This is a genomic window from Sorangium sp. So ce145 (genome assembly GCF_051525985.1).
Classification (GTDB): Bacteria; Myxococcota_A; Polyangia; order Polyangiales; family Polyangiaceae; genus Sorangium; species Sorangium cellulosum_B.
Genome location: NZ_CP150315.1, coordinates 12,413,847 through 12,644,532 on the forward strand (window position 1 = coordinate 12,413,847; position 230,686 = coordinate 12,644,532).

General features: G+C 70.5%; 168 protein-coding genes and 5 pseudogenes (1 of these 173 running past the window's edge). 83 read left to right on the forward strand and 90 right to left on the reverse strand.

Annotated elements, in window-relative coordinates; translation table 11 throughout:
* The 3 genes from miaA to WMF34_RS46240 all read right to left on the reverse strand — a co-directional run.
* Positions 1-133: the 5' end (the start) of a tRNA (adenosine(37)-N6)-dimethylallyltransferase MiaA gene (gene miaA, locus WMF34_RS46230; RefSeq protein WP_437994713.1), read on the reverse strand. It extends 746 nt beyond the left edge of the window; only the first 133 of its 879 coding nucleotides appear in the window; the start codon lies at positions 131-133; the stop codon falls past the left edge of the window.
* A 62-nt stretch (positions 134-195) separates the two neighbouring features.
* Positions 196-2,259: a DNA mismatch repair endonuclease MutL gene (mutL, locus tag WMF34_RS46235; RefSeq protein ID WP_012241663.1), complete on the reverse strand. Its 2,064-nt coding sequence runs from the start codon at positions 2,257-2,259 to the stop codon at positions 196-198.
* The gene (locus tag WMF34_RS46240) at positions 2,256-2,927 is read right to left on the reverse strand and encodes a hypothetical protein (protein ID WP_012241664.1); all 672 of its coding nucleotides are present in this window, start codon (positions 2,925-2,927) and stop codon (positions 2,256-2,258) included. The genes mutL and WMF34_RS46240 overlap by 4 nt, the downstream gene beginning before the upstream one ends.
* Before the next feature lie 145 nt (positions 2,928-3,072).
* Here WMF34_RS46240 and WMF34_RS46245 point away from each other — a divergent pair, with 145 nt between their 5' ends.
* On the forward strand, positions 3,073-4,404 hold the full coding sequence (locus WMF34_RS46245) for an RNA polymerase factor sigma-32 (RefSeq protein ID WP_437991813.1): 1,332 nt from the start codon (positions 3,073-3,075) through the stop codon (positions 4,402-4,404).
* A gap of 3 nt (positions 4,405-4,407) precedes the next feature.
* Entirely contained in the window at positions 4,408-5,286 is an 879-nt protein-coding gene (gene rsmI / locus WMF34_RS46250) for a 16S rRNA (cytidine(1402)-2'-O)-methyltransferase (RefSeq protein ID WP_012241666.1), read from the forward strand.
* A gap of 5 nt (positions 5,287-5,291) precedes the next feature.
* On the opposite strand, the gene WMF34_RS46255 is transcribed toward rsmI, so the two are convergent.
* Together WMF34_RS46255 and WMF34_RS46260 are read right to left on the reverse strand one after the other, a co-directional pair.
* Positions 5,292-6,434, reverse strand: coding sequence for a mannose-1-phosphate guanylyltransferase (locus WMF34_RS46255; protein WP_437991814.1), 1,143 nt, complete (start codon positions 6,432-6,434; stop codon positions 5,292-5,294).
* A 92-nt stretch (positions 6,435-6,526) separates the two neighbouring features.
* Positions 6,527-7,351 (reverse strand): undecaprenyl-diphosphate phosphatase, encoded by an 825-nt coding sequence (locus WMF34_RS46260; protein WP_437991815.1) that lies wholly within the window; start codon positions 7,349-7,351, stop codon positions 6,527-6,529.
* A gap of 169 nt (positions 7,352-7,520) precedes the next feature.
* On the opposite strand from WMF34_RS46260, the gene WMF34_RS46265 reads away from it, so the two are divergent.
* Genes WMF34_RS46265 through WMF34_RS46280 form a run of 4 tightly spaced genes read left to right on the forward strand, consistent with a single transcriptional unit; the run spans position 7,521 to position 10,322 of the window.
* Complete coding sequence (locus WMF34_RS46265) at positions 7,521-8,033, forward strand: NADH-quinone oxidoreductase subunit A (protein WP_437991816.1); 513 nt, start codon at positions 7,521-7,523, stop codon at positions 8,031-8,033.
* Entirely contained in the window at positions 8,030-8,578 is a 549-nt protein-coding gene (nuoB, locus tag WMF34_RS46270; RefSeq protein ID WP_012241670.1) for an NADH-quinone oxidoreductase subunit NuoB, read from the forward strand. The genes WMF34_RS46265 and nuoB overlap by 4 nt, the downstream gene beginning before the upstream one ends.
* A 32-nt stretch (positions 8,579-8,610) precedes the next feature.
* On the forward strand, positions 8,611-9,159 hold the full coding sequence (locus WMF34_RS46275; RefSeq protein WP_012241671.1) for an NADH-quinone oxidoreductase subunit C: 549 nt from the start codon (positions 8,611-8,613) through the stop codon (positions 9,157-9,159).
* The gene (locus WMF34_RS46280) at positions 9,156-10,322 is read left to right on the forward strand and encodes an NADH-quinone oxidoreductase subunit D (RefSeq protein ID WP_437991817.1); all 1,167 of its coding nucleotides are present in this window, start codon (positions 9,156-9,158) and stop codon (positions 10,320-10,322) included. Before WMF34_RS46275 ends, WMF34_RS46280 begins: the two co-directional genes overlap by 4 nt.
* A gap of 18 nt (positions 10,323-10,340) precedes the next feature.
* On the opposite strand, the gene WMF34_RS46285 is transcribed toward WMF34_RS46280, so the two are convergent.
* From WMF34_RS46285 to WMF34_RS46295, 3 genes are all read right to left on the reverse strand, one after another.
* Positions 10,341-10,943 (reverse strand): hypothetical protein, encoded by a 603-nt coding sequence (locus WMF34_RS46285; protein ID WP_437991818.1) that lies wholly within the window; start codon positions 10,941-10,943, stop codon positions 10,341-10,343.
* A 312-nt stretch (positions 10,944-11,255) separates the two neighbouring features.
* Positions 11,256-12,674, reverse strand: coding sequence for a fibronectin type III domain-containing protein (locus WMF34_RS46290; RefSeq protein WP_437991819.1), 1,419 nt, complete (start codon positions 12,672-12,674; stop codon positions 11,256-11,258).
* A 202-nt stretch (positions 12,675-12,876) separates the two neighbouring features.
* Complete coding sequence (locus WMF34_RS46295; protein ID WP_437991820.1) at positions 12,877-14,937, reverse strand: hypothetical protein; 2,061 nt, start codon at positions 14,935-14,937, stop codon at positions 12,877-12,879.
* Between the two features lie 422 nt (positions 14,938-15,359).
* Between WMF34_RS46295 and WMF34_RS46300 the strand changes: the two genes are divergently transcribed.
* The 11 genes from WMF34_RS46300 to WMF34_RS46350 all read left to right on the forward strand — a co-directional run bounded on the left by WMF34_RS46300 (position 15,360) and on the right by WMF34_RS46350 (position 30,622).
* On the forward strand, positions 15,360-15,716 hold the full coding sequence (locus WMF34_RS46300; RefSeq protein WP_437991821.1) for a hypothetical protein: 357 nt from the start codon (positions 15,360-15,362) through the stop codon (positions 15,714-15,716).
* 88 nt (positions 15,717-15,804) lie between these two features.
* Entirely contained in the window at positions 15,805-17,121 is a 1,317-nt protein-coding gene (locus tag WMF34_RS46305) for a YcaO-like family protein (RefSeq protein ID WP_437991822.1), read from the forward strand.
* Entirely contained in the window at positions 17,099-17,839 is a 741-nt protein-coding gene (locus WMF34_RS46310; protein ID WP_437991823.1) for a hypothetical protein, read from the forward strand. The genes WMF34_RS46305 and WMF34_RS46310 overlap by 23 nt, the downstream gene beginning before the upstream one ends.
* Positions 17,836-19,641: a SagB family peptide dehydrogenase gene (locus tag WMF34_RS46315; protein WP_437991824.1), complete on the forward strand. Its 1,806-nt coding sequence runs from the start codon at positions 17,836-17,838 to the stop codon at positions 19,639-19,641. The genes WMF34_RS46310 and WMF34_RS46315 overlap by 4 nt, the downstream gene beginning before the upstream one ends.
* On the forward strand, positions 19,628-20,407 hold the full coding sequence (locus WMF34_RS46320; protein WP_437991825.1) for a nitroreductase family protein: 780 nt from the start codon (positions 19,628-19,630) through the stop codon (positions 20,405-20,407). Before WMF34_RS46315 ends, WMF34_RS46320 begins: the two co-directional genes overlap by 14 nt.
* Positions 20,404-22,962 (forward strand): lantibiotic dehydratase, encoded by a 2,559-nt coding sequence (locus tag WMF34_RS46325; RefSeq protein WP_437991826.1) that lies wholly within the window; start codon positions 20,404-20,406, stop codon positions 22,960-22,962. The genes WMF34_RS46320 and WMF34_RS46325 overlap by 4 nt, the downstream gene beginning before the upstream one ends.
* Positions 22,959-25,574 carry a thiopeptide-type bacteriocin biosynthesis protein gene (locus tag WMF34_RS46330; RefSeq protein WP_437991827.1) on the forward strand — a complete coding sequence of 872 codons (2,616 nt, stop codon included), beginning with the start codon at positions 22,959-22,961 and terminating at the stop codon, positions 25,572-25,574. The genes WMF34_RS46325 and WMF34_RS46330 overlap by 4 nt, the downstream gene beginning before the upstream one ends.
* A gap of 56 nt (positions 25,575-25,630) precedes the next feature.
* On the forward strand, positions 25,631-26,914 hold the full coding sequence (locus tag WMF34_RS46335; protein ID WP_437991828.1) for a YcaO-like family protein: 1,284 nt from the start codon (positions 25,631-25,633) through the stop codon (positions 26,912-26,914).
* A complete protein-coding gene (locus WMF34_RS46340; RefSeq protein WP_437991829.1) occupies positions 26,911-28,317 on the forward strand; it encodes a TfuA-like protein in 1,407 nt (468 codons plus the stop codon). Before WMF34_RS46335 ends, WMF34_RS46340 begins: the two co-directional genes overlap by 4 nt.
* Positions 28,314-29,276: an ABC transporter ATP-binding protein gene (locus tag WMF34_RS46345; RefSeq protein WP_437991830.1), complete on the forward strand. Its 963-nt coding sequence runs from the start codon at positions 28,314-28,316 to the stop codon at positions 29,274-29,276. Before WMF34_RS46340 ends, WMF34_RS46345 begins: the two co-directional genes overlap by 4 nt.
* A complete protein-coding gene (locus tag WMF34_RS46350) occupies positions 29,273-30,622 on the forward strand; it encodes an ABC transporter permease (protein WP_437991831.1) in 1,350 nt (449 codons plus the stop codon). The genes WMF34_RS46345 and WMF34_RS46350 overlap by 4 nt, the downstream gene beginning before the upstream one ends.
* A 48-nt stretch (positions 30,623-30,670) precedes the next feature.
* On the opposite strand, the gene WMF34_RS46355 is transcribed toward WMF34_RS46350, so the two are convergent.
* The 3 genes from WMF34_RS46355 to WMF34_RS46365 all read right to left on the reverse strand — a co-directional run bounded on the left by WMF34_RS46355 (position 30,671) and on the right by WMF34_RS46365 (position 32,152).
* Entirely contained in the window at positions 30,671-31,165 is a 495-nt protein-coding gene (locus WMF34_RS46355) for an SRPBCC family protein (protein ID WP_437991832.1), read from the reverse strand.
* Positions 31,149-31,481, reverse strand: coding sequence for an ArsR/SmtB family transcription factor (locus tag WMF34_RS46360; protein ID WP_437296829.1), 333 nt, complete (start codon positions 31,479-31,481; stop codon positions 31,149-31,151). The genes WMF34_RS46355 and WMF34_RS46360 overlap by 17 nt, the downstream gene beginning before the upstream one ends.
* A 203-nt stretch (positions 31,482-31,684) precedes the next feature.
* Positions 31,685-32,152 (reverse strand): hypothetical protein, encoded by a 468-nt coding sequence (locus WMF34_RS46365; RefSeq protein WP_437991833.1) that lies wholly within the window; start codon positions 32,150-32,152, stop codon positions 31,685-31,687.
* 278 nt (positions 32,153-32,430) lie between these two features.
* On the opposite strand from WMF34_RS46365, the gene WMF34_RS46370 reads away from it, so the two are divergent.
* Complete coding sequence (locus tag WMF34_RS46370) at positions 32,431-32,562, forward strand: hypothetical protein (RefSeq protein ID WP_437991834.1); 132 nt, start codon at positions 32,431-32,433, stop codon at positions 32,560-32,562.
* 18 nt (positions 32,563-32,580) lie between these two features.
* Here the strand turns inward: WMF34_RS46370 and WMF34_RS46375 are convergent, their stop codons facing one another.
* Positions 32,581-33,096, reverse strand: coding sequence for a hypothetical protein (locus tag WMF34_RS46375; protein WP_012241691.1), 516 nt, complete (start codon positions 33,094-33,096; stop codon positions 32,581-32,583).
* A 415-nt stretch (positions 33,097-33,511) separates the two neighbouring features.
* Positions 33,512-34,048: a hypothetical protein gene (locus tag WMF34_RS46380; RefSeq protein ID WP_437991835.1), complete on the reverse strand. Its 537-nt coding sequence runs from the start codon at positions 34,046-34,048 to the stop codon at positions 33,512-33,514.
* Positions 34,049-34,729: 681 nt separating this feature from the next.
* Between WMF34_RS46380 and WMF34_RS46385 the strand changes: the two genes are divergently transcribed.
* A complete protein-coding gene (locus WMF34_RS46385) occupies positions 34,730-36,397 on the forward strand; it encodes a hypothetical protein (RefSeq protein WP_437991836.1) in 1,668 nt (555 codons plus the stop codon).
* A gap of 145 nt (positions 36,398-36,542) precedes the next feature.
* Entirely contained in the window at positions 36,543-37,010 is a 468-nt protein-coding gene (locus tag WMF34_RS46390) for a hypothetical protein (RefSeq protein WP_437991837.1), read from the forward strand.
* 208 nt (positions 37,011-37,218) lie between these two features.
* On the opposite strand, the gene WMF34_RS46395 is transcribed toward WMF34_RS46390, so the two are convergent.
* The 3 genes from WMF34_RS46395 to WMF34_RS46405 all read right to left on the reverse strand — a co-directional run bounded on the left by WMF34_RS46395 (position 37,219) and on the right by WMF34_RS46405 (position 39,916).
* The gene (locus WMF34_RS46395; RefSeq protein ID WP_437991838.1) at positions 37,219-38,091 is read right to left on the reverse strand and encodes a helix-turn-helix domain-containing protein; all 873 of its coding nucleotides are present in this window, start codon (positions 38,089-38,091) and stop codon (positions 37,219-37,221) included.
* A 62-nt stretch (positions 38,092-38,153) separates the two neighbouring features.
* Positions 38,154-39,323 carry an SUMF1/EgtB/PvdO family nonheme iron enzyme gene (locus WMF34_RS46400; protein WP_437991839.1) on the reverse strand — a complete coding sequence of 390 codons (1,170 nt, stop codon included), beginning with the start codon at positions 39,321-39,323 and terminating at the stop codon, positions 38,154-38,156.
* A 47-nt stretch (positions 39,324-39,370) separates the two neighbouring features.
* Positions 39,371-39,916, reverse strand: a complete 546-nt coding sequence (locus WMF34_RS46405; protein ID WP_012241697.1) for a TlpA family protein disulfide reductase — start codon at positions 39,914-39,916, stop codon at positions 39,371-39,373.
* Between the two features lie 228 nt (positions 39,917-40,144).
* Here WMF34_RS46405 and WMF34_RS46410 point away from each other — a divergent pair, with 228 nt between their 5' ends.
* The 5 genes from WMF34_RS46410 (at position 40,145) to WMF34_RS46430 (ending at position 47,670) form a co-directional block, all read left to right on the forward strand.
* Entirely contained in the window at positions 40,145-42,835 is a 2,691-nt protein-coding gene (locus WMF34_RS46410; RefSeq protein ID WP_437991840.1) for a HEAT repeat domain-containing protein, read from the forward strand.
* A 281-nt stretch (positions 42,836-43,116) separates the two neighbouring features.
* Entirely contained in the window at positions 43,117-43,497 is a 381-nt protein-coding gene (locus tag WMF34_RS46415) for a hypothetical protein (protein ID WP_157907389.1), read from the forward strand.
* Positions 43,491-45,728 (forward strand): M20/M25/M40 family metallo-hydrolase, encoded by a 2,238-nt coding sequence (locus WMF34_RS46420; protein ID WP_044967441.1) that lies wholly within the window; start codon positions 43,491-43,493, stop codon positions 45,726-45,728. The genes WMF34_RS46415 and WMF34_RS46420 overlap by 7 nt, the downstream gene beginning before the upstream one ends.
* Positions 45,725-46,978 (forward strand): formylglycine-generating enzyme family protein, encoded by a 1,254-nt coding sequence (locus WMF34_RS46425; protein WP_437991841.1) that lies wholly within the window; start codon positions 45,725-45,727, stop codon positions 46,976-46,978. The genes WMF34_RS46420 and WMF34_RS46425 overlap by 4 nt, the downstream gene beginning before the upstream one ends.
* A gap of 200 nt (positions 46,979-47,178) precedes the next feature.
* The gene (locus WMF34_RS46430; protein ID WP_012241702.1) at positions 47,179-47,670 is read left to right on the forward strand and encodes a hypothetical protein; all 492 of its coding nucleotides are present in this window, start codon (positions 47,179-47,181) and stop codon (positions 47,668-47,670) included.
* A gap of 631 nt (positions 47,671-48,301) precedes the next feature.
* Here the strand turns inward: WMF34_RS46430 and WMF34_RS46435 are convergent.
* Positions 48,302-48,733, reverse strand: a complete 432-nt coding sequence (locus WMF34_RS46435; protein ID WP_012241703.1) for a nuclear transport factor 2 family protein — start codon at positions 48,731-48,733, stop codon at positions 48,302-48,304.
* 1,556 nt (positions 48,734-50,289) lie between these two features.
* The gene (locus WMF34_RS46440) at positions 50,290-50,847 is read right to left on the reverse strand and encodes a dihydrofolate reductase family protein (RefSeq protein ID WP_437991842.1); all 558 of its coding nucleotides are present in this window, start codon (positions 50,845-50,847) and stop codon (positions 50,290-50,292) included.
* Between the two features lie 455 nt (positions 50,848-51,302).
* Here WMF34_RS46440 and WMF34_RS46445 point away from each other — a divergent pair, with 455 nt between their 5' ends.
* The 3 genes from WMF34_RS46445 (at position 51,303) to WMF34_RS46455 (ending at position 52,958) form a co-directional block, all read left to right on the forward strand.
* Positions 51,303-51,758, forward strand: a complete 456-nt coding sequence (locus WMF34_RS46445; protein WP_012241706.1) for a transposase — start codon at positions 51,303-51,305, stop codon at positions 51,756-51,758.
* On the forward strand, positions 51,758-51,892 hold the full coding sequence (locus WMF34_RS46450; RefSeq protein ID WP_437991843.1) for a hypothetical protein: 135 nt from the start codon (positions 51,758-51,760) through the stop codon (positions 51,890-51,892). Before WMF34_RS46445 ends, WMF34_RS46450 begins: the two co-directional genes overlap by 1 nt.
* Before the next feature lie 145 nt (positions 51,893-52,037).
* Positions 52,038-52,958: a hypothetical protein gene (locus WMF34_RS46455; protein WP_437991844.1), complete on the forward strand. Its 921-nt coding sequence runs from the start codon at positions 52,038-52,040 to the stop codon at positions 52,956-52,958.
* 85 nt (positions 52,959-53,043) lie between these two features.
* On the opposite strand, the gene WMF34_RS46460 is transcribed toward WMF34_RS46455, so the two are convergent.
* Entirely contained in the window at positions 53,044-53,205 is a 162-nt protein-coding gene (locus WMF34_RS46460; protein ID WP_157907390.1) for a hypothetical protein, read from the reverse strand.
* A 68-nt stretch (positions 53,206-53,273) separates the two neighbouring features.
* Here WMF34_RS46460 and WMF34_RS46465 point away from each other — a divergent pair.
* From WMF34_RS46465 to WMF34_RS46475, 3 genes and pseudogenes are all read left to right on the forward strand, one after another.
* Positions 53,274-53,378: pseudogene (locus WMF34_RS46465) on the forward strand (helix-turn-helix domain-containing protein); the annotation flags it as partial.
* A gap of 95 nt (positions 53,379-53,473) precedes the next feature.
* Entirely contained in the window at positions 53,474-54,604 is a 1,131-nt protein-coding gene (locus WMF34_RS46470) for a tectonin domain-containing protein (protein ID WP_012241709.1), read from the forward strand.
* 423 nt (positions 54,605-55,027) lie between these two features.
* Complete coding sequence (locus WMF34_RS46475; RefSeq protein WP_437991845.1) at positions 55,028-56,368, forward strand: hypothetical protein; 1,341 nt, start codon at positions 55,028-55,030, stop codon at positions 56,366-56,368.
* Positions 56,369-56,472: 104 nt separating this feature from the next.
* Here WMF34_RS46475 and WMF34_RS46480 read toward each other — a convergent pair whose 3' ends face one another.
* Together WMF34_RS46480 and WMF34_RS46485 are read right to left on the reverse strand one after the other, a co-directional pair.
* A complete protein-coding gene (locus tag WMF34_RS46480; RefSeq protein WP_437991846.1) occupies positions 56,473-60,708 on the reverse strand; it encodes a hypothetical protein in 4,236 nt (1,411 codons plus the stop codon).
* A 968-nt stretch (positions 60,709-61,676) separates the two neighbouring features.
* The gene (locus tag WMF34_RS46485) at positions 61,677-62,426 is read right to left on the reverse strand and encodes a glutathione S-transferase (protein ID WP_437991847.1); all 750 of its coding nucleotides are present in this window, start codon (positions 62,424-62,426) and stop codon (positions 61,677-61,679) included.
* A gap of 543 nt (positions 62,427-62,969) precedes the next feature.
* Between WMF34_RS46485 and WMF34_RS46490 the strand changes: the two genes are divergently transcribed.
* A complete protein-coding gene (locus WMF34_RS46490) occupies positions 62,970-63,842 on the forward strand; it encodes a fibro-slime domain-containing protein (protein WP_012241714.1) in 873 nt (290 codons plus the stop codon).
* A gap of 538 nt (positions 63,843-64,380) precedes the next feature.
* Here WMF34_RS46490 and WMF34_RS46495 read toward each other — a convergent pair.
* The 3 genes from WMF34_RS46495 to WMF34_RS46505 all read right to left on the reverse strand — a co-directional run bounded on the left by WMF34_RS46495 (position 64,381) and on the right by WMF34_RS46505 (position 70,190).
* Positions 64,381-65,583 (reverse strand): C39 family peptidase, encoded by a 1,203-nt coding sequence (locus tag WMF34_RS46495; RefSeq protein WP_437991848.1) that lies wholly within the window; start codon positions 65,581-65,583, stop codon positions 64,381-64,383.
* A gap of 829 nt (positions 65,584-66,412) precedes the next feature.
* Positions 66,413-67,762, reverse strand: coding sequence for an NADP-specific glutamate dehydrogenase (gdhA, locus tag WMF34_RS46500; RefSeq protein ID WP_012241717.1), 1,350 nt, complete (start codon positions 67,760-67,762; stop codon positions 66,413-66,415).
* A gap of 1,477 nt (positions 67,763-69,239) precedes the next feature.
* Entirely contained in the window at positions 69,240-70,190 is a 951-nt protein-coding gene (locus WMF34_RS46505) for a hypothetical protein (RefSeq protein ID WP_012241720.1), read from the reverse strand.
* A gap of 434 nt (positions 70,191-70,624) precedes the next feature.
* On the opposite strand from WMF34_RS46505, the gene WMF34_RS46510 reads away from it, so the two are divergent.
* Entirely contained in the window at positions 70,625-71,989 is a 1,365-nt protein-coding gene (locus WMF34_RS46510) for a hypothetical protein (RefSeq protein WP_437991849.1), read from the forward strand.
* Between the two features lie 17 nt (positions 71,990-72,006).
* Here WMF34_RS46510 and WMF34_RS46515 read toward each other — a convergent pair.
* Positions 72,007-72,249: pseudogene (locus WMF34_RS46515) on the reverse strand (PP2C family protein-serine/threonine phosphatase); the annotation flags it as partial.
* Between the two features lie 142 nt (positions 72,250-72,391).
* On the opposite strand from WMF34_RS46515, the gene WMF34_RS46520 reads away from it, so the two are divergent.
* Positions 72,392-72,535 carry a cupin-like domain-containing protein gene (locus WMF34_RS46520; protein ID WP_437991850.1) on the forward strand — a complete coding sequence of 48 codons (144 nt, stop codon included), beginning with the start codon at positions 72,392-72,394 and terminating at the stop codon, positions 72,533-72,535.
* Here the strand turns inward: WMF34_RS46520 and WMF34_RS46525 are convergent.
* Positions 72,477-73,505: a LysR family transcriptional regulator gene (locus tag WMF34_RS46525; RefSeq protein ID WP_437991851.1), complete on the reverse strand. Its 1,029-nt coding sequence runs from the start codon at positions 73,503-73,505 to the stop codon at positions 72,477-72,479. The two genes, WMF34_RS46520 and WMF34_RS46525, sit on opposite strands and share 59 nt — an antisense overlap.
* A gap of 62 nt (positions 73,506-73,567) precedes the next feature.
* On the opposite strand from WMF34_RS46525, the gene WMF34_RS46530 reads away from it, so the two are divergent.
* From WMF34_RS46530 to WMF34_RS46545, 4 genes are read left to right on the forward strand one after another with little or no spacing between them, the layout of a single operon-like run.
* Positions 73,568-74,272, forward strand: a complete 705-nt coding sequence (locus tag WMF34_RS46530) for a (2Fe-2S)-binding protein (protein ID WP_437991852.1) — start codon at positions 73,568-73,570, stop codon at positions 74,270-74,272.
* A 3-nt stretch (positions 74,273-74,275) separates the two neighbouring features.
* Positions 74,276-75,280: an FAD binding domain-containing protein gene (locus WMF34_RS46535; RefSeq protein ID WP_437991853.1), complete on the forward strand. Its 1,005-nt coding sequence runs from the start codon at positions 74,276-74,278 to the stop codon at positions 75,278-75,280.
* Positions 75,277-77,469: a xanthine dehydrogenase family protein molybdopterin-binding subunit gene (locus WMF34_RS46540; protein ID WP_437991854.1), complete on the forward strand. Its 2,193-nt coding sequence runs from the start codon at positions 75,277-75,279 to the stop codon at positions 77,467-77,469. Before WMF34_RS46535 ends, WMF34_RS46540 begins: the two co-directional genes overlap by 4 nt.
* A gap of 16 nt (positions 77,470-77,485) precedes the next feature.
* Positions 77,486-78,646: an XdhC family protein gene (locus WMF34_RS46545; protein ID WP_437991855.1), complete on the forward strand. Its 1,161-nt coding sequence runs from the start codon at positions 77,486-77,488 to the stop codon at positions 78,644-78,646.
* A gap of 67 nt (positions 78,647-78,713) precedes the next feature.
* Here the strand turns inward: WMF34_RS46545 and WMF34_RS46550 are convergent, their stop codons facing one another.
* The 4 genes from WMF34_RS46550 to WMF34_RS46565 form a co-directional block, all read right to left on the reverse strand.
* Entirely contained in the window at positions 78,714-79,361 is a 648-nt protein-coding gene (locus WMF34_RS46550; protein WP_437991856.1) for a hypothetical protein, read from the reverse strand.
* Positions 79,362-81,010: 1,649 nt separating this feature from the next.
* A complete protein-coding gene (locus WMF34_RS46555) occupies positions 81,011-81,826 on the reverse strand; it encodes an ExeA family protein (RefSeq protein WP_437606345.1) in 816 nt (271 codons plus the stop codon).
* Positions 81,823-83,178, reverse strand: coding sequence for a DDE-type integrase/transposase/recombinase (locus WMF34_RS46560; RefSeq protein WP_437991857.1), 1,356 nt, complete (start codon positions 83,176-83,178; stop codon positions 81,823-81,825). Before WMF34_RS46560 ends, WMF34_RS46555 begins: the two co-directional genes overlap by 4 nt.
* Positions 83,179-83,297: 119 nt before the next feature.
* Positions 83,298-83,921 carry a hypothetical protein gene (locus WMF34_RS46565; protein WP_437991858.1) on the reverse strand — a complete coding sequence of 208 codons (624 nt, stop codon included), beginning with the start codon at positions 83,919-83,921 and terminating at the stop codon, positions 83,298-83,300.
* 633 nt (positions 83,922-84,554) lie between these two features.
* Here WMF34_RS46565 and WMF34_RS46570 point away from each other — a divergent pair.
* Together WMF34_RS46570 and WMF34_RS46575 are read left to right on the forward strand one after the other, a co-directional pair.
* Complete coding sequence (locus WMF34_RS46570; RefSeq protein ID WP_437991859.1) at positions 84,555-85,502, forward strand: hypothetical protein; 948 nt, start codon at positions 84,555-84,557, stop codon at positions 85,500-85,502.
* 2 nt (positions 85,503-85,504) lie between these two features.
* Positions 85,505-86,533 carry a reverse transcriptase domain-containing protein gene (locus tag WMF34_RS46575; protein ID WP_437994714.1) on the forward strand — a complete coding sequence of 343 codons (1,029 nt, stop codon included), beginning with the start codon at positions 85,505-85,507 and terminating at the stop codon, positions 86,531-86,533.
* Between the two features lie 140 nt (positions 86,534-86,673).
* On the opposite strand, the gene WMF34_RS46580 is transcribed toward WMF34_RS46575, so the two are convergent.
* The 3 genes from WMF34_RS46580 to WMF34_RS46590 form a co-directional block, all read right to left on the reverse strand.
* Complete coding sequence (locus tag WMF34_RS46580; RefSeq protein ID WP_437991860.1) at positions 86,674-87,339, reverse strand: hypothetical protein; 666 nt, start codon at positions 87,337-87,339, stop codon at positions 86,674-86,676.
* A 319-nt stretch (positions 87,340-87,658) separates the two neighbouring features.
* The gene (locus WMF34_RS46585; RefSeq protein WP_437991861.1) at positions 87,659-87,850 is read right to left on the reverse strand and encodes a helix-turn-helix domain-containing protein; all 192 of its coding nucleotides are present in this window, start codon (positions 87,848-87,850) and stop codon (positions 87,659-87,661) included.
* Positions 87,851-87,865: 15 nt separating this feature from the next.
* Positions 87,866-88,564 (reverse strand): hypothetical protein, encoded by a 699-nt coding sequence (locus tag WMF34_RS46590; protein ID WP_437991862.1) that lies wholly within the window; start codon positions 88,562-88,564, stop codon positions 87,866-87,868.
* A 523-nt stretch (positions 88,565-89,087) separates the two neighbouring features.
* Here WMF34_RS46590 and WMF34_RS46595 point away from each other — a divergent pair.
* The 4 genes and pseudogenes from WMF34_RS46595 to WMF34_RS46610 all read left to right on the forward strand — a co-directional run.
* Positions 89,088-89,312: pseudogene (locus tag WMF34_RS46595) on the forward strand (IS66 family transposase); the annotation flags it as partial.
* Between the two features lie 9 nt (positions 89,313-89,321).
* Positions 89,322-89,663 (forward strand): metalloregulator ArsR/SmtB family transcription factor, encoded by a 342-nt coding sequence (locus WMF34_RS46600; RefSeq protein ID WP_437994715.1) that lies wholly within the window; start codon positions 89,322-89,324, stop codon positions 89,661-89,663.
* A complete protein-coding gene (locus WMF34_RS46605) occupies positions 89,660-90,163 on the forward strand; it encodes an SRPBCC family protein (protein ID WP_437991863.1) in 504 nt (167 codons plus the stop codon). Before WMF34_RS46600 ends, WMF34_RS46605 begins: the two co-directional genes overlap by 4 nt.
* 132 nt (positions 90,164-90,295) lie before the next feature.
* A complete protein-coding gene (locus tag WMF34_RS46610; RefSeq protein WP_437991864.1) occupies positions 90,296-91,978 on the forward strand; it encodes an RCC1 domain-containing protein in 1,683 nt (560 codons plus the stop codon).
* Between the two features lie 790 nt (positions 91,979-92,768).
* Here the strand turns inward: WMF34_RS46610 and fumC (WMF34_RS46615) are convergent.
* The 3 genes and pseudogenes from fumC (WMF34_RS46615) to WMF34_RS46625 form a co-directional block, all read right to left on the reverse strand.
* Positions 92,769-93,062 (reverse strand): annotated as a pseudogene (gene fumC / locus WMF34_RS46615) (class II fumarate hydratase); the annotation flags it as partial.
* A gap of 21 nt (positions 93,063-93,083) precedes the next feature.
* A complete protein-coding gene (locus tag WMF34_RS46620; RefSeq protein WP_437991865.1) occupies positions 93,084-94,724 on the reverse strand; it encodes an NAD-dependent malic enzyme in 1,641 nt (546 codons plus the stop codon).
* 340 nt (positions 94,725-95,064) lie between these two features.
* Positions 95,065-95,163 (reverse strand): annotated as a pseudogene (locus WMF34_RS46625) (short-chain dehydrogenase); the annotation flags it as partial.
* Between the two features lie 266 nt (positions 95,164-95,429).
* Between WMF34_RS46625 and WMF34_RS46630 the strand changes: the two are divergent.
* From WMF34_RS46630 to WMF34_RS46645, 4 genes are all read left to right on the forward strand, one after another.
* Positions 95,430-95,612 (forward strand): glycosyltransferase, encoded by a 183-nt coding sequence (locus WMF34_RS46630; protein ID WP_012241725.1) that lies wholly within the window; start codon positions 95,430-95,432, stop codon positions 95,610-95,612.
* 594 nt (positions 95,613-96,206) lie between these two features.
* A complete protein-coding gene (locus WMF34_RS46635) occupies positions 96,207-96,341 on the forward strand; it encodes a hypothetical protein (protein ID WP_012241726.1) in 135 nt (44 codons plus the stop codon).
* 489 nt (positions 96,342-96,830) lie between these two features.
* Positions 96,831-99,761 (forward strand): molybdopterin oxidoreductase family protein, encoded by a 2,931-nt coding sequence (locus WMF34_RS46640; RefSeq protein ID WP_437991866.1) that lies wholly within the window; start codon positions 96,831-96,833, stop codon positions 99,759-99,761.
* An 11-nt stretch (positions 99,762-99,772) separates the two neighbouring features.
* Positions 99,773-100,366 (forward strand): HPP family protein, encoded by a 594-nt coding sequence (locus tag WMF34_RS46645; protein WP_012241728.1) that lies wholly within the window; start codon positions 99,773-99,775, stop codon positions 100,364-100,366.
* A gap of 180 nt (positions 100,367-100,546) precedes the next feature.
* Here WMF34_RS46645 and WMF34_RS46650 read toward each other — a convergent pair whose 3' ends face one another.
* Both WMF34_RS46650 and WMF34_RS46655 read right to left on the reverse strand, forming a co-directional pair.
* Positions 100,547-100,960, reverse strand: coding sequence for a hypothetical protein (locus WMF34_RS46650; protein ID WP_012241729.1), 414 nt, complete (start codon positions 100,958-100,960; stop codon positions 100,547-100,549).
* 424 nt (positions 100,961-101,384) lie between these two features.
* Positions 101,385-101,957, reverse strand: coding sequence for a hypothetical protein (locus tag WMF34_RS46655; protein ID WP_437991867.1), 573 nt, complete (start codon positions 101,955-101,957; stop codon positions 101,385-101,387).
* A gap of 170 nt (positions 101,958-102,127) precedes the next feature.
* Between WMF34_RS46655 and WMF34_RS46660 the strand changes: the two genes are divergently transcribed.
* Complete coding sequence (locus tag WMF34_RS46660) at positions 102,128-103,240, forward strand: ABC transporter substrate-binding protein (RefSeq protein ID WP_012241731.1); 1,113 nt, start codon at positions 102,128-102,130, stop codon at positions 103,238-103,240.
* Positions 103,241-103,358: 118 nt separating this feature from the next.
* Here the strand turns inward: WMF34_RS46660 and WMF34_RS46665 are convergent, their stop codons facing one another.
* Positions 103,359-104,210 (reverse strand): ketopantoate reductase family protein, encoded by an 852-nt coding sequence (locus WMF34_RS46665; protein WP_437991868.1) that lies wholly within the window; start codon positions 104,208-104,210, stop codon positions 103,359-103,361.
* Positions 104,211-104,488: 278 nt separating this feature from the next.
* Here WMF34_RS46665 and WMF34_RS46670 point away from each other — a divergent pair, with 278 nt between their 5' ends.
* Complete coding sequence (locus tag WMF34_RS46670) at positions 104,489-105,064, forward strand: TetR/AcrR family transcriptional regulator (protein WP_437991869.1); 576 nt, start codon at positions 104,489-104,491, stop codon at positions 105,062-105,064.
* Positions 105,065-106,167: 1,103 nt separating this feature from the next.
* On the opposite strand, the gene WMF34_RS46675 is transcribed toward WMF34_RS46670, so the two are convergent.
* The 3 genes from WMF34_RS46675 to WMF34_RS46685 all read right to left on the reverse strand — a co-directional run bounded on the left by WMF34_RS46675 (position 106,168) and on the right by WMF34_RS46685 (position 115,170).
* Positions 106,168-108,507 (reverse strand): hypothetical protein, encoded by a 2,340-nt coding sequence (locus tag WMF34_RS46675; RefSeq protein WP_437991870.1) that lies wholly within the window; start codon positions 108,505-108,507, stop codon positions 106,168-106,170.
* A gap of 163 nt (positions 108,508-108,670) precedes the next feature.
* Positions 108,671-111,106, reverse strand: a complete 2,436-nt coding sequence (locus tag WMF34_RS46680; RefSeq protein ID WP_437991871.1) for a hypothetical protein — start codon at positions 111,104-111,106, stop codon at positions 108,671-108,673.
* A gap of 8 nt (positions 111,107-111,114) precedes the next feature.
* Positions 111,115-115,170, reverse strand: coding sequence for an RHS repeat-associated core domain-containing protein (locus tag WMF34_RS46685; protein ID WP_437991872.1), 4,056 nt, complete (start codon positions 115,168-115,170; stop codon positions 111,115-111,117).
* 592 nt (positions 115,171-115,762) lie between these two features.
* Between WMF34_RS46685 and WMF34_RS46690 the strand changes: the two genes are divergently transcribed.
* Positions 115,763-116,308 carry a hypothetical protein gene (locus WMF34_RS46690; RefSeq protein WP_437991873.1) on the forward strand — a complete coding sequence of 182 codons (546 nt, stop codon included), beginning with the start codon at positions 115,763-115,765 and terminating at the stop codon, positions 116,306-116,308.
* A gap of 13 nt (positions 116,309-116,321) precedes the next feature.
* Here the strand turns inward: WMF34_RS46690 and WMF34_RS46695 are convergent, their stop codons facing one another.
* The gene (locus WMF34_RS46695; RefSeq protein ID WP_231864611.1) at positions 116,322-117,314 is read right to left on the reverse strand and encodes a fatty acid desaturase family protein; all 993 of its coding nucleotides are present in this window, start codon (positions 117,312-117,314) and stop codon (positions 116,322-116,324) included.
* 189 nt (positions 117,315-117,503) lie between these two features.
* Between WMF34_RS46695 and fumC (WMF34_RS46700) the strand changes: the two genes are divergently transcribed.
* Positions 117,504-118,928, forward strand: coding sequence for a class II fumarate hydratase (gene fumC / locus WMF34_RS46700; protein WP_437991874.1), 1,425 nt, complete (start codon positions 117,504-117,506; stop codon positions 118,926-118,928).
* Between the two features lie 140 nt (positions 118,929-119,068).
* Positions 119,069-119,653 carry a hypothetical protein gene (locus WMF34_RS46705; RefSeq protein WP_437991875.1) on the forward strand — a complete coding sequence of 195 codons (585 nt, stop codon included), beginning with the start codon at positions 119,069-119,071 and terminating at the stop codon, positions 119,651-119,653.
* A gap of 216 nt (positions 119,654-119,869) precedes the next feature.
* Here WMF34_RS46705 and WMF34_RS46710 read toward each other — a convergent pair whose 3' ends face one another.
* Both WMF34_RS46710 and WMF34_RS46715 read right to left on the reverse strand, forming a co-directional pair.
* Positions 119,870-120,592 carry a hypothetical protein gene (locus WMF34_RS46710; RefSeq protein WP_012241740.1) on the reverse strand — a complete coding sequence of 241 codons (723 nt, stop codon included), beginning with the start codon at positions 120,590-120,592 and terminating at the stop codon, positions 119,870-119,872.
* Positions 120,593-120,757: 165 nt separating this feature from the next.
* A complete protein-coding gene (locus WMF34_RS46715) occupies positions 120,758-121,213 on the reverse strand; it encodes a hypothetical protein (RefSeq protein ID WP_437991876.1) in 456 nt (151 codons plus the stop codon).
* A gap of 456 nt (positions 121,214-121,669) precedes the next feature.
* Here WMF34_RS46715 and WMF34_RS46720 point away from each other — a divergent pair, with 456 nt between their 5' ends.
* Positions 121,670-123,151, forward strand: coding sequence for a porin (locus WMF34_RS46720; RefSeq protein ID WP_437991877.1), 1,482 nt, complete (start codon positions 121,670-121,672; stop codon positions 123,149-123,151).
* Positions 123,152-123,307: 156 nt separating this feature from the next.
* Positions 123,308-126,835, forward strand: coding sequence for a PHP domain-containing protein (locus WMF34_RS46725; RefSeq protein ID WP_437991878.1), 3,528 nt, complete (start codon positions 123,308-123,310; stop codon positions 126,833-126,835).
* Positions 126,836-126,917: 82 nt separating this feature from the next.
* On the opposite strand, the gene WMF34_RS46730 is transcribed toward WMF34_RS46725, so the two are convergent.
* From WMF34_RS46730 to WMF34_RS46740, 3 genes are all read right to left on the reverse strand, one after another.
* Positions 126,918-132,044: an AAA family ATPase gene (locus WMF34_RS46730; RefSeq protein WP_437991879.1), complete on the reverse strand. Its 5,127-nt coding sequence runs from the start codon at positions 132,042-132,044 to the stop codon at positions 126,918-126,920.
* A 283-nt stretch (positions 132,045-132,327) separates the two neighbouring features.
* Positions 132,328-133,797 carry an HTTM domain-containing protein gene (locus tag WMF34_RS46735; RefSeq protein ID WP_437991880.1) on the reverse strand — a complete coding sequence of 490 codons (1,470 nt, stop codon included), beginning with the start codon at positions 133,795-133,797 and terminating at the stop codon, positions 132,328-132,330.
* On the reverse strand, positions 133,691-134,707 hold the full coding sequence (locus tag WMF34_RS46740; RefSeq protein WP_437991881.1) for a hypothetical protein: 1,017 nt from the start codon (positions 134,705-134,707) through the stop codon (positions 133,691-133,693). The genes WMF34_RS46735 and WMF34_RS46740 overlap by 107 nt, the downstream gene beginning before the upstream one ends.
* Positions 134,708-135,266: 559 nt before the next feature.
* Here WMF34_RS46740 and WMF34_RS46745 point away from each other — a divergent pair.
* From WMF34_RS46745 to WMF34_RS46755, 3 genes are all read left to right on the forward strand, one after another.
* On the forward strand, positions 135,267-136,562 hold the full coding sequence (locus WMF34_RS46745; RefSeq protein WP_012241747.1) for an AAA family ATPase: 1,296 nt from the start codon (positions 135,267-135,269) through the stop codon (positions 136,560-136,562).
* On the forward strand, positions 136,559-137,290 hold the full coding sequence (locus WMF34_RS46750) for a hypothetical protein (RefSeq protein WP_012241748.1): 732 nt from the start codon (positions 136,559-136,561) through the stop codon (positions 137,288-137,290). The genes WMF34_RS46745 and WMF34_RS46750 overlap by 4 nt, the downstream gene beginning before the upstream one ends.
* A 61-nt stretch (positions 137,291-137,351) precedes the next feature.
* Complete coding sequence (locus tag WMF34_RS46755; RefSeq protein WP_437991882.1) at positions 137,352-138,389, forward strand: oxidoreductase; 1,038 nt, start codon at positions 137,352-137,354, stop codon at positions 138,387-138,389.
* A 47-nt stretch (positions 138,390-138,436) separates the two neighbouring features.
* Here the strand turns inward: WMF34_RS46755 and WMF34_RS46760 are convergent, their stop codons facing one another.
* The 6 genes from WMF34_RS46760 to murA all read right to left on the reverse strand — a co-directional run bounded on the left by WMF34_RS46760 (position 138,437) and on the right by murA (position 145,755).
* Entirely contained in the window at positions 138,437-140,128 is a 1,692-nt protein-coding gene (locus WMF34_RS46760) for a serine/threonine-protein kinase (RefSeq protein WP_437991883.1), read from the reverse strand.
* Between the two features lie 246 nt (positions 140,129-140,374).
* Complete coding sequence (gene sucD, locus WMF34_RS46765) at positions 140,375-141,256, reverse strand: succinate--CoA ligase subunit alpha (protein ID WP_012241750.1); 882 nt, start codon at positions 141,254-141,256, stop codon at positions 140,375-140,377.
* A 95-nt stretch (positions 141,257-141,351) separates the two neighbouring features.
* Entirely contained in the window at positions 141,352-142,548 is a 1,197-nt protein-coding gene (sucC, locus tag WMF34_RS46770) for an ADP-forming succinate--CoA ligase subunit beta (RefSeq protein ID WP_012241751.1), read from the reverse strand.
* A 232-nt stretch (positions 142,549-142,780) separates the two neighbouring features.
* Positions 142,781-143,776: a hypothetical protein gene (locus WMF34_RS46775; protein ID WP_437991884.1), complete on the reverse strand. Its 996-nt coding sequence runs from the start codon at positions 143,774-143,776 to the stop codon at positions 142,781-142,783.
* 78 nt (positions 143,777-143,854) lie between these two features.
* A complete protein-coding gene (hisG, locus tag WMF34_RS46780) occupies positions 143,855-144,490 on the reverse strand; it encodes an ATP phosphoribosyltransferase (protein ID WP_012241753.1) in 636 nt (211 codons plus the stop codon).
* On the reverse strand, positions 144,487-145,755 hold the full coding sequence (gene murA, locus WMF34_RS46785; RefSeq protein ID WP_012241754.1) for a UDP-N-acetylglucosamine 1-carboxyvinyltransferase: 1,269 nt from the start codon (positions 145,753-145,755) through the stop codon (positions 144,487-144,489). The genes hisG and murA overlap by 4 nt, the downstream gene beginning before the upstream one ends.
* A gap of 187 nt (positions 145,756-145,942) precedes the next feature.
* On the opposite strand from murA, the gene WMF34_RS46790 reads away from it, so the two are divergent.
* Complete coding sequence (locus WMF34_RS46790) at positions 145,943-147,127, forward strand: hypothetical protein (RefSeq protein WP_437991885.1); 1,185 nt, start codon at positions 145,943-145,945, stop codon at positions 147,125-147,127.
* Positions 147,102-147,653, forward strand: coding sequence for a DUF2452 domain-containing protein (locus WMF34_RS46795; protein WP_012241756.1), 552 nt, complete (start codon positions 147,102-147,104; stop codon positions 147,651-147,653). Before WMF34_RS46790 ends, WMF34_RS46795 begins: the two co-directional genes overlap by 26 nt.
* A 13-nt stretch (positions 147,654-147,666) precedes the next feature.
* On the opposite strand, the gene WMF34_RS46800 is transcribed toward WMF34_RS46795, so the two are convergent.
* Both WMF34_RS46800 and WMF34_RS46805 read right to left on the reverse strand, forming a co-directional pair.
* Positions 147,667-148,653 (reverse strand): NAD(P)H-quinone oxidoreductase, encoded by a 987-nt coding sequence (locus WMF34_RS46800; RefSeq protein ID WP_012241757.1) that lies wholly within the window; start codon positions 148,651-148,653, stop codon positions 147,667-147,669.
* 23 nt (positions 148,654-148,676) lie between these two features.
* Positions 148,677-149,837, reverse strand: a complete 1,161-nt coding sequence (locus tag WMF34_RS46805) for a serine/threonine-protein kinase (protein WP_437991886.1) — start codon at positions 149,835-149,837, stop codon at positions 148,677-148,679.
* 522 nt (positions 149,838-150,359) lie between these two features.
* On the opposite strand from WMF34_RS46805, the gene WMF34_RS46810 reads away from it, so the two are divergent.
* From WMF34_RS46810 to WMF34_RS46825, 4 genes are all read left to right on the forward strand, one after another.
* Entirely contained in the window at positions 150,360-152,036 is a 1,677-nt protein-coding gene (locus WMF34_RS46810) for a protein kinase domain-containing protein (RefSeq protein ID WP_437991887.1), read from the forward strand.
* A 442-nt stretch (positions 152,037-152,478) separates the two neighbouring features.
* The gene (locus tag WMF34_RS46815; RefSeq protein ID WP_012241760.1) at positions 152,479-155,565 is read left to right on the forward strand and encodes an AAA family ATPase; all 3,087 of its coding nucleotides are present in this window, start codon (positions 152,479-152,481) and stop codon (positions 155,563-155,565) included.
* Positions 155,566-155,781: 216 nt separating this feature from the next.
* On the forward strand, positions 155,782-157,995 hold the full coding sequence (locus tag WMF34_RS46820) for a SulP family inorganic anion transporter (protein ID WP_231864613.1): 2,214 nt from the start codon (positions 155,782-155,784) through the stop codon (positions 157,993-157,995).
* A gap of 713 nt (positions 157,996-158,708) precedes the next feature.
* On the forward strand, positions 158,709-159,782 hold the full coding sequence (locus tag WMF34_RS46825) for a polyamine ABC transporter substrate-binding protein (protein ID WP_231864614.1): 1,074 nt from the start codon (positions 158,709-158,711) through the stop codon (positions 159,780-159,782).
* Positions 159,783-159,936: 154 nt separating this feature from the next.
* On the opposite strand, the gene WMF34_RS46830 is transcribed toward WMF34_RS46825, so the two are convergent.
* A complete protein-coding gene (locus WMF34_RS46830; RefSeq protein ID WP_157907395.1) occupies positions 159,937-160,107 on the reverse strand; it encodes a hypothetical protein in 171 nt (56 codons plus the stop codon).
* A 30-nt stretch (positions 160,108-160,137) separates the two neighbouring features.
* Between WMF34_RS46830 and speB the strand changes: the two genes are divergently transcribed.
* The gene (gene speB / locus WMF34_RS46835; RefSeq protein WP_012241763.1) at positions 160,138-161,106 is read left to right on the forward strand and encodes an agmatinase; all 969 of its coding nucleotides are present in this window, start codon (positions 160,138-160,140) and stop codon (positions 161,104-161,106) included.
* A gap of 19 nt (positions 161,107-161,125) precedes the next feature.
* On the opposite strand, the gene WMF34_RS46840 is transcribed toward speB, so the two are convergent.
* Positions 161,126-161,986: a carbon-nitrogen hydrolase family protein gene (locus WMF34_RS46840; protein ID WP_437991888.1), complete on the reverse strand. Its 861-nt coding sequence runs from the start codon at positions 161,984-161,986 to the stop codon at positions 161,126-161,128.
* Between the two features lie 84 nt (positions 161,987-162,070).
* Positions 162,071-163,582, reverse strand: a complete 1,512-nt coding sequence (locus tag WMF34_RS46845; RefSeq protein WP_437991889.1) for a flavin monoamine oxidase family protein — start codon at positions 163,580-163,582, stop codon at positions 162,071-162,073.
* 262 nt (positions 163,583-163,844) lie between these two features.
* Here WMF34_RS46845 and WMF34_RS46850 point away from each other — a divergent pair, with 262 nt between their 5' ends.
* On the forward strand, positions 163,845-164,120 hold the full coding sequence (locus tag WMF34_RS46850; RefSeq protein ID WP_157907396.1) for a hypothetical protein: 276 nt from the start codon (positions 163,845-163,847) through the stop codon (positions 164,118-164,120).
* 296 nt (positions 164,121-164,416) lie between these two features.
* Here WMF34_RS46850 and WMF34_RS46855 read toward each other — a convergent pair whose 3' ends face one another.
* The 4 genes from WMF34_RS46855 to WMF34_RS46870 all read right to left on the reverse strand — a co-directional run bounded on the left by WMF34_RS46855 (position 164,417) and on the right by WMF34_RS46870 (position 170,876).
* Positions 164,417-167,377, reverse strand: a complete 2,961-nt coding sequence (locus WMF34_RS46855; RefSeq protein WP_437991890.1) for a TonB-dependent receptor domain-containing protein — start codon at positions 167,375-167,377, stop codon at positions 164,417-164,419.
* Between the two features lie 670 nt (positions 167,378-168,047).
* Entirely contained in the window at positions 168,048-168,878 is an 831-nt protein-coding gene (locus WMF34_RS46860; protein ID WP_437991891.1) for an ABC transporter permease, read from the reverse strand.
* Positions 168,875-169,768, reverse strand: coding sequence for an ABC transporter permease (locus WMF34_RS46865; RefSeq protein ID WP_437991892.1), 894 nt, complete (start codon positions 169,766-169,768; stop codon positions 168,875-168,877). The genes WMF34_RS46860 and WMF34_RS46865 overlap by 4 nt, the downstream gene beginning before the upstream one ends.
* Entirely contained in the window at positions 169,761-170,876 is a 1,116-nt protein-coding gene (locus WMF34_RS46870; RefSeq protein ID WP_012241769.1) for an ABC transporter ATP-binding protein, read from the reverse strand. Before WMF34_RS46870 ends, WMF34_RS46865 begins: the two co-directional genes overlap by 8 nt.
* Before the next feature lie 436 nt (positions 170,877-171,312).
* Here WMF34_RS46870 and WMF34_RS46875 point away from each other — a divergent pair, with 436 nt between their 5' ends.
* Positions 171,313-175,149, forward strand: coding sequence for a serine/threonine-protein kinase (locus WMF34_RS46875; RefSeq protein WP_437991893.1), 3,837 nt, complete (start codon positions 171,313-171,315; stop codon positions 175,147-175,149).
* Between the two features lie 169 nt (positions 175,150-175,318).
* Here WMF34_RS46875 and WMF34_RS46880 read toward each other — a convergent pair whose 3' ends face one another.
* From WMF34_RS46880 to WMF34_RS46890, 3 genes are all read right to left on the reverse strand, one after another.
* Positions 175,319-175,627: a hypothetical protein gene (locus WMF34_RS46880; RefSeq protein WP_012241771.1), complete on the reverse strand. Its 309-nt coding sequence runs from the start codon at positions 175,625-175,627 to the stop codon at positions 175,319-175,321.
* A gap of 147 nt (positions 175,628-175,774) precedes the next feature.
* The gene (gene gcvPB, locus WMF34_RS46885) at positions 175,775-177,268 is read right to left on the reverse strand and encodes an aminomethyl-transferring glycine dehydrogenase subunit GcvPB (RefSeq protein WP_012241772.1); all 1,494 of its coding nucleotides are present in this window, start codon (positions 177,266-177,268) and stop codon (positions 175,775-175,777) included.
* 14 nt (positions 177,269-177,282) lie between these two features.
* Positions 177,283-177,885 carry a hypothetical protein gene (locus tag WMF34_RS46890; protein ID WP_157907397.1) on the reverse strand — a complete coding sequence of 201 codons (603 nt, stop codon included), beginning with the start codon at positions 177,883-177,885 and terminating at the stop codon, positions 177,283-177,285.
* 276 nt (positions 177,886-178,161) lie between these two features.
* Between WMF34_RS46890 and WMF34_RS46895 the strand changes: the two genes are divergently transcribed.
* Positions 178,162-179,901 carry an FG-GAP repeat domain-containing protein gene (locus WMF34_RS46895; RefSeq protein ID WP_437991894.1) on the forward strand — a complete coding sequence of 580 codons (1,740 nt, stop codon included), beginning with the start codon at positions 178,162-178,164 and terminating at the stop codon, positions 179,899-179,901.
* Positions 179,902-180,043: 142 nt separating this feature from the next.
* Here the strand turns inward: WMF34_RS46895 and hemL are convergent, their stop codons facing one another.
* Positions 180,044-181,357, reverse strand: a complete 1,314-nt coding sequence (hemL, locus tag WMF34_RS46900) for a glutamate-1-semialdehyde 2,1-aminomutase (protein ID WP_437991895.1) — start codon at positions 181,355-181,357, stop codon at positions 180,044-180,046.
* Between the two features lie 311 nt (positions 181,358-181,668).
* On the opposite strand from hemL, the gene WMF34_RS46905 reads away from it, so the two are divergent.
* The 4 genes from WMF34_RS46905 to WMF34_RS46920 all read left to right on the forward strand — a co-directional run bounded on the left by WMF34_RS46905 (position 181,669) and on the right by WMF34_RS46920 (position 186,641).
* Positions 181,669-183,153 (forward strand): serine/threonine-protein kinase, encoded by a 1,485-nt coding sequence (locus WMF34_RS46905; RefSeq protein WP_437991896.1) that lies wholly within the window; start codon positions 181,669-181,671, stop codon positions 183,151-183,153.
* Between the two features lie 60 nt (positions 183,154-183,213).
* The gene (locus WMF34_RS46910) at positions 183,214-183,783 is read left to right on the forward strand and encodes a hypothetical protein (RefSeq protein ID WP_437991897.1); all 570 of its coding nucleotides are present in this window, start codon (positions 183,214-183,216) and stop codon (positions 183,781-183,783) included.
* Positions 183,784-184,192: 409 nt separating this feature from the next.
* Positions 184,193-185,686, forward strand: coding sequence for a ferritin-like domain-containing protein (locus WMF34_RS46915; RefSeq protein WP_437991898.1), 1,494 nt, complete (start codon positions 184,193-184,195; stop codon positions 185,684-185,686).
* Between the two features lie 157 nt (positions 185,687-185,843).
* The gene (locus tag WMF34_RS46920) at positions 185,844-186,641 is read left to right on the forward strand and encodes a DUF4142 domain-containing protein (protein WP_437991899.1); all 798 of its coding nucleotides are present in this window, start codon (positions 185,844-185,846) and stop codon (positions 186,639-186,641) included.
* A 68-nt stretch (positions 186,642-186,709) separates the two neighbouring features.
* On the opposite strand, the gene WMF34_RS46925 is transcribed toward WMF34_RS46920, so the two are convergent.
* Positions 186,710-188,152: an aldehyde dehydrogenase family protein gene (locus WMF34_RS46925; protein ID WP_437991900.1), complete on the reverse strand. Its 1,443-nt coding sequence runs from the start codon at positions 188,150-188,152 to the stop codon at positions 186,710-186,712.
* Between the two features lie 81 nt (positions 188,153-188,233).
* Between WMF34_RS46925 and WMF34_RS46930 the strand changes: the two genes are divergently transcribed.
* The 6 genes from WMF34_RS46930 to WMF34_RS46955 all read left to right on the forward strand — a co-directional run bounded on the left by WMF34_RS46930 (position 188,234) and on the right by WMF34_RS46955 (position 196,439).
* The gene (locus tag WMF34_RS46930) at positions 188,234-189,655 is read left to right on the forward strand and encodes an aminotransferase class III-fold pyridoxal phosphate-dependent enzyme (RefSeq protein ID WP_437991901.1); all 1,422 of its coding nucleotides are present in this window, start codon (positions 188,234-188,236) and stop codon (positions 189,653-189,655) included.
* Positions 189,652-190,644, forward strand: a complete 993-nt coding sequence (locus tag WMF34_RS46935; RefSeq protein WP_437991902.1) for a hypothetical protein — start codon at positions 189,652-189,654, stop codon at positions 190,642-190,644. Before WMF34_RS46930 ends, WMF34_RS46935 begins: the two co-directional genes overlap by 4 nt.
* A 183-nt stretch (positions 190,645-190,827) precedes the next feature.
* On the forward strand, positions 190,828-191,697 hold the full coding sequence (locus WMF34_RS46940; protein ID WP_437991903.1) for a formate dehydrogenase accessory sulfurtransferase FdhD: 870 nt from the start codon (positions 190,828-190,830) through the stop codon (positions 191,695-191,697).
* Complete coding sequence (locus WMF34_RS46945; RefSeq protein ID WP_437991904.1) at positions 191,694-194,018, forward strand: FdhF/YdeP family oxidoreductase; 2,325 nt, start codon at positions 191,694-191,696, stop codon at positions 194,016-194,018. Before WMF34_RS46940 ends, WMF34_RS46945 begins: the two co-directional genes overlap by 4 nt.
* A 34-nt stretch (positions 194,019-194,052) precedes the next feature.
* Positions 194,053-195,459: an aminotransferase class III-fold pyridoxal phosphate-dependent enzyme gene (locus WMF34_RS46950; protein WP_437991905.1), complete on the forward strand. Its 1,407-nt coding sequence runs from the start codon at positions 194,053-194,055 to the stop codon at positions 195,457-195,459.
* Positions 195,456-196,439 (forward strand): histone deacetylase family protein, encoded by a 984-nt coding sequence (locus tag WMF34_RS46955; RefSeq protein ID WP_012241803.1) that lies wholly within the window; start codon positions 195,456-195,458, stop codon positions 196,437-196,439. Before WMF34_RS46950 ends, WMF34_RS46955 begins: the two co-directional genes overlap by 4 nt.
* Positions 196,440-196,537: 98 nt before the next feature.
* On the opposite strand, the gene WMF34_RS46960 is transcribed toward WMF34_RS46955, so the two are convergent.
* The 3 genes from WMF34_RS46960 to WMF34_RS46970 form a co-directional block, all read right to left on the reverse strand.
* Positions 196,538-198,019 carry an ADYC domain-containing protein gene (locus WMF34_RS46960; RefSeq protein WP_437991906.1) on the reverse strand — a complete coding sequence of 494 codons (1,482 nt, stop codon included), beginning with the start codon at positions 198,017-198,019 and terminating at the stop codon, positions 196,538-196,540.
* 168 nt (positions 198,020-198,187) lie between these two features.
* Positions 198,188-202,063, reverse strand: coding sequence for an nSTAND1 domain-containing NTPase (locus WMF34_RS46965; protein ID WP_437991907.1), 3,876 nt, complete (start codon positions 202,061-202,063; stop codon positions 198,188-198,190).
* Entirely contained in the window at positions 202,063-203,895 is a 1,833-nt protein-coding gene (locus WMF34_RS46970; protein WP_437991908.1) for a sigma 54-interacting transcriptional regulator, read from the reverse strand. Before WMF34_RS46970 ends, WMF34_RS46965 begins: the two co-directional genes overlap by 1 nt.
* A 1,251-nt stretch (positions 203,896-205,146) precedes the next feature.
* On the opposite strand from WMF34_RS46970, the gene WMF34_RS46975 reads away from it, so the two are divergent.
* On the forward strand, positions 205,147-206,298 hold the full coding sequence (locus tag WMF34_RS46975; protein ID WP_437991909.1) for a hypothetical protein: 1,152 nt from the start codon (positions 205,147-205,149) through the stop codon (positions 206,296-206,298).
* On the opposite strand, the gene WMF34_RS46980 is transcribed toward WMF34_RS46975, so the two are convergent.
* The gene (locus tag WMF34_RS46980; RefSeq protein ID WP_437991910.1) at positions 206,295-206,663 is read right to left on the reverse strand and encodes a hypothetical protein; all 369 of its coding nucleotides are present in this window, start codon (positions 206,661-206,663) and stop codon (positions 206,295-206,297) included. The two genes, WMF34_RS46975 and WMF34_RS46980, sit on opposite strands and share 4 nt — an antisense overlap.
* Here WMF34_RS46980 and WMF34_RS46985 point away from each other — a divergent pair.
* Positions 206,662-207,711, forward strand: coding sequence for a GAF domain-containing protein (locus tag WMF34_RS46985; RefSeq protein WP_437991911.1), 1,050 nt, complete (start codon positions 206,662-206,664; stop codon positions 207,709-207,711). The genes WMF34_RS46980 and WMF34_RS46985 overlap by 2 nt on opposite strands.
* Positions 207,712-207,732: 21 nt before the next feature.
* Here WMF34_RS46985 and WMF34_RS46990 read toward each other — a convergent pair whose 3' ends face one another.
* Positions 207,733-208,965, reverse strand: a complete 1,233-nt coding sequence (locus tag WMF34_RS46990; RefSeq protein WP_012241809.1) for a hypothetical protein — start codon at positions 208,963-208,965, stop codon at positions 207,733-207,735.
* A gap of 56 nt (positions 208,966-209,021) precedes the next feature.
* Between WMF34_RS46990 and WMF34_RS46995 the strand changes: the two genes are divergently transcribed.
* Positions 209,022-210,392, forward strand: a complete 1,371-nt coding sequence (locus WMF34_RS46995; RefSeq protein WP_437991912.1) for an NAD(P)/FAD-dependent oxidoreductase — start codon at positions 209,022-209,024, stop codon at positions 210,390-210,392.
* 80 nt (positions 210,393-210,472) lie between these two features.
* Here WMF34_RS46995 and WMF34_RS47000 read toward each other — a convergent pair whose 3' ends face one another.
* A complete protein-coding gene (locus WMF34_RS47000; protein ID WP_437991913.1) occupies positions 210,473-210,901 on the reverse strand; it encodes a hypothetical protein in 429 nt (142 codons plus the stop codon).
* Positions 210,902-210,914: 13 nt separating this feature from the next.
* Positions 210,915-211,238, reverse strand: coding sequence for a hypothetical protein (locus WMF34_RS47005; RefSeq protein ID WP_044967492.1), 324 nt, complete (start codon positions 211,236-211,238; stop codon positions 210,915-210,917).
* A 125-nt stretch (positions 211,239-211,363) separates the two neighbouring features.
* Between WMF34_RS47005 and WMF34_RS47010 the strand changes: the two genes are divergently transcribed.
* Both WMF34_RS47010 and thrC read left to right on the forward strand, forming a co-directional pair.
* Positions 211,364-212,449 (forward strand): serine/threonine-protein kinase, encoded by a 1,086-nt coding sequence (locus WMF34_RS47010; protein ID WP_012241813.1) that lies wholly within the window; start codon positions 211,364-211,366, stop codon positions 212,447-212,449.
* A gap of 52 nt (positions 212,450-212,501) precedes the next feature.
* Positions 212,502-213,842 carry a threonine synthase gene (thrC, locus tag WMF34_RS47015; RefSeq protein ID WP_012241814.1) on the forward strand — a complete coding sequence of 447 codons (1,341 nt, stop codon included), beginning with the start codon at positions 212,502-212,504 and terminating at the stop codon, positions 213,840-213,842.
* Between the two features lie 28 nt (positions 213,843-213,870).
* On the opposite strand, the gene WMF34_RS47020 is transcribed toward thrC, so the two are convergent.
* The 15 genes from WMF34_RS47020 to gspC form a co-directional block, all read right to left on the reverse strand.
* Complete coding sequence (locus WMF34_RS47020) at positions 213,871-215,712, reverse strand: STAS domain-containing protein (RefSeq protein WP_437991914.1); 1,842 nt, start codon at positions 215,710-215,712, stop codon at positions 213,871-213,873.
* 73 nt (positions 215,713-215,785) lie between these two features.
* Complete coding sequence (gene gspN / locus WMF34_RS47025; protein ID WP_437991915.1) at positions 215,786-217,066, reverse strand: type II secretion system protein GspN; 1,281 nt, start codon at positions 217,064-217,066, stop codon at positions 215,786-215,788.
* Positions 217,063-217,659: a hypothetical protein gene (locus WMF34_RS47030; protein WP_012241817.1), complete on the reverse strand. Its 597-nt coding sequence runs from the start codon at positions 217,657-217,659 to the stop codon at positions 217,063-217,065. Before WMF34_RS47030 ends, gspN begins: the two co-directional genes overlap by 4 nt.
* Entirely contained in the window at positions 217,656-219,170 is a 1,515-nt protein-coding gene (gene pilM / locus WMF34_RS47035) for a type IV pilus biogenesis protein PilM (RefSeq protein WP_012241818.1), read from the reverse strand. Before pilM ends, WMF34_RS47030 begins: the two co-directional genes overlap by 4 nt.
* A gap of 27 nt (positions 219,171-219,197) precedes the next feature.
* Positions 219,198-220,607, reverse strand: coding sequence for a general secretion pathway protein GspK (locus tag WMF34_RS47040; protein WP_437991916.1), 1,410 nt, complete (start codon positions 220,605-220,607; stop codon positions 219,198-219,200).
* Between the two features lie 98 nt (positions 220,608-220,705).
* Positions 220,706-221,371, reverse strand: coding sequence for a type II secretion system protein GspJ (locus tag WMF34_RS47045; protein WP_012241820.1), 666 nt, complete (start codon positions 221,369-221,371; stop codon positions 220,706-220,708).
* A 56-nt stretch (positions 221,372-221,427) separates the two neighbouring features.
* Complete coding sequence (locus WMF34_RS47050) at positions 221,428-222,087, reverse strand: type IV pilus modification PilV family protein (protein ID WP_012241821.1); 660 nt, start codon at positions 222,085-222,087, stop codon at positions 221,428-221,430.
* On the reverse strand, positions 222,087-222,785 hold the full coding sequence (locus tag WMF34_RS47055; protein ID WP_012241822.1) for a pilus assembly FimT family protein: 699 nt from the start codon (positions 222,783-222,785) through the stop codon (positions 222,087-222,089). Before WMF34_RS47055 ends, WMF34_RS47050 begins: the two co-directional genes overlap by 1 nt.
* A 24-nt stretch (positions 222,786-222,809) precedes the next feature.
* Entirely contained in the window at positions 222,810-223,259 is a 450-nt protein-coding gene (locus WMF34_RS47060) for a type II secretion system protein (protein WP_269454225.1), read from the reverse strand.
* Between the two features lie 3 nt (positions 223,260-223,262).
* On the reverse strand, positions 223,263-223,676 hold the full coding sequence (locus tag WMF34_RS47065; RefSeq protein WP_012241824.1) for a type II secretion system protein GspG: 414 nt from the start codon (positions 223,674-223,676) through the stop codon (positions 223,263-223,265).
* A gap of 6 nt (positions 223,677-223,682) precedes the next feature.
* Positions 223,683-224,909, reverse strand: coding sequence for a type II secretion system inner membrane protein GspF (gene gspF / locus WMF34_RS47070; protein ID WP_012241825.1), 1,227 nt, complete (start codon positions 224,907-224,909; stop codon positions 223,683-223,685).
* An 8-nt stretch (positions 224,910-224,917) separates the two neighbouring features.
* Positions 224,918-226,696, reverse strand: a complete 1,779-nt coding sequence (gene gspE, locus WMF34_RS47075; RefSeq protein WP_437991917.1) for a type II secretion system ATPase GspE — start codon at positions 226,694-226,696, stop codon at positions 224,918-224,920.
* Positions 226,693-229,287, reverse strand: a complete 2,595-nt coding sequence (gspD, locus tag WMF34_RS47080) for a type II secretion system secretin GspD (protein WP_012241827.1) — start codon at positions 229,285-229,287, stop codon at positions 226,693-226,695. Before gspD ends, gspE begins: the two co-directional genes overlap by 4 nt.
* 51 nt (positions 229,288-229,338) lie before the next feature.
* Positions 229,339-229,638, reverse strand: a complete 300-nt coding sequence (locus WMF34_RS47085) for a hypothetical protein (RefSeq protein ID WP_437991918.1) — start codon at positions 229,636-229,638, stop codon at positions 229,339-229,341.
* Between the two features lie 41 nt (positions 229,639-229,679).
* Positions 229,680-230,663, reverse strand: coding sequence for a type II secretion system protein GspC (gene gspC, locus WMF34_RS47090; protein ID WP_437991919.1), 984 nt, complete (start codon positions 230,661-230,663; stop codon positions 229,680-229,682).
* Positions 230,664-230,686 lie beyond the last annotated feature (23 nt).

A 230,686-nucleotide genomic window follows, 5' to 3' on the forward strand; every position in this document is an offset into this window, starting at 1 on the left:
GGTAGATCTGCACGCTGTCGGCGCTCACCACCTCGCCGCCGAACCGCTCCGCGAGCCGGATGGCGAGCTCGGTCTTGCCGCTCGCCGTCGGGCCGACCACGACGAGCAGCTCACCCGGCGCCGGCGGCGCGATCGTCTCCCACGACGGCGGCGTGGCCGCGCCTGCGTCCGGGGCGAGCTCGATCGCCGCCTCGCTCACCGCCTCCCCACGCGGTGCTCCAGCTCCGGCCAGCCGACGCGCATCACGATGGGCCGGCCGTGCGGGCAGTGGCCGGCGAAGTCGACCTCGTCGAGCGCCGTGAGCAGCGCCCGCGCCTCCTCCGGCGCCACCGGGTCGCCCGCGCGCAGCGAGCCGTGGCAGGCCATCGTCGCGAGCGCGAGGTCGACCGCGCCCGAGAAGGCGCGCTCGCCCGAGTGGCTGAGCTCGTCCACGAGGTCGCGCACGAGGCGCTCGGGCGCCGCGCGGCGGAGCAGCGTCGGCACCGCGTGCACCGCGAGCTGCGCCGCGCCCGCCGGGCGCACGTCGAGCCCGAGCCGGGTGATCGCCTCCTGCGCCTCCTCGACGAGCGACACCTCCGCGGGGGCGGCCTGGACGATCACCGGGAAGAGCAGCTTCTGCGTGGCGACGTCGCGCCCGTCGAACGACGCGCGCAGGCGGTGGAACGTCACGCGCTCCGCCGCCGCGTGCTGATCGAGGAAGTAGATGCCGTCCGGCCCCTCGCACACGAAGAAGGTGTTGCGCACCTGGGCGAGGAAGCGCAGCGACCGCCAGGCGACCACGCGCTCGGCCGCGGCGAGCACCGGCCCGCTGGCAGTCGGGTAGGGGACGGGCGGCGACCCCGGCGCGGGCGCCGGCGGCTCGCCCGGCCCGCCGCGCGCCGGCAGCCCGCCGCGCGCCGATAGATCGAGCGCCGCGATGTCGGCCCACGCCCCGAGCTGCGCCTGCGCTTCCGGCCCGGCCGGCGCGGCCTGTGCGGCGTTCGCGCGCGCCGGCGGGACGCCGCCGAGGTCGCCGCCGAGGCCCCACGGATCGGCCGGCGGCCCCTGCCGCTCGCCCGATGCGCCCGCGGCGGGCGCCGATGGACCTGCCGCGGGCGCCTCCGCCGCGGGGCCGCTCGACCAGACCCACGCGTCTCCGGGCGGGGACGCCGCGTCCTCGAAGAGCTTGCCCTTGCGGCCCTGGAAGCCGCCGGGGGCCGGCGCGGGCAGGCCGAACGCCGCGGCCACCTGCGCGGCGACGATCTTGTAAAGCGCGTCGGCGACGGCGCGGCCGTCGGCGAAGCGGACCTCGGCCTTCTGGGGGTGGACGTTCACGTCCACGAGCTCGGCAGGCAGATCGATGAACACCGCGCCGATCGGGTACCGGCCCGGCTCGAGGACGCTGCCGTAGGCGAGCGCGATCGAGCGCGCCAGCGAGCGGTCGCGCACGTGCCGGCCGTTCACGAACATCCACAGCCAGCTGGCGCCCGAGCGGGCGCGCTCGGGCCGCGACACGAACGCCTCGACCGTGAGCGGCCCCCGCTGGCCCGCGCACGTCGCGAGCTCCTCGCCCGCGAGCATCGCGCGCGCCCGCTCCGCGCGGCTCGAAGTGCGCAGCCACTCCCGCGCCACGCGCCCGTCGCGCGAGAGGACGAGCGTCACGCCCGGCTCGCCGAGCGCGACCGCCTGCGCGATCTCGGACACGTGCGCCGACTCCGTGCCGACGGCGCGCAGGAACTTGCGCCGCGCGGGGACGTTGAAGAAGAGATCGCGCACCTCGACCACGGTGCCGGCGGCGCACCCGCAGGGGATGACCTGCGCCGCGCCGCCGCCCTCGATCCGGATCTCCGTCCCCTCGGACTCGCCGTCGCGCCGCGTCCGCAGCGAGAAGCGGCTCACCGAGGCGATGCTCGGGAGCGCCTCGCCGCGGAAGCCGAAGCTCTGGATGCTGCGGAGGTCGTCGAGCCGGGCGATCTTGCTCGTGGCGTGGCGGAGCACCGCGAGCGAGGCGTCCTCGCGGCTCATCCCGCGCCCGTCGTCCGCGACGCGCACCAGGCCGACGCCGCCCCCCTCGATGTCGATGCGGATGCGGCGCGCGCCCGCGTCGAGCGCGTTCTCGACGAGCTCCTTCACGACGCTCGCCGGCCGCTCGACCACCTCGCCCGCCGCGATCTGGTTGGCGAGGTCGTCCGGGAGGATGGCGACCCGCCGCTCTTCGACCTGCGCCTGCGTGAGCGTCGATCGAGGATCCGCGCCGGCGATCCTCTCCGCGGTGCTCATGGCTCGTCGCCGGGGTCGACCGCCCGGGCGACGGCCTGGAAGTACATCTTGGTGCGCTCCCGCGTCAGCGCCACGGCGGCGGAGCCGAGGATGGCCAGCTCGAAGATCACGAAGCGCACCCGCTCGGCGGTCCACCAGAGCCCGGTGTTCGTGAGGCCCGCGCGCTCGGGGATGTCCGGCGGGAGGAGCGCCCCCGCCTGCGCCACCATGTCGATCCAGGCGCCGCGGACGCCCCGCGTGAGCGCGTACTCGACCGCGGCGAAGGCCAGGTTGGCGACGAGGACCTGGAGGACGAAGCCGCGCGTGCCGGGCCGCCCGCCGAGCGCCAGCCCGCTCGCGACGACGAGCAGCCCGCCGAGGAGCAGCTTCCCGATGCTGAGGGGGAAGGAGACGTCCTGGTACAGGCTCAGCGCGCGCGCCTGCGCGGCCTCGAGCACGAGGAACGTGAACTGGAACGGATCCCCCTGGTCGCGCGCTTGCTCGGCCACGGCCATGACGTCGGGGGCCATGCCGGCGCGCAGGTACATGGCCGTCCCGCACCCGGCCATGAAGCCGCGCACGCCGATGAGCCAGGTGAGCAGCATGGTGGCCACCAGGTACCAGGGGCGCAGCGAGCGCGGGCGCGGAGGGCGGTGCGAGTCCACGTGGAGGAGGCTGGCGTGTAGCACGTTCTCCGATCTCGCGCGCTCTCTTCCTTACCCGCGGATCGCGGAGCGGGTAGCCTCCGGATCGCGAAGCGCCCGCGCGCCTGCGCGCCGGCACAGGTGGCGCGGTGCGGCGGGGCTGTACTAGAACTTCGAGGACGAGGTCCGGGTGGCGAAGAGCAAGAGCGAGCCGCGAGCGAAGCGAACGAAGGGGACCGGAGCGCCCCAGCCCGACGGGGTGGCGAAGGCGGGGCCCCAGGCCGGAGCGGAGGGTGAAGGCGCGGACCTCCGGCCCGACTCGGACGCGGCCCCCCGGCCCGCCGCGAAGCGCCGCGCGCGCTCCACCGCGAAGGAAGGCGGGCGCGCGCGCGGCGGCGAAGCGCAGCCCGCGGCGAGCAAGGACGGCGGGCGCGCGCGCGGCGGCGAAGCGCAGCCCGCGGAGAGCGACGACGAGGGCCCGCGCGAGGACGACGAGGCGGACGGCGCGCCCGAGAGCGGCGCCGCGAGGACGGGCGACGTCGACGAGGGGGACGTCGTGGAGGTCGTCGGCGAGGTGATCGACGACGCGGGCGTCGATCTGAACGACATCGAGCTCCCGCGGTCCGCGCGGGCCAGCGGCGGCGAGGGCCGCGGCAGCGGCGACGTCGCGCTGTCGCGCACGGACCCGCTGCAGGCTTACCTGCGCGAGGTGCAGCGCCACGCGCTGCTCACGCCGGACGAGGAGAAGGAGCTGACGATCAAGTACACGAAGACGCAGGACGTCGCGACCGCCGCGCGGCTCGTGACGGCGAACCTGCGGCTCGTGGTCAAGCTCGCGTACGAGTACCGGCGCGCCTACAAGAACATCATGGACCTCATCCAGGAGGGGAACATCGGCCTGATGCAGGCCGTGAAGCGCTACGACCCGTACCGCGGCGTGAAGCTCTCCTCCTACGCGGCCTGGTGGATCCGCGCGTACATCCTCCGCTTCATCCTCAACAACTGGCGCCTCGTGAAGCTCGGCACGACGCAGGCGCAGCGGAAGCTCTTCTTCAACCTCAACAAGGAGAAGGCGAAGCTCTCGGCGATGGGCATCGAGCCCACGGCGGCGGAGATCGCGAAGCGCCTGTCGGTCGAGGAGAAGGAGGTCGTCGACATGGACCGCCGCCTCGCGAGCGGCGAGGCCTCGCTCGACGCCCCGGTCGGCGATCTCGAGGGCCGGACGATCCCGCGCGTCGAGCTGCTCGTGTCGTCGGGGGCCAGCCCGGACACCGCGTTCGAGGCGAGCGAGATGGGCATGCTCGTCCACGATCGGCTCTCGAAGTTCCGCGAGACGCTGAAGGGCAAGGACGTGATCATCTTCGACAAGCGCATGGCCGCGGAGGACCCGCTCACGCTCCAGGAGCTCGGCAACGAGTTCGGCATCTCGCGCGAGCGCGTGCGCCAGCTCGAGGCGCGGCTCCAGTCCAAGCTGCGGACGTACCTCCAGGAGGAGCTCGGCGACGCCGTCGAGATGGACTAGGCCGTGTCGAGCGGCGGCGAGCAGGGCGGGTCGAGCGACCGCGGGTGCCTCTACGTGGTGGCGACGCCGATCGGCAACCTCGGCGACATCACGCTGCGCGCGGTCGAGACGCTGCGCGGGGCGGACCGGATCCTCGCGGAGGACACGCGGCGGGCCCGGGCGCTCCTCGGCCACCTCGGCGTCTCGGGCAAGCCGGTCGACCGGTTCGACGCGCACGCCTCGGAGGCGGACGCGGCGCGCGCGGCCGCGCGGCTCGCGGCGGGCGAGTCGATCGCCTTCATGACCGACGCCGGCACGCCGGTCGTGAGCGATCCGGGGACGGCGCTCGTGCGCGCGGCCACGGAGGCGGGGGCGCGCGTCGTGGCGATCCCCGGGCCGAGCGCGGTCATGGTGGCGGTGAGCGCGTCGGGGCTCGTGACGGGGGGCTTCCGCTTCGTCGGGTTCCTGCCCCGCGGCGGGCGCGAGCGGCGCGAGGCGCTGGCCCTCGTCACGTCGACGCCGGAGGCGGTGGTGCTGTTCGAGTCGCCGAGGCGCTTCCGCGAGACGCTCGCCGAGCTCGCCGAGCGGATGCCCGGGCGGCGCGCCGTCGTTGCGCGCGAGCTGACGAAGGTGCACGAGGAGATCCTGAGCGGCAGCGTGGAGGAGCTCGCGGCGATCGAGCGGGAGTGGCTCGGGGAGATCACGCTCGTGCTCGCGCCCGCGGCGCCGGCGGCGGAGGGCGCGCGCCCGAGCGACGAGGAGCTCGACGCGCGCATCGATCGGGAGCTCGCCCAGGGGAGGCGGGCCAAGCACATCGCCGAGGAGCTGTCGGTGGAGCTCGGGCTACCGCGGCGCGAGATCTACGCGCGGGCGGTGGCGCGGCGGGGAGAGCCGAACCGGTAGAGCGCTCACGTGTGCCGGCCCTGCCCTCGCGCCTTCAGGGCGTCGACCGCGTGCTTGACCTCCTGGGCGCGATCGCGCGGCACGATGAGCAGCGCGTCGTCGGTCTCGACCACCACGAGGCCCTCCACGCCGACGAGCGCGATCACCCGGCGATCGTCGGGCGCGGCGCGCGCGCGCAGATCGACCACGTGGTTGCCGTGCGCGTCGATCAGCACCGACCCCGCGGGCGCGCTGTTGCCTCGCTCGTCCTTGTCGGCGAGCTCCCAGGCGCTCTGCCAGCTGCCCACGTCGCTCCAGCCGAAGTCGCCGGGCACCACGGCGAGCCCGGCGACGTGCTCCATCACGCCGTGGTCGATGCTGACGGCCGGGAGGCCCGGGAACACCCGCAGGACGGTCTCCGCCTCGGCGCCCGGGCCGAGCGCGGCGGCGCGGTCGATCTCGTCGAGCCCCGCGGCGAGCGCCGGCAGGTGGGCGCGGATCGCGGCCAGCATGTCGCCCGCGCGGAAGATGAACATCCCCGCGTTCCAGAGGAAGCGGCCGCTCGCCACGAACTCCGCGGCGCGCTCGTGGCTCGGCTTCTCGACGAAGCGCCGCACGCGGCGGGGCTGCGCGGGCGCCGCGCCCTCCGCCCCGGCGGCCTCCTCCACCTCGATGTAGCCGAAGCCCGTCTCCGGGTGCGTCGGGCGGACGCCGATCGTCGTGATCGCGCCGCCCTGGGCCGAGGCGACGGCGGCCCCCAGCGCCTCGACGAAGCGCGGCACGTCGGCGATGTGGTGGTCGCTCGGGAGCACGACGACGACCGCCTCGGGGTCGTCGCGCGCGATGGTGGCGGCCGCCCAGCCGATGCACGGCGCCGTGTTGCGCGGCGCCGGCTCGACCAGCAGGCGCCGCTCGGACACCTCGGGCAGCGCCGCGCGGGTGGGCGCGACCAGGTGCTGGCCGGTCGCGATCCAGACGCGCTCCCAGCCCGCGCGCCCGCCGCGGGCGCACAGCGGGAGCGCGCGGCGCGCCGTCGCGGCGAGGAGCGGCTCGCCGCCGAGCAGCGGCAGGAGCTGCTTCGGGCGCGCGGCGCGCGACGCCGGCCAGAAGCGGGTGCCCGCGCCGCCGGCGAGGATCAGGACATGGATGGAGGGGTCGGTCGGGGTCATCGGCGCTTCTCCGCGGTTGGGCGTGCGGTCTGGACGTGCGATCGGGACGTTGAAGAGGGTCGCACGGTTGCGGTGCGGCCGCCGAGGGGCGCTCAGGCGAGGCCGGGCAGCGCGCGCGCGTAGGCCACCATCGCGAGGCCGAGGGGGACGACCCACAGCGAGAGCGCGCCGACGCGCCGCCGCTCGGCGAGGGCGCGGAGCGCGGAGGCCGCCGCGGCGGCGCTCACGAAGGCGGCGAGGAGGCCGAGCGCCACGGCGCCCGCACCTGGCGCCGGGCCGTGGAAAGCGCGCGCCTCGGCGAGCCCCGAGACGAGCAGCGCGGGGAGGCTCAGCGCGAGCGCGAGCTCGACGGCGCGCGCGGGCCGGACGCCGAGCCAGAGCAGCACGACGAGCGCCGCCCCGACCCGCGACGCGCCAGGCAGCGCCGCGACCCCGTGCGCCGCGCCGGCCGCGAGCGCCCCGGCGATCGACGGCGCGTCGGTCTCGTCGCGGCCGTCCCGCCGCGGCGCGAGCGCAGTGCTCGCGAGCGCCGCGCCGGTGGCGAGCAGGCCGAGCCCCACCGCGAGCGGCGCGTCCCGCCACGGCGCGACGTACGGACGGAGCGCCGCCGCGACGATCAGGCTCACGGCGGCGCCCAGCGCGAGCCCCGCCGCGTCGCGCGCCGGCGGCGACGAACTGAAGAGCGACGGCCTCGCGAGCGCCCGGGCGCCCTCGCCGAGCGCGCGGAGGAGCCGCTGCCGCACGGCGAGCGCGAGCGCCGCCGCCGCCGCGAGCGCCTGCGCGGCGAGGACCCAGGCGTCGCCGTCGGCCGCCCGGAGCCAGAGCCGGGCCGCCGCGTCATGCCCGGTCGCCGAGATGGGCAGCGCCTGCGCCGCCCCCTGCACGGCCGCGAGCACCGTCACGTCAACGAGACCCACGCTCGAGCGATATCCCAGCCCCGCGCGTCCTGTCGATCCCGAGCAGCAGCCCCGGCGAGGCCAGGGTCTGCTGGCTTGCCGCGGTTCAGCTTTTCACCTACATAACCACCCCTGGATCCGACCCCTCTCGCCTGAAACGAGGGGGGCGAGCCGAGCGAGGTTCCGCCCGATGTTGATGGCCTACGCCAGCGTTGCCGCGTTCTTTCTGGTGGCGATCGGCTTCATGCTCGGCTCTCTGCTGTTCGGGAGGCTGCTGCGCCCCAACAACATGTACGCCGAGAAGGTCGAGACGTACGAGTGCGGCGAAGCGCCTGTCGGGCCCGCGTGGTTCAACTTCAACCCGCGTTTTTACATCATCGCGCTCGTCTACATCATCTTCGACGTCGAGATAGCGTTCATCTACCCGGTCGCGGCGGTGTTCAAGCGCTGGGTGGACCAGGGCAGCGGGCTCTTCGCGCTGATCGAGATCTTCCTCTTCGTGGCCATCCTGATGCTCGGCTTCGCCTATGTCTGGGTGAAGGGCGATTTCAACTGGATCCGCTCCATCAAGGGGGATCCGCGCGGGGCTCAGAACGTGAGCAGCCGGGCTCGACCGCGCGCGCGGCTCGCGGGCGCGGGCGAAGGCGCGCCGGCGGGCCTCCCGGGTCAGGCGGCGGCCGCCGAGGGAGGTGCGGAGTCATGACATCGAACCTGAACCTGATGGCCCCGCCCCGCGGGTGGGAAGCGAAGTACGAGAGCGACGGCGGCGGCGTCATCACGACGAGCGTCGATCAGACCGTCAACTGGCTGCTCAACTGGGGCCGCTCGAACAGCGTCTGGTACATGCTCTTCGGCCTGGCCTGCTGCGCCATCGAGCTCATGCAGACCGGCGGCCCCCGCGGCGATCTCGAGCGCTTCGGGGCCGCGCCGCGGCCGAGCCCCCGGTCGAGCGATCTGTTCATCATCGCGGGGACGCTGACCTACAAGATGGCGACCCGCGTGAAGCGCCTCTATGACCAGATGTCGGAGCCGCGCTTCGTCATCTCGATGGGCAGCTGCTCGAACTGCGGGGGCCTCTTCCAGTACGCCTACTCGGTCTGCAAGGGCGTGGATCAGATCATCCCGGTCGACGTCTACGTGCCCGGCTGCCCCCCGCGCCCCGAGGCGCTGCTCGAAGGGCTCCTCAAGATCCAGGAGAAGATCAAGAGCGAGCGGGCCCTTGGCCGCCGCGGCGCGACGGGCGGCTGAGCTCTCTCCCCTCGACACCTCCCGGATCTCCCATGTCACCCGAAGCTATCTTCCAGGCGCTCCAGGCGAAGCTCGGCGAAGACGCGGTCTTCGACTTCCACCCCGTGTCCGCGAAAGATCGCGACGCCTGGCTCCAGGTGGCGCCCGCGAAGATCGAGCCCGTGTGCCGGCTCCTGCGCGAGGCGCCGGAGCTCGATTTCGATTACCTGGAGTGCATCACCGGGGTCGACTATCCCGATCTCAAGAAGATCGTCGTCGTCTATCACATCTACTCGTACGCGAAGAAGCACCGGGTCGTCCTGAAGGTGTTCCTCGACCGGGAGAGCCCGGCGGTGTCGACGCTCGTCGACGTCTGGTCGGCGGCGAACTGGCAGGAGCGGGAGTGCTTCGACCTGCTCGGCGTGCGCTTCGAGGGGCACCCCGACCTCCGCCGCCTGCTCCTGCCCGACGACTGGGAGGGGCACCCCCTGCGCAAGGACTGGCAGGAAAAGGCCGAGTACCGCGGCATCCCGACGCAGCGGCCGAACCCCGTCGAGCTCTTCAAGATCAAGCTCCCGAAGAAGGACGCGGAGGCGTCATGAGCCAGGTCATCTTCAGCGTCGACCGCGGGGGCGCGGAGCCGGGCGCCGAGATGGACGACGAGATGACCCTCAACATGGGGCCTCATCACCCGTCGACCCACGGCGTGCTCCGCTTCGTCATCTCGACGGACGGCGAGATCATCCGGAAGGCGGTGCCGGACGTCGGCTACCTGCACCGGAGCATCGAGAAGATCGGCGAGCGCTGCACGTACAGCGGCTTCATGCCGTACACGGATCGCGTCGACTACATCGCCGCGATGTTCGCCAACGAGGCCTGGGCGAGCGCCTGCGAGAAGCTGATGGGCATCGAGGTGCCGAAGCGGGCGCAGTACCTCCGCGTCATCTCCTGCGAGCTCAACCGGATCGGGAGCCACATGATCGCGCTCGGCGCGATGGCGATGGACGTCGGCGCGGTCACGCCCTTCCCGTGGGCGCTGCGAGAGCGGGAGTACATCAACGACTTCATCGAGGAGCTGTGCGGCGCGCGGCTCACCTTCAATTACCACCGCATCGGCGGCGTGTCGTTCGACATGCCGAAGGGGTGGGCCGACAAGGTGAAGCATTGGCTCGACCGCTTCGAGCCGATCATGGTCGAGTTCGACCGGCTCATCAGCCTGAACGACATCTTCATCAAGCGCCTCGCCAACGTCGCCGTGGTCACGGCCGAGGAGGCGAAGGACTGGGGGCTCGTCGGCCCCAACCTGCGCGGGTCCGGGGTGAAATGGGATCTCCGCAAGGAGGACGCCTATTCGGTCTACCCCGAGCTCGAGTTCGACGTGCCCGTGGGCCGAGGGCGCTACGGGACGGTGGGAGACTGCTGGGACCGGTTCTACATCCGTGTCGAGGAGTGCCGCGAGTCGGCGAAGATCCTCCGCCAGGCGCTCGACAAGATCGACGAGCACCCGGAGGACGACATCCTGGGCAAGCTTCCGAAGAAGATGCGGCCCGACGGGGAGGCGTACGCTCGCATCGAGAGCGCCCGCGGCGACATGGGCTGTTACGTCATCGGGCGTGGCGCGGAGGAGGCGTACCGGGCGCGCTTCCGGACAGGGAGCTTCACCGCGATGGCGATGATCGAGGCCAAGAGCCCCGGGCTGTTCCTGGCCGACCTCGTGGCGCTCATCGCGAGCTTCGACGTCGTGGCGCCCGAGATCGACAGGTGAGCGGGCGGCGGGGGAGCGTCAGGGCTCCTCGCCGCCGAGCTCCGGGCACTTCTCGCTGAGGGCCTGGCACTCCGGAGGCGGCTCCGCGGAGGGGTCGAGGGTCGATTCACACGTGAGCGACGTGATGAACTCGATCTGAGCGCCCGTGCACGCCTTGTACTCGGCGACCGTGGCGGTACACCCCGCGAACTGGTCCGTGGGGCACATCCCCTCTTCCGAAGGCTCCTCGGGGTCGTTCATGCACTCTTCCTTGGCGGTAGCGCAGTCGGCGCCGCCGAGCGCGGCTGCGACCAAGCCCGCGAACTCGCACGCGTCCTCCTTCGAGATGTCGCTGGCCGACGCGGCGATCTCGTCGCACACCGCCTGCGATTCCTCGTCCGTCAGGTCGCCGAGCTGCTTGTCATCGAGGTCGCCCCCGAGATCGCCGCCGGTGCCGTCCGTGCCCCCGTCGCCGCCGTTGCCGCCGGTGCCGTCCGTGCCGCCGTTGCCGCCGGTGCCGCCGGTGCCGTCCGTGCCGCCGGTGCCGCTGGTGCTGCTGGTGCCGGAAGGATTGCTCCCCTCGCCATCATCGCCGCACGCAACGAGCGCGAGCCCGACCATCAGCATTCCAAGAAGCTTCATCCGTGTCATTGAGCGCTCCATCATCGAGAATGTTCACCTGAGAGTCCGCGCGGCGCTCGATGACGGCTCCGTAGAAGGAAGCGAGCGGGCTGAATCGTCGACCGGGCAGGCGCGCGGCGCGTGAACATACTACATCCACGATCGATTTTTCCTTCCTCGTCAGAAAAAAAAGACAGCGCCATCCGGCGTGACGATCGCCGCGCGCCGCCGAGGCGCTCTCCCGGCAGCGCGTCTCGGCGTCCGTCATCCCGCGCGCCCGAGGTGATGAAGTAGGCCAGCTCTCTTCGGGCGTGGCATTCCGCGCGAGCTTGATCAGGGGCGCGCGACCGGTGAATCGACGGCGCCCTTGAAGACCCCGAGCCCCGGTCGCACGCGGGGCCCGCTCGACTTCGGCACGGCCTCGATCGAGAGGCCGCCCTCGGGTGTCACGTTGACGCGGCACTCCGCGCCGACGTCGAGCGTCTGCGAGATCTCCTCCCAGGCTGCCTCCACGCCGCGCCGAACCTTGTAGTCCAATATCTCGAGCAGACCGAGACCCAGGACCTCATAGTACCAATCGGAGTCCGCATCGACCTCGAGGTTGCTCGTGACGATGCTGAGCGCGCCGTCAGCGCACACGAAATCCAGATCGAAATCGACGTCCACCTCGGGGTCGGGCAGCCATGTGCTGTAGGCCAGATCGAGGTCGACGTGGGCCGTCGTGCACTCGGCTTCGCTCGCCGGGCAGCCGCGGGTGATCTCCACCGCAGGGCCGTACAGGTTGCCCCAGTACAGGTCCTCCCCGTGCAGCGAGTCACCGACCAGCGCCTCGACCCGGCTCACCAGCTCCTCGTTGGGGATGCCGAACGCCAGCAGAAACTGGGCGGCGGTGTGATTGTAGCCCGCCCAGGCCGGGTGGGCGCGCAGCTCCGCATGGCTGACGGTGAGCGTCGGGGAATGGCCGCCGTCGGTGTCGAGCCAGTGGCAGCTGGAGGCAGACCCGAAGTCGCGATCGAAGACCTCCATGCCGTTCACCAGGAGCGAGAAGCCCTGCACGCAGAGAGCGTCATCGCCCTCCTTGGACAGGGTGATCTGCGTGATGTCCCCGATGTCGTCGATGGAGTCGAGGTTCAGGTCGTACGTGAACGTGCTGCCGCGCTCGAAGTCGTCACGCCCGTAGTCCATGTACGTGATGTTGCCGGACGGCACGGCGCCACCGTTCAGGCGCGCGAACACCGCGTCATCCGTGTTGGCGTCGCTGCGATCGGCCACGCGCACCTCGAGCTGCGCGCGCCAGACTCGAAACCCCCGGCTGTCGCGCGAGAACACGCAGCGCTCCGGCGAGAAGCGCTGGCCGTACTGGTTGTACGCGCGCACACGATAGCAATAGGACGTATCCGGGGTGAGGCCCGAATCGGTGAAGCTGGCTGTCGCGCCCGAGCTCAAGGCGCCAAAGCTGCGCCGCGTTACCCAGCTGGTCGAGCCCCCGCCGCGCCGCTGGAGTTGATAGCCCGTTTCGTAGGGCGAAGAATCGCGGAAGGACAGCGCCACCGTCGTCGCTGTGCGTGTGCCGACGCTGACGCCGGAAGGTGCCGCGGGCGGTTGTGTCGAGGGATCGACTGGGTCGAGCACCGGCCCGCCCTCGCCGGGCGGCGGCAAGGGGGGCAGGGCAAACGCGGTGCCCGTGAGGCTCAGCGCCGCGAGCATCCATCCCAGCGTGGGCGCACCACGCCGTCCCTTCCCTGCTGACATGATGGAAACCGATCGGCTGAAGTGCTGGTTCGAGAACATGGCACAGTCCCCTTCTTTCGAGGATCGCCTCGTGCGACGCGAGCAGACCGTCCCGCTCCCCGCCGGCAACCTGGGCGATGCGATGGTCGCTGCTCATGCAAGCTCGAGACCAGCGAGCGTTGCGGCGCCGACGCGCCACGCCTGAACGCGCTTTTGCGGAGCCTCAATCCTCGCTTGCGGGCAGAGGCGGAGGCGGCGGCAGCGCGCGGGGGGGCTCGAGGCGCGTCGGCTCCGCCTTGCAGTCGATGGTGCGGCCATCGCAGCCACAGACGTTCCCGCCCAGATCCTCGTAGACCGCCGGGGAGCGCTCATCGACGTACCTCACGAGGTCGAGCGGCTCGCACGTGAAGGTCGTCGACGCGAGCCGCACCGTCGCGCCGACGTTGTAGATGCCGGCCGCGGTGCTCCGCTCGATCACGCTGTTCCGGACGAGGGCGTCCGCCTGACCCGTCTCGTTGTTGTAGGCGATGATGCCGTAGCCGTAGCCGTTCCCGCCGTCGAGCGTGCGCCCCAGGGTGTCCGTGATCGTCGTCGAGTCGACGGTCGCGTCCGAGTCGCTGAGGAAGAGGCCGCCGTCCCTGCTCGACTCGATAAGGACGTTGCGCAGGTGCGCGCTCGCGCGCTCGCCGAGGTCGGGCAGCGACTGGACATTGACGCCCCGGCCGACTTCCTCGTTCGACGGCAGCGGCCTCGTGTCGCGCACCACGGTCGAGTCCAGGGTCGCGTCGGCCCCGAAGACGGCGATCCCCATCCCGTAACTGCCTTCCACCGCGCTGCCGCGCACCTGGGCGCTCGAGCGCCGCTGATCGTGCGCGATCTCGAGCCCCGCGCCGTAGTCCGGCGCGCCGGGGAGGATCTCCCGCACGAGGAGGCCGTCGATCTCGACGTCGGAGCCGTTGACGACGACCCCCCTCTCGCGGCTCCGCTCGACGAGGACGTGCCGCAGCGCCACGCGGGCGGGGCGGTCGTCGACGCGGCTCGGCTCGGTGTAGAGGCCCATGCCGTGGCCCGGATCGCCCTCCGTCAGCGCCAGACCCGTGTCGCGCACGACCGTCGCCTCGATGGTCGCCTCCGCGCCGATCATCGCGATGGCGGCGGTGTGGTTCCGCTCCAGGACGCTGCCCCGGACCGTGAGGGTCCCCGGATCGAAGCTCGGGATATGGGTCGCCGCGAGCCCGGTGCCCGGGAGGTCCTCCGCGAGCCAGGCGACGTCGCGGACGACGCTGTCCTCGACGACGCCGTCCGCTCCGGAGAACCGGACCCCGAGCCCCCCGACGCGCTCGATGACGACGGATCGCGCCGTCACGCTCGCGCGGCGCTCGAACGACTCGACCTGCATCGCCATCGCATGGCCGTAGAACGGGTGCCCCCGGTCCCCGGTGGCGAGATCGATATCGCGCAGGACCGTGCCCTCCAGCCTCACGGCGGCGTCCGCCACGACCATGCCAGCGCCCGTTGTGTGCTCCACGAGCGCCCCGCGCACGGTCAGGCTCGTTTCGGACTCCAGGCCCGCGGCGAGGAGGCCGATGTCGCCGGTGTCGTGGATCCAGACCCGCTCGACCAGGACATCGCGCGCGTTCGCCACGCCGAGACCCATGCCCTGCCCGCGGACAGCGAGGTCGTGGATCTCCGTGGCGCTCGCGCCCCTGTCGACCTGGACGGCGATCGCCGCGGGCGGCCCGACGATCTCGACGCGCGCGGGGCACCGGCCCCAGAGGCGCACGGGCTGCCCTGAGATCAGCAGCTCTTCGACATAGCTGCCCTCCGCGATCGCGATCACGGCGCCCTCGGCCGCGCGGTCGATCGCGTCCTGGATCGTCGTCCACGGTCTGGCCTCCGTGCCGTCGCTGTCCGCCCCCGCGTAGGCCGCGTCGACGAACTCGGTCGTCTCGTCGATCGGCGCGCCGCCCCACGGGCCCGTTCCGCACGGAGCGACCTCCCGCCACGCCGCCTCGCCGGGGACGGCCATCTGACCTGGCGGGCCCGCCTCCGCCGGCAGGACGGGCACGCAGCCCTGCGCACCGTCGGGCGTGAAGCCGCTCCCGCACCGCCCGGGCGGGACGCCCGCCGGCTCGCAGCCCTCGCCGGTCTCCACCGCGCCCGGCGGGCACGGGAACGTGGGCCCGGCGTCCGTCCCCGCGCCGTCGTCCGGGTCAAGGCGCTGCACGCACGCCGCGAGCAGGGCGATCTGCAGGAGAGGGAGGGTGATCCGGTGTCGACGCATGGTGCTTCGGTGCCTCGCGGGAACGATACGCCCTCCTCGTCCCCGAGGCGCCTCGGAGATCTGCGTGCGCATGTTGAGCGAAACCTCGCTCAATTGCGCGCGTAGTTGCGCATCGAGGGCCGCATCCTGGGGATGCCGCCCGCGCCCTGGCCGGCGCTCCGCCGGTCCCGGGCTGCGGTCGTGAGCTCGGGCCCCGCGGCATGCGCGTTGCTTGACGGTTGAAGGAACGCGAGCTTCGGGGCTGGAGCGGCGCCGGAAGGCACGCTCGCTGTCCGACGCTCACGGGGTGTCACAGGCGGCATGCCGCCTTGGACCTCAAGGACTCTTCGGAGCGCATCCGAGAGGGCGCGCGCGGTCGTTCGCGAATCATCGCGAGCGACCGCGCGCGTCGATACGTAGTCAACGTCTGTAAGGAGATTGCCATGCTCACCATCCAGAATACCGAGTCGATGATCGAGACGCAGACGACCGCCGGCGCGACCGACGTCGTCGACACGAAGGCCGGCGTGCAGCGTCTCGAGCTCACCCTCAAGAAGATCAGCGAGAAGAGCAACGAGACGCTTCAGGCCATCCCGCTGAGCTCCGCGTGTTGCAGCGGGTGCTTCTCCTCGGTCAGCTCGATCAGCGTCTCGTCGAACTCGTCGCTCGACGGCCTCGACGAGGGGCAGCTCGAGAGCGTCATCCGCATGCACGACAAGGCGCTCGACGTCATGGGCCAGGACGCCCTCGTCTCGGCCGCGATCGCCAAGGGCGTCGAGCTCGGCGCCGACACGAAGTGAACCCGTAGGCGCACCCTGGGCGGCCCGGACGCGCGCCGCGCGTCCGGGCGCCCGGGGCGCCGCCCGCCCCGCTCTAGGAGCCGCCGCCATGTCGGAGATCTCGCTCATCGATCGCCTCGCGCCGCTCATCGACGAGCGCTGCGGGATCATCCGCCGTGTCCGGCGGTTCATTTTTCCCCCCGGCTTCGAGGGGCAGATGCACGGCTTCACCGCGTTCCTCGGCAGGCCCGCGGCGCTCCACCCGGGCCCGTCGAGCGTGGGCTCGAAGCTCGGGTCGCTCACCGGCTCCGGCACGGCCGTCGACGAGACCACGGCCCAGATCCGGGCCGTCTGCGAGGCCCTCGAGCGCTACTGCGGCGTCATGTACCCGACCGAGGGGGTGCTGCGCGCGACGCCGCGCTCGCTCGGCGATCGCGCGCTCGACCCCGCGCGGCTGCCGCGCTGCTCTGCGCGCGAGCGGGCCCGCGCGCCGTCGGCCTTCCGCCTGCGCGAGCCCGATCCGGATCGCGACGAGCTCTGGGTGCGCGGCTTCTCGCTCACCCACGAGCGCCCGATCTGGGTGCCGCTCACGGCGACGTACATGGGGTTGCCGCTGCCGATCCGCGAGCACGCGCTCTTCCCGCTCTCGACGGGGTTCGCGGCGGGCGCGAGCTTCCGGCAGGCGATCCTCTCCGGCCTGTGCGAGGTGATCGAGCGCGACAGCCTCGCGCTGTTCTGGCTGCACCAGCTCCGGATGCCGCGCATCGCGCCCGGGAGCGCGCGGAGCCCGCTCGTCGCGGCGCTCCTCCGCGGCGCCGAGGCCGCGGGCACGGAGACGGCGCTGCTCGATCTCACGACCGACGTCGGCGTCCCCGTGATCGGCGCCGTGCAGACGTGCGCGCACGGCGCGCCGCATGCGATCGCGATGGCGGCCTGCCGCCCCGACGGCGAGGCCGCGGCGGCGCGCGTCCTCGAAGAGGTGGGGAGCCTGCGGGTGGCGCTGAGCGAGCCCGCTCCGCCGGTCACCCGGGCGTCGTTCTTCACCGACGCCGATCAGACGCCCGAGTCGTTCGGGCGCCTCTACGCGGGGCCCGACGGCCCGGCGCGGTTCGCGTTCGCCACGCGCGAGGCGCCGGTCGCGACCGCCTTCCCCCGCCCGATCGAGGGCGACGACCCGCTCGCGGCGATCGTCGCGCGGCTCGCCGCGCTCGGCATGGAGGTGGTCGCCGTCGACGTGACGATGCCCGAGGTCCGCGACTTCGGGATCGTCGTCGTGAAGGTGATCGTGCCCGAGCTCCTGCCCATCAGCTTCACCCACCACGCGCGCTACCTCGCGCACCCCCGCCTGTACGACGCGCCGGAGAGGCTCGGGTACGGCGCTCGCACAGAGGAGTCGATCACCGATGATCCGATCCCGTTCGCCTGAGGAGAGCCCGGCCTCGGAGCGCGCCGCCGGCGCGCCCGCGGTGCACGTCTTCCGTGACGGAAAGCTCGGCGCCCGATGCGCGGAGCTCCTGACCGGCGCGGGGGCGCGGGTCACGACGTCGGCGCTGGACGCGGGCGCGCCGGGGGCGCTGCCCGACGCGGTGATCGTCCTCGCGACCGATCGCCCCCGGCCCGCGGCGGCGCACGCGCTCGACGCGGCGGCGTTCGCGGCGCGCGTCGCCTGGACGTCGGGCACGCTGCTCGCGCACGAGCTCCGCATCGGGCCGTCGATCGTCCCCGGCCGCACGCCGTGCTTCGCCTGCTTCTCGCGGCGCGTGCGCTCGGTCGCGCTGGACCTCGAGGCGCACGACGCCCTCGAGGCGCTCGGGGCCTCGGGCGACCTTCGCCCCTGGTTCCAGGGCGAGCTCGCGGCCGTCACCGAGCAGGCCGCGGCGCTGCTCGCCGCGCAGGCGCTCGCGCTCTCCAAGGAGCGCGGCGCGCCCGAGCCGCCCCGCGCCGGAGCCGCGCGCATGGGGCGCTTCTGGGAGTGCGACGTCACGTCGGGCGCGCTCCGCGCGCGGCGCTTCGCCCGGGTCGGGCTGTGCGGGCGGTGCGCCGCCGGCGAGCACGCGGCGGGGCGCGGGGCGTCGCTCGCGGGGTACTTCGCCGAGCACCCGCTCGCGATCGCCGGATCGTCCGGCCTGGGAGGTGACCGATGAGCCCGTCCGATGATGCCTACGAGGCCCGCGATCTCAGCCGCTTCGCCGAGCTTTACTGGGAGCTCCGCTGCCCGGAGCGCCCGCGCTTCGTCGAGGATCTCCTCCGCGTGACGCTCCCGGGCGGAGCGCTCCACGTCCTCGGCGGTGAGGCGCAGATCATCCAGGGAGCGTCGCTCCCGTGGGTGATGGAGAACCTCGTGCCGCTGCTCGACGGGACGCGCACCGTCGGCGACGTCGAGGCCGCGTTTCCGGGCGTCGTCGCCTCCGACCTGCGGGACGCGATCCACCTGATGCACATGCACGGCATGCTCGAGGAGGGCGAGGGCGCCGCGGCCGACGAGGCCGAGGAGCCGCGCCGGGCGCAGCGCGCGTTCTTCAGCAGGTACCTCCGCCGGACCGGGCGCAACCGCAGCCGAGGGGAAGCGCAGCGGGCGCTCGAAGGCGCGCGCGTGCGCGCGCTGGGGGACGGCGACGCGAAGCTCGCGGGGATGCTCGTGACGATGCTCCGCGAGGCGGGCGTCGCCGACGTCCGCCTCGCCGCGAGCGCCGGGGAGCTCGCCGAGGGCGAGGTCGATCTGGCCGTGGTGATCGGCGACCAGGAGGCGCTCGAGGCGGCGGCGCGCGCGTGCATCGCGGCGCGCGTCCCGATGCTCGCGGCGAACCCCGGCACGTGGACGATCGGGCCGCTCACGATCCCCGGGGCGTCCGCGTGCCCGGCGTGCGTCCGGCTCCAGATCGGCGCCTCCGCGGCGGATCCCGCGCTCGACGACGGCGCTCTTCGCGCGCTCTGGGGGCGCGCGCTCGTGAGCCGGGTCGCGCAGCACGTGATCTTCCACGCGAGCGGGCTGCTCGCGGTGGCCCCGCTGGAGCACGTCGAGGTGTGGCGGCCCGGCGCCGGCGAGACGGCGCTCCACCCCTTCATGACCAGGCTGCCCAGCTGCCCGCTCTGCGGCGGCGACGCGCCGCCGCGGACGGCGACGCTCCCGTCCGGGCACGCGGAGAGCCTCGCGCGGATGTTCCACAACACGACGGTCGTCCAGCCGTGGCACATCGGACAGCACGCGGGGATGCAGGCGCACATCAGCCCGGAGGTGCGGAAGCTGCAGAGCACGCCGGCCGCGCCGTCGCCGCGGCGGTCTCCGGAGGGCGCCGGTGCGACGAACGCCACGCCGCTCGCCGCAGCGTTCGGCGCGCCGGTGGGGGCCGCGCTGTCGCGCCGGCGCGACGCGACGGGGACGCTCGACGCGGGCGCGCTCGGCGCGCTGCTCGAGCTGAGCTTCGGCGGGCGCGTCGAGCGCCGCGCCGAGGGCGAGGCGCACGTGCGTCGCACCACCGCGTCGGCCGGGAACCTCGGCTCGGCGGAGGCGTACGTCGCCGCGGCGCGGGTCCCCGGGCTCGCGGCGGGCGTCCACCGGTTCGAGCTCGCCGCGCGAGCGCTCACGCCGCTCCGCGCCGGCGTGGCCGCGGGCGCCCTCGCGCGCGCCGTGCTCGCGGGCGGGAGCGCCGAGCACGCCGCGGCCGTGGAGCGCGCGGGCGCCGTGATCGTCGTCGTCGGCTCGGTCGCGCGGGCGTGCTCCAAGTACTACGCGCGCGGGTACACCTACGCGCTGCTCGACGCCGGGTTGATGGCCCACCGCGTGGAGCTCCTCGCCCAGGAGCTCGGCCTCGAGGCGACGACGATCTGGACGTTCGACGACGAGGTCGTCGCGCGCGTCGTCGGCGTCGATGGCATCGATCTCGCACCGCATCTCCTCATCGCGCTCAGGGGCGCAGCCACGGAGGCCCGCGATGTCTCTCGCTGATCACAGGATCTCGTCCACGCTCGCCGCGGCGACCCAGCCCCTGCGGGGGGTTGCCGAGCTCGTCGTCGCGAGCCGCTACCCCGAGACGCGGCCGTCGCCGGAGCCCGCGCTCCCCGCGCCGTCGCCGCTGCCCGGGGACGCGGAGCGCGCCCTCTCGCTGCCCGCGCCGCGCGCGCTCGAGCCGGTCCAGCGCTCGCTCGCGTCGGTCATCGCCGCGCGGCGGAGCGGAAGGCTCTCGGCGGGGGCCCTCGACGCGGCGACGCTCGGGACGCTGCTCGCGGCCGCCGCGGCGCGGCCGGCAGGGCTCGCGGACGCGACGCTCGATCCGCTGCTGTTTCCGGTCGTCTTCGACGTCGACGGTGTCCCGCCCGGCGCGCACCGGTACGACCGCGGCGAGCACCGCCTAGCGCCGATCGGCCCGGCGTCGCGCGCGCGGATGGCCGAGACCGCGATCCTTCAGCGGGAGCACGCCATGGGCGCGGCGGTGCTCTTCCTGGTGGTCCCGATCGGGCGGTGGCTCGTGGCGTTCGGCGATCGCGGCTACCGGGGCGCGGCGTTCGCGGCGGGGTGGCTCACCGACCGCCTTTACCTCGTCGCGGAGACGCTCGGGCTCACCTACACGGCGACCGGCGGCTTCGCCCCCGCGGTCGTCGACGAGGTCCTCGGGCTCGACGGCCGCGATCACACGGCGTTCTTCGCGTTCGCCGTCGGAGGGCACCGCCAGCCGACGCCCCGAGAGGCGCCTCGCGGAGGGCAGCCGCGATGAGCCGCGGGCTCCAGATCGCGCCGTGGGGCGCGCTGCGCGTCGCGGGGATGCCGGCCGACGCGCTCGCCGGGCTCCGCCTCCGCGAGAGCCCCGCGGTCGAGCGCGAGCTCGCCGTGGCCGAGCTCGAGCTCGCGGCCGCGCGGGAGGACGCGGCGGCGCGCATGTTCGACGTCGTGCGCGGGTGCGAGGACGAGGCGCTGCGCCGCGCGGCGCTCGAGGTGAAGCGGCGGCTGTTCAACGGAAAGGCCGTGGCGGCCGGCGCGCTCGAGGGCGCGAGGACCGCGCCGCCGGAGGGGGCGCGGGCCGCGCTCGCGCTCGTCGACGCGCGCGCGGCCCGGTGCGCCGCGCTGGAGGAGCGCTACGAGGCGACGTTCGCCGCGGAGTGGATCGCCGCGTCGGAACGCTTCCGGCAGACGCTCGGGAGCTCGCGCCTGCTCGGGGGGATCCTGCTCTCGAGCGCCGACCATTATACCACGGCGCAGAAGCTCGCGGAGATCCCGAGCGGCGCGCCGCTCACCTCGGCGCAGCAGATCCGCGAGGCAACGATCGCGCGTTACGTCTTCCGCGCGACGGCGCGGACGACGCCGTTCGCGGGGTTCGCGGGCGTCGCGCTGCTCGATCTCTCCGCGTCGCCCCCGGACGTCGGTGACGCGCCGCGCGCGCCGCGCACGCCGCGCACGTCCGACGAGGCGCGGTGGCGCAGCCTCCCGCAGCTCGCGCTCGCGCACGCCGGGGAGCTCGTCGCGCGCGCGATGTCTTCTCAGCCGGCGGCTCACGCCCACGCACGCGCGCGCCTGCCGCTCCGGATGAACCCGCTCCGGCGCTTCGCGGCGGGCGCCGCGCCGTCGGTCGTGTTCTCGCGCGCCCGGTCGGGCGAGGTGATGTCGCTCGGGTGGACCCCCGCCGTCGCCCGCCTCGTCGAGGGCGCCGAGGGGCGCACGCTCGAGGACGCCGCCCGGGCGCTCGCGTCGGACGACGCCGACGAGCGAGCGTGCCGCCACGTCCTCGAGCAGCTCGTCGAGGCGGGCATGCTCGAGCCGGCGAGCGTCCCAGTGGGGCCGACCCCTGCGGCGCTGCGCGCCGCGGCGGACGCCCTGGGCGAGATCGGGTGCGCGGGCGCGCCGGACGAGCTCCGCTCGGTCGCGCGGCGCCTCGAGGACTACGCGACCGCCGGCGTCGAGACCCGCGCGCGCCTCGCCGCCGAGCTCGGCCGCGGCCCTGGGCGCTCGTCCTTGCTCGAGGATGTCATGGTGGACGGCGCCTTCGGCGCGGAGCTCCCTGTCCCACGCGGGGCGCTCGCCGAGGCGCTCGAGCCGGTCGTGCGCTTCGTGCGCGCGAGCGCCTGCGGGGCCGCGCACCGCCGGCTCTGCGCGGCGTTCATCGAGCGGTTCGGTCGTGACGGCGTGTGCGACGACGTCGGCGGGTTCGTGACCGAGATCCTCGAGGACCCGCGGCGCGTCGCGCTCATCCGCGGCGCATCCGAGCCGATCCGCTGGATCGACGCGGAGCTCGGCCGCGTCGCCGCCGCGGCGACGGGCGACGTCGTGTGCCTCGATCCAGGCCTCTTCGAGGGGCTCGCCGCCCCGGACGCGCCGTCGTCGATGGCGCTCTTCCTCCAGATCGCGCCTCCCTGCCCGCGCGACGGCGGAGCGCCGCGCGTCGTGCTCAACGGCGCGCAGGCCGGGCGCGCGAAGTACCTGTCGCGCTACCTCGCGGACGTCGAGGGGCGCGCCCCCGAGGCCCTCGAGGCGATCCGCCGCCGCCTGGCGCAGGAGGACGGTCCGCTGCCCGTCGAGCTTTCGCCCACGCTCGGCCTCAACTTCCAGGTGCACCCGCGCCTCACGGCGTGGGCGCTCGAGCTCCCGTGGGAGCCGAGCGCGCCCGGCGACAAGGTCCTGCCGCTCCGCGATCTCTCCCTCCGCTTCGACGCGGCGGCGGTCGAGCTCCGGCTGCGATCGCGGCGCCTCGGCCGAGAGATCGAGCCGATCCACCTCGGCTTCCTGCGGGACGCCGCGCTCCCCGATCCGCACTTCCTGCTCCGCGCGCTCTCGCCGCGGCTCCGCGACGACACGGTCGCGGAGCGGGCGGACCTCTACAACGTGCTCGATCGCCTCGATCTGGCCCGGGGCGTCGCGCTGGCCCCGCGGCGCCCGCGCCTCACGGTCGGTCGCGTCGTGGTGGAGCGCGCGCGGTGGGCGATCCCGGTGAGCGCGATCCCGCGCAAGGAGCCGAAGCAGCCGTACGCGTCGTACTTCCGCGCGATCGCGCGCCTGCGGGGCGAGCTCGAGCTCCCGAGCCGGGGGTTCGCCCGGTACGTCGGGCGGGAGGTGGCCGGCTACGGCTTCACCGAGACGAACATGTACGTCGACTGGGAGAGCCCGTTCACGCTGATCGGGCTGGCTCGCCTGCTCGGCGGTCCCGGCGGCGGGACGAGCGGGTACCTCGTCTTCACCGAGCTCCTGCCGGAGCCCGAGGCGTCGTGGCTGCGCCTCGAAGGGAGGCCGCACGCGGCGGAGCTGCTCGTCGAGATCGACGGCGAGAGGAGCGCGCGATGAGCTGGATCTACCGGAAGCTGTTCCACGATCGGGGCCTCGAGGGGGAGGGGACGGACGCGCTCCTCCTCGGGCTCGTCGAGCCGCTCGTGTCCGAGCTCGAGCAGCGCGGCGCGATCGATCGCTTCTTCTTCCTCCGGTACGCCGAGGGAGGCGACCACCTGCGGCTGCGCGTGCGCGCGGCGCCCGGGCGCGACCCCGTCGACGTGGCGGCGCGCGTGGACGCGGCGGCGGCGTGCTGCGCCGCCGTGTCGCGCGCGGAGGCCGCCGTTTACGAGCCGGAGCTCGAGAAGCACGGAGGACCCGCGGGGATGGAGATCGCGGAGCGGCAGTTCTTCGCGTCGAGCAGGTTCGCGCTCGGCTGCATCCGGAAGACGGCGGGGCGACCGCGGGCGCGCGCCCTCGTCGCGGCGTGCGCGCTCGACGCGCTGCTCGCGCGCGCGGGCGTCACGGGCGACGCGCGGCGGTCGTTCCTCGCGGGGTACGCGCGGCACTGGCGCACGTTCGCCCGCGCGATCTCGGGCGTGGAGCTCGTCTATGAAGCGCCGGATGCCGAGTCGGTCGCGCTGGTGCGCGCGCTCGTGCGGGGGGAGGGGCTCGCCGCGCTCGGCGATCTCGTCGACGGCGAGCGCGCGCTCCTCACCGCGTTCGACGCGGATCTGCCCGAGCTCGCCGAGGCGTCGCGGCGCGGAGCGCTCGGCGTGCCGCTGGCGACGGTCCTGACCAACCTCGCCCACACGTTCCATAACCGCCTCGGGCTCACGCTCGCCTTCGAGGTGTGGGTGGCCGACGCGCTCGCCGAGGCAGGCGCCCCGCACGAGCCGCCGCGGGCTCGCCCGCCGGGCGTCTCGCCGGGCGAGGCGTGGCAGCGCCTCGCCCGCGCGGCCGAGCAGCGCCGGCCCGTCACCGCGCTCCTCGACCCCTGCGATGGCGCCGCGCTCGACGCGCTCCGCGACGCAGCCCGCCGCGACGGCCTCTGGTTCATCGCGCCCGCCGCGCCCGCCGGCGGGATGTCCGCGCCCTTCGCGCTGCTGCGCGCCCTCGCGGACGCCCACCCGGCGGGCGGCGCGCTCCTCGCTGCCCTCGGCCGCATCGAGGCCGCGCACGACGCGCCGGAGTGCCCGCTGCCGCCCGACCCGGCTTCCGTGGCCGAGGCGCTCCGCGCCTTCCTCGCGGAGCACACGCTCGAGCCCACGGTGCTCGTCCTCCGCGACGTCGACGGCGCCGACGCCGACACGCAGCACGCCGTCGCGTTCCTCGCGCGCGCCCTGGAGACGGAGCCGCTCGCCCTCGTCGTCACCGCGAGCGGGCGCCCGACCCCCGGGTGGGCCGCGATCGTGGCCGAGATCGAGGAGGGGCCGGGGCTCCTCCGCGTCGCGCCCGCGCCCGCGCCCGCGCTCGAAGGCGAAGCGGCCGCCCCCGCCGTGACGCCGGGGCCCGCGACGGTCGCGCGGGGCGAAGCGTTCTGCCGCGCCGGCGCGCTGCACGAGGCCGCCGCGATCCTCGGCGACGCCCTGGCGTCGCCCGGCCTCTCTCCCGAGGCGCGGGCCGACGCGCTCGTGGCGCTCGCGAGGACGATGCTCCGCATGTCGCGCCCCGCCCTCGCGCGGCAGGCGGCGGAGGCGGCGCTCCGCCTCGGCCTCCCGGAGCGCCGCCGCGCGCTCGCGCGGCGCGTCCTCCTCGCCGCGCTCCACAACCTGGGCGAGACCGCCGCGCTCGACGCGCTCCGGGACGAGGTCGATCAGCGGCGCTCGGCGCCCGGCGCGTCCGCCGCGGAGCGCTGCTGGGCGGAGCTCGACGCCGCGCTCGTGTGCGCGACCGGCGAGCGCCGCGCCGAGCACGAGGCGCGGCTCGACGCCCTGCTCGCCGCGCCGCGCGGCGACGCGCCGACGCAGTGCCTCGCCGCCGCGCACGCGTGGCGCGGCGCCGCGCACGCGGCCAGCGGCGAGCACGAGCGCGGCCTCGCGCACCAGCGCCGGGCGCTCGCCTTCGCCGAGGAGCTCGCCGATTTCCGCCGCGCCCTCATGGTGCGCGTGCGCCTCGCGAGCAGCGTCGCGGCCGCGGGCGAGCTCGCCGAGGCGGCGGCGCTCTTCGAGCTCGCGGCCTGTCACGCCGCGTGGATCGGCCTCTTCGACCTCGCGTCGCTCGCCGCGCAGAACGCGATCTCGCTCGGCCTCGCGCGCCGCGACGCGGCCCCGGTCCGCGCGTGGCTCGACGGCGCCCGGCCCGCGCGCGCCCGCGTGTGGCGCTCGCCCTACGGCGAGCTCGCCGTGCTCTACGCGCGCGCCGAGTCGGCCCTCGCGCGGGGGGAGGCCGGGGCGGCGGGGGCGCACCTCGATCGGCTGCGCGCGCGCCTCGCCGCGCTCGGGGGGGCCGCCCCGCGGAGCGCGCCCCTGCTCGCGCTCGCCGCGGCGCACCTCGAGGCCGACGTCGCCGCCGCCGCGGGGGACGACGCCGGCAGGGCGGCCGCGCTCGCACGCGCCGCGGAGCTCACCCCGGGCGTGCCGCCGGAGGAGCGGCGGCTCGTCGTGGCCATCGCCCGCGCGCGGCGCGACGCCTCCCGCGGCGACGGCCGCCGCGACAGGCCGGTGGTCCTCGGTTTGCAGAGCACTTGAACGGAGAACGAACTCGAGCCGCGCCCGCCACGGGCGCAGAGCGAAGGAGAAGCATCGTGGAGACTCAGACCAAGCTTCCGCCCATGCCGGGGCTCTCGGGCCCCGAGAAGAAGCGCTTCATGAACGGCACCCACCGCACGGCCTCGCCCGAGGAGACCTTGGATCGCATCAAGGGCTTCATGCCGGCGATGGGGATCACGCGGATCGCCAACGTCACGGGGCTCGACGCGATCGGGATACCGGTCGTCGTCGTCTGCCGCCCCAACTCGCGCTCTCTCTCGGTCAGCCAGGGAAAGGGGCTGACGCTCGCGGCGGCGAAGGTCTCGGGGCTGATGGAGTCGATCGAGGCCTATCACGGCGAGAACATCGTCCGGCCGCTGCTCCTCGGCTCCTCTCGCGAGCTCCGGCGCTCCCACGCGATAGCCGACGTCTCCGCGCTGCCGCGGACCTCGAGCGTGCCGTTCGACGAGGACACCCCGCTCCTGTGGGCCGAGGGCTACGACCTCATGCGCGGCGCTCCCGTGTGGGTCCCCTACGAGCTCGTGCACGTCAACGCCACCGCGACGGGCCGCGTCAACCCGGGTATCTTCTGCTGCTCGACCAACGGGCTCTCGTCGGGGAACGGGCTCCTCGAGGCGGTGAGCTACGGTATCTGCGAGGTGGTCGAGCGCGACGCCACGGCCGTGTGGGGCGCCCTCACCGACGAGGAGCGGGACGCGAGGCGGCTCGATCTCGACAGCATCGACGATCCCGGCTGCCGCGAGGTGCTCGCGAAATTCGCGGCCGCCGGGGTCGCCGTCGGCGCGTGGGAGACCACCTCCGACGTCGGTATCCCCTCGTACGAGTGCCTGATCGCCGAGCGGACGGAGGACGCCGTCCGGGCGCTCCACGGCTCCGGCGGGCAAGGCTGCCATCCGTCGCGCGCCGTCGCGCTGCTGCGCGCCCTCACCGAGGCCGCGCAGACCCGGCTCACGGTCATCTCGGGCGCGCGCGACGACCTCCTCCGGGCCGAGTACGACCGCCACCGGAGCCCGGATCAGGTCCGGCACGTCCGCCGGCTGCTGACGGCGCGCGGAGAGCGCCCGTTCTCCGCGGGCCCGACGTTCGCGGGCGACACGTTCGAGGACGACGTCGCCTGGCAGCTCGAGCGGCTGCGCGCGGTCGGGATCGACAGCGTCGTCGCCTTCGATCTCACGAAGCCGGAGTTCGGCATCCCCGTCGTCAAGATAGTTATCCCCGGGCTCGAAGGGATCCACTCGTTCCCCAACTACATCCCTGGCCGCCGGTTCCGCCGCGCGCTCGAGCGCCGGAGCGCGGCGAGCCTGAAGGAGATCGCATGAGCCTCATCGTCTTTGTCGGTCCGACCCTCTCGCTCGAGGCCGCGCGGGCGGAGCTCGACGCCCTCTATCTGCCGCCGGTCTCGCAGGGCGACGTCTACCGGGCATGCGCGAAGCGCCCGAGCGCCATCGCGATCATCGACGGCTACTTCGAGCGGGTCCCGGCGGTCTGGCACAAGGAGATCCTCTTCGCGATGGCGCAGGGCATCCACGTCTTCGGGAGCTCCAGCATGGGGGCGCTGCGCGCCGCCGAGCTCTCCGCCTTCGGCATGGAAGGCGTGGGCGCCATCTTCGAGGCGTACCGCGACGGCCTCATCGAGGATGACGACGAGGTGGCCGTCGTCCACGGCCCCGCGGACAGCGGCTTTCGCGCCGGCTCCGAGGCGATGGTCAACATCCGCAGGACGTTCGACGCCGCGGCGGCCGCGGGCGTGATCACCGCCGCCACGCGCGACGCGCTCACGGCGGTCGCAAAGTCTCTTTACTATCCCGACCGCGTCTATCCCGTGATCCTCGACGCCGCGTCCCGCCACGGCGTCCCGCAGAGCGAGCTCGCGTCGCTGCGCGACTTCCTCCCGAAGGGGCGCGTCAACCAGAAGCGCGACGACGCGATCGCGCTGCTCCGGCACCTCCGCGCGCGCGCCGAGGCGGGCTTCTCGCTGAAGACCGTCACGTACAGGTTCGAGGTCACCGAGTTCTGGTGCCGCGCCGAGCAGGCCGCTGGCGAGATGGTCGCCGCGGAGCGCCCGAGCGCCGGCGACCCGTCGCCGTACGAGACGGTCGCCCTCGACGGCATCCTGGACGAGCTCCGGCTCGACGCGGCGGCCTACGGCCGGGCGAAGCGCGGGGCCATGCTCCGGTACCTCGCGCTGCAGGAGGCGGAGCGGCGCGGCCTCACCGTGGACAACGCCGCGCTGGAGCGGACGTCCGACGCCTTCCGCCGCGAGCGGCGGCTCTATGAGCCGGACGACGTGAAGGCGTGGATGGGTCGGTTCAGCGTCGGCTGGGGCGAGCTGACGCGGCTGCTCCGCGACGAGGCGCTCATCGGCTGGGTCGAGAAGGCGGTCGACGAGGTGGCGCAAGGCCACGTCCGCGACCACCTCTCGGTCTCCGGCGAGTACGCGGAGCTGCTCTCCCGGGCCCGCGACAAGCAGCGGCGCCTCGCCGAGCTCGGCCTGTCGAACCCCGCCTTCTCCGACGCCGGGATGGCCGAAGGCGACCTGATCCGGTGGTATTTCGAGCGATGCCTGGGCGCGCCCGTGCCGCCCGATCCGGCGGGCGCGCTGCGCTCCGCCGGCTTCGCCGACGCGGACGAGTTCAAGCGCGTGGCGCTGCGCGAGGTGTGTTATCGCCGCGCCGCGCACGGCGACCGGGCCGCGAGCGCCTCGGCCCCGGAGCGCCGGTGACGCCCGCGATCTCGCTCCGCGGGGCGACGAAGGTCTTCGCGTCGCGCCGGGCCGTCGACGCCGTGTCGTTCGAGGTGCGGCGCGGCGGCGCCACCGCGCTCCTCGGCCGGAACGGCGCCGGGAAGACGACGACGATGCGCCTCGTGACAGGCATCCTCCGCCCCGACGAGGGCGCGGTCGAGGTGCTCGGGGGCAGGAGCGACAGCGTCGCGATCCGCGATCGCGTCGGGTACCTCCCGGAGGAGCGAGGCCTGTACAAGCAGATGGAGGTCGCCGAGCACCTGGCCTTCCTCGGCGAGCTCAAGGGCGTCCGCCCGCGCCGTGCGCGCGAGCGCGCCGCGCGGCTCCTCCGGTCGCTCGAGCTCGAGCACGTCGCGCGCGCGCGGATCGAGACGCTGTCGAAGGGCAACCAGCAGAAGGTGCAGCTCTGCGGCGCGCTCGTCCACGACCCGGAGATCCTCGTCCTCGACGAGCCGATGTCGGGCCTCGATCCCGTCAACGCCGTGCTCGTGAAGCGGCTCTTCGGGGAGCTCCGCGCCGCCGGAAAGACCCTCTTGCTCTCGACCCACGTCATGCCGCTCGCCGAGAGCCTGGCCGACCACGTGGTCGTCGTCGATCGGGGGCGCGTCGTCCTTTCGGGGCCCGTCGGCGAGGTGAAGGCGTCCTTCGCCGGCAACACAGCGCGGATCGAGTTCGACGGCGACGGGACCTTCCTCCTCGGCGTCGACGGCGTGGTGAGCGCGCGGATCGAGCCGGGCGTGGCGGAGCTCGTGCTGCGCGACGCCGGCGACGCGCAGCGGGCGCTCTCGGCGGCGCTCTCGCGCCTCCGGGTGCGGCGGTTCGAGGTCTCGTCGCCGTCGCTCGGCGAGATCTTCTCTCGCGTCGTCGGCGAGGGCGCCCCGCCGCCGCTCGCCCACAGGGCGCGCGCGGGTCGGGGCGCGGAGCTGGAGGCATCGTGAGCCGCGTCCTCGTCGTGCTGAAGCGTGAGTACGTCGCCTCGGTGAAGACAGCGTCCTTCGCCCTCACGACGCTCCTCCTGCCGGTCCTCTTCGCGGCGGTGGGCCTGCTCCCCGCGCTCCTCGTCGCCGTCGGCGCCGGCGATCGCTCCGTCGTCGTGGTCGACGGGACAGGCAGGCTCCGCGGGGTCGTGGAGGCCGCCTCCGCGAGCCTGGCCGAGGAGGCGTCGGCGCGGTCCTCCGCGAGGTCGCTCGGCGCCGCGATGGGCAGCGCTGTGCTCCCGAGGGCCGCCCGGCTGCGGCTCACCTACGTGGCCCCCGGGGACGCCGCCGCCACGAGCGCGGCCGTCGCGGCGCTGCTCGACGGCGCGAGGGCGAGCGTCGAGGCGGGAGGGCACGGCGTGGACGGCGTGGTGGTGCTCCCGCCCGCGATGCTCGAGGACCCCGGCGCGCGGGGCGCGCTGTACGCGAACGGGGCTGACCTCGATGCCGTCGAGCGCGCCGCGGCGGTGGTGGCGCGCGGCGTCGCCGTGGCGCGGTGGACGGCGCGCGGCCGCGACGCCGCCGAGATCGAGGGCCTCCTGTCGCCCCCTGCGTTCGATCCGGCGCCCCTCTCCTCGAGCGGCCCCGGGGGCCCCGGCGGCGACCTCGACCTGCTCGTCGCCTTCGGCTTCGGCGGCCTGCTCTTCGTCGCGATCCTCTTGAATGGTCGCGAGATCTTGCGCCGCATCGTGCAGGAGAAGTCGGACCGGATCATGGAGATCCTCCTCTCCTCGGTGACCCCGTTCGAGCTCCTGTCCGGGAGGATCCTCGGCCTCGCCGCCGCCGGCCTCACGCAGATCCTCGTCTGGCTCGGGATGGCGGCCGTCGCGGGCGTCGCGACAGGCGCGCTGGGAGGGCCGCGCCTCATCGACGCCGAGACCCTGCTTCGCCCCATGGTCGCCGTGTACTTCGTCGTGTTCTTCCTCCTGGGATACCTCGTGAACGTGGCTGTCTATGCCGTCGGCGGCGCGGCCGCGAGCTCCGAAAAGGCCGCGCAGCAGCTGATGAGCCCGATCTCGATGGCGCTCTCCGCGCCGCCGTTCTTCCTCGTCGTCATCGCCGGTCACCCCGGCTCGACGCTCGCCGTCGTGCTCTCGATGATCCCGATCTACGCCCCGATGGTGATGTTCGTCCGGGTCCTCGTCTCCGAGCCGCCGCTCTGGCAGATCCTCGTCGCCATCGGCGGCACCGGCGCGACCGTGCTGCTCTTCGTCTGGGTCGCTGCCAAGATCTTCCGGACAGGCGTCCTCTCCCAGGGAGCGACGCCGACCCTCCGCGAGCTCTGCCGCTGGGCCCGCGCCAGGTGACGCGGGCGGGCGGCGCGATCGGCTGTCCGGACGCGCGGCGCAGCGCTTTCAAGCCGCCGACAGCGTCTTGCCTGTCTCGAGCAGCGTCTTCAGATCGCTCAGGATATAGCTCCAGCCACCGCCGGCTTCCTTGATCGCGCCCGAGGTGATGGCGGCTGTCTTGGGCGCGTCGCCGACCTCGTGGGTCACGGTCAGCGACGTGATGCCGTAGGGGCTCACCTCGATCTCCCAGGTAAGTCGCCTGAAGCCTTCCTCCTTCATCTCGGGATCCCAGAGGATGCGCCACGTCTGAACGAGCTTTCTCGGGGGATCGGCCTCGATGACCTCTCCATCGATGATCACGTTGGGGCCGCCGTGCTGGGCCATCTCCGCGTTCGCGAACGCCTGGTATTTGCCGCCGGGGCGCAGATCATACTCCGCGCGGGCGCAGTAACCGTATTTCTCGATCCACTCGGGCTTCGTGATCGCATCCCAGACGGCCTCGGGCGTCGCCTTGATGTGGACTCGGTAGACGTGGACCGGCTTCTCACTCTTCGTCGTCATTGTTCTTCTCCAGGTGTTTCTTCAGATCAACGAGCGCCGAAATGCGCCCCTCGGTGTACTTGTCGATCCAACGATCGTGGATCTGGCGAATGGGGACCGGGTTCAGGTAGTGGAGCTTCTTCCGGCCCGATCGAACCGTGACGACGAGCCCCGCGGCTTCGAGCACCCGGAGGTGCTTCATCACGCCGAACCTCGACATCTCGAGCTCGGACTCGAGCTCCGTGAGCGTGAGGCCGTCACGCGCGAAGAGCCGGTCGAGCAGGGAGCGCCGTGTGGGATCGGCCAGCGCCTTGAAGACGCGATCGTCGTCCGTCACCTCCTTGATATGTTACCAAATGGTCACCTGTCAAGGTCCGGGATGCTCGGCCGTCGCGGGTCCGGGCGCGGGCCGCGTCAGGTGCTCCGATGTAGGATGCGAGGGGCCGCGACAGCTTGACGCTCGCGCTCGGCGACCGGAGGCATGGGCTCGAGGGGATGCGGTGACGCGGCGGACGCCGGATGTGCAGCCGAGGGGCGACCTCAGAAGCCTTCGCCGTTTTCGAGGATCGACGGGCAGAACGCGCGGACGCCCACGCACTCCGCAGGAGGCTGCAAGAGGTCGAGGCTGGACCCGCACGAGAGCGCCTTGAGGGTGCCGGCCATGGCGATCAGGCAGGTCTTGGCCTCCGCGACCGTGACGGTGCACCCCTCGAAGTCGTACGTGAAGCACCTGGTCGACGTCAGAGGTTCATTTGCAGAGAGGAGGCACGCCCGCCAGATGGCCACGCAGTCCTCTATCCCAGAGGCGTTGAGCAGTCCGATGAGATCGCACTGGTCTACTTTCGCGAGCTTCATCGGCTCTTTGAGGTCGTCGCACACCTGGTTGGCCTCTTCGGCCGTCAGCTCGCCGAGCTGCCGGCTCTCGTCGAGGGCGATCGCGGTCTCGCCCCCATCGTCACCGCACGCCGCGAGCGCGAGCCCAGCCGCCAGGACCTCGAGAAGCGTCATCCGTCTCATTCGAGCTCTCCTTGACAAGGAAGGTGCGTTCCTGGCCGTTCAGGACCCGCAGGCGCCCCCGTCGCCCCGACGATACCCGCGCTCCGCGCTCTCGGGCAGCGTCCCAGCCGGATCGCCACGTCGGCCTTGCGTGCCACGTGGTCGACGGTCTCGTCGGTGAAGCTCAGATCGGCGGACAGCGCGGGATGGCGCTCGAGGCGTGCACGGTCGCGCGCAGCTCGCGGAGGTGCTCGGCGCACCGCATGTCATGGCCTGGTCGGAGAGGGGGCGTGACGGGCGCGGTTCCGGACAGGGAGCTTCACCGCGATGGCGACGAGGCCAAGCTCCCCGGGCTGTTCCTGGCCGACCTCGTGGCGCTCATCGCGCGCTTCGCCGTCGTGACGCCCGAGATCGAGCGGTGAGCGGGGCGCTGGGCGACCTCAGGAGCCCTCGCCCTCGGGCCCCCCGGTGCTGAGGACCTCCGGGCACTTCTCGTTGAGGGCGGCGCAACCTGCCGGGGGCTCTCCGGAGGTGTCGGGCGGCGTTGCGCACGTGATCGCCTTGAGGGCGTCGGTCTGGGCCTTCACGCAGGCCTTGTACTCCGCCACCGTCGCGGTACAGCCCGCGAAGCCCTCGGTGGAGCACTCGCCGCCGCCCTGCGGGGGCTGCTCCGGTCCGCTCATGCACTCGGCCTTGGTGGCCTCGCAGTCACCGCCGAACGCGCCGGCGAACGCGCCGGCGACCTCGCACAGGTCTTCCTTCGTGACGGTGACCGACGTGGCGAGATCCTGGCACAGCGCCTGGGAGTCCGCGGCCGTCAGCTGGCCGAGCTGCTTGCCGTCGAGGTCACCTCCGCTCTGGCCCCCGGTGTCCCCGCTGCCCCCGTCGTCGTCGCCGCCGCATGCCGCGAGCGCGAGGCCAGCCATCAGCAATCCAAGAAGCTTCATCCGTGTCATCGAGCGCTCCCTCATCGAGAATGTTCACCTGAGTGTCCGCGCGGCGCTCGAGGACGGCTCCGCCGAAGGAAGCGAGCGGGCTGCATCGTCGACCGGGCAGGCGCGCGGGCCGAGCCTATTACGACCGCGGTTCCGTCTTTCTTCCTGCTGGAGAGAAAATAGAAAGTGGCCTCGGCGCGAGCCTTGCCGCGCGCGGTCGAGGCGCTCTCCGGCCGGGTGTCTCGGCGCCCGTCAGGTGCCCGCCGGCGTTTCCGCGGGCGTGGGGCCACGAGCAGCTCTTCCAGGAGCGTCCGATCGACGCGGCGGCGCTCCACCCGGGTCCAGCCCTGGTGTCCCCACGGCGTCACGGAGACGCTTACCCCGCCGCGGGCTCGTGCCAGCGAGACCGAGCCGCGCGGCGGGGCGGGCGAGGCGCTCAGGGCTGTTCGCCCTCGCTCTCGTCTTCCTCTTCCTCTTCCTCTTCCCCTCCGCCCAAGGCCCCCGGGCACTTCTCCTCGATCGCGGCGCACGCCGCCGGCTTCTGCGCGAGGTCGGTGAGCGTCGATTCGCACGTGAGCGCCTTGATGGTGCCGACCATGGCGTCCACGCAGGCCCTGACCTCCGCGACCGTGGCGGTGCAGCCGGTGAACTGGGACGCTCCGCACTCGTCGAGGTCGTCCGTCTCCTCGGGCTCCTCCGGAGCGCTGATGCATTCCTGCCTGGTGGTCTCGCACTCCATTCCGAACAAAGAGGCAAGCACCCCCTCGGCCTCGCACGCGTCCTCCTTCGAGATCGTCTTGGCCTGCCCGCGGAGATCGTCGCACAGGCCGTCGGCCTCCACGGCCGTCAGCGAGCCGACCTGTTTGCCTTCGATGTCGCTCCCGCTACCTCCATCACCAGCACCCTCATCATCGCCGCAAGCCACGAGCGCGAGACCAGCCATCAGAAACCCGAGAAGCTTCATCCGTGTCATGTCGAGATCTCCTTGAACGAACGAGAACGTTCACCTCGAGCGTGCCTGCGTGGCCCTCCGGGCGACGCGCACAGCGCCTGGAAGCGCTGGGCGCGGGCGCCTTCCGGGCGACTGCGCTGCTCAGACCGGTCTACGTTCGATGAGAAGATTCCTTTCCTCCGCGAACGGCGCGCGCAGCTTTCCCACGCGAGCGCCGCCCGCCTACCCGCCAGCGAACTCGCACAGGTCTTCCTCGCCGTGCCTGCGAGGCCATTGGCGCGCGCTCGCCCGGGATACTGGGCATGATGCGCGGTTCACCCGTGGCTCATGTCACGCTGCGACCGTGACATGTCACGCTGCGACCGTGACATGTCACGGTGCAACCCCGTGACATGTCACGGTCGCGGCCCGTGACACGTCACGAAGGAATGGGCCGCATTTCACGGCGAATGGATCCTTGCCCGGCGCGTGGAACGCGACGGAATCGAGACATCGAGCAACCTCTGCGCCTGGCACAAGGCGTGCATTGGCCGCTCCGAGCGGGCCCAGCGGCATCGAGCTTCCGGACCGGCGATGGCGTGAGCCGGCGCGCCCGCCTCTCCTCATCTTCCTCATGAATAGCGCGCCGGAACCCCCTGCCGTCTGCGCCTGGAACCCAGGCCGAAAAGCAAACGTGTGCACGAGCCAGAGCAAGAGGTGTCCATGAAGCCGATATGCAGATCTGCCTTCCTCACGCGTTCCGTTCTCCTGGCGGCGCTTTGCACCGCATCCGTGGCGTGCGTGGACGGTCCCGAGAATGGTGATGTCTTCCTTGGTGTACCCGCCGGCACGACCATCAACTTCGCAGGCAAGTTCAATGCTGGCAGCGAAACGATCCGTGTCCAGGTGCTGGCCGATCCTGACGATGAGAACGATCCTGACTACGAGAACTGGGTGACGCTCGAAACCACCACCAGCGCTTCGACCCCCACGGATCAGGGTTTCGGTGAGTGGTACGAGTGGTCAGTCAACGCGACCCCCGTGCCGAGCTCGCCGACCTCTACGGAGAGCGCCCGCTGGCCCGAAGGCGGCCTCCTGCGCTTCCGCGTCGTCGACGATATAGGCAGCGCCTTTGCGACCTTCGATCAGGACCGGCTGGATTGCTATCAGACGGTAGGTATGCGCCAGCTGACCACCGAGGAGGACGAGAACTGGATTGCCCTAGGGGAAGAGTGCAAGAGCAATTGGATACAGGCCGTGCTGGTCAACGCTTCGAAGACGCCGACCGACCTCGAGGACACGCCGGCGTACCTCTCGCACATCGAAGAGAACGGGGTCGGCTCCCCGGAAGACACGGCGGAATACTACGACGAGATAGACGCGCCGGCCTCCCTCACCGCCTTCAAGACCCGGTTCGGGTTCGGAGCCGCGGGCTCGGATGAGGTGTCGGCCGTCTACTACAACGCGGGCGATCTCGGCATCGGCCGGGAGATGAACTGCAAATCGTATAATCCATACCCGACAAACCCGACACATCCGAATACCGGCGTAGCCTGCTTCGTGAGCAACTACGACGACGATGTGAACGACAACGCGAACGTCTTCGGAGCAGACCCGATCGACAGCCTCGCCAACACGGTGAGCGGGTTATATTCGGGCGTCCACAGCGGCGCGTTTGCCACGGTCGCCATGTGGTACATCCCGCCGATTACGGCGGATGACAGCGTGCGGTTCGCCGTTTATGGCCCGGGCCCGAATTACCTGCTCCAGCCTGATGCGCAGCTCGACTCCAAGGGCTACAACAAGGGTATCCCCCAGAACTGCATCGTTTGCCACGGCGGCGCCAGATACAATACGCTGAACGACAGCGTGGACGGGGGGGGCGCGCGGTTCTTGCCGTTCGACCTCTCCGCCTTCGAGTTCTCGACCGCGTCGGGCTTCACGCGCGCCGCTCAGGAGGAGAAGTTCCGCAAGCTGAACAAGCTCGTCCTCCAGGCCGGGCCCACCGCGGCGACCCAGGAGCTCATCGAGGGCTGGTACGCCGCCGGCAGCGTGAGCACGGTGGGCACGGTCCAGAACAACGCCTTCATCCCGCCCGGTTGGACAGGGAACAAGGCGGACGAGAAGATCTACTCGGAGGTCATCGCGCCGTACTGCCGTGGTTGCCACGCCGCCCAGAGCAACTCCTTCTACAACTTCGCCGATAAAGATGATTTTCAGACGTGGGGAAACATCGGGTACATCGAGGCAGACGTCTGCACGGTGGGCCTCGATCCGGCGAAAAACCATGTGATGCCCAACGCCGAGGTCACGCTGGATCGGTTCTGGAAGAGCCCCGCGCGGGCCTACCTCGCCGGGTACTTCGATATCAAGAGCAGCTGCAAGCCCTAGGACACCGATCACGTTGATCGAGCGAGAAATGAACCGCCAAGACACCAAGATATTTCTCCGTTCTTGGCGTCCTTGGCGACTTGGCGGTTCGAAATTCTGCGCTCTTCAGGCAGTTTCAACCCGTTTGTCGCTCCAGGAGACGATCATGACGCGAAGGTGGATGATCACGGGCGTGGGCGTGGGCGCTGCAGTGGCCTTGATCCTGGCCCTCGCCGGGCGGGGTGGTGATTTTCGGCCGCCGAAGACGGTAACTGTGTCTTTCGGTCCACCGGCGGCGGCGCCCCGGCCTCGCCCGGCCGGCGAGGCCGAAGCGACGGAGCTCGCGGCGACGTCCTCCGCGCCATCCACGGAGCCCGTGGTGGAGCGGGGCGTCGCCCTGGCGCTGCGCATCCGTGACGACATCTGCCGGTGCGAGACCCGGGAGTGCTGGCGCCGCACCGGCGCGACCTTCAGGGGCACCGGCGGCCGCGCCGTCTCGAAGATCCCGGAGGAGAGCAAGGTCATCGAAGCGGCCAGGCGCGAGACCAACGCCTGCATCAAGCGCATCAGCATGGCGGAGGACCGGGCCGCCGCCGCGCTCGAAGCTACACACGACGCTCCGGAAGGCGGGTAGAGCGCCTCCGCCGAGGCGGACGGGCGGCGTCGCCGTGCGCTCCCGGCCGCTCAGGCGAGCCCTCCACGCCGGCGCACGATCCCGCGCGCCGGCTGGGCCCGGGTTGGATCCATGCCTTCCGAGGGGCTGCGATCCGTCGTCACGCTCCACCGAAATCCCGACGAACGCGACGGTTCGCCACCGCAAATTCACCCGCCGCGACGAGGGCTCAGGGGCTCATGCCGGCGACGTCGATCAGCGCCGCGCGCGTCCGGGTCGGGGTCGTCCCGCTGAACTGCTTCACGTCCCGCGCGAGGTGGGCCTGGTCGTAGTAGCCGAACCGCTGGGCGAGCTCCGCCCAGGTCCCCGTTGCGCCCGTCTTGAGGTGCCGCACCAGCCGGTCGAAGCGCACGAGCCGCGCGAGGAGCTTGGGCGGGACGCCCACGTGCTCGCGGAACAGGCCGATCACGTGCTTCTGGCTGTAGCCGAGCTCGCGCGCGAGGGCGCGCATGTCGACGGCGCCCCCGCGCTCCTCGATCCGGCGGAACGCCCACGAGACCACGCCGACCTCGAGCCGCGCCTCGTCCACGCGCTCGCCGAGCGCCCGCTCGATCAGGTCGAAGCGCGCGTCCCAGGTCGGGAGCTCCTCGAGGCGCTCCGCCAGCCGGGCGTGCTTCCTGGGCAGCAGATCGCGCGCCGAGATCACGCGCCCGGTCAGCTCCTCCATGGGCACGCCGAAGAAGAGCCGCGCCCCGATGGGGGTGAGGTTCACCTGGAGCCCGCGCTGGAACCCGTCGTGCTCGGTGATCGTGAAGGTGGCGTCGAGGCCCGCGACGAAGCCGCCGGGGTGCGAGGAATGACGGCGATCGCTCCCCGCGTCGAACACGCGCAGCGGCGGTCCGAACTCGATGATCACGACGATCTGCGGCGCCGGGAGCTCGCGCCGCCGCAGCGGCCCGGGCGTCTCCTCGGTGTAGCCGCTGTAGTCGCGGATGTACGGGCGGAGGCGCGGCGCCGGGGGCCGCGTCGCGATCTCCCAGCGGCCCTCACCGGAGTTGCCGCGGGTGATCCGAGCGCGAGGCGCCAGTGCTTGCATCGCCATCGCGGGGGAAGGGTACCTGCCGACGCGGGCGCGAGCCAGCCGCGCGCGCAGGGCGCGCCGTGTCAGCGGATCGTCTTACAGCACCGCAGCCCGAGGTGGTAGTTCGCGTGCCACGCGTCCTCCATCGGCTCGACGTGCCAGCGCGGGCTGTAAGCGCAGTGATCGGGGTAGGTCTCGCGCCCCTTCGGCCTCGGGGCGTCGTGCTCGCGGGCGACCTCGACGTAGAACCAGGCGCTCCCCTTGAGCTGGCTGTACAGCTTGCCGTCGTCGCGGTCGCGGCGGGTCATGATCTCGGCCACGTTGCCGTGCTGATCGAACACCCCGAACCGCGAGCGGCACGCGGGGAAGGACCCCGCGGGCTCGGTGTCGGTCGCGCAGGTCTGGTAGGCGGAGCGCGCGGTGTCGCCGTCGCACGGCTTGCCGTCGATGTCGCGGTGCGGCGTCTGCGTGTGGCAGACGGCGAGATCGAGCTTGTCGCCGTAGGCGTACGTCCTCGGCTTGCCGCCCTCGGGATCGCCGCGGCACGCGAGGCTCCACTCGTCCTCGGTGCAGAGGCGCTTGCCCTGCAGGCTGCACACGGCCGCCGCCTGCGTCGGGCTCGCCCAGACCATCGGCAGCTCGCACGGCTTGTTGGGGAACTCGAAGATGTCGATGCAGAACGCGGCCGACGCCGGCTTCCCGCGCGCGTGCTTGAAGACGGGCACCATGTTCTCCTGGCCGCCGCAGCGGGCGCGCTGCTCCTCCGTCTGGAGGACGACGCCCCGGAGGCCCTCCAGGCACTGCTCCTTCGAGCGCGTGTGCCGCGCGAGCTCCTTGTTGCCCTGGTTGAGCCGGGCAGGGGAGCCGCCGCCGAAGTTCTTCTCCAGGAAGAGCTCGGGGTTCTTGAGCTTCCGCTCTCGCTCCGAGAACTCCTTCAGCGAGAAGAGCCGCACCAGATCCTCGCGCGCCTCGTAGTGGGTCGCCATCGGATCCCCGACCGCCCCGGGCGCGCCGGCGTCGCCGCCGGCCGCATCGGGCGCGCCCGGCTCGCCGGAGGCCCGAGGGGCAGGCGCCTCCGGGGCGGAGGCCGCCGGGCCCGAAGGCGGCGCGGAGGCGCTGGCCGGAGGCGGCGCGCCGGCGTCGCGGCCGCGATCGGCGTCGCCGCGGGAGCATGCGGGCGCGGCGGCGGCGAGCGCCGCCAGCACGAGGTGCAAGGGACGGGAGGGAGGAGGCACGTGGAGCGAGCGGGGCACGTCGAGCTAGAGAGGCACGTGGAGCGAGCGGGGCACGTCGAGCGAGATCAGAGGGCCGCCTCGACGATCTCGGAGAGGCTCGCCTCGTCGACGACGCCCGTCAGGTAGGCCGCGACCTTCCCCTGCCGGTCGATCACCACGAGGCTCGGCAGCTTGTCCACCCCGTAGTGGGCCGAGGCCTCCTTCGCGTCGTCGATGAGGATGGGATACGAGAGGCCCTTCTTGAGCGCGTACTGGCTGGCCACCTGGGGCGGGTCGTCCACGTTGACGCCGAGCACCACGAGCCCCTTCTTCTCGTAGCGGCGCGCGATCCGGTCGAGGATCGGCGCCTGGACCGCGCAGGGACCGCACCACGTCGCCCAGAAATCCAGGATCACCGGCTGGCCCTTCAGCTCGGCGAGCTGCATGCGCGCGCCGGGCTCGCCGTTGGCCGCGACCGGCAGCGTCACGTCGGGGGCCTCCGCGCCGACCATGCCCGAGGCCCCCGGCGCAAGGCGCGGCAGGATCACAAGACCAAACAGCGCGCTCAGGGCGATGAGCAACGCGACTGCAGGATAGAGAATCTTGCCGGAATTGGGCTGGGGTTCGGCCATACGGGCCCTGGGCTTCATAGCAAATCTTTGGGCCTACGTCCGAGCGGCTCTGGTACGGTCCGGCGCCTCGACCGGCCGGGCGCTTCGCCGCCTGGCCCGGGGTCGGGGGCCCAGCGCGGCTCGCCGCGCGACGCCGCCGCCGCCGGGAGGGGTCGGGGGCGCAGCGCGGCACGCCGCGCGATGCCACCGCCGTTCGGGTCACGTCGTCGCCCGCGCGCTGGAGGAACCATGCTCGATCGTCCGAATCTTTCACGAGAGAATCCCGCGGGGCCGCGCGGACGGCGCCCGCCGCCGGGGCCCCTTCCGGCCAAGCAGGCGGCCAAGTGGCCCCCCGATGACAACGATCTACCCGGCGCCCCGCCCGCGCCCGCGGGCGGCGGCTTCGCGGACGACGGCAACTTCAAGCGCGGGCGCTTCAGCCCCGTGTCGATCGTGGTCGGCCTCCTCGTCGCGCTCGGCGCCGCGGGCGCCATCTGGTTCGGCGTCAAGCAGGACAGCCAGAAGATGACGGTCGACGCCGTCTCCAAGGAGAAGAAGAACATCTTCGTCCTGCCCAAGAAGGACCAGCTGCCCCTGTGGCGCAAGTGGGCCGCCGCGAGCGCCGAGCTGTCGCTCCAGCAGGAGGCCCTCATGCAGCTCGCGTGGGCCGACGATCCCGAGGGCGTCACCCACGCGCAGAACGCGCTCGCGCTCCCGGACCACCGCGTGAAGGGCGTCGCCGCGCAGGTGCTCGCGTACTACGGCTCGCCCAAGGCCGACGGCGCCAAGCACGCGCTGCTCGAGGCGCTCAAGGTCGCGGACGAGAGCGACCGGCCCCAGCTCGTCTGGGCCCTCGTCGAGCTCAAGGAGCCGGCCGCGTTCAAGGACGCGATGGACCAGTACAGGAAGGGGTTCCTCTCGAAGGTCGAGCGGCTCGGCGGCGGCATCGCCTTCGACCCCGAGAAGCTCGCCGGCCTCGTGTCGCTCGAGGAGCTCTCGAAGCTCGCGACCGACGAGAGCTCGTCGGTGCGGCAGCTGGTCGCGACGGTCCTGTCGCGCAACGCCGAGCCCAAGTGGACGAGCGCGCTCATCACGCTCGTGAAGGACAAGGACGTCGAGGTCGCGCGCGAGGCCGCGAACGGCCTCGGGAGGATCGGCGACGAGACGGCGCGCGCCCCGCTCCTCGAGGCCCTCGCGAACGCCGACAAGGCCAGCCGCCAGCGCTTCCTCGAGGCGCTGCGCGACGGCATCGGCGGCGAGGGGCTCGTCCTCGCCCTCGACAGCGTGAAGCCGGACCCCGAGGAGACGACCTGGTTCCAGACGAAGCAGATCATGGAGATGCTGCGCGAGCTCGCCGACCCGCGGTCGGCCGACCCGCTCGTGAAGTGGATCGAGGCCAAGAAGCCGCCGCTGCACTGGCAGGGCGAGGCGGGGACGCGGCTCGCCGAGGTCGGCGACATCCGCGCCGCCAAGTACCTCGGCGAGCGGATGCTGGCCGACCCGCTCAAGCTCTACAAGCTCGAGAAGTTCTGGGAGGCGGACGAGGGCGGGCACCTGTCGCGCACCGATCTGCCGCGCGTCGTCGGCGCCCGCATGCTCGCCGATCTCGCCGCGATCCACGCGGACAAGGCCGCCGAGCTCAAGGCCGCGGCCGAGGCCCCGGTCATCCTGTGGCTCAAGGATCGCCCGCAGCCGCACGCGAACGGCCTGCGCTTCCTCGCCACGGTCCGCTCCGAGAAGATCCTGAAGGACATGCGCGACTGGGCCTTCCCGACGGATCCGCTCCCCAAGGAGGGGCAGCTGCCGCCGTTCCCCGCGGCCTTCGAGACCGCGCAGAGCGCGCTCCGGTACATCGGGCGCATGAAGGACGAGCCCTCGTACCCGAAGCTCCTCGATCAGTTCAGCCGGAAGAAGGACCCGAAGATGGACATCACCCAGGACGGGCTCCAGGGCGCTGGGCTCTCGATGCTGGGGATGGCGCTCCGCGCGGTCGCCTACGGCGCGTCGCAGGGGCTCGCCGAGTGGGGCGATCCGCGCGCGGTGGAGAAGCTGACGAAGCTCATCGAGGACGAGCTGTGGCACGAGGAGGCCCGCCAGGCCGCCTGCGAGTCGATCGCCTGGTGCGCCGACGACAAGGCGATGATCGAGGTGGCGAAGAAGGCGAAGGAGTTCGCGAGCAAGAAGGAGCCGCGCAAGCAGCTCATCGGCGCCTGCTACGCGTCGTCGCTCGCGCTCCGGCCGGTGCCCGGCGCGGCCTCCGAGCTCGTCACGCTCCTCACGGCCGACGTCGACCCCGGGGTGCGCATGGCCATCGCGCGCGCCATCGGCATCGGCGGCTTCGACGAGGCGGTGCAGGGGCAGCTGTTCGAGAAGCTCAAGGACGTCGAGGTCCGGAACGCCGCGGCGCTCGCGCTCATCCTCGGTGGCACGAGCGACACCGCCGCGCGGACGGTCGCGATGTACGCCGACTTCGACAAGTCCGCGCTCGACGACCTCAAGGACCACTACTACCGCGCCTTCGGCTACTGGTCGGACGAGGACTTCAAGCGCGGCAACCTCTACCGGTACGTCGCGAATGCCGAGGCGATCACGCGGGTGAAGGTCGCCGACGCGCCGCAGGAGTGGGCGCGGCAGCGGCTCCAGGCCCAGTTCGACAACCTGAAGTACGACAACGGCCCGCACTCGGAGACCCGCGTCGTGCTGCGCTACCGGCTCTTCCAGGAGGCCAAGAGCGGCGACGGCGCGAAGAAGAAGGGCGCGATCGAGACGCTCAAGTTCATGAAGGAGAAGGGCGTGCTCATGGCCCTGCGGCACGAGCAGGGTGAGACGGGCGCGCTCGCGAAGCGCGCGTTCCACGAGCTCATGAACCCGAAGGCCACCGTGGCCGAGGACCTGAGCAAGTTCGCCCCGGCGAAGGCCGGGGGCGCCGACACGCCGTAGCGGCGCGCGGTCCGGCGCGTTCGGTCCGCGCGCGAAGGCGCGGCGCACGATCCAGGGGCAGGCAGCCCGGGAGCGCTCGAGGAGGAGGTCGTCCTCTCCGGAGCTCCCGGGCTTCCTGTTTTTGTGCTGGCAGCGCGGCCATTTCCGTCTCCGGCGCGCCTCGGGCTTGCCGGGGTGGTCGGGTGACCGGCGCGTGTCGGGCTGGACAAAACGCACGTTTCGGAAGAGTGTTCGCGCCGAGGTGCACTGTGGCGACCTGGCGTGATGAGCTCATCGAAGCCGTGAAATCGAAGGCGGAGCGCGAGGCAGAGGAGCTCGCGCGGCACAAGAAGCGGGTCGCCGAGGCGCTCGCGGCCGCGGAGTCGGCCGTGTCGCTGGGGGCCGAGTCGCTGAAGTTCGCGCACGAGAGGCTGCGGGAGAAGGGGCAGCCCATCGTGCTCACGCAGGAGCAGGACAAGCACCGGCTCGCGCTCGGCGATTTCAGCCTCTCCCTCGAGCTCCTGCGGGAGTCCGCGATCGTCCGGGTGACGTTCGGCGACGGCAAGCCGCGCGAGTTCGATTTCGCGAAGGACCGCCACATCGCGCCCGCCGACGTGGAGGAGTACATCGGCCGTCGCGCGCTCGAGCTGGTCCGCGCGGCGCAGAAGGCCTCGCCGTGGTGAGCGCCGGGCGCGCCGCGGCCCCGCTGTCGCCCCGCGCATGGGGTCTTCGCCGCGGCCTCGCTGCCGGCCTGCTCGCCGCGGTCGCGGCGTGCGCTCCGCCGGCCGCGCCGCCCCGCCAGCCTGACGCGCCGCCGGCCTCGAAGCCTGCCGCGCCGGCGCCCGCCGCGCCGGCCTCGATGGAGGTCGATCCCGCCGCGGAGGCGCGGATCGCGGCGGACGTCGCGTACCTCGCGTCGCCCGAGCTCGCGGGGCGCGGGACCGGCGAGCCCGGCGCCGATCTCGCGGCCGAGTTCATCGCGCGCCGGTTCGCGGAGCTCAAGCTCTCGCCGCTGGGCGGGCCGGGGAGCGACGCGAAGGCGTACCGGCAGGTGTTCGACGCGCGGGTCGGCGCCGACGTGGCGCCCGCGGCGCTCGCGGTGCAGCGCGCGGGCCGGAAGCAGAGCGTCGAGGCCGGCAAGCTGGTCACGGCCGACGGGAGCGCGAGCGGCACGGTGTCAGGGGCCGCGGTGCTCGTCGGCCATGGAGTGACCGCGCCGGCGCTCTCCTGGGACGACTACGCGGGCCGGGATATCGAGGGGAAGATCGCGATCGTGCTCGACGGCGTGCCCACGCTGGACGGCGGCCCGGGTGGAGCGGCGCAGGCCGGCGCGCACGGCGGTGCTGCGCCTGCGGGGCCGCACGGCGGCGCTGCGCCTGCGGGGCCCCACGGCGGCGCTGCGCCCGCGAATCCGCACGGCGGCGCCGCGACCGCGAATCCGCACGGCGGCGCCGCGACCGCGAGTCCGCACGGCGGCGCTGCGCCTGCCAATCCGCATGGCGGCGCTGCGCCCGCGAATCCGCACGGCGGCGCCGCGACCGCCGCTCCTCATCATCATGCGCCGTCTCCGCGGCCGGCGGACGCGCTCCGCGACTTCGGAAGCGTCCGTTACAAACTCCGCACCGCCCGCGAGCACAAGGCCGCCGGGGTGATCCTGGTCGCGGCCGGCGACGAGCTCCCGCGGGTGTCGGACGACGCGGCGAGCATGGGCATCCCGGCCGTCGTGATCACGCGCTCCGCGGCCCGCGCGCTCTTCCCCGCGGCCGGGCTCGCGCCGCCCGCGAAGCCGGCCGCGGCGAAGCCGGCAGACGCGAAGCCGGCCGCGCCGAAGCCTGCGGCCGTGAAGCCGGCCGCGACCAAGGCCGCCGCGCCGAAGCCGCTCGACGGCACCACCGTCGAGATCACGACCAAGGTCACCGCGCGGATGGCGCCGGCGTCGAACGTGATCGGCCTGCTCCCGGCGCGGGACGGCTCGCCGCACGCCGGTGAGTACGTCGTCGTCGGCGCGCACTACGATCACCTCGGCTACGGGGGCACGTCGTTCTCGCGCGCGCCCGGCGTGCACGCGGTCCACCCGGGCGCCGACGACAACGCCTCGGGGACGGCGATGCTCCTGGAGGTGGCGCGGCGGTTCGCCTCGCTCCCCGAGCGGCCGGCGCGGAACCTCCTGTTCATCGCGTTCGGCGCCGAGGAGCTCGGCACCATCGGCTCGCGCCACTTCGTCGATAACCCGCCGGCGCCGCTCGCGGGGATGAAGCCGGTCGTGGCCATGATCAACGCCGACATGGTCGGCCGGATGCGCGACGACAAGCTCCTCGTCGACGGCCTGGGGACCTCGCCCGACTGGAGGTCGATCGTGGACGACGCCGCCCGCGGGCTCGGCCTGACGCTCCAGTTCGGCGTCGAGGGCTTCGGCGCGAGCGATCACGCGTCGTTCACGGCGTCGCGCGTCCCGATCGCCTTCCTGTTCACGGGCGTCCACGAGGACTACCACCGGCCGAGCGACACGGCGGACAAGATCAACGCCGCGGGCGTCTCGCGGTGCTCCGTGCTCGCGGCGCGGATGGCGCTCGCCCTGTCGCGGCGCGACGCGCGGCTCGCCTTCACCGACGCGCCCGCCGACCCGCACCGCAGCATGCGCGGCGGCTTCCGCGCGTCGCTCGGCACGATGCCGGACTACGCGTACCAGGGACCCGGCGTGAAGCTCACGGGCGTGCGGCCCGACGCGCCGGCCTCACGCGCTGGCATGCAGGGGGGGGACGTGATCGTGCGCATCGGCGCCCACGCCGTCACCAACATCCACGACTTCATGTTCGCGCTCGGCGATCTCGAGCCGGGCCGCGAGGTCGAGATCGAGGTGGATCGCGGCGGGACCCGGGTGCCGCTCAAGGTCATCCCCGCCCCCGGCCGATGAGCCGGCGCTCTCGCCGCGCCGCGCCGCCGGTCGCGCCACCTCGACGGCGCAGGGCTCAACGCGGGCCCTGCGCGGTCAGCCTCGCCTTCCTGTGCGGCCTCACGGCCGCGATCCTCGCCTGCGACAGCCCGCCGCCCGCGCCGCCCGCGGGGATCGACGCCGTGGCCTCCGGAGGGCCCGAGCGCGCCGGCGCAGCTGCGGATGCCGAGACCGCGCCGCCCGACGCCGCTGTGGCAGACCCGCCGGGCGCCGCGGCGGAGCTGTCGTACACCCCGGCGGAGCCGCCGGACGCCGCGGCGGAGCTGTCGTACACCCCGGCGGAGCCGCCGGACGCCGGGGCAGCGATGTCGTACGCCGCGGCGGCGGCCCTCGACGGCGGCTCGTTGGACGCCGCGGCAGCGCCGGACGCCGCGGCGGCGGCCCTCGACGGCGGCTCGCCGGACGCCGTGGCGGAGGCCCTCGACGGCGGCGCTCCGGACGCGGGGCTGCCCGGCAGCTCCGAGGGGTGCCCGGACGACATGGTCCTCGTCGAGGGCGACTACTGCCCCGTGGTCGATCAGATCTGCCTGAAGCACCACAAGGAGTACGAGAAGGACCAGGAGCGACGGGCGACGCCCTACAAGGAGGCCGAGGGCCCGACCAGCGTCAGCGAGCGGTGCCTCGAGTACAGGCGGCCGAGCGAGTGCCTCTCGAAGAAGCGCGCGCCGATGCGGTTCTGCGTCGACCGCTACGAGTGGCCCAACAGGAAGGGCGAGCTCCCGGCGCTGCTCGTCTCGTGGCGCCAGGCCGTCAAGGCGTGCGAGGGCGTCGGCAAGCGCCTCTGCACGGAGGACGAGTTCAACTTCGCCTGCGAGGGCGAGGAGATGCTCCCGTACACGTACGGCTTCGTCCGCGACGCGACCAAGTGCAACATCGACCGGCCCTTTCGCCAGCGCGAGGTGACGCTCTACCACTACGAGCGGTGCATGCGGCACCCCAAGTGCAAGGCGGAGCTCGAGCGGCTCGATCAGCGCGTGCCTGCGGGCTCGATGCCGGCGTGTGTGTCGCCGTTCGGCGCCTACGATCTCAACGGCAACATCAACGAGTGGGTCGTGCGGCCGGGCCGCAAGTCGCCGGAGCGGAGCGGGCTGAAGGGCGGCTGGTGGGGCCCCATGCGCGGCCGCTGCCGTCCCACGGTGGGGTTCCACAAGGAAGAGGACTACGGCTACGAGCAAGGGTTTCGTTGCTGCAAGGATGCTGCGGCGCGGTGAGCGCGCGGTGGCGCGTCCTTTTTGAGGGGCGCGCGGCCGCCGACCGGGGGTACGCTCCTGTCCAGCGGGCCCGCGGCGCGGCGCTCGCCGGCGAAGGGCCTGCGGCTCCTCCTCCGGGGGCCGGGGCTCAGATCTCAGCGGCGGGCCGGCACCGGCCCGTCGCTCACGCGGGGAGAGCCCCGCACCTCGAGGAGACCTTGATGAAGCGATCCATGTGGTTCACCAGCGCGCGCTCGGCCGCCTCGGTCGTCCTTGCCCTCGGAGGCCTCGGGCTCCTGACCTCCGCGTGCAGCCGGGGCCGAGACGCCGAGGATCCGTCGGACCAGCAGTACAACGCCTACAACCAGCAGCCCGGGTACCAGCAGCCTGGGCAGTACCAGCAGCCGGGGTATCAACAGCCTGGGCAATACCAGCAGCCTGGGCAATACCAGCAGCCTGGGCAGTACCAGCAGCCGGGGTATCAGCAGCCCGGGCAGTACCAGCAGCCGGGTACGACCGCTCCGGCGACGACGGGGCAGCCGGGCCCGCTCGCTCTCCCGTGTACGAACGACATGGTCTGCGGCACGCACAAGTGCAACACGGCCGTGGGCAAGTGCGCCTTCCCCTGCGCGGCGAACACCGACTGCGCGGCGGGCTTCTCGTGCATGGGCGCGGGCTCGGCGACGGCGATCTGCGTGCCCGGCGGGCAGTAGGGAGCGCCGGGGTCCGGCGGCACGGGCCGCACGGGTGCGGTGACGTTCGGAGAGCCTGACGGGAGCGCCATCTCTCGCGCCGCTGGCAGGGCTCGGCTCTCGCCATGGCAGCGGCCAAGGCGGCTGGCAGCCTCCTGGCGACTGGATCCGGTCCTTCCAAGGCAGCTGGCAGCCTCCCGGTAACCAGATCCGGTTGTGCGGGGGTGAACGACCGGGAGCCCTGGTAACACTTTAGACCGGGAACCTAGAGCGACAAACGGCTTGAAACCCCGGACAAGAGCGGGAATTTGAACCGCCAAGGACGCCAAGGACAAAACACAATCTTGGCGAGCTTGGCGGTTCATTTCTCGCTCGATCAACGTGACCGGTGCCCAAGTCGAGGCTGGTACCGCGGCTCAGAAATCCCGCCAAAACGACCGGTCGCTCACGGCGGTCGTGGATCGGGTGCGCGAGCGCGCGGGCGACCACGTTGTCGACCAGGGCTCTCGGCGCCTGCACGATGCGCCAGCTGAGCCGGAGGACGCCGCGGGAGTGTCGCCGAGAACGCCTCGTCATCCCCCTGGTTGACGAGGGCCGCAGCTCGCGCGGCGCTCGGACCACCTGCTCCCAGGCGGCTCTTGAATGATTGCCTCTACTTCTTGACCGTTGAATGTATAAAGTCCAGCTTCCACTCGTTTCCGACCTTTTTGAAGGTCGCGCTCTCCAGCCAGTCGCGCGTAGCAAGGCTCCTGTCGTCCTTCACGAATTCGCCGTGATTGAAATATCTCATGCTTCCAGAAGCGTTATCGACGTTGATCGTGAAGCTGTCGAACGAGTAAGTGGCTTTGACTATTGGAGATGTGTTGATGATATCGATCAGGCCGTCGTTGTTGATCACCTTTCCGTTCTCGTAGATGACAAAATCAGGGGTTATTAGGGATCTCATCCCTGTGAAGTCCTTCTTGCTGATGCAGTCGAAGTACGCTATCAGCACTGCCTTCAAATCTTCGGGGTTGTCGAGCTTGCTGGGCTGGCAAGCAGATGATAATGCGATGAGTATCAGGGGAATTGATGTGGGTTTCATGGCGAGTGTCAGCCTCTGCTATTGCTGATGCCGCTTCCAATCATCCTTCGTTGGCAACCGTTCACGACCAGGATCAACGGTCGGTCACCCCTCGCCTCTGCGACGTAGACGTTGCGCCCGCCGAAACGCCGAAGGCCCGAGGGCTGCCGCCGGCGGGCCTTCTGGATCTCCGCCTTGTCGGAGGTCCCCAGTTTATATCACAAGCCGGGCTCCAGGTCCAGAGAGCGGCTATTGCCTTCGTCCGTCTACCGCCTCGTTCTCTGCACCTGGCGCCGCGTCCAGCTTCGCCTCTGCCGTCGCTGCGATCGCGGCCTGCGCCTCACGCCCGCCGAGCTCCTCCAGCACGCGCCTGCAGCCGCAATGCCCCGCGAGCTCGACGTGTCGGAGGCACTGGCGATGGCGCGCCGTCGGCGAGGGATCACCCGCCGACGCGCGAGGAGGCGGAGGCGATCCTCGATCGCGTGGTCGCGCTCGACCAGGACCACGCCGCGGCCGCGAATTTGGCGCTATGCTCCCGATGTCGATCCGGATGAGAGATCCCCCTGAGCGCGATCAACCGATCTCGATGCGTCGCGCGCGGCGCCTCCCGCTGGCGCGGCAGGCCGCTGTTGTCGTCGCGTTCGGCGGATGCGGGGGCGCGCTCGCGTCTTTGTATCCGCTTTCGCGAGGGCGACCGTGTCAAACGCCGAGCGATTTTGTTACGCCGGGCTCGTCCGTGATCGTTGGGTGGCCGCGCACAGCAAGAAAACGACTTGGTTTGGTCGACGGATGACCGAGGCTGCGGGCACTCATGGGAAAGACAGCGCAGTATCCAGCCGGGCTTCGAGCGTCGATGCTGCCGGAGCTGCGCTTTCGTTCTGCCGCGGGCAGCGGCCTGGACATCGTCGAGGAGACCATTGCATGTACTGGAAATTTCTGGCTAAGATCGCCATCTTCGCGCTTCTTCTTGGTGCCTGTGGAGATGGCGGAGGCGGCTCCTCGCCCGGAGCGGGCGGCGGACCCGCCTCGAGCTCGAGCGCCAGCGCGGGGGACGTCGTCAGCAGTTCGGTCACCAGCACGACGGAATATTGCTATGACCGTCCCAACGTGTCCGCCGCTTGCGCGGTCGATCACCCAACGCATCCGGAAGGTTGGTTCTGCGCGCCGAATGCGAGTGGGTTTTTGGGTCCAGATTGCATCGAGGGTCGGAATCTAGGCGAGTTCTGCTGCAACCCCGATGGAACCGGCGGCTCTGGGGGCGGAGGAGGGAGCGGCGGAGGAGAAAGCGGCGGGGGAGGGAGCGGCGGTGGAGAAAGCGGCGGAGGAGGGAGCGGCGGTGGAGAAAGCGGCGGAGGAGGGAGCGGCGGGGGAGGGGGTGCCTGAGCGAGGCGCTCTCGCCGGTGGTGCTGACTGACGAGGTGATCCCCGATTGGCTCGGGAGCTGACCCAGAGCGTCTACTCTATGCACGCTCGCGTGCGCCAGAGCTGAACCCCGAACATCGCCGCGGTGCTGCGCGGCGAGAAGGCTCCCGACGACGCGCTGGCCCGCGAGCTGGGCGCGATGGGGCCCCTCTGCGTCAGCGCGCGCGCCGGTAGTGCATCGCCACCGCGCCGCAGCGGAGCGGCTTGGCCGAGACCAGCTCGAGCCGCCGCGCGGCGGGCAGCCCGCTCTGGTACAGGGTCGGGCCGTGGCCGGCGAGCTTGGGGTGGACGAGGAACTCATACTCGTCGATGAGATCCAGCCGATCCAGCTCGGTCGCGAGCTTGCCGCTGCCGAGGAGCACGCCGGCCGGCGTCGCGTCCTTGAGCTTCTGCACGCCCATGCGCAGATCGCCGGCGATGTGGTGGCTGTTGGTCCACGGGAAGTCCTTGCGCGTGGACGACACCACGTACTTCGGCTTGGCCTCCAGCTTGACCGCCCACTCGCGCATCGCCGGAGGCGCCTCCTCGTCGCCGCGGGCGACCGCCGGCCAGTAGCTCTCCATCATCTCGTAGGTGACGCGGCCCCACAGCATCGCGCCGCTCTCGTCCATGAGGCGGGTGAAGAAGGCGCGCGTCTCGTCGTCGACGATCCCCTCCTGGTGGTCGACGCAGCCGTCCAGGGTGACGTTGATGCTGAAGGTCAGCAGTCCCATGCGGCGAGTCTCCCTCGGAACGAGGCATCGGTCAATGTTCCGGTATTGCAATGCGCACCGCGAGGCGCTCGGCTTTGTCATCCCGCAAGACGCTCGAGTCCGTGTCGTCGCAAAGCACAGGCCCAATGGTGGGACCGCGAGCGTCGTGATGGCTCGATCCTGGGTCGAAAGAGCGTGGTCCGGGCGGCGCCGTGCGCTAAGGGGCGCATCGGCGTGCCGTGGGCATACGTGTCCGTCCGGGCGTTGGCCTGGCCCGGGAGGCGCGTCGCGAGACGCTATGCGGCGTCACCGGGCGCCTTGCGGCGCACAACGGTGCTCTTCCAGTACGGCGGCCCTCGGTTGGGAGAGCGTGGCTTGCGCGCCTCCGGACGACGCGCAGCCCTCTGAGCCAACGTCGGGTGAGACAAGCTACCCCTGGAAATCTGTGATGAGAGGGCGGAGAATGGACCTGACCCGTGCCGAAGCCTTCCCATCTCCGAGCGGTCGATCCTACCCCCGCCCCAGCGGCGCAGGGCGCTGCTGCTCGCCCGAGTGGCGCCGCCGTCGAGAGCGTGCCGAAGCCGGGCAAGAGGCGGAAGTTCTCGGCGGCGGAGAAGCTGCGCATCGTTCGCGAGGCGGCCGCGTGCACCCTGCGCCGGCACATCGAGGCGTTGCTGCGCCGCGAGGGCATCTACAGCTCCCTCCTGGCGGCGTGGCGCAAGCAGCTCGCCCTCCACGGCAGCGAGGCTCTCGCGGAGCGTAAGCCCGGCCGCAAGCCGAAGCAGGACGCGAAGGACCGGCGCATCGCCGAGCTCGAGGAGCGCTCGGCGCGGCTCGAGGAGAAGCTCGCGTTCGCCGAGAAGCTCATCGACCTCCAAAAGAAAGTCTCTGCCATTCTGGGCGTCAATCTCACGACCGGCGGAGAGCGCTGATGGACGTCATCGAGGAGCTCGATGACCCGCACATCCCCATCGCGCAGGCGTGTGCAGCGCTCGGCGTCAGCCGCGCCACGCTCTACCGGCAGACCCGGCCCGCGTCGCCTCCCGCGCCGCCCCGGCCCGCTTGATGTCGGTGGGATAGAATTGATGGCGTTCTGGACATGTGCAAATTGATCGGTGCGCAGCGAGCTTTGCACATGGAGAGTTTGTCATATCGATTGGTGGGTCACTTTTAGGGCACTGTGCAAGCAAATAGAAACAATACGATCAGCCATGGAAGAAAAAAGTTTCTGGCAACGCAATCAATCCGACAAGGCACAGAATCAGATAGCGCGCGAAGCGAAGAAGTTTGGCCTTGATAAAAAGGCGCTGAATATCGCATACAACGCGTGTAAAGATCTGGATGCTTTTGATCCGGCGCTGACGGATTATCTGGAGCCGCCCGAAGAAGATCTTGCTTATGCTATAGAGAAAAAAGTACTGTTGCGTTTGCCGCTCAATGAACACGATCAAACGATTTCCATGTTGCGCGACAAGGTTAGGCAGGTGGATCGTGTCAACGTTGTTAATTCATTTGTCGCCAGTTTGAGTGCCGGCAGACCCGATTGGCGCTCGCCGCTTTCTTCTTATGCCTATCATTTGCATCACCCTGCGCATGATGCGCAAGAGAAGTCATTGGGCCACACAGGGAATTACGAATGCCAAATTTGCGGCTTTCTGCGAAATCCAAACAATGGACACGCAGGGGTCATCGAATATATAATAATTCGCTTTCGCGGCGGCGGCATTCACCATCCCTCGCCAGGCTATGCGCTGGCAGATTTGATCTGGTCTCAGGAAGGCGAGAAAGTCAAACCAAGCGAAGCGGATTGGAAAATTTTATCGAAGATCTTCTCGGTCATCAGGGCATTGCCTGAGACGGCTCAATTGAAAGAATTGAATGAGAGCCTGTCGGGCCTTGTTAAAGGAAATAAGTCTGATCGCCAGGGCATACTTGAAACGCTGGGTTATTGCGGCATTCTAACCGCGCGCAGCAGGCCGACTGTTTGCAACACCTGGTTTCGTCCACACGAAGATCTTCCTTCACATCTTTATAAGAAAGAATGGCGTTACCCGACTTGCTGGTGGACAGGTGAAGAAGGGTTGGGCGAGGAAGCAATTGCGTTCTGGTTTCCGGAATTGAGTCTAATGTGACAATGCACATTCCGTCGGCACCATGCGCATACACGAAGCGGGCGTCGATGTACCCGTCGGCCTCACGGTCGAGTTGGATCTCGCGTCACCGGCCCTGCGGATCGTGGTCGATCAACCGCCGGTCGCGCCGCACGCCCGCGTGGTTGACCTCGATGAAGGTGATCCGCCCGGCGTCATCGCAGCCGCAGGTGTGATCCGTCGGGCAGACACCGGCGGGGCACGGGCCGCCGCGGAAGCCCGATGCCATGCTCGCGCTGTTCGAGGCCGTCAGGGATCGAACCGGGGTCGAACCCCGTTCCTTCGAGCGGGGCAGCCGTCGCGGCGGAGGCGGCGATGAGCGTCCGTTCGTTGAACAGGCGCTTCAAGGCAAAGACGGGGACAACACCGCTGCAATGGCTGCTGCGGGCTCGACACCGCGCACCAGGGCAATATGCCGTTCGTGCGGCGCTATGAATGTGCTCCTATGAGCCATCACGGCCCGCCGCGGGAGCGCGGGCTCGATCAAGGAGACGTCCATGAACGCGAAATCATTCGTCCGTAGTGCGCTCGCCGGTGCGTGTCTCATGTCCAGCGCCGTCGCGACGGCGCAGGACCTCCAGTTCTTCGGCACCGGCGGCACCGGGCTCGACATCGGCCACGGCGGCGGCAAGGTCTGGGCGGTCGGCGTCACCGGCAAGGTCTACCGTTTCGACACCCCGCCCGGCGCGTGGACCGAGATCGGCGGCATCACCACCGGAATGCGCATCGACGTCGATAGCGGCGGCAACCCGTGGGTCGTGACGAGGGACCAGAAGCTCTTCACCTGGAACGGCGGCTGGTATCAGGTGTACGGCGACATCCGCGATGTCGGGCGCAGCGCCGTCGGCGACCACATGTGGGCGATCGGCGGCGGCGGCGACGGCCGCGGCAACTTCAACATCTACCGGTGGGAAGGGCAGGCGGGCTGGGTGCAGAAGCCCGGCGTGGCCGCGCGCATCGACGTCGATCCCGATGGCGTGCCGTGGGTCGTGAACGCGTACAACGCGATCTACCGCTGGAACGGGGCCGACTGGAACCAGATCCCGGGCGGCGCGACGGACATCGGCATCGGCGCGGAGCGCTCCGTCTGGGTCGTGGGCAACGACGGCACGCTCTTCTGGTGGAACAGCCGGGACTGGGATCGGCGAGGCGGCCGGCTCGCGCAGGTGAGCGTCGACGAGGGCGGCAATCCGTGGGGCGTCGATCCGGCGGGCAGCCTGCTTCGCGGCAAGCGCACGGACGTGAGGATCGTCCACGCGTACGATGGCGCAGAGCTCTACGCGGAGGACTACTTCCAGAACGGATCGCGATGGAGAGCGGTCTTCGTCGATTACGGGGGGGGCCGCCCCGCCGCACGCTGGATCTTCGGCGGCGACGGATCGCTGCGCAACGTCGCCGCGAACAAGTGCATCCACCTGAAGGGGGAGGGGGTGAGCGGCTGGACCTGGCTGCTCGATTGCAATGGCGCGCCCGAGTCCATCGGCTGGTTCTGGAGCGCCTCGGACCGCACGATTCGCAAAAGCTCGCATCCGGCCGGCTGCGTGTACAGGAACGGCTCGAGCAGCTTCGAGTTCGCCCTCACGTGCGAGCGCGAGATGCGCTACGCGATCACCATCGACGTGAGATAGGCGTGAGTCGTTGCAGGCGTGGGGGCCGTCGCCTCTGGCGAGCGCGACGGCGCGATCACAGAGGAGATCCTTCAAGGCCCAGCCTGGTGCGGTCGAGCACGCTTCTTTTACGACGGAGACGCCCTCCGCTGCCGGCTGCTCGGCGCGGCGCGCGAGGTCACGCGGGTGGCGTAGCCGCCGCGCGCTCGGCGCGGGCATGTGTGACGCGGCCGAGCACCCCGGCAGCCTCGGCCGTGGGATGGGCCGACCACCAGGGCCATGAGCGGGACCGCTCACCAGCGCGATGGACAGCAACCAGCCTGCACGATCGAGCAGTAACCATCGTGAGCGTCGACATTTGATGCGTGGCGGCGTGCCGCGTATCCTGGGAGAAAGCCCTCGCTCACCTTTCTGCAACAGGTTTCTGCAACAAGCCGACCAACCGTGACCCAGCTCGACCTTCGGTGGTGCGTCCGCACCGAACAAGCACCCTGCACGGCCTTCGTCAAGAAGGTCGACCCTTCGCTACCCGCCGCGGCCGTCGAGGCGCTCGAACGATTGGATATGCATGCTCGCAGCGCGAACGCCTTCTTCGCAGGCCTTGGCTTCGGAGACGCCGCTCGGCATGAGGACATTCTGCTCATTGCGAACCTTGCCGAAGCGAACGCGCGCAGCATCACGTCCGCCGATGAATGGGGAGATTGCAATGAGGTGCTTCGTGATTCGTCGCTCTGCGACGGGCGAGGAGCCATTTTGTTCGGCGTGCGCGGCTCGCAGCTTTGCGCCGATCCGGACGTGGTGACGCACGAGCTTGCACACGTCTGGATGCATCCGATGCTGGGCGAAGGCCGCTGGACCCTCGACGCCGCAGGCAGCTCGGACGACCCTGCGATCATCAAAGAAGCCCTCGCCGATTTCTACGCGGCCGTCAAAAGCGGCGATCCGGTCTGGGGAGAGCGTTCGGCATTTCCAACGGAGGCCGCTCGATCTCTTCGTGTAAAGGTTGTTTTCCCGGAAGCCCGCACCGGCGCCGCCCATGACGATTCATTGGCGCTCTCGAGCGCATTGTGGGGTGTGTACACGGAGGGAAAGGACCGTTTCGTCGAGGGTCTCACGCGCTACCTCGTCCACACGGCGTCGCCTCCGAAAGCGCTTGGTTCTTGGGCTCGCGGGCTGGTCGTGGAGCTGCAATCGATGGACCCGGCGCTTGCCGCGATGTGGCAGCGCGCAGCGGAGGAGCATGGGCTCTTGCTGGAAGAGCGGGTGCTCGAACTCAACTTTGGGTCCATGACGCGCGCCCATGCGGATGGGTTTTGGGTTCCCGGGCGGCGTGATGTGCCGGACGCGCCGCTGCCGCGGTCGGTACTGCAATTCCGTGGGCAATCGCCGGCAGCAGGAAAGGCGATCCTTTCGCTCCGCGTCGCCGCGGGCGCCGAGCGCGACCTGGAGGCCGTCGTTCGGGCCGGAGAGCTGGTCGACGAGGCAACGGCGCTCGGGGCACGGGCAGCATTCACGCGTGCGGGTGGTCGATTCGAGGCGTCGTTGGAGCTGCCGCAGGAGCGTTATTACGTGCAAATCACCAATCGGGGGGAGGCCGCGGCATTATTTGATGATCTGGCCATTCGCCTGGTGGAATCGGCGCCTACATCGACGCCGCCCGACGGTGGGTCGCCCTCGAACGCGATGGTTGTCGGCGTGGGCCTCGTGGCGGCAGGTGCATTGGCGTTTGCGGTGCTGAGGTCGCGCTTCGAGAAGCGCGCGGCCGCCGTGAGCTCGCGGCGATGAGGTGTTGGCACAGGTATGTCCAGCGCTTCGACTCGACCGCTGGCGGATGTTCCCGAATCAGGAACGCCTGTTCAGGGGGAGCGTCGGAGGGGGATGGGGCAGCGTCAGGGGAGCGCGAGGCCGCAGAACAGGCCGCCTACATTGCGGCCGCAGATGTCGGAGCTGCCGTCGCCATTGATGTCGGGGAAGCGGATCGTCGACCAGCGCGATGCGTTCGCGTTCCAGGCGTTCGAGTCGGTGTAGTTCAGGTCCCAGTCGCTTGTGCTGGTGAATGCCGTTCCCGAGGACACCGCGCAGAGCACCTGATTCGCTCCCCGACCGCACACGTCGGCTTTGCCGTCGCCATTGATGTCCGGGAAGCGGATTGTCGCCCAGTAATAGGGCTGCGAGCTCCAGTTGCCGGCGTCCGCATAGGCATTGACCCAGATGGATGACGCGCCAAATGCGGTGCCCGTGGAGAGCGCGCAGCGAATCCCAAACTCTTCGCGCCCGCAGATGTCAGCCTTGCCATCGCCGTTGAGGTCGGGGAACTGGATTGTCCCATAATACTCGGGACCGTGGCTCCAGCCCTTGCTGTTGCTGAAATCGGTCGTCCACCAGTTCGTCGCGGCAAACGCAGCCCCTGTCGACAGGCCACAGATGATTCCGTCACCGCCGCGCCCGCAGACGTCCGCCTTGCCGTCGCCGTTGAGGTCGGGGAAGCGGATGGTCTTCCAGTGTATGTCCGAGGTCCACCCCGCCGCGTCGCTGTAATCGTCTGACCAGAAAGACGACGCGCCAAATTCGGTGCCCGTGGAGAGCGCGCAGCGCATCCCAAGCTCATGGCGCCCACAGATGTCAGCCTTGCCATCGCCGTTGAGGTCGGGGAACTGGATTGTCCCATAATACTCGGGACCGTGGCTCCAGCCGTTGGGATTGCTGAAATCGGTCGTCCACCAGCTCGTCGCGGCAAACGCAGCGCCTGTCGATAGGCCACAGATGATTCCGTCACCGCCGCGCCCGCAGACGTCCGCCTTGCCGTCGCCGTTGAGGTCGGGGAAGCGGATGGTCTTCCAATGTGCGTCTGGGGTCCACCCCGGGTCGGTGTAATCGTTTGACCAGTGCGAGAGCGCGTCAAATGCGGTGCCCGTGGAAAGCGCGCAGTGAATCCCGTCCACGTCGCGCACGCAGACGTCGTCACGATTGTCGCCGTTCACGTCGGCGTATTGAATGGATCCATAACGGGCCTCGCTGGCGCCCCACCCTTCGGCGTCGCTCAGGCTGCTACTCCAGTATTGGGCGTCTTTGAACGACGTGGCGGGGACGACGAGCGCATACACGAGCTGGAGCGGCGGGACGACCTCGATCGGGTTGCCGCCTGTGACCGTATTCCAGCCGCAATGGCCGCCGCCCGTGAGGTGCACCGTGCGCCCACCTGCACCATACGTGGTATTGCCGCTCGGCATGAAGCCAGCCACGGTAAACTGGTCGGGGGCGACGACGAAGGGAACCCCTGTGAGATCGACGTTTCCGACGCCGGAGCTGCTCCCCTGGGCCAAGCAGTCGACAGCGGACCCATAGGGTACGGAAGTGAGGATTGCATCGCCGTGGTCCAAACTGCCGGTCGATGTGGAGAACGTCAGGTCGTTGGGATCCACCTGGAGCGTCGCCGGATCGATCCGCACCTTCGTGAAGCTCGTCCGCACGTCGGTCCCGGGAGAAGCCCCGCCGGCGGTGTATTGCGAATAGTTCGCGTTCGTCGTGTTGACGAGCGAGAGGTAGGTCCTGGGCGTGCCCGTCATGTCATGGCAAGTTGCCGTCCAGGGCTTTTGAGGATCGCCGCCGACGTAGAGCGTGTACTCGCCGTCGTCGGCCGCCGGATCCGCTGCTCGGCGCTCCGCACAGCTCGAGAGCCACTGGTTCTCGCAGATGCCCGCAATGCAACTTCCATCGGCGCAATCAGCGTCCTGAAAGCACCTCTGACCCTGTGCGCAGCCGATGAAGCAGGCGGCACCGCAATCGATGTCCGACTCGCCAGGCGAGAGCTTCAGGTCCTTGCACGTCTCATCGACGCATCGATAGCCGTTGCTGGCGCCGGTCGCGCACTCCGCGTCGATGTTGCAATACGCGCCCAGCGCGCAGGCATTGCAGCTGCCGCCGCAATCGGCCCCGCATTCACCGTTGTTCTTCGTGTTGTCCTCGCAGGGATCGGCCACGCAGAATCCAAGGCTGGAGCCGCTTCCCGGCAACGCTTTGCAGAAGCCGCTCTTGCAATCGCTCGGCGTCAAGCACGCCCGCCCAAGGGGGCACTTGTCACAGAGCGCTCCGCCGCAATCCGTGGCGGTCTCGTCCCCGTCGATGATCCCATCCTGGCAATGATCCGTATTCGAGCACTTCCCGGCCGCGCAGAAACCGACCGCGCAATCGCTGTTCTTCGAGCACCCTTTGCCTTCCGCACAGCCATTGCATTGACCTCCGCCGCAATCGGCGTCGGTTTCGAGGGCGTCCTGCGCCGCGTTGGTGCACGTGGGCGTGCAGTAACCGAGCCCCAGTACGCTCCACTTGTCTTCAACCAACGGAAATTCTTTTGTGAAGAGCTCGGGCGGATACCACGTCGCCCCAAGCGCGGTTCCGGATGTGCCAAGGAAGCTCGAGCCCGGGACCTGTCCGCGCGCTCCGACCTTGAGGCCGAGGCCGGCCGAAAGGCCGAGCTTCACTTCCCCTTCGGGCTTCCAGGTCGTCGCGGCGTTTTCGCAGGAAGTCGTATACGATGCTCGCCCGATGATCGACGCCCGGAGTCCCGCGTTCAACCCAACGGTGTCATAAATGAACGCATTGATGCGGGGAATGAGCCCGCACGTGGCGACAAGCGAGCCACCGGCGAGCACTTGAATGTTGAACCTGTTGCCTACTTTGACGTCCGGCTTCGAGCTCGTGACGGCTCCATTCTCATAGCGTGCCGAGTATTTGAACGTCAGCGATTGCTCTGTTTCGAGCACCGCGGTGATGTTCGCCTGCGCTTGGAGGCCGCACTCGAGGTCGAGCTGGAACGTCTCGGTGAAGACCACCGGCACGGGGCCGGCCGCGACCGTTTGTGTCATTGGCTTGGAGATGAAGATCGTCTTCGTCCAAGCCGTGCCCGGCTTGAGATCCGGATGGCCCAGGAAGAATTCTTTGGTGTGCGTTTCGACTTCGGCCCGGGTCGTGGGCGCTTCCTTGAAGAGGTTTTCCAGGTCGACCCCCGACTTGCCTCCGGCCGACTCGATGGTAGCCTTGAACGCGAGGTCGATCTTCTCCGATGCGCGCAGGTAACTGTCGGCGTTGATCCACAAGGCAAACGGCTTGTCCCCTCCGATGGAGCCCAGCCCCGGAACGGTGAAGCCGACCTGCACTTTCGGGTTGAAGGCCAGCGTGCCGGTGACGATTGCGTTGCCCTTGATGCCTAGCTCCAGCGGCAACTTGCCCGAGGGGTTGATGGTTTTCTTGTAGTCGAGGTCGAGGAAGTCTTGTGAGACCGACTTGCTGATTTCCTTGTCCAGCGGAACGCTGCCGTCGAAGCTCTTCGCTGTCACGGTTTGCCAAACGGTGTTCGACGCGCTCGCGATGGCCTTCGCCGCTCCGCCAATGGCGCCCCCGACGGCGCTGACGCCCTTCTTCGCGGCTTTGGCGAGCCAACCGAAGGCCGGATCGCCAGGCATTGCCGGAGGCAGCGACATGCCGTCCTCACCGACGTCGCCTGCCTCGAGGGGGAAGCTGTCGGTGAGAACTCCGGGGCTTTCGCTGGAAAAGTCGACATTGGCGTACAGATTCTCGGCGGCCCACTCCAGGTCGAGCTTGGTCAAGTCGACTGCCTGAGCTTTGGCGGGGTCGAACGTCATCTGCACGTCGCCCTCGAAGAGCTCTTGAAGGACGGGGATTTCCGTCGTGACGACGATGTTCGCTCCCTGCTCGGCGACGCTCACGACGCGCCGAGCAAAGCCCAAGGGGTTTTTCCCTGCGCCTGCACCCGGCCCCGCGACGACGATGCGCCCGGGCTTCCAGGTGAGAACTTCCGGGTGCGTCGCTCCGGGAAAGACGAGCTCGGTGGCCGTGACGGTTACGTCGTCCGTTTGCGCCTTCGTCGCGGGTTCGACACCCGGCCGTGGGGTCAGGTTGTTGTAATCGGGGTCGAGCGAGGGCTGCCAGTTGGCGGCGATGGCGTCGAGGGCTTCTGTCGTGTCGCCTCCTGAGATGTTCGTTCCCGCCGGCAGCGTTTCGTCGGGCGGGGGGCCGATGGGCGGGGGCGCCGTATCGCTGCAACTGGCAGCGATGATGACACCGAGGCACAAGAGGGGCAGTGCGACCGTGTGTCTGGTTCTCATTGGCTCCTGTTACGAGTGAAAAGGTGAAGGCCCAAGGGGTGGTCCCCCGTGGGGGGCCGGCGCACGACAAGTCCGGTGCCTGTCGCAGTCAGGCAGGAGTCGCCGTGATTGCTGCTTTACCGCCCAAGAGCTCCAGGAGAGGCATTCGGGGCTGCTCATCGACGGAAAATTCAGAATGACGCAAGCCCACCCGTAACATCTCCCGCATACGTAACGCAACCCCCACAATGCGCGTGGCGCGCGACATGGGCAAATCTCGCGTGCAGATTCATCGCTGGATGCGGACGTTGTCGATCAATGTCGGCGCGTATCGCGAGTGAGCGCCCGGACAGGTGTGGGGTGCGCGCTGTACGTAGTGCTGTCCATGTACCGTACAGGTTACAGCTAGGGAATCGGTCCTACGAGTTCGGCTAGCATGCCCCACTTGCCGACAACGAGGCTGCCGTGATCGAGCGCACTCCCCACGCCCAACGCCCATCTCCGGCGCCAGCGTAGTATAGACAGGTTTGCGCGGCAGAGTGAGCTCGTTGGATCTGTTGGCTTTTGTAGGCGGATCAGTGGATCCGTACTTCTTGTGCGTTATGTCGGCTGCTGGTCGTTGGCGGCCAATTCTTGACCGGTCGGAATGGCTTTGCGCGAGCTATCCGCTCATCGCCTGGCTCGTTTTCGGCCGGCTGGTGCTGGTTCTCGCCTGCTCCGGTCCTGTGCCACCTCGGCCGCCATCTCCGACAGTGCCGGCCAAGGACAGGACGGTTCGGTCTCCGCGGATCTCCGCACCTCTCCTGTCCGGGCGCCTCGTCAATGCGGCCTGCTACCGTCGGCGCGACCTTTCTCTCCCCTCCGGTGCTGGCACCAGGCCGAGCAGCCGACCGAGCGCCTCGTGAACGATCCGCGCCGCCTCCTCATCGTCGCGAGCGCTCCCTGCGCGAGCGCGACCCGCACGAAGCTCGAGATCGCGTCGGGCGGATTCACCGCCTCTTCGACGGCGCCGGATCGAGCTCCGGATAGTGCCGGAAGATGCCGTCTTCGTTGAAGGGTATCCGCCGATCCGAGGCCAGGTAGGCCGCGATCCGCGGGCGCTCGGCCACGCGGTCGTGCAGGGCGACGAGCCCGGGGATCCTGGGCGCGAAGGCGGCCATGGCGTGCGGGAACGCGTAGCGGAGGCCCGCGATCACCTGGAACAACGAGAGATCCACGTAGGACATCGCGCCTCCCAGGACGTGACGGCCGCCGTGGCGCTCGAGGACGCGCTCGAAATAGCCGAGGAACTTGGGCATGCGCTCGGCGAGGAAGGCCTGGCTGCGGCGGAGGGCCTCGGGCTTCTGGTCCTCGTAATAGAGCTCGACAGAGATGGGGTGGTGCGTGTCGTGCACCTCGGCGACCAGATCGGTGATGGTGAGCTGGAGCTGATGGGCGCCGAGCCTGCTCGCCTCGTCGTCCGGCGCGAGGCCGAGGCGCGGGCCGAGGTAGAAGAGGATGTTGGCCACCTGGGCGATCACGAGATCGCCGGAGCGGAGAAACGGCGGCGCGAAGGGCTCGAGCGCGAGCGCGTGGCTCTTCATGAGCTTCTGCATGGCGGCGACGCCGCCGTGCTTCGCCGCGGGCAGGCGGGCGACATCGACATAAGGAGCGCCGGCGTCCTCGAGCGCGAGGCGCACGAATTCGCCGCGGCCCTGAATGCCAGGCCAGTAGTACAGCTCGTACGTTGGCGCGTTCATGATGGATAGCTCGCGCCGGCACGGGCCGGGGTCAATGGGCGCGCCGCCGAGCGGTCCGCCGGGCCCCGCGCGGGCACGCGAGCCGGTGCGAGCGCTCAGGGTGTCGGCACGTCCCGCGCGTAGGTAAAAGAAGCCGTATCGCAGCGCGAGGAAGTGTAGTGCAGCAAACCTAGCCGTGGGCACACGTGTCCGTCCGGGCGTTGGTCTGGCCCGGGACGCGCGACGCGAGACGCTCTACGGCGTCACCGAGCGCCTTGTGGTGCACAACGGTGCTTTTCCAGTACGGTGGCCCGCGGCTCGTCCGGCATCTTCCTCACCGAGGGGTTCGAGCGCACGCCGCTCGAACTTTCTGCTCCTGATGCAGAAGGTCTGATGCAGAAGGTCTCCGGGGTTGCGGCCGGGGACGCCGAGCTTTTTTGTCGAAGAATTTTTGACCCGTTCGACCCACCGCTGCCCACCGGGAAGGACGCTGGCGACGTGGGGCCTCCGACGTCGTCCCGTGCGGGTTCGATGGCTTCTGGCGGTCGGGAAAAGGGGCGAGACATGATGGCTTATCGGCGGATGGTGGTGGCGGTGTCGGCGTGCGTGACCCTCGTGGCGGCGACCGCGTGTGCAGGAGGGGCCAGCGACGCTGGTGACGCTACCTCCTACGGCGCCGGGACGGCGAGCGGCGGCTCCGGGACGGCGAGCGGCGGCTCCGGGACGGCGAGCGGCGGCGACTTCGGGCAAGATCCTTCTTTCGGCGAAATCGGGGGTAGCTCAAGCGGTAACCCGAGCTCGGGCGACGACCCCTGCGGCAGCGATCTCATCGCGATCGCCCGCGACTTCAAGGACACGCACCCTGATTTCGAGGCGGGCCGGTTCGGGAGCGACCGGGGCCTCGTGGAGGCTCAGCTCGGCGCGGACGGCAAGCCGGTGTATGCGGGCGGCAGCGAGGGCACGCGGACCACGACCGGCAAGGAGGCCTTCGATCAGTGGTTCCGCGACGTGCCCGACGTGAACACCGCCGTCCAGATATCGATCCCGCTCGCCGACAGCGGGAATGGCACGTCCACGTACGACAGCTCCGACTTCTTCCCGATCGACGACATGGGGTTTGGCAACGAGGACCGGAGCCACAACTACCACTTCACGCTCGAGCTCCGCACCAAGTTTGAATACGAGGGCGGCGAGGTGTTCACCTTCTCGGGCGACGACGACCTCTTCACCTTCATCAACGGCCACCTCGCGATCGATCTGGGCGGTGTTCACAGGCCGGAGAGCGCGACCATCGACCTCGACGCGCGCGCTGAGGAGTTCGGCATCACGCCGGGCAACAGCTACACGCTCGACTTCTTCTTCGCCGAGCGCCACACGACCGAGTCGAACTTCCGCATCGACACGTCGATCGGTTGCTTCACCCCGGTCGTCAACTGAGCTAGGTCGCCCGCTGACCCGGCGCGACCTGAGCCCACAGCGCCCTTCGGGAGGAAATGTAGCGCAGCAAACCTAAAGGGTGGGACCGCGAGCGTCGTCGCCGATATCTTCGAGCGCGAGGCCATTATGGCGATCTTGAGCCATCTGGGCATCCCGATCGAGCCGCCGCCCATCGCGAGGGCCAGAGACGCATCGTTCAACGCGGCGTGAGCCTCTCGGCCTCGTCCCTCGGCGTGCCGCCCGCGCGTGCCGGAGGCCCACCTCTGCCCGCTGCTCGACGAACTGCGATCCGCGCACTCCTTCTTAAACCTTTTCGTGCCCCGTGCCGAAGACGATGTCGGCGGTGCTGCAGAAGCGCATCCGCGTGCAGGGCCTGGTCATCCTCGACCACTACGCCGACCGCTTCGACGACTTCCGCCGCGGCACCGCCACGTAGCCGCCACGAGCGACGCGGCCGAGAGCCTCTCGAAGCCTCGCTCGTCGACGCGCCGGCCGCGCCGGAGGCCACGCCGTCAAGGCCCGGCGTCATGGCCTGGAGCTAATTATCAAAAATTCCATTCTTTTCCCTCACCAGATAGTACTGCCCGTTGGACTTCGAAAGAAACTCGTCAAAGAATTGCTCAGTGCCGACACACACATCTGGCGATGTTGAATAAATATAGTCGATGTCCGAGCCGTGCACACTGTCATGAACGTAGAAACAGTCAATATTCGACAAGGAGGCGCTAAACTTTTCGGTGGTGTTCCTGAACCCACGAACCAGATACCAGTGCTGATTCGCAGCGTGGTCCTTGTGCTTGTATCGAGTGTAGCCGACCACGGCCACCGGTTTTCCGTCGTTGACCTGTTCAACTATCGTTCTAGCGAACGCCTCCTCGCTTGCGGTCTTGTCCCGCTTCATCCAGTGCGACGTCTCTGCCTCCACGGCAGCCGCCAATTCGTGAACGTTCATTCCGTCGCCAGTATTGGGACACCTTGTAGACGGAATGCCGTACTCAGCCGCCAGATCACTCTGATGCGATGCGCGCCATTCGCTGCCATTGAGGTAATCTGACCACATTTCCACGATCGTCACGCTACACCAGCAAGGCTGATCTTGAGAGTAGTGCGGCACATCAAGGATTTTTTCGTAGACCGTGGAAGGCCGAGAGCCGCAGTTCTCGGCGATATTATCTCGGACACCATTCCCCTTGCCCGGAAAGCCATCCTTGCAATAACCTGGCTTTTTGCTGACGTCCATCACCCGGAAGCCCCATACCTTGCTCCGAGCGCAGGCATACGCACCACAGCTCTCGAATCCGAGGCTCGGGCTGCCAAGTAGCCCGTCTTCATAAGGGTATGCGATGCACTGCGCCGTGTGCTTCCCGCCTTGAACCATGGTGAATACGCTCTTGTTGGCCAAAACCTCATAGAGCGTGCCGCCCTGCTTCGGCTGCGGAGCGTACTCTACACTGGTGAAGAACTCGCCGTCCACGTAGAATTCTATCAATCCGCCCTCGGTCGAGTTCCACGGTCCTCGATCGGACTTGAGGCACTTGAGGATGCCGTCAGGATTTCCGCTGACCCCGACGATAGCTCCGTAGCCCGCGGGATCGCCGGTCGGCTCTAGCGACAGGGCACCATCGACTGAGCCGATGCTCTCATCGGGAGCAGCGTCGAGGCAACCAGTTAGCGAATTCATCAACAAGAGCCCCAGCGACAACCACTTGTTGCTACCGGCCGTAATAACCGTACCCTTCATGTTTGTGCTCCTTGCTATTTGCTGACCTCCATCGAAGCCCTATGCGCAGGTAATACTTCTTCCCCGCCTCTTGCCCTTGACCCGACTCAGCGACCAGCCGACACATCCCCTACCACCTGCACGAATCAGCAGTGCGAAGGGCTGCGCTCGACGCTGGACGCGCGTGGGGGCTCGCCAGCGTGCGACATACGCGACCCTGCATCACGGCTTCTCACCCACTTGATCGAGGCGGGTATCAACCGAACGAATCAGACACTGCTCGGTCACCAGGATATGCGGACCACGATGACCTGCGCCTACATCATGGACCGCGGCCCGCTCGGCGTCATCAGCCCCCAGGGCCCCTGACCGTCGCCTCAGCGCGGAGCGCCTGAGCTCCGAACTCATCCAGTCGCGTTGCTACAACGCATCGCCAATAGATAGCGTACCTTGCGGGCATCCCGCGTTGTCAAGGAAACCAGGCGCGTAGGTAGAAGAAGCCGGAGGCGCGTAGGTAAAAGAAGCCGGATCGCAGCGCGAGGAAGTGTAGCGCAGCAAACCTAAAGCGTGGGACCGCGAGCGTCGTGATGGCTCGGTCCTCTGGGTCGAAAGAGCGTGGTCCGGGCGGCGCCGGCGCCCGCGGCGGACGCAGGTCCGCCCCGACGCTCGCCCGCCCGCGCGCCGAGGAGCGCTCGGCCGCCGCGCGCACCAGGAGTCACAGAGAGCCTGCCCCTGCGCCACGCGGGAGGGCATCGATCCGAGCGTGCAGTCGACGGGATGTCAGTACCAGGTGGTGGTGAATCCCAGCTGGCCGCCTCGTGCGCGGTCTTCTTTCCCTCGCGGCTCGCCGTCAGATCACGCCGAGCGCGATCATGGCGCGCGCGACCCGCAGGAACCCCGCGACGTTCGCGCCCACCACATAGTTGCCCGACACGCCGAGCTCCTCCGCCGTGTCGTAGCACGTGCGATGGATGTTCGTCATGATCTCGGCGAGCCGCTTTTCGGTGTGCTCGAACGACCACGAGTCGCGGCTCGCGTTCTGCTGCATCTCGAGCGCCGAGGTCGCCACGCCGCCGGCGTTCGCCGCCTTGCCGGGGCCGAACGCCACCCCGGACTCGAGGAAGACGCGCACGCCGTCGGGCGTGGTGGGCATGTTCGCGCCCTCGGCGACGGCGCGGCATCCGTTTTTCACCAGCGTCGCCGCGTCGCGCGCGTTCAGCTCGTTCTGCGTCGCGCAGGGGAGGGCGATCTGGCACGGCACCTCCCAGACATTGCCGCCCGGCACGAAGCGCGAGCGCCGGCCGCGCCGCGCCGCGTACTCGCTGATGCGAGCGCGTTCGACCTCCTTCACCTGCTTGAGCAACGCGAGATCGATGCCGTCGGGGTCGTGCACGTAGCCGCTCGAGTCCGAGCACGCAACGACGTGGGCCCCGAGCTGCTCCAGCTTCTGGCTCGCGTAGAGCGCGACGTTGCCCGAGCCCGACACCACGCACGTCTTGTCCGTGAGCTTTTCGCCGCGCACCCGCAGCATGTCGGCGACGAAGTAGACGGCGCCATAGCCGGTCGCCTCCTTGCGCACCAGCGAGCCGCCCCACGCGAGGCCCTTGCCGGTGAGCACGCCCGACTCGTAGCGGTTCGTGAGGCGCTTGTACTGCCCGAACATGTACCCGAGCTCGCGCTCGCCCACGCCGATGTCGCCCGCCGGCACGTCGGTGTGCTCGCCGAGGTGGCGGTGGAGCTCGGTCATGAAGCTCTGGCAGAAGCGCATGATCTCGCCTTCGGACTTCCCCTTGGGGTCGAAGTCCGCGCCGCCCTTGCCGCCGCCGATCGGCATCCCGGTGAGCGCGTTCTTGAAGACCTGCTCGAAGCCGAGGAACTTGATGGTCCCGAGGTAGACCGTCGGGTGGAAGCGGAGGCCGCCCTTGTAGGGACCGAGCGCGCTGTTCACCTGCACACGGAAGCCGCGGTTCAGCTGCACCTCGCCGCGGTCGTCGACCCACGGCACGCGGAAGATCACCTGGCGCTCGGGCTCACAGATGCGCTCGATGATCTTGTGCCGCGTCAGCTCGGGATGCTTGGAGAGCACCGGGCCGAGGGACTCGAGGACCTCACGGACCGCCTGGTGGAACTCCGATTCGCCGGGGTTGCGGCGAACGATCTGCTCGAAGAGTGACTCAACTTTCTCGTCCAAATGCACCATGTCGAGGGGGGTATACACCGGCGCGGCGCGCGGTCCAGTCGTCGTCGCCATCGCCCCGGTTGTTCGGAGTTTGCAGCCCGCCCACCGGGGTAGTGTCGGTGTTAAATTGTTAATGCAGTGTAATTTCAGGAGGGAGGCGGACCGCAAAGGGAACTTCTGTCACCTGACGCGGGCGTGGCGGGTTCGCCCTTGACATCGCATGGCGTCGAGCATTGTTGAGAGCACTAGTGTCCGAGCTTACGGCGCTCAGGCGAGAGAGGAAGGGGGCGGCGACGGCCCAAGCCGCGGCGACCTTCGAGCTCTGCTTCGGCGAAACCGCCCCGCACGGCCTCATCGCAAGATGCGCCAACGAGGCTGCGCTGCGAGGCGGGGGCTCCGCTGCCCGCTGCGCGCGAAGCCCTGAAGGCGACTCTTCCTGCTCGTCCCGTCGGTGACGTCCAGCAGGAGGAGGGCGGCAGCGCCAGACGGTATGTCCGTGACCGGGACGGTGAGATCGGCTCGCCAGACCAGGGTCACGTCGCCTGCGGCCGGTGCCGAGAGCAGCTATCGCCGGTCGGTCGTCCGCTGGGACGCGCCGGCGTCGACGCCGCAGCCGGCCACGAGGAGGCTCGCCGCTCCAGCACACGCAGGCTTCAAGACCTTCGTCATGGTGCTCATTCAAAAGTCCTCCGTGACAATAGATTCCGTGAGCCGGTCCGGGCCACGTCGCGCATGAGGCTGCGGGCAGGAGTCCCCATACTCACGAATGATGTACACGATGCGAGGTCGGGCGTGGTTTACCGCGAACCTCCGGGGAGATTAGCCGGACATCCTCGCGCAGACCACGACTTCGCGTCAATCAAGAAGCACGTTTTGGCTCGCGGTTCCGCGGTTCCGCGGTTGCAGCAGAGCGCAGCAGGTCACCGTGGATCGCAACGGACCGTCATGACATATTGCGGCTCAGCACGGATGCTCGAACACGAGGATGGGTATCTCGATGCTCGGGGGCCGCGATGATGACCCTCCGCGGCCGCCGTGCTGGCGCTCGAGAGGGCGGCGGCTCCAACAAGGGGCGGCGTCGAGCCGCAGATCTCCCTGCACCGCGGCGCCCAATCTCTCGCGTTTTGTGCATGGACAGTCGCTCCGTCCCCACCTGGGACCCTCCTCTGAGGCCCGGGTGGGTGGACCCGACGTCCAGCGCCGCTACGCCTCAGCCTCGTGGGCCGCGCAGGATGCACCAGCGCGATCACGAGCGGCGATCCGCGCGATCATGACCGTGATCCCGCTGATCACGATGGTGATCGGGGTGATCATGATGCGCTGATCCGAGCGATCACGATGCGCTGATCTCGGTGATCACGATGGGGTGAAATCCGCAAGCGCGAGCCCTCCTCCACGGGGGCCGGGCAGCTCGGCACTACCACGCCGGACGAGCGGAGGTGAACGGCCCGCCCCGCGCGAGGCGGGCCGTCGCTGCCTCGGCTACAGCTCATACGGCTCAGTGGCAGCCGGGCGACCGGTTGTGGAATCCCCGCGTGCTGCAGGGGCCCGCCGTGGTGGACTGCCACGAATCATTGTAGATCGCGTCCCGCTGGAGCTCGGCGTCGTCATTGCAGTTGTGCTGGTTATTGCCGCTGTCCCAGGCGTATTCCGTCGAGCAACCGCCGCTCACCTGGCTCGTCGAGCCCGAGGGTTCGGAGTAGAAATAGCGCGTGTGTGTGCCGTCGTCGGTCCGGAACCCGCTCATCGTGCAGTGCGTGTTCATGGAGGACGCGCCGGCGCAGGCGCCGTGATTGCAGCTGGCCGCGGTGAAGACGACGTTGGTCGACGACGACCAGCCGCGGAGCAGGACCGCGGTGTGGTCGCCGAGGCCGAGCGCAACAGCCTTGTTCCGGATCTGGTAATCCCAGTTCACGACCGCGCTCCCGCCGAACTCGAGCCCCTGCGGAGTGAGGGCGCCCCCGCCGATCACCGGTGCTTCGTTCGCGGGCATCTCGGCGCCCGGCTTCTCGGAGAGGCCGTCGACGCCGAGGCCGATCTCGATGCCCGCGAGCCGCAGCTCTGCGAGGCCCTCTGGCAGCTCCAGCGCGCGGAACGCGGGGACCGCGTCGCGCATGAGCCGGATGTCCGCGAGCCGACCCGCCTCGTCGAAGCCCTCGACGCGCGGCATCGCCCAGCTCGCGTCGATGAAGGCATCGCCGCCCATCTGCATCCTGAACGGCTGCCCGTTCGCGTCGAGGACCTGCGCGTCGATCTGGTAGGTCGGGAGCTCGGGGTTCGCAGCGAGCTCCTCGGGCGTCGGAGGCGTCTCCATCTTCGGGCCGAGGCGCATATCATATGTGATCGTGCGGCCGTCGTTCTCGAACTTCAGGACGAGCTTCCCGGCCGCCTCATCCATGTCGACGATGCTCAGGCCATGAGCGACGGGCGCGGATTCGAGATCGTCCACGGCCGGATCTCCCACAGGGCCACAGGCGACAGCGAACGACATGAGACCAAGTGCGCCCGATGCCGCGAGCGTGCGGGCGGCACAGGAGCGAGAGCGGATCCATGTCCACCGCGACAGTCCAGTCAGCGAAGGCGCGCGTAGATCGTGAGAGATCTCGGGGGCAGGTCGCACGACGCTGGACAGGACAGCCCGCCTTCCGTGGCCGTGCATCGAGAGGGCATCGCGAAGATCCATCACCGCAGGCTGGCGCTGCAATCCCATGCATCCGCGCGCGTCGTGACACGCCACCCATCCCGCGCCGAACCAGGAAAACATGGCCTTGCGAATAGCGCCACACGCTCAGTGCCAATCGACGTTGACAGCCCCGATGGCGCCCGCGTCTTCTAGGCGCCCGCCAGCGAGCACACCGCTCTCAGGCACCCGAGCGCGCCTTGATGAACACTCTCGTCCTCCCCGCCTCCCTCGCCCTCGTCACCCTGGCCCTCGCGGCATGCGACCCCGCGGAGCTGCCGGACGGCGCGCCCGCCGGCGCGTGCCCGGCCCCGCGCGGCCCCACGGTCCACAGCGGCGATCGGATCGCCGACGACGAGACCTGGACCGCCGAGGGCAGCCCCCACATCGTCGAGAGCTTCGTCGAGATCACCGAGGCTGCGAGGCTCACCGTCGAGCCCTGCGCCGAGGTGCAATTCGCGGAGAACGCCGGGATCGGCGTCGCGTACATCGGCGAAGGGCAGGAAGGCGCGCTGATCGCCGAGGGCACCGAGGAGCGCCCGATCCGCCTCGCCGGCAAGGACGGCGCGCGCTGGGTCGGCGTCCTCGTCCAGGCGCCGGGCACGGCGACGCTGCGCCACGTGACCATCGAGGGCGCGAGCGGCGACTCCCCGGACGGTGAAGCGAGCCTCGTGATCCACGGCGACATGACGATGCCCGTGAAGAAACCGGTGCTCGTCGACCACGTCACGATCAAGGACTCGAGCTCGCACGGCGTCGAGGTCAACCGCATGGCCGGCTTCGCCGACGGCTCGACCGATCTCGTCGTCACCGGCTCGGGCCTGGAGCAGCCGGCGTACCCGCTGGTGGTCTCGGAGCACGCGCTCGACTCGATCCCGACCGGCCAGTATACCGGCAATGCCAGGGACGAGATCCGGGTTATCGACGAGGGCGCTGGCCGCGCGGCCTCGGGCATCCAGACCGACGCGACCGTCCGCGACCGCGGCGTGCCCTACATCATCGGCAGCAGCGAGGGCGCGACCCTGATCGTCGGCGGCACCCTCGACGGCTCGGTCGCGAAGCTGACCATCGAGCCGGGCGTCGTCCTCCGCTTCGTCCGCGGCGCGTCGCTCTCCGTCGAGCTGTTCTCCACCGAGGACCCCGCGACTGGCGTCCTCCACGCGGTGGGCACGCCGGACAAACCGATCGTCTTCACCTCGGCCGAGGAATCGCCCGCGGCCGGCGACTGGATGGGGATCTGGTTCGGCAGCGTCTTCCAGCCGGAGAACCGGATCGAGCACGCCCGCATCGAGTACGCGGGCTCCGAGACACACTCCATCCTGCTCACCTGCAACGAGCCCGGGATCCACGAGGGGGGCGTCATCCTCACCACGCCTCCGCCGTCTCAGTTCATCCAGCACACGACGTTCGCGCACATCACCGGGCACGGCGTCCACCGCGGCTGGCGCGGCCCGAGCGCGCCCGACTTCGCCGACACCAACACGTTCGAGGACCTCACCGGCTGCGCCGTGTCGACGCCGCCGGACGAGGACCTCGACTGCCCCGAGCCCCCGCCGACCTGCCCCTGAGCGCGCCGCGCGCCCGGCTACCTGGGCGCGCGGTACCTCGCCACGAGGATCGTGATGTCGTCGTCCAGGCTCGGGCACCAGCCCTCGACCTGCTCCAGGATCCGGTCGCGGATCGCGTCCACGGGCGCCGCCTGGACCGCCTCGATCGCGGCGCAGAGCCGCTCCAGGCCGTACCGCTCCTGGTGCGCGTTGCGCGCCTCGGTCACCCCGTCGCTGTAGAGCACGAGCACGTCGCCGTCCTCCAGGACGATCCCGCGATCCAGGATCTCGCGTATCGCCTCTCGCCCGGTCACGATCGTGAACGCGCCGTGCGCGACGAGGCGCTCGTCGCAGGACAGGCCAGAGAGGTCCTCTCGGTGATCGTCGGCTCGCCCATCTTCCTCGCCGCTCGTGAAGGACGTCGTGCTCGAGCCGGGTGACGCGCTCTTCATCCCTGTCGGCTGGTGGCACCATGTCCGGGTGCTCGACGCGAGCATCAGCCTGGGGATCAACAGCTTCCCGTTCCACAACAACTTCGACTGGTACCGCCCGGGCAACGTCGTGTAGCGCCCGGACGCGCGGCCCGCCATGACACGACCGCGCGCGGGTCAACTGGCCGAAGCCAGCTTGCTGATGGTAAGTCGCGAGATGTCGACGATCTTGTCGCGCACGAACCGGCACGCCGCGTCGTCGTCGGCGCTCGACGGCCACAGGAGCTCTGTCGGCGTGCCCTCGAGCTCGAACGGCAGCGGGCGCGTGGCGAGGTGCCTCCGGGTCTCGCGGAGGTGCGCGGCGACGAGGAGGGGACGGTGGCGACGAGGCCGCTGCCGTCGAGCAACGCGCCGAGGCTCGCGAACGTCGAGACCGAGCAGCGGACGGTACGCGAGCGCTGCACGACGTCCTCGACGATGCCGCGCAGGTCGCCGTTGTAGCTGACGATCACGTGGTCGAGCGCGAAGTACTCGTCCGCTGTCAGCGTGCGCCGGAGGCGCGTGCGGCGCGGGTCGAACAGGCACACGAAGCCGCCGCAGAACAGCGGCTGGCGGCGCACGGTCGCGGGGAGCTCGTCGGCGACGGTGACGGCGGCGTCGAGGCCGCCCGCGAGCGCCGACGCGACCGTGCGGAACTGCACAGGCACGGCGACAACGCTCATCCGCGGCGCCTCGCGCGCGAGGACGCGGAGCAGCGCGGGCAGGAGCCAGAGCTCTGCGACGTCGGACAGGCCGAGGCGCAGCGTGCGGTCGCTGGCCGCCGGGCTCCACTGCGGCTCGCTGAGCGCGGCGTCCACGATCGCCCGGAGGTGGGGCACGAGCGCCGCGTGCAGCCGCTTGCCCCGGCCGGTGAGCTCGAGGCCTCGCCCGCGCCGCACGAACAGCGGAGCGCCGATGGTGGCGGTCAGCCTGCGCAGCGCCGCGCTGACGGCCGGCTGCGTCAGGTAAAGCCGGCTCGCCGCCGCGGTGACGCTGCCCGTGTCCGCGACCACCGCGAACACGCGCAGCAGGTTGAGGTCGAGGTCTCTCCCATAACCGGTGTTCATATGCCGTATCCATCCTATTCGCTGGTTCGTCGAGGCGCACGGGAGCATGGTGACGACACGCCATGCACGACAAGAGACGTCGATCATTGCCTGTCGTCGGAGCGCAGGCCAGGCAGGAGGCCGCCGGCGAACCGGGCCTCGGCGCCGGGCCGACGGCCGCCGCCCTCCTCCTCACGCGGCGCCAGTTCACCGCGGGTTCCATCGCCGTGGCGACGGCCGCGGTCAGCGGGCTGTCGCTCCACGGGGTCGGCTGCGAGCCCCCCGACCGCCCCTCGACGGACGCGACGAACGCGGATGCGACGCTCCGGCTCATCGTCAACGGCGCGAGCGTCGAGCTCGGCATCGACCTGCGCTCGTCGCTCCTGGATGTGCTCCGCGAGCAGCTCCAGTTGACAGGTGCCAAGAAGGGTTGCGATCACGGCCAGTGCGGGGCGTGCACCGTGCACGTCGACGGGCGTCGCGTCGCCTCCTGCCTCACCCTCGCCGTGCAGGCCGACGGCCGGGAGATCACGACGATCGAGGGGCTGTCGCCGGAGGACGGGCCGCTGCACCCGATGCAGCAGGCCTTCATCGATCACGACGCCCTGCAGTGCGGATACTGCACCCCGGGCCAGATCATGGCCGGGGTGGCCTGCGTTCGCGAGGGCAACACGGGGTCGGTGGACCAGATACGGGAGTACATGAGCGGCAACCTGTGCCGGTGCGGCGCCTATCCCGGCATCGTCGCCGCGATCCTGCAAGCAGCGCCGGAGATGGAGGGGACCTGAGCCATGCGAAGCTTCACCTACCTGCGCCCCTCGACGCCCGCCGAGGCCGTCGCGGCCATCGCCGACGGCGGCCCCGAGGCCCGGTTCCTGGCGGGGGGGACGACGCTCCACGATCTCATGAAGCTGGGGGTGGAGGCGCCGCTCACGATCATCGACATCACCCGCCTCGACGCGCTCGCGCATTTCGACACCGCCGGTCCCGACGAGCTCGTCTTCGGGGCGCTGGCCCGGATGAGCGACGTGGCCGCCGACCGCCGGCTGCGAGAGGATTACCCGGCGCTGTCGGAGGCGCTGTGGAAGGCCGCCTCGCAGCAGCTCCGCAACATGGCGCGGGTGGGCGCAAACCTGCTGCAGCGGACCCGCTGCGCCTATTTCCGCGGGGGAGAGGTGTTTGCCTGCAACAAGCGGCGGCCCGGCAGCGGGTGCGCGGCGCTCGACGGCCTGGATCGCGGGAGCGCGCTCCTCGGCGCGAGCGACGCGTGCGCCGCGGTGTATCCGGGGGACTGGGGCGTGGCCCTCGCGGCGTTCGACGCGGTGGTGGACACGCTGAGCCCGCGAGGCGAGCGCTCGATCCCCGTCCGGGATCTGCACAAGGAGCCGGGCGCCACGCCGGACGTCGAGACGACGCTGGCCGCCGACGAGCTGATCTTGCGCATTCGCGTGCCGAGGTCCGAGGCGGGCCGGGCGTCGACGTACCACAAGATACGCGACCGCGCGTCGTACGCGTTCGCGCTCGCGTCGGCGGCCGTCGCTGTCCGGCTGAGCGCTGGCGTGGTCGCTGAAGCGCGGGTCGCCCTGGGCGGCGTCGCGACCCGGCCCTGGCGGTCGACGGAGGCCGAAGAGGTGTTGACCGGTCAGCCGTTCACCGAGGAGGTCGCGCAGCGCGCTGGCCAGGCCGCGTTCGCGGCGGCGAGGCCGGGCCTCCACAGCGCGTTCAAGGTCGAGCTGGGGGCGCGGACGGTCACGGACGCCCTGATGATCGCACGAGAGAGGGCAGAGCAGCCATGAGCAATCCGGATATCCCCAGGGTCGACGCGCGTGAGAAGGTGTGCGGCGCGGCCCGGTATGCCGCCGATCATGTCGCCCCCGGGCTCGCGCACGCCATGCTCGCGGTGGCGACGATCGGCCGCGGCCGCATCGTGAGCATCGATACGGACGCTGCCCGCGCCGTCCGCGGCGTGCGGCTGATCCTGACCCACCGGGACACGGCGGGCCTGCAATCACCCGGGTTCGTGATGGGCGGCGGCTACGGCTTTCAGAGCCTGCAGCCGCTCCTGGGCGCGGCGATCGCCTACCGCGGCCAGCCGATCGCGCTCGTGGTGGCCGACACGCTCGAGGCGGCGAGGGAGGGCGCGGCGCTGGTCCGCGCCACGTACGAGGAGGACGCCATCAGCGTGACGCTGGACGCGCCCGGCGCGGAGATCATCGCGCAGGCGGAGTCTCCGTTGCCGCAGCCCGCCTTCGCGGACAGGGTCGTCGGCGACGCGGAAGGTGCCCTGTCGACGGCCGCGACGCGCGTGGAGGCGACGTTCCACGGACCCCCTCAGCACCACAACCCGATGGAGCTGCTCGCCACGGTGGCCGAGTGGTCCGGGGAGACGCTCACCGTCCGCGAGCCGACGCAGTCCGCCGAGGCGGTCAGACACGGGCTGGCCCGGGTGCTCGGGCTGCCTCCGGACAGGATCAGGGTGCTCTCGCCCACGGTGGGCGGCGGCTTCGGTCAAAAGGCCGCGATGCAGGGGCACACGGCGCTGGTCGCGCTGGCGGCGCGCGCGCTCGGCCGGCCGGTGAAGCTGGTGCTGCCGAGAGCGCAGATCTTCAACAACGCCAGCTTCCGCCCCGCCAGCCGCCACACGGTGCGGCTGGGGGCCGACGCGTCGGGGACCTTGGTGGCCGCCGTGCACGAGGTCGACCACCAGACCTCGCGCCACGATCTATTCCCGCTGATTTACGCGGACCTGTCAGCACGCCTGTACGGCATTCCGAATTTCCGCGGCCACGAGCGCCTCGTCCGCAACGACATCCAGACTCCGGGCTTCCAGCGCGCCCCCTTCGAGCACATCGCCGCGTGTGCCTTCGAGACCGCCGTCGACGAGCTGGCGTACGCGCTCGGGCGCGATCCGGTCGCGCTCCGCGTCGCCAACGACGCGGCGGCGGACCCGCTGACCGGCCGACCTTTCTCTTCACGGCACCTCGTTGCGTGCCTCGAGCGGGGCGCCGAGCGGTTCGGCTGGGCGAGGAGGACGCAGGAGCCGGGCTCGATGCGCCTCCCCGACGGCACGCTCGTCGGCTGGGGCGTCGCGATCGGGGCGTACAAGGCGTCGACCGCGCCCGCCGTCGCGCTGCTGCGCGTGACCGACGCGGGCGAGATCTTCGTGAGCGTCGGCGGACACGAGATGGGCCAGGGCATCCGCACCGCCATCGCTGCCACGGTCGCGGCGGAGCTCGGCGTCACGGCCGGCGCGGTGAACGTCCTTGTCGGGAACACCGGCGTCGTGCCCCAGCACCTCACCGCGGGCTCATGGGGGGCGGCCACCGCCCTGCCCGCGGTGCGCCAGGCGGCCTTGAACATGGCGCAGGCGCTGGAGCGGCTCGCGGGCGACGGGCCAGCTGGCCGCACGTTCCCGCAGATCTTGCGCGACGCCCGCAGGTCGCACGTCGACGTCGAGGCGCGTCACCGCGCGCCCGGCCAGCCCGAGGCGATCTTCGACCGTGTCGCCCAGGGGCTCCCCTCGGCCGTCGGCCCGGCCGATCCCGAGTTCATCTCGATGAGCTATTGCGCCCAGTTCGTCGAGGTGCACATCGAGCCGCGCACCCGGCGCATCCGGGTACCGCGCGTCGTGAGCGTCGTGGACTGCGGCCGGGTCATCAGCCCCCGCACGGCGCGCAGCCAGGTCATCGGCGGCGTGGTCTGGGGGATCAGCGCCGCCCTGCGCGAGGTGAGCGAGGTGGACACCCGGTACGGCGGCTTCCTGAACGCCGACCTCGCCGAGTACGTGATCGCCGTGAACGCGGACATCGGAACGATCGAAGCGGAGTTCATCGACGAGCCGGATCCCGTCCTCAACAGCCTGGGCGTCAAGGGGCTTGGCGAGGTGGTCCTCGTCGGTGTGGCGCCCGCGATCGTCAATGCCATCCATCATGCGACCGGTCGCCGCGTCCGTCATTTGCCGGTCCGGATCGAGGACGTGCTGTGACGCGAGGAGGGGACCCATGAACGAAGCACGAGCCGTCATCTCCCTGTGGTCGGAGGCCGTTCGCGACGGCAGGGACGCGGTGCTGGCGACGGTCGTGCGCGTGGAGGGCTCAGCGTACAGGCGCCCCGGCACGCGCATGCTGCTTGTCGAGGACGGGCGCCGCGTCGGCTCGGTGAGCGGCGGCTGCCTGGAAGGCGAGGTGGCGCGCAAGGCGTGGTGGCTGACCGGCAACGGGCGCCCCGCGCTGGTCCGCTACAGCACGCGCGAAGAGGAAGACGGCGAGCTCCCGTATGGTCTGGGCTGCGAGGGCGTCGTTCACGTGCTGCTCGAGCGGTTGCGCCACGAGGAGGAGCCGGTCGAGCCGATCCGCTTCCTCGCCTCGTGCGTGACGCAGCGGCGCGCGGGGGCGCTGGCGACCGTGATCGGCTCGGTCGATCCCTCCCGGGCTCGCGTCGGCGACCGTGTGACGGTCGACGCGGACGGCCACGTCGGCGGCCTCTTGCCGGACGCCGCGCTGGCGCGGAGCATCGCGGCGCGCGCCGCGGGCTGCCTGCAGCGAGGCGTCTCCGAGCAGGTGGCGTTCGGGGGCGGTCGCGCGCGGGTCGACGTCTTCCTCGAGGTGGTGCGCCCGCCGCGCTCGCTCGTCGTGTTCGGCGACGGCCACGACGCGATCCCGCTCGTGCGCCTCGCCAGGGACCTCGGGTGGCACGTGACCGTGGCGGACGCTCGCGCCCACGTCGCCCGCCGGGAGCGCTTCCCCGCCGCCGACGAGGTCGTCGTGACCGACCGCGCGGATCCGCTCGCCGGTCTCGCCATCCCGCCCGGAGCGGCGTGCGTGGTCATGACGCACAGCGTGGAGCAGGACCGGGCGCTCCTGCGGGCGCTCGCCACGGTGCCTGTCGCCTACCTCGGGTTGCTGGGGCCGCGGCGCCGCGCGGAGCGCCTCCTGGCCGAGAGCGGCAATCCTGCTTTCGTGTGCGCGAGCGGTCTGCACAGCCCCATCGGCCTCGATCTCGGGGGCGAGACGCCGGAAGAGATCGCGCTCGCCATCCTCGCCGAGGCGCAAGCGTGCCTGTCGGGGCGCGAGGGGGGCAGGCTTCGTGATCGCCCCGGCGGCTCGATTCACCAGCCCACGGAGCCTGCCGGCGAGCGGCTGGCGGCGGGGGCCGTCCGGTGACGCGGGGCGGGCCCGTACGGGGCTCTGGCGGGGAAGCTGCGCACGGCAGCTCCGCGGTCCGCGGCGGTCAGTCGCAGGTGTTGTCGCGCGAGTTCACGAGCGTCAGGTTGCGGAAGGTGCTGTTCGTTGCGCAGGGGGTCTCGTTGACCGCGGTGTTCGTGATCGTGAGGTTCTGGAGGGTGATGTCCGAAGAGTTCGCAAACTCGGTGCGCGCGGCGAGCCGGACGTCTCCGCCGCCGGTGACGGTCCCGGACTCGGCGGCGATGTTCACGTCGTGGCAGTTCTCGAGCAAGATCGAGTTGCTGCCCGTATTGGCGACGTCGATGCGGTCGATCGTGACGCCGCCGCTCTCGGACACGCAGAAGATCCCGCGCCCGCCGCCGCGGGCGATGACCTGGCCGACGCGGATGTTGGTGGGGTAGCTGCCGCCGATGCGCCCCGCGCGGTTGGCGAGGCGGAACGCGGCGTAGCCGGTGCCCGTGCCCGCGTTCACGGCGTCGACGTGGTCGATCTCGATGTTCTTCACCTTGTTGACGCGATCCGAGCGCCCGTGGTTGTCGATGCGGACGCCGAGGCCGCTCGACACGCGCAGCGCGACGCGGCCGAGGCGGAGGTTCTCGACGTCGCAGAAGAACATGGCGTAGAGCGGGGTGCCGCTGATCGTGACGTTCGGTATCTCGATGTCGGTCCGGCCGCGCGCGTAGATGGGCGCCATATCGCGGTTCTGTGCATCTGGGAGCATGTTCCACCCGCAGTTGGCCAACCTTGGGCGCTACCATGCCGGACTATTTCCCCGACGGGCAGGCCATGGGCTCTTACTATCGCGCTTTGACGAGCTCCTCCTGCGACAGCTATCGCAAGAATGGCTCTCTCCGGTTAAAGTTTTTTTTGTCAACGCGATCAATGCCAAATCTGAGCTCGATGCATGGTTTTTCACACGCGGGGGATCTGTACGTAGCCAAACGGCTCAATGATTGGTATCACCACACGCGAGGCCGCATCATCGAACGTCGGAACGCGCATCACCCGAGACCTTCCGAGATGACGAGATGGTCCTTTCGATGGCGTGCGGGGAGCGAGGAGATCATCGACGCGCTGCCGAGTGTGCAAGCGGCCCCACCTGTATCTATTGGAGGTGCTACCGCGTATGATCCTGACCACGTATGGGTATGCCAATTTGATGCACAAGGCACACCTTACCTAAGCCGATTTGGCACCGCATCGTCGGGCGACAGGCTGGAATAGGGCGTATCGGATAGCGCCTGTGACGATGCGAAGTCCTTCGCCAGTGCGTCTGCTGCTGCTGGAACGCTTCTCCCCCTGGCTGTTCGTGAACCAACTGGTGGACGAACAGCCAGTCACCAGCGCCCGACGTGGCCCTCGACCTGTGCGGCCGCTCCGCGCCCGGCCAGCGGACCGACGGCCCCGAGCTCGCCAGCGCCCGCAGCCGCTCCGCGGTCGACCAGTCCGCGGCTGGTCCAGGATCGTCGTGATCGCCTCGGCGATGTCCAGGACCTGGACGTCGGCGTCCACCGCTTGCAGCGCCTTGACGACGCTCTCGTCGTCCTCGGTGGATGTGTTTTGAAAGAGCCACACGGGCCCGCGCATGCGCAATCGCCCCTCCACGGCGAAGCGAACGTCTCTCGGAAGGCCACGCAGCCAGTCGATCGGCATGTCGGTCAGGTACATACCCAGCACCTAGCCCGATGCCTCTGTCCCGTCGCCCCCATGCGTCGGGAGGAGCGCGATGAAGTGTAGTGATATCGGCTGGTTACGCCGTATACGATTTTTGTCTTCCGCACCGTGCGGGCGCCGCGACCGCGCCGGATCGCCCCACCCGACGTGCCGCCTCACCACCCGCCGGATCATCTCGTCCAGCAGGTAGAAGCGCCTCAAGCAGTGGGCTCAACCACGCTGCGGAGCCGCGCGTAGGTAAAAGAAGCCGGATCGCAGCGCGAGGAAGTGTAGCGCAGCAGGCTCGCGAGTCGAATCGCGGAGCTGGCCGCGAAGTCCTGGCGACACCCGACCAAGGGCTCGATGATCCGGCTCTCGCCCAAGACCATCGTGCGCATGTACTACGCGGCGCGCAGCGCGGATGACCCGATCAGCGTGCTCGCGCGCAAGATCCCGGCGCACGCCGGCTCGCACCCGGGCGTGTTGACGCTCAGGCTGACTGATGGTCCGCCAAGCAGGCCGCTTGATGGCGATCGCGGACGTGCGCGGTTGCAGTCAAGGAGAGCGATGGCCATCGCTCGGACGCGCGCCGCAGGGCGGCTCGCAATGGCCATCATCGTTCGTGGCCATCGGCGCCGGCGAGGTGTTCTTTCGCTAGCGCCGAGGTGACGCCCGTCGTGTCGGTCAGCGTCAGCTGCCGTCCGTCCCCAGGTCGCCGACGATGCGCGCCATCACGTCACGCTCGACGAGTTTCTTCTTCCGTCGCGCCGCCTCGCGCAGCGCGGCGGTGGCCATGCGGTCGATCTCGCGCAGGCTCGAGCCGGCCGCTTCGTGGAGCAGCGTCAGAGCGTCCGCGGTGAAGACGTCGCGGTCGGCGCCGGCGCGGCCCATCCGTAGCCGCACGTACTCTCCGGTATCGTCGGGCACCATCGCACCGATCGAGAGACGCCGCTCGATGCGCGAATACAGCGAGCGATTCTTGCGCAGCTCAAGCCGGTCCTGGAGGTCAGAGAGCCCTACCAGGATCAGCGACAGCAGGGCGCGGCTGTCCCATTCGTAGTTGAGCAGGATGTGGAGATGATCGAGCGTGTCTTGGTGGAGCAGGTGCGCTTCGTCCAGCAGGAAAACCGGGTGGATGCGCTCGCGGCCGAGGGTCTCGATATGCGCGCTGACAGCGTAGAAGACGGCCGCTGCGGTCGCAGCGGGGTTGAGTCCGAGGGCATGGCAGAGCTGGCGATAGAAGTCGCGGCGGCCCAGCGTGGCGTTGTGGCAGTAGGTCAGCCGGAAGCCTGCCTGCGGCAATCGATGACGTACCGCCCGCAGCACACACGTCTTGCCGGCGCCGGGCTCGCCGACCAGCAGCACTTGGGCGTGCTCGTGCACGGCCTCGCACACCTCCTCGACGAGCTGCTCCTTGGAGGGCGGCAGCCACAGGTCGCCGTCCTGGATCTCCTTGGAGAAGGGGGCGGCGGAGAGGGTGAAGAAGCGGACATAGGACTCGCTCACGTCTCACCTCCACGCTCGCTCGTGTTGGCGCCAGTGCCCATCGAGCGGCCGAGCGTCCGCGCGGGGTTGAAGTCCACCGGGCGTGTCGGCTTGTCCGCCGCAGGCCCGCCGCACGGCAGCCGCTTGCGCCGCGCGTTGCGCTGCGGATCGACCGGATGCAGCACCAGGCGCTTGCCCTCGTGCTCGACCCACGGCGGCTCGTCAGGCGCGACGAAGCACCGGGCGACGGAGACGATCTGGCCGGCGAGGTAGCCTTGATCGAGCTGCCAGGCGAGACCGTCGACAGAAACGATGTTGTCGCCCGAGACGCGGCGGCGAGTGCGCTCGGTGAGCGCGACGCGCAGCGCCTTTTCGTCGACGCCGCTCTCGGCGGCGGGGCGGGCCGCATAGATCTTCGCCGGGGTCTGGCCGAGCAGGCCCGCGTGCGGCGCCGGGTGGTAACGCCTGTCGAGGAAGGCGCGGAGCGTCGTGTTGATGTCGGCGAGCGACGCCACAGCGCCGAGGTAGGTCAGGCACCCTTCGCGCAGCGTGCGCCAGAAGCGCTCCATCTTGCCACGCGCCTCTGGGTCGTACGGCTTTGCGTGCAGGAGCGTGATGCCGAGCCGCGCGCACGCGGTTTTGAGGACATCGCCGCGGTAGGTGGAGCCGTTGTCGAGATAGAGCGCGTCGGGCTTGCCGTGGCGACGCAGGGCGTCGACGGTCATGGCGAGCATGTCGACCTCCTTCTCGGTCGTGTGCGCCTCGAGCGCCACGACGTAACGAGAGGCGTCGTCGAGCAGCCCGTGGATGCGCAGCGGCGTCGCTTTGCCGCCGACGGTGCAGCCGGTCACGTGGCAGACGTCACCGTGCCAGAGCGCGCCTGGGCGCTCGGCCTGCCAGCGCAGCCGCGTCTTCGACTCGCCCTCGGCGCGCGCGGCGCGGCGGCGAAGGCCGTGCGCGGCGTACAGTCGCCGTACGGTGGGCTCGGAGACCTTGCCCGCTTCGAGCCGCCCCTCGTCGACGAGCGTCTTGAGGATGAGCGGTACCGAGGCGTCGGGATGCTCGCGCCGGATGTCGAGCAGCAGCGTGCGCAGCTCCTCCGACAGGCCCTGCGCGAAGCCGCGATCGCTGCGCGGCTGCGGGCGCAGGCCGTCGAGGCCAGCGGAGCGATACGCATATAGCCAGCGCTCGAGCGTGGGCACCGAGTAGGTGCGCGTGCTGGGCGCGCCCGGCGGTCGAAACCGCTGCTCGCTGAGCGTGCGCAGCTCGGCGGCGAGCTGGCCGTGGGTGAGCACGCGGTGCATGAGAGGGCCGATGACCGTGGCGCGATAGATCGCGACGGTCTCGGCGTGGTCGGCAGGGCCGAGGGTCATTCGGACAGGTCCTTTCTGCGCCTTGCTGGCGCGCGGTCCTTGTCCGGGATCGGCGGCGTTTCCGGCAGCGATCCTCTCAGGTGGGCTGTACGCTCGGGGCTCCTTCGGGGCAAAGGCCCTCACGCCGCATGCGCGGCGCCGAAGAAGGCGCGCTGCTCGAGCGGTAGCGCCCGGGTCGTCGGGTCCGCGCTTGCCGCGAGCGATGCCGCAACGGCGGCTGCGCTCTTCCGGAGCGAGGCGGACGGGCCTGGGTCGGGGGCATCCGCAAACAGACGTCGCTGCGCGACGTCACGCGCCCACCGGCGCAGCGTGGCCCAACCAGCGACGGCGCTGTCGCCGAGGATCTTCGCCGGGCCAACGCGCCGACGGACCTCGGCCGCCGTCGCGAGCGCCAGGCCCCAGAGCGCGAGGGCGAAGCTGATCGCGGCGGCGCTGTACACGCGAAGGCCGAGCACACCGCGAGGAACGACGAGGAGCACGGCGCCGCAATCGAGGCAGCGGTAGCGGCGGGCGGTCACCAAGAGCACCTCGGGAGGATGGTCCGGGCTGGTGGGGCCCCAGACCTGCCGCTCCCGCCTGCCGTGGCCTTGGAGCCGGATGGCGCCGCCCAGCGGACAGCTCGCAGCGCCGCAGACGGGGCAGCGCGCAGGCCGAGCTTCGACGACCGTGGGCGGCTGCTGCTGCCAGCGCTTGATGTCGATGGCGCTCTGGATAACACTGCGACCGCTTCGATTCCTGGGCACAAGAACCGGAGCACGACGAGGAGGCTGTCCGCCAAGATCAGGTCTCCTCGTCGCCTATTTTGTGGCCGGCACCGCGCCGCTGCTCCGCTCCTGCGGTCGGCCTACCTCGTCGTGAGGCGGGCGTGGGAACGACGAGGGGTGGTAATTTTCGGCCGGTGGACGGAAGTGGGGTGCCCGCGCGGGAAGGGCTTCTCTGAGCCGCCGTAACCGTGCTCAGAGGGGGTTGCGATGAGAATCTTGAGGGGTTGGAGGTAATGCGTCGTGCGCCGCGGCGCTCCGGAGTCGTCCTCCCGGGTTGCGTACGCGGAGCGAGCACTCTCCTTGATGGCCAGCCTCGTTGGGCAGAACCCCTCACCATCAAGCAGCATGCTCGATGCGATGCGCTGCCGCATCAATGAGAGGGCGCGGTAATAGGGCGTCACGGCGGCGGTCGCGTCCGCGATCGAGAGCCAGTATCGCGATCACCCGCGCTGGACCTGGCAGCTCCACCACGACAACCTCGTCGCGCTCGCGAAGACCGCCCCCGCGCTCGCCCCGGTGCCCAGCTACACCACAGTGCGCCGCTTCATGAAGGCCCGCGGCACGTATCGCATCCAGAAGAGGTGCCAAGGCAGGGCGGTCGAATCGGAGATCGTGCCGCGCGAAACGCGCTCGTACGAGCTGGCCTATGTGAACGCGCTCTGGCACTACGACTTCCACGAGGGCAAGCGAAAGGTCATCACGGCCAGCGGGGAGCTGAAGACACCCTATCTCTTCGGCCTGCTCGACGACTGCTCGCGGCTGTGTTGCCACGCGCAGTGGTACCTCGACTGCGAGAGCACCGAGAACCTCGTGCACGGCTTCAGCCAGGGGATCCAGAAGCGGGGGCTGCCGCGCGGCGCCTACAGCGATCGAGGAGGTGCCATGAAGGCCGCCGAGATGCGGGAGGGGCTCGAGCGGCTCGGCATCGCGCAATATCTCACACTGCCGAACAGCCCTCATCAGAACGGCAAGCAAGAGCACTTCTGGACGCTCGTCGAGGGGCGGCTCATGCCGATGCTCGAGGGCGAACCGAATCTCACGCTCGACTTGCTCACCACCGCGACCCAGGCGTGGGTCGAGCAGGAGTATCACCGCACCGTCCACGGCGAGCTCAACAAGACTCCGCTCGATCGCTACCTTGAGGGCCCCGACGTGAGCCGCCCGAGCCCCGACTCCGAGGTGCTGCGCCGGGCCTTCCGCACGGAGATCTCGCGCCACCAGCGCCGGAGCGACGGGACGGTCACGATCGAGGGGGTGCGCTTCGAGGTCCCCTCGGCCTACCGAGTGCTCGAACGCCCCCGGATTTGTGTCGCGCGCTGGGATCTCTCCAGCGCAGAGCTCGTCGACCCGCGCTCGGGCGCGCGCCTCGCCACGCTCTTTCCGCTCGACAAGGAGCGGAACGCGGACCGGGCGCGTCGCGCGCTCACCGAGCTCACCGCGCCGCTGGCGCCGTCGAGGAAGCCTCCTGGTATCGCGCCGCTCCTGCGCCAGCTGATGGCCGAGTACGCCGCCACGGGCCTGCCGCCCGCCTACCTGCCCAAGAACACGGAGGAGGATTGACCATGATGAGTCGACTCCTGTCTCTCTACAGTTTGAAGTACATTCCCTTCCGCGCCGACGTGCCCGCGGAGGCCCTCTATGTCTCGCCGCCCGTCGACGCCTTCCTTCGTCGTGTCGAGCTCGGGTTGGCCCACGGCGGCTTCGCCATGCTTACCGGCGATCCCGGCACGGGCAAGAGCATCGCGTTACGCCTGCTCGCTGCGCGGCTCGGCGCCCTGACCGACGTGGTGGTCGGCACCATCGAGCATCCCCAGAGCAGGGCCGGCGACTTCTACCGCGAGCTCGGTGATCTCTTCGGCGTCCCGCTCTCGTCCAATAGCCGCTGGGCAGGCTTCAAGGCGCTTCGCGCGCGCTGGGCCGAGGGGACGCCGCAGGGCGGCCCCATGTCGCCCCTGCTGGCGAACATCTACTTGAACTACGTCTTCGACCTCTGGGTCCAGCCGTGGAGGCGTCTACATGCGCAGGGCGAGATGATCGTCGTGCGTTATGCCGATGACTTTCTCGTGGGATTCCAGTCGGAGTCGGACGCCACTCGGTTCCTCGTTGAACTCCGCGAGCGATTGCGGAAGTTCGCGCTGGAACTGCACCCCGACAAGACGCGCGTGCTCCGGTTCGGGCGGTTCGCCGTCGACAACCGGGCGCGGTACGGCGAGGGGAAGCCGGAGACCTTCGATTTCCTCGGATTCACGCACATCAGCGCGAAGCGACGGAACGGAGACTTCCTGCTGAGGAGGCGAACGGCGTCGAAACGCGTGCGGGCGAAGCTGCACGCGATTGGCGTCGAGTTGCAGCGCCGCCGGCATCAGTCGGTCCCAGAACAGGAGGCATGGATCGGCGCAGTGGTCCGCGGCTATTTCGCGTACCACGCCATGCCGACCAACATCGATCGGCTTGACGCGTTCCGCACCGAGGTCACCCGCATCTGGCTCCGCGCGCTCCGGCGCCGAGGTCAGCGTGATCGGACAGATTGGGGGCGAATGCACAAGTTTGCCGACCGATGGATCCCCCGCGCCCGCGTCCTGCATCCCTGACCCCAGAAGCGCTTCGACGTCCGTACCCGAGGTAAGAGCCCAGTGCGTTAGCAGCGCTCGCTGGGATCTGCGCGGGGGGCGGCCCGAGTCGGCCAGCATGGCGACGAAGGGCCGTCCCTACCACGACCGACGATGCTGCCCTACGTGCCCAACTTGGCGTTCAGAGCAGCCACTTGCTCTCGAAGAAGAGCCACTTGGTCTTTAAGAAGATTCACTTCGTATTGAAGAGAACCGAACTCCCTGCTGACGTCGAATACCTCATAATCACTCGCGTTGCCGCCAAATTTATCGGCAGCAAGTTGTTCATAATTCGGCCGAGGATGGTGCGGAAGGGGCCCCCAAAGATAGCGACATACCACAAGGGGGCCCTCTATTATAGTCCTACCACGGAGCGTAATGCCACCAGGGTAATCGCGATCCCAGTTTAGTGTGAGCCCGTCGCTGAAATCATGGACGAGAGCGCGTCGCGGCTTGTTCGGATATAATCGCGACCGGCGCCCCGCGTTGTCCAGTTGGATCTCGATCGCACCGATCTTCAGAGCACCGCCATCCTTATTGGCTCCACTGATCCCATCGGGGAGGACCAGGGGGCCGTTGACGGTCACGCCGCCAGGATAGTCGTGATCCCAGTTGAGCGTGAGCCCATCGCTGAAATCATGAACGAGAGCTCGTCGGGGAAAATCATTATTCCCCTGTGACCGACGATCCGTATTATCAAGTTGGATCTCGAAGGCCTCTACCTTGAACACATCTCCTTCGATGCGTGCGAGGCCATTGTTCTCGAGAGTTAAATCACTATTTGACATATGCTGCTCCTGTGGTTGGGTTAAGTGCTGCCCCAGTGTCGGCTATTGTTGCAGTGGCTCCTGGTGTCCCGTCCGCGAGATTCGAGGATCAAGTCGTCCCCTGGTGAACGGCGAGCGTCCGCTGCCCGAAGCGCGCCATGCTGGCGATGCGGGTGGAGTCCGAATGTGCTCCAGATCTGGCTGATCGTTGTTCGTTCGAGACCCACGGCCTTCGCTATTTGCCGAATGCTCCAGTGCGTTGCGCCGTGCGGCGTCGACTCAAGCGTCTTGACGATCACCTCTTCAACGCTCTCGTCCAGCACCGTCCGCGGCACCTCGGTCAAGGTTCGTCGAGCAGTCCGTCGAGCCGGTCCTCTACGAAGCGCCGCCGCCATCGTCCAGCCGTTGCTGCGGCCACGCCGACCTTGCGGGCCGCGCTCTTGTTGTCGAGGCCCTCGGAACAGGCAAGGACAATGCGCGCCCGCAGTTGCGGCGCCGTCGATCCCCGCCGCGTGTATGCCCTGAGCTGCATCTTGCGGACGGGACACTAGTAAACCGAGTAGTCCGTCAATATAAACCGAACCGTGCCACCACTGACGGTTACACCATGACCGAAGGAGCCTCCTCCTCCAAAAGTCATTCCAACCTTCTGGACATTTTTAAGGGCCGACTGAAATCCAGCGAGCGTGCTCGCGTCCTCATCACCACGTCTTCCGAGGACGGACGACCAGTGATCGGGTTTTAGCGGCACGATCAGATTGGTGATACCTATCCTGAGCTGTGGATCCGAATTCGACCACCATTCGAGACGAAACGCGATTGGATTCGACCACCAACGATAAAATTGGTACTCCCCAGTCCCGGTCCAGTTGTCTCCCTCCCTTTGAATGTACGGCCGAACCGTTGTATCAGCGGGATCGAAAGTCGGACTGCCGGAGGTGATCACGACCTGTAATGTCATGGTCAAATTATTGGCCGTGATCGGTTTCGCATGAGTGGTGTAAAGGTAGTGAGGGCCATCGACGTCGCGAGGAAAGTCGAAATACCAGCCCACGCCACTCGCTAGAGCCTTGGGTGAATTTGGCATGTTTCCATAGTAGAAGAACCAATCTTTTGCCTTTAGCGAGACGTCCAGCCCGAGGAGACGGCCGAACGACAGCGGCCTGACGTCGGAGCACTCGTTTAGCCGCCATGGTGGAAACAATCTCCCTGTCTGTAGGGCCATAAATTGTCGCAGTGTGAGCATCTTGATTTCCTCCAATTCATTTTGTAATACGGCCAACGCGTCACGGCCATCCGCCGTGGCTAGAAATCACGTGTTGCGTAACGATCACGTGCGTTCCGAATCGAGGGGTTAGGAAATCCAAACGAGATTTGGAAGCCAATCTCATCGTGGTGGCCATTCCACGGTACAGCCACGCTGCGCGCGCTGGTTGATATAGAGAACCTTACGCGATTCGCACCCCTCCTGGAAAAGTGACGCTGTATCAGTAACTCATCCATGCATCGGTACACGCGTAGAACAGGCCGACCTTGCTGTGGATGCGCATCGACGTGGTGGAGGCTCCTGGCCGAGCCGCGACACGCGGTGTGGATACAGGCGCCATTCTTCCGAGTGTGGTCTGGAGGTCAAATTGAGATTCGGCGAGCAGATTTGAATGGACGTGACGCGTTCCGTTCTGGGCGTGCGCCGGGGCGCACACGGTTCCGCGGCGGCTTTCTACGTCAGGGAACCTGTCACCATCGCTCTCGATCTCTGGCTCGACGCAGCCCATGGAGGCAACGTCGACGCCCGCGGCCTTCAGTGGCAGGGGCGGTCGCTCTCCGTTGTGGACGAGCTGTATCAGTGGATTCACGAGCTCCACCTGCGGTTCGTACCAGGCACGTCGCTCTGCATCGCTACCCAGTACGCCATCAACCAGGAGGCTGTGTGGCGGCGCGGCTTCACAGATGGGCGCTTCGAGATCGACAACGGCGAAGTGGAACGGCAGCTAATTACGCCGATGGACGCGGTTGCCCAGGCGCTGGCGGATCCGATCCGGAGGGAGATCCTGCGGATGCTGCGCGACCGCAGCGCCACGGCCGGCAGCATCGCCGGCGCGTTTCCGGTCAGCCGCCCGGCGGTCAGCCGGCACCTGCGCGTGCTGCGCGAGGCGGGCCTGGTGCGCGACGTCCAGTGCGGCCGCGAGCTCGAGGCGTTCCTGCGAGAGCTGCACGCCGAGAGTCCGTGGCACCGCCGTTTTGACGCGCTCGAGACCGAGGTGCACCGCGTCGGCCGACAGCGGCGCATGGCGACCGCGACCCCATCCAGCAACGAAACGAAACGCAAGAAGGAGATAGCATGAGCCCCCGACCCACCGGCCGCGTCCGGAGCACGGCGACAGGCGCCGATCTCGTCATCACGCGCAGCTTCCGCGCTCCCATTGAAGACGTCTGGCAGAGCGTCACCGCCTCCGAGAGCACGGCGCGCTGGATCGGCCCGTGGGACGGGGAGGCCGGGCCCGGGAAGACGGTTCGCCTGCAGATGGCGTTCGAGCAGGGCGCGCCGTGGTGCGACGTCTCGATCGAGGCGTGCGAGCCGCCGCATCGCGTCGCGCTCTCGGCGCAGGACGATTACGGCGCGTGGCGGCTCGAGCTGTCGCTCGCGGGGAAGGGCGAGACGACCGAGCTCACCTTCGTCCAGCACCTCACCGATCCCGCGCTCGCCGGCGATACAGGGCCGGGGTGGGAGTATTACCTCGACATGCTCGTCGCCTCCCGGCTCGGCGAGCCGCTGCCCAGCTTCGCCGACGACTACCCGGCGCAGCGCGATTACTACCTGGGCGACGCCCGCACGCAGGCGTAGCCGATCACGGCGCGCGGGCGTACGGCGCGACCGATCCTTGTTATGGCGCCGCGCGCCTTGACTGCGTGCCGTTGCGCGTGTGAACTGGAGACCATGCGGCAGACTATGCGGATGCGGTGGTTCAGGTTCTCGATGATGGCAAGTCTGGCTTATGTGCTCGGTTGCTCTGGCGGCGACCCGCCTCCGGGCTCCGGAGGAATGGGCGGCGCGACGAGCGGCGGCAGTGGCGGAATGGGCGGTTCGGGCGGTGGCGTCGGGGAGGGCGGTAGCTCGTCCGGCACGGGCGGCGCCGGCGATGAGGGCTCGGACTGCAAGGTGAGAGAGATATTCCCAGGCCTTTGCAATTGCGTTATCAGGCAAGACGGCACGTTGTGGTGCTGGGGCCCCGAGCGCTGCATTGCCAACGACGCGAAGGATGGGGATGCGCTCGCCCACATCACGGTGCCGGGCGGTGTGCTCACGCTCGACGTCGGTCCAGGCGGCGAGACCCTGGCGGTGAACCAGACCGGCGAGCTCTTTTACTGGGGAACTTGGGGAGACAGAGTGCCCGACCCCATCCGTGATGCGCGTGCCGCCTCTGGCACCGAGCGAGAGCCCATCCGGTTCCCGGACACGCCCGCTGGCATCCGGGACGCCGCGATCGACGGCGAGAGCTTCTTCTGCGTGCTGCGTGACGACAACGATGTGTCCTGCTGGAATGAACAGCGCGTCGCGTGGCAGACCTTTGCGCTCGGCGGCGGCGCGAGGATCACGGAAATCATCGCGAACTACCCGGCGGTGTGCGGTCTCGACGAGGCGGGCGCCATCCACTGCGTGACCCCGCGCGAGGAGTCCTGTGACCCGGTGCAGCCGGATTTCGGAGGGGAGGGCGTCGTCTCGCTGCGACGGGGCTGCGCGGTGACGGAATCGGGTGCGGTCTATTGCGGGATCGGCGAGCGCGCCGGGGGCGGCGCCTGCCTGGGGGCTCCGGTGCTGGTGCCGGACGTCGCTGCCGCTGATTTCGCGGAGACGGACTTCAACCAGTGTTACGTCACGCTCGATGGCGGCGTCCGCTGCCAGGGCCGCGGCGACGCGGGGGAGCTGGGCACCGGAGCCTTCATCGACCGTACGACCTTCGCCGACGTGGATCTCTGGGCCGGCAAAGCGAAGCGGGTAACGTTCGGGGCGACGCCATGCGCGGTGCTGGAGAACGACCGTCTCTGGTGCTGGGGCGATGAGCTGCCCGAGCCGGGGCCGACCAAGGTGGCGATCCCCACCATGGTCCCGCTCTGCGCGGACGATCCAGCGCCGACGCCGCCCGCGCCTACCCCGCTCGATGGCTTCGTCGACGTGACGGGCGCGCCTTCGGAGGCGGTGGAGCTGACGAGCTTCGACGGGGGTTGCGAAGGGCTCGACGTGGGAACGATCGTCTACAGGCGGAGCTCGAACGAGCTCGATTACGGCGTGTGCGGCCCCACCGGGCTCCTCGAGCGCGCTGGCAGCTTCACCGGCTTCTACGGGGCCCAGCTGTACGTCGGGATGTTCGAGTACGCCGACAAGGCGTATCCCCCGCCCGAGGGGCAAGAGAAGGGCTTCGGTGTCTTCCTCTGGGCGCAAAAGAGCGGGCTCAACCAGACCTCGTGCATCAGCGACAACGGCGCCCTGTCCGGCGGGCTCACGCAGACATTCATCGGGGTCGGCGAGGAGGTGTGCGGCGCCAAGGCCACCGTGCTCTCCACCTCGCCGTTCCGTATCCAGCTCAACTTCACCCATCGCCGCTTCGCCGAGATCGAGCTCCGGCCGGTTCCGGGCACCGACGCGATCACGATGCCGTAGCGCTCCGCGCTCCCGAGCGTTCGCGCCCGAGCCCTGGTCGCCCTCGCGATGCCCGCGCCGCCATGGCGAGACCGAGCGTCGTGATGGCTCGGCCCTGGGTCGAAAGAGCGTGGTCCGGGCGGCGCCGAGCGCGCTACGGGGGCGCATCGGCGTGCCGTGGGCACACGTGTCCGTCCGGGCGTTGGTCTGGCCCGGGAGGCGCGTCGCGAGACGCTCGACGGCGTCACCGAGCGCCTTACGGCGCACAACGGTGCTTTTCCAGTACGGTGGCTGCCGCGTGGACGCTGGGAGAGCGTGCTGGAACATCGGTCGGCTCGCCGAGCGCGGAGTGGAAGCGGACGATGTTCCGGGGCTCGGTGACCATGGCGACGAGCTTCATCCGCCCCTTGCAAGTTGGGAACTCGAGGACATCGATCGCAAATGTGCGGCGCAAGGGCTCGGCGCGGTTTGTCGACCGCTCGATAGCCGCCACGCTTGCGTTTCGGAGCGGGGTCATCGTCCGCCTTCGTAGGCTCTTCTGGCTTCGCAGGGCGCGGTCCGATGCGCTTGCGCGCCAACGTGGGCGACTTGCCGAGGCGAGAACGTCAGCGTACTTGACGGTGTGAAAGCGCGGCGGCGGGACGCTGGCGGCGAGGCGGCACAGGAGCGAGAGCGGATCCCCCCGTGGTGGGGCTGGAGCTCTTGTCGCCGAGCACGCGGGCGGAGTGGAGGAAGGCGTTGATGATGATGGGGCGCATCGCGTTGAGCTCGAAGTTCCCCTGGCTGCCGGCGAACGCGACCGCGTTGTCCTCACCGCCTCCTCGGCCGCGCGAACGATCGCGTCGGCCTTCCATCGCGGCAGCCGCCCGGCCGCGGCGTTGACGAGCGCCGCGGCCTCCTTGACGTAGCCGTAGGCGTGATAAACGCGCTTCGGCATGCGATCGTTGCCGATCGAGAAGTGAATGAGGCTGCGCTGCGTCTGCGCGCCCCAGTAGCGATCGGCGGGCACGTCGATCTCGCCCATCGAGTCGGTCTCGCGACGCTGGCCGGTGGCCTCGATGCCGATCGGAACGTCGCGGAGCGTGGGATGTGCCTGCGCGGCCATGGATGGCTCCTTTGCTCCGACTCAGTACGTCGGCGTGTAGAGCTGGCCCTCGATCCAGGCCCGGACGTCCGGCGGCCTGTGGACCTGCGCCAATCCCTCGTCGAACATGAGCTCGGCGACTCGCGCGGCCGTCGTGACCTCCGACTCCAGGATGTCGGCCTGGCTCGGGAACAGCATGCCCCTCGCGCGGAGCTCCGGGCCGACCTGGCCGGCGAGCGCCTGGGCTGCGGTGACGAAGCACGCGTCGGTGATGCGCTTGGGCCGCGCCACGTACGTCGCGAGCCCGATGGCCGGGAAGACGTAGAAGTTGTTCGCCTGGCCGGGGTGAAAGCGCTTCCCGTCCACCGTCACGTCGGGGAACTGCACGCCCGCGGCGTAGAGCGCCTTGCCCTTGGACCAGGTATAGGCTTGTTCGGCCGAGCACTCCGCCCGGTCCGTGGGGTTGGAGAGGGCGAAGATGATGGGCCGCTCGTTGAGGCGGCTCATGGTCTCGACCACGCGCTGGTCGAAGGCGCCGCCCTTGGTGCTGACGCCTATCAGGACCGTCGGCTTCTGCGCTTCGATGGCCTCGACGAGATCCTTGGACGGCTTCGCCTTGTGCGCGTACACCCTCTGCACCTCCGACAGATCGGCGCGCGAGGGCTCGAGCAGACCGTTGATGTCGAACATGGAGATGCGGCTGCGCGCTGCCTCTTGCGACAGCCCCTCGAGCTGCATGGCCGAAACGAGGAGGTCGGCGATGCCGATGCCGGCCGAGCCCGCGCCCAGGAACAGGATCCGCTGCTCCGCCAGCGGCGTACCGATGATCTCGAGCGCCGTGGTCAGACCGGCGAGCGTGACGCCGGCCGTGCCCTGGATGTCATCGTTGTAACAGAGGATCTTGTCCTTGTAGCGCTTGAGCAGCCGGATCGCGTCCGTGCCCTTCCAGTCCTCGAAGTGGATGCAGCAGCCGGGAAAGACCTGCTGCACGGCTTGCACGAGCTCTTCGACGATCTCGTCCAGCTTCTGCTCGGGCGGGGGCAGCTCGCGCAGGCCGAGGTAGAGCGGGTCGGCGCGGAGCGCCGCGTTGGTCGTGCCGACGTCGAGCAGCATCGGCAACAGGCCATCGGGCGGCACCGCGGCGCACGCCGTGTAGAGCTGCAGCTTGCCAATCGGGATGCCCATGCCGTTGGCGCCGATGTCGCCCAGACCGAGGATGCGCCCGCCCGTCGAGACGCAGATGAAGCGCACGTCGCACGTCGGCCAGTTGCGCAGCACCTCGGCGATACGGCCTTTCATCAGGCGCGTGATGTACATCCCGCGGGCCCGGCGGTAGATGTGCCCGAACGCGAGGCAGGCCTCGGCGACGGTGGGATCATAGAGGATCGGCACGAAACGCGCCGGATCGGACATGACCGTCCGGTAGAAGAGCGTCTCGTTCCGATCGGCCAACCCGATCAGGTAGACGTAGCGCTCGAGATCGGTCGGCTTCGCCTCCAGGTGCTGCATCACGCGCTCGACCTGCCGGTCGAGGCTCTCGACCGCGCACGGCAACAGGCCCTCGAGCCCGTATGCGCGGCGCTCTTCGGCGGTGAACGCCGTGCCCTTGTTGCGAACGGGGTCGTCCAGCAACGTCCGGCCGAGCTCGGGTTCCTGTGATCCGATCTTTGCGGCTCGTGCCATGGTCACCTCCCGTGTGCCCGCACGTCGTGTTTCGGGTTGGAGCAGCGTGGCCGCGGGCCGAGCGGTGCGGCCGGCCACGGCGCCGGAGCATCGGCGAGCCGCCCGCCACGAGCCTCACCGTTGCCAGCCGCGAGGCCAGCGCAGCCATGTCCGAAGGTCGTTGCGTGCGGTACCTTGGCCAAGGGCGATCGGCACGCAAGCCCCGCGATGGCGCATCCTCACCTGCATGTGCTCGAAGCGGACGGCTTGCCGGGATGAGGCTCCCGCTCGATGCGCACCGAGATGCGGATCTCGTTCATGCGGAAGGGCTCGGCCGCGAGCTCGCGCTCGTGACGCGGGCGACGCGGCCGAGCGCGGTCTGCGCGGCGACGCCCTTCTGCAGCTCGGGATCGCGCATCACGCCACCGCCGAAGTCCGTCTCGACGCCGCCGGGCGCGATCGGACACCCGGGAGGCGGGCGCCACCGTTCTGCATCTCTTGCGCAGGGAACAATCGCCCACAGAACACGAGCTGTGAGCTTCGCTCGGGCCGTACAAGGGGCGAGCGTCCAAGCCAGGGACCACGACGTCCGCCGCCGGTCCCCCGGAACGTGGGCGATGATACGATGAAAAAAAACGCATCCGCGGTGCCATCGTCGCCTCCGTCATCCATCCACGCGACGCGCGTGGTCGAAGGGAGAACAGCGATGCGGGCATTGCTGAGGGTGTGGGGACTCGCGGTGACGTGCAACCCGTGGTGGGCCTGGCCGCCGAGATGCGGCGTCGGGGGCACGACGTGAGGCTGTGCGTACCGCCGAATTTCATCGACTGGGTGGTCGGCCTGGGCTTCAAGGCGAGCGACGCCTCGTCCAGCTGCACCAGCTGCACGCTGTACGACTGCGTGTCGTAGACCGCGCCCCCGGATCGACGAGCTTGTCCATGGCGTGTACCTCGGGCAGAGCGCGGACTCGCTCCGGGGGGGAGGGCTTCGGCGGCATCGTCACTCGCTTCTTCCCGTTGAACGCAGGCTGGTTCAGCGAGATCGACCGTCACGCGCTTGGCGGGCCGTGGAAGAGGCGGCGCCGCCCACCGGACGCAGACGGCCCGCCCGTTCAGACGCTGGGCATGATCCCGGGGCTGCTCGATCATTGGCTCGCGAAGATCGGGTACACGCGACAGCAGACCGATGAGCCCGTGGACCCGAATCGCCTCGACAACCTGTGGGCACCCGTGCCGTGGGACTTCGGAGCACACGGCCCGTTCGACCGGCGCGCCAAGGCCTCGAGCCTGGAGCTCTGGTTCGACATCCATCGCTGGTCGCTCGGCGCCGTAGCGCTGTGCGCGGCGGCCATCGCCGGGGCCTCCGCGCGGCGGAGCGCCAGATACCGCCGCTGTCAGGCGCGCGACGCATACCAGAGGAGGAGAAGGCGGCGCCAAAGGTCGTGCTCGGTGGCTCGCTCGTCTGCGGCGCGGCCGGCGTCCGCTCGTCGGCGCCGCCGCGGTCGTGCTCGGCATCCTCGCGCTGGTCGGCATCTATCCCATGGTGCTCACGTTCGTCGCCCTCCTCGAGCTGGGGTCGGCCGTCGTCGTGAGCGGAACCGCCGTCTCGGGGCGGACGGCGGCAGCGCTCCGGCGCTGAGCCGGGCGGCGCTCGCCTTCAAGGCACCTCACCTTCACCACGCGCTGGGCGACATCCTCGACGTCCGACGCGAAGCGCGCGGCGATCGGCAGCGGGCTGCGGGGCAGCGCCGGCCGGCCGACGAGCGCCGCGGCGGCGGCGCGCGCGGCGCGGGCGGTGGCTCCCGGCGGCGGGCGTGGGTGCGGCGGCGCTCGCGGCGATCGGGTTGCTCGGGGGGATCGCGCGGGCGCGCGGATAAGCGCCGGCGTGGGCCACGATCCGCTCGATGGGCGCGCGCACGACCCGGTGAGCGCGCCGGGCTCGAGGGACAGGATGCGGGTTCAGGCCGCGCTCGCCGCCTACCTCGTCGGGCGGCGGTGACCCTTGAGCTGGGTCCCCCGGCCGCAGGCGGCACGCTCAGTGCTTGCTCCGCCGGGACCGAGCCGAAGGAGGTGGGGACGTGACAGAGGTGCTCGAGCGCGGCGATGACGACACGGAAGGAGTCGAAGCATGCACCAGACACGCAACAGCGTGACGAGCCCGTGGGGCGAGCGGACGCCGTACTTCGGTGAGCACCAGTGGCCGGCACGGGTCGACGAGCAGACGGACGAGGAGCCGGAGCGGTGGGTCCAGTCCTGCTGCGTGCTGTGCACGAACGGATGCGGGCTCGATATCGGGGTCAAGGGGAACAGGATCGTCGGCGTCCGCGGCCGGGCAGAGGACGTCGTCAACCACGGCCGGCTGGGCCCCAAAGGGATGAACGGCTGGGTCGCGAACAACAGCCCCGACCGGCTGACCCGGCCGCTGATCCGCACCGGCAAGAAGCCGGGCAACACGTTCCGCGAGGCCACGTGGGACGAGGCGATGGAGCTCCTGACCCGCCGGTGCAAGGACGTGGTCGCCCGGTACACGCCCGGCGCGGTCGCCATTTACAACAGCGGACAGCTGTTCCTCGAGGACTACTACACGCTCAGCGTCATCGCCCACGCCGGGCTCCGCACGAACCACATCGATGGGAACACGCGGCTGTGCACCGCCACGGCTGGCAGCTCGCTCCGCGAGACGTTCGGCCGCGACGGGCAGCCGTCGAGCTACCGGGACTTCGACGTCGCCGATTGCATCCTGCACGTCGGCCACAACATCGCGGCGACGCAGTCGGTGTCGTGGATGCACATCCTCGACCGCCGCCGGGGTCCGAACCCGCCCAGGCTCGTCGTCATCGACCCGCGGACGACCGACACCGCCCGGGAGGCCGACGTCCACCTGGCCCTTCGCGTCGGCACGAACGTGGCGCTGCTGAACGGGCTCATGCACCTGATCATCCAGAACGGGCATGTGGACCAGGCGTTCATCGACGCGCACACGGTCGGGTTCGCGGCGCTGCGGGAGAAGGTCGCGGCGTACCCGCCCCGGCGCGTGGCCGAGATCACCGGCGTCCCCGTGGATCAGCTGAACGCCGCGGCGCACCTGCTCGGGACGAGCGAGCGGCTCCTGGCCACCGCGCTTCAGGGCATCTACCAGGCGCATGAGGCCACGGCCGCGGCGTGCCAGGTCAACAACCTCGTCCTGATCCGCGGCATGATCGGCAAACCCGGCTGCGGCGTGATCCAGTCGAACGGCCAGCCGACCGCCCAGAACACCCGCGAGACCGGCGCGGACGGCGAGTTCCCCGGGTTCCGCAACATGGAGAACCCGGCGCACGTGGCCGACCTCGCGCGCGTGTGGAACGTCGAGCCGGACGTGATCCCCACCTTCGCGCCCCACACCCATTGCACCCAGCTGTTCCGGCTGGCCGAGCAGGGGTCGATCCGGATGCTCTGGATCATCGCCACGAACCCGGCGGTCTCGATGCCCAACCTGCCCCGCATCCGCAAGACGCTGGCGAAGGAGGATCTCTTCGTCGTCGTTCAGGACGCCTTTCCGACCGAGACCACGCGGTTCGCGGACCTGGTGCTGCCGAGCGCGATGTGGGGGGAGAAGACCGGCACGTTCACGAACACCGATCGGACGGTGCACATCTCGCACAAGGCCGTCGACCCGCCGGGCGAGGCGCGGCCGGACATGGATATCTTCATCGATTTCGCCCGGCGCATGGGCTTCACGGACAGGGACGGTCAACCGCTCATCAAGTGGGACACGCCCGAGGGCGCGTTCGACGCGTGGCGCGCGTGCACCAAGGGTCAGAACTGCGACTACTCCGGCCTGACGTATGCCAAGCTCACTGGCGGCTCCGGCATCCAGTGGCCGGTGAACGACGAGCACCCGGACGGGACCGAGCGGCAGTACACGGATCTGCGCTTCCCGACCGGCGTCGACGAGTGCGGGAGCTATGGGCACGACATCGAGACCGGCGCGGCGGTCACGCGCGAGCAGTACGCGGCCAACGACCCGGCGGGCCGCGCGATCCTCAAGGCGGCTGACTGGTTTGCTCCGCCGGAGTCACCCGACGACGAGTATCCATTTTGGTTGACGACCGGGCGGCTCATCTACCATTTCCACACGAGGACGAAGACCGGCCGGTCCCCGGCGCTGCAGGCGGCGGCCCCGGACGTGTTCGTGCAGATGAGCGCCGAGGACGCCGCGCGCATGGACGTGAGCGAGGGCGAAATGGTCGACGTCATCACCCGCCGTGGCCGGGTGCGCGGTGCGGCGAGGCTCGGGGATATCGTCCCGGGGCACCTGTTCATCCCGTTTCACTACGGGTACTGGGACGAGGAGGGGACCGACGGGGCGGAGCCGGACGGGCGGCCGCGGGCCGCGAACGAGCTGACGATGACGACCTGGGACCCGGTGAGCAAGCAGCCGGCCGTGAAGTTCGCCGCGGCCAAACTGCAGAAGGTGAGCGCCGCCCGCACCGCGGTCGCGAAGGTCGCCGGCGCGGCGGAGCGGGCCGTCGAGCGGGCCGGCGCCGCGGCCTCGGCGATCGCGTCGGCGATCACGCGCGCTTCCGGCGACGCGCCCGAGCGACAGCGCCTGGCCGACTACCTCGGCCTGCTCCGGCTGGCCCACGAGCGGTTCATCGTGGCGTGCGACGCCGCGTCCGAGCACGCGCTGAACGAAGGCGAGCTGTCGATGGGGCTCTCGCGGCTCCAGGAGATCTCGCGGCAGTCGCTTTCGTGGCTGGAGCCGGCGGCGCGGCCGTACAACCCGGCCCCGCCGGCCGGCGACGCGAACGAGCTCGGCTCCTTGCCGGAGAAGATCCGCCTGAACCGGGCCAGGGAAGGCCACCTCGGGCAGCTCCGGGGGCTGCACGAGCTGTACGTGCTCGCGGCCGACCTGCACATCACGCTCGTCGCCGTGAAGAAGACGGCCATGATGCTGCGCGATCGCGCGCTCATGGCGAGCTGCGACCGGATCGAGGAGAACACCCATCGTCAGCAGGCGTGGCTCCTGACGCAGGTGGGCGCGCATGCGCCGCAGATCCTGGGCGTCCCGCTCTGACGGCAGGAGGGATGATCCCGGACCGAGGCGCGGGCGAGCGCTGGCCGATGATGAACCGCACCGCACCCAGACCAAGGCTCCACGCCGCGCGCGCTCGCCTCGCCATCGCCAGGTTACCGGAGGCCGTCTGGGCTCCGCTCGCCGGGGCGGCGCTCATGGCGCTCCCTGCGGCCGTTGGGCTCGTGATGGGCAAGCCGTGGCTATTCCCGAGCCTCGGGCCGACCGTGTTCGTTCATGTGACCACGCCGCGGAGCCGGGGCGCGCGGCTCTACAACACGCTCGTCGGCCACCTGCTCGGTATCGTGGCCGCCGCCGCGGCCGTGGCCGTGCTCGGCGCCGCGGCCGAGCCGTCCGTGATGGGCTCCGGACACCTGCTATGGCGCCGCGCGTGGGCGTCCGTCCTCGCCGTGGCCCTGACGTTGCTCTCGCAGGAGCTGCTCAAGGCGCAGCACGCGCCGGCCGCGGCGACCACGATGCTCATCACGCTCGGCGGGTTCAGGGCGGACTGGTCCGACGCCGCGACGATCACCGCCGGCGTGCTGCTCGTCGCGCTTCCGGGCGAGCTCGCGCGGCGGGCGCGTATCCCGCCTTCGCACGGGCCTTGATGCGGCCGGGCTGGATCATCGACCGAACACCTTGTGCAGGGCCGTCTGGGCGGCGAAGTAACCGCACATGCCGTGGACGCCTCCGCCCGGCGGGGTCGAGCTCGAGCAGATATACAGGCTCCGGTTCGGAGTCGACTACGGATCGAGCCGCAGGGTGAGCTCGACCCAGGGACCGCTTGCCTACCGCGCTCGCGTGGTGAAGAGGGACGTGATGGAGTCCAGGATATCCTGGATCGACAGGGCAGGAGGCGGCTCGTCCGGGTTGTCGAGGGCCCTATCCACGTAGTGCCCGAGGTACTCGGTCGTAACGAGCGCCGTGATCGCGTTCGTCACCGCGCCGGCCAGCGGGATCAGCCCCAGGGTCAAGCCGATCATGAGACGAAGGGCGCCGCCGCCCCAGATGAGCTGGTGGACCTGGGACCACGCCGGCTTCGAGAGGGACGTGCCTCGCTCCTTCGCGAGCGACGCCGCGAGCAGGTACTGGATCGGAATGACGAACAGCTGGTCCGAACCCGGGAGCGGCTGGACGATGAGGCTGATCCCGGCGGCGCCGGCCGAGAATGCGTGGGTGGTGAGCCGTGCGCCGAGCTTCATGAAGGAAGCTTAACGCCCGCTCGGCTGTCGAGAAGTGGCTCACGCCGCTCGTCCGGGCGCGGGGATGAGGGAGCGATGTCCCGGGTCTCCCGCTTTTCACAGCGCGCGGGATGGGCCGACCATCACGGCCGTGACCGGGAGCGCTCACCCCCGCGATGGCCATCGAACAGACTGCGCGATCGAGCGTCAACCATCGTGAGCGTCAACACCGCGCTTGCCCATCCAATGCATTTGTCCACGACAACCTCGATATGTTCAGAGCCGCCTGACTATCCGTCGATCGGTCAACCGAAGCCGCCGGACCAGGTCTGTCCAGCTGCGCGAGGGGGAGCGCGAGGACGTGGGTATAGAGGAAGAAAATGGGCTCAGGGGGCCGGCGAGCGATGCGACCACCGCAGCCCGACGCGACGGATCGGTCGCGACATCACACCACGCGGCGCTCGTCTTGCCGGCCTGGAGCCCTCGGCACGACGCTCGGCCATGTGAAGGCGAGCTCACCGCCCACCGGCAGCTGGTTCCACAAAGGCGCCAGCTCTTCGAGCCGGACGACGACGCGATCGACCCGCCGGGCATCTTCGCCCGAGAGCGACTCGCGCGGCGCGGGCCGCGAGGCATCCGGGCGCTGCCCCTGGCGGCGCCTCCAGATCAGGTCGCAGACGGCGGCGAGGCGCTCCGAGGTGACCATGTCGTGCTGCCTGCCCTCGTCCGCGTTGCGAAGCGATGTCTCCCGGCGCAGCTGCTTCCGCCGCTCGCGCGCCCGTTCGCGCGGGCTCCGGTCGCCCAGCGCGGCCGAGATAAAGGTGCCGCCGCCGCTCGCGGCACGACCGAAGACGCCCGACGTCAAGCCGAGCTCGGCCTCCACGATGTAGTGGACGAGGTCGTGCGGAATGTGGTCGTCGAACCCAGGCGCCGGATCCATCGCCTGGGGCTGTTTGCCGGCGACCTCCACGACGACGGCGTACCGCCGCTCGCCGGTGCGTCGAAAGATAACGTCCATGATGAGACATCATCATAGCACATTCGCGTCCGAAGGCAACCTGCGGCCTTGTCCATGGTCACCCGGGTGCGCCCGCCACGGCGACATGGGATTGGACGCGTACTATCGGGCCTTGCTACTCTCCGAGCCGGGCATGGTGTAATGAATCGTTCTATGGGTGACGCCAACACATGAATACGCCACTGTCGCCGTCTGGAGCGGCGCGGAATGACGGATCATCCGTCCAGATCGGCGCTCTCGTTCCGCTGACTCGGCCCGGCTGGGTCGAGGCAGGCCGGCACTTGCTCGCCGGACTCGAGCTGGCCGTCCGCGAAGTCAATGACGCCGGCGGGATCGCCGGAAGACCACTCGAGCTGGTGGTCCGAGACACCGCGGCCGATCCTCAGAGGGCCGCGGCGGCCGTCGATGAGCTGGCTCGCCTGGGCGTGGCTGCCTTGGCGGGGGAGTATCACAGCGTCGTCGCTCGCGCCGCTGCCGCCAGGGCAGACGCCCTCGGCCTGCCGTTCCTCTGCTCGTCAGCGGTTCTCGACGCGCTCACCGAACAGCCAGCGGAATGGGTCGCGCGCCTCGCCCCGGCGCAGTCCCACGGCTGGCGGATCTACGCGGACTTCCTCCTCGGCGCGGGCCACAGGCGCATCGCCGTAGCAGCCGATTCGAGCGTCTACTGGGCGTCTGGGGCCCGCGTTCTGCGGGACCACCTCGCTCCACGCGGCGGCACCGTCATCGAGCTCGACATGCGCGCGCTCGCCCCCGCGGCCGTGTGCGACGAGCTCGCCGGCAATCGCGCGACAGCCCTCCTTCTTCTGGTCGGCTACCCGGAGCCGGCGGTGTCGATCGTCAAGTCTGTCCGCCGCGACCAGCGCCTCGCCGAGATCACGATCGGTGCTCCGGCCGGGCAACCGGAGTTCGCCGAATGGGCGGCGTTGCTGGGCGGCGACGGCGCCGCGATCCCGTTCTTGCGCTACCTGCCCGAGCGCCTCAGCCAGCTCGGCGCCCGGGTCGAGACGGCCCTGCGCGAGCGGCTGGCCGAAGCGCCGTCCTTCGTCGCCTTCGAGGGCTACGACACGGTCGCCGTCCTCGCCGATGTGCTGCGTTCTCACGGCGCGGACCGGGCGCGCACCGCCGGATCCTGGGCGCGCGTCGCGGTCGAAGGCACCCGCGGGCAAATCCGGTTCTCCCGCGCGCCAGGCATCAGCGTTTGGCAGTGGGCTTGGCCGCCAGTCCAGGTCGTTGATCGAGATCCGGCGGAGCCCGATCGCTTTCGGATCCTTCACGCCGGCTGAGAGAGCGCGCAGGTCCGACTGCCGGAGGCGCCGCTCGAAGCCCGAGAGCGAGCGGTCCAACGAGCCCCGGGCGCCTCGTGCCCTCGTGGATGGGCTCGCTGCCTTCTCCTTCAGGGGTTCAAGGGCGGATGGCGAGCAGCGTCGGCGTTTGACCCGGCGCCGCGGCGGCCATCGCGTCGATCAGCGCGCGCGGCTCGCCGGGCCCGACGGCGCCCGTCTTGCGGACGGCGTCGACCCTGCTGAGCCCCCACAGGAGCGCGGCCGCCGCCGGCGTGGGCAGGCGGCTCAGGGGCACCATCGGCTCCGGCGTGATGGTGTTTCCGAGGCGGCGCACCACGCGGAACCCTTCCTCCATGGCGCGCGCGAGGCGCATCGCCTCTGTCCACGACACGCCTGCGTTCCGCGCGTGCGCCGCGGTGATAGCCACCATCGCCGGCACGACGAGCGCCGCGTGCGTGCGCAGCCAGCTCTCCATGTCGGCGTGCACGACGGCGGGAATGCCGGCGTCCGTGAAGACCTTCGCCCAGGCCGCGTCCGTCACCGTGGTGACCATCCCTCGGGTGACGACCTTCGACGTCAGCTTGCCGTCCTCGAGGGTCGCCAGGATCGCAGGGAAGCCGAAGGCGAAGCGCGCCGGGCCCACCGCGTCCCGGAGGCGGCCCAGCGGCTCGAAGGTGTTGAACATGAACATCACGGACCTCGCCGCGCTCCCGGCCAGCGCAGGGAGCACGGCGTCCACCTGGTGCGCGAGCACCGTCACGAGCACCAGATCCCACGCCGCCGTCGCGTCGAGCGCGGCGCTCACGCGCACCGCCGCGCGCTCGCCCGAGGCGCTCACGATCGCCTCGTCCCGCCGCAGCTGCTCCAGCCGCTCTCCGCGGGCGACCACCGTCACCTCGTGCCCCGCGCGCGAGAGGTGAAAGGCAAAGGTGCTTCCAATCCTACCGGCGCCGACAATGGCAATCTTCATGCGTTACTCCGTGGCTCCTGTGGGAAGATCTGTTCTCTGCGCGCCGTTGTCGTCACCGCGCCGCCGCCGGCAGCGCCCTGGCGCTCCGGCAACGCCCGCGCCTGCAAGCTCGACACCGCGCGGCGCCCTCGTCATCGTCATCGATGGCGCGCTCCTCGGTGTTAAACCAACTGGATGGTTTAAATATAGGGAGCGGCCTTGGCCGTGTCAACCGGGCGAGGCGGCGGCGCGCTCTCCTTGCCGCGCGCCACGGCGTGTGCTCCATGAAGGGTCCACCCATGCGCTACGATTCGGCGGCGACCAAGAAGAGGCTCCTCGACGCTGCGCTCGACGAGTTCGCCGAGCGAGGGCTGGCCGGCGCGCGCGTGGACCGCATCGCGGAGCGGGCCTCGGCGAACAAGCAGGCCATCTACGCCTATTTCGGCTCCAAGGAGGGCCTGTTCCGCAGCGTGCTCGAGGAGCGGTGCCAGGTCGCGTTCGACGCTGTGCCCTTCGACCCGTCGGACCTGACGGCCTTCGTCGCAGGCGTCTTCGATCACCTGGTCGAGAATCCGAAGAGCGTGCGGATGATGATGTGGAGGCAGCTCGAGCTCCCCGACGAGGCGCAGCACGACGTCGCGACCGACAAGGTGCAGGAGCTCGCCGCGGCCTACGACCTCGGGGCGACGCCGAAGCCGTGCGCCGAGGACCTGTTCGTCATCCTCCTCGGGCTGTCGATGTCCTGGTTCAGCTTCGCGCCAAACCAGCCGGTCGCGAAGGGATCGGCGGCGGAGCAGCGGCTGCACGCCTTCAGGCGCTCGCTGGTCACGGCGGTCGACGCGGTCGTGAAGGCGATGGCGACGAAGAAGCGGTAGCTGGTCCGTCCCACACGAAGCGCACGCTCGACAGCTCGCGCCGCTGCCCGTCGGGCGCTCGCTCGAACGTGCGCTTCCCGATGCGCCGCGCGAACGTAGGTAGAGCTCCGGAGCGTCACCCACCTCCCTCGCTCGGGGGCGTTCTTGAGTTCGAGCGCGGCGATGCGGCCGTCGGGCGCGCGCCGCAGGCGCACCATGCGGCCGGCGGCGTCGGAGATCGACTCGATGCGCCCGTCGCGGCAGGCGAGCCGCGTCGTGTTGCCATGGGCGTCGCGCACCTCAGAGAGGCGGTAGGTCGAGCCGTCGGCCGATGTCGCGCTCGCAGGCGCCCGTGCTGTAGCGGCGCACGAACCGCGAGCCGAGGGGGCCGAGCAGCTCGACCCGAGAGGATTATCCCTTGCGGCTTGGGCGGCTGGAGCCGGTCGGAGGCCGAGGATCCGGCGGTGAGGCGGGCCTGGAGCCGGTCGGAGGCCGAGGATCCGGCGGTGAGGCGGGCCTGGAGCGGCCCGGAAGGCGGCTTTCCCGCGGCGCATCGGCTTCCGAGCGCTCCGGACGGGCTGTGCCCGTGGCACATGCCTCGCCGAACGGTTCGGAACGCGAGTTGCCGCAGGAGAATCGCGTTTCCCCGCGGCTACAGCGCGATCTTGGGGAGCTCGCCGCGGTCGACCGGCGCTTCCGTGCCCGCACGCTGCCGCCGGCCCTCATCGGGCGTGCCTGGGGATGTCGGCTGTCGACCTCCGCAATCATCGAACCAGCGTACGGTGTGACCGGCGACCGGACCTTGCGACGAGACCTCCGCGCCGCACCACGGTCGAGCGCCGGCTTGGGCGCGGGCCGTGCCGGATCGCACACGGTAGCTCCGGCCCCTCAATCCACCGGCCGAGCGCGTCGTCCCACGACTCGACGAGCTCCGAGCACGGCCCGTAGCGGAACGCTCCGAGGGCGCCACGGCCGCGCCACCAGGGCAGGGGGGCGTTCGGCCGCCCGCGTTTACAGCAGCGCTCATGGGAACCACGCTGCGACCCGCACCACCTCGCGCGCCGCGCCGGCCAGGCCCTCGTCGCCCGCGAGCGCGGCGATGAGCGGCGCGAGCTTCACGAGGGTCACGCCGTCGCCCGCGAGCGCGGCGTGGCGGAAGTCGCCAGCGAGCGCGTCGAGCAGGAGGCCGAACGCCGCGGCGGCTCCCTCGGGCGGGAAGTGGCGGGCCAGCGGGACCAGGTCGAGCAGGCGGTCCGGCTCGTCGGCGCCGAAGCGCAGGGCCAGGGGGAGGGCCTGACGCACCAGCTCGGGCGCGTGTACGGGGTCGTGGCGCGCCAGGAAGCCGAAGGCGCCCAGACGGCCGGCGTCGCTGAGCGGCCCGACCGCGGCGAGCAGCGTGTCGCTGTCGCCCCTCGCCGCGAACCAGGGCCCCACGTCGAACATCCGCAGCCCCGTAGCGGTCGCGCGGCTCGGCCTGCTGGATGGCCTCGTCGATTCCGCGCCAGCAGCCGCGCCGGCTCCGCGGCGAAGGGGAGGCTGCGGGCCAGCGCCCGCACGCGCGGCGCCGCCGGCAGCGCCTCGATCAGGTCGTCGGCGGGATCACCCAGCGCCCTGAGGCGCGGGATCAGGCTCTCGATGAGTTCGGCCGCTTGTTCGCCGAATTGGGGAGCGAGCGCCGCGGCGCGGCGAGCCTCCGGGGCGTCAAGGTGCGGCACGAGCCGCGCGAGCGTCCAGTGCTCGGCCAGGTCGTACGGCTCGAGGTGCTGCTCCACCGCGCCGAAGGCGGCGCGTACGCGCTCGGGATCGCCGAGGACCCGCGCGAGCGCGGCGAGCGCTCGCGCCCGCGCGGGTCCAGGCAGCGCCTCCGCGTCGGGCCAGAGCGCGTCGGCGACAGCACGCGGGAAATGCCTGGCGAAGACCTCGATATCGCCAGGATCGCCGCCGCCGTCGCGGAGGCTTCTGAGCGCCTCACGTGCGACCGCAACCCCTTCCTCCGGAGGCAGTGCTCCTGTCGCGACAAGCATCTGGTGCGCTCGCTTCTCAGCGTCCTCCGTGCTCCAAAACGCGGCGAGCGCTTCCCGCGCGAACGCGTGTCCCGTCTCGCCCCCGGCGCACTCGGCGAGGCTCAGGAGGACATCCCCACGGAATTCGGTCTCCTGGATGCGCCGTGCGGCGTCCGCGGCCCACGCGAGCACCTCGGCGCGCGCCGGGCCGGCCGCCATCGCCGCGCCGAGCGCGGTGAGCGCCCTGGCCTGATCTCGCTCGTCGGCGATCCGTTTCTGCCGGTCGATGGGCTCGACGCCGACGGGAGCATCACGGTCCTTGCGTCGGGCGCACCAGTTTAGGCTCGCCTCGACGAGGGCCGCGCGTACGGCGAGGGCCGTTGCCTCGCGACCCATGGGAAGCACCACGACGGCGCGACGGCGCACGCGCTCGAGGTCGGCGACGAAGCCGAGGTAGGCCTCGGGCCGAGCCATCCAGCGGGCGAGGTGCTCCTCGGTGACCAGCGCGGCGAATGCCTGGAGCGGTGCGTCGCTCTGCTCCATGTGCGCGCGCACGTAGGCGCAGGGATAGCCGTCTGGCGGGAGCGCTAGGAGCTGGCGGATCGACGTCTCGCGCGCGCCGAGGACGAGGTGCTCCTCGACCTCGCGGCGAGCCGCGTTCGAGCGGAACGCGTAGGTGCCATCGACGGCCGTGACGAGCGGCTCGATCCCGGCGAGGGCGCCCTCGATGGGCGCCCCGAGGGCGGCAGTGATCTCGTCCTCGGGGAGCCGGCCGTAGGCGACGGAGAGCAGGCCGAGGAGCTTGGCTGATGAGGCGCCCGCGGTCGCGAGCAGCTCCGCGGGATCGCCCGGTGTGGGCCAGGGCCGCACCGGCAGTCGATGGATCTGCGTGCGCGCCGGGTCGAAGCCGAGGCGCTGGATCCACGCGCGGGCCGCGGCGTCGTCGCCCTCGACGGTGGCGAGCACCTTGACGCGGGGGCCAACGGCGGAGAACAGCGCCGGCCAGGCGACGAGCGGCTCCGCCTCCTCGACGTCGGTGATCGCGAGCAGCAGCGAGGGTTCGTTCTCGGTCGGCCCGACGCGCAGGTGTTCCTGAGCGATCTGTCTACGCAACAGCCGAGGCTCGCCGCCTGCGTAGTCGGAGAGCACCCGCGAGACCAGCAGGGCGAGGATGTCACGCTCGAGCCTGAGATCAGGCCCGATTGGCACGAGCTGCGCACCGTAGGCGACACCTTCGTTCTGTGCACGGACCAGGTGGGCGGCCACGACCGCGCGCCGGCTCGCGCGCGAGCCATGCAAGATCGCATAGGGCAGCTCCGGCTCGTCGAGCCACCGGTCGAGCGCGGCCAGCGCGGCTCGTTCTGCGGGGTCGAGCGTGGTGCACGACGTCTCGTGCCAGGCGGAGCGACAGGCGCGCTCGACGGGCGCGGGGGCGAGGATATGGGGCGGGGGTGTTGTCATCGCACGCGTCGCTTGCCGTTGATGGGTCAGATTGGGCTTCCGTTGCGCCGTTCGCTGGGCGCTTCCTTCGTTGCGGAGCTGGCGCGACGTCTCCCCTCGCGGAAGCTTTTACCGCGCCACCGGGTGCGCGTCGGCGTGAGGCTTTCCGCGCCGATAGCGGCGCTCAGGGGAACCACGCCGCGACCTGCACCACCTCGCGCGCCGCGCCGGACAAGCCGTCGTCGCCTGCGATCGCGGCGATGAGCGGCGCGAGCTTCACGAGGCTCACGCCGTCGCCCGCGAGCGCGGCATCGCGGTAATCGCCTGCGAGCGCGTCGAGCAGGAGGCCGATGGCGGCGATGGCCCCTTCGGCCGGAAAATGGCGGGCCAGCGGGAGCAGCTCGAGCAGGCGGTCCGGCTCGCCGGCGCCGAGGCGCAAGGCGAGGGAAAGGGCGCGGCGCGTGAGCTCGGGCGCGTGCGCGGGATCGTGGCGCGCCAGGAAGCCGAGGGCGACCTGGTGGTGGGCGTCACTGAGCGTCGCGATCCAGGCGAGCATCGCGTCGCTGTCGCCCGTCGCTGCGAACCAGGGGCCCACGTCGAAGAACAGCCCGTAGCGCTCGAGCGGCTCGGCCTTTCGAACGACCTCGTCGATGCGCGCCCGCAGCCGCGCCGGCTCCGCGGCGAAGGGGAGGCTCCGGGCCAGCGCCCGCACGCGCGACGCTTCCGGCAGCGCCTCAAGCAGGTCCTCGGCGGGATCGCCCAGCGCGATGAGGCGCGGGATCAGCTCCTCGACGAGTTCGGCGGCCCGTTCACCGAACTGGGGCGCGAGCGCCGCGGCGCGGCGGGCCTCCGAGGCGTCGAGGAACGGCACGAGCTGCGTGACCCTCCAGTGCTGGTCCAGGTTGTATGGGTCGGGGTGCTGCTCCAGCGCGGCGAAGGCGGTGCGCACGCGCTCGGGATCGCCGAGGGCCCGCGCGAGCGCGGCGAGCACCTGCGCTCGCGCGGGCGCAGGCAACGCCTCCGCGTCGGGCCAGAGCGCCTCGGCGACGGCGCGCGGAAAATCGCTGACGAAGATCTCGGCACGGCCAGGATCTCCGGCACCGTCGCGGAGGCTCCTGAACGCCTCGCGCGCGACGGTGATCCCTTCCTCCGGAGGCAACTCCTTCGCCATGAAGAGCATCTGGTGCGCTCGATCCTCCGCGTTCTCCGTGGTCCGGAACGCGGCGAGCGCTTCCCGCGCGAACGCGTATCGCGCCTCGCCCCCGACGATTTCGGCGAGGCTCAGGAATGCGTCGCCGCGGAAGTCGGCCTCCGGGATGCGCCGTGTGGCGTCTTCGGCCCACGCGAGCACCTCGGCGCGCGCCGGGCCGGCCGTCATCGCGGAGCCGAGCGCGATGAGCGCCCTGGCCTGATCTCGCTCGTCGGCGATCCGCTTCTCCCGATCGATGAGCTCGACGCCGACGGGAGCATCGTGATCCTCGCGGCGGGCGCACGAGTTCACGCTCGCCTCGACCAGCGCAGCGCGCACCGCGAGCGCCGCGGCCTCGTGGCCCGATGCGAGCGCCTCGACTGCGTGGCGGCGCACGCGCTCGAGGTCGGCGACGAAGCCGAGGTAGGCCTCGGGCCGGGCCATCCAGCGGGCGAGGTGCTCCTCGGTGACCAGCGCTGCGAATGCCTGGAGCGGCGCGGCGGCCTGTTCCAGGTGGGCGCGCGCGTAGGCGCAGGGATACTCGTCCGGCGGGAGCGACAGCAGGCGGCGGATCGATGCGTCCCGCGCGTCGCGGTCGAGGCGCTCCTCCACCTCGCGGCGCGCCGCGTTCGAGCGGAACGCGTAGGTGCCCTCGATGGCCGTGACGAGCGGCTCGATCCCGGCGAGGGCGCTCTCGATGGGGGCCCCGAGGGCAGTCGCGATCTCGTCCTCCCGAAGGCGGCCGTAGGCGACTGAGAGCAGGCCGAGTAGCTCGGCGGATGCTGCGCCCGTGGTCGCGAGGAGCTTCGTGGGATCGCCCGGCGCAGGCCAGGGCCGCACCGGTAGCGGGTGGATCCGCGTGCGCGCCGGATCGAAGCCGAGGCGCTGGAGCCACGCGTGGGCCGCGGCGTCGTCGCCCTCGACGGTGGCGAGCACCTTGACGCGGGGACCCACGGCGGCAAACAGGCCTGGCCAAGAGACGAGCGGCTCCGCCTCCTCCACGTCGGTGATCGCGAGCAGCAGCGAGGGGTCGTCATCGGTTGGCCCCACGCGCAGATGCTCTTTCGCGATACGCATGCGCAACCACCGAGGAGGACCGCCACCGCAACCGGCGAGCAGCCGCGAGGTGAGCAACGCGAGGATGTCACGCTCGAGCTTGAGATCAGGCCCGATCGGCACGAGGTGCGCGGCGTACGCCGTGCCTTCCTGCTGCGCACGGACGAGGTGGGCGGCCACGACCGCGCGCCGGCTCGGGTGCCGGCCGTGCAAGATTGCATAGGGTCGGTCTGGCTCCTCGATCCATCGGCTGAGCGCGGCCAGCGCGCCTTGCTCTCCGGGGTCGAGCTTGGCGCGCGACGCTTCGCGCCAGGCGCAGCGGCTGGCGCGCTCGATGGGCGCGGGGGCGGGGATTCGGGGCCGGGGTCTCGTCATCGCGTGCGTCAGGTGGTGAACGGGGGGGTTGTGGAGCGCGTCGTCCGGATGTTCCGTTGTCGAGAGTGTCTATCCTGGCTGCTCTGCGTGATGTTCCCATCCCACCGCCCCATCTTGTTCACCTTGGTCTCCTTCTCTTCATTCGGGCCGACCACGCCGCCCTTCGCGTCCTCTCCGATGTTCGCCGGGTGGAGGCCGAGCTCGCGGAAGATCTGCGCGCACATGGGGCAGGGCGCCATGCCCTCGCCGGTCTTGTTCGTCGTCTCGATCGTCGCGCCGTTCCTGAAGCGCTTCTGAAGCTCGGCGCGCACCTCCTCGTTGGTCATGTCAGGCTTCCCCTTCGCCGTTCGCTGGGCGTTTCCTTCGGCGCGGATCTGGCTCGCCATCTTGTGCAGCGCGTCCACCTCGGCGCACGTTGTGTCTCCGGTCTGGCTCTCGCTGCGCGCCCTCTGCGCGTTCTTGACGGCCTCGGTGATCGCGGGGTCCTTGTAGTGCTTCTCGCGATGCTCCTCCGCTGTTCTCCCGCCGCGCACTCCCTGGCTCTTGCCCTCGATATCACCCGGCACCCCGCGGCGGTTCTTCGGATCGGTGAAGTCCTTGTTGTCGGGGTTGTTCCCCGCCGCGTTCCGGACCGTCGAGAACGGCATCAGCCCGCTCGGATCGACGAAGCGCGTCGGCGCGTTGCCGGCGTAGTCGAATCCGTTGAACCCGCCGTCGAGCCCCGCCGGGTCCGCGCTCAGGTACCGGCCGAGCGCGGGATCGAAGTAGCGGTAGCGGTTGTAGACGAGCCCCGTCTCCTCGTCCTCGTACTGGCCCGGGAAGCGGAGCGGCGTCGTGGTCCGCCCGCCCTCCTTCACCTTCGCGCCGAACGCCGACCGGTCGAGCTCGCACACCACCTCGCCCGCTGGGCCGACCAGGCGCTCCGGCGCGCCCACGTCGTCGTTGAGGTAATGGAACCACGGGCTCTCCTCGCGCCGCCCGCCCGCCACGCGCGTGTCGCGGTGGGCCCAGGGCGCGTACCGGGCCTCCTCGAAGCAGTACGTGCGCTCCTCCACCACGGGATCGCCCGACACCTGCGCCACGCGCTTGATCTCGTGGACGAGCACGCCGCCGTCCCACACGAAGCGCACGCTCGACAGCTCGCGCCGCCGCCCGTCGGGCGCTCGCTCGAACGTGCGCTTCCCGATGCGCCGCGCGAACGGATCGTAGCTGTGCTCGACCACCCTCCCGTCGGGCCTCTCGACCGCTGCGAGCAGCCCGAGGGCGTTCCACGTGTACCGCGTCAACCGGCCCTCCGCGTCGCGCGCGCTCATCAACCTGCCCGACTCGTCCCATGCGTACGTGGTGCCGCCCTTCTGCACCAGGCGGTTCCCGGCGCCGTAAGCGCGCTGCTCGCCGTCCGGCTCGTGGAGGTTGCCCGCGGCGTCGTACGCGAAGCGCTGCCCCCGGCCCCGCTCGTCGCGGATCCCCAGGAGCTGTCCCGCGGGGTCGTGCTCGAACAGCCTCCGGCCGAGCGCGTCGTCCCACGACTCGACGAGCTCCGAGCACGGCCCGTAGCGGAACGCCTGGTACACCGTCGTCCCCGGCGGGCGAGGGCCGACCCACTCGGGCCGGCCCTCGCCCGCGCCGGCCTTCGCAGGATGGCCCACCCAGCGCTGCGCCATGCGGCCGAGCGCATCGTAGACGACCTGGATGCGCCCGCCGTCCGGCAGCGCGCGGGCGATCTCGCGCCCGAGCGCGTCGTGCGCGACCCCGACCGCGGTGCGCCCGTCCAGCACCACCTGCGTGGCCCGGCCGCAGGCGTCCCGCGCGAAGGCGGCCGAGTGGCCCAGCGACGTCGTCCGCTGCACCACGTTGCCCATGAGATCGTACGCCCGCCGCACGACGAACGCGTCCCCCGAGGCGAGCTGCCGCTCCTCCACGACCCAGCCCACGGCGTTGCGTGTGAACGTGAGCTCCCCGGCGGGCGTGACGGCGGCGATCAGCTGCCCGCAATGATCGTACTCGAACGACTCCGTGGCGCCGTCCGGCAGGGTGCGCTGGACGAGCTGTCCGGCCGCGTCATAGGTGAACTCCGTGAGCTCGCCCGCGCCGGTCTTCTCGTGGAGGAGCTGTCCGGCCATATCGTGCCGGTAGTGCTTCTCCTGCCCGGCGAACGTCCGCTCGTACACCATGCGGCCCGCTGTGTCGTAGCGCATGAGGTACACGTCCCCCCGCGCGTTCTCGGCCCGCACGAGGCGGCCCTCGCGATCATAGCCGAGCCGGTTCACCTCGCCGTTCGGGCGGCGAATCGCGCAGACCTTGTGCAGGCCTCCCCGATCGAAGCGCGTCGAGGTGCCGTCCGGGTGGTCGACGCGCACGACGTCCCCATTGCGATCGTGGGCATAGCGGGTCACGCCCTCGTCCGGGTGGCGCACGGCGATGCGATCGCCCCGGTCGTTGTAGGCGTACGACGTGATGTTCCCGAGCGCGTCGCGCACCGACAGGCAGCGTCCCCAGGTGTCGTAGACGTGCTCGGTGACGGCGCCTATCCCGTCGATCTTCTGGATCACGTTGCCGTGCGCGTCGTGGAGGAAGCGCGTGCGCGCGCCGTTCGGCGCTACGGTGTCCGTGATGAGCCCCCGCGCCTCGATGCGCACCTCGAAGGTCGCGCCGATCGGATCGGTCCAGTACAAGGCGCCCGCAGTGCGCGTCACCTCCGTGACGCCGCCGCCCGGGTCGGTGACGCGCCGGATGTGCCCGTCCGGCTCGCGCTCGATGACGGTGGTGCGGCCCAGCGGATCGCTCACGCGGAGCGCGCGGCCGCGGGCGTCGCGGACCCAGGTCGTCGTGGCGCCGAGCGGGTCGGTGAACGAGCGGAGATTGCCGTTCTCATCGTAGGTGCGGCTGTAGACGGCCCCGCCGGACACGGCCTTGTCGAGCTTGCCAAACTCATTGGCGAAGTAGCGGTGCACGGTGATCGAATCCGCCACCTCCGAGTACCCGTCGTCGCCGTAGACGAGCTTGCAATGGTAGATCCCCCGGGCCTTCGTGCCATCGGCGAGCGTATCGGGCACGCCCTGCGCGAGGCCGAGGCGCCCCGGATCGGGGTGATCGCCCCAGGTCTCGACGCAGCGGCCACGCTCGTCGTACCGGAAATGGAAGGTGAGATCCTCGGGATCCGTGCGCGATGTCAGCCGGTGATCGTCGTAGGTGTAGCGGGTGACGCAGCCCTCGGCGTCGGCATCGGCGACGAGGTCGCCGCGCTCGTCGTAGGTGTAGCCCCGGAGGGTCACCCACCTCCCTCGCTCGGGCGCGTTCTTGACCTCGAGCGCGGCGATGCGGCCGTCGGGCGCGCGCCGCACGCGCACGACGCGGCCGGCGGCGTCGGCGATCGACTCGATACCCCCCTCGCGGTAGGTGAGCCGCGTCGTGTTGCCATGCGCGTCGCGCACGGCGGAGAGGCGGTATGTCGAGCCGTCGCGCTCGGAGAACAGGTAGAACGTGCCGGCGGCATCGTCGAGCACGAACCCGCTGGCGTCGCGGGTCAGGACCCAGCCGTCGGGGCCTATGCCCGCGTCCCCCTCGGCGATGGGCTCGAACGAGAGCTCCGCGCCCGTGTCGGTCCACAGCACGGTGCTCTGGCGCCGCACCTCGACGGCCCACGCGAACGAGTGGACCCAGCCGAAGCCAAGGCCGACGTCGCGCTCGTGGGCGCTCGTGCTGTAGCGGCGCACGAACCGCAAGCCGAGGGGGCCGAGCAGCTCGAGGTCGACCACGGGATCGGTGAACACGTGGCCGGTGGCGACGTCGACGGGGTCGCCCTTCGACACCTTCCCGCTCTTCTTCGACCCATGGTGGTTCGGGCAGCCGGAGCCGTCGCCGCCCGCACCGCCGCATGCCGACTTCCCGCCTCCGTTGGCGCCGTTGCCCCCGTTGGAGCCGTTGGCGCCTTGGTCCTTGCCGCTCCCCTTGCCGCCCTTTCCGCCCTTGCCCCCGCTGCCGCCGCCGCCGCCCATGATGAAGACGCCGGGATTCATGCCGGGGATCGCGGGGATATTCGGGACGGGGGCCGTGCGCGCCATGGGAGCGAGCGTAACAGGGGGGCACAGCACCTGAAAGGCGCATCCTCCTCCTGCGGGCGCACAGGAGCGCACATCGACGCGATCGGGCCGCCGAGAGGTCCGTCGCGCTGCCTCCTCGTCCGGCCTGCCCCAACACGGTTGGCATCTCCGTGTACCCCCGCAGCTCCGTGGAATTTTGCGCATTCCCGCGCATTGGGCTCATTTGCGCGCTCGATGTTGCGGCGAGAGGCGAGCTGTCAGTATCGTGCGCACCATTCGCCCATTCAGGAGCTCTGCCGTGCACAAGATCTACCTCGTCCTTTCCGCAGCATTCCTCGTCACCTCTACGGCCTGCTCGGATGAATCCGATTCCAGCGGTACGAGTAATGACCAGGCCAGCAGCAGCAGCGCTTCGACCAGCAGCGCCTCGGGCAGCGGTACCGGAGGCAGCGGCGGGTCAGGGAGCACGGGTGTCGGAGGAGGCGGCGCTGCTGGGACGGGCGGATCGGGCGGCGCAGGCGAGGGCGGCGCAGGCGAGGGCGGCGCGGGGACCGCTGGCGGGCCCGCTACCGGGGCCGGCGGGGACCCGGGCACCTCATCGCTGGGTTTCTTCGTGTCCACCCCGAGCGACAGCGGCGGTGATCTCGGAGGGATCGCCGGCGCGGACGCGACCTGCCAGGCGCTGGCGGCCGAAGTGGGCGCCGGCGGCCGCACGTGGCGCGCGTACCTGAGCACGAGCACGGAGAATGCCCGCGATCGCATCGGCAAGGGGCCCTGGGTCAACGCCAAGGGCGTCACGGTGGCCGCGACTGTCGAGGCGCTGCACGCGCTGCCCGGGGGCAACCCGGAGCTCTTCGTCGATCACAAGGGCAACCGCATCAACGGCCAGTGGCAGGGCTCTCCCACGCCGAACGAGCACGACATTCTCACGGGCTCGGCGGCGGACGGCACGGCCCTGGCCGCCACGTGCAACGACTGGACGTCGTCCACCGCCACGCCTGGGCCGCAGGTGGGGCACTCCGACGGCCTCGGTCCGGGCATGAACGGCAGCGCCCCCTACAACTCGTGGAACTCGGTGCACGCTCCCGCCGGTTGCAGCCAGCAGCAGCTCGTGGCGGTGGGCGGCGCGGGCCGTATCTACTGCTTCGCCGCGGATTGAGCCTTCGCCCGGCTCAGGCGGTCGCGCCGGGCTGGATGCCGTTCAGCGCCATCATCTTCCGCCGCTCGTCGTCCTTGTTGAGGCCGCGGTACCGCTCGTCGAGCTTCGCGATATCGAGCTTCAGGATACGGCCGTAGAGCGAGAGGGCGACCCCGACGATCGACGGGTGGCAGGCGGACTTCACCCGCTCATCGTAGTAGGGATACGCCGCCTCGTGGAAGCTGCGCAGGTTGTAGAACGGGATGCCCGGGAACTTGTGGTGCTCGTTGTGGTACGTGACGTTGTTCCAGAGGAAGTTCGTGACGCGCGCGCTCGTCCCGTAGGTGCGAGAGCTGTAGGCGTCCTCCCCCGGGAGCATCTCGTAGTGCTCGATCATCGAGGTCACGCTGGCGAGGATGGCGCCGAAGACGAACGGCAGGAGATAGAAGAAGAAGAACACCTGGAACGGCATGACCCAGTAGAAGAAGGCCATGAGGCCCCAGAAGCCGAGGAGCTCCAGGTTCATCCTGACGCGCTGGAGCGGCGACAGCCGCTTCACGTACCGCGCCATGCAGCCGAGAAAGTAGAGCGGATAGGCGAACGTGTAGACGGCGAGGAGCAGGAGCCTCGCGAGGACGGGGTTCCGCGTGTAATCCGTGACGACGAAGTTGTCGACGTCAGGGTACGTGTTCGCGATCTTGTGATGATGAAGGTGGTAGTTCGTGTACAGCGTCACGCTCATGCCGGTCGGCGCCCAGCACAGCAGGGCGATGACGTACGAGGTGAGCTTCGAGCGCGAGCAGCTGCCGTGGACGGCGTCGTGCGCCACGGCGCCGAGGCCGCGGACGAGGTTGGCGATCAACCACGAGCAGGCGACCCCGATCGGGATGGCGAGCGGGTGGTGCTGCGTCGCGTACAGCACCCACGTGACCGCGGCCCAGATGCCGAAATGAAGCGGGATCTTGAGCAGGTGAATCGGGTTGCGCCTGTAGGCAGCCTGCAGCAGCTCCCGCGGTACTGTGTCCATGCCGGCCATGCTGATCTCCGTGTTTCTCGCGCGTGCGCGGCCCGGAACTTCGCAAAAAACAGGCGGGAAAACAAGAGCACGCCCGCTTTTTGCCTCCGCGGCGCGAATGGGTCTACGCGCCGGCGCAGGGGCCGGCGACAGGGCTTCGCGCCGCTTGAGGGGCGCGTTCGCCGCCGCTAAGACGCGGCCATGGGGACGCGCATCGAGAAGGACAGCTTCGGGCCGATCGCGGTGCAGGACGACCGCTACTGGGGGGCGCAGACGCAGCGTTCCCTCGAGAACTTCCGGATCGGGGGCGAGCGCTTCCCGCGGGAGATGATCGCCGCGCTCGCCACCGTGAAGAAGGCGGCGGCGCTCGTGAACCGCGATCTGGGGCTCCTGCCGGCGGACAGGTGCGCGCTCATCGTCGCGGCGGCCGACGAGGTCATCGACGGCAAGCTCGACGACCACTTCCCGCTCGTCGTCTGGCAGACGGGCAGCGGCACCCAGACCAACATGAACGTGAACGAGGTCATCGGGAACCGCGCGATCGAGATGAGCGGCGGGGTGATGGGCTCGAAATCGCCGGTCCACCCGAACGACGACGTGAACAGGTCGCAGAGCTCGAACGACGTGTTCCCGACGGCCATGCACGTCGCCGCCGCGCTCCAGATCGAGCGCCGCCTGCTCCCGGAGGTCCGCCGGCTCCGTGAGACCCTGGCGCAGAAGAGCGCGGCGTTCGCGGACATCGTCAAGATCGGCCGCACGCACCTGCAGGACGCGACGCCGCTCACGCTCGGGCAGGAGTTCTCCGGCTACGTGGCGCAGCTCGACGCCGGCATCGCCGCGGTGGAGCGCGCGCTCCCGCCGCTGCGCGAGCTGGCGCTCGGGGGCACGGCGGTCGGGACGGGGCTCAACGCCCACCCGGAGTTTCCGGCGAAGGTCGCCGCCAGGATCGCCGAGCTCACGGGGGCGCCCTTCGTCACCGCGCCGAACAAGTTCCAGGCGCTCGCGTCGCACGACGCCCTCGTCGCGGCGCACGGCGCGCTGAAGGTGCTCGCCTGCAGCCTGACCAAGATAGCGAACGACGTCCGCTGGCTCGCGAGCGGGCCGCGCTGCGGGATCGGCGAGATCACGATCCCGGAGAACGAGCCGGGCAGCTCGATCATGCCGGGGAAGGTGAACCCCACCCAGGCCGAGGCGATGACGATGCTGTGCGCGCAGGTGCTCGGCAACGACGTCGCGGTCGGCATCGGCGGGGCGAGCGGCAACTTCGAGCTCAACGTGTACAAGCCGCTCATCGTGCACAACGTGCTGCAGTCGATCCGGCTGCTGGCCGACGGCTGCGCGTCGTTCGAGGAGCACTGCGCGCGGGGCATCGAGCCGAACCGCGAGCGCATCGAGCGGAACCTGCGCGACAGCCTGATGCTGGTGACCGCGCTGAACCCGCACGTGGGGTACGACAACGCAGCGAAGATCGCCAAGAAGGCGCACGCCGAGGGCACCACGCTGCGCGACGCGGCGCTCGCGCTGGGGATCCTCGATGGCGAGGCGTTCGACGCGATCGTGCGGCCGGAGAGGATGATCGGGCCCTCGGCGGAGGGGGCGGGCGGGGCCGGGGCGAAGAAGGGGTAGCGCCGGGCTCCCCGGCCCGAGGGCCGCCGGGTGACCCTCCTCGGGTCGTGGCCCGGAGCGCGCCCGGAGCGCCCGGCGCGGCTCAAAAGCCGGTAGGCTGGCCGTTGGGCGTACTATCCATGTCAAAAAATGTGAGGCTCGTGAAAGGTAAGGTTGTCGTCGAGGATAAATTTACCTCATTGGAGGAGGAGGTTATCAAAGCCAGGTATGGGAGCAAGAGCGTGTTTGAGTTTTGGAGAACCAATCATGCGTCCTTGTCGTTCCTGAAAGAGCTGAGCGGTATTGAAGACCTGAGCTTCGTGAATGCAAAAATCGAAGATCCTTCTTCGCTTTCATGTCTGACTACGCTCAAGAGATTGTTCTTGAATGGCGTGAAGGTGAGCTCAGGGTTTGGGTTCTTGTCGGATCTGAGCCGAGTCGAGGAGCTGCACCTGTTGAATATGAAGGGTGAATTGGCGCTTCCCAGCCTCGAGGGCCTGGGTTCGCTGAAGAGTTTTCGTGTTTGGGGGTGCAAGAGATTTTCGGATGCTTCAGCGCTAAAAGAGGTCCGGGGCCTGGAAGAAGTGGAGTTTATCGATACGGCCATGGAGCCTGATGATCTTCTTGTGCTGTTCGAGAAGGCGTCGATAAAATATATCGATTCGCGGTTCAGGACAAAAAGGCAAAATGATGTCTTCTCGGAGTACTTGGTGAAGTTCAATAAGAGTCAATATCGTGATCCTTGACGGGGCGACGCGACGAGGCGGAGGCTCTGCTGCGCGCGAAGCCTTGAAGGAGGCTCCTCCTGCTCGTCCCGTCGATGGCGTCCAGCAGGAGAAGGGCGGCAGCGCCGTCTGGCACGTCCGTGAGCGGGACGGCGAGCGTCGCCTCGCCGGCCCAGGGCACACGCGCCGCTTCGCCGCGCCCCGTGGCTCGGCGGAGACCCGCGACGATCCGGTCGCTCAGCGCACCTCGCGTGTTGCCGCCGTGGGCGTCGGGACGTAGTAGCCGCGGGCGAACAACACGACGTGTCCTCCCGCGTCGAACACCAGATCGAGCGCATCGCCCTGGCGCAGGACGTGAGGACGCTCGCCCGCGGCGCAGTACGCAGGGCTCGGCGTGACGTCGCAGCTGCGGGGGTGGATCCGCGCGCCGCCTGCCTCGACGAACACCTCGTCGAGGAACGTCACCTCGGCCTTCTCCTCGGAGATCCGGATCGTGATCGGCCCGGCGCCGTGGTCCCCGAGATCGAGCGACTGCACCGTCGCCGCGCGCGCGCCGCGCACGTCGCGGAGGATCTCGCCGAGCCTGCGCTGCTTCCAGTACACCTCGGGGCTCGGCTCGATCTCGACATGGATCGATGTGGCGCCGGCCGACAACACTCCGCCGGCGCGCAGCGTGATCTGCTCGTCGCCGGGCACGCCGTCGATGTCGCCCGCGGTGGAGAGCAACACGGCCGCCGACTCCGACTCCGGCTCCGGCGCCGCGCCGTGCCCTGCGTCGGCCCCCTCGGTCGCCGTCGACTCGGGTGTGTCCGGCGAGGGGGCGCCGACCGGTGCGGCCACGATCGTGTCGGCCGACTTCGGCGGTTGCGCGATGACCGGCGAAGGTGTCGGCTGGCACGCCTGATTGCACGCGGCGGCCGCGAGCGCGATGACAAGCAGGATGGCAGAGCGATGGTGCATGGAGGAGCTGCGCCGAGGCGCCAGGACAGGAGGCTCGGATACCTGGGGAACGTCAAGCCCGACGCGGCTAGCTCCCGAGCCGCTCCTTCAGGGGCTGCACCAGAGCCGCGGAGACGGCAACCTCTCTGTCGGAGTGGAAAGCGCTGGCGGGCGCGCGCAACCTTATCAAGGAACGGCCCACGGTAGCCGTACCCGTGCGCCGGGAAGGATCCCCTGCTCGCCAGGCAGGTTCCAGACCACCGGCGACACGGGCAGCACCACCGGCGCGAGCGTGACCTCATAGCGGCCCAGCTCGAATGTCGCGCCCGCCTCCGGAAACCCCTGCGTCGGGTCGTCGAGCCCCACCAGCGCCTCGGGATCCTCAAGAATGTCCGAGGACGGAAGCTCCGGCGCGCTCGCTTGCGGCAGGTCGCTCACCCGCTGTAGCGCCTCGTCGACCACACGCTTCCAGTTACGTCCCATCTGCGCGGACGGAAGCTCCGCTGCGAGCGCCTCCAACCGCGCCTTGAACTGTGCGTCGGACAGCACCGTCGCAGTCCGCTCTGCGGGCGACCGGGGCGGCGGCCCGACCTCCTGCGCCTGCGCCAGGCCAGGCGCAACCAGCACCGCGAGCAGCGCCACGGCAGCTCCGTGCATTCTCCTGCACACCCTCATTCACCACCTCCTTTGCGCGCCTTCGCGCGGCTGACGGACATCCAGCGAGAGGTCGACCGCGCGGAGCGCCGGTCATTCCGGCCTTCCGTGCGGCGGCGGGGCGAGCCCGCCTCCGGGAACGGGCGGCGATCGACGTCGATCGTCGCGGGGTTCGGGAGCCATCAGTGTACGCCCATCGCAGGTGCCCGGAAAGGGCAACACGCCTGGTGCGCGCGGGGGTGAGGCGGCGCGTTGACACCCTGTCGACACGTGGGATAGACGAAGGCGCCTGCCAGCGGCGCTGTCGCCGAGTTCGTTGCGATTCCTCTCGCCCGCCGGCCAGCACGGACGCCAATGACACCTTGCGCATGGACTCGTCGCGGTGCGGATCCTCGATGTACCCGGCCGCGGCGCCGCGGGGGCAGCACGGCGCTGGACGGCGCTGTGCTCGCCCTTGTCCTCCCGGCAGCGGTGGCGCTCTGGTGTCCGCTGGCCGGCGCGCAACCCGCCCAGCGGCTGCCAGCGCAGCCTCCAACCGCCGACGCGCTTCCGGTTCCCCCGCCCGTCGCGCCGACCATCCCGGTCGCGCCGCCGCCCGGCGCGGCTCCCCCCGGCGGCGCGCCGGCCACGCCACCTTCCGGAGCTGCGCCGCCCAGCGGCGCGCCGGCCACGCCACCTGCCGGGGCCACGTCCGGCACCCCCGCGGCCACGCCGGACGCATCGCCTGCCACCGTCGCGCCGTCCGCTGTCGCCGCACCCGGAGCAGCCGCCGCCAGCACGTCGCCGGCAGGCGCCGCGCCGTCCAGCGCCGCGCCGCCCGCCGCGGCCGCGGGCGTGCCGCCGCCCGCCGGGGCGGCCGCCGCGCCGGCCGCTGGCGGACCGCCGTTCCAGCTCGCGATCGGCCGCCTCGTGCTCTCTCCCCTCGTGCTCGTGCAGGCGCAGGCTGTCCCCTACGTGGGCGAGGACGCCTTCCTCCAGGCGGGCGACGTCGCCGAGGGCCAGGGGTTCCGCCTGCGGCGCGCGCGCGTCGGCTTCGCGGGGAGGCTCGCCGGGTACGTGCCGTTCGCGGTCTCGGGCGAGCTCGCCGGGGGCGCGGACGGCTCGGCGCGGCTCTCCGAGGCGTGGATCGGCTACGCCCACTTCCCGTTCGCGAACCTCTATCTCGGCGCGCACGACGTGCCGTTCAGCCGCTCCGCGATGGCCGGCGCCGGCGAGGGCGCGCTCATCGAGCGGCCCCTCGCCGTGCGCGCCATGGCGCCCTCCCGCCAGGTCGGCCTCCACGTCGAGGGGCACTTCCGGGGCAGGGCGTTCAGCTACTTCGCCGGCATGTTCAACGGCTTCCAGCGCTCGGATCAGTTCTTCGTCGGCTATGTCGAGAACGCCGCGAGCTTCGGCAACCGCTTCGACCACATCGCCTACGTCGCGCGGCTCGCCACCGAGCCGCTCGGCCCCCTCCCGCGCTCGGTGCAGGACCTCGCCGTCTCGCGCCTCCGCGTCGGCGCAGGCGCGAGCTACTTCTTCAGCGACGGCGGGACGCGCGACATCCACGGCATCGGCGCCGACGTCCTGGTCCAGGCCGCGGGCGCGCACGCGCTGGCCGAGCTCCTCTGGAACCAGAGCGACCCCGAGAGCACCCCGACGCAGCCGCTCGGCCAGCTCGCCCCGGTCACGTCGATAGGGCTCGTCGGCGAGGTGGGTTATTTCGCGAGGCGCATCAAGCTCGGCGTGAGCGCGCGGTTCGAGTGGCTCGATCCCAACCTCGATCTCTCCGACGAGACGGACAGCTGGGCCCTCACCGCCGGCGCGAGCTACCACTTCATCGACAACACGCTCAAGGCGCAGGCCGACTTCACCCACCGGCAGGAGCGCCACGGCGTCGCGCTCGACAACGACGCCGTGGCGCTGCAGCTGCAGCTCAACCTCTAGGCACCGAACAGCTTGGAAACCAGAGAAATGAACCGCCAAGGCGCCATGAGACGCCAAGAAAAACACAAAAATCTTGGCGTCTCATGGCGCCTTGGCGGTTCGACTTCTCGCTGCTTGCATGCGGCTTCGACCCGCTTGTCGTTCTAGCGGCCCGCCATGCGAAAACGCCGCTCCGCCATCGCGTCGTTCGCCCTGCTCGGCCTGGTCGGTTGCGACGAGCCGAACCTCCTGCGCGCCAAGCCGATCGAGGACCGGTTCGAGCTGGTCGGCGGCCCGGTGGCGATGGCCGATGTCGGCGATTTCCTTTTGGAAAACGACGAGATCCGGGTCGCGATCCTCGGCCCGCGCCACTCGCCGGGGCCGGGCGTCTACGGCGGCTCGCTTGTCGACGCCGACCTGCGCCGCCCCGATCCGCGCTTCGCGAGCGCGTCGGGCCGCGACCGCTTCGCCGAGTCGTTCCCTGTCGCCAACCTGCTCGTGCCCGACCCCGGCGCCACCGAGGTCTTCGTTGTCGACGACGGCTCCGACGGGCAGGAGGCGATCGTCCGGGTCGAGGGCGACGGCGGCTTCCTCTTCCACGCGCTCGGCGTGCTGAAGACCCAGGAGGACCTGCTCGGCCTCCTGTTCGATGGCCTCAAGCCGGCGATGCGCTTCCGCACCGACTACGTCCTGCGCCCGGGCGAGCGGTTCGTCACGATCCGCACGACGCTCCTCCTGCCGGACGAGGTGCTCGGGTGCCCGAGCGTCGCCTCGTGCGCGCTCGAGTGCGAGGACGGCCTCGCGTCGGGCGACGACGGCTGCCCCGTGTGCACCTGCGGGGAGCCGCTCTCGCTCGACAACTACGCGGGACCCTCGGACATCTTCAGGGGCATCCTTGGCGACGAGCGGAACGGAGATCCCGAGCGCAAGGGCGGGATCGTCGCCGGCGATTTCGTCTTCTTCGGCAACCAGAACGACATCTTCGGCCCCGGCATGGGCTTCGACGAGGAGAAGGCGGTGTTCGACGCCCTCTTCGCCGGCCGGGACACGTTCCAGCAGCCGCTCAGCTTCGACTTCGTCGCCGCGGCGGGCGGCGACGTCAGCTACGGCTATTTCACGAAGGCGCCGGAGGGCGGCCCGCCTTCCACGGTCAACGTCCCCGTCTTCACGAGCGCGGCGACGGCCTTCCTGAGCGCCGGGCGGAGCTGCCTCGCGGCGGACTCCGACGACGAGGCGTGCGACCGGAAGCGGTCGTTCACCTACGAGCGCTACTTCGCCGTGGGCGAGGGCGACATCGCGAGCGTCGCCGAGGTGGTGTACGGCGCCCGGGGCACGCCGACCGGCGCGCTCGAGGGCGCCGTGCGGTGGCGGTCGACGGGCGCGCCCGTGCCGAACGCGCGCGTCCATGTCTTCCGCGACCCCGACCCGGGCGCCGCCTTCGCGAGCGTCGACGCGCTGGTCGAGGCGAACCTCGCGCGCTCGGGGGACGTGGGGCTGCTCAGCTCCATCGACGCCGACCTCGGGCTCGATCCGGTGGAGGACGGCGATTTCCACGCGCGGCTCGCGCCCGGCGGCTACCTGCTCGTCGCCGAGAACCCCGAGGGCACCGCCGTGTCGGCGCCGATCCGCGTGGCGCTCGGCGCCGGGGCCACGGTCTCGGTGGCGGCGGAGCTGCCGAGCCCCGCGCGGCTCGCGTACCGGGTGGTCGACGAGGGGGGCCGGCTCGCGCCCGCCAAGCTGACGTTCGTCGCGCTCGACGCCGCGGGGCGGCCGCTCGAGGGCGACGGCACGAGGCGGGTCTACCTCGGCCACGGCCGCCTCGGCAGCGGCGTCCGGCAGATCGAGCGATCGGCGACGGGCGAGGGCGCGGTCGAGATCGAGCCCGGGCGCTACCGCGTCCTCGCCACGCGCGGGCCCGAGTTCGGCCGGTTCGAGATCCCCGACCTCGAGGTGCGCGCCGGGGAGGTCCGGCGGATCGAGGCGGTCGTGCCGCGCGAGGTCGACTCGACGGGCTGGATGTCGATCGACATGCACCTGCACCAGCGCCCGAGCTTCGACAGCGGCCTGCCGCTCGAGGAGCGGGTGACCTCGGCGGTCGTCGAGGGGCTCGACGTCGCGGTGACCACCGACCACGACGTGCACACGGATCTCGCGCCCGCGGTGAGGCAGCTGGGGCTCGAGCCGCACCTGAAGACGGCGGTCGGCGCCGAGGTCTCGACGCTCGAGCTCGGGCACTTCATCGGCTTCCCCCTCCGCTACGACGAGCTCGACGTGCCGGATCACGGCGTCTTCGACTGGGTGTGCCGCGCGGGCGGGGACGTGATCGACGGGGTGCGCGGCACGGCGGCGGAGGGCGAGGACGCGCTCGTGATCGTCGCTCACCCGCGCGACGGGTTCATCGGGTACATCGACCAGCTCGGCGTCGACCCCTTCACGCTGCGCCGGTCGATCCCGACGCTCGAGGCGAGCAACCCGCTGTTCCAGGCGGGCAGCTGCGATTTCGACGCGATGGAGGTCTTCAACGGGAAGCGGCTCGATCTGCTCCGGACCCCCACCGTGCAGGAGGTCGTCGATTTCAACCGGTGCCTGTCCCGGATCGACGCTGCGACGGACGAGGCGTCGCTCCGCGCGGCGTGCGCCGAGCTTCCTTTCGGCCTGCCGGCGTGCAAGCCTGGCGAGCGGTACGCGGCGTGCCAGCAGCGCGCCCGCTCGGCGCTCGCCTGGAGCGTGACCAAGCGGATCCTGACGAGGACGCCCGAGGAGCAGGACGCCGTCTGGGACTTCGACACGACCGCGGCCGACGGGGAGGCGCTCTGCCTGGGAGGCGACGGCGGCGCGGTCCCGCCGGAGGACGCGGATCGGCCGTGCACCTTCCACGCGGGCCAGGTCGACGACCTGTTCCGCTACCTCGACCACGGCTTCTCGCCGACGCAGGTGGGGAGCAGCGACAGCCACGGCGCCTCGCTGGAGCCGGGCTTCCCGCGCACCTATTTCCGCTCGCGGACCGACCAGCCGGCGGCGCTCGATCTCGCCGAGGCGACGGCGTCGCTCCGCGCGGGCAGCGCGTTCGCCACGTACGGGCCATTCGTCCGCGCGAGCGTGGGCGGCGCGACGTTCGGCGGCGTGGCGCGCGTCGAGGGCGACACGGTGCCGCTCGACCTGCGGATCGAGACGGCGAGCTGGTTCGGCGTGGATCGCGTCGAGGTCTACGTGAGCGGCCGCCTGGTCCGGGTGCTCGAGCCGCCTTCGGGGCCGTCGGCGATCGTGGACGTCGACGAGCGGCTCGAGCTGCCGGCGCCGCCGTCGGACGGCTGGGTCGTGGTGGTGGCGATGGGCCTGCGCGACGAGAACCTCCTCACGCCGGTCGCGCTGCCGGTGTCGTTCGGCGAGCTCCAGCTGCCCCGGGTCGCGAGCCTCGCGTTCACGCAGGTCGAGGCGCTCTCCCGGTTCTTCACGGCGTCGCCCCCGGTCCCCGACTGGTACCCGGTGGCGCCCTACGCGGTCACGAACCCCATCTTCCTGGATCGCGACGGCAACGGCGCCTACGACGCCCCGCGCGGCCCGCCCCCGTTCTGCGCGAGGCCGTGCGACCCGGCCGTGCTCGATCCGTCGCAGTGCCCGGAAGGGCAGCAGTGCCTGGTGAACGAGCGCGTCTGCGGGATCTTCGTGCTCGGCCGCTGCGAGGACAGGCAGGCGTCGCCGTAGCGCTCAAACGATGGCCGCGCGGGCGCGGCCCGCGCGCAGACCTCACCAGCGGGCGGGGGCGACGGCGGAGCGCGCCGCGCGCTCAGCGGGGCCGCGCGGCGGGGGACGGCGTGATCGCGTGGGCGATGGCGCTCTGGAGCGTCGAGCGCGTGATGAGGCCTCGGAGGTCGATCCCGCCCTGCGTGAGCGCGCGGGCGACCTCCGGCTGCATCCCGGTCAAGACCGCCTGCGCGCCGAGCAGCCGCAGCGCCGAGGCGGTGCGGATCAGCGAGTCGGCGACCCCGGCGTCGACGTGCTTCAGGCCGGTGATGTCGATGATCACGATGGACGGGTTGTGGCGCTCCACCCCGGCGAGGGTCGCCTCCAGCACCTGCGCGGCGCGCGCCGCGTCCATCGTCCCGATGAGCGGCATGACCAGGACGCGATCGGTGATCGGGATGATGGGCGTCGCCATCTCCGAGAGGCGCAGCCGCTGCACCCCGATGATCTCCTCCTGGAGCGCTGCCCGGGCCTGCTCGGCGCGCTCGCGCTCGCGGAGCTCCTCGAGCAACAGCTCGTTGGCCCGGTTCAGCTCGTCTGCCTTCTGCGACAGGCGCTCGTTGAGCGAGAACAGCTCCTCGGTGCGCCGCTGCACCTCGCTCTCGAGCCGATCGTTCATGTCGCGGTGCCTGTCGGACACCTCCTGCAGCCGGCCGTAGAGCTGCGCGTTCTCGAGCGCCGCCGCGACCTGCGCGCCCAGGAGGCGGAGCAGCTCGGTCTGCTCCGGGGTGAAGGCGCCGCTCGCGAGCGCGTTCTCCACGTACAGCACGCCCGTGAGCCGGTTCTGGTGGACGAGCGGGAGGCCCATCACCGACCTTGGCCGGTGCGCGGCGAGGTAGGGATCCGCCGCGAAGCGAGGGCTCGCCGCGGCGTCGTCCAGGATGAGCAGCTCTCGCGTCCGCGCCACGTAGTGGACCACGCTGACCGGCAGGGCCGAGGACTCCTCCAGCGGACGCCGGAGCTCCACCTCGACCGACTCCGGATCGATGGTGACGGACGCCTCGATGAACAGCCGCTCTTCGCGCGCGAGCACCAGGAAGCCGCGCTGTCCGCCGGCGCTCGCGAGGACGGCGCGCATCACGCGGTCGAGCGCCTTCCCGAGCACGAGCTCGCTGGAGATCGCCTGCGTCGTCTGCAGCACCGCCGCGACGTCGGCGAGCTTGTGGAGGAGCGGGTGGCTCACCGACAGGGAGCTCGTCCTCGCGGCGGCCTTCTCGTGCTCCGCCGCGGGCCCCCGAGCGATGGGGAGCGGGTCGAGCCCGTGCTGCCGGACGAGCTCCGTCGCCTTCCGCTCTGCCCCCCACTGCCGGTAGGCGTGCATCGCCGCGTCCAGGTAGAGCGTGGCGATGCGCCGCCGGCCCTTGCGGGCGTAGTACAGGCCGGCCAGCTCCGACGCGAGCGCCTCGTACTGCACGAACTCGCTCTGGCGGGCGGCGTCGATGGCGTCGTCGTAGAGCCCCATCGCCTCGACGTCGCGGCCGGAGGCGCGCGCCGCCTCGGCCAGGACCAGGACGAGTTTCACGCGGAAGTTGTCGGGGCAATGGCGGGCCCAGAGCTCGAGCTTCTCGAGCGACGCGGAGAGCGCCCCGGCGTGCCGCTCGCGCTCGCGCGCGTCGCGCTCGCCGAGCGCGACCAGCGTGAGCGCGAGATAGAAGTGGTAGGTCGCCTCGATCGGCATCGCCATGACGGCCCCGAGCACCGGGCGCGCCGCCTCCGCGGCGGCGAGCGCCTCCTCGGGGCGGCCGTGGGAATAGAGGAGGATGAGCCGGATGATGTGGTAAAAGGCGATCCCGCACCCGAAGCTCGCGCGGGTGAGCGCGGCCAGGCACGCTTCTTCCGAGAATTCGGCGGAGCCCTCCTCGTTCAGCGAGGCGTCGGCCGCCGTGAGCCCCTTCAGGCTGCGCAGGAACTGCTGCTCCAGCCGGATCGTCTCGAGGACGGCGTGATTGCCTGTCTTGCGCGCGAACGACGCGAAGCGCTCGGCGACGCGGTCGACCTCCGCCAGCGGATCGCCCTTCTCGTAGACCTGCCAGACGGTCTCGAAGGCCAGGTAGCTCGCGTACACCAGGTCGCCGGCCTCGATGCACGCGAGGAACGCCCGCTCCAGGATGGGGAGATCGTTCCGGATGTGCTGGACCCAGAAGTTGATGTGATCGCCGTGGAGGTGCAGCAGCGTCCCCCGCAGCGCGACGTCCCCGAGCTTCTCGTTCAGCCGGATCGACATCTCCGAGAAGCGGAATCCCGACGGGATATCGCCGAACGCCGCGACAAGCATGAACCCGTAAACGCTGTAGGCGAAGCACGACGCCTCGGTGTTGCCGTGCCGCAGCGACAGGTTCAGCATCTTCAGCGCGATGAGCGGGAACACGCCCGGCCGCCCGATGTACGCGCAGGGCGCGCAGTCGGCGAGCAGGTTGATGACCGCGCGGATCTGCTCGTCGGCGAGCAGCGGCGCGTGCAGGATGTCCTCGATGCTCCTGCCCGCCATGCTCTCCGGGATCTGCGCGACCTCGGCGGAGACGGCGGCGCCGATCTCCTCGCTCGCCCCGGGGATCTCGACGCCGAACAGGCGCAGCGCCTCCTGTCCGACGGTGACGCCCTCGTCGTAGCGGCCGGCGACCTGATAGAGCTTCATCCGCAGGCTCTGGACCCGCGCCCGATCGAGGTCCGACGCCGCCACCTCGAGCAGCCGCTGGAACAGCGCCTCGGCCTCGGTGAAGCGGCCGCACAGGTACTCGCACTCGGCCGCCTCCAGCGTGAGCGCCCAGCGCAGCGCGTGATCCCCCGAGGCGCCGTCGTCTCCGAGCGCGCTCCGCCCGGCGCTGAAATACTCCGCCGCGGCCCCGTACGCCGTCGAGCCCTTGGCCTTCCTCCCGGCGCGCAGGTTCAGGCGCGCGAGCAGATCGCGCTCGCCGGGATCGGCGATGAGGGCGGCGCCATAGTTAAGATGGTTTACCGTGTCGAACAGCTTCTCTTCCTGCGGCTCGCCGCGCTGGCTGGCCAGCATCAGGCGGCCGACGCGCAGGTGGGCGGCGCACCTGTGCTCGTCCGCGATGAGGGCATAGGCCGCCTGCTGGACGCGGTCGTGCAAGAACTGGTAGGAGACGGCGAGCGACGCGTCGGTCGCGGGCTCACCGTGGGAGGGGTCTTCCGGGTGCACGAGCCGGTAGTCGGCGTCGATGGGGAGCAGGACCCCTTCCTGCATGGCCGCCCAGAGATCCTGCGCCGCCTGCGCGGCCGAAAGCTCGGAGATCGTCGCGAGCGTGCGCAGGTCGAACCGGTGCCCGATGCACGCGGCGAGCGTCAGGGCGCGCTGGGTGGGCGGCGCGAGCCTCTGCAGCTTGGCGATCATGAAGTCGGCGACGTTGTCCGTCACGGCCCGCGACTCGATGGCTGCGAGATCCCATGTCCATCTGCCGGTCTCCGGATCGCAGAGGAGGAGCCCGTCGTCGCCCAGCATGCGCAGGAACTGCCCCATGAAGAACGGGTTGCCCAGCGTCTTGTCGTGGATGAGCTCGGAGAGCTGGGCGACGTCCTGCGCCGCGCGTCCGAGGGCGTCCGAGGCGAGCGCCGTCGCGTCGTCCTGCGAGAGCGGGGCGAGGGGGATGTCGGTCACGGCCGCGCCCGCGGCGCGGACGGCGTCGAGGGTGATGACGAGCGGGTGCGCCGGGCTCACCTCGTTGTCGCGGTAGGCCCCGACGACCAGGAGATGGCGTGTGTCGGCGTCGGTGAGCAGGAGCCTGAGCAGCCTGAGCGACGCCGGGTCCGCCCACTGGAGGTCGTCGAGGAACAGGACGAGCGGGTGCGACGGAGCGGCGAACACGCCAAGGAAGCTCCGGAACACCATGTCGAAGCGGTTTTGCGACTCGGAGGGGCCGAGCGCCGCGACCGCGGGCGCCTCGCCGACGATGAGCGCGAGCTCGGGGATGAGGTCGACGAGGAGCCCGGCGTTCGGCCCGAGCGCCGCGCCGAGCTCCGCTCTCCAGTGGGCCAGCGCGTCTGTCCGCTCGGAGAGGAGCTGCTGCACGAGCCCCCTGAACGCCTGGACGACCGAGGCGCAGGGCACGCCGCGGTTCAGCTGATCGAACTTGCCGTGGGCGAAGTGGCCGCCGACCCTGGCGATGGCCTTGTAGGTCTCGTGGACCAGCGCGCTCTTGCCGACGCCGGAGTAGCCTGAAACGAGCACGAGCTCCGCGGCGCCCGCGCGGGCCCGCTCGAAGGCGGCCAGGAGCCGGTCCCGCTCCGCGTCCCGGCCGTAGATCTTCTGCGGGACGCGCAGCTCGAGGCTGCGATCGCGCTGACCGACGGGGAAGGGGTGGACCCGGCCCGTCTGCTCGAGGGAGCGCAGGCACTCCGCGAGGTCTGCCTTGACGCCGTACGCGCTCTGGTAGCGGTCCTCGGGCGCCTTGGCGAGGAGCTTCATGACGATCTCGGAGACCGGCCGGGGGACATCCCCGCGGAGCTCGTGCGGCGGGGCGGGCTGCCGCGCGATGTGGCTGTAGAGGACGTCCACCGGATCGCCGTCGGGGAACGGCAGGGCTCCGGTCAGCATTTCATACAGCGTGACGCCGAACGAGTAGAGGTCGGCGCGGTAATCGATGCCCCTGTTCATGCGCCCGGTCTGCTCGGGCGACATGTACGCGAGCGTGCCTTGCAGGGTGGACGCCGAGGTCGACTGTTGCAACTCCTGCTTGAGCCGCGACGAGGCGCCGAAGTCGATGAGCGTGGCGCGGCGCAGGTCCGCGCTGACGATGATGTTGCTGGGATTGATGTCCTTGTGCGTGACGTGACAGCGGTGCACCGCGCCGATGGCGTCGGCGATGGCCGTCGAGAGCGCCAGCGCCGCGCGGAGATCCAGCCGGCGATCGTCGAGGATCGCCCTCAGGGTCGTGCCCTCGACCGCCTCCGTGACGAGGGCGAGGCCGCCGCGCGTCCTCTCGAGCGAGCACACCCTCACCACGGACTCGAGATCCAGATCGCGCAGGAGGCTGAACTCGTGCCGCAACAGGGCGAGATCGCGGACGCTCGGGTGCTCCCCCTTCAGCGTCTTGATGACGACCGGCCGCTGATCCGCGGCGCGGCGGCCACGGTAAACCTGGGTCTTGCCGCCCTCATGGATCAGCTGCTCGACGACGTGTCCTGGCAGATCGAACGGTGCTGTGGTGGTCATACGTCCTTGCGCTCCACCTCGTGATGGCCTCGTCCGCACGTCTCGTGCGGCCGGGTACGTCCGGGGAGGATCAGTATAGGGCGGTCTTCTGCGGATTCACCCAGGGAGTGCACAGGAGGGGGGCTCGACGTGCGCTGTGTCACGCTGCAGCGTCGCGTTGCTTGTCGTTGTTTGTGATGCCGAGTACTCGACGCGAAGGGCCCGGGTTCGTTCCTGCGCGCGGGTGAGGTGTTCCCGGGCCTGCGGTGTGTGCGCGAGCAAGGACCAGCCTGGCGACGCGGCGCTAGGGTGGCTGCACGACCGCGAGGAGCCCGCGCGGCTGCGACGCGAGATCGAGCGTCGGATCGACGAGGTCGCGGAGGGGACCTCCGTTCAGCGACGCGACGACCTTGGCCGTGACGATGGGCCGCACCCCGGAGTCCTTTTGCAAGCGATCGGCCACGTGGTGCGCGAAGTCGACGAGCATGTCGGGCCGCGCGCACATCTCCCCGAGCTGGCGGTCCGTGAGCCAGGCCTCGACGTCGAGCGGCTCGCGCACGCCGGTCCTCGGATCCAGCACGTGAATCCCGAGCTCGCTCACGTTCTTGTCGCGCAGCTTCATGCGCCACGAGAAGCGGTGTCCCGCCTCGTTCCAGGCGACGTCGCCCGGATAGACCCAGTGCCGGAGCGGCACCACGAGGTGGAACAGGAGATATCCGTGGAGCAGCGCGAGCGGCAGCGCGCTCCGGCGCGGCGCGGCGGGCGAGGGGGCACGGGCGGCGTCGCCGGGGGCGTCCGCGCCCTTGAACAGGAAGGGCAGCCGCCGCCTCGGCCACGAGGGATCGCCGAACAGCGCGAGCGAGGCGATCATCGCGTAGGGGAAGATACCGATGTTGAACAGGAGGGCGTTGGAGAGGTTGAACGCCACGGCGAGCGCCGCCCCGAAGGGGAAGGTGCGCCGGGAGAAGAGCAGGAAGCCCATCGAGAGGTCGATGAAGAGCCCGGCATACGAGAGCGCGAGCCCTGCTGCCTGTGAGGCCAGGAGCGGTCCGACGAGGGGCGCGTCGCCGTGCGCGGCGAGCCACGTGGTGAGCGGCTGCCCCCGGAGCCAGTCGCCGTTCAGCTTCGCGACGCCGCCGTAGAAGTAGACGATGGCGATCTGGGCCTTCAGGGCGAAGAGATAGAAGCGCGGCACGGTCTCCGCCGGAGTGTCACGCGCCGCCCCGGCGGGCGAGGCGCGCCGCGCGCGGAGGCGATCCAGCGAGAGCGCGCGGTGCGCCGGGGCGGCGGCGAGCAGCAGGCCGAGGAGGCAGAGGAGATAGAGGTGGTTGAGGTATTGCGCCTTGTCGAGGAGGAAGACATAGGTGAGCGCGGCGCAGAGGAGCGCGGCGCTCACCCGGTAGAAGAGCCCGACGGCGCAGAGCAGCGCGAGGACGAAGAGGGCGCCGAAGTGCCAGTACATCCCAGTCCCGCCCCACGGGCGGACGAAGGGGACGAAGCTGAAGAAGAAGCCAGGCTCGATGTAATAGCGGTAGATCCGATCGTGGAGGGCGTACCGGACGACCTCCCACGCGATCAGGGCGCCATAGCCGGCGCGGAAGACGGCGAGCGAGGCGGCGTCGACCTCGGCGCTGAGGTAGGCCGCCCAGCGCCGCGCGAGGGGGCTCCTAGTGGTCGTGGTGATGGTGGGGGTGGTGCTTGTGCTTGTGCTTGTGCTTGTGCTTGCCGTGAACGTGGATGTGGACCGGCCGGCCGTCGTCATCGTCGTCGTCATCGTGGACCACCACCACGCCAGGAGCCCTGTTGACCCTCACATCCACGTTCCACGCCGTCGCCACCACGACGTTCACGGCCGGCGCGCTCGGGCCGACGACGACGTGCACGCCGGGGCGGTAGCCGACGAGCACCACGTCGGCGTGCGTCGGGTGCGCCACGACGACCGTGAGCTTCACCGGGTTGACCTTCGCCGCGACCTTGCCGACGCAGTAGAGGCCGCCCGGGCCGGGGGTGAGCACGACGAGCTCGGAGCCCTGTCCCACGAAGCCGAGCTTGATCTTGCGGTTGCCGACGGGGACCGGCTTCAGGTCCGCGTCGAGGACGTAGACCCTGACCTGACCGGAGGCCTTATCGGCGACGACCTCGATCGTGTCGTCGCCGACCACCTGGATCACCCCGCCGTTCGGCCCCGTCTTGCCCGGGGGGATGGGCCTCTTCTCGGCCTTTCTCGCGCCCTCGACGATGACCTTCGTGCCCCCTGAGGGCACGTGGAGCGTGCCATTCCACGGCTTCCCGGAGACGATGATGTTGTACTTCACCTCGGTGAGATCGGCCTCGAGCTTGGGCCCGGTCGCGACGAGGAGCCCTGTCTTCGCGTCGAGCGCGAGCGGGGCCTGCGCGTCGCCGTTCGGCCCTTTCCAGGTGAGCGTGCCGCTCACGTCCTTGTCGATGGGTTTGCCGTCAGGCGCCTTCACGATCGCCTTCACGGTGCCATCGGGCGCGAAATCCCACCCGACCGAGCCGCCGTCGTGCTCCTCGGTCAACGGATCTTCGATCGCCACGGGGACCGCCTGGACCGATTCCTCGGTCACGCTGGCCTCGGCGGTGGTCTTGCACCCTGCCGCGAAGGGGCTGCCGGCGATCAAGGTGGTCAGGGCCACCACGGAAAGGATGCTCTTGGCTTGCATCAAAGCCTCCAAGCGCAGGAGGGTATCGCAACCGCCGCGCCGCGTCTGCACGAACCGCCTCGCGCTGCGGCGAAGGGGGTCATGGGCGACGACATTGGAGGTGCGGTGACCACTTCGCCCGTGATCGTCGCTCGTGCGTGCCCCCGGCGTGAGATCGTAGGGTTCGAAGAAGCGTTGTGCAGAGTGCCAAATGGGGTGACGAGCGCTGTGAACGCTCGTTGCGGTTCGTCAGGTGCGATGGCGAGCGTTGCGGGCGGCCCTGGCGGTTCGCCAGGCCCGATCGCGAGCGTTGCGGGCGGCCCTGGCGGTTCGTCAGGCCCGATCGCGAGCGTTGTGGACGCCTCCGGCGGCCCGCCTGCCGCCCTCCCACGCCTCCGGGGCGCCCCGGTCGTACGCCTCGCCGAGGTGCGCGCCAGGGCCTGCTGCCGGCGCGAAGCGTGTGGCCGCGGCGCCCGGCGCCGCTCGGCTCACGGCAACGAGGTGAGCGTCTGCGGGCTCCGGTACGCTTCCCGCCTACACGTTGGGCACGGCCTGGACCTTCTGGTACAGGAGGACGGTCATGCTGCGCACCCTGGAACTCGTGGACGTCGGACCAGCCCCCGAGCTGCACCTGGAGCTCGGCCGGCGGCTCAACGTGATGACGGGGGACAACGGCCTCGGAAAGAGCTTCGTACTGGACGTGATCTGGTGGGCGCTGTCGGGGACCTGGGCAGGGAGCCCTGCATGGCCGCTGGGCGGAGCAAAAGAGCCCAAAATATCCTATGAAATGGATGACGGTACCGGCAACGCGTCCTGGTTCCAGTTCGAGTCCCAAGGGTGGAGCGAAGCCCCTACGCGGGCTGGCGCGCTCGTGTTGTATGCGCGGGCGGATGGCTCCTTCGCCTTGTGGGATCCAGCTCGCAACCTCGATCCGGAGGACTACAAGCGACCACGCGGATCGAAGCAGACCTCTCTGTTCGCTGGCTCAGGTACCACGCGACGCCCGCCAGCGTACCTCTTCGATCCTGATGAAATCTTGGACGGTAAAACGCATCAGGGGAAGACCGTCTGCAATGGTCTCATCCGCGACTGGGTGAGCTGGCAGGAGAAGAAGCCCGAGACACAGGGGGGACGAGCATTTCGGCATCTTTGTGAGGCTCTCGAGCAGCTCTCCCCCAACCCGCAGGCGGGCGCCGAGACGATCCTCGCTGGCAAACCGGTCCGCCTCTTCTTGGACGACACGCGCGAATTCCCCACCATCGATACCGGCTACGGAGAGGTGCCGGTGATCCACGCCTCCGCTGGGATGCGACGCATCATCAGCCTCGCGTACCTGATCGTCTGGGCGTGGCACGAGCACGTGGAGGCGAGCCGTCTGCTGAAGCAGGAGCCTATGAGCGAGCTCGTCTTTCTCGTGGACGAGGTCGAGAACCACCTCCACCCGGAGTGGCAGCGCCGCATCGCTCCGGCGCTCCTCAGGGTGCTAGAGGCCCTCGCTCCGTCGATGCGCGTCCAAGCGCACCTCACAACGCACGCGCCGATGGTCCTCGCGTCGCTCGAGCCCTGCTTCGATCCAGAGCAGGACAAGCTCTTCGTGTTCGACCTCGAGGCGCGCACCGTCGCGCTCCGAGAGGTGCCCTGGGCGCGCTTCGGTGATGCGTCCCGCTGGCTCACGTCGCCTGCGTTCAACCTCCGTCGCGCGCGGTCGATCGAAGCGGAGCAGGCGATCGACGATGCGAGCGCGCTCATGCGCGGGGAAGAGCCTCGCCGTTCCAGGACGCGCGAGGAGGTCGACCGCGCTCTCCACGACACGCTCGCCGATCAAGATCCGTTCTGGGCCCGATGGCGGGCCTTCGTCGAGGAGGGCGGAACGTGATCCGGGTCGAGCTGCTCCCGGAGCCGACGAGCTTCGATGAAGAGGTGCGGGCGCCCGGCAACGCGTGGCTCGCGCAGCATCCGGACGCGCCGCCGGAGGCCATGCCGGCGCTCTGGCGCCCGATGACCCACCTCCTCGCCGATGGGTTCAATCATCGCTGCGGCTACTCGGCGATGTGGACCCCCCGGGGCACGGTCGATCACTACCTGAGCCGCTCCACGCACCCCGAGAGGACGTACGATTGGGACAATTATCGGTTCGCGTCCGGGGAGATGAACAGCAGGAAGGGGACGTGGAACGACCGCGTGCTCGACCCCTTCGAGATCGAGGACGGCTGGTTCGAGATCCTCCTGCCGTCGCTCGAGCTCGTGATGGTCGAGGAGCTCATCCCCGCCGAGCAGCGCGATCGGGCTCGCTTCACGCTGAAGACGCTGCGTTTGCAGGACGACGACGGCATCCTCGAGCAACGCCAGTCGTGGTACGACGAATTTTTGAACGGCGAGGTGACGCTCTCGTGGCTTTCCAGGAAAGCCCCCCTGATCGGTAAAGCCGTGCAACGCCGCCTGGGAGGTCTTGATCCCGCAACGATCGCCGACGACGAGACGCACTGGCGGTGGTTCCTCGAAGAGGACCTCACGCTGAAGGGATTGCGCCGCAGGGCTCCGCGCCTGGCTGAGGCCGTCGAGACGGCGCTTCGGCGGCCTGACCGGCGGCGTGCGGGAGGCTGAGCGACCGGGCCTTTCCCCCAGCGCCTCTTCGGGTTAGCGTCCCGGACGAGCCCGTCCTGCCATGTCCCAGCGCGTCTATGTCGGCCTCGTCGGCTACGGCCTTGCCGGCGCCGTTTTCCACGCCCCGCTGATACGGTCCGTCTCTCGGCTGCGCCTCGCCGCCATTGCGACCCGCCGGGAGGGCCAGGTCATGGCCGACCACTCGGGCGTCGCCGTGCATCCGACGCCCGAGGTGCTGATCGCCGAGCCGGGGATCGACCTCGTGGTCATCGCCTCGCCCAACGAGACCCACTTCCCGCTCGCGCGCGCCGCGCTCGAGGCGGGCAAGCACGTGGTCGTCGACAAGCCGTTCACGATCACGAGCGCCGAGGCCGACGAGCTCATCGCGCTGGCCGCGCGCCGAGGCCGGCTCCTCTCGGTCTTCCAGAACCGCCGCTGGGACGCGGACTTCCGCACCGTGCGCAGCTGCATCGAGCAGGGCCTGCTCGGCGAGGTGGCCTCGTACGAGGCGCACTTCGATCGCTTCCGCCCAACCATCAAGCAGGGTTGGCGAGAGCAGGAGGCGCCGGGCTCGGGGATCCTGTACGACCTCGGCGCGCACCTGATCGACCAGGCGCTCGTGCTCTTCGGCCTGCCGCGCGCGGTGACCGCCGACGTCCTCGCGCAGCGCTCCGGGGCGCGCACGGTGGACTATTTCCACCTGACGCTCGACCACGGCAAGCGCCGGGTGATCGTGCGCTCCTCGACGCTGGTGCCCGAGCCGGGGCCGCGCTTCGCGGTCCATGGCGACGGCGGGAGCTTCCTCAAGTACGGGATCGACGGCCAGGAGGACGCCCTCAAGGCGGGCGTTCGCCCGGGCGTACCGGAGTGGGGGCGGGAGGACCCGCGCTGGTTCGGCACGCTCGTCACGGCGGGCGGCGAGCGCCGCGCGATCGAGAGCCTGCCCGGCGCCTACGAGGCCTATTACGAGGGCATCGCGGCGGCGATCCTCGACGGCGTCCCGCCGCCGGTGCGCGCCGAGGAGGCGCGCGACGTGATCCGCGTCATCGAGGCCGCGATGAAGAGCGCGGCCGAGCGGCGGACGATACCGCTCGATTGAGCGGCGAGGGGTCACGCACGCAGACACCGCTGCGATGCGCGGGCACGCTATTTATTGAATGGCTCGTGTATGTCCGAGATCGGCGGGACCGTGATCTCCTTGGGTGGAGGCGGCGCATCTGCCTTGGGCGTCGACGGCGAACGGGTGATCGTCCCCCTCTTTTTCTTAGGATTCTGAGGAACAGCGCCGTCGCGCGCGGCAGCAGAGGAGGGCGGCGCGTTCTCCACGGCGTCGCGCCGCCTGGGAGCCGCCGCGGCGAGCTCCAGCGCCTCCGGTCGCGCGCCCCGCGGGGTGATGATCACCTCGTCTACCAGCTCCGATCCATCCTTGAAGAGGCGGACGCGGCGCACTGTCCCGAGCGCGCCGACGAGCTCGATGGCTCCGTTGTTCGGATTCACCCTCACGCCGTCGACCTCGACGGATGCATCCTGCGGGGAGATCCGGATGGCGACGCGCGGCACGCTCGCCGGCGCGGTGGCTTCGGGCTGCGCAGCCGAGCCTCGCGCCATGGATTGCTGCTCCTCGGAGCGTGCGTCTGCCTTCCGGAACGCCCTTGCTGCCACCGCCGCTCCGCCCAGCGCCAGCGCCAGCGCGGCTCCGAGCGCTCCTATGCGCCGGAGCATGCCGCTGGATTCTCGGGGCGTCGTGCCGTGATGGCCGGGCCCCGACGCCGGGGCCAAGTGGTCCCCGCCCGGGGAGGCCCCCTGGAGCGCCTGGCTCGCGGCGACTGTGTCGCACGGCGAAAGCTCGGCCTGCGCGTCGTCAGCGGCAAGCGGAATCGACGGCATCCGCGCTGTCGTGCAGTCGAGCCGATGCGCGACGACCGTGCGCTCCGTCTCGGTGAGCGGGGCGAGCAACTCCTCGCGCAGTCCGAGGCCTCCGGGCGCGAGCGCGCGGATGCTGCGCAGCATCGCCTCGGCGGTTCGGAAGCGATCGTCGGCTTCGATCCTGAGCGCGGCATGGCAGAGGAACGCGAGCTCGGGTGGCACCCAGGGCGCGAGATCTTGCACGAGCGGCGGCGGCTTCGTGCAGATGGCCAGGATGAGATCGCCGAGCGCGTCGGCCCCTTGATGAGGCGTGCGGCCAGTGAGCGCGCGATAGAGCACGACGCCGAGCGACCAGATGTCGGTCCGATGATCGACGCTCTTGATGCCCCGCGCCTGCTCGGGCGACATGTAAACCGGCGATCCGAGCAAGGTCCCCGAGCTTGTCAGCGCGGTTGTGTCGATGCCATATGCGGGATCCGTCCTGATTTTGGCGATCCCGAAATCGAGAACCTTGACCACGATCTCCCCGTCATCCGCGCGGGCGAGGAACAGGTTCGCTGGCTTGATGTCCCGGTGCACGATGCCCGCCCCGTGCGCGTGCTGCACGCCCATGCACGCCTGGCCGAGGATCCGGAGCGCCAGGGAAGGCGGCAGCGGTCCCAGGCGTCGGAGCAGATCCTCTAGATCTCCTCCGACGAGGTACTCCATCGCCATGTACGGGGTCCCGGTCGTCGGCTCGACCCCAGCGTCGAGCACCTGTGCGATGTGCGGCGACGCTGCGGCCATTGCCGCCTTCGCTTCGCGTCGGAAGCGGCGTACGAGATCGTCGCTGAGCTTCTTCTCCGCGTGGATGACCTTGATCGCGACGTGCCGGTCAGAGACGAGCTCGACGGCCTCGTATACCGAGCCCATCCCGCCCTGCCCGAGGAGACGGACGATGGTGTATTTCCCGTCGAGGATCTGACCGAGCACGCGTGGTGGGCCACGCTACCGGAGCAAGTTTTGCGGTGCAACAGCCGCCTGTCACAGGGTGCTTGCGGCTCTCCGTACGGAGTGCTGAGCCGATCAGGAATCCATTGCCGCCACTACGAGCGCGGAAGAGCTGGCCTCAGGCGCTGATCGCCGCGTGCGCTGATCGAGCCAGGAGATGGCGAAGGCAGAACGTGTCGTGAGGGCAGAGCTCCGTCTGCATGAGACGGGCTCCGCCCTGGCGTGGATTCAGCGCGCCGCCGCCATCGCCGCCTGCATCGCGACGCCCATCTCGGCCGGCGTGGCGGCCACCTTGGCCCCAGCCGCCTCGAGCGCCGCGATCTTCTCGGCCGCCGTGCCCTCGCCGCCCGCGATGATCGCGCCAGCGTGGCCCATGCGCTTGCCCGGAGGCGCCGCGCGGCCGGCGATGAACGCGGCCACCGGCTTCTTCATGTTCTTCTTGATCCACGCCGCCGCGCGCTGCTCGGCCGTCCCACCGATCTCACCGATCAGCACCACGCCGTGGGTGTCGGGATCCTGGTTGAAGAGCTCGAGCACGTCGATGAAGTCCATGCCGCCGACTGGATCGCCGCCGATGCCCACGCAGCTCGACTGCCCGATGCCGAGGGCGCTCAGCTGGCCGACCGCCTCGTAGGTCAGCGTGCCCGAGCGGGAGAGGACGCCGATGTGGCCCTTCTTGTGGATGTGGCCCGGCATGATCCCGATCTTGCACTCTCCCGGGGTGATCACGCCGGGACAGTTCGGCCCGATGAGCCGCGCCGGCTTCCCCTCGAGGAAGCGACGGACGCGGATCATGTCGAGCACCGGCACGCCGTCGGTGATGCAGATGACGAGCTTGCAGCCCGCATCGATGGCCTCGGTGATCGCGTCGGCCGCGCCGACCGGCGGCACGAAGATGCACGAGACCTCGGCGCCCTCGTTGCGCACGGCCTGCTCGACCGTGTCGAAGATTGGCACCTTGTCTTCGAATCGCTGGCCGCCGCGGCCCGGCGTCACGCCGGCGACGACCTTCGTCCCGTACTCGATGCAGGCGCGGGCGTGCTGCGACCCGTAGGCGCCCGTGATGCCCTGGAAGACGACCCGCGTGTCCTTGTTGACGAGGATGCTCATCGCTTGATTACTCTACCTTCAACGTGGACAGGAGCTCGGCCACCGCCGCTGGCTCGCTGCTCAACTGGGTTCGAGGCTCGGTGCTCGCGGGCGCCCTAGGCGCCGGCCTTGCCGCCGCGCGTGGCGGCCACGATCTTCTGCGCGCCGTCGGCCATGGAGCTCGCCGACTGGATGGTCAGGCCGCTCTCGTCGAGCAGCTTGCGGCCGGCCTCGACGTTCGTCCCCTCGAGGCGCACCACGAGAGGCACCTTGAGCCCGAGCTCCTTCGCCGCGGCGATGACCCCGGCCGCGACGACGTCGCAGCGCATGATGCCGCCGAAGATGTTCACGAAGATGCCGCGGACCCGCTCGCTCCGGAGGATGATCTGGAACGCGGTCTTCACCTGCTCCTGCGAGGCGCCGCCGCCGACGTCCAGGAAGTTCGCCGGCTTTCCGCCGTAATGGAGGATGATATCCATCGTCGCCATCGCGAGCCCGGCGCCGTTCACGAGGCAGCCGATGTCGCCGTCGAGCGACACGTAGGACAGCCCGGCCCGCTTCGCCTGCAGCTCGACCGGATCCTCCTCGTCGACGTCGCGCATCCCGTTCCAGTCGGCGTGCCGGAACTCGGCGTTGTCGTCGAAGCTCACCTTCGCGTCGAGCGCGAAGACGTCGCCGGCGCCGGTCACGACGAGCGGGTTGATCTCGAGCAGCGAGCAGTCCTCCGCGGTGAAGCACGCATAGAGCGAGGCCACGAGCTTCAGGAACTGGCGCTGCGTCTCCTTCGCGGTGAGCCCGAGCGCGATCGCGAGCTGCCGCCCCTGGTACGGGGCGAGGCCGAGCACCGGATCGATGAAGAGCTTGTAGATCTTCTCCGGCGTGCTGTGGGCCACCTCCTCGATGTCCATGCCGCCCTCGGTCGAGGCGATCACCGCGATGCGGCGGCGCTCGCGATCGACGAGCATCGCGAAGTAGAGCTCGCGCGCGATGTCGAGGCCCTGCTCGATGTAGAGCCGCCGGACCTTCTGCCCCTCGGGGCCCGTCTGCTTGGTGACGAGCTGCATGCCGAGGATCTTCTCGGCGAGGGCGGTCGCCTCCGCGCTGCCACCCTTCGCGACCTTGACGCCGCCGCCCTTGCCGCGGCCGCCCGCGTGGATCTGCGCCTTCACGACGACGACCGGGTTGCCTGTCTGGGCGATCAGCCGATCGGCGATCGGCGCCACCTCACTCGCCTGGAAAGCGGGCTCCCCTTTCGGTACCGGCACTCCGTAGCGAGCGAAGAGCTGCTTGCCTTGATACTCGTGGATTTTCATGAGAGGGGCCGCCACCCTATCACAAGGCCGCGCCCGCGCGAGACTCGAAAAACAGGGTCGACGGACGTCAGTGTGCCCGGCGCCTTGCCTGCCTGGCTGCCTGCCCGCGCGGGACCCGCGCGCGAGTCACGTGTTACGTTTTGTTACGCTCCGGCGCGTTACGTTTCGAGTGTTTCGCGCCGGCTCACCCATTCATGGAAAAGTGCGGCGGCGCGGCGCTGCTTCCGTCGCCTCACTTGGCGGCGTAGGGCGGCGGCTCAGGCCGGCGGAGCGCCACGAGGGCGAACAGGCCGGGCAGGATGTCGTCCTCGACCCTGGAGGCCTTGCCTTCGAGGCTGATCTTGAGCTCATCGAAGGGCGTGCAGGTGAGCCCGGCGCTCGCGGAGACGCTCGGCTGAGGCGCGAATAGAAAGGCAGAGAGGGCGCCTTCCGGCTCGTGGAGAGCCTGGACTCGAAAGACCGGATGGATTGCCACCTTCGGGAGGACATTGGCGATGATCTCGCCTCCCACCCAGGGATTCAGCGCGATCGCCCCCGCCTCGTCCGCCGCGCCGACCAGCCCGACGCTGCCGTCGATCGACACGGAAAGCGCCTCGGCCGGGTAGAGCTCCAGGGCGACCACCGCCGAGTAGAAATCGATCGACGGATACAGCGCGACGCCCGACCAGGTCGACCAGAGCGGCTGCATCGTGGTGAGACCGACGCCGAACGTCGGCGCGTCAAAGTCGAGATCGAAGCCGCCGAAGAGGTTGATCTCGTATCCCTCGCCGAGGACGAGCCCGGGCTCGACGCCGAGCATCCGACCCGGGACGGTGCTGATCATGGTCGAGGTTGTCGGGAAATAGTTGTTCCATCCGTCCCAGTCCTCGATGCCAATCGGGTGCGTGATGATGCCCAGCCGGAGGTGGTGATCCTCGCGGCCAATCTGGAGCATCGCCCACTCGGGCGGGCCGATCTTGATCCCCGGCGTCGGCAAGGACCACGTGGGGTAGACGAACGCCGGCAGCCCGAACGCCGGCAGCCCGAGCGGCGCCGTGGTCGCCTGCACGTCGAGATCGAGCCGGAAGTACAGCGAGCCGCTCGCGAGCCGGAGCCCGACCTCGGCCTGCGCGAGCGCGTCGAAGCGAAGGGCCGCGGGCTGCTCGCGGTGCACGCCCGCGACGACGCTGGTCCCCCCTCCCACCCAGGTGTCGATGTCGGCCGGGAGCGCGGCGAGGTGCGGTAGCAACTGGGCCTCCTCTCTCTCTGGGTCTCCGGACGGCGGCGGTCCTCGATCAGCGAGCGGCGACGAGCGCCCCCGCCGCGATCACCGCCCCGCGCCGGCCGTCGCGGCCCGCAGGCGCTCGACCAGCGGGCGGATGACGTCGCTCCGCAGCTTGTAGGACGCGCGGTTCGCGATGAGCTGGGTGCTCACCTCGGTGACCGTCTCGAGCACCTCGAGGCGGTTCTCGCGCAGCGTCGAGCCCGTCTCGACGATATCGACGATGAGGTGAGAGAGCCCGACGAGCGGCGCGAGCTCCACCGAGCCGTGGACGGGGATGATCTCGGCCACCACGCCCTTGCTCGCGAAGTGATCCCCGGCGATCCGCGGGTACTTCGTGGCGACGCGCGGCAGATCGGGCACCTCCGTGTCCTCCGGCCCGGCCACGACGAGGCGGCAGCGGCCGATGCCGAGATCGAGCGGCGTGTAGAGATCGTGGCGGCGCTCGAGGAGCGTGTCACGGCCGGAGACCCCGAGATCGGCGGCGCCGTACTCGACGTAGGTCGGGACGTCGTCCGGCTTCAGGAACACGTACCGGAACGCGCCGTCCGCCGTCGGCCGGACCAGGCGGCGATCGTTCTCCTCGAGGGGCGTGCTGTCGAGGCCCGCGCGCCGCACGAGCGGGATGAGGTCCTTCAGGATCCGCCCCTTGGGGACGGCGATGGTGAGGGGCTTCGTCATCCGTCCCGCCCCTCGACGCGCGCCGTGTCGGCGCCGAGCTGCGCGAGCTTGCGCTCCATGAACTCGTAGCCGCGATCCAGGTGGTAGACGCGCAGCACCTCGGTCTCGCCCTCGGTCGCCACGAGCCCGGCGATGACGAGCGACGCGCTCGCGCGCAGATCGGTGGCCATCACGGTCGCGCCCGACAGCGGCGCGCCGCCGTGCACGTGCGCCGTGTGGCCGTCCACATCGATGTGCGCCCCCATCCGCGCGAGCTCGGGGACGTGCATGAAGCGGTTCTCGAAGATGGTCTCGACGATGCGCGACGTGCCCTGCGCGAGGCACATCAGGACCATGAACTGCGCCTGCATGTCGGTCGGGAAGCCCGGGTGCGGCGCCGTCGTGACGTCGACGGCGCGCAGCGGCCGCCCCTCGCGGCGGACGCGCACGCAGTCGCCCTCGCGGCCCACCTCGACGCCCGCCTGGCGGAGCTTGGCCGCGACCGCCTCGAGGTCCTCGAGCGGCGCGTTCTCGATCAGCACGTCGCCGCCGGCCGCGGCCGCCGCGACCATGTACGTGCCGGCCTCGATCCGATCGGAGATGATCGCGTGGTCGAACGGCTCCAGCTCGTCCGCGCCCTCGATGTGGATGACGTCCGTGCCGGCGCCGCTCACGCGCGCGCCCATCTTGTTGAGCACCCGGCCGAGCTCCTCGACCTCGGGCTCGCGCGCGCAGTTGACCAGCGTGGTCCGCCCCTTCGCGAGCGCCGCGGCCATCATCAGGTTCTCGGTGCCGGTCACCGTCGGCAGATCGAACACGACCTCGGCGCCGCGCAGCCGCTTGCACTCCGCGACGATGTAGCCGCGCGACAGCCGGATCGTCGCGCCGAGCGCCTCGAGGCCCTTGAGGTGCTGATCCACCGGGCGCGTCCCGATCTGGCAGCCGCCGGGGAGCGACACCTTGGCGCGGCCGAAGCGCGCGAGCAGCGGGCCGAGGACCATGACGCTCGCGCGCATCTGCTTGACGAGCTCGTAAGGCGCCTCGGGCCGCACGTTGTCGCCGGCGCCGACCTTCACGAGCGGCGGCGCGGTCTCGACGTTGCGCCCGAGGAACCGGAGCAGCGCCGAGGTCGTCTCGATGTCGCGCAGCGCGGGCACGTTGCGGAGCAAGCTCTCCCCGTCGGAGAGCAGCGTCGCGCAGAGGATCGGCAGCGCGGCGTTCTTCGCGCCGCTGATGCGGATCTTGCCGGAGAGCGGCTTCCCGCCCCGGATCCGGATGGAGTCCATGCCCCCGCTATCGCACAACCCGCGGCGGAACGCGATGTTTCGGGGCTCGCGCGCGCGCCGCGCCGTGGTTCGCCCCGCGCGGTGCGCCGGCCGTCGCGATCGCCGCCGGCGCACCGCGCGGGGCCGGCGGGCGACGGGGCCCACTTTCCCGTGCGCTTCCCGCGCGCTCGTCTAGTCTCCTCCGGCCATGCGACCGAGCGCCATCGCCCTGTCCTCGCTGCTCGCCGCGTCTGTGGCCCCGCTCGCAGCCGCGCAGCCGTCGGCCGATCTCCGCGGGTTCCGCGCCTCGATCGACCCCGGGGCCGGCGTCTACCTCGAGCCCGCCGCGACCCCGGACACGGGCGAGTGGAGCGCGAGCCTCTGGGCCTCGTACGCCTACCGCCCCATCGTGCTCCGCGATCCCGCCTCGGGCGACGTCCGCTTCGACGTCATCCGCCACCAGGTCAGCGCGGATTTCGCGGCCGGCGTGGGCATCGCGCGGCGCTTGCTCGTCGGGCTCACGCTGCCCGTGGTCCTCCACCAGACCGGCGACGCGCCCATGTCCGACGCCACGCGGGTGCTCGGCGACACGTGGCTCCCGGCGCAGGCGCTCGGCGATCTCGGCCTCGTCGGCAAGCTCACGCTCGTGCAGCCCACCGGCGGCGATCTCGGCGGGCTCGCGCTCGCGCTGCACGAGCGCTTCACGCTGCCCACGGGGGACGAGGCGTCGTTCGTGGGCGAGGGGGGCGTCACGAGCGAGCTCAGGCTCCTCGCCGAGTACCGCCTGATCGCGTTCGGCGCGCACCTCGCGGCGGGGGTCAAGCTCCGCGCCGGCGAGGCCCGCTTCGGGTGCCAGGCGACCCCGGTCTCCGCCGCGGGCGGCGATCCGTGCCCCACGGTGTTCGGCCACGAGCTCCCCTTCGGCCTCGGCCTCTCGTTCCGGCCGCAGATCCTGGGCATCGACCCGGAAGGGCGCACAACGTTCTTCCTGGAGGCGCACGGGCACCTCCCGCTCTCGCCGATCGCGCCGTTCGCGAGCCAGGAGGCGGCCGCGCTCGAGCTCGGCCTCGCCGCGCGCTACGCGCTGGGCGACGTCTCGTTCCTGGCCGGCGTCGAGACGGCGCTGGCCGGCGGCGTCGGCACCACGCCGCTGCGCGCCGTCCTCTCGGTGGCCTGGACCCCGCGCGTCCACGACGCCGACGGGGACGGCGTTCCGGACGACGTCGATCAGTGCGGCGAGCTCGCGGAGGACCGCGACGGCTTCCAGGACGACGACGGGTGCCCCGAAGGGGACAACGACGAAGACGGCGTCTTCGACGACGAGGACCGCTGCCCCACGCAGAAGGAAGACGAGGACGGCGTCGCGGATGAGGACGGGTGCCCTGACCCGTGACGCCGGGCCGTGGACGATCCATGACGACGTGGACCGCATGAGCGACGACGGCTACACGAAGCACGGCGGCGGCCGCCACGAGGGGCCCTCCCGCACCTCGCCGTATCCCCTGAGCCGGCTCTCCGCGCCGCACGAGCTCGTCGACGTGGCGCGGGAGATCCAGCAGGCCGACGCGTTGCTCGGCGCTGTCACCGGCGGCAAGCTCGCGCAGATCGCGCGGCAGATCCGGTCGCTCCAGGAGGAGGCGCGGCGGGTCCTCGAGGCGGCGCAGCGCGACGGCGAGCTCCACCGGGCGGCGTGCAGCTTCAAGAAGCGGCCCGGCCACGTCTACCACCTGTACCGGCGCGGCGACGGCGTCCCTTACCTCTCGATGCTCTCGCCGGAGGAGTGGGGCGGCTCGCCGCCGCACGCGTTCGAGGGCTCGTACCGCCTCGAGGTCGACATGTCGTGGACGCCGTCCGAAGAGGCCGAGGCGCACGACGCGGAGGCCGGCGCGCTCGCGCGGCTCACCGGCCGCGGCGCCTGACCGCGGCGCTCGCTCACCCGCCCAGCTGGAGCAGCACCTTCCCGAATGACGCGTTGCTGGCGACGTAAATATGCGCCGCGGCGGCATCGCCGATCGGGAAGACCCGGTCCACGACCGGCCGCACCGCGCGGCTCGCGAGCCAGGGGGAGATGTTGCGCTCGAGCACCTGCGCCGCCGCGATCTTCTCCTCGAGCGGGCGCGAGCGGAGCACGGTGCCGAAGAGCTCGACGCGCTTCCGCAGGAGCTCGCGCAGGTCGAGCTCCGTGGACGCGCCGGCCGTCAGCCCCACGAGCGCGATCCGGGCCTTCAGCGCGCACGCCTTGAGGTCCTCGCCGACGTACGCACCTCCGACGAGCTCGAGGACCACGTCGACCCCCGCGCCTCCGGTCGCCTTCAGCACCTCGCCCGCGAACGTCGCGCCCGACGTCGCGATCCCGGCGTGCAGGCCGAGCTCGCGGCAGCGATCCAGCTTGTCCTGCGTGCGCGACGTCCCGACGACGAAGCACCCGAGCGCGCGGGCGATCTGGAGGCCGGCCGTGCCCACGCCGCTGCCGACCGCGTGCACCAGCGCGCGCTCGCCGGGCGCGAGCCGGGCGCGCGTCACGAGCGCGTCGTAGGCGGTGACGAACGCCTCGGGGACCGCCGCCGCCTCCTCGTCCGTGAGCCCGTCCGGCACCGGCGCGACCTCGCGCTCGTGCGCGACGACCCGCTCGGCATAGGCGCCGCCCGCGAGGAGGCCGAAGACGCGATCGCCCGGCGCGAAGCGGCGCGCGCCCTTCCCCGTGGCCTCGACCACGCCGGCGTACTCGAGCCCCGGCACGTCCTGCGGCGCCCCGGGCGGCGCCGGGTAAAAGCCCAGCCGCTGGAGCAGATCGGCGCGGTTCACCCCGGCGAAGCGGACGGCGACGCGCACGTGCCCGTCGGGCACCTCGGGCGCATCGACCTCGCGCACCTCGAGGACCTCCGGCCCGCCCGGCTCGCGAATGACGACGGCGCGCATCTTTGTCGTGCTGGTCACGCCGTTTACTCTTCCATCGGCGGCGGGAGCACGCTCTTCCGGTAGAAGTATTCCACCTTCTCCGAGTCCGGATCGGCCGGCTCCTTCTCCGGCTCGGCCGGCGCGTTGCCGCCGATCGCCGCCTCGATCTGCACCTGCTCGAGGGCGTCCATCATCGAGGCCGCGCTCGGGAAGCGCTCCTCGCGATCGAGCGCGAGCGCGCGCATCGTCGCGACGTCGAGCGAGTGGGGCACCTCGGGCCGCAGCATGCGCGGGCGGATCGGCTTCACGCGCTGGATTTCCGCGAGCAGGGCGGCGGCCGTCGGCGCCTTGAACGGCAGCTGCCCGGTGAGCATCACGTAGAGCAGCATGCCCACCGAGTAGAGGTCCGCGCGCGCGTCGAGATCGCGGACGCCCTGCGCCTGCTCCGGCGCCATGAACGCGGGCGTGCCGGCGATGGCGTGGCTCCCCGCGGCGGCCATCGAGACGAGGATCGACGGCGCCACCCCCGTGTTGAACGCCTCGGCGACGCCGAAATCGAGCACCTTCACGGTGAGCGGGCCCCGGTCGCCGCCGACGAGGCAGATGTTGTCCGGCTTGAGATCCCGGTGGAGGATGCCCTCGGTGTGCGTGACGACGAGCGCGCTGAGCACCTGGACGGCCACGTCCAGCACGACGGGAATGGGCATGGGGCGCTCGCGCGCGAGCCGCTCGGTGATGGTCTCGCCCTCGAGCCGCTCCATCACGAGGTAGGGCGTGCCGTCGTCGAGCACGCCCAGATCGTAGACCTCGACGATGTTCGGATGGCCGAAGCGGCCGGCGACGGCGGCCTCGTTGTGGAAGCGCGCGATGGCCGTCTTGCTCTGAGCGTACTGGCCGCGGAGCGTCTTGATCGCGACCCGGCGCCGCAGGCCGATGTGGATCGCGTCGTAGACCATCCCCATCCCGCCCTTGGCGATGACGCCGAGGATGCGGTAGCGGTCGTGCAGCAGGCGGCCGATGAGCGGCGCTTCCTTCGTCGGCCGCGGCTGATCGGGATCGATATCGGGCGGCAGCGGCCCCTCCACCGGCCACCCCGACTCGCCCCTGCTCGTCGGCGGCACCCGCGTCGAGGAGGGCGGGGCGACGCTCGGCGTGAGCGCCGTGCCGTGCACCGGGCACCTCTCGGTGTCCGACGGGTGCGGCAACCCGCACGCCTGGCATCGGATGAAGTGCTGCGGCGGCATCGGGGACCCGGTCAGAGTACGGGTACATCCGCCCATGCAGCAAGCTCGTTCAGGGAGCGAGCGTCCCGGCTGGGGGGGCACGCCCACAGCGTGTGGTTGGGTAGCCAACCCATGTCATCTTCAGCAGCTGGGTTGGATCGGCTCGCGGCTTACGGTAGGCTGAGCTCAAACGTGCCGCAGCCGGTCCGAAAGCCAACCCGACGAGCGCGAGAGGTACCGCAGCCGGGCGGGTACCAGAATTTGCATCCGAACGTAAGGCGAAACGTAAGGCGAAAGGTAATCCGGAACGTCAGACGAAACGTAAGGCGGTACGTCGACCTGAACGTTGACCAGCACGTAAGCCAGTACGTAAATCGAGCGTAAGTCGAACGTAAGTCGAACGTAAATCGAGCGTTGGGCAGCGCGTGACGGGCGCGGGGTACGCTTTCCCCGACTGCCAGCAGTGGGGGCCAGCGGGATGGGAAGGGGAAAGAGACAGAGGCCATGAGCACGGCGGAGAAGCTTTCGGACGGTGCCTCGGCCAGCGGTGAGTCCGATCCGCTGCTGGGAAAGGTCTTGAATCAGAAGTTCAAGATCCACTCCCTCCTCGCGACGGGCGGCATGGGCGTCATCTATCGCGGCGAGCAGATCGCCCTCGAGCGGCAGGTCGCGATCAAGGTCCTGACGCCCACGAACTCATCGAATCAGATCGACCCCAACTTTCATAAGCGCTTCTTCCTCGAGGCGAGCATCCTCGCCAGGCTCCAGCACCCGAACATCGTCACGGTCTTCGACTACGGCCGAGTCGAGAACATGGAGCCCGAGCGGTACTTCATGGCCATGGAGTTCCTCGAGGGCGAGACGCTCTTCCGGCGGCTGCGCAAGGCCGGCCGCCTCTCGGCGCCCGACTCGATGGGCATCGCCCGGCAGATCGCCCGCGGGCTGCGCGAGGCGCACAAGCACGGCGTGGTGCACCGCGATCTGAAGCCGTCGAACGTCATGCTCGTCCCCGGCGAGGACACCGGAGAGCTCGTCAAGATCCTCGATTTCGGCCTCGTGAAGGTGCTCGCGGACGACTCGGAGGAGCTCACGCAGCAGGGCTCGTTCCTCGGCTCCCCGCGCTTCATGTCGCCGGAGCAGATCTCGCACGGCAAGGTCGATCTGCGGACGGACGTGTACTCGCTGGGCGTGATCCTCTATCAGATGCTCTGCGGGAAGGTCCCGTTCGAGGCGCAGAACTCGGTCCAGATCCTGATCGCCCACCTGCAGCAGCCCGTCCCGCGGATGAAGGAGCGCAACCCCGAGGCCGACGTGCCCGAGCCGCTCGAGACGTTCGTGCTGCGCTGCCTGTCGAAGGATCCGGACGGCCGGCCGGCCAACATGGAGGCCCTCATCCGCGGGCTCGGCGAGTGCGCGCAGGCGATGGGCCTGTCCCCGGCGTTCGGCTCGACGGGCCTCGTGACCATGGACTCCACCGGCACCGGCAGGATGCCGACGCCGATGCCGCCCGTGCGCGTGATGACGGCGATCCCCGCCAGCTCGTCGTCGCCGACGTCGACGTCCGGCGCCACGACCTCGCAGGTGGACGACGCCTCGCTCGGCGCCGCCTCGCGCCCCGCCGACGCCGCGCCGCAGGGCCGGAAGGGCATCGTGCTCGTCGCGGTGGGCGTCCTCGCCGTCGCGGGCATCGGGGTCGCGATGTCGCAGATGCGCTCCAGCGAGCCGCCGCCGGCGCCGGCCGCCGCAGCGCAACCGGAGAAGCCGCAGGTCGCGCCGCCGCCCGCCGACGTCGGGTCGTTCGTGCTGATGGTCGAGTCCATGCCGTCCGGCGCCGAGGTGCTGGAAGACGGCAAGCCGCTCGGGAACACGCCGCTCCAGCTGTCGCTGTCGAACAGCTCCGTGCGCGCCAGCCCGCGCCGGCTGACCGTGCGCCATGAGGGGTACGAGCCGTACTCGATCGTCCAGGGCCCCTCCGATCAGTCCGTGCGCCTGGTCGCCACGCTCACGAAGCAGGCCGCGGCGCCGACGAGCGCACCTGCCGCGCCCACGCCGCCCCCGGCCGCCCCGGCGCCTCGCCCGTACTCGGGCCGGCCGGCCGCCAGGCCCGCGCCCGCCCCCGACGCGCCGCCCCCGCCCCCGCCTCCTTCTCCTCGGCCGCTGGATATCCAGATCGAACGATGACCCTCCAGCGCCCCACACACCACATCGTCGTCTCCCCGTCTGTCTTCACCGCGCGGCCGCTCTGGGCGGATGTCCTCGCCGACGTGGAGGCACCTTGTTCCAGGCTTTCCGTCGGCGTGCACCCCGCGCGCGGTGCGCACGGTGACGGTGACCCCGCGCGCGGTGCGCGCGGTGACGGTGAAGGAGACGATGTGCCGCATTCTCCGGAACATGCGCAAATGTACGCGCACGAACGCGCGCGCGAACACGCGCACGCTCGGCCCGTGCAGCGCGGGGAACGTCAAATCCAGCGGCGAACCCGGCCCGCGCAGATCACCCGAACGATCGATCGAAGATCCCGGTATTCATCCGTTCCCGCCGGCAGTAGACTCCAGGCTCTGCGTCCCGCAGACGCGCTTCCCAGGCCGATTCCAAGCGGGATCCGTTGCTGAGGAGCAAGGAAATGAACCCGCTCGTCCCCGACTTCATCATCCAGCAAGACGCTCTCGGCAACACCGAGGGCAGCTTCACGGGGGCGGTGCTGATGATCGACATCCCCGGCTTCACCGAGCTCACGGAGAAGCTGATGCAGCACGGCCGCGCGGGCGCGGAGACGCTCGCCGGCACGCTCCGGTACTACTTCGACCCGCTCATCGCCGCGGTCCACCACGCCGGGGGCTTCATCACGAACTTCGCGGGCGACGCGTTCACGGCGCTGTTCCAGGACACGCCGGACCGCAAGGTCGCGGAGTACGTGCTCGGCGCGGCGCTCGCGATGCGCGACCTGTTCGCGGAGCACCCCGAGCGCGACACGCCCTTCGGCAGCTTCCCGTTCTCGTTCCGGATGGGGCTCGCGTGGGGCTCGGTCGAGTGGGGCATCGTCCGCATCTCCCCGGAGCGCGCGTACTACCACTTCCACGGGCAGGCGCTCGCCGCGTGCGTCGCGATCGAGCGGCAAGCGCTGAAGGGCGACATCCTCCTCGACCGCGCGCTCTGCGATCGCATCCCGCCCGCGAGCGCGAAGTACCACGGCGAGGGCGTCTACAAGCTCGGCGACGTGCCGGCGCCCAGGATGCCGCAGGTCCCGAGGAACCCGCCGCGCGGCGAGGGCACCGCGTTCGTGGCGAGGGGCGTCGCGGACATGCCCCCGGAGGGCGAGTTCCGCAACGTCACGAGCGTCTTCCTCTCGTTCGAGCAGATCCCGAGCTTCGCGGAGCTCACGCGCCTCCTGCACGAGCTCTCCGAGCTCTACGGCGGCACCTTCACGGGCATCGACGCGGGCGATCTCGGCATCGCCGCGCTGATCCACTTCGGCGCCCCGATCACCCACGAGAACGACAACGATCGCGCGCTCGACTTCGCGCTGGAGCTGAAGAAGCGCGGCCTCCGGCAGATGCGCCTCCGCGCGGGGATCACGCGCGACGTCCGGTACGCCGGCTTCAACGGCGGCACCGAGCGCCACGAGTTCGCGTGCATCGGCCGCGCGACGAACCTCGCCGCGCGCCTCGTCGCGAAGGCCCCTTGGTCGGCGATCTGGGCCGACGAGCAGGTCTTCCGCGCCGGTGAGACGAGCTACCAGTGGACGACGGAGAACATCTTCCGGTTCAAGGGCTTCGATCTGCCCATCCTCGTCTACTCGCTGGAGCGCCGCCGCATCTCGGTCCAGAAGGAGTTCTACGACCTCGGCCTCATCGGCCGCGAGGCGGAGATCGAGCAGCTCGTGCGCTACGTCGGGCCGATCTTCGAGGGCAAGCCGGCCGGGATCACGTACATCGACGGCGAGCCGGGGCTCGGGAAGAGCTACCTCGTGCAGCGCTTCCGCCACCGGTGCGAGGAGCACCAGAGCGACCGGCCCTTCCTGTGGATCGACGCGCGCTGCGACCAGACGCTCCAGAGCTCGCTGAACGCGTTCGAGTTCGCGCTGAAGGAGTACTTCTGGGAGTCCTCCGCGCTCGGCAAGGAAGAGAAGCTCACGAACTTCGACGACGCGTTCGAGTACCTCCTCGAGCGCCTGCCCGAGAGCCAGGCCGCGCTGAAGCGCGAGCTCGATCGCGCGCGCTCGGTGTTCGCCGCGCTCATCGGCATCCGCTGGGAGGACTCGCCGTACGAGCGCCTGCACCCGAAGCTCCGGTACACGAGCACGCTCTCGGCGCTGAGCTTCGTCTTCCTCGCCGAGGCGTCGCTCCAGCCGGTGATCCTGCACCTCGAGGACGCGCACTGGGCCGACGAGGACTCGCTCGAGGCGGTGCGCGTGATCGCGCGCGCGTGCCGGGGGCTGCCCATCGCGATCATCTGTACGACGCGGCGCAAGGACGACGGCACCCCCGTCCGCATCCCGCTCGACCCGGGCATCTCCGAGAACGTGATCGAGCTGAAGCCGCTGCCGCGCGAGCAGCTCCTCGCGCTCGCGGTCCCGTTCTTCGGCGGCCCGATGCCGGACATGCTCGCGACGCTCCTCTGCGAGACGGCCGGCGGCAACCCGTTCTTCGCGCAGGAGATCCTCGCCTACTGGCTCGAGGACGGGCGCTACGGCTCGAGCTCGAGCTCCATCTCGATCTCGAACACGTTCATGCCGCCGAAGAACGTGAACAGCCTGCTCATCTCGCGCCTCGACCGGCTCGACGCGAAGGTGAAGCAGACGATCGTCGCCGCGGCCGTCCTCGGGCGCGAGTTCGATCTGCGCGTGCTCGCGCTGATGCTCCCCGACGCCTCCGTGCTCGAGGAGCACGTGCGCATCGGCGAGGCGCAGTGCATCTGGTCGCAGATGACGGAGCGGCGCTTCCAGTTCAGCAACGCGCTCCTCCGCAACGCGGCGTACGAGATGCAGTCCCGCGCGCGGCTGCAGGAGCTCCACCGGCTCGCGGCCGAGGCGATCGAGAGCCTCTACGGCGATGACCTCGAGGACCAGCTCGTCGCGCTCGGCCGCCACTGGCGCCGCGCGGGCAAGGTGGACCACGCGCGCCGCTACTTCCTCGCGGGCGCCCGCAAGGCGGCGGCGCGCTACGCCCACGAGGAGGCGACCCGCCTCTACCGCGTCTACTTCAAGCTCTCGCCGGAGCCGACGCCCGAGAGCGTCGTCGTGCGCTACGAGTTCGCCCGCGACGTCCTCGAGGCGAGGGGGCGGTACCAGGAGGCGCGGCAGGAGCACATCCGCGTGCTCACCGACGCCCAGAAGCTCGGCGATCGCGGGTCCGAGTCGCTCGGCTTCCTCGGCCTGGGCCGCACGCACTGGGCGATGCAGCAGCCGGACGACGCGCGCACCTACTGGGAAGAGGGGCTGCGCGCCGCGCGCGAGGCGGGCAACCTCCCGGCCGAGGGGCTCACGCTCGCGAGCCTCGGGATGGCCTACGCCGTCCAGGGCCGGTACGACGCCGCCCGGACGCTCTACTCGCGCGCGATCACGGTCGAGCGGCAGATCGGGAACCGGCGCGAGGAGGCGAGGCTCCTCGGGGAGTTCGCGAAGCTGCACCGGCTGAGCGGCCACCTCGGCGAGGCGGAGGCCCTGCAGGAGCAGGCCGCTGCCATCGAGCGTGAGCTGGGGGCCTCTTGAGCCCGTGGGGGACGCTGCCGTGCCCTCCGCCCACGCGAAAGCGCCCCCGTCGTCCGACGTCGTCGCACGTTCCCTAGATCGCGGCGCAGAGGCCCCGCCGGCCCGCGCGGCGCCGGCGCGCCCCGGCCCTCGCCGCCCTGCGAATTCCGCTGACAATCGATCACGAGGTCTCCCAAGAGCATGACACGACAGGCAACAAAGGAGTCACCTGCGCTGTTGAACGAGGAGCTCCTTGAGAAGGCGAAGCCTTCCAAGCTCATGCCCGCCGTGATCGCCGGAATGGTCTCGGGGACGCTGGTCGTCTCGTTCGATATCTCTCTTGGCGCGCTGATCTTCAACCACGGGCTCGCCGAATACCTCTCGAGAGGGATCGGCATCATCCTGATCAGCTCCGTCATCGTCGGCGTGATCGTGTCTCTCCTCAGCTCGTACAAGCCGGTGATCGCCGCGCCGCAGGAGGACGCCGCCGTCATTCTCGCCTCGATGGCGGCGGCGATCACGACGGGCATCGCGCAGAAGGACCCGACGGCGAGCCCGTTCCCGACGGTCGTGGCCGCCATCGCGATCACCTCCGTGGTCGCAGGCGGCTTCTTCCTGCTGCTCGGCCTCTTACGGCTCGGCATCCTGGTCCGCTTCATCCCGTACCCCGTCGCCGGCGGCTTCATCGCAGGCGCCGGCTGGCTCCTCCTCCAGGGCTCGATCTCGGTGATGTCCGGCCAGCCATCGACGCTCGACATTTTCCCGAGCGTGGTGATGGATCCGGAGCTCCTGAAGCGGGTCCTCCCGGGCCTCGTGTTCGGCGTCCTGCTGCTCCTGGTGCTGCGGCGGTTCTCGTCGCTCCTGCTCCTCCCCGTGCTGCTCGGGGGCTCGATCGTGGTGTTCTACGTCTCGCTGGGCCTCGCCGGCGTCAGCGTGCAGCAGGTGCTCGACAGCGGCTGGCTCCTCGGTCCGTTCCCGACCGCGTCGCTCTGGCCTCCGATCGGCGCTTCGGATTTCGGGAAGGTGGACTGGTCGGTCCTGTTCGGCAGCGCCGGCAACATGGCCGCCGTCACGATCATGGCCGCCATCACCGTGCTGCTCAGCGCGTCGGGCGTGGAGCTCGCGACCGAGCAGGAGATCGATCTCGACCGCGAGCTGCGGGCGACGGGCGTCGCGAACATCGTCACGGGCCTCTTTGGCGGCATGGTCGGCTACCTGTCGCTGGCCGAGTCGTCGATGAGCTACAAGGCCGGCTCGAACAGCCGCGTCTCGGGGCTGGTCGCGGCGGCGATCAGCTGCGTCGTGCTCTTCGTCGGCGCCGACGCCATCCTGTACTTCCCGCGCCCCGTCCTCGGGGGCCTGATCGCCTATCTCGGATTCCACTTCCTCATCAACACGCTCTACGAGGGCTGGTTCCGGCTGCGGCGCATCGAGTACTTCGTCATCGTGGTGATCCTCCTTGTCGTCGCCGTCCGGGGCTTCCTTGTCGGCATCGGGGTGGGGCTCGGCGTCTCGTTCATCCTCTTCGCGCTCAGCTACAGCCGCATCGAGGTGGTGCGCAACGCCATCTCCGGGGTCTACCTGCGCAGCAACGTCGCCCGCAGCGACGGCGAGGAGATGACCCTGACGGAGCGCGCCAAGCAGCTCAACGTGCTCCAGCTCCAGGGCTATATCTTCTTCGGGACGGCGTACAACCTCCTCTCGACGGCCCAGCAGCGCATCCAGAGCGAGGAAGGTGAGGTGCGCTATCTGCTGCTCGACTTCCGCCACGTGAACGGCATCGACTCGTCCGCCATCGCGAGCTTCCTCCGGCTCCGCAGGCTCGCCAAGGCGCACAGCGTCAAGCTCATCTTCACGGAGGTGCGTGTGGACATCCGCAATCACCTCGAGCGGGGCGAGGTCTTCGTCGGCGATGACGACGAGGTCTGCCGGATCTACCCGGATCTGGATCGAGGCCTCGAGGCCTGTGAGAAGGAGATCATCGCAGATGCGCCGCCCAGCATGCTGCCGCCTCCGATGCTGTTCTACGATCTCCAGGACGTATTCGGCGGTCGCCCGGGAATGCTGCGTTTCAAGGACTACCTCGAGCGCGTTGAGCTCCCGGATGGGTTCGATCTGTTCCGGGCCGGAGACGTGTCGAAGGACCTCTACCTCATCGAGAGCGGAGAGCTCACGGCCTGGCTCGAGATCGACGGGAAGAAGGTGAAGCGGCTCCGCACGATGGGGCCGGGGTCGGTCGTCGGCGAGTCCGGGCTCTACATGGGCGAGAAGCGGTCGGCGACGGTCACCGCCAGCCGGCAGTCCACGCTCTACCGGCTCACGGAGGAGGCGCTGCAGCGAATGACGGAGGAGGCGCCCGAGCTGGCCGCGGCCTTCCATCACTTCGTGGTCACGCTGCTGGCCCGGAGGATCGTGCACTCGACGGGGCCCGTGAAATCGCTGTTCAACTAGACTCGATCGGCTCGGCCTGGAGCGCTGCGTTCCCGTGGAGACTCGCTTGCAGCATGGTGCGACGGCAGTACGCCTCCCGCCGGCGCGCGCCGCGCGCCGGGGAGCCGGCGTGTCCGCTCTTCAATGCTGCACGCGTGAGCACCTGGCTCCCGCAGATCCGAGCGCGCACGACGCGCACGATCATCGAACACAGCCCGCGAGCATTGCCGTCCTGTGCTCCGGTAGGGTCGAAACACGCATTGCCGCGCCGCGCGCCATTTCACCTGGGGGAGAACAATCTCGTGTAGACGCTACCCCAGATGCGCGTGCATGCGTGGTGGACACACATTTGAATGCAATTTCGACGATCTCTTTCGGATTCAGAGCCACGGAATGTACGATTCGCCTAAGCTTGCGAACAGTCGTGGTTTCGCTCCGAATGAGAAGGCCAGTCGTGTTGCTTACCGCGCAACACATTTTCCTTGACAAGGGGACGCGCGCTTGCAATCCACGGTCCATAGGGTTGCGGCCGGGGCTGCCCGGCATCCCGCGCGCGTCCTACCGGTCGATGGGGGCCTCGATCCGCAGACGCGCTCCGCCGGCTCTCGCTTCCGGAGATCCCAGAGGCCAGCATCGCGCCAGCGAACACCCGCAGGCCTGTCCGCCTTGAGCAGCTGGAGAAAGGACAACTTATGAAAACTCAACGTCGACCCCTGATGGTACTAGCCATTCTGTTGGGTGTCCTATCGGTCGCCGCCTGCGGCAAAGATAAGGCTCCTTCTGAAGCACGCGCAGAGTCGGGCACCAAGGAAGCTCCGGCTCAGCCCTCCGAGCTCAGCGTCCTCATCTTCCCGAACTACCTGGACGACAAGAGCATCAAGGACTTCGAGACGCAGAACAACGCCCGCCTGCGGCTCACGATCTACGACTCCACCGAGGAGATGGAGAGCAAGCTCGCCTATGCGGGCGCCGACGCGCAGTACGATGTCGTCGTGATGGCGGCGCACGCCAGCGGTCGGCTCGCGCGGCGCGGGCTCATCCGCCCCCTGGATCACGCCCAGCTCCCCAACCTGAAGAACCTCGAGTCGCGGTTCTCGGGCCCGAACTTCGACGAGGGCAACAAGTACTCTATCCCATACCAGTGGGGTACTGTCGCGATCATCTACAACAAGAAGAAGATCCCCAACATGGATCCGACGTGGGGCGTGCTCTTCGACGCCCAGAAGACGCCGGGCACGTTCGTGCTGATCGACGAGATGCGGGACATGGTCGGCGCGGCGCTGAAGTACAAGGGATTCTCCAGCAATACGTCGAAGCCTGAAGAGATCCGGGAGGCCGGGCGCATCCTCAAGGAGGCCAAGAGCAACCCGAAGTGCCTCGGCTTCAAGGGCGGCATCGGCGCGACGCAGGACGTGAAGGGCGGCTCCGTCGACATGGCGGTCGTCTGGAACGGCGACGCGCAGAAGGTGGTCTGGGAGGACAAGGATCGCCTCGCCCTCGTCATTCCGAAGGAAGGCTCCGTGATCTGGGTCGACGTGATGACCGTGCCGACCAAGTCGCCGCACCCCGAGCTGGCTCACAAGTTCATCAATTACATGCTGACCCCCGACGGCGGCGCGCAGCTGTCGATGATGACGAAGTACGCGACTCCGAACAGCGCCGCGCAGGCCAAGCTGCCGGTCGAAGACCGCACGAACCAGCTCATCTACCCGACGGGCGATCTGGCGACTCGCCTGGAGGCCCATCGTGATCTCGGCGAGTCGGCCAAGCTCTACGACGAGGTCTGGGCGGCCGTGAAATCGAACTGACCGCGAGGCGATGGCGCAAGCGAGGTGCTCAGCCTCCGATCACGCCGATGCCACTCCTGCGCGACGCGCCGGTGTCGAGCGCACGCCCGAGCTGGAATCCGGGCCGCCGCGCGGAGTCCCTTGCAAAACGGACTGCTTCGTTGCAATCGACGTGTCACTCTGGTGCGGCGCTCGCCTCGCCGGCGCCTCCCCGAGGCGTGAGCGGCGAGCCCGGCGGGAGCGCACGGCGCAGCTCGCTACCACCGGAGCGCACCGCGCTCAAGGCGCCCGGCGCGACGAGGTGGAGCGCGTCGATCTGAACGTAAGGACCCCTATGGAAGATCATCGCTCCAAGACCACTCCTCGTGCGAGAGGCATGATCGTAGACAACGCGTTCACGGCCGATAGCCTCTATGGCGTCCGGCGCGAGCCGACCTACAGCGGCGCGCTCTCCTTCCTGCGCCGCAAGTACACGCGCGACCTGACCGGCGTCGATGTGGCGGTCACCGGCATCCCGCTCGACACGGCGACCAGCAACCGCCCAGGGACGCGCTTCGGCCCGCGTGCGGTGCGGGAGGCCTCGGCGCAGCTCGCGTGGAACCGCCCTTACGGCTACGAGTTCGATCCGCTCGACCGGCTCGCCGTGGTGGACTATGGCGACTGCGTCTGGGATTACGGGCGTCCGGAGGAGAGCCCTGTCGCCATCGAGGAGCACATCGGCCGCATCCTCGACGCCGGGGTGACGCCCCTCTCGATCGGGGGGGATCACTTCGTGAGCTACCCGATCCTGCGCGCCGTGTCCAAGCGCCGCGGGAAGCTCTCGCTGATCCATTTCGACGCTCACTCCGACACGTGGAGCGACGAGGTCGGATCGGGTCGGGTCGATCACGGCACCATGTTCTTCCACGCGGCGCGGGAGGGCCTCGTGGAGCCCAGCCGCTCGGCGCAGATCGGGCTCCGCACCTACAACGCCGATACGCTCGGCTTCCAGGTGCTCGACGCGCCCTGGGTTCATCGTCATGGCGCGAGGGCGGTGATCGAGCACGTTCGTAATATCGTCGGGGACCACGAGGTTTACCTGACGTTCGACATCGATTTCCTCGACCCGAGCTTCGCGCCGGGCACCGGCACGCCGGTCTGCGGGGGGATGTCCACCGCGGTCGCGCTGGAGATCCTGCGGGGGCTCCAGGGCATCGCGCTCGTCGGCATGGACGTCGTGGAGGTCGCGCCCGCGTACGACGTCGGTGAAATTACGGCGCTGGCCGGCGCGACGATCGCGCAGGAGGGGCTCGGGCTCATCGCGTGCCGGCCGGGGGCGCCCAAAGCAAGGGAGCCAGCCGGGTGACCGCCGCTCTGCATCGCGTCTACGAGCGTGTCTGGCGGCGCGGAGACCGCGTTCGGTACGGCGCGAAGACCGCTTCTGGAGAGTCTTCGGTGAACTGGCGGAGCACCCGGTTCAGGCCGCGCGTGCCGTGGGCGCGGACCGTCTGGACGCGGTCGAGATCGAGCACCTCCCCGAGGTACTCCTCGCCAGAGCCGCCCAGGAAGAGGACGCGGCCCTCGGGATCGACCGCGATGGAGCGGCCGCCGCCGATCTCCACCGAGGCGTTGACGTTCACCACATAACACTGGTTCTCGATCGCGCGGGCGCGGGCGAGCACGAGCTCCTCCTCGCGATCCGGCGTCGTGGTGAGCGTCGGGTGCAGGATCACCTCGGCGCCGCGCAGCGCCAGGCCGCGCGCGACCTCGGGATACCAGCCGTCGTAACAGATCATGAGCCCCAGCCGGCCGACGCGCGGGATGTCGAACACGGGCGCGGGCTCATCGCCCGGCGCACAGGTCTCGAAGGGCATCCAGGGATAGAGCTTGCGGTACCGGGCGACGAGCTTGCCGCTCGGCGAGAAGACGAGCGCTGTATTGTGCAGCTTGTCCCCCGCGCGCTCGTAAATCGACCCGGCGCAGAGCCACCTCCCAGCCCTGCGCGCGATCGCGCCGAGCCGCCTGGTGAGCGGCCCCGGAATCGGTTGGGCGAGCTCGTGCGACGGGGTGGTGTGCCGGAACGGGTGATCCCCCGTGAGCCACAGCTCGGGAAACAGGTAGAGCTGCGCCTCGGGGAACGAGACCCCCAGCGCCTGCACCTCGCGCTCGAGCTTCTCGAGCGTCGCAGCAGGGTCGCCAGGCACGGGACGGGACTGGACTCCGATGACGTGGAGGAGGCGAGCCATACCAGCGACGTTATACACCCCCTCTGCGGCGTGTGTTCGAGGGGCGTCGTGAACGTCGCGCCGGGGGGCGCCTTTCGAGCTCGCTCAGGTGGTCGGCTCGATCGAGCCGCGAGCCGCCGCGATCACCTCGGCCGTGGCGAAGTGCGCCGACTCGAGGGCACCCTGCGCCCAGCCCGTGTAGAGACACGTGTGATCGCCGGCGAAGACGACGCGCCCCTCACCGCGCTGGAGATCCGCGATCAGGTCGGTCTGATCGGGCCGGTACGCGGGCCAGCCGCCTCGCGTGTACGGCTGGTGGTGCCACGAGAACGACAGGCCCTTCTGGAAGTACTGCCGAGCGTTCGGGAAGAACGACTCCATCGTCTTGAGCCCGAACTCGATGCGATCGGCCGCGGTGGGCAGCTCGTCGAGCGCCGCGGCGTTGCGGTCCTGCACGTACGCCGTGAGGATGCCCGAGGTGCCCGGCTGGAGCGAGGTCAGGTCCCACAGACGCTCGATGGGCGTCGTCGTGCAGGCCGCGAGCAGCCCGATGATGCCCTCATCCGCCCAGAACCGGTGCGAGAACTGGAAGTTGAGGCGCGTGACGGTGAACATCGGGATCTCCGACGCGGCGCGGTGCTTGGGGCCGGAGAGCGGCGGATCGAACGCGACCTCGAGCAGGATGCGGTGGGGGAGCGCGCACACCACGAAGTCGCCCTCGATCGTCTCGGGGTCCCCGTTCCTGAGGAACTCGACGGTCACGCCGTCCTCGCGGGAGATCACCCGCTGCACATGGGCCCCCTTGAGGATGCGATCGCCGAGATCGTCGGCGAACGCGGTGGTCAGCCGGTCGTTCCCGCCGGCGATCGCGTAGGTGTGGAACCACTTGGCGTCGAGCCGCTGGTTCGCCGACCAGGCGAGGCCGCTGAACATCTCGATCTCCGTCCCCTCGTACGCGCGGCAGATCTCCCTCGCGGCTTGCGAGGCCCCGGTCCGATCCAGGCTGCGGAAGAACGTCTCGCCTGAAAAGTCCTTGCGGACGGTGGCCGGTGGCCACTGCGTGTCCCGCGGGTCGCCGATCACCGAGAACGCCTTCGCCGCGAGCTGCAGGTTGAGGGACTCCGCGTCGATGTCCCGCTCTTCCGGAGAGAGCGGAAAGTCGGCAGGATAGTGCGCTTTGCCGCGCGAGGTGCTCAGGAAGCGATGGCCCATGACATAGTACAGCTGCGTCGCGTCGAGCGGATACTCGAGGATCTCCAGCCCGAAGTGGCGCGCATAGGCGAGCGTGAGGACGTGGGTGTCGGCGATCCGGGTGACGCCGAGCTCGGCGTACTGGTCGCCGAAGTGGTTCCGGAGCGTGTAGAAGCGGCCGCCTACACGGTCATTCCGCTCGAGGATGATCGGGTCGAACCCGGCCTTCCGCAGCGACCATGCGGTGCACAGCCCTGAAATCCCGCCGCCGAGCACGATGACACGGCGTCCGCCGCCGACGCTCGGCCACTCAGGTAGAGTGTCCCACATCTGTGGCAACATCTCCCCTGCGGCCGCGAGGCGACGCCGGTCGTAGACGGAAGCGAACGACTGCTCGGGGACATCGATCGGGCGGTCGGGCAACATGGACCTCTTGCTCGGGCTGGCTGACGATCGTCAGGTTGGCAAAAACGCCGCCGGGACGGCGCGCCGCGGGTGGCAGACCCGACGCGCGCTCCTCCCGTGGCCTACGGTTCGGCGCGAAAATCGGCGCCCATCGCTCTCCTGATCGCTCCCCTTCGCGGCGCGATCCGCCGAGCGGCGCGCCCGTCGTTCCGCCGTCGCTCCGGACCGCGCGCGCCGTGTGTCGCGTGATCCGAGGTCGAGGAGCGGATATTCACGAGTGACCATGATGGACAAGCGATGTTTTGCTTTCAAGCAAAATCATGACCGCGCGGATTGTCACAAGAGTGCGCGGGCGTCCGATGATGTGGTCACTTGGTTGCACGGCACGTGGCGCGCGGCCGCGCGCCGTCAGATCGCGGCGTTTCCGGCGACGGCCATGAAGCGAACGCACCGCTCCACACCATCGCGCCTCGATCGTGGATTGCGGAGGAACGTGCGTGATTTGCGCCTCGGCGCACGATTTGCGTCTGGCAAGGAAACACACGAGAGCGCTGCATGACACGCGAGGCCGGTCCAGGCGCTGAGTTCACGTGAGACGCTGAATTCGAGCGTGGCGCGAACCGCGTGCGGCGGTGGAGCTCCTGCCAGAGTGGAACGGTGGCGCAGCTGTGCCTTGCGCCACGCCTGAAATGGATGTGGCCGCCAGGGCGACGCCGTTCGATGGACGCGGGGCGCGAGGCCACGCGCTGCGCGGGCCGCCCTGCGCCGCGGTCGAGCAGGGCGGCGCGGGGGCGGAGCGCCGGGGGGTGATGGGCGTGAGGTGGAGAGCGCGCGGCCAGGACGGCCGCGCGATGATCAGAAGTTCAGGTTGGCAGAGAGGAGGAAGGTGCGGCCTGCCTGCGGCATCCTGGTCGCCGTGAACTGGGGCGAGATGGGGGCCTCGTACTCCCAGTCGGCGACGTTGTAGACGCCCATGTTGTAGCGGAGGCCGGCCACGTCCGTCTGACCGGAGAGGACGACGTCCCAGATCACCGAGGGGTCGGTCTCCGTCAGGGTCTTGTCGAGGCGCGGTGACTCGACGGTGAGGCGCGTCGACAGCATCAGCGCCTTCCCGAACAGCGGCACGGTCCCCTTGACGGCGGCCATGTGCTCCGGCGAGTTGGGCACCTTCTTGAGCACGTCGTCGACGTCTCCCTTATCGAGGTACCGCGCCCGAGTATAGGAGTAGGAGAGAGAGGCCATCCAGCCCTGGCGCCACTCGCGGCGCAGCTCGGCCTCCGCGCCCAGCACGAGGATCGGCTCCTTGGTGTTGTCGTACCTACCCTTGTCGTTTTCCGTGAACGAGCCGGTCTGCGCGATCATGTCGGTCATGTAGTTCACGTACCCCGCGCCGAGCAGGGAGAGCGTGGACGAGAGCCGGTGCGTGAACTCGACCTCTCCCGAGAGCACGCTCTCGGGACCGATCCGCTCTTCCTCCGTCTCCTTTGGATTGAACCCCGGGTCAAAGTTGCTCTGGGGCACCTGCAGGAAGAGCTCGTAGATGGGCGGAGCGCGGAACGCGCGGCCGCCGGTCACCTTCAGGTTGCCCCCTTCGTAGGGCTTGACGACGAGCGCGATACGCGGGCTGATCCCGGAGTTGAAGCTGAGCTTTTTCTGCGCCTCGTCACTGCTATAGTTGTAATAGTCGATACGAGCACCCGCGGAGATGCGGACGCGGTCGGACGGGACGAAGTCGACGACGCCGTAGCCGGCGAGGATCTGGTAAGGGTGCGCGTCGAACAGACCGTCATCTCGCGCATTGAAGATGGCGACATCATCCTTGTTGATCACGCCGTCGTTGTTGAGATCATCATCGTCATCGCTATTGGCGCCAGCAGCAGGCTCCTCAACGGTACCATCGTTGTCAACGTCCTGTCTCTCGACCGGAACGGGAAGGATGAGCGAGTCGACGCAGGGTTGGTTGGGGAGGCAGGTGGTCTCCTCGATGCGCTGCCTGCCGACGAAGTGCATCTGGCCTTCGACGCCCACGGTGACCTTCAGCTGTGGAAACGGGGTGATCTCGAATCGCTGATCCGCGAGCAAAAACATGTCCTGGTACTGCTCGACATCGGAGATCCTCATGCCGGTGCTGTCGTTCACCAGCCACAGCGTGTCGTCATAAAACTGGATATCGTAGGCCACGCGGGTGACCGTCGAGAAGACGTCCGAGATCCGCGGCGCGAACGTGACCTCGGCGAACCCGCGCCTGTCGCGGTAAAACGTCCTGTCGTCGCCGACGACGGTCTTGTTGGCGCCGTTCGGGAGCGCCTTCCTGCGCTCGTTGTAGAACACCTGCGCCGAGAGGGACTTGTACCAGAGCCGCCCCTGGACCGTCCCGACATTGAAGTGGTCGGCGTCGCGGGTGTTGGGATCCCCGTTCTTCCACTGCTGCTCATCGAGTCCGGTCGGGATCGGCAGGAAGTAGTCTCGCCCTTGGCTGTGGCCGCCGGCGACCGACAGCCACATGCCGGAGTCGCGCCCGAAGGGCACCTGCGCCTGGGCGCGGCCCCGGATGAAGCCGTGCTGCGCCGCGCCCACGCCGACGCCCGCGCCGAACGACGTCGGGCGGCCCTTGGTCACGATGTTGATGACGCCGACGAACGCGCCCGTACCGTAGAGCAGCGAGCCCGGGCCACGGACGACCTCGATCCGCTCGACGTCCTCCAGGTCGGTGCGCGCGGCTTGATCGGCGAAGGCGAGGCCGTCCCAGGTGTCGTTGATCGAGTGCCCGTTGAGCAGCACGAGCACGCGGTTGCTGTAGTCGCCGGGGATGCTGATCCCGCGGATGCCAACCCAGGAGTAGGTGCCGTCGTACGTCGTGTAGACGCCGCGCATGCCCCTCAAGGCCTCGGCGACGGTCGGATACCCCATCGCGCGGAGCTCCTGGCCCGAGATGATGGTGACCGAGCCGGGCGCGTCCTCGACGGCCTCCGCCGTACGCGACGCGGCCTCGACCTCCTCGAGCTGCCGGAGCGAGATGTCGATCCGGGTCTGCTGTCCGGCCACCACGGTGGCCGACTGCTCGACCGGGCGGAAGCCGCGCAGCGAGACGCGCACGCGGCGCTGGCCGCTCTGCACGTTGAGGACCGCGGGCGTGAAGCCCATCGGCTTCCCGTCGACCTCGACGAGCGCGTCGCGCTCGTCCGCGTTGACGACGAGGCTGCCGGTGAGCGGGTTGAGCCGGTAACGCGCGGTCACCGTGCTCGCGGCCGCCACGTTCACGTCCTGCTCCGACGGCTGATACCCCTCCTGCGAAAGGTAGAGGCGGTGCCGGCCAGGAGGCAGCGTGAGATCGCACGGCGCGGTGCACGCCGGGGGGCCGCTCGCGTCGTTGACCCGCACCGTCGTGCCGGCCATCTCACCGACCACGCGCACCGTCCCGACGATGCGCTTCAGCTTGACCGCGACGTTCGTTTGCTCGCCGATCTTCGCCTCGACGTTCTCGACCTCCGCCGGCTCGTACCCCTCGAGATCGACGATGATCTTGTGCTTGCCGGGCTGGAAGCCGAGGAGGCGGGGCGTGCTGCCGCGGCCGCCGAGATCGCGGCGGTTGATGTACACCGTCGCTCCGGGCGGGTCCGTCGTCACGTTGATGACGGCGACGTTCGGCCGGATGCGCGCGAGCGCCTCCTCGATGGCCGGCCTGCGCGCGGCGTTGGGCTCGAGATCGAGCGCCTGAACGTAGTAGCGAAATGCGTCTGGATACTCCTGGAGAGCCTCGTAAGTTCGGGCGATGTTGAAGATGACGTTTCGGTTCGGGACAAGCCGGTTCGACACCAGGAAGTGCTCCAGGGCGCCCCGGTAGTCACGCGCCGAATAGCGCTCCGTGGCGATCCTGAAGTGCAGATCGGCCTCATCGGCCAGATCATCCGCCCAGGCAGGCCGACCGGAGAATGTGAGGAGTGCTACGAGTATGAGTAGGAGTGCGGAGCGACGAAAGCTCATCTTTCGATCTCGATTCCCAACGGTCGAAGTGGAGCGCAAAGCGCCGTCCGCCGGGTCCAGCCGTCACGCAAAAACCCGGCGAGCTTGGGACGAAACAGCCGCATTGCCGGGTCAGCTTACCGTAAGCCGTCAGCTGATCCAACCTGTTCGCACAGGCGGCCGTGGACCTCACGCCGGCGTGGACGCCGCTGTGTAGGCGCCGTGCGCGGAGCGCATGACAGAGTGAGCGGAACCCGGGGCGGCGCGCGGTCCGGGCCCGGCGCTCCCGAGGAGGCGCCGTCAGGCAAGCGCTCGAGCTCGGCACCCCGGGGCCGGGCCGCGCGAGCCAGAGCGAGGTGGAGCGCTGGTCAGGCCCAGCGCCAAGGTGAACAAGGGCGGTGCATCGCTGCGCTGACGCGCAGGAGTCCGCCCCGGGCTCCGCGCGGCGCGCGCGAGCCCCTTGGCCGCCCGGCGCCCGGCGCGCCGAACTCCGCCGCCTCCGCCGCGAGCCCGGGCCGGCGGCTCAATCGTGCCTCCAGCGGGTGAGCCGCTCCAGGAGCACGATGGACACCGCCACGCCGATCAGGAGGAGCGTTGAAATCGCGAACAGGTCGGTCCGCACGCCTCGCATCTGAGATTGGTAGACGTAGAGCGGGAGCGTGACCGAGCGCGGGCCGGACGTGAAGAAGCTGATCACGAAGTCGTTGAGCGACAGCGTGAACGCCAGCATGGCGCCCCCCACGATCGCCGGCCACAGGAGGGGGAGCGTGACCCTCCGGAAGTGGATCCACGGCGACGCATAGAGGTCCATCGCGGCCTCGCTCAGCGTCGGCCCGATGGCGACGAGCCGACTGCGGACGATGAGCGTCACGAACGCGATCTCGAACGTCACATGACCGATGATCATCGTCGTCATGCTGGGCTCGAACCACTGGTCCACCACGCGGCGGAGCACGTTGAACGCCATGACCAGCACCGCCGCGAACGTGATGTCGGGAGCGACCGCCGGGATGTCCACGATCGACTCGAGCACACGACTCACGGAGCTCGGCCACGGAAAGTGCATCCCCAGGGCGAGCAGCGTCCCGAGGACCGTCGCGATGAGCGTGGAGGCGCCGCCGAGCATCAGGGTGTTCACGGCGACCTCGCGGATCTCCATGGCACGCCGGTTGGTCTCGGGATCGGCGAAGAGATCGAGGTACCAGCGAACCGAGAAGCCGGTCCAGAGCAGGCCCCGCTCCGCGGCGTTGAACGAGTAGACGGCGACCGCGAAGAGCGGCAGGTAGAGGAGCGCGAAGCCGAAGAAGGCGGCGATCGTCGTCAGCCCGCGCCAGAGGCCCCGGCCGAGCTTCACAGGATCTCCACGGAGCGCCCATTCCGGCGGTAGAGGGACACGCCGCCCAGCGTCAGAACGATGAGCACCAGGCTGAGCGCCGCGCCGTAAGGGATGTTCCTCCCCGGGCCGAACTGGTGCTGGATGAGGTTCCCTATCAGCCAGTGCTTCGCGCCGCCGAGCATGTCGCTCACCACGAAGACGCTCATCGCGGGGACGTACGTGAGGAGGACTGCGACGCTGAGGCCGGGGAGGGTCTGCGGCAGGATCGCCGCGAGGAAGATGCGCAGCCGCGACGCATAGAGGTCCTGCGCGGCCTCGACGAGCGACCAGTCGAGACGATCGATGCTCGTGTAGAGGGGGACCACGGCGAACGGGAGGGAGGCCGCGACGAGGCCGATCGTGACCGCCGTCCAGCTGGGATAGACGTCGCGGCCCGGGTCGATCCACCCGAGCCAGGCGGCGAGCTTGGCAGGCAGGAGCTGCGCCGACAGGAGGAGCTTCCAGCTGAACGTGCGGATCACGAGGTTCGTGCAGAGCGGGACGATGATGAGCGCGAGCCAGAAGAAGCGCCGGCGCCGAGAGCCGCGCGCGATGAAGAAGGCCATCGGATAGGCGAGCATCACGGAGGCGATCGTCACGACCAGCGCGAGGACGATGCTCCTGATGAGGATGCGCGCGTTCTCGCCGGACGCGGAGCCGAAGATGCGCTCGAACGACTCGAACGACAGCTCCCAGAGCAGGGCGCCGTCCGCGTCGCGCTTGAGGAACGACACGACGAGGAGCGCCAGGCTCGGCAAGAGGAGGAACACGGACAGCCAGGAGACGCCGCCCGCGATGAGCAGGGACCCCCGCGCGAGGAGCCTGCGCCGCGTCGTGAGCTGTCCATACCAGACCGTGGGCTCAGTCACTGAGCACCTCGAGCCGCTCGGCGGGCAGGGCGAGCCAGACCGAGGAGCCGGGCTTGAGCCGCGAGCGGGGGCTGAGCTGCACGCGCAGCGGCCCGGGTTCGATGATGAGCTCCACGTGATCGCCGCGGTAGAAGCTCTCCTTCACCACGCCGCGCACGCCGTTCTCCGCCGGCTCGTTCTCGCAGAGCTCGATCCACTCGGGGTGGATCGCGAGCGTGCCGTACTCCCACTGAGGCTTGCTCTGCACCCTCAGCGCGCCCACCGTCGTGAAGACGAGCGTGGCGCCGACGCGCTGCGCGGAGATGAGGTTGGCCGCGCCGAAGAACTCGGCGGCGAAGCGGCTCTGCGGCCGCTCGTACACCTCGGCCGTCGCCCCCTGCTGCTCGATGCGGCCCTTGTTCATCAGCACGATGCGGTCCGAGACGGTCATCGCCTCGTCCTGATCGTGCGTGACGAGCACGAACGTCTTCCCGAGCGCGCGCTGGAGCCGGCGCAGGTCGAGCTGCACCTCGGCGCGCAGCTTCGCGTCGAGCGCCGACATCGGCTCGTCGAGCAGCAGCACCTCAGGCTCGTTGACGACCGCGCGCGCGAGCGCGACTCGCTGCTTCTGACCACCCGAGATCTGGTGCGGATACCGCTCCGCGAGGTCATCGAGCTTCAGCATCGAGAGGCTCGAACGCACGCGCTCGCGCACCTCGGCGTCAGGGAAGCTGCGCGACCTCAGGCCGAAGGCCACGTTCTCGAACACGCTCAGATGCGGGAACAGCGCATAGTTCTGGAACACGGTGTTCACCGGCCTGCGGTTCGCCGGCAGGTGGTCAACCGCCCTGCCCGCGAGCAGGATCTGCCCCCGATCGGCGCGATCGAGCCCCGCGATGATGCGGAGCAGCGTCGTCTTGCCGCAGCCCGAAGGCCCGAGGAGCGTGACGAACTCGCCGGCCTCCGCCGTGAACGACACGTCGTTCAGTATCTGTGTCTTACCGAAGCTCTTGCTGACGTTCTCTACAACGAGGCTGCATCCCGGGTTGCGCTCGGCCGCGCTGTCGGTCAGGGGCGTCATGCTGCGCTGCCCCGGCGACGAGAAGAAGTCTCTCAACCTCTGGATCACCCCAGCAAACCCTTCGCGCGTGGCGCATTCCGAACCGCTTCCGAAGCCTCGGAGCGTACTACGCAGACCATGATGCCCTCCCGTTGTCAACTGGGTGCGCGCCGGGCTGACCGGCTGAGCGGCGCGCGCCCGGCCGGGCTCTTTTCGCTCGCAGGCGGCGTACGCTACCGCCCTTCCCCTGGGCGTGCCACCTTTCTGCCGATCCTGCTCGCGGCGCGCTCCAGCGCCGCGCAGGGCTCGCGCGTCGCTGGAGCGCGCCCAACGCGTTCGGCGCGCGCTTCCCCTGCGCGCTCGGGCGCGCGCTTCCCCTGCGCGCTCGGGCGCGCGCCCCATGCGTTCGCCGCGCGCTCCCCACGCGTCCGCGGCGCGTTCGTCGCGCGCGCGCCCCACGCACTGCTTGCCACCGCTCGGCGCAGGTGATTTCTTGGTCCCACGCATGGGCCTGAGGAACGCGAGACCCGAGTTTGGAGGCACGCGTCGCTTCCAGGTCGTTCGCGTCGTGGGCCGCGGCGGGATGGGGGTTGTCTACGAGGCCTTCGATCGCGAGCGGAAGGGGCGGGTCGCGCTCAAGATCCTCCGGAATCTGAGCGCCGACGCGCGCCTCCGGTTCAAGAACGAGTTCCGCGCGCTCCAGGACATCCAGCACCCGAACCTGGTCAGCCTCGGCGAGCTCCACGAGGAAGAAGGGCAGCTCTTCTTCACGATGGAGCTCATCCGCGGCGTCGACTTCGTGGTCCACGTGCGGCTCCACGAGGAGGGCGACGCCGGGCCGAGGGGCGAGCCCGCGGGCGTCGGGCGCCGCTCGACCCTGCCGTCGAGCCCCATGTGGTCTGCTGTGCAGGGCCCCGCCTCGGAGCCACAGCCCCGGATCAAGCGCCCCTTCCACGAGGCCCGCCTCCGCTCGGCCCTGGCGCAGCTCGCCCAGGGGCTCGCGGCGGTGCATGCGGCTTACAAGGTTCACCGCGATATCAAGCCTTCCAACGTCCTCGTGACCGCGGAAGAGCGGGTGGTCCTCCTCGACTTCGGCTTCGTCGCCGACGCGAGCGGCACAGGGCGCGAGCAGGCCGTCGTCGGAACGCTCCATTACATGGCGCCCGAGCAGGCCGAGGCCAAGGCGGCCGGGCCCGAGGCGGACATCTACAGTGTCGGGGTCATGCTTTACCTCGCGCTGACCGGCGTCTACCCGTTCCAGACGGCGCCCAAGGCGGCGCTCGACATGATGCGGCGAGCGGAGCCTCCGCCGCCGAGCCGGCTCGTCGAGGACATGCCCCCCGACATCGACGAGCTCTGCGTGGACATGCTGCGCATCGACCCGGCCGCCCGGCCGACGGCGCGCGACGTGCTGCGCCGGCTGCAGGTGCAGGAGCTCATCGAGGAGCCGCCCGTCCTCTCGCAGCGCATCGGCTTCGTCGGCAGGCGCAGCGAGCTCGCCGCGCTCGAGGGCGCGTTCGCGGAGGCGAAGCTCGGGCGCGCGGTCACGCGGTTCATCGAGGGCGAGTCGGGCGTCGGCAAGAGCGCGCTCCTGCGCCGGTTCCTGGAGCGCATCGACAAGGAGGCGCTCGTCCTGGCGGGGCGCTGCTACGAGCGCGAGGCCGTCCCCTACAAGGCGGTGGACGAGCTCATCGACGGGCTGAGCCGTCACCTCGTGCGCCGCCCCCCCGAGCAGGTCAAGGCGCTGCTGCCGCCCAACGCGGGCCTGCTCGGCACGGTGTTCCCGGTGCTCCGGACGGTCCCGGCGATCACGGAGGCGCGCGCCCGGCGCAAGGCGATCGACCCGCCCGAGATCCGCGCCCTCGTCTTCGCCGCGCTCCGGGAGCTGCTGGGCCGGCTCGCGGCCGAGCGGCCGCTCGTGCTCGCGATCGACGATCTCCAGTGGGCGGACGCCGACAGCGTCGCGCTGCTCTCGGAGGTGATGCGCCCGTGGACCGAGGCCGATCTCCACGCCGCGAACAGGCCCGGCTCGTTCGCCGGCCTCGATGGGCCCGTGTCCTCGGGCGCGCTGGTCGACCTGTCGCGTCCGCGCGCGATGATGCTCGTGGCGACGGTGCGGACCGCCTCGGAGACCGCGCCGCCCGTCTCGCGGCAGCTCGGGGTGCCGATCGACTCGCTCGGGCACATCATCCTCCACCGCCTGTCGCTCGCGGAGGCGCAGGAGCTCTGCGCGCTCCTCCTCCGCGGCGCCCAGGTCGGCCGCCCGCTCAGCATCGAGGCGATCGCGCAGGAGGCCGGCGGCCACCCGCTCTTCATCGACGCGCTCCTGCGCCACCGGATGATGTCCCCGGACGCCGACGGCGGCCCGGTGCGCCTCGACGACGTCCTCTGGGCGCGGATCAGCCGGCTCGATCCGCGGGCGCGCCAGCTGCTCGAGCTCGTCGTGTGCGCCGGCGCGCCGGTGCTGACGTCGGTGGCCGCGCACGCCATGGCGGCGGACTTCGGGGAGCTCACCCGGGTGCTCTCGGCCCTGCGCGCGGCGAACCTCGTGCGGACCGGCGGCTCGGGTCAGGACGAGTTCCTCGAGCCGTTCCACAACCGCATCCGGGAGACGGTGGCGAGCCGGCTCGACGAGCAGGCGGCGCGCAGCTGGCACGGCCGGCTCGCGCTGGCGCTGGAGGCGTCGGGGCGCGCGGAGCTCGAGGCGCTGGCCGAGCACTGGCGCGCCGCCGGGGACCCAGAGCGCGCCGCCGGCTACGCCGTGCGCGCCGGCGAGCACGCCGAGGCCGCGTTCGCGTTCGACCACGCGGCGCGCCTCTACCGCATGGCGATCGACCTCCACCTGCCAGGCGCGGCGGAGCGGCGGGTCGTGCTCGCCAAGCTCGGCGACGCCCTGAGCAGCGCGGGCCGCGGCGCCAAGGCAGCGGAGGCCTACATGGCCGCGAGCGACGGCGCCCCGGAGTCCGAGGCGATCGATCTCGGCCGCCGGGCCGCGGAGAACCTGCTCCGCGCCGGCTACGTCGACGCCGGGATGGCGGGCCTGCGCTCGGTGCTCGGCGCGGTCGGGATGCAGGTGCCGAAGACGCCGGAGCTCGCGGTCGCGTCGCTGATGCTGCGGCGCGCGCAGGTGCGCCTGCGCGGGCTCAACTTCGTCGAGCGCCCCGCCGACGAGGTCTCGCCCGAGGACCTCATGCGCATCGACGTCTGCTGGTCGGCGGCGATGGGGCTCGCCATCGTCGACCCCACGCGTGGCGCCGACTTCCAGGCGCGCAACCTCCTCCTGTCGCTCAAGGCGGGCGAGCCGTACCGCGTGACGCGCGCGCTCGCCTTCGAGGCGGCCTACCTCGCGATCGACGGCGGCCCGTCCGCGTCCCGCGTGGCCGACCTGCTCTCGACGGCGAGCGCGATCGCGGCGCGCATCGGCAGGCCTCACGCGCTCGGCCTCGTCGGCTTCGTCGGCGGCGTCACCGCGACGCTGTTCGGCCGCTGGCAGCAGGGCGTGGCCGATCTCGACCGGGCGGACACCATCTTTCGCGAGCGCTGTACCGGCGTCACGTGGGAGCGGAGCTGGGCGCACACCTTCTCGGTCTGGGCGCTCTGGTACGGCGGCGAGACGCGCGAGTTCATGCGCCGGGTCCCGATGTACCTGCAGGCGGCCGACGAGCGCGGCGACCGCTACCTCGCCACGAGCCTCCGCTCCTCGCAGAGCAACGCCTACTGGCTCGTCGGCGACGACCCCGACTCCGCGCTGCGCCAGGCGCAGGACGCCATCCGGAGCTGGTCCAAGGCGGGCTTCCAGCTGCAGAGCTACTTCGATCTCGTCGCCCGCGCGCACATCGGCCTGTACCGGGGCGAGGGCGAGGCGACGTACCGCCTCTTCGCGGAGCAGCGGGCGGGCCTCGAGAGCTCGCTCGTCCTGCGCATCCAGGCCGTGCGCATCATCATCACCCACCTCCGGGCCTGCGCCGCGCTGGCCGCCGCCGCCGCGTCCACGCCGGCCGACGCGGAGCCGCTGTACGAGGAGGCGACGCGCGCCGCCCGCAAGATCGACGCGGAGCACATGCCCTGGGCCGACCCGCTCGCGGCCGCGGTGCGCGCCGCGATCGCCGCGGCCCGCGGCGAGGGAGAGGCGGCCGTCCAGCAGCTCGCCGACGCGGTGCGCGGCTTCGAGGCCGCCGGCATGGCCCTCTACGCCGCGGCGGCGCGGCGCCGCCACGGCGAGCTACTCAAGGGCGACGAGGGCCGCGCCGCCGTCGACGCGGCGAACGGCTGGATGCAGGAGCAGGGCATCGTGAGCCCGGACCGCATGACCGCCATGCTCCTCCCTGGTTTCGTGCGCTAGCTCTGCTGCGGGAAGTTGCCCCGGATCAGCAGAAAAACCGCCAAGGCGCCAAGGCCGCCAAGAGAAGAGGGGGAGGGCCATCCCGGCCTTCCTCCTCTTATTTCCCCGGCTTCTTGGCGCCCTTGGCGCCTTGGCGGTTCGCTTCTCAGGGCGACCTCCCGCAGGAGTGCTAGGGCTTCACGCGCAGGACGGCCGTGCCCTTCGCCTTGCCGTAGAGCTGCTTGATCTCGATCTTGTACTCGCCGGGGGACGACGCGCTGAACTCGACGGGGGAGGCGCTCTGCGGCTTGCCGGTGGGCAGATCGCGCAGCACGCGCTCGATGATGATCTTCCCGGACGGGGAGCGGATCTTGATGTTGAACGGCGGGGTCGCCTCGTCGTAGGCGCGGAACACGAGGCGCACGGTGTCTCCAACCGAGACCGGGGTGGTCTGGCTGATCGTCTCGATGTCGCCTTCGTTCTCAACGGTATCGGCCACGCGTCGCTCGTCCCGTGAGGTGCCTCACCGCGGTCCCTCGGCGCTCATTGTAGTCGCGTCTGGCGGAGATTCGCGAATTTGGAGCGCGCGGCCGGCTGGCGCCGCCCGCCGGAGGAGGCCGACCGCGGGCCGCCTCCTCCGGGGAGCTCAGGCCTTCGACCATCGCAGGCGCGGCTGGCGCGCGGCGCGGGCCTCGTCGAGGCGGCCGACCACCGTGCCGTGGGGCGCCTGCTTCACGACCTCCGGCGTCTCCTGCGCCTCCTTGAGGATGCTGAGCATCGCGGCCACGAACTCGTCGAGCGTCTCGCGGGTCTCCGTCTCCGTCGGCTCGATCATCAGGGCGCCGGGCACGACCAGGGGGAAGTAGACCGTGGGCGCGTGGAAGCCGTAGTCGAGCAGCCGCTTGGCGACGTCGAGCGTCTTGACCCCGGTCTCCTTCTCCAGCTGGCTGTCGGAGAGCACCACCTCGTGCATGCACGGCTGCGGCACCGGCGCGAGGTAGTGGTCCTTCAGCTTGGCCCACAGGTAGCGCGCGTTGAGCACGGCGAGGCTGCTCGCCGCCGTCAGCCCGTCGCCGCCCATCTCGCGGATGTACGTGTACGCCCGGATGAACATCCCGAAGTTGCCCGTGAAGGCCCGGAGCCGCCCGACGCTCTGGGGCCGGTCGCGGTCCCACGCGAAGGCGTCGCCGCGCCGCACGAGGACGGGCGAGGGCTGGAACGGCTCCAGGTGCTTCTTGAAGCAGACCGGCCCGGAGCCGGGGCCGCCGCCGCCGTGCGGGGTCGTGAACGTCTTGTGCAGGTTGATGTGGATGACGTCCATGCCGACGTCGCCCGGGCGCGCGTGCCCCATGATCGCGTTCGTGTTCGCGCCGTCCCCGTACACGAGCCCGCCCTTGTCGTGGATGAGCTTGATGATCGCCGGCAGGTGCGTCTCGTAGGCCCCGAGGGTGTTCGGGTTCGTGATCATCAGCCCGCAGACGTCGCCGTCCGACCCCTCGCGCTCGATCGCGGCGAGGACCTGCTCGGGGTGGGTGATGCCGTCGGCGGTCTTCTCGATCCGGACGGCCACGAGCCCGTTGAGCGCGCAGCTCGCCGGGTTCGTGCCGTGGGCGCTCTCCGGGATGAACACCTTCCTCGGCGAGCGCCCCTTCGACTCGTGGAACGCGCGCATCATCATCAGCCCGGCGAGCTCGCCCTGCGCGCCCGCGGAGGGCTGCAGCGAGCAGCCGTCCATCCCGCTGACCTCGCAGAGCGCCTCCTGCAGGCGCCACATCACCTCGAGCGAGCCCTGGCTGAGCTCGTCCGGCGTCATCGGGTGCAGCTTCGCGAACCCGGGGATGCGCGCGGCCCACTCGTTGATCTTCGGGTTGTACTTCATCGTGCACGACCCGAGCGGGTACATCTGCCCGTCGATGCAGAAGTTCCACTGCGAGAGCCGGATGAAGTGCCGGAAGGCCTCCGGCTCGCTCACCTCCGGCAAGCCGGCCGGCTCCTTGCGGGCGAGCGCGCCGTAGTGGGCGGCGGGCTCGACCTCGGGCACGTCGAGCGGGGGCAGCGACGCGCCGGTCCTGCCCGGCGTGCCACGCTCGAAGATGGGGGGTTCGCGGAACTGAATGCCTCGAGGCTGCGGTTGGGTCATCGGGGGCTGTTATGTCAGAGGCCGGGGGGCTCGGCAGGTGCTTCGTCGGAGGGAGAGGCGGGCGGCTCGGGCGCGCCTTCCTCCTGGTTCGCGCTGTCCCAGTCGCCGCCGCCCATGTCGGAGGCGCCGGAGCCGCCGATCGACTTCAGATCCGGGAGCATGTTGCGCTGCTTGACCGCTTCCCAGGGCTCGCCGACCTCGTCCTTGTTGCGGCCGATCTCGCCCGCCAGCCGGTCGTCGACGTTGTCGCCCTCCGGCCGCTGGTACTTGAAGTACCCCCGGCCTTCCTTGGTCGCGCTCTGCCCGATCGCGCCGATGGTGTGCTCGGTCCACGTGAACTTGATGAGGTCGCCTGTCACCGTCCCGTGCAGCACGCCCCAGCGATCCTTGACGGGACGGATCCAGCGCCCCTCGATGGCGTCGTTGTCCTGCACGAGGTGCAGGTAGCCGTAGAGCTCGCTGTAATAGACCCCCGTCCAGTCGCCGCCTTCGGGCATGTCACCGGCCTGCACCTTGGCCGTCTTGGGCGGGGGATTCGAGCTGCAGCCAAGCGCCGTCGTCCCCATCAGGAGGGCACATGCGGCGCCAGCAATCCAAAGCCGTCGCGATACGTTCATGGCGGCGGAGCCTAGCACAGCACCTACCCGCACCCATACCCCCGCCATGCGTCTCCGACGTCGCGCGGGGGGCGCGAGCGGAGGTGGGGAACGGGAACGGGGGTGGAGCGCGTGCGCGCTACGTCACGAACGTGTACTTGCCTCCCTCCTGCAATGATGTGTGCCACCTGCGCGCCAGAAGGAGGAGCGTAACGTACCGTTCCGCGTGTGCGTGACTGCGTCAATTTTCCGCTTCCACCTCCTTGTAGGGCCCGGAGCGCTGGTAAGCTCCCTGGCATGATGAACTCCCTTGTCTCCAACCGAGGTTTTGTAATTCCCGGTAGAATCGCTCTCTTCACCAGCATCCTCGCCCTCGCGGCCTGCGAAGGGCAGCTCGGCAACCTCGACGGCACCTCTCCCACCACCGGCGGCGGCAGCGGCAGCGGCTCCTCTGGCTCCGGTGGCTACCGCCCCCCCGTCGGTGGGGGCTCCAAGCCGCTGCCGGTCGCCGCGTCGTGCGCTCCGGCGTCGAGCGGCTCCTCCGACGTCGCGGAGCCCCAGCTCCTCCTCCAGCTGTCCGACGACGACGAGAGCGCGTGGCTCGGGTCGCCGGTGGTCGCCGATCTCGACGGCGACGGCGAGCAGGAGATCCTGGTGACGCACAACGGCAACGTCGTCGTCTGGGGCCCCGACGGCGAGCAGAAGTGGCGGTACGACGAGTCGCGCCAGAACGGCCGCATCTGGGCGAGCCCGATCGTCGCGGACTTCCGCGGCGACGGGCAGCTCGAGGTGGTCTTCGCGGCGCGCACCACGATCTACATGCTCGACGCGAGCGGCCAGCTGGTGAGCGGCTGGCCCGTCACCTGGAACGACGAGATCCGCTCCCTCGCCGCGGGCGACATCGACGGCGACGGTCAGCTCGACGTCGTCGCCGCGAGCACCGACAGGTCCCCCGACTACTCCGACATCCTGATGGCCTTCCACGCGAGCGGGTCGGCGGTCGCGGGCTTCCCGCCGATCGAGAGCCAGACGATCGGCTGCGACGCGCGCCGCAGCGACGACGCCGAGTGCTGGATCGTGGGCGGCTACGACCAGAACCTGGCCATCGGCGATCTCGACGGCGATGGATCGCAGGACATCGTCTCGCCGATGGATAACTCCTATGCCGGGTTCTATCACGGCACGGGGGAGGCCTTCGACGCGAATCCCATGTTCGAGGGCCGCCCGAAGACGCCGGGCGTGCGGTACATGCACGATCTCGAGCTCGCGAAGCAGGGCTTCGGCGACAGCAGCGACCTGCAGGCCTATTTCAAGAACTCGGCCCCTGCGATCGCCGACCTCGACGGCGACGGCACGCCGGAGATCATCATGCTCGCGGCGGCCGAGGACGTCGCCATGAACGACCAGTCCCAGGGCGTCGGCCTGTGGGTGGTCCGCAACGACGCGAGCCGCATCGAGGGGTGGGAGAGCCCGTTCTACGCGCCGGACTACCTGTCCGGCGGCGAGGATTTCGAGGGCAACATCGTGGCCATGACGCAGCAGGTGACCGTGGCCGATCTCGACGCGACGCACGCCGGGCCCGAGATGATCTTCGCGGGCCTGGATGGGCGGATCCACGCGGTCTACGCCGACAAGACCGAGTTCTGGGACGTCACCTACACGGACGACACGCAGGTGCTCACGGGCGGCGTCGTGGTCGGGGATCTGTCGGGCGACGGCATCCCCGAGATCGTGTTCAACACCTACTCGACCGAGGAGGACAGGAGCCACCTCTTCGTCCTCGACGCCGGCGGCACGATCCTCCACAAGATCCCGCTGCCGCGGCTCGGCGCGATGCCGGTGCCGACGCTCGCCGACGTGAACGGCGACGGGACGATCGAGATCGTCGTGTCGCTCCGCGAGATCGGGTGGGACGGGGCGGACCCGGAGCCGAACACGTACGTGTACACGGTGCCGGGATCGGCGTCGAACTGCCTGCTCTGGCCGACCGCGCGCGGCAACTACTACAGAAACGGCTGGGTCCGCGCGGCCGACTGACACGCTCCGAGGACCGTTCGTGCGCCGGCGCTGAAGGAAGGAGCGCCGGCGCGGGGAGGGCCGATCGCCGCGGCGGTCGGCCCTTCGCCGTCCTGGTGTCTCGCCGTCGCGGGTGCCCTCCTGGGAGAGGCCGGCGAGGCCCTCAGGCCGCGAGCGCCTCGCGGCAGGCGGCGATCGTCCGCTCGATGTCCTCTTCCGAGTGCGCGCCGCTCAGGAACGCCGCCTCGTACTGCGATGGAGGCCAGTAGACGCCTCGCGCGAGCATCGCCGCGTGGAAGGCGCTGAAGCGCTTCGTGTCGGACGTGGCGGCGTCGGCCCAGGAGCGGACCGGGCCCTTCGTGAAGAACAGCGTGATCATCGAGCCGACCCGCTGGACGCACGCGGCCGCGCCGGCGCCCTCGGCGGCGGCCCGGAGGCCCGCCTCGAGGGAAGCGCCGAGCTCCTCGAGCCGCTCGTAGAGCGCGGGCGTGAGGCGATCGAGCGTCGCGAGCCCCGCGGTGACCGCGAGCGGGTTGCCGCTGAGCGTGCCCGCCTGGTACACGGGGCCGAGCGGCGAGACGACGCGCATCACGTCGGCGCGGCCGCCGTAGGCCGCGAGGGGCATGCCGCCGCCGACGATCTTGCCGAGCGTCGTCAGATCCGGCCGGAGGCCGAAGCGCTCCTGCGCGCCGCCGCGGGCGAGGCGGCAGCCGGTCATCACCTCGTCGAAGATCGAGAGCGCGCCGTGCTTGCGGCAGAGGTCGATGACGAGGGCGAGGAACCCGGGCTCGGGCGGGACGCAGCCCATGTTGCCGACCACGGGCTCGAGGATGACCGCGGCGATGTCGCCGCCGCGCGCGGCGAAGGCGGCCTCGAGGGCGGCCGGGTCGTTGTAGGGCAAGGACAGCGTGGTGCGGGCGATGCTCTCGGGGACGCCGGCGGAGTCGGGGGCGCCGAAGGTGGCGAGCCCGCTGCCCGCCTTGACGAGCAGGTGATCGGCGTGGCCGTGGTAGCAGCCCTCGAACTTGATGATGGCGTCGCGGCGCGTGAAGCCGCGCGCGACGCGGATGGCGCTCATCGTGGCCTCGGTGCCGCTCGAGACGCAGCGCAGCATGTCGATGCTCGGGTAGAGCTCGCGGATCTTCTCTGCGAAGCGGACCTCGAGCTCGGTCGGCGCGCCGAACGAGAGTCCGCCGAGGGCGGCCTCGCGGACGGCCTCGATGACGGCGGGGTGCGCGTGGCCGAGGATGGCCGGCCCCCAGGAGCCGACGTAGTCGATGTACTCGGCCCCGTCGGCGTCGAACAGCCGCGCGCCCTGGGCGCGCGCGATGAACAGGGGGTCGCCGCCGACGGCGCGGAAGGCGCGCACGGGGCTGTTCACGCCGCCCGGCAGGACGGCGGCGGCGCGGTCGAACAGGGCTTTGGAGGCGGGGGCCCGGTCCGCGCGGGCGGGCGGAGCGCTTGTCGCGTTCGTCATCGTGCTCCGGCCATAGCAGGGGCGAGGCGAGGGAGCGACGCGGATCGCGGGCGAGGGGAAGGGGAAGTGGAAGCGGAAGTGGAGGTGGCGAAGGAGAAGGGAGAAGGGAGAAGGAGAAGGTCACGCGGGGCGTCGCGGGCATCGCGGACGCCGGGATCGAGGCGTCGCGGGCGCGGGCGCGCCACACGAGCCTTTCCGGCGCGGTCGCGCTTGGCTATGGTGATCGTCTGGAGAGAGGGGCCGCGACCCGCGGCCGGGCTGCTCCTGGGGACCGCGGGCGCGGCTCCCCGAGCACCAGCATCTGGTGAGCCATGCGGATCTCCGAGGACCCCGGTCCGGGGCAGCGTCTCGGGCGATATGAGCTTCTGCGCCTCATCGGCGAGGGTGGGATGGCGCAGGTCTGGGCCGCCCGCATGGAGGGCTCCCGCGGCTTTCACAAGGTCGTCGCGCTGAAGACGCTCATCCCGGCGCTCGCGCGCGATCCGCAGTTCCAGCGCATGTTCCTCGACGAGGCGAACCTCGCCTCGAAGATCCACCACCGCAACGTGGTCGAGATCCTCGACCTCGGCGACACGGACGGCGTGCTCTTCCTCGTGATGGAGTGGATCGACGGGCAGACGATGCAGCAGCTGCTCCGGCCGGGCCTCCGTCCGATGCCGCTCTCCCCGGCGATCGCCTCGCGCATCGTGGCCGACGCGGCGCACGGGCTGCACGCGGCGCACGACCTCCACGACGACCGCGGGGAGCCGCTCGGCATCGTGCACCGCGACGTCTGCCCGCAGAACATCCTCATCGATCGCGACGGCACGGTGAAGGTGGCCGATTTCGGGATCGTGAAGGCGTTCGAGCGCCTGGGCGACACGACGCAGACGGGCGAGATCAAGGGCAAGGGCGAGTACATGTCGCCGGAGCAGGCGCAGGGCCAGCCGGTCGACCGCCGCTCGGACATCTTCTCGCTCGGCGTGGTGCTCTTCGAGGCGGTGACGGGCGCGCTCCCGTTCCAGGTGCTGCACGACCTCGTGCTGCCGCAGACCGGGGTGCCGGAGCCGCCGCGACCCACGCTGATCGCGCCGCATTGCCCGCGTGATCTCGAGGAGATCATCGTGAAGGCGCTCGCGCGCGATCCGCGAAAGCGCTTCCAGACGGCGGGCGAGATGGCGAGCGTGCTGGAGGACTTCCTCATGCGCAGGTCGGGCGTGGTGACGCCCGCGCACGTGGCGGAGCTCCTCCTTTCGCGCTGCGGGGAGAGCATGGAGGAGGAGCGGCAGCGCATCGCGGCCGCCGTCGCTCCGCAGCAGCGCGCGGGGTGGCGGCCGAAGCCGGGCGCGACGCTGTCGGCGGGGCCGCCCTCCGAGGGGCGGCGGAGCGTGCGGCCTGCGCCGCGGCAGGGGCTCGGCGGGCTGATGCGCGCCGGCGGCGACGCGCTGCGCCCGGTGGCGCTGCCGTGGCTCGTGGCCTCGGTGTCCACGGGCGTCGCGGTGGCGTCGCTCATGTTCGTCGCGCTGAGCCGGCCGAGGGATCAGCGGTCGCTCGTGGATCCGATCGCGGTGCAGATCGAGCCGAGCGCCGCGGTGGTGCGGCTGAACGGCGTGGTGCTCGGCGTGGGCAGCCAGGTCATCGCGCGGCCGATGCCGGGCGTGTCGCTCTCGGTCGACGTGCGAACGAGCGATGGCGTCTCGCAGACGGTGGAGATCACGTCGGAGTCCCCCGCGCGGATCCAGCTGAACCTGGCGCGCAAGGGCGAGGCCGGGACCGCGGCGCCGCCGGGCAGCAGGGTCGCGCCGGCGCCGAGGTAGCCGCGCGGCCGGCTTGACGGCGCCATGTCCGTGGCCGACATCTCCGGGGGAGGACCTCGCATGACGGCGCTCGAGGATCTGCGTCCGGGGCAGATCATCGCGATCCATGAGGTGGGTGATGAGGGGGAGGACGCCGCGCGCGGCGACCTGGAGGGCGTCGTGCGCGACCTGGAGGGCGCTGCTGGCGACGAGCGTGGGGCGGGAGCCAGCGTTCCTGGATGCCGCGTCCGTCTTGCCCTCGGGGTCTCCGAGCTGCCCGGCGATCGCGCCGTGGTGGTGCTTCACGAGGACATGATCTTGCGGTGGCGGCCCACGCCGAAGCGGCCGGAGGGCGACCTCGCGCGGCTCTCCGAGGTGGCGGTGGGCGCCGCGATCGCGGTCGAGCACCGCGGCATCTGGGACGAGGGGCTCGTCCTCGGCCGCGTGGTGCGCCCGGCGCGCGAGGGGGGCTTCCGGGTCGACGGCGACGTGGAGCGCTATCCATCCATCGCCGACGCCGAGCACGCGCACGGCCCGCTCGAGGCGGGCGAGCCGCAAGCGCCGCCGGCGAGGACCGGCGAGCCCGCGTTCGAGCTGGGCGAGCCGATCGGGCGCGACGCGCGCGGGATCGGGCGCAGGGCGAGGAGGTAGCCGCCGCGCCGTGCGCAGCGGCGCGCGGCCTCGCGCCGTGCTTTGCGACCATGTCTCCGCAGAGCAGCTCATCTCGCGGCTCGGCTCCGGACGGTGTGAGGGTCGAGCGCGCTGGGCAGCTTCGCCGAAGATGGATCATGGAGAGTCGCTCGGCTCCGAGCAGGTGCCCTGAGGACTGGAAAACTGGACCTCTCAGAAAGCCTGGCACGGTCGCCGAGACGGCTCGCTCTGGTGTGGAATCCCGGAGAGGGCCGTGCACCGCCGAGGGCGCGCGCTTCTCGGCAGGTCCGGCGAGCATCGATGTCCATGCCCGAACCGTTCGACTCGGTTGAAGCGCGCTCGCACCGCGGCGGCGCCGCCGTGAGCCGGCCGATCCGGCCTCGCGCCCCCCTCTGCTACCCTGCCGCGAATGGAACGTCACCGCTCGCTCCGCATGACCCTCCTCCTCGCCGCTGGCGCTGCCGGCTGCTCCAACGCGAAGAGCCCCGACGTCGCGGTCGTCACGCTCGGCGAGCCGCAGGCCACGCCCCGCGACGCCGGCGTCCCGGAAGAGCCGGGCCAGTCCGCGCCGCGGCCGCCGCCGCGCGGCGTGGGCTGGGTCAAGGAGCGGGACGGCACCGTGCACCGCGCCACGCGGGTCCGGTGCGACGCGACCATCGATCAGCGCGCGTGCAGCGGCACGGAGCGGACGTTCCAGTGCAGGACGGACGCCGATTGCAAGGAGGGACCCCGCGGAAAGTGCGTGAGCTCGTTCGGGCAGATAGGCGCGTATTGCGGCTGCGAGTACGCCTGCGAGAGCGACGCGGAGTGCGGCGCGTCCGAGGCCTGCGTGTGCAAAGGGACAGGCGCCCTCCGAGAGCAGCACTCGGTCTGCGCAAAGGCCCTCTGCTCGGTCGACGCCGATTGCCCCGGAAGCACCTGCGGCCTGTCGGCATACTTCAATGGCTGCTGGGAGCAGGTGACGCTCGCCTGCCGCACCAAGGAAGATACCTGCCTGAGCGACGCGGACTGCCGATCTTCTGACGAGAGCCGCGGCGCCGCCTGCGTCGTCACCGACCCGGAGGCCGAGAGCGTGCGCTGGGAGTGCGCCGGGATCTCGTGCGCCATCGGCCGCCCGTTCGTCGTCGACGGCCAGCCGCGCGCCGCGCAGGGCGCCGCGCGCGACGACTGGCGCGCTCGCGCCGAGCTCGATGTCGCGTCCCTCTCGCCCGAGGTGCGCGAGCTCGCCGCGGCGCACTACGCCGCGATGGCCGCGCTCGAGCACGCGTCCATCGCGAGCTTCGCCCGCTTCTCCCTCCAGCTCCTCGCGCTCGGCGCGCCGGCCGCCCTCGTCGGCGAGGCGCACCGCGCCGCGCTCGACGAGGTGGAGCACGCGCGCCTCGCCTACGGCGTCGCCTCCCGCCTCGCCGGCCGGGCCATCGGCCCCGGGCCGCTGCTCGAGGCGGCCACGGCGCCGCTCGGCGCCGGCGTCGCCGAGGTGGTGGAGGCGCTCGTCGAGGAGGGCTGCGTGGGCGAGGCGCTGGGCGCGGCGGAGGGCCGTGAGATCGCGCAGCGCGCGGGGGATCCGGCGCTCGCGGCCACGCTCGCGCGCATCGCCGCCGACGAGGAGCGGCACGCGGCGCTCTCGTGGAGGGCGCTCTCGTGGATGCTCGCGACGTTCGGCGAGCCGGCGCGCTCCGCGGCGGAGCGGGCGTTCTCCCGCGCCGCCGCCCGTTACGCCGTCGACCCGGCCCCCGGGCCCGCCGTGCACGAGGCGCTCGGCCTGCTCCCGGCGCGCGCGCTCGGGGCGCTGCGCCGCGAGGTGCTCGCCGAGGTCATCGCGCCGTGCCGCGCGGCCTTACCGGGGCTGTCGTGCGACAGCATCACCCCGCAACCGTCGAGTCCGCCACAGGCATCCTTCTGAGCGGACTGATGAGGCAGATTCGCCCACTCCCGTAGCAACTTGCCACAGCGGGGAGGGAGGCAGTCGCGTGGATTCGGGAGAAAAGGGGGCACCCATGCCGTGCACCGGATCTTGCACGGGGGCCGGCACTCGAATCCACGTGAGGAGGTCTTTACCCATGGTTGCATCGCGCAACGCTCTCGTCCTGACGATCGGTCTCGCTGTCGGCGTCGGCTGCTCCAACACGCCCCCGGCGAGCAGCCCGAGCACGAACGAAGCACCACCGCAGCCGGCCCCGACCGCCGCCCCGCCGCTGCCGGAGGCGGCCCCTCCCGCGACGCCGCCGGCTCCGCCGCCCGGCACCGAGCCGCAGGCGGGGGCGGCGCAGCCGGGGACGACCACGGCGCCGAGCGCGCCCGCCGAGGTTCCCCTGACCGACGAGCAGATCCTCGCCGTGCTCGACGCCTCGAACAAGAAGGAGATCGACGAGGCCCAGCTCGCGCAGACGAAGGCCAAGAGCAAGGACGTGAAGGCCTATGCCAAGGTCATCGCCCAGCACCACACCGACGCCAAGGCGAAGCAGGCCAAGCTGGTCAAGAAGCTCGGTATCACGGCGGCGGACTCGGACAAGAGCAAGCAGCTCACCGAAGAGACGCAGAGCGCGCTCGAGCAGCTGAAGGCGCTGCAAGGGGCCGATTTCGATCAGCAGTTCGTGGCCACGATGATCAAGGATCACCAGAACACGCTCGACTTCCTCGACAGGAAGGCGCTGCCGAACGCGAAGAACGCCGATCTGAGGGCGATGGTCGAGAACGACCTTCGGCCGACGATCGAGAAGCACCTGAAGGACGCGGAGGCGCTCTCGCAGAAGCTCGGCCCGGCTGGCGCGGGCGCGACAGGGACCCAGGGCGGCGCGCAGCCGCCGGCCCCTGGCACGAAGCCCGGCACGCAGGAGGCCGCGCTCCCGCCGAAGTAGTTGGCTGCACGCGGGGAGGGGAGAAGGAGACGAGAGCGGGGCGCGCCGTCAGCGCCGATGCGTCCCGCTCAGCTCAGCGAGACCCAGACCGACTTGAGCTGCGTCAGCTCGTCGAGCACCGCGCGGCCGTTCTCCCGCCCGAAGCCGGATTGTTTGGTTCCGCCATACGGGCTCGCCGCGTCGAATCGGTTGTACGTGTTGATCCAGACCGTGCCCGCCGAGAGGCGCGCGGCCAGCGCGTGCGCCTTGCCGACGTCGCGCGTCCAGATGCCCGCCGCGAGGCCGAACTCGGTCGCGTTCGCGACGCGCGCCGCCTCCTCCACGTCGTCGAAGGGGAGGACCGCCAGCACGGGGCCGAAGATCTCCTCGCGGGCGACGCTCATCGACGGGGAGACCGCCGAGAACACCGTCGGCTCGACGAAGAACCCCGGGCCCTCGCGGCGCCCGCCGGTCTCGCGGCGCGCCCCCTCGGCCGCGCCACGGTCGATGTAGCCGAGCACCTTCGTGAAGTGCGCCTCCGAGACGAGGGGGCCCATCTGCGTCGACGGATCGAGCGGATCGCCAGGGACCAGCCGGCGCGCGCCGCTCGTGACCACCTCCAGCACGCGGTCGTGCACCGAGCGCTCCACGAGGAGCCGGCTCCCCGCCGTGCAGAGCTCGCCCTGGTTGTAGAAGATGGCCGTCACCGCCGCCTTCGCGGCGCTCTCCACGTCCGCGTCCGCGAAGACGATGTTGGGGCTCTTGCCGCCCAGCTCCAGCGACAGCTTCTTCAGCGTGCCCGCCGCCGCGCGCATGATCGTCCTGCCCGTCTCCGTGCCGCCCGTGAACGAGATCTTCGCGACGCCCGGGTGCTCGACGAGCGCAGCCCCCGCCTCCTCGCCGTGCCCCGTGACGACGTTGACGACCCCCGGCGGCACCCCCGCCTCCGCGAGGATGCGCGCCAGCTCCAGCGTCGTAAGGCTCGCCTCCTCCGGCGGCTTGACGACCACCACGTTGCCCACCGCGAGCGCGGGCGCCACCTTCCGCGCCGCGAGCAGGAGCGGGAAGTTCCAGGGGATGATCGCGCCGATGACGCCGAGCGGCTCGCGCACGGTGTAGTTCAGGAACGGACCCCGCACCGGGATCGTCTCGCCGCCCAGCTTCGTCGCCCACCCGGAGAAGTAGAAGAACGTGTCCGCCGTGCGCGGCACGTCGATCGTCCGCGCAGCCGTGATCGGCTTGCCCGTGTCGAGCGCCTCGAGCCGCGCCAGCTCCTCGCACCGCGCGAGGATCAGCTCCCCCGCCTTCCACAGGATGCGCGCGCGCTCGTTCGGATCCATCGCCGCCCAGCGCGGAAACGCCGCGCGCGCGGACGTCACGGCGGCGTCCACGTCCGCGCGGCGGCCGCGGGCGAGCCGCGCGAGCGCGCCGCCCGTCGCGGGGTTCGCGGTGTCGAACGTCTCGCCCGAGAGCGCCTCCCTCTCGGCGTTGTCGATCCAAAGCCTCTTCACCGTCTCGCGCGTGTCACCCATGCCCCCGTCGTAAACCCGCGCACCCGGGCGCGGCAAGCGGCGATGACACGCGCCCCGGCGTGCGGGATACTCGCGCTGCCTATGGATTTCTCCGATCGCCCCACGCTCCCGTCCGTCCCTCTGCGAAGAGTCGTCACCGAGCTGCCTGGGCCGAAGGCGCGCGCCTGGATGGCGCGCGGCGGCTTCGACATGCAGTCGAGGTACCGCGCGGTCGTGATGGATGACATCGCGAGCCGCGGGTGCTCGCTCGTCGACGTGGACGGCAACGTGTTCCTGGACCTGTTCGCGAACTTCGCGCTCGGGGCGCTCGGCTACAACCACCCCGCGCTGGTCGAGGTGGCGCACCGCGAGGCCTTCATCCGCGCCGTCGCGAACCCGACGTCGACGCCGTTCGTGACGACGCCGGCCTGGTTCGAGTTCGTGGAGGCGCTCGAGCAGCGGTTCGCGCCGCGCGGCATGGCGCGCGTCTTCTGCGTGGACGCGGGGGGCGAGGGCGTCGAGTCCGCGATCAAGGCGGCGTTCATCCGGCACGGCGAGCGCCGGCGGGAGGCCGCCGGGCTGCCGAGGAACCCGCTCGAGCTGCCGGAGGAGCTGCAGAAGAGCATCCTCGACAACGCGGGCACCGACGCGGTGGTGGTGTCGTTCGCCGGCGCGTTCCACGGCCGGGGCCTCGGGCCGATGTCCGCCACGCACTCGAAGGTGATCCACAAGGCCGACCTGCCCGCGTTCCCCTGGCCGACGGCGCCCTTCCCCGCGAGCCGCTTCCCGCTGGCGCGCTTCGCCGACGAGAACGACCGCGCCGAGGCGGAGGCCCTCGCCGCGCTCGAGCGGATCCTCGACGCGCACGACGGCCGGGTGGCCGCCGTGATCGTCGAGCCCGTGCAGTCCGAGGGGGGCGATCGGCACGCGAGCCCGGCCTTCTTCCGCCGCGCGCAGGAGCTCGCCGGGAAGGCGGGCGCGGCGCTCATCCTGGACGAGGTGCAGACCGGCATGGGGATCACCGGCACGCTCTGGGCGCACGAGCAGCTCGAGCTGCCGCGCCCGCCCGATCTCATGTGCTTCGGGAAGAAGATGCAGATGGGCGGGTTCTTCGCGACGAGCGCGTACGACGTCGCGCAGTTCGGGCGCATGTACCAGACGCGCAACGGCGACCGCGCGCGGTCCGCGATCGCGCTGGCGACGCTCCGCGCGATCGAGTCGGAGGACCTGCTCGGCAACGTGCGCGCGACGGGCCGCCACTTCCTCTCGCGGATCGAGGAGCTCTGCGAGCGCTACCCCGCGCTCGCGAGCGAGCCGCGCGGCCGCGGCTTCCTGCTCGCGTTCGACCTGCCGACGACCGCGGCGCGCGACGATTTCCTCTCGCGCGCGCTCCGCCGCGGGGTGTTCGCGAGCTACACGGGGACGCGCTCGGTGCGGCTGCGGCCGCACCTCATCACGACGGTCTCGGACGTCGACGAGGCGATCGGCGTCTTCGACGCGGTGCTGCGCGAGATGGCGGGATGATCGTCGATCCGCGCGACGTCTGCCCGGGGGAGGGGCCGGAGAAGGTCGCGCGGGCGCTCGGGCAGTTCTCCGTGGACGAGGCGCGGGACGGCGCGGCGTTCGACGAGGGCTACCGGGCGCTCGACGCGGTCTTCGGGCCGAAGGGCGAGCTCGAGCGCCGCGAGGTGCTCTGGGCGTGGCTCACCGGGGCGCACACGGACGCGGGGGCGCCGATCACGGCGACGTACCACATGCTGCTCGCGCGCGGCGTGGACGACGGGCGCCTCGCCGGCGTGCGCGACTGCTACGTCACGCTGGACCGCGCGGCGCGGCGCTGCGTGGTGCTCCTGTCGCACGCGCTCGTCCTGCCGCCGTTCCGCCGCACCGGGCTCGCCGCCCTGCTGCGCGCGGCGCCGGTCGCGCTCGCGCGCCGCGCGCTCGGCGACGCGGGGCTCGCTGGGGGCCAGGGGGCCGGCGGCGACGGCGCGGAGGTGATGCTCGCCGCCGAGATGGAGGCCGTCGACCCGGACGACCGCGACACGGTGGTGCGCCTCATCGCCTACGGGCGCGCGGGGTTCGCGATCGTCCCCCCGGACGTGCTCCCGTACGCGCAGCCCGACTTTCGCGACACCGCGGCGCTCGGCGTCACGCCGGTGCCGCTGCCGCTGCTCGCGGTGGTGCGCCAGGTCGGCGAGGAGGATCGCGACGACATCCCGCGCGCCCGGGCCGAGTCGTTTCTGCGCCATTACCAGGCCGTGCACGCGCGCGAGGTGAGCCAGGGCGAGCTCGCGCCGATCCGCGAGAACGCGCTCGCGCGCCTGACGGCGTTCCCGGGCGAGCGCGTCCCCCTGATCCGGATCCCGCGGGGGCCGGCGGACGTCGCGGGGTTCGCGCCGGTGCTCCGGAGCGCGGTGATGCCGCTGTTCCCGCCGGCGTGGCGCGGCAAGGCGCCGCTCGACGTACCCGAGCGGGAGCTCGAGAGGCTCTGCGCGGCGTGGTCCTCGGGATAGCCGGAGCCAGGAGTCCCTGGGGCTCCGCGACCCGTCGCAGGCGCCGGCTGTTCGGCGGAGATCCCTGCGAGGGCTCCGCCCGGGGCGCGTCGGAGCGCCGTCGGCGGCGGCCAGGCGGGCGGCTCCACGCGAATCCTGCTCGGCGGGTCGCCGCGGGCTACGATTGAGAGCGCCGGACACGCCATGCCGTCAAGCACAGCCCACGTCTCGATTCGCACGATCACGGGCGAGACCGCCTCGGACGCCGAAGATCTGCTCGCCGTCGAGGATCCGCTCGAGATCATCGTCGTCGCCCGCGCCCCCGGGGACGAGCGCCGCGCCCCGCGCCGCCTCGGCATCACGATGCGCACGCCTGGCAACGATCGCGAGCTCGCGATTGGCCTCCTGTTCGCCGAGGGCGTCATCTCCCGCGCGGCCGACGTGGTCGCCGTCGAGGAGGCCCTCGGCCCCTCGGGCGATCTCGTGCGCGTCACGCTCGGCGATGACGTGACCGTCGATCTCGGGCGCACCGAGCGCGCCCTCGCTGTCGCGAACGCGAGCTGCGGCGTCTGCGGCAAGGCGTCGATCGACGTTGCGGCGCTCGCGCCGCCCGCGCCGCTCGCGCGGGGCGTCCCCCGGCTCGCGCCGGGCGTCGTGCACGGGCTCGCCGCGCGGCTCCGCGGCGCGCAGCCGGTGTTCGGGCGGACCGGGGGGCTGCACGCGGCGGCCCTCTTCGACGCGGGCGGCGCGCTCGCCGACCTCCGCGAGGACGTCGGGCGCCACAACGCCGTCGACAAGCTGATCGGCGCCGCCTTGCTCGCGGGGCGGCTGCCCGACCCGGGCGCGGTGCTCATGGTCAGCGGGCGCGCCGGGTTCGAGCTCGTACAGAAGGCGCTCCGGGCCTCGATCCCGGTGATGGTCGCGGTGGGCGCGCCCTCGAGCCTGGCCGCCGAGCTCGCGGCGGCGCACGGGATGACGCTCGTCGGCTTCGCCCGCGACGGGCGGTTCAACGTGTACGCCGGCCGGGAGCGCGTCGAGGTCCCCGTCTCGGTCCCGGCGGAGGCCGCGTCGTGACGGCCCGCGACGTGCCGCGCGACGTGCAGGCGGAGCCGCCGCTCGAGCCCGAGGCGCCCAGGATCGGCGAGCGCAGCGCGGCGGCCGGCGGGCTCCCGGCGGTCGGCGCGACGCTCCGGCACGCGGTCGGCGAGATGGGGGTCGCGCGCGCCGTGCGCACGCTCCTCCGCGTGAACCAGGGCGAGGGCTTCGACTGCCCCGGCTGCGCGTGGCCCGAGCCCGAGGAGAAGCGCTCGCTCGCGGAGTTCTGCGAGAACGGCGCCAAGGCGGTCGCCGAGGAGGCGACGCTCCGCCGCGTCACGCCCGAGTTCTTCCGGGAGCACAGCGTCGAGGCGCTCTCGCGGCAGTCCGACCACTGGCTCGGCAAGCAGGGGCGGCTCGTCCATCCGATGCTGCTCGACGAGGGCGCGTCGCACTACCGCCCGGTGTCGTGGGACGAGGCGCTCGACGTCGTCGCCTCGTCGCTGCGCGCGCTCGGCTCGCCGGACGAGGCCGTCTTCTACACGTCGGGCCGCACGAGCAACGAGGCGGCGTTCCTCTACCAGCTCTTCGTGCGCGAGCTCGGGACGAACAACCTGCCCGACTGCTCGAACATGTGCCACGAGTCGAGCGGCGTCGGCCTGCGCGAGGCCATCGGCGTGGGCAAAGGGACCGTCTCCCTCCACGATTTCGAGCTCGCCGACGCGATCTTCGTCGTCGGGCAGAACCCGGGGACGAACCACCCGCGCATGCTCTCGGCGCTGCGCGAGGCGCGGCTGCGCGGGTGCGAGATCGTGACGGTGAACCCGCTCCCCGAGGCCGGCAACGAGCGCTTCCAGCACCCGCAGCACCCGCTCGATCTCGTCGGCTCGGGCGTGCCGCTCTCGACGCTCTTCCTCCAGGTGCGCATCAACGGCGACGTCGCGCTCTTCACCGGGATCATCAAGGAGATGCTCGAGGAGGAGGCGCGGAGGCCGGGCGCCGTGCTCGATCGCGCGTTCATCGCGAGCCACACCCACGGCTTCGAGGCGTTCGCGGACGCCGTGCGCGGCGCGCCCTGGGACGACATCGTCGCGCAGAGCGGGGTGCCGCGCGACCAGATCCGGGCGGCGGCCGAGATCGCGATGCGCTCCGAGCGCACGATCGCGTGCTGGGCCATGGGCCTCACGCAGCACCAGAACGGCGTGGCCAACGTGCAGCAGGTGATGAGCTTCCTGCTCCTCCGCGGCAACATCGGGCGGCCCGGCGCGGGCGCGTGCCCGGTGCGCGGGCACAGCAACGTGCAGGGCGACCGGACGATGGGCATCTGGGAGCGCCCGCCCGCGGAGCTCCTCGATCGGATCGAGCAGAACTTCGGCTTCTCGCCGCCGCGCCGCCACGGGCTCGACACCGTCGCCGCGATCGCGGCGATGGCCGAGGGGTGCGCCCGCGTCTTCTTCGCGCTGGGCGGCAACTTCCTCTCGGCCACGCCGGACACGGCGCTGACCGCCCGCGCCCTCGCCCGGTGCGACCTCACCGCGCACGTCTCGACCAAGCTGAACCGGGCGCACCTCGTGACGGGCAGGCGCGCGCTCATCCTGCCTTGCCTCGGCCGCACCGAGCGCGACATGCAGGCGGGCGGGCCGCAGTTCGTGACCGTCGAGAACTCGATGGGCGTCGTCTCGAGCTCGCGCGGCAGCCTCCCCCCCGCCTCGGAGCTGCTGCGGAGCGAGGTGGCGATCGTCGCGGGCCTCGCGCGCGCGGCCCTGGGCGCGCGCTCGCGCGTGCCGTGGGAGGAGCTCACCGCCGATTACGACAGGATCCGCGATCTCATCGAGCGCACGATCGACGGCTTCGACGGCTTCAACGCGCGCATCCGGGACCCGCGCGGCTTCGCCCTGCCGAACGCGGCGGCGCGGCGCGAGTTCCGCACGGCGACGGGCAAGGCGAACTTCGTGATCCACCCGCTCCCGCGGCACGATCTCGAGCCGGGCGAGCTCCTGATGATGACGATCCGCAGCCACGACCAGTACAACACGACCATCTACGGGCTCGACGACCGCTACCGCGGCGTCCGAGGCGGGCGCCGCGTCGTGTTCATGAACGCCGAGGACGCGGCCGAGCGCGGGCTCGCCCAGGGGGACCTCGTCGACGTCACGAGCCGCTTCTCCGACGGGGAGCGCGTCGCGCGCGCGTTCCGCGTCGTGCTGTACACGATCCCCCGCGGCAACGTCGCGGCCTACTTCCCCGAGGCGAACGTGCTCGTGCCGCTCGGCAGCATCGCCGAGAAGAGCCACACGCCCGCGTCGAAATCGATCGTGGTGCGCGTCCAGGCGGCGGTCGCGACCGACGGATCTGCGTGACGCTCCGCCGCCCCCGTTGCATTGGAGTCCGACCATGAACGCCCCGACCCACATCCCCCCGCCCATCCCCGGCGAGCCCGAGCGCGCCTCGATGCGCACCGCCATCCCGGGGCCTGCGTCCGAGGCGCTCCGCGCCCGCCACCATCGCTACCAGGACGCGCGACCGATCCACTTCTATCAGGACGCGCGCAAGAGCCTGGGCAACTACATGGTCGACGTGGACGGCAACGTGCTGCTCGACGTGTACGGGCACATCGCCGCCGTGCCCATCGGCTACAACCACCCGGCTCTGCTCGCCGCGTGGCGCGACGGCCGCTTCGACTGGTGCGCCGGCTACCGCTCCGCGCTTGGCGTCGCGCCCGCGCCCGAGTGGGTCGACCTCGTCGAGAAGACGCTGATGCGCGTCGCGCCGAAGGGGCACACGCGCGTCTTCACGTTCACGACCGGCGCGGAGGCGGTCGAGAACGCGCTCAAGGCCGCGTTCATCCGGCTCGCCCGGCGCCGGCGCGGCGGCGCGCAGCCGAGCGACGGCGACCTCGCCGCCACGATGCTCAACCGGCAGCCCGGCGTGAACGCCTTCAAGGTGCTCTCCTTCGATGGCGGCTTCCACGGCCGCAGCATGGGCGCCCTCTCGGCGACGCGGAGCAAGCCGATCCACAAGCTCGACATCCCCGCGTTCGACTGGCCCGTCGCGCCGTTCCCCGCGAGCCATTTCCCCCTCGCCGCGCACGCCGAGCAGAACCGCGCCGCCGAGGCGCGCTCGCTCGAGGCGGTCGAGGCGGCGCTCGACGCCCACCCGGACGAGGTCGCCGCGGTCATCGTCGAGCCGATCCAGGGCGAGGGCGGCGACCGGCACGCGAGCCCGGCCTTCTTCCAGGCGCTCCGCCGCCTCACCGCGGAGCGCGGCGTCGCGCTCATCATCGACGAGGTGCAGACCTGCGGCGGCGGGACCGGCGCGCTCTGGGCGCACGAGGCGTGGGACCTGCCCGAGCCGCCGGACATGGTCACGTTCTCCAAGAAGATGCAGCTCGGCGGCTTCTATTGCCGCGAGGAGCTCGCGCCGATCGAGCCGCTGCGCGTCTTCAACACCTGGCTCGGCGACCCGCTCCGCGGCGCGCAGCTCGAGGTGATCCTCGAGGTCATCGAGCGCGACCGGCTCCTCGAGAACACGCGGTCGACCGGCGAGCGCCTGGTCGCCGGCCTCGAGGACCTCTGCCGGCGCTACCCCGCGGTGCTCTCGGGCGCCCGGGGCAGCGGCACCTTCGCCGCTGTCGACTTCCCCCACGCCGTCCGGCGCGACGCGGCGCTCACCGCGCTCCGCAACCGCGGCCTCGAGGTGGGCGGCTCGGGCGAGCGCACGCTCCGCTTCCGGCCGGCGCTGATCTTCGCCCCGCGCCACGTCGGCGAGGCGCTCGATCACCTCGAGTCGGTCTGCAAGTGACCTCGGACGCCGCCGGCTCGCCGCCGATCCGGGTGTTCCACACGCCGCGCTATTTCGCGGACATCGGCGAGCACGTCATGCCGATGCGCAAGTTCGCCCTCGTGCGCGAGGCGATCGAGCGGAGCGGCCTGCCCGCGCGCATCGAGGAGCCCGGGCCGGTCAGCGACGAGGATCTCCTCCGCGTTCATACGCCCGGGTACGTCCAGGCGATCGCGACCGGCGAGCCCCGGGCGCTGGCCGAGTCGCAGAAGCTCCCGTGGTCGCCGGCGCTCGCCGGGGCGGTGCGCTTCACGAACGGCGGCTGCATCGCCGCCGTCTCCGCGGCGCTCGAGGAAGGCATCGCGGGCAACCTCGCGAGCGGCTTCCACCACGCGCACGCCGATCACGGCGAGGGCTTCTGCACCTTCAACGGCCTCGTCGTCGCGATGGAGCGCGCGCGCGTTGAGGGGCGCATCCGCCGCGCCCTGGTGGTCGACATGGACCTCCACTACGGCAACGGCACCGCGTCGCTGCTCGCGTCGCGCCCCTGGGCGTTCGCCCTTTCCATCTACGGCAACTGGTACAAGCAGAACCGGGCGTACCGGGACGTCGAGGGCGAGCGCGCTCCGGACACGGAGAACAGCTGGTCCGTCCCGGTGCCGGGCGGGAGCGGCGGCGCCGCGTACCTCGAGATCCTGGAGCGGCACCTCGGCCCCGCGATCGATCGCGCCGCGCCCGACCTGATCCTGTACCAGGCCGGCGCGGACCCGTTCCGCGAGGACCCATACTCGCCGCTCGACCTGACGCACGACGACCTGCGCGCGCGCGACGAGATCGTGTTCCGGACCGCGCTCGAGCGGCGTATCCCGATCGCGTGGGTCCTCGCGGGCGGCTACACGCCCGACGTGAGCCGGGTGGTCGAGGTGCACCTCGGCACGTTCGTCGCGGCGGTGCGGGCGAGGGAGGCTGATGCTGCTGGCGGAGCCGCGGCCGATCTCTGAGTTGCGATATGCCCCGACGAGGCGCCGGGCGCGGTCCATTCCGGATTGGTCTTGCCGACCCCGATCGCGGCGCGATCCGGGGGGCCGGTCTCTCCACTTCAGGGCAAGATGCTGCCGATCATCGTGCCTCCGAGCGTTCCCCCCATCTGGCCGGCCACGGTATCCGCGCGGCAGAAGGGTCGGGTCGATACGGCGGGCACATAGAGGCATCCCCGTTGTGCGGCCTCCGCGCACGCGCTCGTCCAGCCGCCCCCTTCGGGCGTCACGGGATGGCAACACGATGGATAATCCCGGCACACGGCAGCCGTGCACGAATTGCAGCTCTTATACATTCTTTTCGGAGGCGTTGGGGGACTGGTGTAGGGATCTTCATGCGTGGTCGCCGGGCTGTGCGGACAGTAGTCTCCCGAGCCGGTGTCCACGAAAATGAGCTGGGCGTCGCCGCAGGTTGACCGATCGATAACCGGCGGTTTTTGGCCGAGATCCACGGCCAGCTCGTACTCCTCCAGGCAAATCGACATCGCCGTCTCTTCGCGGGGGCGACTACACCTGTCTTGGCAGAACTTGGGCATCCTCTCATACCGGCTCGCCTCGACGCACACCGCCTTGGACTCGTCAAACGAGGATTCCTCCGCGAACATCGGCGAGGTGATCGCCTCATCGCTCTTCTGGATGAAGTTGTGAGCATCCCAGATGTCGATCGGTGTGTTCTCTTGTGTGAATGATTCGCCCGTCCCGCAGTAATCGGCCATGGCGGCGCGCTGGCAGGCGATGAACAGCGACCGCATCTCCACCGGCTTACCGGTTTTCGGCGAGGTCAAGGTCTGCCACTCCTTGTAGCCCCAGCGAGTGCACTTGGCGGCGACGCCGTCCCAGCACGCAAGCCCGAATGCGTTCGGATCCTGGTCTTCGTAATCGGTCTTGGGGATCACGTCAGGATCGACCGGCTGCTTCTTCCAGTACCCCTTGGTGAACACCGCCCGCCCGCTGCCCACCGCATCGCCACCCGGCGCATCGCAAAGGTCCTTCCATGTCCCTTTGCTGTCCTTCGAGTCGAACCGTTGAATGTTGTATAGATGCACGTCTTCAGGGTTCGTTCGGTGCGCGCAGCTCGCCATGAGATTCGCGTCATTGGTGTCCATCACCTTCGACACCACGCGCAGCGTCTCTTCAGGGCCCATGCCGTCGATCGGCTGAACCTTGAAGCTCACGCCGACCCCATCGTTCGGCAGTGGCACCGTCTGCCATAGCAAGCCTCGACGTACCCTGTAAGTCCCCGAGAGCTTCCCGTTCTGCCACGTCAACCGCGACACACTGTACGTGATGCCGTCTACTGTGACCGTCGCGCCGGACGTCATCACCTTGACCGGCGGCCCGCCTCCCGCGAGCTCGCCCAGCGCCGTCCTGCCCTGTGCCGTCCTGCCCTGTGCCGTCCTGCCCTGCACCGCCTGCGCGAGCTGACGTGCTTCGAGGATATCTCCAGGATCGTCGCCCAGCGCATCGGCCGCGGGGTCGGCGCCGCAGGCCGCGAGAGCCAGCGCTGCACAGGTGCGCGGAATTCGAGAATACACGTCGTTCATGGGCATGATCGGGCGGTCTGCAACGGGTGTACCGAGAGCGGACTTCCTGGCCGTATCGGCAGTGTGCGAGGAGCGCGAGCGCCGTCGCCGAGCAGCGCTACGCCGAATCGGCGCAATCACGCCGAATCGGCGCAGCAGCGCCGAGTCGGCACAGCAAGCGCTACCCGATCACTGCACGTCCGCACAGAGCCGGGCGCCGGTCTCGACGTGACGGAACGCCGGCGTCATCGCCCACTGGTTGATGGAGCGCGCCGTGAGCTGGCCGACGTAGAAGGAACCTCCTCGCGCGACCACGGCCGCCCCCGGGCGCACCGCGCGGACGAGGTCCCACGCGTTGCCCGCCAGATCGTCCACCCCGAAGGGGCTGGTGGACGCGGGATGGCTCCCGACCTCGTCCGGCCCGAACGCGCCATCCTTTCGACCATAGGTTTCGTCGATGTTGGCTTCGTCCGCCGAGAGCACCTCTCCGTGGGGATAGCTCCGGCGATCGGCGCCCCGCGCCGCGCGCTCCCACTCGATCTCGGTGCACAGGCGTGCTCCCCTTACCCGGCCGGTTCGGTCGAGCCAGCGGGCATAGGCCTCCGCGTCCTCCGCCGAGATCCCGAGGACCGGCAGCTTCCCCCAGTCGTGAGACGCGCGCGTCGCGCGGTTCTGGTACACGAGCGGCTCTCCCTCGCGCACCCGGTAGACTGGCCCCGTCATCTGGAACGTGAGGACAAACCTCCCGCTTTCCTCTGACAGAGCCACCCTGGACCCCTCCACGGCGCCGAAACCGGCGCCAGGCAATCGCGCCTGCCGCTCCGCCGGAGACAGCGCTCGCAGGTAGGGCAGGTAGTCCTCGTAGGTGATCTCGTGCCGCGCGATGAGGTACTCGCCCGTCTCCACCGGGTGGATCGGTGCTGCTTCGAAGAACACGCGCCGGAGCTCGTCGTCTCCGTCTGCGCCGAAGAGGAAGCGACCCGCCGGTACATGGACGAAGCCCGGAGGCACCCGCTCCTCGGGGAGCAGCCTCAGCGAGATGTCGCGCCGCTCGCCCCGCCGGAGCAGCAGAGGCAGCCGTACGGGCGCGTGTCCCTCCGCTCGAGCCTCGATCAGCCAGCTGCCTGGATCGAGCGGACCGCCGGCGAAGTCGCGCGGCGTCCCCGTCAGAATCCGCGCCTCTTCCAGGCGGTGCCGTGAGATCCGGGCGCGCGCGCCGGGAGGATCGAGCCGCAGGGCGACGGCCGCTTTGTCGCTGAAACGCGCCGCCCGCGCGCCGCCCTGGTCCAGGATCGAGAGGCGGACGAGCAGCTCGTCGCGCTCGCGCTCGTCGCCCGCTTCATCGGCGGTCAGCGCGCGGTCGAAGATCCAATCGGCGAGCCGGTCCCTCGCCTCGGCGCGGCTCGAGTCGAGCAGCAGCGCCGACTCGTAGGCCGCGCTCGCGCGCGCCGCCGCGTCCTCGACCTTGGCCCGCTCCGCGCGGGCAGCGCGCCAGAGCGCTTCGCCCTCCGGCCACTTGCCTTCATCGAACGCCCGGTAGGCCTCTCCTCGCGCGCGCAGCCACGCCTGCTCCAGCGCGCGGACAGCGCGCGCCGCAGCGTCGCCCTCCGCCAGCCGGGCGGCCACGCGGGTCGAGACCTCGCGGTGCTGCGCGAGGCGCGCCCCGCCCCAGGCCGCCACCGCCGCGGTCGTCAGCACCGCCGCCGCCGCGGGGAGCCGGAAGCGGCGCAATCGCTCGCGCCTCCGTGACGCCTCCATGAACGCCCGCACCACGTCGGACGAAGGGAGCTCGGTCAGCCGCTCGAGCTCGGCGAGCTGCCGGCGTCCCCACAGCGCCTCGGGCGGCTGGCCGAGCCGCTCCCATTCGGCCGCCGCGCGCTCGATCCGCTCGCGCAGCGCGCGCGCTCCCGCGTCTTCGTCGAGCCAGTCGCGGAGCCGCGGCCAGGCAGTGATCAGCGCCTCGTGCGCGATCTCGTGGCCCTCGATGCCGGCGCTACTCCGCGCGACGAGCAGCCGGGCGCGCAGGAGCGCCTCCAGCGCCGCGCGCCGCTGCCCGTCGCCGCGGAGCAGCTCGTCGCGCGAGGCGCGACGGCGCGTGCCGTTCGTGGAGACGAGCGAGAGGAGCACCTCTCGCGCGGCGGCCGCGTCGTCGGGAGCGAGCAGATCGAGGGTCTTGTCGGCGTGCTGCGCGAGCGCCCCTTCGGCGCCGCCCAGCCGCTGCAGGGCCTCCCGGGGCAACAGGCGGCGCGCCTCGTCGCGCGCCTCCCACAGCTCGGCGAGCGCGAACTGAAGCAGCGGCAGCGCTCCGGGTCGTCCCGCGAAGCTCACCAGCGCGGCGACGACGTCCTCCGACTCGAAGGCATACCCCTTGAGGTGCGCCGGTCCGGTCACGATCTCGCGCAGCGCATCGGCGCTCGGCGGACCGAGCAAGACGAGGCTGCGCCCGAGCGCGTCGGCGAGGCCCGGGGCGGACGCCGCCAAGCGTCCGAGCAGATCGCCCCGCACCGCGGCGAGCACGCGGACGCCGGGCCTGCGGGACGCGAGCGCGACGAAGACGCGCGCGAAAACGTCCGCTTCAGCGGGTTCTGCAGAGGTGACCAGCTCCTCGAGCTGGTCGATGAAGATGAGCAGCCGCCGCGCGCGGCCCAGGGCGCGGCGGAGGTAGGCCGGGGCCTCGTCCGGCGCGGCGAGGAGCGCCTCGAACACGCTCGCTTCCTCGATGCCGAGCGGCCCTTCAAGCGCGGAGGCGAGCGCGCTGAGCGGCCGGCGACCTGGAAGGAGCGTGGCGATGCGCAAGCCCGCCGCCTCGCCGAGCGCCCCCTCGGCGCACGCCGGGAGCACCGCCGCGCGGCACAGCGAGGACTTGCCAGCGCCCGAGTCCCCGGCGACCACCACGCAGCCGTCGGACTTGAGCCGTTCCAGGACCAGGCGGCCCTCGGCCTGGCGACCGAAGAAGACCGCGCGGTGCTCGGCCTCGAAGGCGAGCAACCCGCGGTAGGGGTTTCCTTCCGGAAGCAGCCGCGATACGGCGGGCACGAGGCGCTCGAAGGCCTCGCGGAGCTCGTCGGCGGTCGCATAGCGGCGCGACGGGTCGCGCGCGAGGCAACGCTCGATGATCCCCGCGATCCGCGGGTCGAGCTGGGGAGCGGTCTCGGCGAGGGGTCGTGCGTCCTTCGTGCGGACCATGTCGGCGAGGGGCCCATCCGACAGGTACGCCGCAGGCGGTTGCCCCGCAGCCAGCTCGTAGAGCAGCGCCCCCAGCGAGTAGACGTCGCTGGCGCAGGTCGCCGCGGCGCCGTCCCAGCACTCGGGCGCCAGGTAGTACGGGGTGCCGATGACCCCGCCGGGGGCGCTCAGCTGGAGCGCCGGCGGCACCGCGGGGGTTGCTGCGGCGCTGGCTTCCTCCCCCACGCGCGCCCCGAACGACGGCGCGGTCTCGGCGAGCGCCGAGTCGAGGGCACCGGGCGCGGGTGCGTCGGGGACCGTGGCCGCGGCATCTGCGACGTTCGGCGCGTCCGGCGCGCATTCCCCGGGCTCGCCGCCGCGCCGGCCCCTCGGCGCCGGGGAGGGCCATTCCTGCGCCAGCGCTGGGCTGAGCTTGGCCAGCCCGAAGTCGAGGAGCTTCGCCTCGCCCGTGTCGGTGAGAAAGGCGTTGGCCGGCTTGAGATCGCGGTGCAGCACCCCGCGGCGGTGAGCGGCGGCGAGGCCGCGGGCGAGCTGGGTGCCGAGATCGAGCAAGCGGTCCGGAGAGAGTGGCCGCTCGATCCGATCGAGGCTCTTGCCCGCCAGCAGCTCGGTGACGGTGTACGGATGACCGAACGCCTCGCCCACGCGGTAGACAGCCACGACGTTCGGGTGCTGGATGCGCGCCGCCGCGCGCGCTTCGACGAGGAACCTGGCCCGGAGGGCCGGCGCATCGCCAGCTGAGCCGATGAACTTGATCGCGACGCGCCGCTCGAGCAGCGCGTCGAGGGCGGACCACACTTGCCCCATGGATCCATGGCCGAGCGGATCGAGCAGCCGGTACTCGTCGAACTCCCTGGGCGGCGTCCACAGGGGCGGCACTACCGTCCGCGCTCCTTGCGCAGATCGTACTGGCGCATCTTGGTGACGAAGGTGCGCAGCGGCATCCCGAGCGCGAGCGCCGCGCGGGTCTGGTTCCAGCTCGCCAGGTGGAGCGCCTGGAGCATGCGCTTGCGCTCGAGCTCGGCGATCTCCTCGGCGATGGGCCGGAAGTGGGTGAGCGACTCGACCGGCGGTGCCGGCTCGGACTCCGGCTCGGTGCCGCTGCCTTTCTTGTCGTCGGTCGGGCGGACGCGGTGGGCGATGTGCCATGGCTCGACCGTCTCGTCGACCGCCGTCGCCGCGATGAAGTCCATCAGGTTGCGCAGCTCGCGCACGTTGCCCGGCCAGGCGTGCTGGGCGAGCAGCTGCACGGCGGCGGCGGAGAGCTCCAGGGGCGCACGGCCTGCTCGCGCGCACGCGCGGTCGAGGAAAGCGCGGGCGAGGATCAGGCGCTCGCGCTTTCGGTCGCGCAGCGGCGGGAGCCACACGGTGGCCGCAGAGAGGCGGAAGAAGAGATCCTGCCGGAATCGACCGGCCTTCACCTCCGCCTCCAGGTTGCGGTTCGTGGCGGCGATGACGCGAAAGTCCACCTCGCGCTCGCGGGTGCTGCCCACGCGGGTGATGCGCCGGGTCTCGAGCGCGCGCAGCAGCTTGGCCTGGGAGGCGAGGGAGAGCTCGCCGAGCTCGTCGAGGAAGACGGTGCCGCCCTCGGCAGCCTCCAGCGCCCCGATGCGGGTGGCGACCGCTCCTGTGAACGCGCCGCGCTCATGGCCGAACAGCTCGGACTCGATCAGCGATTCCTGCATGGCTGCGCAGTTGACGGTGACCAGCCGCTTCGCAGCCCGCGGCGAGAGGTGATGGAGCGCCGTGGCGGCGAGCTCCTTGCCTGCGCCGGTCTCGCCCATCACCAGGACCGGAAGGTCGGCCTTCGCCAGGCGCTCGATCAGCGCATAGAGGCGCAACATCACGACGTCGGCGATCCAGACGCGATGTTCTCCGAAGAGGAGCTCCTTGAACGTGCGGGAAGCGCGCTGCACCTCGCCTTCGCCGGCCTCGCGGCCGGCCTCGCGGGCAGCGGACAGCAGCGTATCCGCGTCGATGCCGTCGTCCGGGAAGGTCGCGAGCCCGACCCGCACGGCCGAAAAGCTCGCGGCGAGGGCGTTGCTGAGGACGCGCGCGCGTTCCTCGGCCTCCTCGGCGCTGTGCTCGGGCAGGAGCCAGAGCAGCGTGTCGTCTCCCAGGAGCGAGACAGACTCGATGCTGCCGAGCACCGGATCGACGGACAGCCTCACGCTGGCACGGTCGGTACGAGCGCCGAGGGGCAGGGCGGCGACGGTGACCGAGCGGACGTACTTGAGGGCACGGGTGAGCTCGGCCTCGACCCGGGCCCGGAAGGCGGCGGCGTCGAGGAGGCCGTCCTGCCGCGCATGCGCTGGGGAGGTGTAGAAGATGATGGAGGCTTCCGAGAGCGAGATCTCGTCGCCGGAGTGGAGGACGGCGGTCCCAGAGAGGACCTTGCCGTTGAGGCGGGTGCCGTTCTGGCTGTCCAGATCGGCGATGAGGGTGTGGCCGTGGTCGATCCAGATGCGGGCGTGCTGGCGGGAGACGCCCGCCTGGCGGAGGACGACGTGGCAGGCGTCGGCGCGGCCGATGACGATCTCGCCGCTTTCGGGAAGCGAGACGAGACGCGAGGTGGTGCCCTCGAAGACCACGAGCAAGCCGCTGGTCTGGGCCCGTCCCGACGGCCGTGTGACGCCGCTCTCACGCGCGTCGAGCGTGGACCCGGCGTTGCGCCCGATTTTGGCGGTGTCTTGCGGGGGATCGGAGGCCATGGAGCGTGCCCATGGTAACGGGCGCTCGCGCTGTTGTCTTTAGCGAGAAACCCGCAAGCAGGACCAGGCGCGACCCGGATGGCCTCAGCGCGATGGGAAGAATGCAATCAAATGTGTTTCGGAGACGTCAAGCCCAACTGCGCTCCGCCGCACGCCGCCGCACATGCTCCCGCAGCTATCGGAGGAACTGACCATGTTCACAGGCAGTCCTCCGAGCCCGCCTCGCGCACCATGTTCGAGCATGCGAGAGCCTCTCCCTGCTTCGCTTACGGCCTCAAGACGTCGCCTCTGAAAAAAACGCTTCGCAGGCTCACGGAAGCAGCCATTCTGGTCAGTTGTGGTGACACAGAGGTCACCTACCTTGCTGCAGCAGGAGTCATGGCCAGCCTGGCAGCTGGCACCCGGGCAGCTGCTCCCGACGGTGCCGAACGACCCGAGTCCCTGCCTGGCCTCGCCCAAGCCGACGGGGTGACCCGCGATATGTCCGGCGCCCGGCAGTCGCATCGTCCAACGCGCCGCTCGATATTCCCTTGCACAGCACACGTCGTGCCAATGTGGAGGCGTGCGTCGTCACAGGCCGTGCCTCGGGTTCAAGCAGATGCGCCGCGGCCTTTCAAGGCAGGCGGGCTGCATCGAGCGCCGATGCCGGGATGCGAGTCGCGCCGCGCCGGCGCACACCGCGCCGAATCGGCGTGCTGCATCGGCGCGGCGCCTCGTTGGCCTGGGCGCGAACCGTCGCTGCGAGGCTATCCGCGCCCGCGACGCGGACGGACGTCCCCGCGAGCGACTCCCTCAGCGCCCTTCGTCTCTCTGACATCCGCCTCGCGTCGCTCGCTGCCGGATGCGAGCTCCTTGTTGGTCCCTTGGATGTGCCTGAGGCACCGGACGCTGGCAGCAGCATTGGCGTCGGGCGGTAGAGGCGCAGGGCTCGTTGTGGGCAAGATTGCATATGACCACCTCGAGGCGCGCCCTGGCCCGCGGTGTGCTCTGACAGCGCGCGTGCTCGGACGCGACACTATGGCGATAAGGGCCACGATGATTTGTTCGGCTGGAAGGTGCGCTGGGGCATCATGAACTGAAGATCTGTATGCGGCGCTGGTCGGGCTCATTGTCTCTCCGCCTGCATGGCGGATGAGTCGTATTCGCTTCTGCCTGAGGAGCTCGCGCCGGTCTGCCGCTTGCTCTAGGCCCGCGCGCGTCATGAGCCGATGCAACTGAATCTGGAGAGAGAGGAGACTGATGATGACTCGCTTGAACGTTCGTCATTTTGCGCTCGCTGGCGCGCTGCTTGCGGCGCCGCTGGGTTGCACGATTCCGGAGTTCGATGGCTCGAACAGCGTCGCCAGTGTCGAGCACGACGACCGCTTGATCACCGCCGATGACATGGCGCTGCTGGCCGTTGACGAGCGCCTGACGCTCGATCTCCGAGGCGGCGCCTATCGGATCGATCCATCCGCCGGTCCGGTCGATCTGGCGCTGATCGATGTGATCGATCCGAGCGGTGATGTTCTGTCGCTCGACGAGGCAATCGCTCGGAGCATGGCGGCCGGCAAGCTGTCGCGTGACGATCTCCTGCGCGGGATCGTCGTGAAGGCGGCGGGAAATGAAGTCGTCGCGCTAGCGCTGATCAACGGGCTCGAGCTGGTCTCGGCATCCAGCGGTCTGAGCTCGACGTGGTGGCGGAGCCCCACGGTCTACTGCCCCGGTAGCAGCACGCTCGTCGGAATGGGATCGAGCCAGACCTGGAATGGTCACATCCTGTTTCGCGGGCTGATCCCGGTGCAAGGCCTCGCAGCGAACCCGTACGGAACCGAGGCTGCTGCGCAGGAGGACCTGGCCGGGACCACCATCAACTGGCAGATCACGGCCTACGCCACGTGCAGCCGGCAGCTCTCTGGGCTGACGGTCGCGAAGGCCGATAGCTCGAGTTCATCGAGCGCCAGCCGCACCTGGACGGTGAGCTGCCCGTCGGGCAAGAAGGTGGTCGGTTCCGGCGGCACGATCACGAACGGCAATGGTCGTGTGAAGATCGACGAGATCCGGCCCAACGAAACGCTCGATCAGGTCACGGTCACGGCGTCCGAGGATCAGGACGGCACCACCAGCAACTGGTCGTTGCGCGCGTATGCGGTCTGCGCCGATGCGCCGACGGGCCTGGTCCGCGTGCGTGCGACCGCCGCGAACGGGTGGGATCGGCGCCCGGTCGTCGCCGCGTGTCCGGCGGAGAAGCGACTGCTGAGCGTGGCCGGTGGCGTCGACGCCGGCGTGCGAACCGCGATGCGCACGTACGAGATGGTGCCGTCGTGGGATCTCAAGACGGCGACGGTGCGGGTCGGGACGCAGGGCAGCACCTCCGGCGTGACCGGAGAGGTTCGCGCGTACGCGATCTGCGCGGACGGCTAGTCGAGACGTCGAACCATCCACACGCTCGGGATCTCCCGGTCGAAGCCGGCCTTCTTCTGCGCGCGCCGGGCGGGTGCGTGACTCGGATCGGCCTCTCCGACGGCCACGCCGAGCGCGAGCCACTTCCCCTCGTGAAGCCGGCTCCAGGTGAACGTCCGCGCCTCGAGATCGAGGACGCGCTGGTGGCGCGAGCGTGGGCGCGGCTGGGTGTACAGCACACCCTCGATGATCTCGCCCTTGATGTGCGGCGGTAGCGCCTCGAGGTCCGCCAGCGTGGCGGGATCGAGCCTGCGCAGCGAACCACCGTCGACACGCCGCCGGGAGATGCCTCGGGACGCGGTCCGTGCTGGTAATCTTCTCATCATGGCCGACCTGAACGACCCCGTCCGCCTGGCCGAGCTGCGCGGCGCCGTGCTGCGCGCCGACGCGGACGCCATCCTCGACGCCTGCGTGGTGCGGGCCGCCAAGCTGGCCCGGTCGCCCATCGCCGTGGTCAGCCTGCTCGTGCGCCATGTCCAGCTCCTGCGCGCGCAGCACGGGCTCCCCCTCGAGCTCGCCGTGAGCTGCGCGACGTCGAGGAGCAACTCCTTCTGCCAGCTCGTCGTGCTCGACGAGGTGCCGCTCATCGTCGACGACGCGCTGCGCGACGAGCGCGTCCCGAAGGAGCTCGTCGAGAGCTACGGCATCCGCGCGTACGCGGGCGTGCCGGTGCGCGCGCACGGGCACGTGCTCGGGGCGCTCTGCGTGCTCGACGTCGTCCCGCGCCGCTTCGACCAGCGCATCGTCGGCGCCCTCGAGCAGCTCGCCATCGACGTCTCCGGCCGGCTCTCGGCGCTCTCGCTGAGCGACGCCCCGCTGGCCAGCGCCGACGTGCAGGAGCGCCTCGTCCGCGTCGAGCAGGCCACCCGCGCCCTGGAGCGCGCGCTCCTCGCCCTCTCGCCCGTCATCGCCGCGGCGCAGGCGGCGACGGCGGGGCCGCGGGGCGACGCGGCGCGCGGGATCGACGCATCGCACGCGCCGCGCGCGACGCACGTCACGCCGGCCAGCCTGCGCGCGGCCGTGTCGTGCTGGCGCGACATGGGCCCCGTCGCGGAGGAGCTCTGCGAGGAGGCCGCGGCCATCGCGAGCGCCTCGCCCTGCGAGGCGGCGTCAGGGCTCGCCACGGAGGCCCGGGCGCTCGCGCGGAACCTCGCCGAGATCGGCCCGCTCGTCCGGCTCGCCGAGGGCGTGCTCGATGGGACGCTGGGAGAGGCCGCCGCGGCCAAGGGGCGGGCGCTCGTGCTGCGCGGCGCGCTCGACGCCCACGAGGCCGCCTCCGCCGCGGTGCAAAAGCTCCGCGCGGGCGCCCTGCGCGCGCGGGCCGCGACGGCCGGCCCCCGGAGCGGCGGCGCCGCTCCGCCCGGGGCGGCGTGACCAGCGCGGCGCCGCGGGGGATCACCGCGGCGGCAGGGTCGACGGCGGCGCCGGCACCTCGCGGGTGATCTCGCCCGCGTCGGGCCCGTCAGCGAGCGGCTCCGAGCCCGGAGCGAGCGGCGTGCCCTCCCAGGTCGCTGTCTTGTCCCGGCTCCCGTAGACGAACGGCGGACGGGTCTCCAGCTCCCGGGCGATGCGGGCGAGCTCCTCGTCGAGGTGGCGCGGGTTCGCGAGCAGCCTCTCGCGGATGCCGCTGTTCAGGTAACCGCGGACGTCGGCGCTGTCCGGGTAGTACTTCGTGAACACGTTGTGCCGGAAGAGCGGCTTCAGCCGGTGCAGATCCCTGGGCCCGGTCGGGAGCGGCAAGAGCTCGACGAAGCTCTTCCGCTTCGCCCGCTCCTCCAGCCGGTCGAGGACGAGCTGGAGGCTGTTCTCGAGCAGGTGCGGCGCGCAGTGATCCGCGAAGTCGTCGTACAGGAGCCGCATGAGCGCCCTCGCCTCGTCGATCGGCAGCTGCGCCTGCCGCTCGCGGCCCATGCGCCGCACGAGGACCATGAAGGGAGACGGCTGGTTGCCGGTCGCGCGGATCACCTCGGGATCGCGGAAGTCGGGCTGGCGGTAGGGGAAGTGCCGCGGGTTGATCGCGTCGAACCCGCCTCGGCCGTAGAACAGGATGCGCTGCCACGACAGGCGCTCTTCCGGCGTGAAGTACTCGACCTCGGCCGCGAGATCGACGTTCATCCCGAAGTACTTGCCCGGGGCCGAGGGCGCGGGGAGGGTGATCTTCCCCATCGCATGCAGGTCGGTGAGGTACTGCATGGCGAGCTCGACCGGCGAGATGCGCAGCCAGTACGACAGCACCGTCCCGCGCGCCTCGGGGATCATGAAGATATGAGCGAGGTAGATGACGCAGAGGTCCGGAGCGTACGCCGGGTTGATGAGCACGGTGCCGTCGCGGACGCCGCGCACCTTTCCGTCCGCGTCTCGCGCCACGAGCAGGAAGTAGCGCATGTACGTGCCCGACGGCTCGGGCGTGAACGGGTCGTCGCGGAGGAACGCCTCGATCGCCTCCCTGCGCTCCATCTCTCCATGGGGACCGAAGCAGTCCCAGAGGATCTGATACGCCGCGTCGAAGTCCGGGTCGGAAGGGTCCTCGATGGACCAGATCTGGTATTTGCGGGTTTCGCGCTCGATCATCTCCACCACGTCCTGGTGGAAGAGATCCTTCATGCAGAGCCGGACACGTCGCTTCAAGCAGGGCTCCCGGGGTTCATGGTGCCAGAGGCGCATCCCTCTGATAGGTGATCATCGTGGCTCGTGCAGCGCTCGTTGACACGTACACGCACTCACACACGCTCATGCACGTCGATTCCGCGCGCTCGGTGTGGAGCGAGGCGGGTCCGGTCTATGAGCCCGTCCCTCCGCTGCGCGCGGACGCGACGGCCGACGTGGCCATCATCGGAGGAGGTTTCACCGGGATCTCCACCGCATACCACCTAATCCGCCGGTTTCCGAGCCTCCGCGTCGTGATCCTCGAGGCGCGCCACCTCGCGAACGGAGCGAGCGGGCGCAACGGGGGGATGATGCTGAACTGGATCAACGGGGTGGGCTCTCGCGATCCGGAGCTCACGCGCCGCGTGTACGAGACGACGCGCGCGGGGATCGACGGCATCGTCGGGATGATCCAGGAGCACGACCTTCCTGTGCGCCACCGCCGCGACGGATGCATGGAGGTGCTCACCGACGCGCGCCGGGCCGAGGCGGCGCACGCGCGGGTGGAGCAGCTGGCCAGCTGGGGCATTTCGCTACAGTACCTGGACAGCGCGGCGCTCTCGAAGCGGCTCGGTGTCCAGGGCGCGGCCGGGGCCGTGCTGGACGCGACCGAGGGGCAGCTGAACGGGGTCGACCTGCTGCGCTGCCTGCGCCCGCTGCTGCTCGCGTGGGGGGTCGCCATCCACGAGGACACGCCGGTGCTCGGGATCCGGGAGGGGCGCACGATCGAGCTGACAACGCCGGGCGGCGTCGTCCGGGCCGCGGCCATCGTGCTCGCCACCAACGGCTACACGCCGCGCCTCGGCTACTTCAAGACCGGCATCTTCCCGCTGCACTCGCACGTCATCGCGACCGAGCCGCTCGACGCCGAGGCGCGCGCCGCGCTCGGCTGGGGGCAGGTCGCCGGCTTCAGCGACGACCGCGACCGGATCGCGTACGCCAGCATGACGCCGGCCGGTGAGCTCGTGTTCGGCGGGGGCAGCAACGCAGCGTATGCCTATCTCTACGGGAACAAGACCTCCTACCCGGGCACACCCGGGTCGGCAGGGCCGGCGTTCGAGGCCATCCGGCGCCGGCTCACCGGCTATTTCCCCGCGGCCGAGCGGCTGCGGATCGCGCACCGCTGGACGGGCACCCTCGGCATCACGATGAGCCGGCTCTGCAGCATGGGGGTGCGCGGCGAGCACCGGAACGTGTACTACGCCCTCGGTTACAGCGGCCACGGCGTGACGCTCGCCAACCTCGCGGGCCGCGTGCTCTGCGACATCTACGCGGGCGACGACGCGCGGTGGCGGGATCTGCCGTTCTACATGGCCCCCCTCCGGGGCGTCCCGCCCGAGCCGCTCCGCTGGCTCGGCTATCACGCGTACACCAAGCTGACGGGGCGCTCGCCGCGCAAGGCGGCGTAGAGCGCGGAGCGAGGCGGCTCCTGCGCGCGCAGGTAGCTCGCGCGCGAACGCATCGCCGCCACCTCCTAGATCTTGCTTCGTCAGACGCTCTCGCCAGCGCCGGCGCGGTCCAGAGCTCCTCGGCGCAGCGACTCCTTGAACGCCTCCAACTCCTGCTCTGGGAGCGGCACGACCATGCCGCGCAGCGGCTTCAGCTCGATCTGGGACACCGCCCAGGCGAACCACGCCGGGTCCATTCCGCTATCTTTCTTCAGAGCATCCTCGAAGCCCTGGAGGATCGGGAAGCCGGCGCGATCGATGAAGAACAGGTCGACGAGATCGACGCGCGTGACGCCGACGCTGGAGGCCGCCGCCGCAGCCTCCAGCGTGCGGACAATCGGTTCTACGTCCTCGCGCAACCCGCAGAAGAGGTCCAGATCGTCGGAGCGCCGGTGATCGAGCAGCAACGCGAGCCCTGAGCCTCCGACCAGCCGCACCGCGGGCGATGCGTCCTGGGCCGCGAGGACCAAGCGCTCGGCCAGCTCAGGCAGCCGCGGTAGTCCGGACATGCTCCCGGCGACGCTCGAGCATCATCGTCCAGACGCCACGGGCGCGCCCCAGGCGGTGCACGATCCGAGGCCAGGCCTCCTCGATCGCGGGCCAATCGAGCAGCGTCCATACGTCGCGGCTGTTGGCCTCACGGAGGATGCGGGCGATCAGGTCATCCCGGGTCGGGGAAGCCTCACGCGCGAGGATCCGACGCGCCTCCGCGACGGTGATGCCCAGATCCCACAGGAAATACGGCACGGCGTCGGGATCGAGCAGGCGTTGTGAGGTCGGCGGCAGCGGCATGTCGTCCCCCGGCACACGATGGCGCCACCCTGGCAAATTGCCGGAGGCAGCATCGGCTCGCAAGGAGAATCCCTCGGCCGGCGGCCTCTGCCGAGCGGGCTTGCGTGGCCGGAGCGCGGGGCGCTATTCGATGCGGGGCCATGTTCTGCGCGCGCTGCCACCGGGAGTACGACGCGGGCCATCGGTTCTGCCCCTACGACGGCGCGGAGCTCACCGAGGGCCGGCGCGTCGACCTGTTCCGGTACAAGCCGACCCGGCTGCGCGGCACCGTCCTCGGCGAGCGCTACGAGGTGCGCGGCTACCTCGGCAAAGGGGCGATGGCGCGCGTCTACCTCGCGGTCGAGATCGAGACGGGCCAGCCGGTCGCGATCAAGGTCCTCGAGGAGTTCGCCGCGCGGGCGGAGCGGACGCGCGAGCGGTTCGTGCGCGAGGCGCAGAGCGCCGCGACCATCGGGCACCCGAACATCGTCCGGGTGCTCGACGCCGGCACGCGCTCGGAAGACGGCGCGCCCTACCTCGTGATGGAGTACCTCTTCGGCGAGTCGCTCGGCGACTGGCTCCGGCGCGAGCGCCGCATGGACGCGGACCTCGCCATCCCGGTGCTCTCCCAGGCCGCGTCCGGGCTCGCCGCCGCGCACCGGGCCGGGATCATCCACCGCGACGTGAAGCCGGACAACATCTACCTCGTGGGCCCGCAGGGCGATCCGTACGCGGTCAAGGTGCTCGATTTCGGCCTGGCGAAGATCCAGGCCGCCGACCTGATCACGGCGACCGGCACCGCGGTGGGCACCCTCGAGTACATGGCGCCCGAGCAGGTCGTGAGCGACCTGCCCGACGCCCGCACCGACGTCTACGGGCTCGGCGTCGTCATGTTCCGGGCCTTCACCGGGGAGCTCCCGTTCCCGCGATCGGAGCAGTCGGAGCTCCTCGCCCGGCAGCTCGTGACCCCGCCGCCCCGCCCCTCGGAGAAGCGCCGGAGCCTCGATCCGCTGCTCGAGTCCGTGATCCTGAAGGCGATCCGGAAGAGCCCGAACAACCGCTATCCCTCGATGGAAGCGTTCCTCGAGGATCTCGAGCGGCTGGCCGGAGACCGGGACGGGCCGCTCTCGGCCGACGAGCCGCTGCGGGAGCCCAGCGACGTCTACCTCCCGCAGGGATCGTTTGCCAGGAACGCGGCGATCTACTTCTATAGGCGGCTCGGCATGGAAGCCCCACGCTTCGACTGAACCGACACCACCTCCCGCGGGCGCTTCCCGCCACCCAGGAGATCCGATTGCCATGGCCTACTCTGCTGCATTCCGATGCCTGACCGGTTGTGCCGGCAGCTACCCGCTGACGCAGCCCCTCTACCGTTGCCCCACCTGCGGCGGCCTGCTCGACGTCGCCCACGACGTCGACGCGCTCCGTGACCGGAGCCCCGCGACGTGGATGAAGCTCTTCGACGAGCGCTACAAGCGCACGGTGTGGCCCTACGGCTCCGGGGTCTGGGGCAAGCGGGAGTGGGTCGCGCCCGAGGTCCCGGACGAGGCCATCGTGTCGATGGACGAGGGCGGCTCGAACCTGTTCTGGGCGGACCGCTACGGCCGCACGCTCGGGCTCGATGACGTCTGGGTGAAGCTCTGCGGCAACAGCCACACGGGGTCGTTCAAGGACCTCGGCATGACGGTGCTCGTCTCGGTGGTGAACAAGGCGATCCGCGAGGGCCTCGAGGTGCGCGCGATCGCGTGCGCGTCGACGGGGGACACCTCGGCGTCGCTCGCGGCGTACGGGGCGGCTGCCGGCTTGCCCGTGGTCGTGCTGCTTCCGCGGGGCAAGGTGTCGACGGCGCAGCTCGTCCAGCCGATCGCGTCGGGGGCGCTGGTCCTCTCGCTGGACACCGACTTCGACGGCTGCATGGCCATCGTGCAGCGCCTCTCGGCCGACGGCGTCGTCTACCTGGCGAACTCGATGAACGCCCTGCGGCTCGAGGGCCAGAAGACCGTGGCCATCGAGATCGTGCAGCAGTTCGACTGGACGCTGCCCGACTGGGTCATCCTCCCGAGCGGCAACCTCGGCAACGCCTACGCCCTCTACGCGGGCTTCAAGATGCTGAAGGACCTCGGCCTGACGACGCGGTTCCCGCGCCTCTGCGTGGCGCAGGCGGCGCGGGCCAACCCGCTCTTCAAGGCGTGGTCCGAGGGGCGGAGCGAGGTCGTGCCGATGAAGGCGGGGGAGACCCTGGCGAGCGCGATCCAGATCGGCAACCCGGTGAGCGCGCCGAGGGCGATGCTGGCCCTCAAGGCGATGGACGGCGTCGCGGAGGAGGTCACCGAGGACGAGCTCTGTGACGCGGCGGCCCGCGCCGATCGCACCGGAATGTACACCTGCCCGCACACGGCGGTCGCCCTCGCCGCGCTGGAGAAGCTCGTGAAGAAGGGCCTCGTCGAGAAGCGCCAGCGGGTCGTCGTGGTCTCGACCGCGAACGGCCTCAAGTTCACGGAGTTCAAGGTGAAATACCACGAGCGCGCGCTCGCGGACGTGACGAGCCGGCTCGCCAACCCGCCGGTCGAGCTGCCGCCCGACTACGACCGCGTCCTCGCCGCCCTCGACAGGCACGCCGCGCAGACCGGCAAGCGCTGACACGCCGGCAAGATCGGGCCGCCGGCCGCTACCCGCGCGACCTCGCGCGGCGCCGCCGGCGCCGGCCGCGCGCGTTCGCGGAGGTCATCGCGGAGGCGATGCCGTTTTGCAGCGTGTTGTGCGTGACGATGCCGCTCATGTCGACGCCGATCTCGACGAGCGTCCTGGCCACGTCGGGGCTCAGGCCCGTGATGATCACCTCCGAGCCGAGCAGGCGCACCGCCGTCGCGGCGCCAAGGAGCGCGTCGGCGCACGGGCCGTCGATCCGCGGCACCCCGGTGATGTCGAGGATCGCGACGTGCGCGCGGCGGGCGGCGACGCCCCGGACCAGCGTCTCCTGCACGCGGCGCGTCCGCTGGCTGTCGAGGGCGCCGACGAGCGGCATCACGACGATGTCGTCGCTGATCGGGATGAGCGGGGTCGACAGCGCCGCGAGGATCTCGTTCTGCGCCCGGAGGGCCTCCTCCCGGGCGCGCCGCGCCTCGGTCTCCGCCTCGGCGCGCTTCCGCTCCGTGACGTCCCGCACGATGACCACCGCCTCCGCCCGATCGCTGCCGGCGATCCGGACCTCGTAGTCGCGCGCGCCGCCCGCCAGCTGCTCCTGGTACTCGAAGACGTGCGTCGCCTCGTCCGCGAGCGCTCGCGCCACGAGGCCGGTGATCTGCTCGGCGACGTGGGCGGGGAACACGTTGGCGACGTGCCTGTGCAGGAGATCCTCGGCGCGGAGCGACGGCCTCGGGTCCCGGGAGGCCTTGAAATCAAGGCAGATGCCGTCGCTGCTGATCCGGAGGATCGTGTCGGGGATGGCGTAGAGCAGCGCGCGGTTGTTCGCCTCGCTCCGGCGCAGGGCCGCCTCCACGCGCTTGCTGCCGATGAAGTGGCCGGCCTTGGCGGCGACGGCGAGCAGGACGTCGAGCAGCCCCGGATCGGGCGCGCGCGGCTCGGCGTCCATGAGCTCCAGCACGGCCGCGACCTGCGCGTCGGCGCGGACCGCGATGGGGAGCTCGACCGCGAAGCGGAGGCCGGCGCCGCGCGCCGCCTGCGCGCGCGGGTCGTCCGCCTCGGCGTCGAGATCGCTGAACCAGGTCGGCTCCCCCTGGGCGAGCGCGCGGCCGGGCAGCCCGGCGTCGCGGGCGAAGCGCGCGCCCCGGGTCGCCGCCTCGAGCGCGATCGAGTCGTCGGGCGCGGCGCTCCAGGTGTGCTCGCAGCGCAGCCCGTCGCTCTCGTCGTCGCCGAGCCACAGGGCGGCGAACCGGAAGCCGAGCATCTCCCCGAGCGCGCCGAGGAGCGCCGGGACGCCCTCGGAGAGCGTCGTCGACTCGACCATGATCCTGGTCACGGTGTACTGCGCCGACACCTGGTAGTTGGCCTCGGCGAGGGCGCGGCGCTGGTTCCACTTCTCGGTGAGCGCGAAGGCCATCTGGCGGACCTCGCTCGGATCGAACGGCTTGGCGAGGATGAGGAGGTTGTCGGTCTGCCCGAACCGGGCGGCGATCTCCTCCCACGCGTCATCCGAGTCCGCCGCGCAGAGGACCGCCTGGATGGCGCCGTCCTCCTTCCAGATGCGCGAGAGCGTCTCGACGCCGTCCCACCCCGGCATGCGCGCGTCCACGAACACGAGCGCGTACGGCGCGCCGCCCTGCTGCGCCTCGCGGACCTTCGCCAGCCCCTCCTCCCCGCGGGTCGCGGACGTGAGCTCGAACCTCACCGGCCGCCGGGCGGGCGGCTCGCGGAACAGCGTCGGCTGGGGGCTCGCGAAGGTCGAGCCCTCCGGCTCGGATCGGAGGATCCTGCGGAAGTCCTCGTGGATGGCCTCGTCGTCGTCGATCAGTAAAATGCGCCGGTTCTGCTGCCAGCTGGGATCCCCCATCACCGAGTCCTTGGAGCGTGGGTCCGGGTCCTAGAGCAGGGCGCGTCCTCGTCGCACGAAGCTGCACCCCGCTCTATTCAACGGGAGGCGTGCCCTCGCCGTCTACGGGCGGAGGCGACGGCGGCCGTGTGGGGGACTCGTCCTCGGTGGAGGGCGGGGGCGGAGGCGGGGGCATCACAGGGGGCTCGTGCTCCTCACCACCTTCCCTCGGGGCGGCCTCGGAGGCGCCGAGGGGCAGGTTCACGCCGCCGGGCTTCCTCGTTGTCGTGGCCGGGCTCGCGCCCGGCGCGCCGCGGCCCCGCGCGGCGGGCGACTCGGCCGCGTGCGGGTCGAACCGGGGCTTCTTCAGCGGGCCGTGGACGTGCCAGCCGTAGAAGCCGTCCGCTCGCTTCGACCGCTTCATCTTGGGCTGCTGCATCTCGATCAGCCCGGGCACGTTCGATCCCGGCGCGCCGAGCAGCGACTTCGTGAGATCGCTCTTCGATCGGTACGCGTCGGTGAACTTGAAGCGCACGTAGAGATCCGCCGTCGAGTTGTTCCACGGCTCGCGCATGTTGACCTTGCCGTCGCCGTCGAGCTCGAGATCCTGGCCGTTCGCGGACATCTTCGTGACCTTGAGGACGCCGTCCTTCGCCTCCGCCGACAGGAGCAGCTCCCCCAGCTTGGCCTCCGGGAGCGCGATGAGCCCCTGGATCTTCGTCTTGCCGTCGCCGACCGAGACCTCCTTGGCCGAGACCTCGAGCGCGCCGTTCGCCTTGTTGAACTTGCCGTCGGGCGCGCTGAGATCGAGGTTCGCGCTCAGCGTGCCGGCGATCGGCAGGCCGAGGATGTCCCCGAGCGGACCCACCTTGGCGAGCTCCACGTCCGAGACCTCGACGTGGACGTCGCTGCCCGATCGGCCCATCGGGACAACGCCCTCGATCTCGCCGCCGAACACGCTGGCCCAGAACGAGATCCGCATCCGCCCGATCAGGAGGGGCAGGATCTTCACCCGCGCGTGCGCCTCGTCGATCTCGATGACGCTCGGCTTCGGCGCGCTGTCCTTGGCGGCGTCGCCCGAGGCGAAGGCCGCGGCGCCGCTCGGCCTGCTGCTCGTGCCGAGCTCGCCCGGCGGCAGGATGAGCCGCACGCCCTTCATCTCGACCCCCGTGAACCAGTACGAGTCGAGCTCGTCGATCTCGAGGCGCTGCGCCTGGCTCGGGCCCCGCTTCTGCTGCGTGCGGTCGAACTCGGCGATCAGCCGGTCCTTGAGCCGGTCGTAGGGGAACGTGAGGTAGCCGAAGAGCCCCAGGCAGAAGAGGTAAAAGAGCGGGTAGACCGCCCATCTCGCGATCTTGACGAGCCGCGCCTTCATGGCTCTTGCTCCTCTTCGGCGGCGGGGGGCGCGGACGGCGCGGGGGTCGCCGGCTGGGGCTCGCCCTTCCGATCGAACGCGGAGATGCCGAGCTCGACCTCGTAGGAGTCCGGCTCACCGGCGCGCGGCTTGAGGTTCAGCTTCGTCACCGCGACCGGGTGGCCCGAGCTCTCGATGTGCTCGAGCATCTTGGCGAGCCCGAGCATCCCGATCCTGTGCATCTTCACCACCGTGATCCGCTCGGTGTACTTCTTGCCGTGCGGGACGTCGGGGCGATCCTGCGACTCGGCGGCGGTGAGCTGCTGCTGCTTCGCCGCGTCCTCGATGAAGCCGGCGAGCGCGGGCGCCGGCCGCGCGTAGCGCGCGAGCAGCGCGTCCTTCAGCGCCTTGCGCTCGCTGACCTTCCCCGAGGCCTCGTAGATCGACTGGAGCAGGTCGCGGATCTCCTGGTTCTCGGCGCGCTTGCTGGACGCGACGCTCGCGAGCCCGATCGGCACGAGCAAGAGGACGATCACCGCCAGGAATCCGAGGAGGATGGTGAGGAGCCTGCGCTCGCGCGGCTCCAGCTTGTCGAGTCGCTCGCGGAGCGTCATCGCGATCCCTCCGGCTTCTCCGGCGCGCCGGCCGAGGCGCTCTCCGCCGCGTCGGCGGCGCCGGTCTTCTTCTTCTTCGTCTTGTCCTCGCACTTGAGATCCAGCTCGAGGACGTACTTGTGCCTGCCCTCCGTGAACTGGCTCGTCCGGCCGACCTTCACGTCGCGGAAGCAGCGGTGCTCCTTCATGTGATCCGCGATGATCTGCGCGTCCGACACCGACGGGACGACGCCCTGGAGGGTCACGTGGCCGCGGTTCACGTCGAGCTCGAGCACGTCGTGCGTGATCTCCTTCGGCACGGCCTTCGAGAGCTGCACCATGACGTCGAAGGCGTCGACGCGGGGCATCGGATCCTCGTCGGCCGCGCCGGGGCCCTGCTCGAGCAGCTCGCGGGCCTTCTGCGGGTCGCTCGTCTCCTCGCCGAGCACGTCGTGGGAGGCGGTCGCGAGCGAGGCGGCGAGCAGCTCCCGCTCCGCGTCGAGGGTGCGCAGCTCCGCGACGATGGAGAACCCGAAGCTCAGCGCGATGACGGTGCCGAGGCCGGCGAGGATCGGGATCTTCTCGCGCAGGAACGGGTAGCTGCGCTCGGCCTCGAGCGCGCCCTTCCGGAGGTTGAACCCCTTGGTCTTCGGCGTCAGCCCGAGCGCGAGCCCGAGCGCCTTGGCGAAGCGTGGCAGCGCCGCGGCCTGCTCGGGCGTGAGCCCCTCGATGCGAGGGGTCGGCAGCGGCAGGATCGTGAGGCCGAGCTGCGTCGACAGGAACATCTCCGCGCCCTGCGCGGTGGCGCCGCCGCCGACCAGGTACATCCCCGCGAGCGGCTCGCCGCCGAGGTTGCGCCACGCCGCGAGCGTCTGGCGGAGCTCGCGCGCGAGCGCCGGCGCGGTGCCGGGGAGGCCGGCCGTCCCGCGCGACAGCGTCCGGGCGAAGACCGGCTCGCCGCCGGAGACGATCACGATCTCGGACGTGAGGTAGTCGAGGTCGAGCAGGGCGATCGGCGCGCTGGCGGGCGACGGCGCGGCGAGCTCCGGCATCACCGCCTCGAGGTTGGCGAGCGCCACCGCGCCCAGCGCGACCCGCTCCGGCTCGAAGCCGAGCGCCTCCTTCACGACGGCGATGCGCTCGCGCACGTCGTCCGCGCGCGCGACGGCGGCGAAGACCGGCAGCGTCTCCACGCCGGGCGGCCGCTTCAGCAGGCGGTGGTCGAAGACCGCGTCTTCCATCTCGAACGGCACCGTGGCCTCGAGCTCGAAGCCGAGGACGTTCTCGACCTCCTTCTGCGCGGCCGCCGGCAGGTCGAGGCGACGGTAGAACGATTTCTCCCCGGAGAGCGCGATCGCCGCGGCGTCGGGGCGGTGGAGCCCCACGGCGGCGCGGATGGCCTCGGCCTCGGAGACGCCGTCCGTGACGGCCGCCTCGCCGAGGGCCTCGACGAAGACCCTCCTGTACGTGGTGCGGATGAGCGCCGCCCGCACCACGGATTTTCCAGCATCTATCCCGAGCAGCCTGTGCATTTGCGCGCTTCTTCCCGGAGGGGTGTCCTAGTCGATGCGATAGTAGATGATCGTCCCGGCAGGGTTCGATCGTACCTGCTGTTCGTACGTTTCCGGCGTCGCAGGGGCGCTGCTGCTGCCGCCGCCATTGCCACCCTCGCCACCGCTGCCGCCGCTTCCGCCACTTCCGCCGCTTCCGCCACTGCCGCTCTGGCTGAGCGGCGTCGCCCCCGTGAGGTCGACCACCGCATGGACGCGCACGCGCGTCTCACGCTTGTTCCCCGGGACGACGCCATCGGCGTAGATGCTCAGGAAGTTGGTCCTGTTGCCGAGGGACCTCGTGACGTTCGGCCTGAACGTCACAGCTTCCACGCCCATCGCCTTGAACTGCTGCCCGAGCATCCCCCCGAGCGAGCTGCCCGCCCTCTGGGTCATCGCATCGACATAATCTCTCGGGGTGGGGAAGAGCAGCCCCCCGGTCATGCTCTGCACGAGCGACGCCACGGTGAGGAACGCCGTCTGCTGGTTCACGTCGGTGCACAGCGGCGTCGTCGCGATATCCACGAAATCGGCGGTGCACGTGAGCCTGAGCAGGGTCAGCGCGTTCGCCGACGAAACGTTCACCTTCTGCCTCCGGTTGCCCCAGACGGTCAGGACCCGCTTGTCGGGGTTGCTCGGATCCGGGTCGACGAACGTCGCCCAGAAGTCGTCGTTCATGCCCCGGATCAGCCGCAGCTCGTCGACCGAGTCGTACGGGGCGTTCTTGCGCTGATACGGGAGGCCGACCGTCTGGTAGAAGCTGTCCTCGGCGCCGGTGGAGCTCGGGGCGTTCGGCGTCGCGTCGCAGGCGAACGTCTGGTCGCCGGGGTCGGCCCAGTCGATGAGCGCGCTGCAGATGGTCGCGCGGTCGGAGAACTGGCCGTCGCCGTCGCGCTCCTCGAAGAGCGCGTTGTACTGCGCGTCGCTCATCAGGCTGAGCAGCTGGTTCCCTATGGCGATCTGATCGGAGATGCCGCCCACGTCGTCGGCGGCGCGGTTGACGTTGATCTTCGAGTCCTCGTCGACGATCTTGAGCTCGAAGCGGCCGCCGCCGGTGAGCCCCAGGTTCTTGCCCGTCGCGCTGCCCTCGCCCGCGGCCTCGGGGGGCGGCGCCGCGCCGCCCTCGGCGAGCTGCGCGTTGAAGGGGCCGAGGAACATGTCGGTGAACTTCCAGACCGGCACCTGGAACTTCCCCCTGATCCCGACGATCGCGAGCATCGGCCCGATCGCCGTGCTGACGCTCGGCTCGGAGGCGATGAGCATCCGCGACAGGTTCACGGCGCTCTTCGCGTAGTACTCGGCCCGCAGCGCGTCGCGATCGGCGAGCGCCGCGGAGAGCTCGGTCGAGGTCTCCTCCTGGAGCTCGGTCAGGAACACGGTGAGCACCGTGATCGCGCCGAGCACCATGACCAGGGCCACGCCGCGCCGCTCGCGCCGCCTCCGGAGGCGGCGGAGGCCGCGCCCGCCCTGCATGGCGGGGGACGCGCGCTCCCTCTCGCTTCGGCGCCTCGGCCGGCTCATGGCGTCGAGTTCCCGAAGGCGATGGGGACCTGCATCGGGAGTGGCACCTTCGACTCGAACTTGATCGGCTCCCCGCCAGGCCCGCCGTTCAGGACCAGCGTCACCCACACCTGCGAGGGGAGCCGGTCGAGCTGCGCCGCCGGCTGCGTCGAGTCCCACGAGTCGACCCACTCCCCGGTGATCGGGTCGAGGTACTGGACATTGAAGCTCTCGATGTCCTCGGCGAGCACGTTGACGACCCCGCCCCTCGTCGGCTCGGTGTCGATGGTCCTCGCCTCTCGCCGCACGAGATCGAGCCTGTCGCGCTCCGGGTCGCGCGCGCCGAAATAGCCGATCTCGCACTGATCGGACTCGTGCGCGTTCCGGAGGAGCCTCCGGTGCGCGAACGCGGTGAAATCGACGCGGTCCGCGGGCGACGAGTCGTCCCCCGTGAAGGCGGTGAGCCGCACGACGATGTTCTTGTCGGCCGGCTGGTGCCTGGACAGGAAGGCCGTCTGGAGCTCGCGCGAGATGCGGGCGATCGCCGCGCGGCCCTGGTGGTAGCGGTCGCCCATCCGCGCGATGCCCGAGCGCGCGCGGCTCATGCCGTCGAACGCGCCGTAGATGAGCGTCCCGATGAGCGCCAGGATGCCGACCGAGACGAGGACCTCGAGGAGGGTCACCGCGCGCGAGCGGCCGCGGCGCCTGCGTAGAGAGCTTGGCCTTCGCGTCGCCACGGTCAACTCCCTCCTCCCTGACCGCCCGCGCCCTCGTCGGGCTGGCCCATCTGGGGGATCGTCACCCACTGCACGAGCTCGAACGCGTGCTCTCGAGACCCTTGCTTCCAGGTCAGCTTGACCGTCACCCGCCGCGCGCTCGCCTCGAAGATGGGCTGGAGCGTCGGCGCGAGCATGTCGACGAACGGCTGCAGGATCCCCGAGATCCCGCCGCCCGACTCGCCGCCCCCCGCGCCGCCGCCGACCAGCGACTGCGCGAGATCGTTGATGTCGCCGCTCGGGGCCGCGGTGCCGCTCGACTCGCCCGGCTTGCCGAGCGCCCCGAGCCCCTCGAGGTTGGTGTCGAGGTCCAGATCGCCGTACTTGGGCTCGGGCATCTCGGGCTTCTCGATGCGCCAGCTGCACTTGATGTTCGGCGACTCGTCGCCCTCGCAGCACGGCCCGCTGTCGGCCTCGTCGAGCGCCGGCAGGCCGTCCTTGGCGAGCCGCTCCTCGAGCTCGGTCATCTTGCAGCGCGCGAGCCCGTTCGCGAGGCTGAGGTTCCGCGCGTGCGCCGCGGCCGAGAAGGCGCCCGCCTGCGCGGAGAGGATCGCCGTCAGCCCGAGGCCGAGGATGGCGACCGCCACCATCACCTCGAGCAGGGTGAAGCCGCGGGCGCGCATCAGAGCCCCGTGTCCTCGCGCTCCGACGCCTCGGCGTCGTCGCGCGGCCTGGGCATGCTCGCCTTGCCCTTCCTGAGCTCCGTCTTGCCGGTCAGCGGCGAGACGAGCACCGTCATCACCGCGTCCTCGGTCTCCCCGCCGCCCAGGCTGAGCTGGATCGCGGCGTGCTCGGTCTGGCCTCCGGGCCAGAAGTAGAGATACGCCCGCCCCTCCGTCACGGGCTCGTCCTGGTGTCCGGTCTCCACCTGGAGGAAGCGCACGCCGCTCGACAGCTCCTTGCCGGGCCTGTCCTTCTCGGGGTTGAAGCCGTACGCCTTCGCCGGCTCGAACGAGGGCCGCGGCGCGCGCGGCCCCTTCAGGATCGCCTCGGCCTCCGCCGTGGCCGCCTTCTCGGCCTCCGTCGCCGCGGCGGCGCCGCCGGCCCGATCGTTCCGCTCGACGAGCAGCTCACCCGCGGATTCCTCGAGCACGATCATCCGCTCCTCGAAATCGAAGACCAGCCGCACCGGCTTCGACTTCGCGTTCGCGTGGGCGTAGGCGACCCTGACGGCGCCCGCGAGCAGCGCCGCGCTGCGCTTCAGCCGCGCGCTCGTGACCGCGCCCATGCCGAGCATGACCGAGCCGCTGATGAGCGCGATCACCGTGACGGTGATCAGCACCTCGACCAGCGTGAGTCCCCTCGTGCGACGGCGTGCCATGGGCGCTCCTGCTCCCGCGCGGCGCTACATCTCCGCGATCTTGTTGAGATCCGACTGCTTCATGTCATCCCGGATGTCGTCCGGGGTGTTCTCTTTCCTGTCGTCGCCGGACGAGATGACATGGACGTCGTTGTTCTCGTCACACCTGATCTTGTAGGGCTGGCCCCAGGGATCGTCCGTCTTGTTGCCGTCGATCTGCTTCGCGCTGACCAGCGCCTGGATCGTCGGGCACCCTTCGCTGCCCGCCCCGAGCTGCTGATACTGCTCGGCGGCGCTCTTGATGATCGTCGCCCCGGTATAGGCGCTCTTGACGCGCGACTGCTTGAGCTTCGGCCACACCACGAGCGTGGCGCCGCCGGCGATGATCGCCATGATCGTCACGACGATGAGCACCTCGACCAGGGTCACGCCCCGCGAGAGCCTCCGGCTCAGCCGTCGAATCCTTCTTGCGCTGCTTGCTCTGTTCGTCTCCATCTCTCACTCCACCCTGTCAAGGCCGCCTATTTCGCCGTCCGGTCCGTCGCTCATGAGATCGTATCCGTCCGGATCCTTTCTTCCGGGACAGGTGAGCCGGAGCGGCCTGCCCCACGCGTCGACCGGGTCGATCGCGAGGTATCCCTCGCGCTTCAGCTCTTCCAGGGAGCCCGGGCACCGCCGCTCGTGATCGGCGCGGTACAGGGTGATCGCCCCGTGGACGACGGACAACGTGGCGCGGGTCGATCGAATTCCCACGAGCCGCCGCTCGCGCGCGCCGAGGAGCAGCAGGAGGACCGCCATCGCGAGGCCCGCGGCGAAGGGCCTCGCCCGCGCCATGCCGGTCCGCCGGAAGAGCCCGCCGCCGCGCTCCCAGGGGAAGAAGATCGTGCTCTCTCGCTGCCTGCGCCGCCCCATAGCCACCTACCCGACGAAGCTCGACATCTGGATGAGCGGCATGAGGATGGATATCGCGATGAACGCGACCGCGCCGCCCATGATGACGATCATGAGCGGCTCGAGCAGGCTCGTGAGCACCTGGACCCGGGTCTCCACGGCGGAGTCGTAGGCGTTGGCGACGTTCTCCAGCATCGCCTCCAGCTGCCCGCTCCTCTCGCCGATGGCGATCATGTGGGTGACGATCGGCGGGAACCGGCCGCTCCGCTTCAGCGGCTCGGCGATGCTCTGGCCCTCGCGGATCGACGCGATGGCGTCGACGATGACCTTCTCCAGGGCGGCGTTGCCGAGCACGCTCCGCACGATATCCATCGCGCTGAGGAGCGCGACGCCCGACGACAGCAGGGTCGCGAGGGTCCGCGAGAAGCGCGCGATGGACAGCATCTGGATGAGCTTGCCGAAGATGGGCGCCTGCAGCACGAACGTGTCCCACGCGAGGCGGCCCTTCGGCGTCCGCACCCAGCGGCGGAACCCGTACACCGCGCCGACGAGCGCGAGCAGGACGAGCCACCAGTAGCTCGAGGCGAACGCCGACGTGCCGATGAGCGCCGCCGTGTACCAGGGCAGCGCCTGGTCCATGGAGGCGAAGATGCCGGTCACGTTCGGCACGACCGCGACCATGAGGACCGAGATGAGCCCGATGCCGATGAGCGCCATCAGCGCGGGGTAGGCGAGGGCGGCGGTCACCTTGCCCACGAGCTTCGCCTGGTTCTCCATGAAGACGGTCAGGCGGGTCAGCACGCCCTCGAGCGTGCCGGACGCCTCGCCGGCGCGCACCATGCTCACGTAGAGCGGCGGGAAGACCGAAGGGTGCGCCTCGAGGGCCTTGGCGAAGCTCGTGCCTTCGCGCACCTGCTCGCGCACCTGCGTGAGCACCTTCTTCAGCGACTCCTTCTCGACCTGCTCGATGAGCGCGTTGAGCGACTCGAAGAGCGGGATGCCGGCGCCGATGAGCGTCGCGAGCTGGCGGGTCATCACGGCGACGTCCGACGTCGAGGGGCGGCCCGCGAAGGCGAAGATCTTGAGATCGCGCTTCGCCTTCGCCTTCGCGGCCTGCTCCTCGGTCGCGCCGGTGAGCATGATGCCGTCCTTGCGCAGGGCGGCCCGGAGGGCCTTCGCGTTCTCCGCGTCGCGGACCCCTTTGACCGGCTTGCCGGTGCCGACGAGGATGCCTTTGTACTCGAATACCGCCACGGCCTTCCCTACTCGTCGACGATGACGTCTTCCTGCGTCGCCGCGAGGACCTCCTCGACGGTGGTGATGCCCTTGAGCACCTTGCGCGCCCCGTCGTCCCGGAGCGTATCCATCCCCTGGGAGATGGCGACCCGCTTGATGGTCTGCGCGTCCGCGCTCTTCAGGATGTGCGGGCCCACCGCGTCGTCGACGACCATCAGCTCATAGATGCCCCGCCGGCCGATGAAGCCCTTCTGGTTGCAGGCGTCGCAGCCCCCGGGCTTGTAGAACACGGCCCGGTCGATGTCCTGACCGATGTAATCGTATTTCTGTCCGTGCACGCTGTAGCGGCTCGAGAGCTTCCGCCGCGCCTTCCAGGCGAGCCGGTCCTCGTCGAGGCCGAGCTGCTGCAGCTCGTAATCGGAGGGCCGGTAGGCGACCTTGCACGCCGGGCAGAGCAGGCGCACGAGGCGCTGGGCGAGGATGCCGATCACGCTGCTCCGCACGAGGAACGGCTCGATCTCCATCTCGACGAGGCGGGTCACGGCGGCGGCCGCGTCGTTCGTGTGGAGGGTCGAGAGCACCAGGTGGCCGGTCAGCGACGCGTGGATGGCGATCTCGGCGGTCTCCTTGTCGCGGATCTCGCCGACCATGATCACGTCCGGATCCTGGCGGAGGAACGCGCGGAGCGCCGAGGCGAAGGTGAGCCCGATCCCGGGGTGGACGTGGATCTGGTGGATGCCGCCGATCTCGTACTCGACCGGGTCCTCGGCCGTGAGGATGTTCCGGCTGGGCTCGTTGATCCGGTTGAGGCAGGCGTAGAGCGTCGTCGTCTTGCCGCTGCCGGTCGGGCCGGTGACGAGGATGATGCCGTCCGGCCGCTGGATGAGCGCGTCCATGATGGCGTACTCGCGCGGCGCGAAGCCGAGATCGTCGAGCCCGAGCAGGACCGACGCCTTGTGCAGGATGCGCATCACGATCCGCTCGAAGCCGCGGCTCGTCGGCACGGTCGAGACGCGGATGTCGACGCTCTTGCCCGCGATCTTCAGCGTGATGCGGCCGTCCTGCGGGAGCCGCTTCTCCGCGATGTTGAGCGCCGCCATGATCTTCACGCGGGCGATGATCGGCGCCATGAACTGCTTCGAGGCGCGCTTCGCGACGTAGAGCTCGCCGTCGATCCGGTAGCGGACGACGACGTCGCGCTCCTCGGGCTCGATGTGGATGTCGCTCGCCCGCTCGCGGACCGCCTGCGCGAAGAGGCCGTTGACCCAGGCGATGATCGGGGCGTCGTCGTCCGAGTCGATGATGTCGACGAGGTTGTCCTCCTCGAGCGCCGTGTCGCCCTCGAGCTTCGCGCCGCCGTCCTCCTTGCGCTCCCAGATGCGGTTGATCGCGTTCAGCACCGCGTCGCTCGTGGCGACCGCGATCTCGACGGGCTTGCCGAACAGCGCCCGCACGTCGTCGATCGCCGTCGTGTCGAGGGGGTCGGCGACGGCGCAGTAGACGACCCCGTCGTGCTCGGCGAGCGGCAGGATCTTGTGCTGCTTGGCGTAGGTGATGGGCACCCGGCTCGCGAGCTCGAGCGGCACCGCGTCGATGTCGATGCGCGGGAGGAGGCCGACCTCGCACTCCTCCGCGAGCGCCTTGGCGATGCTCGCCTCGTCGGCGATGTTGGACGAGACGATGAGGTCCGCGAGCGGCTGGCCGCGCTCGCGGACGGTGTCGTAGAGCGGCGCGAGCCGCTCCGCGGGGACGACGCCCCGCCGGATCAGGATCTCGCCGAGGTACTGCTGCTGCTGCAGGCTCATTCCACGCGCTCCATCTGCCGTCCGCCGCCCGGCGGCCGCCGCGTGGGCCGCGGCGGCGGGGCGCCGTTCGGCGGCGGCGGCAGCTGGGCCGGCTCGCCCTCCATGTCGACCGCGCCGGGCTGCATGTGCACGGCGCCGGTGGCCTTGCCGCCGAACGTCGGCAGGCCGACCGGATCCACCGGCACGTGCTCGCGCGGCCCCTTCGGGCGCGCCTCCTCCTCGAGGCGCGCCCGCTCCTCCTCGGCCAGCATCGACTGGCGGATGTCCTCGAGGAGCCCGTTCGCGCGGCCGAAGTCGCGCGGCGGCTCCCATGCGGCGCTCTCGCTGAAGACGAAGTAACGGTCGATGAACTCCTGCCGCTCCTGCATCTTGCGCTCGAAGATGGTCCGGAGGTCGTCCTGGTCGCGGATCACGTAGGGCGTCAGCACGAGGAGGAGGTTCGTCTTCGTCTTGGTCTTGACCCGCTGCCGGAAGAGGAACCCGAGCACCGGGATGTCGCCCAGCACGGGGATCTTCGTCTCCGAGGTGGTCATGCCGTCGCGCATGAGGCCGCCGATCACGACCGTCTGCTGGTCCCGGACGACGAGCGTGGTGCTCGCGGTGCGCTTGTTGATGGGGATCGCGCCGAGCGCGCCCTCGAGGGGGGCGCCGGCGTCGGAGATCTCCTCGGAGAGCTCCAGCCGCACCTGGTCCGAGTCGTTGACGTGGGGGACGACCTTGATCTTCGTGCCGACGTCCTGGCGCGCGGCGGTGCCGCCGACGCCGCCGAGGCCGCCGAGCAGGCCGGCGAGCCCGCCGAGCCCGCCCGCCGCGGCGCCCGCGCCGCCCGCGAGGCTCGCGAGCTGGTTGAGCCCGCCGCCGCCCACGTTGGTCTGGAGCGGGATGTTCTGGCCGATCGAGATCTCGGCCGCCACGTTGTCGGTCGCGAGGATGTGCGGCGTCGCGAGGACGTTGGAGTCGCCGTCCTGGGCCAGCGCGTGCAGGACGACGCCGAACGCGGGGATCGAGATGCCCGTCCCGAGGATGTTGTTCGAGCCCGTGATCGCGGGGCCCTTGATGCCCAGCGCGAGCGCGCCGAGCTGCGCCGGCAGGCCGATGACGGACTGGCGGATGTTGTTGCCGCCGTAGACGACGCTGTCGTCCGGGTTCAGGCCGTTGAACGGCGCGCCGGCGTGGTAGCCGATGCCGAAATCGAGCGAGCGGCTGACGTTCACGTCCATGATCACGGCCTCGATGAACACCTGCCGCCGCGGCTCGTCGAGCTCGTCGATCACGGCGCGCAGCTGGGCGTAATCGTGGGGCGACGACGTGATGAGGAGCTTGTTGCTCGCCTCGTCGCAGGTGACCTTGACCTGCCCCTCGAAGATGTCGTCGGTCGAGCCGGGCACCGCCGGGGCGGCGCGCGCGCCCGGCCTGCCGCCCACGGGCGCGCCGCCGCCGCTCCCGCCGCTGAGGACCTGGTTCAGCGTCGCCGACAGCTCCTTGCAGCCGGCGTGCTGGAGCGAGAGCACGTGCACCTGCCCCTCGCCCGTCTGCGCCACGTCGAGGCGCTTCAGGATGCCGAGGACGCGCAGGTAGTCCGGCTCGGTGGCGGTGATGATGAGGGAGTTGGTCCTGTCGTCCGCGATGATGCGGGCGCCGGTGCCGCCGGCGCCGCCGGCGCCGCCCCTGCCGGGCCGGCCGCCGCCCGCCGCGCCCCGGCTCGGGTCGACGATCTCGTTCAGCTTGGTCGCGACCTCCGCCGCGGAGCCGTAATGAACGGGCTGCACCCAGAGCTGATCGCCGGCGCCGCCGACGTCGATCTCCTCGACGATCCGGAGCATGCGCTGGATGTTCGTCCCGGTGTCCGTGATGATGAGCAGGTTGCCGGGCGGGTAGACGGTGACGTCGCCGTCCTTCGATTTGAACTTGCTCAGGACGCCGCCCGCCTCGTTGGCGTCGATATGGGACAGCCGGTACATGCGGGTGACGAACCGGTCCTCCGCGGGCACGGGCGCGGCGGTCCCGAACACGGGCGTCGTCTCGGACACCGCGCCCGGCGTCTCCACGATCTTGAGGAAGCGGCCGTGGGGGATGACGGTGAGATCGTTCGAGGCGAGGATCGCCAGGAACGCGCTGTACGCCTCGGCGACGGTCACCTTCTCCGGCGCGTACACCGTGGCCTTGATCTGCCGGAGCTTGCCGCCGTAGATGAAGCGGCGCCCGGTGATGTTGCTGATGGCCTTCACGAGCTCGGGGAGGTCGGCCTCGTCGAGGTTGAAGCTGACCTTGTAGCCGCCGGGCTTCGGCTTGAACTCGATCTCCTGGACCCCTTGCTTGACCGCGGCGAGCGGGTCGTCCCCGGCGTCGGCCGGGGCGCCCGGCGCGGCTGCGCCCGGCGCGCCAGCTGGCGGAGCGCCTGCGGCCGGCGCGCCCGGCGCGGGGCGGGCGGGCGGCGGGACCTGGCCGGGGGTCCGCAGCACGGGGGCGCCGCGGTTCGCGGGCTGCGCTGCGGCGGGCGGCGCCGCGGCGGCGAGCACGAGCGCCGCCACCGGCGCGGCGAGGAGCCTCCTCCGGAGGCAGCAGGATCGCTCGAGGGTCGTCATCACCATCAGTCGACTCGATATTCTCTGCGTTGGTTGGTCGTGGGGAGGCGGCGCCGCTCAGTCAGCGTTCTGCGCGCTTTCGCGCGCGGCCGGCGAGGAGGGCCGCGGCCGCTTCGAGCGGGAGGTCTTGCCCAGGGCGGTCTTGCCCGCGCCGGCGGAGGCCTCGCTGTCGGCCTCCTCCGTCGCGTCCGTCGCGGACTCTTTGTCGTGGGGCGGCAGGACGGCCTTGGCGATCGACACGAGGACGAGGCTCATGACCCCGACGAACGTGAGCGAGCCGAGGACGAACGTGCCGATCACCATCAGCGTCCGCCGGAGCAGGCTCCCCTCGTTCAGCGTCCCTATCCATCGCGCCATGCCGCTACCCTGCTTTCGTCCCTGGATTCAGTCCGGAGCGCTCACTTGATGTTGAAGTCGATGTTCATCGGCTTGCCCTTGCGGTTGATGCTCACCGTGAGCCGGTCCGCCGTCCGGAGCCGCGCGTAGGCCTCGAGGGCCTTTTGCGGATCGCTCATCTCAAACCCGTTGATGCTGGACAGCCGATCTCCGTTCTCCAGCCCGAGCGTCCCCAGCAGAGAGTCCGGGCGAATCCCGAAGAGACGGATGCCCACCACCTTGTCTCCCTCCTTCTCGGGGACGATACGCGCGGAGCGCATCAGCTCGCCCTGGTTCTCCAGGATGTGGTCGACGGCGCTGCGCTCCACGTTGAACTCGTTCTCGCTCACGCGCTGGATCTTCGAGGCGATCTCCGGCGGGATCTTCTTGCCGCCGCGGGCGGCGGGCTTCGACGCCGCGCTCGTCGACGTCGTCGCGGGCGCCGGCGCCGGCGTGGCGCTGGCGCGGGCGACGGCGCGGCTGCCGCCCACGATGGCCTGGCACCGCGAGCTGCCGGACGTCAGCCAGACCCGATCCCACCCCACGTAGTAAACGGTCTGCCCGCTGATCTCATCCCCTTGCCGGCGCAAGATCGCCTTGCCGTCCGAGCCGGCCATGGCCGCGAACGACCACGCGGGATCGTCGGCCTGCGTGATGAGCAGGACGCGGGCGCCGTCGCAGGAGGGGTCCGCGTACGGGTCCTTGTTGGGCAGCTCGTGCGGGACGCTCGGGATCTCGACGGGCTTGCCGTCGAGCGGCCCCGTCACCGAGTCGAACGGGTTGCGCGAGAGGATCGCCGCGGCGCTCGTCGTGTGGTCCGTGTTGCTCGCGGTCGATCCGAACGACGCCGGGCGCGTCGGAGGGCGCGGCGGCGCCGGCGGGGCGTCGATGGCGACGCTGGAGACCACGAGCTGACCCATGCCCGACGCCTGGAAGTAGGCGGCGAGCGCGATCAGCGCGCCCAGCACCCAGGGAAAATACCGCTTCAGGATCGCGTCGATGCCCATGCGCCCATCCTCCTCTAGGCGAG

What these genes read in the sequence shown, in the direction of transcription:
- mutL (WP_012241663.1), bottom strand. Translation starts at nt 2,259, where the DNA reads ATGAGCACCGCGGAGAGGATCGCCGGCGCGGATCCTCGATCGACGCTC.
- WMF34_RS46255 (WP_437991814.1), bottom strand. Translation starts at nt 6,434, where the DNA reads ATGACCCCGACCGACCCCTCCATCCATGTCCTGATCCTCGCCGGCGGC.
- WMF34_RS46265 (WP_437991816.1), top strand. Translation starts at nt 7,521, where the DNA reads ATGTTGATGGCCTACGCCAGCGTTGCCGCGTTCTTTCTGGTGGCGATC.
- nuoB (WP_012241670.1), top strand. Translation starts at nt 8,030, where the DNA reads ATGACATCGAACCTGAACCTGATGGCCCCGCCCCGCGGGTGGGAAGCG.
- WMF34_RS46275 (WP_012241671.1), top strand. Translation starts at nt 8,611, where the DNA reads ATGTCACCCGAAGCTATCTTCCAGGCGCTCCAGGCGAAGCTCGGCGAA.
- WMF34_RS46280 (WP_437991817.1), top strand. Translation starts at nt 9,156, where the DNA reads ATGAGCCAGGTCATCTTCAGCGTCGACCGCGGGGGCGCGGAGCCGGGC.
- WMF34_RS46285 (WP_437991818.1), bottom strand. Translation starts at nt 10,943, where the DNA reads ATGAAGCTTCTTGGAATGCTGATGGTCGGGCTCGCGCTCGTTGCGTGC.
- WMF34_RS46290 (WP_437991819.1), bottom strand. Translation starts at nt 12,674, where the DNA reads ATGTCAGCAGGGAAGGGACGGCGTGGTGCGCCCACGCTGGGATGGATG.
- WMF34_RS46295 (WP_437991820.1), bottom strand. Translation starts at nt 14,937, where the DNA reads ATGCGTCGACACCGGATCACCCTCCCTCTCCTGCAGATCGCCCTGCTC.
- WMF34_RS46300 (WP_437991821.1), top strand. Translation starts at nt 15,360, where the DNA reads ATGCTCACCATCCAGAATACCGAGTCGATGATCGAGACGCAGACGACC.
- WMF34_RS46305 (WP_437991822.1), top strand. Translation starts at nt 15,805, where the DNA reads ATGTCGGAGATCTCGCTCATCGATCGCCTCGCGCCGCTCATCGACGAG.
- WMF34_RS46310 (WP_437991823.1), top strand. Translation starts at nt 17,099, where the DNA reads ATGATCCGATCCCGTTCGCCTGAGGAGAGCCCGGCCTCGGAGCGCGCC.
- WMF34_RS46315 (WP_437991824.1), top strand. Translation starts at nt 17,836, where the DNA reads ATGAGCCCGTCCGATGATGCCTACGAGGCCCGCGATCTCAGCCGCTTC.
- WMF34_RS46320 (WP_437991825.1), top strand. Translation starts at nt 19,628, where the DNA reads ATGTCTCTCGCTGATCACAGGATCTCGTCCACGCTCGCCGCGGCGACC.
- WMF34_RS46325 (WP_437991826.1), top strand. Translation starts at nt 20,404, where the DNA reads ATGAGCCGCGGGCTCCAGATCGCGCCGTGGGGCGCGCTGCGCGTCGCG.
- WMF34_RS46330 (WP_437991827.1), top strand. Translation starts at nt 22,959, where the DNA reads ATGAGCTGGATCTACCGGAAGCTGTTCCACGATCGGGGCCTCGAGGGG.
- WMF34_RS46340 (WP_437991829.1), top strand. Translation starts at nt 26,911, where the DNA reads ATGAGCCTCATCGTCTTTGTCGGTCCGACCCTCTCGCTCGAGGCCGCG.
- WMF34_RS46355 (WP_437991832.1), bottom strand. Translation starts at nt 31,165, where the DNA reads ATGACGACGAAGAGTGAGAAGCCGGTCCACGTCTACCGAGTCCACATC.
- WMF34_RS46365 (WP_437991833.1), bottom strand. Translation starts at nt 32,152, where the DNA reads ATGACGCTTCTCGAGGTCCTGGCGGCTGGGCTCGCGCTCGCGGCGTGC.
- WMF34_RS46375 (WP_012241691.1), bottom strand. Translation starts at nt 33,096, where the DNA reads ATGACACGGATGAAGCTTCTTGGATTGCTGATGGCTGGCCTCGCGCTC.
- WMF34_RS46380 (WP_437991835.1), bottom strand. Translation starts at nt 34,048, where the DNA reads ATGACACGGATGAAGCTTCTCGGGTTTCTGATGGCTGGTCTCGCGCTC.
- WMF34_RS46385 (WP_437991836.1), top strand. Translation starts at nt 34,730, where the DNA reads ATGAAGCCGATATGCAGATCTGCCTTCCTCACGCGTTCCGTTCTCCTG.
- WMF34_RS46390 (WP_437991837.1), top strand. Translation starts at nt 36,543, where the DNA reads ATGACGCGAAGGTGGATGATCACGGGCGTGGGCGTGGGCGCTGCAGTG.
- WMF34_RS46395 (WP_437991838.1), bottom strand. Translation starts at nt 38,091, where the DNA reads ATGGCGATGCAAGCACTGGCGCCTCGCGCTCGGATCACCCGCGGCAAC.
- WMF34_RS46405 (WP_012241697.1), bottom strand. Translation starts at nt 39,916, where the DNA reads ATGGCCGAACCCCAGCCCAATTCCGGCAAGATTCTCTATCCTGCAGTC.
- WMF34_RS46410 (WP_437991840.1), top strand. Translation starts at nt 40,145, where the DNA reads ATGCTCGATCGTCCGAATCTTTCACGAGAGAATCCCGCGGGGCCGCGC.
- WMF34_RS46425 (WP_437991841.1), top strand. Translation starts at nt 45,725, where the DNA reads ATGAGCCGGCGCTCTCGCCGCGCCGCGCCGCCGGTCGCGCCACCTCGA.
- WMF34_RS46430 (WP_012241702.1), top strand. Translation starts at nt 47,179, where the DNA reads ATGAAGCGATCCATGTGGTTCACCAGCGCGCGCTCGGCCGCCTCGGTC.
- WMF34_RS46435 (WP_012241703.1), bottom strand. Translation starts at nt 48,733, where the DNA reads ATGAAACCCACATCAATTCCCCTGATACTCATCGCATTATCATCTGCT.
- WMF34_RS46440 (WP_437991842.1), bottom strand. Translation starts at nt 50,847, where the DNA reads ATGGGACTGCTGACCTTCAGCATCAACGTCACCCTGGACGGCTGCGTC.
- WMF34_RS46450 (WP_437991843.1), top strand. Translation starts at nt 51,758, where the DNA reads ATGGACGTCATCGAGGAGCTCGATGACCCGCACATCCCCATCGCGCAG.
- WMF34_RS46455 (WP_437991844.1), top strand. Translation starts at nt 52,038, where the DNA reads ATGGAAGAAAAAAGTTTCTGGCAACGCAATCAATCCGACAAGGCACAG.
- WMF34_RS46460 (WP_157907390.1), bottom strand. Translation starts at nt 53,205, where the DNA reads ATGGCATCGGGCTTCCGCGGCGGCCCGTGCCCCGCCGGTGTCTGCCCG.
- WMF34_RS46470 (WP_012241709.1), top strand. Translation starts at nt 53,474, where the DNA reads ATGAACGCGAAATCATTCGTCCGTAGTGCGCTCGCCGGTGCGTGTCTC.
- WMF34_RS46480 (WP_437991846.1), bottom strand. Translation starts at nt 60,708, where the DNA reads ATGAGAACCAGACACACGGTCGCACTGCCCCTCTTGTGCCTCGGTGTC.
- WMF34_RS46485 (WP_437991847.1), bottom strand. Translation starts at nt 62,426, where the DNA reads ATGAACGCGCCAACGTACGAGCTGTACTACTGGCCTGGCATTCAGGGC.
- WMF34_RS46490 (WP_012241714.1), top strand. Translation starts at nt 62,970, where the DNA reads ATGATGGCTTATCGGCGGATGGTGGTGGCGGTGTCGGCGTGCGTGACC.
- WMF34_RS46495 (WP_437991848.1), bottom strand. Translation starts at nt 65,583, where the DNA reads ATGAAGGGTACGGTTATTACGGCCGGTAGCAACAAGTGGTTGTCGCTG.
- gdhA (WP_012241717.1), bottom strand. Translation starts at nt 67,762, where the DNA reads ATGGTGCATTTGGACGAGAAAGTTGAGTCACTCTTCGAGCAGATCGTT.
- WMF34_RS46510 (WP_437991849.1), top strand. Translation starts at nt 70,625, where the DNA reads ATGAACACTCTCGTCCTCCCCGCCTCCCTCGCCCTCGTCACCCTGGCC.
- WMF34_RS46525 (WP_437991851.1), bottom strand. Translation starts at nt 73,505, where the DNA reads ATGAACACCGGTTATGGGAGAGACCTCGACCTCAACCTGCTGCGCGTG.
- WMF34_RS46530 (WP_437991852.1), top strand. Translation starts at nt 73,568, where the DNA reads ATGCACGACAAGAGACGTCGATCATTGCCTGTCGTCGGAGCGCAGGCC.
- WMF34_RS46535 (WP_437991853.1), top strand. Translation starts at nt 74,276, where the DNA reads ATGCGAAGCTTCACCTACCTGCGCCCCTCGACGCCCGCCGAGGCCGTC.
- WMF34_RS46540 (WP_437991854.1), top strand. Translation starts at nt 75,277, where the DNA reads ATGAGCAATCCGGATATCCCCAGGGTCGACGCGCGTGAGAAGGTGTGC.
- WMF34_RS46545 (WP_437991855.1), top strand. Translation starts at nt 77,486, where the DNA reads ATGAACGAAGCACGAGCCGTCATCTCCCTGTGGTCGGAGGCCGTTCGC.
- WMF34_RS46550 (WP_437991856.1), bottom strand. Translation starts at nt 79,361, where the DNA reads ATGGCGCCCATCTACGCGCGCGGCCGGACCGACATCGAGATACCGAAC.
- WMF34_RS46560 (WP_437991857.1), bottom strand. Translation starts at nt 83,178, where the DNA reads ATGACCCTCGGCCCTGCCGACCACGCCGAGACCGTCGCGATCTATCGC.
- WMF34_RS46575 (WP_437994714.1), top strand. Translation starts at nt 85,505, where the DNA reads ATGATGAGTCGACTCCTGTCTCTCTACAGTTTGAAGTACATTCCCTTC.
- WMF34_RS46580 (WP_437991860.1), bottom strand. Translation starts at nt 87,339, where the DNA reads ATGTCAAATAGTGATTTAACTCTCGAGAACAATGGCCTCGCACGCATC.
- WMF34_RS46585 (WP_437991861.1), bottom strand. Translation starts at nt 87,850, where the DNA reads ATGCAGCTCAGGGCATACACGCGGCGGGGATCGACGGCGCCGCAACTG.
- WMF34_RS46590 (WP_437991862.1), bottom strand. Translation starts at nt 88,564, where the DNA reads ATGCTCACACTGCGACAATTTATGGCCCTACAGACAGGGAGATTGTTT.
- WMF34_RS46600 (WP_437994715.1), top strand. Translation starts at nt 89,322, where the DNA reads ATGGACGCGGTTGCCCAGGCGCTGGCGGATCCGATCCGGAGGGAGATC.
- WMF34_RS46605 (WP_437991863.1), top strand. Translation starts at nt 89,660, where the DNA reads ATGAGCCCCCGACCCACCGGCCGCGTCCGGAGCACGGCGACAGGCGCC.
- WMF34_RS46610 (WP_437991864.1), top strand. Translation starts at nt 90,296, where the DNA reads ATGATGGCAAGTCTGGCTTATGTGCTCGGTTGCTCTGGCGGCGACCCG.
- WMF34_RS46620 (WP_437991865.1), bottom strand. Translation starts at nt 94,724, where the DNA reads ATGGCACGAGCCGCAAAGATCGGATCACAGGAACCCGAGCTCGGCCGG.
- WMF34_RS46640 (WP_437991866.1), top strand. Translation starts at nt 96,831, where the DNA reads ATGCACCAGACACGCAACAGCGTGACGAGCCCGTGGGGCGAGCGGACG.
- WMF34_RS46645 (WP_012241728.1), top strand. Translation starts at nt 99,773, where the DNA reads ATGATCCCGGACCGAGGCGCGGGCGAGCGCTGGCCGATGATGAACCGC.
- WMF34_RS46650 (WP_012241729.1), bottom strand. Translation starts at nt 100,960, where the DNA reads ATGAAGCTCGGCGCACGGCTCACCACCCACGCATTCTCGGCCGGCGCC.
- WMF34_RS46655 (WP_437991867.1), bottom strand. Translation starts at nt 101,957, where the DNA reads ATGGACGTTATCTTTCGACGCACCGGCGAGCGGCGGTACGCCGTCGTC.
- WMF34_RS46660 (WP_012241731.1), top strand. Translation starts at nt 102,128, where the DNA reads ATGAATACGCCACTGTCGCCGTCTGGAGCGGCGCGGAATGACGGATCA.
- WMF34_RS46665 (WP_437991868.1), bottom strand. Translation starts at nt 104,210, where the DNA reads ATGAAGATTGCCATTGTCGGCGCCGGTAGGATTGGAAGCACCTTTGCC.
- WMF34_RS46670 (WP_437991869.1), top strand. Translation starts at nt 104,489, where the DNA reads ATGCGCTACGATTCGGCGGCGACCAAGAAGAGGCTCCTCGACGCTGCG.
- WMF34_RS46675 (WP_437991870.1), bottom strand. Translation starts at nt 108,507, where the DNA reads ATGACAACACCCCCGCCCCATATCCTCGCCCCCGCGCCCGTCGAGCGC.
- WMF34_RS46680 (WP_437991871.1), bottom strand. Translation starts at nt 111,106, where the DNA reads ATGACGAGACCCCGGCCCCGAATCCCCGCCCCCGCGCCCATCGAGCGC.
- WMF34_RS46685 (WP_437991872.1), bottom strand. Translation starts at nt 115,170, where the DNA reads ATGGCGCGCACGGCCCCCGTCCCGAATATCCCCGCGATCCCCGGCATG.
- WMF34_RS46695 (WP_231864611.1), bottom strand. Translation starts at nt 117,314, where the DNA reads ATGGACACAGTACCGCGGGAGCTGCTGCAGGCTGCCTACAGGCGCAAC.
- fumC (WP_437991874.1), top strand. Translation starts at nt 117,504, where the DNA reads ATGGGGACGCGCATCGAGAAGGACAGCTTCGGGCCGATCGCGGTGCAG.
- WMF34_RS46710 (WP_012241740.1), bottom strand. Translation starts at nt 120,592, where the DNA reads ATGCACCATCGCTCTGCCATCCTGCTTGTCATCGCGCTCGCGGCCGCC.
- WMF34_RS46725 (WP_437991878.1), top strand. Translation starts at nt 123,308, where the DNA reads ATGCGAAAACGCCGCTCCGCCATCGCGTCGTTCGCCCTGCTCGGCCTG.
- WMF34_RS46730 (WP_437991879.1), bottom strand. Translation starts at nt 132,044, where the DNA reads ATGACCACCACAGCACCGTTCGATCTGCCAGGACACGTCGTCGAGCAG.
- WMF34_RS46735 (WP_437991880.1), bottom strand. Translation starts at nt 133,797, where the DNA reads ATGACGACGACGATGACGACGGCCGGCCGGTCCACATCCACGTTCACG.
- WMF34_RS46740 (WP_437991881.1), bottom strand. Translation starts at nt 134,707, where the DNA reads ATGCAAGCCAAGAGCATCCTTTCCGTGGTGGCCCTGACCACCTTGATC.
- WMF34_RS46745 (WP_012241747.1), top strand. Translation starts at nt 135,267, where the DNA reads ATGCTGCGCACCCTGGAACTCGTGGACGTCGGACCAGCCCCCGAGCTG.
- WMF34_RS46755 (WP_437991882.1), top strand. Translation starts at nt 137,352, where the DNA reads ATGTCCCAGCGCGTCTATGTCGGCCTCGTCGGCTACGGCCTTGCCGGC.
- sucD (WP_012241750.1), bottom strand. Translation starts at nt 141,256, where the DNA reads ATGAGCATCCTCGTCAACAAGGACACGCGGGTCGTCTTCCAGGGCATC.
- sucC (WP_012241751.1), bottom strand. Translation starts at nt 142,548, where the DNA reads ATGAAAATCCACGAGTATCAAGGCAAGCAGCTCTTCGCTCGCTACGGA.
- hisG (WP_012241753.1), bottom strand. Translation starts at nt 144,490, where the DNA reads ATGACGAAGCCCCTCACCATCGCCGTCCCCAAGGGGCGGATCCTGAAG.
- murA (WP_012241754.1), bottom strand. Translation starts at nt 145,755, where the DNA reads ATGGACTCCATCCGGATCCGGGGCGGGAAGCCGCTCTCCGGCAAGATC.
- WMF34_RS46790 (WP_437991885.1), top strand. Translation starts at nt 145,943, where the DNA reads ATGCGACCGAGCGCCATCGCCCTGTCCTCGCTGCTCGCCGCGTCTGTG.
- WMF34_RS46795 (WP_012241756.1), top strand. Translation starts at nt 147,102, where the DNA reads ATGAGGACGGGTGCCCTGACCCGTGACGCCGGGCCGTGGACGATCCAT.
- WMF34_RS46800 (WP_012241757.1), bottom strand. Translation starts at nt 148,653, where the DNA reads ATGCGCGCCGTCGTCATTCGCGAGCCGGGCGGGCCGGAGGTCCTCGAG.
- WMF34_RS46810 (WP_437991887.1), top strand. Translation starts at nt 150,360, where the DNA reads ATGAGCACGGCGGAGAAGCTTTCGGACGGTGCCTCGGCCAGCGGTGAG.
- WMF34_RS46815 (WP_012241760.1), top strand. Translation starts at nt 152,479, where the DNA reads ATGAACCCGCTCGTCCCCGACTTCATCATCCAGCAAGACGCTCTCGGC.
- WMF34_RS46830 (WP_157907395.1), bottom strand. Translation starts at nt 160,107, where the DNA reads ATGATCTTCCATAGGGGTCCTTACGTTCAGATCGACGCGCTCCACCTC.
- speB (WP_012241763.1), top strand. Translation starts at nt 160,138, where the DNA reads ATGATCGTAGACAACGCGTTCACGGCCGATAGCCTCTATGGCGTCCGG.
- WMF34_RS46840 (WP_437991888.1), bottom strand. Translation starts at nt 161,986, where the DNA reads ATGGCTCGCCTCCTCCACGTCATCGGAGTCCAGTCCCGTCCCGTGCCT.
- WMF34_RS46845 (WP_437991889.1), bottom strand. Translation starts at nt 163,582, where the DNA reads ATGTTGCCCGACCGCCCGATCGATGTCCCCGAGCAGTCGTTCGCTTCC.
- WMF34_RS46850 (WP_157907396.1), top strand. Translation starts at nt 163,845, where the DNA reads ATGATGGACAAGCGATGTTTTGCTTTCAAGCAAAATCATGACCGCGCG.
- WMF34_RS46875 (WP_437991893.1), top strand. Translation starts at nt 171,313, where the DNA reads ATGGGCCTGAGGAACGCGAGACCCGAGTTTGGAGGCACGCGTCGCTTC.
- gcvPB (WP_012241772.1), bottom strand. Translation starts at nt 177,268, where the DNA reads ATGACCCAACCGCAGCCTCGAGGCATTCAGTTCCGCGAACCCCCCATC.
- WMF34_RS46890 (WP_157907397.1), bottom strand. Translation starts at nt 177,885, where the DNA reads ATGAACGTATCGCGACGGCTTTGGATTGCTGGCGCCGCATGTGCCCTC.
- WMF34_RS46895 (WP_437991894.1), top strand. Translation starts at nt 178,162, where the DNA reads ATGATGAACTCCCTTGTCTCCAACCGAGGTTTTGTAATTCCCGGTAGA.
- hemL (WP_437991895.1), bottom strand. Translation starts at nt 181,357, where the DNA reads ATGACGAACGCGACAAGCGCTCCGCCCGCCCGCGCGGACCGGGCCCCC.
- WMF34_RS46905 (WP_437991896.1), top strand. Translation starts at nt 181,669, where the DNA reads ATGCGGATCTCCGAGGACCCCGGTCCGGGGCAGCGTCTCGGGCGATAT.
- WMF34_RS46910 (WP_437991897.1), top strand. Translation starts at nt 183,214, where the DNA reads ATGACGGCGCTCGAGGATCTGCGTCCGGGGCAGATCATCGCGATCCAT.
- WMF34_RS46915 (WP_437991898.1), top strand. Translation starts at nt 184,193, where the DNA reads ATGGAACGTCACCGCTCGCTCCGCATGACCCTCCTCCTCGCCGCTGGC.
- WMF34_RS46920 (WP_437991899.1), top strand. Translation starts at nt 185,844, where the DNA reads ATGGTTGCATCGCGCAACGCTCTCGTCCTGACGATCGGTCTCGCTGTC.
- WMF34_RS46925 (WP_437991900.1), bottom strand. Translation starts at nt 188,152, where the DNA reads ATGGGTGACACGCGCGAGACGGTGAAGAGGCTTTGGATCGACAACGCC.
- WMF34_RS46930 (WP_437991901.1), top strand. Translation starts at nt 188,234, where the DNA reads ATGGATTTCTCCGATCGCCCCACGCTCCCGTCCGTCCCTCTGCGAAGA.
- WMF34_RS46935 (WP_437991902.1), top strand. Translation starts at nt 189,652, where the DNA reads ATGATCGTCGATCCGCGCGACGTCTGCCCGGGGGAGGGGCCGGAGAAG.
- WMF34_RS46940 (WP_437991903.1), top strand. Translation starts at nt 190,828, where the DNA reads ATGCCGTCAAGCACAGCCCACGTCTCGATTCGCACGATCACGGGCGAG.
- WMF34_RS46950 (WP_437991905.1), top strand. Translation starts at nt 194,053, where the DNA reads ATGAACGCCCCGACCCACATCCCCCCGCCCATCCCCGGCGAGCCCGAG.
- WMF34_RS46960 (WP_437991906.1), bottom strand. Translation starts at nt 198,019, where the DNA reads ATGAACGACGTGTATTCTCGAATTCCGCGCACCTGTGCAGCGCTGGCT.
- WMF34_RS46970 (WP_437991908.1), bottom strand. Translation starts at nt 203,895, where the DNA reads ATGGCCTCCGATCCCCCGCAAGACACCGCCAAAATCGGGCGCAACGCC.
- WMF34_RS46985 (WP_437991911.1), top strand. Translation starts at nt 206,662, where the DNA reads ATGGCCGACCTGAACGACCCCGTCCGCCTGGCCGAGCTGCGCGGCGCC.
- WMF34_RS46980 (WP_437991910.1), bottom strand. Translation starts at nt 206,663, where the DNA reads ATGATGAGAAGATTACCAGCACGGACCGCGTCCCGAGGCATCTCCCGG.
- WMF34_RS47010 (WP_012241813.1), top strand. Translation starts at nt 211,364, where the DNA reads ATGTTCTGCGCGCGCTGCCACCGGGAGTACGACGCGGGCCATCGGTTC.
- thrC (WP_012241814.1), top strand. Translation starts at nt 212,502, where the DNA reads ATGGCCTACTCTGCTGCATTCCGATGCCTGACCGGTTGTGCCGGCAGC.
- WMF34_RS47020 (WP_437991914.1), bottom strand. Translation starts at nt 215,712, where the DNA reads ATGGGGGATCCCAGCTGGCAGCAGAACCGGCGCATTTTACTGATCGAC.
- gspN (WP_437991915.1), bottom strand. Translation starts at nt 217,066, where the DNA reads ATGAAGGCGCGGCTCGTCAAGATCGCGAGATGGGCGGTCTACCCGCTC.
- WMF34_RS47030 (WP_012241817.1), bottom strand. Translation starts at nt 217,659, where the DNA reads ATGACGCTCCGCGAGCGACTCGACAAGCTGGAGCCGCGCGAGCGCAGG.
- pilM (WP_012241818.1), bottom strand. Translation starts at nt 219,170, where the DNA reads ATGCACAGGCTGCTCGGGATAGATGCTGGAAAATCCGTGGTGCGGGCG.
- WMF34_RS47050 (WP_012241821.1), bottom strand. Translation starts at nt 222,087, where the DNA reads ATGCGCGCCCGCGGCTTCACCCTGCTCGAGGTGATGGTGGCGGTCGCC.
- WMF34_RS47055 (WP_012241822.1), bottom strand. Translation starts at nt 222,785, where the DNA reads ATGGCACGCCGTCGCACGAGGGGACTCACGCTGGTCGAGGTGCTGATC.
- WMF34_RS47060 (WP_269454225.1), bottom strand. Translation starts at nt 223,259, where the DNA reads ATGGAGACGAACAGAGCAAGCAGCGCAAGAAGGATTCGACGGCTGAGC.
- WMF34_RS47065 (WP_012241824.1), bottom strand. Translation starts at nt 223,676, where the DNA reads ATGGGGCGGCGCAGGCAGCGAGAGAGCACGATCTTCTTCCCCTGGGAG.
- gspE (WP_437991917.1), bottom strand. Translation starts at nt 226,696, where the DNA reads ATGAGCCTGCAGCAGCAGCAGTACCTCGGCGAGATCCTGATCCGGCGG.
- gspD (WP_012241827.1), bottom strand. Translation starts at nt 229,287, where the DNA reads ATGGTGATGACGACCCTCGAGCGATCCTGCTGCCTCCGGAGGAGGCTC.
- WMF34_RS47085 (WP_437991918.1), bottom strand. Translation starts at nt 229,638, where the DNA reads ATGGCGCGATGGATAGGGACGCTGAACGAGGGGAGCCTGCTCCGGCGG.
- gspC (WP_437991919.1), bottom strand. Translation starts at nt 230,663, where the DNA reads ATGGGCATCGACGCGATCCTGAAGCGGTATTTTCCCTGGGTGCTGGGC.